This is a genomic window from Microbacterium gawkjiense (genome assembly GCF_031932225.1).
Lineage (GTDB): Bacteria > Actinomycetota > Actinomycetes > Actinomycetales > Microbacteriaceae > Microbacterium > Microbacterium gawkjiense.
On record NZ_JAUZVV010000002.1, the window covers coordinates 786,945 to 1,011,131 of the forward strand.

Sequence of the window (224,187 nt, forward strand, 5' to 3'; positions counted from 1 at the left end):
TCGACCTCGGCACCCCCACCGCCTCTCCCCCGGCCTGGTTCTTCGCGCAGTACCCGGACGCCCGCGCCGTCACGAAGGACGGCGTCCCGCTCGGCTTCGGGGCCCGCGGCATGGTCTCGCACTCCGCTGCCGAGTACCGCGCCGCGATCGCGCGCATCGCCGGCGCCCTCGCCGAACGGTACGGCGACCACCCCGCCGTCGTCCTGTGGCACATCCACAACGAGTACGGCGTGCCTGTGGGCGAGGACTTCTCCCCGCACGCCGTCCGCACCTGGCGGCGGTGGCTGCAGGAGAAGTACGGCACGATCGCCGGGCTCAACGCCGCCTGGGGCACCGCCTTCTGGGGTCAGCACTACGAGGAGTGGGACCACGTCGGCGCCCCCGCCACCGCACCCTCGACGATCAACCCGGCGCAGAAGCTCGACTGGGCCCGCTACACCGACGCGATGCTGCGCGAGTGCTTCCGCATCGAGAAGGACGCGATCCGCCGGCACGCGGCGCAGCCCATCACGACGAACTTCATGGCCAACCAGCACCACGGCGTCGACCTCTGGGCCTGGGCCGACGAGGTCGACATCGTCTCGGACGATCACTACCTGTGGGCCGCCGATGAGGAGGGCGAGATCGGACTCGCGATCGCCGCGGACCTCTCCCGCTCGGTCGGGGGCGGGAAGCCCTGGATCCTCATGGAGCACTCGACGTCGGCCGTCAACTGGCAGCCGCGGAACGTCGCGAAGCGTCCCGGCGAGATGGCCCGCAACTCGCTGAGCCACTTCGGCCGGGGGGCCGACGGCATCCTCTTCTTCCAATGGCGCGCGGGACGTTCGGGCGCCGAGAAGTTCCACTCCGCGATGCTCCCCCACGCCGGCGTCGAGTCCCGCGTCTTCCGCGAGGTCGTCGACCTCGGCGCGAAGCTGGGGCGTCTCGCCGAGGTGCAGGGGTCGCGGGTCGAGGCCGACGTCGCGGTCCTCTGGGACTTCGAGTCGTTCTGGGCGCAGGACCTCGAGTGGCGCCCGTCCGAGGACGTCAGCCACGACGAACGCATCCGTGCCTTCTACGAGCGGCTGTGGCGCGACGACCTCACGGTCGATTTCGCCCTCCCCGGTCACGACCTCTCGCGCTACCGCCTGGTCGTCGTGCCCTCGCAGTACCTGTTGACCGCCGCGGATGCCGCGAACCTCACCGCCTACGTCGCGCAGGGCGGCACGCTCGTCGTCTCGTTCTTCTCGGCCGTCGTCGACGAGAACGACGCCGTCCACCCGGGCGGGTACGGCGCGGTGCTGCAGGACGCCCTCGGCGTCCGCGTCGAGGAGCACCTGCCGCTGCGCCACGGCGATGTCGCCGGCATCCGCTTCGGGGACGAGCACTTCACGGCCGACGTCTGGCAGGAGGACCTCGTCGTCACCACAGCCGAGGTCCGCGCCGTCTACACCGACGGACCCGCCGAGGGACGCCCGGCGGTCACCCGCCACGGGCACGGCGAGGGCGTGGGCTGGTACATCAGCACACGACCGGATGCCGAGGGCCTCCTCGCCATCATGCGCGAGGTCTACGCCGACGCCGGCATCGCGGTCCCCGGCACGCCCGACGGCGTCGAGACGATCCTCCGCCGCGGCGACGCAGCGGACTACCTCGTCGCCATCAACCACGGCACCGACGAGGTGTCGCTCACGACCTCCGGAACCGACCTGCTCACGCAGGCCGAGATCCGGGACACGCTGGTGCTCCCCGGGGGCGACGTCGCCGTCGTCCGTGTGGCGCACACAGCTCCCCGGGGCGATCGATGACCGATCGTCCCGCGACGGGACACCGTCGAACGCACTGAGAGAAAACCCGTCGCGGCCACCCGGCTGCGGCGATCACACACCGGTCGTGACGGCGCGACCTCGCCAGAGGCCCGCCGGATCGACCACATCCGGAAGGAAGATCCATGCGCAAGATGGGTATCGGCCTCGCCGCACTGGCGGCGGGCTCCCTCCTGCTGGCCGGCTGCGCGAGCAGCACCGGCACCGCCCCGGCTCCCGCGGAGTCGGAGGCGCCGATCGACGCGAGCGGTGTCACCCTCACCGTCTGGACCGACGAGAACCGCAAGCCGGCGATCGAGGCGGCGGCGAAGACGTTCGAGGACGAGACCGGCGCGAAGATCGAACTCGTCCAGAAGAACTTCGAGGACATCCGCAACGACTTCACCAACCAGGTCCCCACCGGTGAGGGCCCCGACATCACGATCGGCGCGCACGACTGGCTGGGCAGCCTCGTCCAGGCCGGTGTCGTCTCGACGGTCGACCTCGGCGAGTCCGCGGCGAACTTCGAGAAGGTCGCCACCGACGCGTTCACCTACGACGGCCAGACCTACGCACTGCCGTACTCGCTCGAGACGATCGCGCTCATCCAGAACACCGACCTCGTCGGTGAGGACGCCCCCGCGACCTTCGACGACATGATCGCCGCGGGCACCGAGTCGGGCGCCGAGCGTCCGTTCGTCATCAACACGGCGGGCCAGACCGGTGACGCCTACACGATGTACGGCCTGCAGACCTCGTTCGGTGCGCCCGTGTTCGTCCAGGACGACTCGGGCTCGTACACGAGCGAGGTCGGCATGGGCGGCGAGGCCGGCACGGCGTTCGCGACCTGGCTGGGCGAGCACGGCGAGAAGGGCTCGGGCGAGATCTCGACCACGATCGACTACGACACCAACAACGAGCTCTTCGCCTCCGGCAAGGCCGCGTACACGATCCAGGGTCCCTGGGCCGTCGAGACGCTGACCGCGCAGGGCGCGAAGATCAAGGTCAACCCGATCCCCTCGGCCGGCGGCGAGACCGCATCGCCGTTCGTGGGCGTGCAGGGCTTCTACATCTCCGCCGAGAGCAAGAACGCCCTCGTCGCGCAGGAGTTCCTGACGAAGTACCTCGCCACCTACGACGCGCAGAAGGCCCTCTACGAGGCCGACCCGCGCATCCCGGCGTGGTCCGAGCTCGCCGAGGAGGTCTCCTCCGACCCCGTGATCGCCGGCTTCGTCGCGTCGTCGCAGAACGGCGTCCCCATGCCGAACATCCCGCAGATGGGTTCGGTCTGGGACCTGTGGAACGCCGCCCAGGTGCAGATCATCAAGGGCGCCGACCCCGCGGGGACGTGGACCAAGATGGTCTCCGACCTCGAGGCGACGATCGGCTGACATCCGTCCGGGGGCGGGGCGCATCTCCCCCGCCCCCGGGCACCACTTTCCTCGAGAGGGAGACGACATGACGGCTCTGCAGAGCCCCGCCCCACCGGAAGAGGCGCCCGCGCCCGCCGAGTCGCACGCCCGGCGCTGGTCCGGTCCCGGCTGGGGCTTCCTGGTCAAGCTGGTCCTGATGGGCCTCATCAACGCGGTGGGCCTGCTCGGCATCATCGCCGCGTTCCAGGCGGAGTCCTGGATCGTGTTCGGCGTCGCGGTCGCGCTGCTGCTCGCCGCCGACGTCGTGTACTTCACCAAGCGCGCGCTGCCGCTGAAGTACCTGCTCCCGGGACTGTCGTTCCTGCTCGTGTTCCAGGTCTTCATCTTCCTGTACACCGGCTACATCGCCTTCACGAACTACGGCGCGGGCCACATCGGCTCGCAGGAGCAGGCGGTCGCCGCCTCCCTCGCCCAGGGCGAGCGCCGTGTCGAGGGGGCACCCACCCTCCCCCTCACCGTCGTCGAGCGCGGCGGCGAGCTCGGCTTCGCTGTCGTCGAGGACGGCGAGATCCTGGCGGGCTCCGCCGACGAGCCGCTCAGCGCGGTCGGCCCCGCCCCCGCCTCCGGCGCCGCGACCCAGGTGCCCGGCTGGAACGTCGTCCCGCGCAACCAGATCATCGGCGACCAGGCGACGCAGCAGGCGGTCGTCGACCTCCGCGTCCCCGTGTCCGACGACCCGAACGACGGGTCGATCCGCACACGCGACGGGTCGAGCGGCGCGGTGTACCTGTCGACGATGACGTGGGATGCCGAGGCGCAGACCATCACCGACAGCGCGACCGGCCTCGTCTACCACGCGACCCCCACGGGCAACTTCGTCGCCGACGACGGGACCGCCCTCCCGACCGGGTGGGTCGTGAACGTCGGGTTCGCGAACTTCGTCGAGCTGTTCACCAACCCGGCGATCCTGGAACCCCTCGGCCTCGTGACGGGGTGGACCTTCGCCTGGGCGGTCCTGTCGGTGCTCATCCCGTTCGCGATGGGCCTCGTCTTCGCCCTGATCTTCAACGATCCGCGGGTGCGGGGACGGAAGGTCCTGCGGACGCTGTTCATCCTTCCCTACGCGTTCCCCGCCTTCATGTCCGCGTTGCTGTTCCGCGGCATGTTCAACGCGGAGTTCGGCGTCATCAACGAGTTCTTCTTCGGCGGCCAGAACATCGACTGGCTCGGCGACCCGTGGCTCGCCCGCGCCGCCGTGCTCTTCGTCAACGTGTGGCTGACCTACCCGTACTACTTCCTGGTGTGCACGGGTGCGCTGCAGGCGCTGCCGCAGGACGCGCTCGAAGCCGCCTCGATCGACGGCGCGGGCCGGTTCCGCCAGCTGCGCGCGATCATCCTGCCGCTCGTGCTCGTCTCGACGGCGCCGCTGCTGATCTCGTCCTTCGCGTTCAGTTTCAACAACTTCACGATCATCTACATGTTCAACAACGGCGGGCCGGCGATCCCCGGCGCACCGTACGCGCTCGGTTACACCGACATCCTCATCTCCGCGATCTACGACATCTCCGGAGTCTCCGGCGGCGCGGCCGACTACGGCCTCGCGAGCGCCCTGTCGATCCTCGTGTTCCTCGTCGTGGGCGTCGTGTCGGCCCTCGCGTTCCGTCAGACCAAGAAGCTCGAGGAGTACCAGTGATGTCCGCTCCCTCCACCGCCGTCACCACCGCGGCGATCACGACCGGGTCCGCTCGCTCCGCCCGTCCCGCCGCGCGGCGCCCCGGTCAGCGCAAGCGCTGGGTGCTCGAGGTCGGCTGGAAGTACCTCGTGGCCGCCGGCATCCTCTTCTACGCGATGTTCCCGCTCGTCTACGTCCTGTCGGCGTCGTTCAACCCGAACGGCACCCTCTCGGCGGCCAACGCGCTCTTCTCGGTCGTCGACATCGGCAACTACACGGCGCTCGGCGGCACGAGCTACTGGGCCTGGTACGGCAACACCCTGCTCGTGGGCGGCGCGTCCGCGGCGGGAGCCGTCCTCATGGGCGCGGCGGCGGCGTACGCGTTCTCGCGGTTCCGCTTCGCGGGGCGGCGGGTGAGCCTGACGGCGCTCCTCATCGTGCAGATGTTCCCGCAGGCGCTCGCGTTCGTCGCGATCTTCCTCATGCTGCTGACCCTCGGCGAGGTGTTTCCGGTGCTCGGGCTCAACTCCAAGCTCTCCCTCATCTGCGTCTACCTCGGCGGCGCGCTGGGCGTGAACACGTTCCTCATGTACGGGTTCTTCAACACGATCCCGATGGAGATCGACGAGTCGGCGAAGATCGACGGCGCGACGCACGCGCAGATCTTCTGGCGCCTCATCATGCCGCTGGTGACCCCGATCCTCGCGGTCGTGGGGCTCCTCGCCTTCATCGCGGCGTTCGGCGACTACATCATCGCGAAGATCGTGCTCGTCTCGGAGGACAACTGGACACTCGCCGTCGGCATGTTCCAGTGGGTGTCGAACCAGCTCGCCAGCAACTGGGGACTGTTCGCCGCGGGGGCGATCCTCGCCTCGGTGCCGGTGCTCGCCCTGTTCCTGTCGCTGCAGCGCTACATCGTCGGCGGGCTGACCGCCGGGTCCGTCAAGGGCTGAGCGGCTTCTTCGCCGCGACGGCGGCCCGGTAGAGGTCTCGCGAGGGGAGTCCCGTCTCGCGCGAGACCTCGCCGGCGGCATCCTTCAAGCGGATGCCGGAGGCCACGAGCGCCTGCACCTGGGCGAGTGCGTCGTCCTCGCTGACCGCGCGGACGCTCGCCCCTTCGACGACGACGACGATCTCGCCGCGGACGCCGGCGGCGGCCCACTCCGCCAGCTCGCCGAGCGGGCCTCGCACGACCTCCTCGTGCAGCTTCGTCAGCTCGCGGCAGACGGCGGCGCGACGGTCCGCGCCGAACGCCTCCGCCATCGCGACGAGCGTGTCGGCCAGGCGGGACGGCGCCTCGAAGAAGACCATCGTGCGGGCCTCGGAGGCGAGCGCACCGAAGACCGTCCGCCGCTCCCCCGCCTTGCGCGGGGCGAACCCCTCGAACGTGAACCGGTCGGTCGGCAGCCCTGCGAGGGCGAGCGCCGTGATGACCGCGCTGGGACCGGGGAGCGCCGTCACATCGACGCCCTGCTCGACCGCCGCGGCCACGACCGCGTACCCGGGGTCGCTGACCGTCGGCATGCCGGCGTCGCTGAGCAGCAGGACGTCCTCGTCGGCGGCGAGCGCGACGAGTTCCGCGGCCCGCTGCTTCTCGTTGTGGTCGTGCAGGGCCACCAGGCGGGGGCGGTTGGCGATCCCGAGCGCCTGCAGCAGGCGCTGCGTCGTCCGGGTGTCCTCGGCGGCGACGATCGTCGCCTCCTCGAGGGCGGTGCGCAGCCGCCCCGTCGCGTCGCCCAGGTTGCCGATGGGGGTCGCGGCGAGGATCAGCACCGCCCCAGCATAGGCTGGTCGCCGTGAGCTCGACCGCGGAACCGCTCCTGCCCGCGGTCCCCGCGCGGCAGAGGTTCGGCGTCCGTCTCGACGATGCCCGGCGGCGACTCGCGGCCGACGTGATGCTCCGCCGCCGACTCGCGTGGCTCGCCCCGCTGGCGGTCACCCTGCTCGCCGGCATCCTGCGCTTCTGGAACCTCGCCCACCCGCACGCGATCGTCTTCGACGAGACGTATTACGTGAAGGATGCCTGGAGTCAGTGGAACCTCGGGTACGCGGCCACCTGGCCAGACGGCGCCGACGCCCGGTTCACGGACGGCGAGACGGACATCTTCCTCGACGCACCGAGCTTCGTCGTCCATCCCCCGCTCGGCAAGTTCCTCATCGGGGCGGGGATGGCCCTGTTCGGCCCGACCTCGTCGTTCGGGTGGCGGTGCGCCGTCGCCGTGGCCGGCACCCTCGCCGTCCTCGTCCTCTACCTCATCGCCTGGCAGCTGACCCGGTCGGTGCTGTTCAGCTCGGTCGCCGGCGGCCTGATGGCCGTTGACGGGCTCGCGATCGTGATGAGCCGGGTGGCGATCCTCGACATCCTCCTCACGTTCTTCGTGCTGCTCTCGGTGTGGTTCGTCCTCATCGACCGCCGTCACCACCTCGACCGTCTGGCCGCGGCGATGCGAGAACGGGATGCCGCGGGCCGCGCGGCCTGGTGGGGCCCCGTGCGGTGGGGGCGACCGTGGCTGTTCGCCGCGGGGATCGCCGGCGGCGCGGCGTGCGGCGTCAAGTGGTCGGGCGCGTGGGTGCTGGCGGCGCTCGGACTCTACGTCGTCGTGAGCGACGCGCTCGCGCGGCGACGGCTCGGCATCCACTTCTGGCCGGCGGATGCCATACGCCAGGGAGCCGCGGCATTCGTGGTGCTCGTGCCGGTGGCGGTCCTCGTTTACCTCGCCTCGTGGACCACGTGGCTCACGACCGACGGCGGCTACGAGCGGCACGCCGTCGACGCGAACCCGGCCCGTGGGTTCTGGTCGTGGGTGCCGCTGCCGCTGCAGAACCTCTGGCACTACCACCAGACGATCTACACGGCGACGGCGGAGATCACCTCGTCGCACCCCTACGCGAGTCCGGCGTGGCAGTGGCCCCTGCTGCTGCGGCCGACGTCGATGTACGCGAACAGCACCGCCGACGGCGTCGCCGGGTGCGCGAGTGCACGCGGCTGCATCGAGATCCTCTACTCGATGCCGAACCCGCTGCTGTGGTGGCTCGGGGTGCTCGCCGTGCTGTGGCTCGCCGTGCACGGCGTCCGCACGCGCGACTGGCGCGCGGGGATCGTCCTCGTCGGCATCGCCGCGACCTACGTGCCGTGGCTGTTCTACCCGAGCCGGACGATCTTCCAGTTCTACACGGTGCTGACCCTCCCCTTCCTGATCCTCGCGCTCACCTTTGCGCTGCGGGAGATCGCCGGATCGCCGCAGGCCGACCCCGACCGGCGGGCGGTCGGGCGCCGCACGGTGCTCGTCATCCTCGGCGTCATCGTCGCGGTCTCGGCGTTCTGGTACCCGCTGTGGTCCGCGATGCGCATCCCGTACGAGTTCTACTGGGTGCACAACTGGTTGCCGGGATGGGTCTGAGCACCGCCCGTCAGTAGGCTGGGGGCGTGTTCCGCTACCCCACCCCGACGCTCGCCGCCGAGGCGGGGTACGCCATCGCGGGCGACCGCTTCGCGATCCTGCTCGGTTCCGGTGTCGCCGAGGGCGTCATCGCCCGGCTGTGGAACGCCGCCGCCGCCGACACCGCCGTCCTCGAGGACGTGCTGAGCGTGCTCGTCGCGGGCGGCATCCACGACCTGCCCGACTTCGCCGTCGCGGAGTTCCCCGACGACGGCGCGGATGCGGTGCGCGTCGCCGTGCGCGGTGCGGCGATCGTCGAGACCTCCGACCGCACGCGCGTCTCGGGCGCGGATGCGCGCACGTGGATCGAGACGGCGCTGGCGGGGGCCGTCGGCATCCGTCTGGCGCTCGGATCCGGACGCACCGGCGGTGACCTGCTGCCCCTGGGTCTCGGCGTCACGCGCGCCGACGAGCTGTCGTGGGGACGCCCCTTCCCCGCCGGGCGCGAGCCCGACGCCGACGTGACCCCGGCCGCCGCGGGCGAGGCGCCCCGCGGGACGGCGGCGCCCGTGACGGTCGCGATCCCGACCGTCGACCCCGCCGCGCCCGCCCCCCACGCCGCACCCGCGCGCGGCGAGGAGATCGACGTCCTGCAGACGATCTCGGTCGACCGCAGCCTGTTCGCGCGTCCGTTCGACGACGACGAGGAGCTGGAGCTCCCCGACTTCCTCCGCGAGGACGAGCGGCCGGCCGCCGTCACCGACGCGCCCGACGACCGGACGCTGTTCGGGTCGCGACGCGGATCCGCTGCGACGGCGTACGCGCTGCGACTGCCGGGAGGGCGCAGCGTGCCGCTCGACCGTCCCGTCGTCCTCGGCCGCAGCCCGCGACCCGCACGCCACCCGGGTGCCCGGATCGAACCGGTACCCTCGCCGCGCAAGGAGATCTCGGGGACGCACCTCGAAGCGGTCCTGGACGGCGACACGCTCGTGGTGCGCGACCTGGACTCGACGAACGGCACGATCGTCCGGCCGCCGACGGGCGCTGCGGCGCTCCTGCGCGGCGGGGCGGCGTCGCGGGTGCCCCTCGGAACCGAACTCGACCTGGGTGACGGCGTGACGGCCGTGTTCGACACCGCCGGACCGCTGACGGCGGGATGACGCACGGCGTGTCCAGCAGACTCCCCTCCACCCCGCCCGGACTGTCGGGCTTCACCTACGTGCGGCCGCTCGGCGCGGGCGGCTTCGCGGACGTGTTCCTGTTCGAGCAGAACCTGCCCCGCCGTCCCGTCGCCGTGAAGGTGCTGCTGGAGGACCTCGTCGACGAGAACGTGCTGCGCATGTTCAACGCCGAGGCCGACGTCATGGCCCGCCTGAGCGCGCACCCCTCGATCCTCACGATCCACGAGGCCTCCGTCTCGGCCGACGGCCGTCCCTACCTCGTCATGGAGTACTGCCCCACGTCGCTGACGCACCGGTACCGCCGCGAGGAGATTCCGGTCGCGGAGGTGCTGCAGCTCGGCGTGAAGATCGGGTCGGCCCTCGAGACCGCCCACCGGGCGGGCCTGCTGCACCGCGACATCAAACCCTCCAACATCCTCGTGACGGCGTTCGGGTCCCCCGTGCTCTCCGACTTCGGCATCGCGGCCGCCGTCGAGGGCAGGCCCGACACCGAAGAGGTCTTCGCGATGTCCGTGCCGTGGTCGGCGCCCGAGATCGTCGACGAGCGGATCTCCGGCTCCATCGCCGCCGAGGTGTGGAGTCTCGGGGCGACGGTCTACTCGCTGCTGGCCGGCCGCAGCCCGTTCGAGCGTCCCGGCCGCGGCCAGAACACCCGGGAGCAGTTGAAGGCCCGCATCCGCAAGGCGGTCTACACGCCGGTGGGCCGCGCCGACATGCCGCCCGAGCTCGACGCCGTCCTCGCGCGCGCCCTCAGCCGCGACCCCGCCGCGCGCCACCCCTCGGCGGCGGCCTTCGCGCACGACCTGCAGATGATCCAGCACCGGATGGGGCTCCCGCACACCCCGCTCGAGGTCGCCGTCGACGAGTGGGCGTCCGCGGGCGCCCACGTGGATTTCGCCGACGACCGTCCCCGCGGTCCCGTGCGGCCGACCGTCGCCCACGCGTCCGCGCGTCCCGAGCGCCGACGCGCCGCCTCGCCGCGACGCCCGGACGAGGGCACGGTGCTCGCGGGCGCCGAACCGGCCCCGCGGATGCGCCGCGGAACCGTCGTCGCCCTGGCGATCGGCGGGATCGTGCTGGCCGGCGCCGGCGCCGGGGTGACCTTCCTCCTCCTCGGCGGGGCGGGCTGAATGTCCTCACCCCAGCCCGACCGGCCTCGCGTGCGCCGATCGACGTGGATCGGCGCCGGTGCGGTCGCCGCGATCGTCGCGGTGGTCGGCACGCTCGCCGTCGTGTGGCCCGGCTACGACGCCCAGCAGACGCCGGTCGAGGACCCGACGGTCTGGGCGCTCCAGACCGGCGCCGGCAGCGGCTACGCCCGGGTGAACCTCGACCTCGCCGAGGTCGACACCGTCAAACAGGTCGTCAACGGCACCCAGGTCGCGCAGACCGCCGACCGGTTGTTCGTCTTCAGCGAGGGCGGGTCGGCGTTCTCCGACGTCGATCTCGCCCAGCCCGCCGACCTGACCGGTGAGGACGAGGATGCCTCCTCGCCGACGCCCGCCGGCACGGTCGAGATCGTCTCCGCGGGCGACGCCCTCGTCTACCGCACGGAGGGCGGCGGCGTGTTCGGGGCGACGCTGTCGGGGGGCGGCGCCGCCTCGCCGATCGACCCGTACGCCGAGGTGGAACGAGAGCCCGGCGAGCAGGCGCCGCGCTTCGCGGCATCCGCCGTCGCGGTCGACGCCGACGGTGTCGTCTACGCCTACTCGGCGGCCGAGAGCGTGGTCGTGCGCGCCGAGGCGGCGACCGGTCGCATCCTGGGGCAGGACCCGACCCCGATCTCGCCCGTCGACGCACAGGTGAGCGCCGTCGACGGCCGCTGGGTGCTGTACGACGTCGCGACCGGCGAGGTCGCCGTGCAGGACCGCGACGACCTCGCCGACACGACGCCCGTGAGCGGCGCGGTGCTGCAGCGCGCCGCGACCTCGGGGGACGCCGTCGTCATCGCCGACCCCGGCGGCGTCACGCGGATCCCCCTCGGCGCGGGCGATCCCGAGCGCGTGCTGGACTCCCCCGGCCTCGGCACACCGGCCGTCCCCGTGGCCTCGGACGGCGTCGTGCACGCCGCGTGGCTCGGAGACGGCGCCGCCGGCGGCACGCTGTGGTCGAGCAGCCGTCCGGCCGAGACGACGCCGCTCGACTACGCCGGCGCGGACATCGGCGACGGGGTCGACCCGGTCTTCATCGGCAACGGCTCACGCCTGGCCCTGAACGATCGCGGCTCCGGCTGGGTGTGGCGTCTGCCCGACGGCGCGCTCATCCCGTCGTCGCAGCAGTGGCGGGTCGAGGACACCAGCGAGGCCGCGCCGCAGAACGACGATCCCGTCGAGCGGGTGCTCGACCCGAAACCCCCCGTCGCCGTCGACGACGCGTTCGGGGTGCGCGCCGGCTCGGTCGCCCTGCTCCCCGTTCTGCTGAACGATCACGACCCCAACGAGGACGTCCTCAGCATCGACGTCGGCGGCATCGAGGGGGTCGACGCGGCGTTCGGCTCCGTCGCCGTCACCGGCGCCGAGCAGCAGCTGGCGTTCCGCGTCGCGCCCGACGCGACCGGGACCACGAGCTTCCGCTACCGCGTCACCGACGGCACGTCCGCCGGCGGTCGGCTCTCCGAGTACGCGACTGTCACCCTGCGGGTCGTCGCGGAGGAGGACAACGCGGCGCCGGTCTGGTGCGGGGTGGAAGGATGCCTCGCCACCTGGCCCGCCCCGTCCGTGGCTCCCGGCGGCACGGTGTCGGCCGACCTGCTGCGCGGCTGGGTCGACCCCGACGGCGACCCCGTCTACCTCGCCGGGATCGAGGGCGCCCCCTCGGTCGGGACGGCCACAACCTCGCCCGAGGGCGAGTTCACCTACCAGCATCCCGATCCGAGTGCGACGGAGGCCGCCAGCATCCCCGTGTCGGTCGTCGTCTCGGACGCGCGCGGCGCGACGACGACGCAGGCCGTCACGATCCGCGTGACCCCGGCACCCGAGCTGCGCGCAGAGTCGTTCGCGGCGACGGGTGTCGTGGGCGAGCCGCTCGACATCGACCTCTCCCCCCACGTGAGCGGCGCCTCGGGCGCGCTGACGATCGGTTCGCTCGTCGCCCTCGACACCGCGCGCACGACCGTGACCCCGAACGCGTCGGCGCTGCGGATGACCTTCGACGCCCGCGAGGCGGGGTCCTACGTCGTCCAGTACTCCGTCCGCGACGGCGCGGGCGAAGCCTCCGCCCTGGCTCGCATCACGGTCCGCGACCCCGACGACACCGTCGTGACGACGCCCCCGTTGACGGCGTTCGTCCGCCCGGGCGAGGACACCACGATCGACGTGGCGTCGGCGGCATCCAATCCCGCCGGCGTCGTCCTGCTGCTCGAGGACATCCGCCCCGACAGCGACCCGACCGCCGCGCTCAGCGTCGACCTCGTCGGCCAGAGCCTGCTGCGGGTGAGCGGCACGACCGACGACGGCGGCCCGGGCCGCCTCGGCGTCGTGCGCTACGGGCTCACCGACGGCCGCGACGGCGGCGCTCCGCTGGCCGAGGGCGAGGTCACCGTCATCCTGCTGCCGGCGGGATCCGCCGAACCGCCCATCGCCGTCGACGACACGGTGACGGTGCGCGGCGGCACGCAGATCGACATCCCGGTGCTGGAGAACGACCACGCCCCCGCCGGCGCGCTCATCGCGATCGATCCGTCGTCGATCGTGAACGAGACCGGCGGCGGCCTCGCCTTCGCCTCGGGGCGGATGCTGCGCTACCTGGCGCCCCGCGAGGCGGGCACCTACGCGCTGACGTACACGATCTACCGCCTCGGCTTCCCCGAGGTGGTCGACACCGCCCGGGTCACGGTGACGGTCACCGGCGGCGACGACAACCGCGACCCCGTCCCCCGCACCCTCGAGGGAAGGGTCGTCGCGGGCCAATCGGTCGCGATCGCGTTCGACCGGTACGGGGTCGACCCCGACGGCGACGACGTCTCGCTCGACGCCATCACGACCCAGCCCGCCGAAGGCTCGGCGTCGATCTCGGCCGACGGCCGGTCGATCGTCTACACGAGCCGCGACGGCGCCGCGGGGCAGGTGCGGTTCCAGTACCGGGTGAAGGATGCCCGGGGTCGCACGGGTACCGGCGAGGTGCGCATCGGGGTCATCGCCCAGCAGAGCGACCCGAGCCCCGTCACGTTCAGCGACTACGTCCAGGTGCAGGCCGGAGCCGACAGCACCGTCGTCATCCGCCCGGCCGACAACGACGTGGACCCGTTCGGGAGCACGCTCGACCTGACCGGCGTCACGCCGAACGCGCCCGAGGACAGTCCCGAGTACGCCGCGCTTTCCGAGCGCATCGCGGTCGCCGACGACGGCGCCGTGACCGTCGTGGCCGGGACGGCCCTCGGAACCTTCTCGTACTCGTACGAGGTGTCCAACGCCGACGGCGACACCGCGATCGGGCTGCTCGTGGTGAAGGTCGTCCGCGACCCCGTCCCCGATCATCCCGTGATCTCCGACACCGTCCTCTCGATCGAGGAGCGCGACGGTTTCACCCGTGGCGTCGACGTCCTGAGCGGCCGGGTCGCCTGGAATGCGGGAGACCCGTCGGGACTGTCGCTGCGGCTGTGGGGCGAACAGCGGGACCTCCGCGTGTCGGGCTGGCGGATCTCGGGGCCGCTCCCCGAGCGCACCCGGCTGATCCCCTTCACCGTCGCAGGGACCGCGTACGACGGCACAGAGGTCACGACGTACGGCTTCCTGCGGGTGCCCGGGACGGACGACATCCGGGTGGCCCTGCGCGCGGACGTCGACCCGCTGCGCGTGCGCGAGGGCGAGAGCGTCGATACGGACGTCGCCGACCTCGTGGCGCTGCCGGACGACGCCGTCCTCGTCGTGGACGCCGACGGCACGAAGGCCGGCGGGGCGCGCGCGGACGCCTCCTGCCGCGTCGTGTCGGGTACCGTCGTGCGGTACACGGCCGGGCGCGGCGCACCCTGGCGGGATTCCTGCATCGTGGCGGCCCGCGTGGCCGGCCAGGACCAGCCGACGTATCTCACGCTCCCCGTCGAGGTCGAGGCGGAGATCCCGCAGCCGTCCCTGCGCAGCGCCTCGCTCGCCGTCCGTCCCGGCCAGACCCAGACGTACGACCTCACCCGGATGGTGCGGTGGGCGGGCGTCGCCGACGAGGACGCCCTCGTCTTCGACGTCGCCTACCGCGGGGACCAGTTCGAGGTGGCCGCCGACGGCGCCGTCGTCTCGGTGACGGCCCTCGACGAGGCGCGTCCCGGCCGCGAGGAGCAGGTGCGCGTCTCGCTCCCGAGCCACCCCGACGCGAGCCCCGCGAGCCTCGTGCTCACCGTCGGCCCGTCCCCCTCGGCGCTCCCGCGCGGCGGATCGGCGGTGCAGGCCTGCTCGCAGTCCGACGGGCGCTCCTCGTGCACGATCGAGGTGATCGGCGCCGACGGCGAGGTGAACCCGCTCCCGGGCACGCCCCTGCGCGTGGTCGCGGCGTCGAGCGCCGGCAACTGCGACGGGGTGAGCTTCGCGCCCGCGGGCGACCGCGCGGTGCGGGCGAGCTGGCGATCGGATGCCGAGGGGGCGGCGCGCTGCGCCGGGACCTTCGTCGTCGAGGACGCCCAGGGCCGCCAGTCCAGCGGCGATCGCAACGGGTCGGTCGTGCTCGACCTGCGGGGACTGCCCGCCGACCCCACCCGACTGGAATGGACCGCCTACACGGCGGATTCGGTGACCCTGCGGGTGACCTCGGATGCCGCCTCCTACCCGGCCGTCGAGGGGTACCGGATCACGACGGGCAGCCGCGAAGTCGCCTCGTGCCCGGCCTCGGGCAGGTGCGAGCCCATCGCCGCGCCCGTGGGCGAGCAGCGGGTCTACGAGGTCCGGGCGGTCAACGCCGTGGGCACCTCCCGCGGGACGGTCCGCACCGAGGCGTGGTCGTACCGCCCCCCGGCGCGGCCGACCGGAGCGAGCTTCGACCCCGTGCCGAACGGCCGCGACGGCGGACGCGCGACCGTCACGATCACGGGACTCGACGACACGACCGGGAGCGTGCGACTGCAGGGCGGCGTCGCCGGCAGCGCCACCCAGCCGGTGCGGGACGGCACGGCGGTCTTCACGGGCTACCGCATCGGCTCGAACGAGGCGCAGACCCTGACGGCGACCCCGCTCACGGAGTTCGAACTGCCCCGCGTCGCCGGCGGGTCGAGCGAGGGGCGCTCCCTCGACCTGCGCGCCCACGGCGTCGGAGCCCCGACCGTGACCCTCACCCAGACGACGACCTCCGACTCCATGACCGTCACGGCGCAGGTCACCGCCGAGAGCGACGGCACCGAGCCGCTGTTCGGATTCAGCGACGAGTCGGCCGCGGCCTGCACCCCCGACAGCCGCGAGTCCCGCCGGACCTTCCCCGCAGAGCCCTTCCGCTCCAAGACGGTCTACGCCTGCGTCACGAGCACGTATCAGGGCCGCGACGGCTTCGGGGTGACCACGGGCGAGATCACCGCCCGACCGACGGGAAACGTCAGCGCACCGGGCGAGCTCACCTACACCGTGTCGCCCACCCCGACCGGCGACCAGGGGTCGGGGTTCACGTATGCGGCGAGCGCCCACAGCGATCCGGGCGCGCCGCCGTTCGAGGACGCGCGCCTGCGGTACCTCCGCAACGGGCAGGTGGTCGACGCGTTCGCCCCGCGTCCGAACGAGCCCGGCGACCGGTGGGCCGCGCAGTGGTGCGACACCTTCGTCGGCATCGAGGTCGAATGCTCCGACCCGACCCCCATCGTGCCCGCCCGCGGCAGCGCCGACTGGCCCGTGTTCGTCGCCACGAGCGACCTGCCGTCGTGCCGGTCCGACGAGGACACCCCGGACTGGTTCCCGAGCGGCATCGGCGGAGACGTGGCATCCGTCCGCAAGGATGTCACCGAGGGAGAACTCGGACCGCTGCGGGTCGAGTACACGATCCGGTGGACCGGTGCCCTGCGCGAACTCGACCAGCTGACGGTGGGCGTCGACTGCGAGCAGATCCCGCCGCCCGCCGAACCTCCCCCCACGGACCCGGATCCCACCGACCCCACCGAGACCACGCCGCCGGGCACGGAGGGACCATGACCTCCCCCGCCACGCGACCCGAGAGGACCGAGATGACGATCACCCAGGAGCAGAGCGCCTGGTTCGCCGACACCTTCACGAAGCTTGTCGACAATGTCGAGCAGGTCGTGCTCGGCAAGCGCCACGTCATCGAGCTCGCCTTCACGGCGATGATCTCCGAGGGGCACCTGCTGCTCGAGGACTACCCGGGGACAGGCAAGACGTCGCTCGCCCGCGCGATGGGGCGCTCGGTGCAGGGGACGAGCTCCCGCATCCAGTTCACCCCCGACCTCCTCCCCGGCGACGTCACGGGGATCACCGTCTACGACCAGCGCCGCGGCGAGTTCGAGTTCCACCAGGGACCGATCTTCGCGAACGTCGTGCTGGCGGACGAGATCAACCGCGCGTCGCCCAAGACGCAGTCGGCGCTGCTCGAGGTGATGGAAGAGGGCCACGTCACCGTCGACGGCGTCACGCGCGGCGTCGGCGTCCCCTTCCTCGTCGTCGCCACCCAGAACCCTGTCGAGCAGGCCGGCACCTACCGGCTGCCCGAAGCGCAGCTCGACCGCTTCCTCATGAAGACCTCGCTCGGTTACCCCGACCGCGCCGCGACCATCCGGATCCTCGACGGGTCCGGCGACGGCCCGCGCGAGGTCGGCCCCGTCATCACGCCGCAGGGCGTCGTCAGCATGGCCGACATCGCCCGCGGCGGCTACCTCAACCCCCTCGTCCTGGACTACATCGCGCGCATCGTCGAGGCCACCCGGCTCGCCCGCGAGGTGCGCCTGGGCGTGAGTGTGCGCGGCGCCCTCGCCCTCACGAAGGCGGCCCGCACGTGGGCGCTCGCGCACCGCCGGACCTACGTGACCCCGGACGACGTCAAGGCGCTCGCCGTCCCGGTGCTCGCGCACCGATTGATCCTCGACCCCGAGGCGGAGTTCGACGGCGTCACCGCCGAGGCGGTCGTCGGCCAGGTGCTCCTGGACGTCGTGCCGCCCTCGCAGCAGGAGCGCGCCGACGACCGCGGTCAGCGAGAGAACGTGTGAGTTCGTCCACCGAGTCGCGACTGGCCCGGACGTCGGCGGCGACCGGGTACACCCGCACGGGCTTCGAGGCCGGACGGGGCACCACCGTGCTCGCCGTCCGGAGCCTGCACGGGTGGCGCCGACTGCGCCGCGCGGCCGCCCGCGTGGGGCGCTCCGTCGCTGACACCGTCTCGCCCGCGGGCTGGGTCGTCGTCGCCGTGGCGGTGATCGGACTCGCCGCCGGCCTCGCCTTCGGGCTGCTCGAGTTCGCCGTCGCGGGCGGGGCGGCGGCGCTCCTGCTGCTCCTGTCGGTGCCGTTCCTGTTCGGCGCGCGCGCCTACGAGGTGACCCTGCGCCTCGCCCACGACCGCGTCGTGGCGGGCACACCCGTCGAGGGGCGGCTCGTCGTGGCGAACGTGGGCCGCCGGACGGCCCTGCCCGGTCGCGTCGACCTCCCCGTCGGCGACGGGCTCGTCGACGTCCACGTCCCCCTGCTGCGACCCCGGCACGAGATCGCCGAGACCGTCGTCATCCCGACGCGCCGACGGGGCATCGTGACGGTCGGCCCCGCGCGCACGGTCCGCGGGGACCCCCTCGGCATCCTCACCCGCGAAGCGACGTGGCAGGAGACGCACACGCTCTACGTGCACCCGGTGACGACGGCGCTGCGCAGCTCCGCGACCGGGCTCATCCGCGACCTGGAGGGAAGCCCCTCGCGGACGATCGCCGACGCCGACTTCTCCTTCCACGCGCTCCGCCCCTACGTCCCGGGCGACTCCCCCCGTCAGGTGCACTGGAAGTCGACCGCCAAGACGGGCGCCATGATGGTGCGCCAGTACGAAGAGACCCGCCGCTCCCGCATGATCCTCGTGGTCGGGCGCGGCGGCGACGAGTTCGCCGACGACGACGAGTTCGAGCTCGCGGTCAGCGCCGCGGCATCCATCGGCGTCCGCGGGATCCGCGACGGCCGCGACGTCGCCGTCGTGACCGGTGCCGAGATCCCCGAATTCGCGCGCGGCCGGATGCGGACCTTCCGAACGCTCACGACGATCTCGACCCGGACCCTGCTCGACGACTTCGCCGGGCTCGACCGCGGCGTGAACCCGAGTCCGGTGCGCGAGGTCGCCTCGCTCGCCTCGACGCGCCACGGCGACGCGTCGATCGCCTTCCTCGTCTGCGGATCGCCCCTCACCCCCACGCAACTGCAGAGCGCCGCGCTCGCCTTCGGCCCCGAGGTGGCCGTCGTCGCCCTCGTGTGCGCGCCGACGGCCGAGCCCGGCATCCGGCGGCTCGGCAGCATGACCGTCATCTCCATCGGGCTGCTCGACGACCTGCGTCAGCTGCTCGCGAAGGGCGCGCAGTCGTGACCGCCCCAGTCGAGGTCGTCCCGCCGCGCCGGGCCCGGCGGCGCCGGAACCCGTCGCGTGCAGGCTTCTTCGTCGGCCAGGCGCTCGTCCTCGATCTCGTCCTCGCCGTCGGGGCCGTCGCGACCTGGCCGATCTACCGCAGCACCGCCCTCGTCGTCGCCCTGACCGTCGGCATCGCCGCCGGTCACCTCGTGGCCGCCCTCGGCACCCGCTGGCGCTGGTCCGGCTGGTGGGTCGCCCTCGCCGCCCTCGGCGCGTACATCGCGCTCGGGGTGCCGGTGGCCGCGGCGGTGTCGCTCGCCTCGCCCGACGCCGCCGTGGACGCCCTCGTCGACGTCGCGACCGCCCCCGTCACGGGGTGGAAGGACCTGCTGACCCTCGAACTCCCGCTCGGGTCGTATCAGGCGACACTCGCCCCGGCCCTCTTCCTCTTCCTCGGCTGCACGGTAGCCGCGCTGTCGATCGCGTGGCGCAGTCGTCGGCGGTGGATGCCGGCGGTCGCCCTCGCGCTCCTGCCCACCGTCTTCGGGGTCGCCTTCGGCGCGCGCTCGCTCGCCTCGCCCGTGCGGCTCGGCCCGGTCGCGGTGCAGCCCGAGACCCTGCTCGGTGTCGCCGCGATCCTCACGGCGCTCGTCGCGGTGGTGTGGCGGTCCGGTCACGACCGACGCCGGGCCCTCGCCACGGCGGCCGCCGCCTCCGGGGTGGCGCGCGGCCCGGGCGGCCGCCGGCGCGGGCTCGCGGCGCGCGTCGGGACCGCGACGGGCATGGTCGTCGTGGCCGCGGCGGTCGCCGCACTGTGGGGGCCGTGGGCGCTCGCGGACCAGCCGCGCGAGGTGGCGCGGAGCGTCGTCGACCCGGTGCTCGAGCTCGAACGCGCGCCGAGCCCGCTCGCCGCGTACCGCGCCTCGTTCGGCGACGACCGCTTCGACGAACCCCTCTTCACCGTCTCCCCCGCCGCCGGCGCCGAGCGGGTACGGCTCGCGACGCTCCCCTCCTACGACGGCCGGACGGTGCGCGCGGTCGACCCGCAGGCGGGCCTCGCCGACCCGGCGACGGCGTTCACCCGAGTCCCGTCCCGGCTCGACCCGGCCGGCACCGGCGAGATCGCCGTGACGGTGCGCATCGACGCCGGCACGGGGATCTGGGTGCCGACCGTCGGCGACCTGCGCGCCGTGTCGTTCGACGGTCCCCGCGCGGCGGAGCTCGCGGACGGCTTCTTCCACAACGCCGCCACGGGTGCCGCGATCGAGATCGCAGGGAACGGTTTGCAGACCGGGGACGCCTACCGGCTCGCCGCATCCCCCTCCGAGGCGGCGGGACCCGTGGCATCCCTCACCCCGTCCCGCAGCGGGCCGTCCCTGCCGGCGGAGGTCGTCCCGGCCTCGCTGACGGAGTGGATAGAGAGCCAGGATGCCGGTACGGGCGGCGCGGCCCTCGAGACGCTCGTCGACCGCCTCCGTAGCCGCGGCTACCTGAGCCACGCGCTGCAGCTGCCGGGAGGCTCCGTCCCCGCCTGGATGCGGGAGCTCGGCGGGGCCGGCTTCCAGCCCTCCCGCGCCGGGCATTCGGCCGACCGCATCGGGACGCTGTTCACGCAGCTGCTCGAGCGCGAGGCGCAGGCGCCCGGCGGCACCGACGCCGACCTCGTGGCCGCCGTGGGCGACGACGAGCAATTCGCGGTCGCGGCGATGCTCATCGCCGACCAGCTCGGGTTCGACGCCCGGGTCGTCGTGGGGACGCGACTCGCTTCGGACGAGGACCTGCCCGTGTGCGACGAGGGACGGTGCCGCGGCGGCGATCTCGCCGCGTGGATCGAAGTGGCGGATGCCGCGGGGGGCTGGCTCCCCGTCGACGTGACCCCCCAGCACGAGAGCTTCCCGTCTCCCGATCTCGAGCAGCGGCGCGATCCCGAGAACCCGACCGAGGTGAGCCGAGAGGACGCCGAGCCGGTGCTCCCCGCCGACGCGTCGCCCTCCGACGGCGATCAGAGCGCCCCCGAGGCCGCTCCGCAGGAGCGCGACCTGTCGGCGCTGTGGACCGCGGTGCGCGTGGGCGGCGTCTCGCTGCTCGCGGTGATCGTCCTCTTCGGCCCGCTCGTCACGATCGTCGCCGTCAAGGCGCTGCGGCGGCGTGGCCGCCGGCGCGGCGACGTCGCCGCGCGCTTCACCGGCGGCTGGGACGAGTACGTCGACACGGCGGTCGACCACGGGTACCCCGCCCCCGCCCATCTGACGCGCCAGGAGCTCGCGCGCCTGTTCGCCGGCGACGCGGAGGAGGCGGCGGGCACCCGCCTGGCGACGTGGGCCGACCGGTCGGTCTTCGACGTGATGCCGCCGACGGCGGCCGAGAACGAGGAGTTCTGGCGGATCGTCGCGGCCGAACGCGCGCGCTTCGCGGCGGAGAAGGGCTTCTGGGCGCGGCTGCGCGCGCGCCTGTCGCTGCGCTCGTTGCTCCCGCGCGGACGGGCCGCGCGCCGATAGGGTGTGCGGTGCGGGATCGACGGAATCGATGACGGAGGGCCAGGACGGATGCAGAGCATGACCACGGAGATCCCTCTCGCGACGACGGCTGCCGAGGCGGCCGGAGCCGCCGCCGGTCTCGCCGTCGCGTCGCTGCTGGTGGCGTTCGTCCAGCTCGTCCTCGCCGCCGGTGTCTACGTGTGGACCGCCCTCGCGCTGAGCGCCGTCTTCCGGAAGGTCGACCGACCCGCCGCGCGCGCCTGGATCCCGGTGCTGAACCTCTGGACCCTGTTCGAGGTGGCCGGGATGAAGGGATGGTGGGCGGCGGTCCTCGTCGGCGGGGGCCTGCTCACCACGATCCTCGCCTCGGTCCTCAACGCGGTGTTCGTCGCGTCGGCGCAGAACGCCGCGTTTGGCGGCTCGGGCGGCGACGCCGCCGGGGCGCTCCTCGGCGCGACGGTGGTGCCGCTCGTCCTCGTGCTCCTTTTCGCGGCGGGAGCGATCATCCTCCTCGTCCGCATGATGGGCCCCCTGAACCGCGGGTTCGAGCGGGGCGGCGGGTTCGTCGTGCTGGGCGTCCTCCTGTTCCCCGTCTGGGCCTCGGTCATCGGGTGGGGCTCGGCGCGGTGGCACGGCCTGCCGCGCACCGGACTGCCGCCGACGCCGTTCGCGGGCGACGCGCAGCCGACGACGGCCGCGGCATCCGTCCCGTCGGACACGACCGCGTTCGCGCCGCCCTCGACGACCCCGTTCCCCGCCGCCGCGCCGGTCACGCCGTGGTCGCCGCCGCCGCTCGCGCCGGCCCCCTCCGCGGCTCCCGCCGCCACGCCGGCGGCGCCGCTGCCGCCCGCCCCCGCCCCGGCGGCGACCGAGGTCGAGGAGCACACCGTGCTGGCGGCGCACCGACGCCCGAGCGCCTCGCTGCGGCTCCCGAACGGGCAGACGGTCCCGCTCACCGCCGATCTCGTCGTCCTCGGTCGCAATCCGACACCCCCGGCGAAGGCGCCCGGTGCCCAGCCCGTCCCCGTCGACGACGCGACCCGCACGGTCTCGAAGACGCACGCGCTGCTGCGCCGCGGCGAGGACGGCTGGAGCATCACCGACCTGTCCTCGACCAACGGCGTGATCGTCGGCGACGGCGACGCCGAGATCGCGGTGGGCACGCCGGTCCCCGTCTCGGGGCGGTTCCTCCTCGGCGACGCGGAGCTGTTCCTCGACGTGGGAGCCCGATGACCTCCCCCCGCCCGCTGCACGTCGAGGTCATCAGCGGATCGCTCACCGACACCGGACTGCGGCGTCGGGTGAACGAGGACGCGCACCTCGCGAGCTTCCCCGTGTTCATCGTCGCCGACGGCATGGGCGGTCACGAGGCGGGTGACCGCGCCGCGGCCGCCGTCGTCGACGCCTTCCGGGGGTTCGTCGGCCGCGGCGACGTCGCGCCCGAGGAGGTCGCCGAGGCCGTCCACGCCGCCCACCGCGCCGTCGGCGCGATCGCCCGCGGCACCACCCGCGGCGCCGGGTCCACGCTCACCGGCGTCGTGGCCGTGCAGCAGGGCGGGGAGCCCCGGTGGCTCGTCGTCAACATCGGCGACTCCCGCGTGTACCGCCTGATCTCCGAGCGCCTGGAGCAGGTGACCGTCGACCACTCCATCGCGCAGGAGATGGTGGATGCCGGGCGCCTGACCCGCGACGAGATGTCGACGTTCGAGGGGCGCAACGTGATCACCCGCGCCGTCGGCGGCGAGCGCAGTCCCGCCGACTTCTGGCTGCTGCCGGTGGTCACCGGCGAGCGCATCCTCGTCTGCTCCGACGGCCTCTCGGGCGAGATCACCGACGAGGCGATCCGGGCGGGCCTGCTGAGCGGCGCGTCCCCGGCGCAGACGACGGGGGCGCTCGTCGCGCAGGCGCTCGCCCACGGCGGCCGCGACAACGTGACGGCGATCGTCGTCGACGTGGTGGGGGGCGGCATCCACCCCCGCCTCGAGGACACGACCGGCGGCCTCGTCACGAGCGAACCCGCGACCGGCACGATCGAGGTCGAGACGGTGCCGTCGCGGCGGAGACGCCATGACTGACCCGTTCGAGGACGAGACGCGCCTCGCGCCCCGCACGCGCCGCGAGCTGCGGGCCGAGCGCGACGACGACACCCGGCTCGTCGCACGTCGAGCCGAGACGGGTCCGGTCGCGGCACCGGAGGACGCCGACGAGACGCTCCTCGCCGAGCGGCGCACCGACGAGGGCACCCGGGCGACGGCCCGACGCGTCGGGCCCACGACGACGGCGGGGACGTCCATCGCGCACGGCCGCGCCGACACGCCGCGGACCGCCTCGGCGCCGGGCACGCTCGTGTCGCAGCCGGTCTACGCGCCTCGGCGCGGCGAGCCCGCCGCACGCGTCGTGCGGACCCCGGTCGCGCCCCCGGTGTCCCCGGCGCCCGCACCGGCGCGCCGGTCGCGCAGAGGGCTGCTGCTGCTCGTCGGTCTGGTCGGCACGGCGGTCGTCGCCGGCGCCGTCTGGGGCATCGTCGTGCTCGTTCAAGGGGGAATGTGATGACGGAAGACATCGAGATGACGGCCGAGACGGAGGCCGCCGAGCTCGGGATTGAGTTCTGCGGGGAGTGGTTCCATCCGACGCCGGGTGAGACCTTCTCCATCGGTCGCGACGCGGACCTCGTCATCGACACGAACCCGTACCTGCACCGCCGGCTGCTGGAGATCGAGTCGTCGCAGGGCATGTGGTGGCTGACCAACACGGGAAGGTCGATCTCGGTCGCGCTCGCCACGGCCGACGGCGCCTACCAGGCGATGCTCGGTCCGGGAACGCGCGTGCCGCTCGTGTTCCCCGAGCTCGCCGTCATGTTCACGGCGGGCGCGTACACGTACGAGTTCACGATCCGCAACGGCGCCGCCCGCTTCACGGGGCGCACGTCCCCGCTCGAGGGCGACAGCACCGACGGCGGCACGACGATCGGCGCGGTCCCGCTGACGGCCAGCCAGCGACTGCTGCTCATCGCCCTGTGCGAGCCGATCCTGCGCGGCGGGATGATGGGCTCGAGTCAGATCCCCACCTCGGCGAAGGCCGCCGAGCGCTTGGGCTGGCCGCTCACGACGTTCAACCGCAAGCTCGACAACGTGTGCGACAAGTTCGACCGCGAGGGGGTGCAGGGCCTGCGCGGCGGCGCCGGCAAGCTCGCGACGAACCGGCGCGCGCGCCTCGTCGAACACGCCGTCCTCTCGCGCCTGGTCACGGCGGCCGACCTGCCGCTGCTGGACGCCCCGCAGACCGCCGACCGCTGAGCCGGGTCCGGCAGGCGGCGGGCGACCGCCGGCATCCGCCCGCGCGATAGCATCGAAGGCTGTGTCCGCACCCGCCCCCGTCCTCTCGTATCCCCCGGAGCTGCCCGTCAGCGCCGCGCGGGAGGAGATCACGCGCGCCATCGCGGAGAACCAGGTCGTCATCGTCGCCGGTGCCACCGGATCCGGCAAGACGACCCAGCTGCCGAAGATGTGCCTCGAGCTCGGGCGTACGCGCATCGCCCACACGCAGCCCCGCCGCATCGCGGCGCGCTCGATCGCCGAACGCCTCGCGCACGAGGTGCAGGTGCCGCTCGGCGGCGCGATCGGCTACAAGGTCCGCTTCACGGACGAGGTGACCGACGCCACGCAGGTCACGCTCATGACCGACGGCATCCTGCTCAACGAGATCCACCGCGACCGTCTGCTGCGCCGCTACGACACGATCATCGTCGACGAGGCGCACGAGCGCTCGCTCAATGTCGACTTCCTGCTGGGGTACCTCGCCCGCATCCTGCCCGAGCGTCCCGACCTGAAGGTGATCATCACCTCGGCGACGATCGACCCCGAGAGCTTCGCGGCGCACTTCGCCGCGACCGCACCGGACGGCGAGCGCGTGCCCGCCCCGATCATCGAGGTCTCGGGCCGCACCTACCCCGTCGAGATCCGTTACCGCCCGCACGACGCCGCGTCCGAGGACGACGTCGACGGGCTGCTCGCGGCGCTCCGCGAGCTCGACCGCGAGCCCGACGGCGACGTGCTCGTCTTCCTCCCCGGCGAGGCCGAGATCCGCGACGCGATGGATGCCGTCCGCGGCCTCTACGCGAAGGATGCGCGTCCCACCGAGGTGCTGCCCCTGTTCGGCCGGCTCTCCTCCGCCGAGCAGCACCGCGTGTTCGAGCCGTCCGCGGTCGCCGGGGTGCGGCGGCGGATCATCCTCGCGACGAACGTCGCCGAGACGAGCCTCACGGTCCCCGGCATCCGCTACGTCGTCGACGCCGGCACGGCGCGCATCTCGCGCTACAGCGTGCGGTCGAAGATCCAGCGTCTGCCGATCGAGGCGATCTCGCAGGCGTCGGCGCAGCAGCGCTCGGGGCGCGCCGGCCGCACGTCGGCGGGCATCGCGATCCGCCTCTACGGCGAGGACGACTTCACCGCGCGGCCGGAATTCACCGAGCCCGAGATCCTCCGCACCTCGCTCGCGTCGGTGATCCTGCAGATGCTCTCGCTCGGGTTCGGCGACGTCACGGAGTTCCCGTTCCTCACGAAGCCCGACAGCCGCGGCGTGAAGGCCGCGGTCGAACTGCTCACCGAGCTCCGCGCCGTGACGGGGCGCACGGGCGCGCTACGACTGACGGGCCTCGGCCGGCGGATCGCCCGCTTGCCGATCGACCCCCGGTTCGCGCGGATGCTGCTGGAGGCCGAGAAGCTCGGCGTCTCGCGCGACGTCCTCGCGATCGTCGCGGGCCTGTCCATCCAGGATGTCCGCGAACGCCCCGAGGAGCGCCGGGAGGAGGCCGACCGGCTGCACGCCCGGTTCGTCGACCCGACGAGCGACTTCCTCACCCTGCTGAACCTCTGGAACCATCTCCGCGAGCAGCAGCGCGAGCTGGGTTCGAGCGCATTCCGGCGCCTGTGCCGCAGCGAGCACCTCAACTACGTGCGGGTGCGGGAGTGGTTCGACGTGCACCGCCAGCTGAGCACGCTGTCGCGCTCGGGCGCCGCGAAGGACGCGCCCCGCCGCACCGCCGGCGCCGCCGACCCCGATGCGCTGCACCGCGCGATCCTCTCGGGTCTCCTGTCGCACATCGGCATCCTCGATACGCGCTCGGTCACGACCGATCCCGCCAAGAAGAACGCCCGCAAGCCCCTCCCGCAGTACCGGGGTGCCCGCGGCGCCTCGTTCGCGATCTTCCCCGGCTCGGGCCTGCGCAAGGCCTCCCCCGACGCCGTCATGGCCGCCGAGCTCGTCGAGACCTCCCGCCTGTTCGGCCGCACGGTCGCCGCCATCGACCCCGCCTGGGCTGAGGACCTCGCCGGCGACCTCGCGCACCGCAGTCTCAGCGACCCGCACTGGTCGAAGGATGCCGGTGCCGCCGTCGCGGCCGAGAAGGTGACGCTGTTCGGGGTCGAGATCATCCCCCGCCGCCGCGTGCAGCTCGCCCGCCGCGACCGCGACCTGGCGCGGGAGCTGTTCCTGCGTCACGCGCTCGTCGAGGGCGAGTGGAACAGCCAGCACCTCGACAAGCGGCTCACCGCGTTCGAGCGCCGCAACGGCGAGCTCCGCCGCCAGCTCGAGCGCATCGAGGAGCGGGAGCGCCGCCGCGACATCCTCGTCGGCGACGAGGCCGTGTATGCCTTCTACGACGCGCGCGTGCCGCACGACGTGTTCGACGTCCGCTCGTTCGAGGCGTGGTGGCGCGAGACGCAGCCGCGCACCCCGAAGCTGCTCGACATGACCGAGGGCGACCTCCTCGGCGAGTCCGCCCGCACCGACGAGCGCGACTTCCCGGCGCGCTGGCGTCAGGGCGACCAGGTGCTGTCGGTCGCCTACCGGTTCGAGCCGGGCGCTGCCGATGACGGCGTCAGCATCGTCGTGCCGCTGGCCCTCCTCGCGCAGCTGCGCCCCGACGGTTTCGACTGGCAGGTGCCCGGGATGCGGGACGAGCTCGTCACGGCGCTCATCAAGGCGCTCCCGAAGGCGATCCGGCGCCACGTCGTCCCGGCCGCGGACTGGGCGGCGACCCTCGGCGACGAGCTGCGCGGCTCGGGGCCGGAGGACACCGACGGACTCCCGGCATCCACCCTGCGCGCGGCGCTCGCCGCACGCATCCAGCGCGTCGCGCACCAGCCGGTGACCGAGCGCGACTTCAACCTCGAGCGCGTGCCCGCCCACCTGACCGTCTCGTTCCGCGCCGTCGACCAGCGCGGGCGCACGGTGGGGTCGTCCCGCGATCTGCGCGAGCTGCAGGACCGCCTCGCCGGTCGCGCCCGCGAGTCGGTCGCCCGGTCGCTCAGCCCGAAGAGAGGGCCGCAGCCCTCGGCATCCCCCGCCGCGGCCGTCGCGGCCGCGAGCGCGCCGATCGAACGCACGGGCATCACGACGTGGGACGTCGGCGACCTGCCCGCCGTCGTCGACACGAAGGTCGCCGGCGGTGTCGTCCGCGGCTACCCCGCCCTCGTCGACGCGAAGGACGCCGTGTCGCTGCGGATCGAGGCGACCGCCGAGCGCGCGGCAGACCTGACCCGCGCGGGCGCGCGGCGCCTGCTGCTGCTCGCCGTCCCCTCCCCCACGGCCTATGTCATGGACCACCTGACCGCCCCCGAGAAGCTGGCCCTCGCGGCGTCGCCGTACCCCTCGGCGAAGGCGCTGATCGAGGACGCCCGGGTCGCCGTGGCCGACGCCGTCATGGGCGACGCCGTCATCCGCACCGAGGCCGCGTTCACGGCCGCCCGCGACGCGTTCTCTAGCCGCGTCGTCGACGAGCTGTTCCAGACCGTGTCGCTCGCCGCCCGCATCCTCACCCTGCAGCGCGATGTCGAACGTGCCGTCAAGAACCAGAACTCGATGACGCTGCTCGCCGCCCTCGGCGACGTGAAGGGTCAGCTCGCGGCGCTCCTGCACCCGGGCTTCCTCTCCCGCACCGGCACCGCCCGTCTCGCGCACGTGCCGCGTTACCTGCAGGGGGCGAAGGACCGCGTCGACGCCCTTTCCGACAACCCCGGCCGCGACCGCCAGCGGATGACCGAGTACGAGCGCGCCGCAGCCCTGTTCGCGGATGCCGGGGGCACCCTCCCGCTCCCCGCCGGCGCTCCCGCGCACCTGGTCCACGCGCGGTGGCTCCTCGAGGAGTTCCGCGTGAGCCTGTTCGCGCAGCGCCTCGGCACCGCCGAGCCGGTGTCGCTGCAGCGGGTCTCGAAGGCACTTTCCGAGCGCGGCTGAACTCAGCCGGCCCGCAGCAGGTCGCGGTAGAACTCGATCCCCCGCAGCCACGACCCCACGCGGATGCGCTCGTTGTGCGAGTGCAGGGCCTCCCGCTCGCCGCGCGTCAGGTGGAACGGCGTGAAGCGATACACGTGATCGCTGATCTCGGTGAACCACCGGCTGTCGCTGGCGCCGAGCTGGATGTAGGGCGTCGGGACGACGTCCTCCCCGAGCGCCGACGCGGTGGCGGCGACGAGGCGGTCCCACGCGGGACCCGTCCACGGCGACACCGGCGAGGGCTCCGAGGCCGACGCGACCTCGACCTCGACGCGGCGGTCGGCGATGACACGACGGATGCGGGCGGCCGCCGACGCGGCCGTGTCGCCGGGCAGCAGCCTGACGTTCACGCTCGCCCGGGCGGAGGTGGCGAGGACGTTCGCCCCCGCGGCGCCGGCGAGCTCGGTCACCACCGCCGTCGTCCGCACGAGGGCGTTCAGCTCGGGACCGAGCCGCGGGAAGACCTTCGCGAGCAGCCGTCCCGTCACGCCGATGCTCGCGAAGACGGGCCGCAGCGGGCCGGTCGTGTGCGGGGCGACGGTCTCGAACATCGCGCGCACGGGCGGCACGAGACGCGTCGGAAACGGCCGGCGGTGCAGCCGCAGCACGGCCCGCGCGAGCCGCGCGGTGGCAGGGTCGCGGGGCGGGGTCGAGGCGTGCCCGCCGAGCTCCCGCGCGGTGAGGTGGACGGTCATGACGCCGCGCTCGGCGACGCCGATCACGGCGGTGGGCATGTGCACCCCGGGGATCGCCCCCTCGACGACCGCGCCGCCCTCGTCGAGCACGAGCGAGGGCCGCACGCCGCGCTGCCGCAGGACCTCGACGATGGCCTGGGCGCCGTCGCCGGCGACCTCCTCGTTGTGGCCGAAGGCGAGGTAGACGTCCCGCTGCGGCGTGAACCCCTCGGTGACGAGGGCGTCGACGGCTTCGAGGATCGCGACGAGAGCACCCTTGTCGTCGACCGCGCCGCGCGCGTGGATCTCGGCGTCGTCGCCCGCCCCGACCGTCTCGGCGCCGAACGGGTCGCGGTCCCACTCGTCCGCGACGACCGGCACAACGTCGATGTGCGCCATGAGGACGAGGGGAGCCGCGGCATCCGCTCCGCGCCAGCGGTAGAGCAGCGAGTAGCCGCCGACGACCTCGCGCTCGAGCGCGCCGTGGAGCGCGGGGTAGAGCCGCTCGACGGCGTCCCGGAAGCGGACGAACGGTGCACCGTCGGCATCCGGTTCCCCCGGCGGCATCGACACCGTCGGGATCCGCAGCAGCTCGCGGAACCGGTCGAGGGCGGCGGCGGCGGGACGGGTCACGATCCGACTCTAGATCCGGTGCGCACGCTGCGCCGATAGGCTCGGGCGATGACCTCTCTTCGCTGGGGAATCCTGGCCACCGGCGGCATCGCGCACGCCTTCACCTCGGACCTGAAGACGGCGGGGCGCACCGTCACCGCCGTCGGCTCGCGCCGGCTCGACTCCGCGCAGGCGTTCGCGGAGCAGTACGGGATCCCCCACGCCCACGGATCGTACGAGGATCTCGTCGCCGACCCCGAGGTGGACATCGTTTACATCGCGACCCCGCACAGCCACCACCTCGCGGGCGCCGCGCTCGCCCTCGAGCACGGCAAGCACGTCCTCATCGAGAAGCCCCTCACGCTCGACGCCGACCAGGCCGTCGCGATCCGCGACCTCGCCGCCGATCACGGTCTGCTCGCGATGGAGGCGATGTGGACGCGCTACCTCCCCCACATGGTGCGCCTGCGCGAGATCCTCGCCGACGGCGTCATCGGCGAGGTCCGCCTCGTGAGCGCCGACCACACCCAGAACATCACCGACGACCCGAGCCACCGTCTCAACGACCTCGCGCTCGGCGGGGGCGCGCTGCTCGACCTCGGCATCTACCCGGTCTCGTTCGCCTGGGACGTCCTCGGCGCACCGGCGGAGATCCGCGCCACGGCGCAGCTGGCCGCGACCGGGGCCGACACCGACGTCGCGATCGCGATGGTGCACGCGAACGGCGGCGTGTCCTCGCTCCTCACCTCCTCGCGCGCGGCGGGCGCCAACGCCGCCCAGGTCGTCGGGACGAAGGGGCGCATCGAGATCGACGGCGTTTTCTACGCGCCGACCACGTTCCGCGTGTTCGGGGCGGACGGGGCGCTCGTCGAGGAGTTCCGCACCGAGATCGACGGCCGCGGCATGCAGTTCCAGGCTTTCCACGCCGAGCAGCTCGTCGCGCAGGGGCGCACCGACGGCGACATCCTCCCGATCGACGAGAGCGTCGCGATCATGGGCACGCTCGACGAGATCCGCCGGCAGATCGGCGTCGTCTACCCGCGCGGCTGACGCCGCGGCTCAGGCCGGGTCGCCGAGCTCACGGCGGCGCCGGGCGAGTTCCGCGCGCAGCCGCTCCTCCTCGATCTCGCGCTCGAGGTCGGCGAGCTGCTGCTCGGTCGAGCGGGCCTCGTGCGCGCGCACCGGCGGCGCGGCGGGTTCGCTCGCCCACGGAGCGAACTGCGGCGGACGACTGACCTCGCGCCGCGGGTACTCGCGACCGATCGCGAACCACAGCACCGTCCCGAGGAACGGCAGCAGGATGACAACGAAGAGCCAGACCGTCTTGGGCATGTGCTTCACGAGGCTCTGATCGCGCGTGATGATGTCGACGAGCGCGAAGATCATCCCGGCCAGCACGACGAGCGAGACCAGATAGGGCATGCGCCCGAGTCTATGAGTCAGCGGTGAACGACCGCATCCCCTCCTCCGCGTCGGGAAGAGGGGATGCGGTGGGCCGGTGAGCGGACCGGTTCAGCCGGTGGTCAGGGCACCGATGAGGCCGCTCACGACCATGTAGAGACCCACGGCGCCGCCGCAGATCCACATCGTGATCCGCGCGGTCGTCGGACCGGGTCGGTCGAGGTCGCCCGTGGGCAGATTCTTCGCCATCTCAGTGGCCTGCCCGACGCTTGTTGTAGACGTCGAAGGCGACGGCGAACAGCAGCACGAGACCCTTCACGGCCTGCTGCCAGTCGATGCCGATGCCCATGATCGACATGCCGTTGTTCAGGACACCGATGATGAGACCACCGATGATCGCGCCGCCGATCGTGCCGACACCGCCCTGCACCGCTGCGCCGCCGATGAAGGCCGCCGAGATCGCCTCGAGCTCGAAGCCCTCACCCGCCTTGGGACCGGCGAGGTTGAGGCGCGCGGTGAAGATGAGGCCCGCCAGTGCGGCGAGGACACCCATGTTCACGAAGAGCCAGAAGTCCACCCGACGCGTCTTGATGCCCGACAGTTCCGCCGCGTGGCGGTTGCCGCCGATGGCGTAGATGTGACGGCCGAAGACCGTGCGATTCATCACGATGCCGTAGACGAGCACGAGGACGGCGAGCACGATCAGGGTGACCGGGATGCCCTTGTACGAGGCCAGCGCGAGGGTGAACCAGCCGATGACGACCGCGACGAGCGCGAGCTTGGCGATGAACCAGATGAGCGGGTCGACGTCCTGGTCGTACTTCTGACGGCCGAGGCGCGTACGGACCTGCTGCACCGCGAGGGCGACGATGGCGACCCCACCGATGACGAGGGTGAACAGGTCGGGGTCGGACTCGCCGAACAGCCCCGCGAGGAAGCCGTTGCCGAGCGCGCGGTACTCCGTCGGGAACGAGCCGATGTTCTGGTTACCGAGCACCACGAGCGCGAGTCCGCGGAAGATGAGCATGCCCGCCAGGGTCACGATGAAGGCGGGGATGCCGACGTACGCGACCCAGAAGCCCTGCCAGGCGCCGACGAGGGCACCGATCAGGAGTGACAGGATGATCGCGACGCCCCAGGGCAGTCCCATATCGACCGCCAGCACACCCGACACGGCGCCGATGAAGGCCGCGACGGACCCGACGGACAGGTCGATGTGGCCGGCGATGATGATCATCACCATTCCGATCGCCAGCACGAGGATGTACCCGTTCTGGACGACCAGGTTCGACAGGTTCTGCGGACGCAGCAGGATGCCGTCGGTGAGGATCGCGAACAGGACGACGACCGCGATCAGGGCGATGAAGATGCCGTTGCGGCCGAGGTCGGACAGGACCGTCGCCAGCCAGCGGGTGACGCGGTTGTCGGACGGATGGATGCCGCCGCCGGCGGCGGTCTCCGTGGAAGTGGTGTTGGACATGTGTGTCTCCTGCCCCGTCAGCGGGGCTTCTCCATGGTCATGAGTTTGAGGACGTGTTCGGGGGTGGCCTCGCTGATCGGCATCTCACCGGTGATCCGACCCTCCGACAGCGCGTACACGCGGTCGGAGATGCCGAGGAGTTCGGGGAGCTCCGACGAGATGACGATGACGCCCTTCCCGGCGGCGGCGAGCTTGTTGATGATTGTGTAGATCTCGTACTTCGCTCCGACGTCGATGCCGCGGGTGGGCTCGTCGAGGATGAGCACCTCGGGGTCGGAGTAGATCCACTTCGACAGGACGACCTTCTGCTGGTTGCCGCCCGAGAGCTTCCCGGTCTTGGCGAGCACGGTCGGCGCCTTGATGTTCATGCTCTTGCGGTACTGGTTGGCGACGGCGAACTCCTCGTTGTCGTCGACCAGCCCCGCCTTCTCGAGCTTCTTCAGCGACGCCATCGAGATGTTCCGCTTGATGTCGTCGATGAGGTTCAGTCCGTAGGTCTTGCGGTCCTCGGTGGCGTACGCGAGGCCGTTGGCGATCGCCTCCGACACCGTGCGCGTGCGGATCTCCTGGCCGCGCATGAAGACCTTGCCCGAGATGCGGGTGCCGTAGCTGTGGCCGAACAGGCTCATCGCGAACTCGGTGCGGCCGGCGCCCATGAGGCCGGCGATCCCGACGATCTCGCCCGCGCGGACCGTGATCGACACGTCGTCGACGACGACACGGGTCGGGTCCTGCGGGTGGTGCGCGGTCCAGTTCTCGACACGCAGCAGCTCGTCGCCGATCTGCGGTTCGTGGTCGGGGTAGCGGTGCTCGAGGTCGCGACCCACCATGTCCTTGATGATGCGGTCCTCGGTGACGTCGGACTTCGCGATCGTCTCGATCGTCTTGCCGTCGCGGATGACCGTGACGGCGTCGGCGACCTTCTTGATCTCGTTCAGCTTGTGGCTGATGATGATCGACGTGATCCCCTCCTCGCGGAGGCTGAGGATCAGATCGAGCAGGTGATCGGAGTCCTCGTCGTTCAGGGCGGCGGTCGGCTCGTCGAGGATGAGGAGCTTGACCTCCTTCGAGAGCGCCTTCGCGATCTCGACGAGCTGCTGCTTGCCGACACCGAGCTGGTTGACCTTGGTGGTGGGGTTCTCGCGCAGTCCGACGCGCTTGAGCAGCTCCGCCGCCTCGAAGTTGGTCTTGTTCCAGTCGATGAGGCCGCCCGCGCCCGTGCGCTCGTTGTTGAGGAAGATGTTCTCGGCGATCGAGAGGTAGGGGCTGAGGGCGAGCTCCTGGTGGATGATGACGATGCCGCGCGCTTCGCTGTCGCGCAGGCTCTTGAACTCGACGACGTCGCCGGCGTAGTGGATCTCGCCGTCGTAGGTGCCGTGCGGGTAGACACCCGACAGCACCTTCATGAGCGTCGACTTGCCGGCGCCGTTCTCGCCGCAGATGGCGTGGATCTCGCCGCGCTGGACGGCGAAGTTGACGTTCGACAGCGCCTTCACGCCAGGGAACGTCTTGGTGATGCCGCGCATCTCGAGGATGGTCTCGGTCACGATCTCCGACTTCCGTGAGGGATGGATGGGGGTGCGTCGGCGGCGAGGCGAACCTCGCCGCCGACGCGGATGGTCAGTGGCGGACCCGGGTCAGAGACCCAGCTCCTCCGCCGTCCAGTAGCCCGTGTCGACGAGCGCCGACTGGACGTTGTCCTTGACGACCGGGACCGGGGCCAGCAGGTACGACGGGACGACCTTGACGTCGTTGTCGTACGTGGTGGTGTCGTTGGTCTCGGGCTCTTCGTCGTTCAGCACGGCGACGGCCATGTCCGCAGCGACCTTGGCCAGCTCGCGGGTGTCCTTGAAGATCGTCGCGTACTGCTCGCCGCTCAGGATGGCCTTGACCGAGTCGACCTCGGCGTCCTGACCGGAGATGATCGGCCACTCCTCACCGACGGAGTAGCCGGCGTCGGCGAGAGCCGAGATGATGCCGCGCGAGATGCCGTCGTAGGGCGACAGGACGGCGTCGACCTGCGTGCCGTCGCTGTAGTTGGCCGTGAGGATGTCCTCCATGCGGCTCTGCGCGGTCTCGCCGTCCCAGCGGAGCGTCGCTGCCTGCTCGATGCTCGTCTGGCCCGACTTGACGACGAGCGTGCCGTCCTCGATGTAGGGCTTCAGCACGTCCATCGCGCCGTTGAAGAAGAAGAACGCGTTGTTGTCGTCCAGCGAGCCGGCGAACAGCTCGATGTTGAACGGCCCCTTGGGCGCGTCGTCCAGCTTGTTGCCCTCGAGGTCGGTCAGGCCGAGACCGTTGAGGACGGTCCATGCCTGCTGGTTGCCGACGAGCTCGTTGTCGAACGTCGCGTAGTAGTCGACGTTCTCGGTGCCCTTGATGAGGCGGTCGTAGGCGATGACGGGGATGTCGGCATCCGCGGCGTTCTGCAGGGCCTCGGTCAGCGTCGTGCCGTCGATCGAGGCGACGATCAGCGCCTCGGCGCCCTTGGTGATCATGTTCTCGATCTGCGAGACCTGGGTGGGGATGTCGTCCTCGGCGTACTGCAGGTCGACCTTGTAGCCCTGGTCCTCCAGTGCCTTCTTGACGGCGTCGCCGTCCTGGATCCAGCGCTCGGAGCTCTTGGTCGGCATCGCGACGCCGATCAGGCCGCCGTCGCCGCCGCCCTCGTTGCCGCCGCCGCTAGTGCCACCGCCGTTGCCGCCGGCGCATGCCGTGAGTGCGAGGGCGCCGGCTGCGAGGCCGACGAAGATGATCCTCTTGAGTTTCACTGTGATTCCTTTCCCGTTGACTTCGGTGTCGTGGTGTTCGGTTGGTGCATGACCCCTGCCGGGGTCCTGTGGGTGGTGGCCGCGCCCGGTATCGGGCTACCGGCGGCCGTCGGTGATCGGTTCCCGCAGGTCGCGAGCGCGGCCGGAGAGGTCCGCGATCGTCTCGGGCGAGAGGGGCTCGGTGGGTCCGCCGGCCGCGGCGAGTGCAGCGGTGCGGGCGACGCCTTCGAGCACCTGCGCGACACGGGCCGCCTCGCGGGCGGAGCCGGCCGCGCAGAAGGCGCCGAGACCTGCGACGAGGACGACGGAGGCGCCGTCGCCGCGGAGGGCCTTGACGAGCGCCGCCGGGTCGACGCGCGGCCCGGCGAGGACAGGCACCGCGCCGCCGAACTCGCGAGCGGACTGGGCGGTGACGCAGGGGATCTCCTGCCCGCGTGCCGCCCAGGCGGCCGCGTGGCCGGTCTCGAGGTGGACGAGGGCCATCGTGTCCGGGAGCTCGCGGAGCACCGTCGCGTAGAGCGCGACGTCGGCGGGGCGCGCGCCGCCCTCGCCGGGCGTCCCGGCGACGGGGGTGCCGGTGAGGGTGAGGACCATCATCCGCTCGGGCGCGAGGTCGTCGTCCGCGTCCACGGGTCGGGTGACGAAGAGGTCCGCGTCGGGGACGCGCTCGCACAGCGTGGCCGAGACCAGGCCACGGCGGGACAGGTCGACCAGGAGGGATGCCACTCGCTCGCGGATGCGTGCGACGGCCACCTCGGTCTTCACCCCGCTCACGTAGCGCTCGTCCTTCGACGCCATTGCCGACTCCCTTGTCCTGCGCGGTCCGATCCACTCGGCCGGGTGACGGCCATGTGACCGTTCACATCGGAGACTATGCACCCAAGGCCGCGGCGATGTCAAACACGACGCGCCGAGAGGGTCAGAGTCGGGCGACCGCCGCCGTCGACGACCGGACGACGAGCTCCGGCGTGAGCATGGGAAGCGCTGCGGACCCCGCCTCGTCGAGCAGGATCTCGACGCACCGGCGGCCGAGTTCGGCGAAGTCCTGACGCACCGTCGTGAGCGGCGGCCAGAAGTGGCCCGCCTCTGGGATGTCATCGAACCCGACGATGCTGATGTCGCGCGGACAGTCCAGGCCCTCGTCGCGCACGGCGTGCAGGAGCCCCAGCGCCATCTGGTCGTTGGAGGAGAAGATCGCCGTGAAGTCGCGGTATCGCAGCAGCTCGCGCCCGGCGTAATAGCCGAAGTCGGCGGTCCAGTCCCCCAGGATCGGCGCGGTCGTGGCGATGTCCCATGCGCTGATCTCCTCGAGGAAACCCGTCATGCGAGCCTCCGCCTCCATCCAGTCCTGCGGCCCCGCGAGGTGGTAGATCGAGCGGTGGCCCAGTTCGATCAGGTGGCGTGTGGCCAGTCGGGCGCCCGCGACCTGGTCGACGGCGACGGAGTGACCCGCGTCGGGATCGGTGGACTGCAGGGTCACGAACGGCACATCGACCGCGTGGGCGGCGATGGCCCGGATGACGCGCACCTGGGGCGCGATCACGACGAGGCCCTCGACGGATTGGGCCATGAGGTGCGAGATGCCGTCGGGGATGGACTGCGGGTCGCCGGGGTCGATGTTCGCCGTCGACACCCAGTAGCCCCGCGCCTGCGCGGCCGCTTCGATCGCGGCGATGGAGGCGGCCGGGCCGTACTGCGTCGCCGACGCCGCGAGCACGCCGATGGTCCGCGACCGGCTCGTCACCAGCGCACGGGCCGCGCGGTTCGGGCTGTACGAGAGATCCCGCATCGCCGCCAGAACCCGGTCCCGCGTCTCCGGCCGGATGCTGGGGTGGTCGTTCAGGACGCGGGACACCGTCTGGTGCGAGACCTCCGCGAGGCGCGCGACATCGCGGATACTCGGTCTCCGGCCGGCGGCATCGTCGCTCATCGGGCCCCTTGCTGAATGTTCACGGTCACATCGATTCGACGCCATTATGCACGTCTCGACCCCCAGGGCACCCTACTCCCCTGTCGTGACGGGGCCTCGCGTGTGACAAGGCGGCCTGTCACATCGCACCCGCCGCCGCCTAAGCTGACCGCATGTCCGACCTCTCGCGCCACCTGCCCCTCAGCAACCGGGAGCGCACGGACGAGTCCGCGGTGACGGGCGACTGGAAAGAGGCGCTCGCCGACGTCGTCGTGCTCGCAGAGGGCTTCGCGCCGTCGCAGGACGACGCCGACCGCTTCCTCACCGAGGCCGGTCTGGGATCCTCCGCGGGGAGACCGCTCACCGAGGTGGTGGCGGAGATCCGCGGCGGTCGGCGCCGCCGCATCCGCTCCCTCGTCGACGCGACACGCGCCCTGCTCGTCCTCGCGGGCAACCGCCCGGTCGCGCTCCCACCCACCCTGAGCGGGGCCGTCGCGCTGTATGCCGTCACACGCATGCCCTTCGAGCGCCGCGCCGCCGTCGCCGGGTCGACCCTCTCCGCGGACGACGCCGGGTGGTCGCTCGGGCGCGGCCCGGGGCGGACGGCGACGGCCCGCGACATCCTCGACTTCGTCCTCGGCCTCAGCGACACGGTTCCGGGAACACCTGGCGGCCCCAAGCTGTAAGACTGGGGGGATGCCGGATTCCTCCACTCCTCGCGTCGCGGTCTACCTCGACTTCGACAACATCGTCATGAGTTGGTACGACCGGGTGCACGGTCGCAACAGCTACTCGCGGGACCGGCAGCGGATCGCCGCGGACCCCGACGAGAAGGAGATCGCCGACCGTCTCGCGGCGGCGATGATCGACGTCGGCGCGATCATGGACTACGCCGCCTCGTTCGGCACCCTCGTGCTCACCCGGGCCTACGCGGACTGGTCGTCGCCGGTGAACTCCCTCTACCGGCAGCAGCTCGTCGCCCGCGCGGTCGACCTCGTGCAGTTGTTCCCGGCGGCGGCGTACGCGAAGAACGGTGCCGACATCCGCCTCGCCGTCGACACCGTCGAGGACCTGTTCCGCCTCGAGGACCTCACCCACGTCGTCATCGTCGCCGGCGACAGCGACTACGTCCCGCTCGCGCAACGGTGCAAGCGCCTCGGTCGCTTCGTCGTCGCCGTCGGGGTCGCCGGCTCCACGGCCAAGTCGCTCGCCGCCGCGTGCGACCAGTTCGACGCGTACGACGCGCTCCCGGGTGTGACCCTCGCCCTTCCCGAGCCCGCTCCCGAGGCCGCGCCCAGCGCGGGTCGGCGCCGGCGCAAGACGGTCGACCCCGTCGAGCAGCTCCTCTCCCGCGCGCTGCGGCTCGAGCACGAGCGCACCGACGAGGAGTGGGTCCATCTCTCGGCCGTCAAGAACCTGCTGAAGCGCATGGATCCCTCCTTCAGTGAGAAGGCGCTCGGCCACCGCTCCTTCTCTGACTTCGTCAAGGACCACCCGAAGGTCGCCGAGCTCGACGAGACCACCAACATCGTCCGCGTGCGCCTCATCGACGCCGCCTGACCCGCCCGGGGCCGGTCGCGCGCCCCGCGCGGTAGGGTGTCCCCGTGGCTCGCCGGTCAACACCGCCCGGCTCGCAGTCCTCGCTGCGAGAAGCGAATCGTGCACGTCTGCTCGATTCGCTCAAGCGGCATGGGCGCCTGACGCAGATCGAGCTCGCGGGCGCGACCGGCCTCTCCCCCGCGACGGTGTCGAACATCGTCAAGGAGCTCACCGCGACGGGAGTCCTCCACACGTCCTTCACCTCGCGGAGCGGGCGGCGGGCGACCCTCGTCTCGCTCGCCCGCCAAGTCGGCCTCGTCGCCGGTGCGCACTTCTCGACCCGCAAGCTGCACGTCGCGATCGCGGATGCCACGCGGTCGGTCGTCGCGGAGACCTCGCTGCCGCTGGCACCCGACCACCGGCACGACGCCGAGCTCGATCGGCTGAGCCTGCTCCTGGGCGACATGGTCGAGGGCCTCGGCGGCTCCCTCTCCGACCTCTTGGCCGTGGGCCTGGCGCTCCCGGCACCCGTCGATCCGCGCACCTCCGTCATCTCGACTCCGGGGCTGCTCCCGGGGTGGGACGGCGTCGACATCGCCCGCAGCCTGTCGGCCCGCATCGGCCGGCCCGTGCACGTCGACAGCGAGGCCAATCTCGGCGCGCTCGCCGAGGCACGGGAGGGCGCTGCCCGCGGCGCCTCCTCCTCGGTCTACATCACCGTCGGGCACGCCATCAGCGCGGGACTGCTCGTCGACGGCGACCTCTTCCGCGGGGTGAGCGGCCGCACCGGCCAGATCGGCCACATGACGATCGACGAGAACGGTGGCCGCTGCCGCTGCGGCAACCGGGGCTGCCTCGAGACCGTAGCGGCCGGCCCGGCGCTGCTCGCGGGCTTCAGCGAGACCGACGGCATCCATCGCCTCCGCGACCTCGTGACGGCGGCGGGCGACGGCGTCGCCGCGGCGCAGCGGACGATCGCGGATGCCGGGCGTCACATCGGCATCGCCGCGGCGAGCCTGTGCAACCTCATCGACCCCGAACGCATCGTCGTAGGCGGCGAGCTCGCGCGGGCAGGAGAGATCCTCCTCGCACCGCTGCGCCACTCGCTCGAGCGTTCCATCCTCGGCGGCGGAGTGCCCGAGATCGTGGCCTCCGACTTCGCGGAGTGGGCCGAGACCCGCGGGGCCATCGCGCTCGCGCTCGATCACGTCGCCGTCGACGCCGAACTGGTCGCGTTCCCCGCATGAGACGGCTACTCGCCGCCCTCGTCGTCGTGGGGGCCACGGCCGCCGCACTCTCGGGATGCGCGCTCCCCGACACCGCGTCCGGCCGCACCACGATCGCCCTGCTCCTGCCCGACAAGAAGACCGCCCGCTACGAGACGTTCGACCGACCGGTGTTCGAGGAGCGCATCGCCGAATCGGGCGACGCGCAGGTGCTGTACACGAACGCGGATCAGGATGCCGCGCGGCAGCAGCAGCAGGCGGAGTCCGCGCTGGCGGCGGGTGCCGCCGTCCTCGTCCTCGACCCGGTCGACGGTCGCGCGGCGGCGTCGATCCTCGCGGCGGCGACCGCCGAGGGCGTGCCGGTCGTCTCCTACGACCGGATGATCGTCGGCGGCGGGAAGCCGGCGTACTACGTCTCCTTCGACAACGAGCGCGTCGGCGAGCTGCAGGCCGACGCCCTCGTGGCGGGCCTCGAGGGCGAGGGTCGCACCGACGGCGGCATCCTCATGGTCCACGGCTCACCGACCGACAGCAACGCCGCGCAGTTCCGCGAGGGCGCGCGCCGGGTCATCGCCGACGCGGGGCTCCGGATCCTCGCCGAATACGACACTCCCGACTGGAGTCCCGACAAGGCGCAGGCCTGGGTGGCGGGGCAGATCGCCCAGTACGGCGACGAGATCGTCGCGGTGTACGCCGCCAACGACGGCACCGCGAGCGGCGCGATCGCGGCCCTCCGCGCCGCCGACGTCTCGCCCGTCCCGCTGGTGACCGGTCAGGACGCCGAGCTCACGGCGCTCCAGCGCATCGTCTCGGGCGACCAGTACATGACCGTCTACAAAGCCCTGCGGACCCAGGCGACGATCGCCGCCGACGTCGCGCTGCAGCTCGCGAGCGGTGAGCGCCCGGCGGGCGACACGACCGTCGACGGCATCCCCGCGACCCTCCTCACCCCGGTCGCCGTCACCCTCGACGACATCGCCGAGACCGTCGTCGCCGACGGGTTCTGGACCGTGCAGGACATCTGCACCCCCGCCTATGCCGAGGCCTGCGCTGCGGCGGGGCTGGAATGAGAGCACCCGCGTGAGCGTCTCCTCCCGTCGCACCGGCGACCACGTCCTCACGATGCGCGGCATCGACAAGCGCTTCGGCGCCGTGCGCGCGCTCAACGGGGTCGACTTCCGCGTCCGCGAGGGCGAGGTGGTCGCTCTCGTCGGCGACAACGGCGCCGGCAAGTCGACGCTCGTGAAGGTCCTCGCCGGTGTGCACCCCGCCGATGCGGGCACGATAGAGCTCGACGGCGACGTCGTGCAGCTCTCCACCCCCGCCGACGCGCAGGACCTCGGGATCGCGACGGTGTTCCAGGACCTCGCCCTCTGCGAGAACCTCGACGTCGTCGCGAACCTGTGGCTCGGTCGTGAGCTCCTCGAACGCGGTCGCCTCGACGAGGTCGGCATGGAGGAGCGGACCTGGATGCTGCTGCGCGAGCTCGCCGCGAAGATCCCCTCCGTGCGGGTCCCCGTCTCCACCCTGTCGGGAGGCCAACGGCAGACGGTCGCGATCGCCCGGTCGCTCATCGGCGAGCCGCGCATCGTCATCCTCGACGAACCGACCGCGGCCCTGGGTGTCGCCCAGACCGCGGAGGTGCTGAACCTGATCGAGCGCCTGCGCGACCGCGGTCACGGCGTGGTGCTCATCAGCCACAACCTGACCGACGTGCTCGCCGTCGCCGACCGCATCGTCGTGCTGCGCCTCGGGCGCAACAACGGCGAATTCGACGCCGAGGAGGCCACGAGCGAGGTCCTCATCGCCGCGATCACGGGCGCCCTCGACGTCGCGAGGCCCGCGCCGCTCCCCGACGAGCCCCGCGCTCCCGTGATCCCGCTCTCCGGGGCCCGGCGCCGGACGGACGGCGACCGGTGAACCGCGACGCGGGGGTGGTCGCCCTGACGCTCGCCCGGGTGCGGTCGGGCGACGTGGGGCGGATGCCGGTGGTCCTCGCCCTCGTCGTCATCGCGGTCGTGTTCCAGACGCTGAACCCGGTCTTCCTCACGAGCCGGCATCTCAGCGACCTGCTGATGCAGTGCGCGGCGATCGGCACGATCTCGCTGGGCATCGTCCTCGTGCTCCTCATCGGCGAGATCGACCTGTCGGTGGGTTCGATGTCGGGTGTGGCCGCCGCGATCCTCGCCGTGGGCGCGGTCCAGCTGCAGTGGCCCCTCCCCCTCGCGATCGGTGCGGCGATCGCCGCGGGGTGCGTCGTGGGGGTCTGCTACGGGGTGCTCCGTACGAAGCTCGGCTTGCCGAGCTTCGTCGTCACGCTCGCGGGCCTGCTCGGTCTGCTCGGCGTCCAGCTCTGGGTGCTGGGCGACGCGGGGTCCATCAACCTCCCGTTCGATTCGTGGATCGTGCAGTTCGCCCAGCAGATGTACCTGCCGCACTGGCTGGCGTACCTCCTCGCCGTGGGGACCGCGCTCGCCTACACGGCGACCCTGCTGCGTCGCGCGCGACGCCGCGCCGCGGCGGAGCTCGAGAGCGAGCGGACGCTCACGATCGTCGTGCGCGGAGCGCTGCTGCTGATCGGTCTCGTCGGCGCGTGCTGGTATCTGGGACTCTCGCGCGGCGTCGGCGTCATGTTCGTGGTGTTCGTCGTCTTGGTCGTGGCCGCCCACCTCGCCCTCACCCGCACCCGGTGGGGGCGGTCGGTCTTCGCCGTGGGCGGATCGATCGAGGCCGCCCGACGCGCCGGCATCCGCGTCGACCGCGTCGTCGTCTCGGTGTTCGTGCTGTGCTCGGCCCTCGCCGCGACCGGCGGGGTGCTCGCGGCCGCGCGGCTCGCCGCCGCGAACCAGAGCACCGGAGCGGCCGACACGAACCTCAACGCGATCGCCGCCGCCATCATCGGCGGCGCGTCGCTCTTCGGCGGCCGCGGCTCGGCCTTCGCCGCGCTGCTCGGCGTCGTCGTCATCCAGGCGATCTCGTCGGGGCTCACCCTCGTGAACCTGAGCTCTGCCGTGCAGTTCATGGTCACCGGGGCGGTGCTGGTCTTCGCGGTCGCCCTCGACGCGGTGACACGTCGCTCGCGGCTCGGATCGGGCGCCGGATAGCGCGTCGCACGCGCGCCGCGGGGCGCTGTCGGGCCGCCGCCCATCGGGTCGTCGGCGGTGACGAAAGCGTTATGTTCACATCTTGACTTCATTTCGTGAACGCATCAAGATCATCGTCAAGCGCGATGCCGCGCTCGTTTGATTTCACTGTCGAAAGGCGAACGATGAAGAAGTCCCTGTCCGTCGCAGCAGTCCTGGGGGCCGCTGCACTCCTGCTCGCCGGCTGTTCGTCCGCGAGCACCCCGGCACCCGCGGGCTCGAGCGGCGGCGCCGAACCGGCCGAAGCCGGCCGTGCGTGCGTCATCCTCCCCGACGCGGCGTCCTCGCCCCGCTGGGAGAACTTCGACCGCAAGTACCTGGATGAGGGGCTCAAGGCCGCCGGCTTCGACGTCGACATCCAGAACGCGCAGGGCGACACCTCGAAGTACGCCACGATCGGCGACCAGCAGCTCACCCAGGGCTGCGGTGTCATGATGCTCGTCGACTACAACGGCGCCGCCGTGGGTGTCGCCACGAAGGCGAAGTCCCAGGGCATCCCCGTCATCGCCTACGACCGCCCGTTCCAGGGCGCCGACTACTACGTGTCGTTCGACAACGTCGAGGTCGGCCGACTCGAGGGCCAGACCGTCCTCGACGGCCTGAAGGCGGCCGGCAAGGACCCGAAGACGGCCGTCGTCTACTACATGGGCGGCGACCCCACCGACGGCAACGCGGCCATGTTCAAGAAGGGTGCCGTCGAGGTCATGGAGGCGGCGGGCATCAAGCCGACCGCCGAGCCTCCGGGCGTCTGGGACGGCGCCAAGTCGCAGACCAACTTCGAGCAGGCGCTCACCGCCAACGGCGGCAAGGTCGACGGCGTCTGGGCCGCCAACGACACCAACGCCGACGGCGTCATCAAGGTGCTCCAGGACCGCGACCTCACGGGTGTCGCCGTCTCGGGCCAGGACGCCAACGTCGAGGGCCTGCGCAACATCCTCACCGGATGGCAGACCGCGACGGTGTACAAGCCGGTCAAGGATGAGGCCGAGGCGGCGATCAAGGTCGCGACCGACCTGCTGAAGGGGTCGACGCCGTCGGCCGACCAGAAGCTCGAGGACGGCACGCCCTACATCGCGGTGACCCCGCAGCTCGTCGGGCCCGACAAGGTCAAGGACGTCGTCGCCGCCGGTGACGCCTCGGCCTCGGACGTCTGCTCCGGCGAGATCGCCGGCGTCAGCCTCGCCGACAAGTGCGCCGAGTTCGGCGTCGAGTGATCTGACGAGGGTGGGGATGCCGCGACCCGCGGCATCCCCACCCTCCCTGTCTGCGCGACACCCCGACCTCTCAGGAGAACCCGCATGAGCGAACCCATCATCGAACTCCGGCGCGTGACGAAGTCCTTCGGCCCGGTCAGCGTCCTCAAGGGCGTCGACCTCACGGTCCGACCGGGCATGGTCACCGCCCTCGTCGGCGACAACGGCGCCGGCAAATCCACCCTCATCAAGGGCCTCGCCGGTGTGCAGCCCTACGACACCGGCGAGATCCTCGTCGACGGTCAGGAGCAGTCGCTCCGGACCCCGCGCGAAGCCGGTGCGCTGGGCATCGAGGTCGTCTACCAGGACCTCGCGCTCTGCGACAACCTCGACATCGTCCAGAACATGTTCCTCGGCCGCGAGGAGGTCATCGGCGGGACGTTCGACGAGGGCCGCATGGAGAAGGAGGCCTCCGACACCCTCCGCTCCCTCTCGGTGCGCACCGTCAAGAGCGTGCGGCAGAAGGTGTCGAGCCTGTCCGGCGGTCAGCGGCAGACCGTCGCGATCGCGCGCGCCGTGCTGAAGAAGGCGCGCGTGGTCATCCTCGACGAGCCCACCGCCGCCCTCGGCGTCGCGCAGACCGAACAGGTCCTGAACCTCGTCCGCCGCCTCGCCGACCAGGGTGTCGCGGTGGTCCTCATCAGCCACAACCTGGCCGACGTCTTCGCGGTCGCCGACGACATCGCGGTCCTCTACCTCGGCCAGATGGTCGCGCAGGTCGCCACCACCGAGACCACCCGCGACGACATCGTCGGCTACATCACCGGAACCAAGGTCCCCCCGGGCGTGCAGCTCGTCGGGACCTCCACGATCCCCGTCGGAGGCGACGCATGAGCACCAGCACCCGGACCGCGGCGGCACCCGACCCCGTCGTGAGCGACCTCATCGGCAGCGGTGTCGAGGGCGGCGTCGGCGACCAGGTACGCGCCTGGCTGCAGCGGGTGCGCGGCGGCGAGATGGGCGCGCTCCCCGCCGTCGGTGGCCTCGTCCTCCTCGTCATCCTCTTCAGCATCCTCAGCCGGTTCTTCTTCACCCCGGTGAACTTCGCGAACCTCATGAGCCAGGCGGCATCTCTGGTCGTCCTCGGCATGGCGCTCGTGTTCGTGCTGCTGCTCGGCGAGATCGACCTGTCGGCCGGTGTCACCGGCGGCGTGGGCATCGCGTCCTTCGTCGTCCTCAACGTCAAACTCGACATCCCCTGGCCGATCGCGCTGGGGCTCGGCCTGATCATCGGCCTGGCGACGGGAGCCCTGATCGGATTTCTGGTGGCGAGGATCGGCATCCCGTCCTTCGTCGTCACGCTCGGCCTGTTCCTCGGGTATCAGGGCCTCGCCCTCCTCATCATCGGTGCGGGCGGTCTCTACCCGATCGAGGCTCCCGAGCTGCTGGCCCTGCAGAACGGCCGGCTCCCGGTCTGGGGCGGCTGGGTCATGCTCGGCGTCATGGTGCTCATCTCGGGCGGACTGTCGTTCTGGGACCGGCGCCGCCGGACCCGGGCGGGCGTCCCCAACCGGCCGATCGCGCTCGTGTGGGCCAAGCTCGCGGTGCTCCTGATCCTCGGCGGGGCCGCGGTGTTCGTCCTGAACCTCAACCGGTCGCAGTCGATCATCCCCATCGAGGGGGTGCCGATCATCGTGCCGGTCGTCCTCACGATCCTGTTCATCGGCACGTTCGTGCTCGACCGCACCAAGTTCGGACGGTACGTCTACGCGATCGGCGGCAACGCCGAGGCCGCGCGTCGCGCCGGCATCAAGGTCCGCTGGGTGAAGTGGTGGTGCTTCGTCATCGCCTCGGGCCTGTCGGTCGTCTCGCTGCTGTTCAACCAGACGCGTGTCGGCTCGGTCGACGGCGCGGTCGGACGCGACATCGTCCTCTCGGGTGTCGCGGCGGCCGTCGTCGGCGGTGTGAGCCTGTTCGGTGGCCGCGGACGGCTGATCCACGCGGCGATCGGCGCGCTCGTCATCGCGATCATCATCAACGGGCTCGGCCTTCTGCAGATGGATGCCGGCTTCAACCTGCTGGTCACGGGCGGCGTCCTGATCCTCGCCGCCACCGTCGACGCGCTGTCGCGTCTGCGGACCGGGGGCGTCCGCACCTGACGCCCCCCCTGTACGAGGGAGGCCCCCGTCCGCGCGGACGGGGGCCTCTCTCGTCTCAGCCGCGTGCGGACCCCTCATCCCGCGTCGACCACAGCGCCCAGGCGACGAGGACGGGCTGGAACAGCAGCCGTGCCCAGCGCGCCTTGTCGCTGTCGAGGCGGAACCCGTCGCGCTTCCCCAGGGCCTGACCGATGTTGCCGGGGAAGATCGCGACGAAGAAGGCCGCGAGAATGGCCCCGACGCGGCGCCGTTCCTTCGGGAGCGCGACGAGAGCCGCGCCCAGCATCATCTCGACGGCGCCGGAGGCGACGACGACGCCGTCCTTGTCGATCGGCAGCACCTCGGTGACGAGGTCCGGCACCTGCGCCTGGAACTCCTTCCGAGCCCAGAACAGATGGCTGAGGCCGGCGAACACCATGGCGCCGGCGAGTACCCAGCGTGCGAGAGTCTTCATCGTCCGAGTATCCCCCGGGTGAGGGATGCCGCGGCCCGGCGATACGCTCGACGGGTGATCTCCGCCGCGCCGTTCCCGTTCGCGCGCCTGTCCCGCCTCCCGGATCTCGAGGCTCCGGGGCTCGTCGCCGCCGACGCCGCCGACCGGCTGATCCTCGACGAGTCCGCCGACGCGCGCGCCGCCGCGGCCGCCGGGGAGATCGCGGTCGTCGGCGACGCCTACGGCGCCCTGGCCCTCGGTGCGGCATGGGACGGGGGCACCGGCATCCGCATCCATCAGGACGCCCTCGCGGGCGAACGCGCACTCGCCCGCAACGCCGCGGCGCTGGGCCTCGCCGGGCACGTGTCGTCGCTCCCATTGATCGCGGAGCTCGTCTCGGGGGCGCGGGTCGTGCTGCTGCGCCTGCCGCGGTCCCTCGACGCGTTAGACGACATCGCCGCGCTCATCGCGGCCCACGCCCACCCGGACGTCGTCGTCTGGGCGGGCGGACGCCTGAAGCACATGAGCCTCGCGATGAACGACGTCCTCGCCCGGTCCTTCGGCCGGCTCGACGTGACGCTGGCACGCCAGAAGTCGCGCGTGCTCGTCGCCCGCGGGCCGCACGACGGCCACGATCCCGTGCCGGCGGAAGGCGACGCCGACGGCCTCGCCCTCCGCGCCTTCGGCGGCGCGTTCGCGGGCGCGCGGCTCGACATCGGCACGCGGCTCCTGCTCGCGCACCTGCCGCAGGACCCGGCCGGCGGAAGCGCCTCCGACCCGCTCATCGACTTCGCGTGCGGCACGGGCGCCGTCGCCGCGCACCTCGCCCTCGCACACCCCGGGCGGCACGTCTACGCGTCCGATCAGTCCGCCGCCGCGGTCGCCTCGGCGCGCGCGACGGCCGCGGCGAACGGCGTGGACGACCGCGTCGAGGTGGCGCGCGACGACCTGCTGCAGGCACGGGCGGATGCCTCGGCATCCTTCATCGCGCTGAACCCGCCCTTCCACAGCGGGGCCGCCGTGACCGACCGCCTCGCACCGCGGATGTTCGCCGACGCGGCGCGCGTCCTGCGGCCCGGCGGCGAGCTCTGGTGCGTCTGGAACTCCGGACTGCGCTACCGCAGCGCGCTCGAGCGGATCGTCGGTCCCACGCGGCAGGCGGCGCGCGACGCGAAGTTCACCGTGACGGTCTCGGCGCGGCGCTGACCCCCGGGATCACCGTCCGCCCGGCGGGCCGACGATGAGCAGCACGACGTAGAGCGCGACGACGGCGACGACGATCAGCGCCACGAGGATGCCGGCGTGGCGCAGGAACCACCGCAGCAGCCGGTCGATCGGACGGCGGTCGCGCGGGTCGGTGGTCTCCTCGAGCCGCCAGTGCCCGTCGAGACGCCCCGTCCGGCGCAGCCACATCTCCATCGGCAGGGTGGCGTAGGGGACGATCGCCGATCCCACCGCGAGCAGCGCCACGCCGAGGTGCCACCGGTTGTTGAGGGCGACCAGGATGGCCGTCGCCCCGTAGGAGAGGAAGACGAACCCGTGGATGCCGCCGCCGATCGTGACGGCGACGGCCGGACCGCCGACCGCGCGGATGATGAGGCCGGCGATCAAGAGGGTCCAGGAGAACAACTCGGCGATGGCGAGCACGCGATACAGGGAGGCAGGGGTGCGGAACACGCCTTCAGCCTAGCTGAAGGATCCCGCGCCACCTGTGCGCGCGCTGTGACGGCTCAGCACGGTGACCACTCAGCGGCGTGTCGACCAGAGCGCCCACGCGACCAGGAGCGGCTGCAGGAACAGGCGAGCGAACCTCTTGGCGTCGGAGTCGAGCCCCGGCACGTCGCGTCCGGTGCGCCAATGGTGCACGTTGCCGGGGAAGACCGCGACGAACAGGGCGGCGACCGCGACGCCCACGCGCCGGCGCTCGCGCGGGAGCACGAGGAGCGCAACGCCGAGCAGCACCTCGACGACACCCGACACGACGACGATGGTGTCCTTGTCGGTGCGCAGCAGCCGGGTCGCCCAGTCTGGCACCGCGATGCGGAACCCGCGGCGGAGGACGGTGAGGTGACCGACGCCGGCGGCGACGAGGAGAGCGGCCAGCGCCGAGCGCGCCGCCGTGCGGAGCGGGTCCCGCGGTGCCGCGCGCGTCATTCGACGACGCCGGCGCGGATGCCGTCGAGCGACTCCGCGACCCTCGGATGCGCCTGTGCCAGCGCGCGGTCGAGGGCGGCGAGGCGTTCCTGCGCGTCCTGCAGAACCTTCGCACCGCGGGCCGTCACGCTCAGGTCGCTGGCCGCGCCGGCCTGCGCTGTCGCGTCCGCCACGAGGCCGTCGTCGACGAGGGCGTGCACGGCGGCGTGCGCCGACTGGACGGTGATGCGGGAGCGGCGTGCGAGCTCCGAGAAGGAGATGCCGGGCTCGGCGCCGATGTGCCCGAGCAGACCGAACTTGCGGGTCGAGATGCCGAGGTCGCGCAGCTCCGCGGCGAGCTGTGCCTCCCACGAGGCGGAGACGGCGAGCAACGCGATCACCGGGCTGAAACGCGGAGCGTCCTCGGTCGGGGTATCTGCCACGCGAGCAGTCTATGAGTCAAGAGAGCGGCCGTCCGTGATTGGCGTGGCCGGGAGCGGTCCCGGCTGCCAATACAATCAGCGCTATGATGCGCGCGAACGCCCATCCCACCGCAGCCCTGGCCGCCGCGGCGATGGCGTTCGCCTTGGTGACTCCCGTAGCCCCGGTGGCGCAGGCATCCGCCGCAGCGCCGACCCCGGATCACCACCGAACGCACCTCAGCGTCTCGGCGACCCTGGCCGAGCTGGCCTCCCTCGATCGCGACGGCGTGACGGCGCTGCTGGACCGCACGCCCGGGCTCATCGCGACGCTGCTCACGCAGACCTCCGCTGCCGACGCCGCGATCTGGTGGGCCGAGATGGATGCCGCGCGCCGCGACGACCTCATCCGCACGGTGCCCGTGCTCGTCGGCTCGCTCGACGGCATCGACGCCACCGACCGTGTCCGCGCCAACCGGTACGCGGCGCGGGCGCGCCTGGCGCGGGTCGACGAGCGGTTGCAGCAGGTGAGTCGCCGGGGCGCGGAGGAAGACGCGGCACTGCTCGGCGACCTGTTGCTCGAGCGCCGGTACCTCACGAAGGTCGTCGCCGGGCAGGTGCGCCTCTACCTCTACTCCCCCGAACGCGGCGCGATGATCGAGATGGCGGGCGATCCGTTGACCGCTGCCGGCATCCTTCTCGTCGTCCCGGGGACAAACGCGTCGGTGCGCAGCTTCATGGTGGACGACCCGGTCACCTCGTTCGCCGACTGGCAGGTCGCCAACGCTGACCCGGGCGCCCCCGTCGTGGCCTTCACTGTGCTCGCCGCCCCCATGCCGCAGATCTCCCTGAACCTGGCGTCGGGCCCGCAGAACAACACGATCGCCACGGCCGCGGGTGCGGACTACGCTCGCATCGTGAAGGGAATCGAGGTCGCTCTCCCCGGGCTCCCGACGCTCAGCTACGAGCACAGCGCCGGGTCGCAGGTCGGCAGTTCGGCCGAGACGCACGGTGCCCGTTTCGACGTGCGGTTCCTCGCCGGCGGCGTGGGGGCCACCGACGGCTACCGCCCGGTCAGCGGAACGACCTACTACGCGGCGCAGGCCGCGGAGGACGTCAACCGGTACTACGCGGGCTTCCAGGTGGGCGACATCGGTTACGGCGTCGGCCCCGAGGACATTCCCGGGGTCACCGTGCTGGACCCCGGGTACGCCGAGGAGCCGGCGACGGGCTCGGTCGGCGCGATGCTCATGCAGGGACTCGATCTGCACAACCGACTTTTCAGCGGCGACGGTCACACGAACGGAACCGTCCTCAAGGACGTGCGCCTGCTCCTGGCCTCGCTGGCCCGCGGAAGCAGCGGCTGATGCGCGCCCGGTCCGGCGCAGCGACGATGCTGCTCGTGACCTGCCTCATTGGTCTCACCGCCTGCTCCACGGGAGCGGGGCCGTCGTACGCGGACGTGCGCGCCCAGGCCGAGGACGCGGTCGCCGAGATCGTCGCCGCTCTCCCCGACGGCGCCGAGTTCGTCCCCGACGGCGGGGCGAGCGCGCAGTCGTGCGATTCGGAGGTCAGCCCGGGCGGCCCGTCGACGGGCGAGTTCGCGACGATCCACGGCGCCGTCGCGCTGCCGGAGGGGACGGATGCCGCCGCGACCGTCACGGAGCTCCCCGTCGCCCTCGGCGACGGCTGGGCGCTCGAACCGGCCGGCGTCGACCTCGACATCGCGACCGTGCGGCTCAGTCGGGCCGAGACGAACGTGTCGGTCGACGTCACGGAGTCGACGGTGCAGGGGCGCCCCGGACTCGACCTGCTCGCCGTGTCGGAGTGCGGCAGCGAGGGCTGACGCCGCTCAGGCCGGCGGCGGCGCCGTGGACCTTCGCACCTGAAGGGACGGGACGTCGACCGCAGCGGACGCGGAGGCGCCCGGACCGCCGATCTTCTCGAGCATGGCGGAGACGATCTGACGCCCCCGGGCGGCGAAGTCCACGCGCAGGGTGGTCAGCGGCGGGTCGAAGAAGGCCGCCTCGGGGATGTCGTCCACGCCCGTCACACTGACGTCCGCGGGAACGCGCAGACCCCGTTCCTTGAGCGCGAGCATCGCCCCGAGGGCCATCTGATCGTTCGAGGCGACATAAGCGGATGCCGGGGGCAGCTCGTCGAGTGAGGCGAGCGCGGCATGCGCCGAGGCCGCCGACCAGTCGCCCCGGAGTTCGGCGACCACCTCGAGTCCGTGGGCGGCGGCCGCGTCGGCCACGGCGCGGCTGCGGTTGCGACTGGCCGCCCAGTTCGGCGCACCGGCGATGTGCGCGATGCGACGGTGCCCCAGTTCGGCGAGGTGTGCGATGACGGCCGGGACGCCTGTCGCGCGGACGCCGGAGGCGTCGTCGGCTTCGGAGTGCACGTGCAGGGGGACCGAGAAGTCCGCGCCGGCGAAGACGCGGTTCATCTCGTCGGTGGACGAGAGGGCGAGCACACCGGCGAGCGTCTGCTGGCTGAGCACCCGCAGGGTCTCCTCGATCGCCCGCGGGTTGTGGACGTCGAGGGTGACGAGGTCGAGGACGTAACCGGCCTCGCGCGCCGCGGCCGCGGCTCCCTCGGCGACGCGGGCCGGGCCGACCTGGTCGAGTTCGTGCGTGAGGGCCGCGATGATGTGGGAGCGGCCGAGCTTGAGGCCCCGGGCGCTGAGGTTGGGGCGGTACTCGAGCTCGTCGAGCGCGCGCTCGACACGCTCCCGCGTCCCGGGACGGATGCCCTGGAAACCTGCGAGATAACGACTGACCGTCTGGTGGGACACGCCGGCGGCCTCCGCGACGTCGTAGATCGTCGCGGCCTTGGCGGTGCGCCCGGCCATCGTCCCTCGTTTCCGGATTGTTGCTTGACAACCGATGTTATCGGAAACATCATGGTGCGCATCGGAAATGTTTCCGACAACATCCAGCTGACGACGGAGTCCACGCATGCCCGCGACCCTGCCCCCGCACCTGCTCTTCGGAGCCGCGTACTACGCGGAGTACCACTGGACGGATCGCACCGCTCTCGACCTGGACCTCATGCAGGAGGCGGGCTTCACCGTCATCCGCGTCGGTGAATCCGTCTGGTCGACGTGGGAGCCCCGCGACGGGGAGTTCGACCTCGAGTGGCTGCTGCCGGTGCTCGACGGAGCGCACGAGCGCGGCATCTCCGTGATCCTCGGAACGCCCACCTACGCCGTCCCGCCGTGGCTGCAGGTCGCCCACCCGGAAATCGCCGCCGAAGTGGGCACCGGCCGCCCGCATCCGTGGGGCGCTCGTCAGGAAGTCGACTACTCGCACCCGGCGTTCCGTCACCACGCGGAGCGCATCATCCGCGCCGTCGTCGGGCGCTACGCCGACCACCCCGCGATCATCGGCTACCAGGTCGACAACGAACCCGGCATGCTGCTCCCCCACAACCGGAGCACGTTCCAGCGCTTCGTCCGTCGGCTGGCGGCGACCTACGGTGACGTCGACACGCTCAACCGCGAGTGGGGTCTCACCTACTGGTCGCACCGCATCGCGGACTGGTCGGAGCTCTGGACGCCCGACGGCAACAGCCTGCCGCAGTACGACCTCGCCTGGCGGCGCTACCAGGCCGACCTCACCACCGAGTTCATCGCGTGGCAGGCCGACATCGTGCGCGAGTACGCCACCGCCGACCAGTTCGTGACGACGTGCATCGCCTACCCCCGCCCCGCCCTCGACGACGCGAGCCTCTCCCGCGCACTCGACGTCACGGCGGGCAACCCGTACTACGCGATGCAGGACCACCTCGACGCGTCAGAGGAGCTCACGGCCGTCACCCCCTGGACGACCTCCGGGGTGAGCGGCATGTTCCGTCAAGCAGACCGCACCTTCTCCTCGAAGCAGGAGCGGTTCCTCATCACCGAGACCGACGCGCAGTCGATCGGCGGGTCCGCGTTCAACCTGCCGCCCTACCCCGGCCAGCTGACCCAGGCCGCGTTCGCCTTCGTCGCGCGCGGCGCGGCCATGATCGAGTACTGGCACTGGCACACGCTGCCGTACGGCACCGAGACCTACTGGGGCGGCATCCTCCCCCACAACCTTCAGCCGGGACGCGTCTACCGCGAGCTGTCCGAGGTCGGTGCCGCCTTCGGCGCGATCGGCACGACCCTCGACGGCTTCGAGCCCGACGCGGACGTCGCGCTGCTCTGGTCGACCGACAGCAGGTTCGCCTTCGACTTCTTCCCCCCGCTCATGGACGACGCCGGCGAGCCCGCCGCGGCATCCTATGAGCGGATCTTCGACGCCTACTACCGGGGCGTCTTCGACGCCGGCGCCCAGGCACGCATCCTCCACGTCGAGCAGGCCCGCCACCTCGGCGCCGCCGAACTCGCCGCACGCTTCCCCGTGCTCGTCGCGGCGGGACTGTACGTCGCCGACGACGAGACCCTGGAGTTCCTCCGGGATTACGCGGATGCCGGTGGTCACCTCGTCGTCGGGATCCGCACCGGCTACGGCGACCACGAGGCGCGCGCCCGCATCGAGGTCGCACCGGCCCGTCTCGCGGAGCCGGCCGGCGTCTCCTACGAGGAGTTCTCGAACCTGCAGAAGCCGGTGCCCGCGGTCGGCGTGGGATCGTTCGCGGTCACCGCGGGCGCCACCGCCGAGGCCTGGGCCGACGGGCTGCTGCCCACCGATGCCGAGACGCTCGTGACCTACGACCACCCGCGCTTCCGGGACTTCGCCGCCGTCACGACCCGGCCCCACGGTGCCGGGCGGATCACCGTCGTCGGGACGCTGCCCTCCCCCGCCCTCGCGGCCGACCTGATCCGGTGGACCACCCCCGAACCCGTGTCCGCCGGACTGCTCCGGGGCGCGACCCTGCCCGTCTCGGTCGCGTCGGGATCGCTCCCCGACGGCCGCCGGGCCTGGTTCGTCTTCAACTGGGGCTGGTCGCCGCAGACCGTCGACCTCGCCGTCGCGGCCCGGGACGCCGTCACGGGCGACGAGTTCAGCGTGGGCGACCGCATCCCCCTCGCAGCGTGGGCGACGCGCTGCTTCCTCAGCTCCACCTCCACCGATTGAACACCCACCCACCACGAAGGAAGATCACATGAGAACGGCACGCAAGACAGCAGCGGCGCTGGCAGTCGGCGTCATGTCCATCGGCGGGCTCGCGGCCTGCGCCCCGGCATCCTCCGAAGGACCGTCGCAGGAGACGGTCACGCAGGATCAGATCGACGAGGCGATGGACACCCCCACGAAGCTCACGTTCTGGACGTGGGTCCCCGACATCGAGAAGGAAGTGGCGCTCTTCGAGAAGAGGTACCCGAAGATCGACGTCACCGTCGAGAACGTCGGCCAGGGCCTCCCTCACTACCAGAAGCTGCGCAGCGCCATCGAGGCGGGGCAGGGCGCACCCGACGTCGCCCAGATCGAGTACCAGTACATCCCGTCGTTCGTGCTGGCCGACTCGCTCCTCGATCTCGCGCCCTACGGCGCCGACGACCTCTCGGGCGACTACGTCGAGTGGGCGTGGAACCAGGTCTCGCCCGGCGACGAGGTGTGGGCGATCCCGCAGGACGTCGGCCCCATGGGCAACCTCTACCGCGAGGACATCCTCGCGAAGGCCGGCATCACCGAGGCGCCCACGACGTGGGAGGAGTACGCGACGGCGGCGGAGGCCGTGAAGTCCAAGACGGGCTCCTACATCTCGAACCTCGGCGCGACGCAGGCCGGGCAGCTGATCGGCTTCTTCTGGCAGCGCGGCATCAAGCCGTTCGCCTACGACGGCAAGGAGACCGTGTCGATCGACGTCAACAGCGCCGAGGCGAAGGAGGTCGCTTCGTACTGGACCGACCTCATCCAGCGCGACCTCGTCTCGACCGACGTCGACTTCAACGACCAGTGGTACCAGGGTCTCGCCAGCGGCAAGTACGCCGGATGGCTGACCGCGGCCTGGGGGCCCGTGTTCCTGCAGGGCACCGCCGAGGGCACGTCGGGCCTCTGGCGCGCCGCGCCGCTGCCGCAGTGGGATGCCGGTTCGCAGGTCTCCGGCAACTGGGGCGGCTCCTCGGATGCCGTGCTCGCGAGCTCGGAGAACAAGATTGCGGCGGCCGAACTCGCGAAGTTCATCAACCACGACGAGGAGTCGGCGATGATGCTCGCGACCGAGCAGTTCTTCTTCCCGCCGCAGAACTCGGTGCTCGAGGACCCCGCGTTCCTGGACGCGACGTCGGAGTTCTACGGCGGCCAGCAGGTGAACAAGCTGTTCGCCGACATCTCCCAGACGGTAGACACCGACTTCCAGTGGCTCCCCTTCATGGAGTACGTGTACTCCAGCTACGAGGAGACCCTCGGGACGGTCATCGCCGACAAGGGCGACATCGCCGCCGCGCTGGACACCTGGCAGGACCAGCTCGTGTCCTACGCCGAGGACCAGGGCTTCACCGTCAAGTGAGCCGGATCGGGGCGCCCCGCGGGGGCGCCCCGATCCCATCCGCACCCGATCCGAGGAGGATCCGTGACCACCACCTCGACGCTCAGAGCAGAGCGATCCCCCGCCGCCTCGCGCCGACGCAGCGGCTCGAACCGGCGCCGACAGAACGTCGCCGCCTACCTGTTCATCCTCCCATTCTTCGTCGTGTTCATCGCGATGCTGATCGTCCCCCTCGTGTACTCGGGCTACCTCTCCCTCTTCCAGAGCAAGCTCATCGGCGGGGACGTGTTCGCCGGCCTCGCGAACTACGTCCGCGCTCTGCAGGACTCCGCGTTCCTCGCCAGCATCGGACGGATGGGGCTGTTCCTCGTCGTCCAGGTGCCGATCATGCTCGGCCTCGCCCTCTTCCTCGCGCTCGCCCTCGACAGCGGTCGCATCCGCGGCTCGCGCAGCGTCCGGCTGCTCGTCTTCATGCCGTACGCGGTCCCGGCGGTCGTCGCGACGCTCATGTGGGGTTACCTGTACGGCCCCGACTTCGGCCCCCTCGCGCAGATCGCCCGCGGCCTCGGCTGGGGCACCCCCGAGTTCCTCTCGCCCGGCAGCATCCTCGGTTCGATGATGAACATCGTCACGTGGGAGTTCGTCGGCTACAACATGATCATCATGTACGCGGCGCTGCGCGCCATCCCCGCCGACCTCTTCGAAGCCGCCGAGATCGACGGTGCGGGGCAGTTCCGCGTCGCGTGGAGCATCAAGATCCCCGCCATCCGACCGGCCATCCTGCTGACCGTCATCTTCTCGATCATCGGGACGTTCCAGCTCTTCGCGGAGCCGAGCCTGCTCAACAACATCGCACCGGACGCGATCACGAACTCGTACACGCCGAACTACTACGCGTACAACCTCGCCTTCATCAACCAGGAGCTGAACTACGCGGCCGCGATCGCCTTCCTCCTCGGTCTGTTCATCGCGATCGTCTCGTACGTCGTCCAGCTCGCCAGCCAGCGCAGCGATCGCCGCGACCGGAAGGACGTCCGATGACCGCTCTCGAAACCCGTGCCGTCGTCACCGGCAAGCCCGCCCGCCGTGCGGGGAGGAGCCGCGCCTACGACCGCGGGCGTCAACGGAATGTGCCGCTGACCGTCCTGCTGTGGCTGTGCGCCGCCTACTTCGTGCTCCCGCTGTGGTGGCTGATCGTCTCGGCCACGAAGGACAACTCCGACCTGTTCGCCACCTTCGGGCTCTGGTTCAGCGGGGACTTCCACCTGTGGGACAACCTCACCACCCTGTTCACCGTGCGGGGCGGGATCTTCTTCCGCTGGCTCGTCAACACCGTCCTGTACGCCGTCGTGTCGGCCGCGGGGGCGACGCTGCTGTCGGCGATGGCCGGGTACGCGTTTGCGAAGTACGACTTCCCCGGCAAGAAGGCGCTGTTCAGTGCGACCCTCGGCGCGATCATGATCCCGCTCACGGCCCTCGCGCTGCCGACGTATTTGCTGTTCTCGAACGCCGGTCTGACGGACACGCCCTGGGCGATCATCGTGCCGTCGCTCGTGAGCCCGTTCGGCGTGTACCTCATGCGGGTCTACGCCGCGGACTCCATCCCGACGGAACTCATGGAGGCGGCACGGGTGGACGGCTCGGGCGAGTTCCGGATTTTCTGGCAGGTCGGGCTGCGCCTGCTCGGCCCCGGCCTCGTGACGGTCTTCCTGTTCTCGCTCGTCGCGACCTGGAACAACTACTTCCTGCCGCTCATCATGCTGAACACGTCGGAGCTCTACCCCGTCACGGTCGGCCTCGCGCAGCTGCAATCCGCCGCATCCGCCGGCGGCGGCGCCCAGGCACTGTTCTCCACCGTGATCACCGGGTCACTCGTCTCGATCCTGCCCCTGATCATCGCGTTCCTCTTCCTCCAGCGGTACTGGCAGAGCGGGCTCGCGACCGGCAGCGTGAAGGGCTGACCCCGCCCGGGCTCGGTCCGCTCGCGGATGCAATGGATCCGACACGACACGCCGCGCACACGCCCGCTGTGCCGGCGTGTCGTCGCAGGTCCATCGCATCCGTGAACACCCCGCAGCCGCGAACGGCGGACCCCCGGCATCCGCTCGTTGCAACCGCGCGTCGGCGATCCGGCGGCTGAGCGCAGGCGCCGCTCGTGTACCGCCTCGCGCGTTGGTGCGCAACCCCGGTACGACTTGCTCGACCCGCTCGCACAGTGGCGCTCCCAGGACAGGAGTCCTCGAGCAAGGGAGCAACTATGTCAGTCGGATATGGACCCACGGGTACCGGTGGCGCCGACGCCGGGTCGGGGAAGACCGAGACCGTGAAGGATGAGGCATCCGCCGTCACCGGCACCGCGACCGACGCGGCGAAGGATGTCGCACACACCGCCAAGGATGAGGCGGCGTCCGTGGCGGGCGAGGCGAAGTCGCAACTGAAGGACCTCTACGCGCAGAGCCGCACCGAGTTCTCGGACCAGGCGGCGCAGCAGCAGGAGCGAGTCGCGAGCGGGCTGAAGGCCGCGGGCGAAGAGCTCGGATCGATGGCCCGCCACGCGGAAGGCGGCGGCATCGCCACCGACCTCGTGCAGCAGGTCTCCGACCGCCTCACCGGCGCGGCTGCGTGGTTGGGTGATCGTGACCGCGCCGCCCTCCTCGACGAGGTGAAGCGGTTCGCGCGGCGCCGCCCCCTCGTCTTCATCGCCGGTGCGGCCGTCGTGGGCATCGTCGCCGGGCGACTCGTCCGGGCGATGGCGTCCCACGACGAGAGCGGTCCGTCCACCTCCCGCACCGCGCTTGCGCCCGCCCCGGCAGCGGCGGCGGTCCCGGCATCCGCGCCCGCCACACCCGTCGACGGACGGGACCCGGCCTACATCGACCCGATCGCGGCCGACACGACCGGTGCACTGCCGCCGTCGGACACGCCGCTCTACGACGAGTCGGCCGGTTTCCGCGGCGGCGCAGACGAAAGGGTCACGGATGAGCGACGCGACACCTTCTGAGCGCAAGGCCGCGTCGACCTCGCTCGGCGACCTGCTCGGCGAGGTGACACGCGACCTGTCGACGCTGATGCGGCAGGAGATCGCGCTCGCGAAGGCGGAGCTGAAGCAGTCGGCCACGACCTCCGCCAAGGGCGCCGGGCTTCTCGGCGGTGCCGGGTACGCGGCATCCATGGTCGTCCTCTTCCTGTCCCTCGCCTTGTGGGCCGCCCTCGCGGCTCTCGTCGGCTGGGGCTGGTCGGGCGTGATCGTGGCGGTCCTGTGGGCGATCATCGCGGCGATCCTGTACGCGGTCGGCCGCAAGCAACTGAAAGAGGTGCAGGGCGCGCCGCAGACCGTCGAGACCCTGCAGGAGATCCCAGAGACATTCAAGAGAAACGAGGAGAACCGATGAGCGATTCACCTGACGCGATCCGCGCCGACATCGAGCGCACCCGCGCCGAACTCGGCACCGACGTCGACGCGCTGGCCGACAAGGTCAACCCGTCGAAGATCGTCGACCGCCAGACGAGCAAGATCAAGGGCGCGGTCGGATCCGTCCGCGAACGGATCATGGGCGCCGCCGACGACGCCGGCTCGTCCGCGCACGACCTCGCCGGGTCCGCACACGGCGTCGCCCACGACGTGAAGGCCAAGGCGGAGGGCAATCCGCTCGCCGTCGGTCTGATCGCCTTCGGCGCGGGGCTGCTCGCCGCATCCCTCATCCCCGCCTCGGCGAAGGAGAAGGAGCTCGCCGAGACGGCGAAGGAGCAGGCGCAGCCGCTCGTCGACGAGCTCGGGGAGGTAGCGAAGGATGCCGCGAGCCACCTGAAGGAGCCGGCTCAGGATGCCGCGACCGCCGTCAAGGAGCGTGCCCAGGAGGCCGTGCAGACGGTGAAGGACGAGGGTTCCGACGCCGCCGGGACCGTGACCGACCGCGCCCAGGAGGCGCGGAGCAACATCAGCGAGCACTGAGAGGAGACATCATGAGCGATCCCATCGCGGACAAGCCGAGTCAGGCCGAGGGCGACATCGGCGACGACGACATCACGAAGGACGAGCAGGAGTCCGACGAACAGGACGACTGACTGCACGGGCCACCGCGCAGCGAACGACGAAGGCCCCCGGGATCCGCTCATGCAAGCAGTGCCGGGGGCCTTCGTCAGTGACTCAGAAGTCCCAGTCGTCGTCCTCGGTCGCGACGGCCTTGCCGATGACGTACGACGATCCCGACCCACTGAAGAAGTCGTGGTTCTCGTCGGCGTTCGGCGACAGGGCCGACAGGATCGCCGGGTTCACATTCGTGACCGTGGCGGGGAACATCGCCTCGTAGCCGAGGTTCATGAGCGCCTTGTTGGCGTTGTAGTGCAGGAACTTCTTGACGTCCTCGGTCTGGCCGATGCCGTCGTAGAGGTCCTGCGTGTACTGCACCTCGTTGTCGTAGAGCTCGTAGAGCAGCGAGAACGTGTAGTCCTTGAGCTCGTCGCGCTCGGCCTGGCCGAGGGTCTCGAGTCCGCGCTGGAACTTGTAGCCGATGTAGTAGCCGTGCACGGCCTCGTCGCGGATGATGAGGCGGATGATGTCGGCCGTGTTCGTCAGCTTCGCCTTCGACGACCAGTACAGCGGCAGGTAGAACCCCGAGTAGAAGAGGAACGACTCGAGCAGGGTCGAGGCGACCTTGCGCTTGAGCGGCTCGTCGCCACGGTAGTAGTCCATGACGATGCGGGCCTTCTTTTGAAGGTTCTCGTTCTCGAGGGACCAGCGGAACGCGTCGTCGATCTCGGGCGTCGACGCGAGCGTCGAGAAGATCGACGAGTAGCTCTTCGCGTGCACCGACTCCATGAACGCGATGTTCGTGTAGACGGCCTCCTCGTGCGGGGTGATCGCGTCGGGGATCAGCGAGACGGCGCCGACGGTGCCCTGGATCGTGTCGAGCAGCGTCAGGCCGGTGAACACGCGCATCGTGGTCTGCTGCTCCTCGGGGGTGAGCGTCGCCCACGACTGGATGTCGTTGGACAGCGGCACCTTCTCGGGCAGCCAGAAGTTGTTCACGAGGCGGTTCCACACCTCGAGGTCCTTGTCGTCCTGGATGCGGTTCCAGTTGATCGCCTGGACCGAGCCGAGGAGCTTCAGGGGTTCGGGGGTCATGTCTTCTTCCTCTATCGAATCTCGGCCGGTCAGAGCATGCAGGAGACGCACTCGGTCATGTCGGTGCCCTCGAGCGCCATCTGACGGAGACGGATGTAGTAGATCGTCTTGATGCCCTTGCGCCAGGCGTAGATCTGCGCCTTGTTGATGTCGCGCGTGGTGGCGGTGTCCTTGAAGAACAGCGTCAGCGACAGGCCCTGGTCGACGTGCTGGGTGGCGGCGGCGTAGGTGTCGATGACCTTCTCGTAGCCGATCTCGTACGCGTCCTCGTAGTACTCAAGGTTGTCGTTCGTCATGAACGGCGCCGGGTAGTAGACGCGGCCGATCTTGCCTTCCTTGCGGATCTCGATCTTCGACGCGATCGGGTGGATCGAGCTCGTCGAGTTGTTGATGTACGAGATCGAGCCCGTCGGCGGGACGGCCTGCAGGTTCTGGTTGTAGATGCCGTGCTTCTGGATGGATGCCTTCAGCTCGAGCCAGTCCTGTTGGGTCGGGATGTGGATGCCCTCGAAGAGCTCTTCGACCCGTGCCGTCGCCGGCTTCCACTCCTGCTCGGTGTACTTGTCGAAGAACTCGCCCGAGGCGTACTTCGAGTCCCAGAAGCCGTCGAAGACCTGACCGCGCTCGATGGCGATCTTGTTCGAGGCCTGCAGCGCGTGGAACAGCACCGTGTAGAAGTAGATGTTCGTGAAGTCGACACCCTCCTCCGAGCCGTAGTGGACGTGCTCACGGGCGAGGTAGCCGTGCAGGTTCATCTGGCCGAGGCCGATGGCGTGCGACTTGTCGTTGCCGTCCTCGATGGAGCGGACCGAACGGATGTGGCTCTGGTCGCTGACCGCGCTGAGGGCACGGATGCTGGTTTCCACCGTTCCGGCGAGGTCGCGGCCGTCCATCGCGAGGGCGATGTTCATCGAGCCGAGGTTGCAGGAGATGTCCTTGCCGATCTGGTCGTACGAGAGGTCCTCGTTGAACGTCGTCGGCGTGTTGACCTGCAGGATCTCCGAGCAGAGGTTGGACATGTTGATCCGACCCTTGATCGGGTTGGCCTTGTTCACCGTGTCCTCGAACATGATGTACGGGTAGCCCGACTCGAACTGGATCTCGGCGAGGGTCTGGAAGAACTCGCGCGCCTTGATCTTGGTCTTCTTGATGCGCGCATCGTCGACCATCTCGCGGTACTTCTCGGTGACCGAGATGTCGCCGAAGGGCACGCCGTAGACGCGCTCGACGTCGTACGGCGAGAAGAGGTACATGTCCTCGTCGTTCTTCGCGAGCTCGAACGTGATGTCGGGCACGACGACACCCAGCGACAGCGTCTTGATGCGGATCTTCTCGTCCGCGTTCTCGCGCTTGGTGTCGAGGAACTTCATGATGTCGGGGTGGTGGGCCGAGAGGTACACGGCACCGGCGCCCTGACGCGCACCCAGCTGGTTCGCGTAGCTGAAGCTGTCTTCGAGCAGCTTCATGACGGGGATGATGCCCGACGACTGGTTCTCGATCTGCTTGATCGGGGCGCCCGCCTCGCGGATGTTCGAGAGGAGCAGGGCCACGCCGCCGCCGCGCTTGGACAGCTGCAGCGCGGAGTTGATGCCGCGGGCGATCGACTCCATGTTGTCCTCGATGCGCAGGAGGAAGCAGGAGACGAGTTCGCCGCGCTGCGCCTTGCCGGCGTTGAGGAAGGTGGGGGTGGCGGGCTGGAAGCGGCCCGACAGGATCTCGTCGACGAGCTTCGTGGCGAGGTCCTGGTCACCGGCGGCGAGGGCGAGAGCGGTCATCACGACGCGGTCCTCGAAGCGCTCGAGGTAGCGCTTGCCGTCGAAGGTCTTGAGCGTGTAGCTCGTGTAGTACTTGAACGCGCCGAGGAACGTGTCGAAACGGAACTTCTGCGCGTAGGCGTGGTCGTTGAGCCACTGGATGAACTCGAACGGGTACGCGTCGATGACGGCGCCCTCGTAGTACTCCTTCTCGACCAGGTAGTCGAGCTTCTCCTTCAGCGAGTGGAAGAAGACGGTGTTCTGGTTCACGTGCTGCAGGAAGTACTCCCGCGCCGCGCGCTTGTCGGCGTCGAACTGGATCTTCCCGTCCTCGCCGTAGAGGTTCAGCATCGCGTTCAGGGCGTGGTAGTCCATGCCCTCGAAGCGCGCCTCCGTCTTGAAGGCCATATCGGTCACTGCAGCTTCCACCAGTCTTCCAATCCGCCGCTCACGCGGTCGACGTCCTCGGGCGTGCCGAATACTTCCAGCCGGTACAAGTGCGGCACCTGACACTTGCGGCTGATGATGTCCCCGGCGAGGCAGAACGACTCGCCGAAATTGCTGTTACCTGCGGAGATGACTCCGCGGAGCAGGCTCCGATTGCCCTCGTCGTTGAGGAAGCGGATGACCTGCTTGGGAACCGCGCCCTTCTCTTCTCCTCGGCCCTGGCCGCCCCCGTACGTGGGGGTGACCAGGACGTAAGGCTCCTCGACGCGGAGCACGGGTTCGGAGGAGTGGAGCGGGATGCGGCGTGCCGGCATCCCGAGCTTCTCGATGAAACGTGCGGTGTTGCCCGACACGCTCGAGAAGTAGACGAGCAGCGGCACGTTCGTCATGACGGCCGCGCTCATCGCTCAGACCAGGCGCGAGGCGAGCTCGTCGATCTTGTCGGGACGGAAGCCCGACCAGTGGTCCTCGTCGGTCACGACGACGGGCGCCTGCAGGTAGCCGAGCGACTTGACGTGCTCGAGCGCCGCCGGATCCTCGGAGAGGTCGAGGACCTCGTAGTCGATGCCCTTGGAGTCCAGCGCGCGGTACGTCGCGTTGCACTGCACGCAGGACGGCTTCGTGTACACAGTGATCGCCATTCGTCGAACCTCTCTCGTCCTCCGGAACCCGTCGCGCGGGGTCCATTTCGTATGAAATCTGGGGGTGAATCCATTGGCCGGAAGGCTGGGAGCCCGCCGGGAGCTCAATACTACATATGGGTACGGACACCGGGAAGCACCACAAGGGGTAGTAGTTACATCCGTGTAGTTTTTCCGCCGTCCTCCACAGGTACAACACAAGTTCTCCACCGTTTCATCCCCAATCCGGCAGGTCCGGAAGGGGGTCGAAAAGGCCAGGATTCCGGCCGAAACCCTCCCGGGACCGGACGGTTGTCCACAGGTCGCACGCTAGAGCGGGCCACCGACATCCGATTCCGGGACCGGTCGGCGTGTCGGGCGTGTCGCGGCGTGTCGCGCCGGCCCCGCACCCCCGTCGGACGTCGTCGGCGGTCGGTACGATGAAGGGGTGGCGGGATACTCGGAACTCCTGCGCGTCCCGGGTGTCGCGCGCATCATCGCGGCACAGTTGACGGCGCGGTTCCCGAGCGGGATGACGAGCCTCGCCGTCCTCCTCCACGTCGAGCAGTCGACCGGGTCGTACGGCGCCGCCGGCATCGTCCTCGCCGCACTGTCGATCGGTCAGGCGATCTCCGGCCCGGTGACCAGCCGGTGGATGGGTGTCTGGGGGATGCGGCGCGTCCTCACCCTCACCGCCGTCGTCTGCGCCGCCGCCGTGTTCGCCCTCGCCCTCAATCCGTTCGGGATGCCGGGGTTCATCGTGTTCGGCTTCATCGCCGGCATCGCCAACCCGCCCGTGCAGCCGGCCGTCCGCACGATCTACCCGAAGATCGTCACCTCGCGGCAGTTGACGCCCCTCTTCTCGCTGGATGCGAGCCTGCAGGAGATCATCTGGATCTTCGCGCCCGTCGTCATCACCCTCGTCGCGACCCAGGTCGGCACCGTCCCCGCGCTCCTGCTGATCGTCGTCATCCTCATCGGTGGGTGCGCCTGGTTCATCGCCTCGCCCGAGGTGGGGCGCGTCCGCATCCCCCGCAGCCGCCGCGGCTTCGGTCGCGTCCTCGGCAAGCCCGTCGTGCTGCTGTCGACCGTGACCGGCTTCCTCCTCGTGGGGGCGTGCGCCGCGGTCGAGGCGGGCGTTGTCGCGACCTTCGGGCACGAGGGCATCGAGGCGGGTCTCGTGCTCGCCGTCTTCGCCGTCGGCAGCCTCGCGGGCGGCCTCGGGTTCGGGCACATCCCGATCGGCCGCTGGGCGATGGCCCGCCGCCTCACGATCGTGGCCGTCGGGGTCACCCTCGTCATCATCAGCCTGAACGCCTGGTGGATGGGCGCCTCGCTCTTCGTCGCGGGCCTCGGCATCGCCCCGGCCCTCGCCGTCATGTTCGCCATCACGAGCGCGAGTGTCCGCTTCAGCGAGACCGCCGAGGCCTACGGCTGGATCGGCACTGGCCAGCTCATCGGCGCCGCGGCCGGCTCGGCCGTCGCGGGGTTCCTCATCGACGGCATGGGGGCGGTCGGCGCCTTCTTCGCCGCGTCGGCGTTCGCCGTCGCGGGCGCGCTCGTGGCGGCGGTCTTCGTGCGCGGGTTCCCCGACCTCCGCGGCCGCGACGCGAGCCCGATCCCCGACACCGAGCCGGTCCCCCTCATCACCTGAGCGCGGTCAGCGGATCCGCCCGAGCAGGAACAGCAGGGCCCGACCGTAGGCGTCGGCGGGTTCGGGATGCCGGAAGCGGTGGGGCGCGGCATCCACTTCGATCTCGACCTCGTGTGTGTCGGGCAGGCGCCGCAACGCGCGGAACGTCCCCCGCAGCAGCTCGCGCAGCTGCGCCTCGGAGGGCAGCCACAGGGCGTCCTCGAGCGCGACCGAGTCGAGCGCCCACTCGGTCGTGCCGTTGAAGGCGAGCAGGTCGCCGGTCGGATAGCTGCGCGCCTCGACGGTCATCTCGCTGACGGTGTAGACGTCGGCCTCGAACTCGGGCTCGTCGAGCTGGAACCGGTCGCCGGAGCGGGGACGCCAGGTCAGGCCGCTCGCGCGCAGCTCGCGTGCCAGGTCGGTGGAGATCATGCCCCCATCCTGGCCCGGCACCGGGGCCCGGGGCCCGTCCTAGGCTGAGAGCATGCCGTCACCCGTCACCCTCCCCCGCCTCGGTTGGGGCGACCCGCGCGCGCCGCGGCACGCCCTCCTCGTCCACGGTCTGGGCTCGAACGGCGCGCTCATGTGGCGCTACGCCGTCGCCCTCGCCGACGCCGGCTGGCACGTCGAGGCCGTCGACCTGCGCGGGCACGGCACCGCCCCGCGCGCGCTCGACTACTCGATCGCGGCGTACGCGACCGACCTCGTCCACACCCGTCCCACCGACGACGGGACGTGGGACCTCGTCCTCGGCCACTCCCTCGGCGGCGCCGCCGCGACCGTCGCTGCGGCCGACGCGCCGAGGTGGGCCCGCCACCTCGTGCTCGTCGACCCCGCCATCCACCTCTCCGACGAGGACCGTGAGAGCGTCCGCGCGAGCCAGGAGCAGGCGTTCGCCGACACCTCGATCGCCGCCGTCCGCGCCGCCCACCCCGGGTGGCTCGAGGTGGACGTCGAGCTGAAGGCGATCGCCGCCGCGCAGGCGAGCCGTTCGGCGGTCGAGGCGACGGGCACGCAGAACACCCCGTGGGATGTGCGGGAGGCGGCATCCCGTCTCACCGTGCCGACCCACGTCATCGCCGGCGATCCCGCGGTGTACTCCATCTTCACGGGGGCGCTCGCGGCCGAGGTGCAGCAGAACCCGCTCGTGTCGATGGCCGTCGTGCCGGGCACGGGGCACTCGCCCCACCGCGATGCTCCGGATGCCGCCGCGCGGGCCCTGCTCGACGCGGTCGCCGCCTGGGGGCTGGGCGCATGAGCTTCGACCCGGCTGCCCACCTGCCCGACGATCTGCTCGCGCGCATCCGCTCGCGCGCGGCCGCCGTCGACGCCGAGAACGTGTTCCCCGAGGAGGACCTCGCCGACCTCCGGGCGGCGGGTTACCTCGCGATCCTCGTGCCGACGGAGCTCGGCGGCGCGGGACTGGGCCTGCGTGAGGCATCCGTCCTGCAGCAGCGCCTCGCGGGCGCGGCCCCCGCGACGGCGCTCGCGATCAACATGCACCTCGTCTGGACCGGTGTCGCGAAGGTGATGTCCGACCGGGGCGACGACGCCCTGCGCTTCCTGCAGGAGGGCGCCGCCCGGGGCGAGGTGTTCGCCTTCGGCATCAGCGAAGCCGGCAACGACCTCGTCCTGTTCGGAAGCGACACGGATGCCGCGCCTCAGCCCGACGGCTCGTACGCCTTCACGGGCACCAAGATCTTCACGTCGCTCGCGCCGGTGTGGACGCACCTCGGGCTCCACGGCCTGGACGCGTCCGACCCCGACGACCCGCGGCTCGTGTTCGGCTTCGTCCCGCGCAGCGACGCCGTCGTCACGCGCGACGACTGGGACACGCTCGGGATGCGGGGCACCCAGTCGCGCACGACCGAGCTGCACGGTGCGGTCGCCCCCGCCGACCGCATCGTCCGGAAGCTGCCCGTCGGTCCGAGTCCCGACCCGCTCGTCTTCGGCATCTTCAGCGCGTTCGAGATCCTGCTGGCCTCGGTCTACACCGGCATCGCGCGGCGTGCCCTCGACCTCGCGGTCGAGACCGCGCGCGCCCGGACCTCGAAGAAGACGGGCCGTTCCTACAGCCAAGACCCCGACATCCGGTGGCGGGTCGCCGACATGGCCCTCGCCTACGACGCCCTGCCCGTGCAGGTCGAGACCCTCGCCGCCGACGTCGACGGCCTCGTCGACCACGGCGCGATGTGGTTCCCGAAGCTGTCGGCGATCAAGCACCGCGCGGCGGCGACGGCGAAGCAGGTCGTCGACGAGGCGATGCTCGTCGCGGGCGGCTCGTCGTTCTTCACCCGCAACGAACTGAGCCGGCTCTACCGCGACGTGCTGGCCGGTCTGTTCCACCCGTCCGACCCCGAGTCGGTGCACGGCGCGCTCGCGAACGCGTGGCTGGGTCCACTCGAGCCGTGAGTCGCCCCGGCGCGTAAGGGGCGCCGTGGCAGGATGGCCGAATGGCCCGCATCCCGTACGGCTCGCTGAGCACCGCTGATCAGCAGCGGTACCGCGGGCTCCGCACCATGAAGGCGGTCGCGCTCGGCGGCCTGCTGTTCATGGCGATCGTCTTCGTCATCGCGTTCATCCTCGAGAAGGACCTCTCGGGCTGGGGGTACGTGCGCGCGGCGGCCGAGGGCGGCATGGTCGGCGCGCTCGCGGACTGGTTCGCGGTGACGGCGCTGTTCCGGCATCCGCTCGGCATCCCGATCCCGCACACGGCGATCATCCCGCGCCGGAAGGACGAGATCGGTCGCACGCTCGGCGAGTTCGTCGAGACCAACTTCCTCGAGGCCGGCGTCGTCCGCCAGAAGCTCGAGTCCACGCACATCGCGCGGACCGCGGGCACCTGGCTGCAGGACCCGGCCCACGCGAAGACCGTCGCGGCCGAGGCGTCGACGATGGCCACCGGCATCCTCACCGCCCTCAGCGACGACGAGGTGCAGGACCTCATCAGCGACCTCGCCCACGAGCACCTGCTGTCGCCGTCGTGGGGTCCCTCGCTCGGAACGTGGCTGTCGCGGGTGGTGGACGCCGACGCTCACCGCGGGGCGGTCGACCTGGGCGTCGACAGCATCGCCCGCTGGCTCGACGCGAACCGCGAGGCGTTCGACGGCCTCGTCTCGCGCCGTCTGCCGTCCTGGGTGCCGTCGGTGGCGATGCGGCTCGTGGACGACACCGTCTACCACGAGGCGACGAAGTTCGTCGCGGCCGTGCAGCACGACCCCGAGCACCCGGCGCGCAAGGCGCTCGACCAGTACCTCGAGCGCCTCGCCGACAACCTGCAGCACGACTCCGAGACCATCGGCCGACTCGAGGGCGCGAAGAGCGCCGTCTTCGACAGCCCGCGGGTGCGCGCCCTCGCCGCCGACGCGTGGAACACCGCGAAGGCCGGCCTGCTGCGCTCCCTCGCCGACGAGGACAGCCCGCTCCGCCGTCGCGTGACCGCCGCACTCGGCGACCTCGGCGACCGGCTCGCGACCGACACGGCCCTGCAGGAACGCGTCGACAAGCGCATCGCGGATGCCGCCGTCTTCCTCGTCGATCGCTACCGCCACGACATCGCGTCGATCATCACCGACACCGTGGAGCGCTGGGACGCCGACGAGACGAGCCAGAAGATCGAGCTGCAGGTCGGCCGCGACCTGCAGTACATCCGCCTCAACGGCACGATCGTGGGTGCCCTCGCCGGCCTCGTGATCTTCACCGTCGCCCACCTGCTGCTCCCCTGACCATGGCGCTCTCCGTCGATCCGCTCTGGCCGCGCGCCGGGGACTGGCCGGCTCCGGACGGGCGGGTGGATGCCGCGATCCTCGGCCTGCCCGCCTTCCGCACGTCGCTGTCCCCTACCGGGGCGCACGCGACACCCGCCGCCGTGCGCGAGGCGCTGCGCCGGTTCAGCCCGACCCTGCTCGGCCCTCCCCCCGTCGACCTGAACGAGGCGCTCCGGATCGCGGACGCCGGTGACGTCGCCGACCCCGACGGACCCGAGGGCGAGGCCCGCGTGCGCGAGCGCGTCCGCGGGCTGCGCGCGGCATCCGGTCTCGTGATCGCCGTCGGCGGCGACAACTCCGTCACCTACGCGACCGCACAGGGCGCGGGGGTGTCGGGGCTCATCACCCTCGACGCGCACTTCGACCTGCGCGACGGGGTGTCGAACGGCTCCCCCGTCCGCCGCCTCGTCGAGGACGGTCTCGACCCGCGACGCATCGTGCAGATCGGTATCGCCGACTTCGCCAACTCGGTCGCGTACGCCGAGCGCGCCGCCGACCTCGGCATCACGGTCATCACCCTCGACGAGGTGCGCCGCCGCGGCGCCGAGGACGTCATGATCCAGGCGCTGTCGATCGCGGGCACCGCCGGTGACGTGCACCTCGACATCGACGTGGACGTCTGCGACCGCTCCGTCGCGCCCGGGTGCCCGGCATCCGTCCCCGGCGGACTCGAGGCGTGGGAGCTGCGCGCCCTCGTCCGCGCGGCGGCCGGGGATCGTCGCATCGTGAGCGCGGACATCGTCGAAGTCGACGCGACGGCGGATGCCGCAGACGGCCGCACCGTCCGACTCGCGGCGCTCTGCGTCCTGGAACTGCTCGCCGGAAGGGCCCTCGCATGATCACCCTCATCCTCGTCCGTCACGCCAAGAGCGACTGGGGCACCGGACTCGACGACCACGAACGTCCGCTCAACGACCGGGGCAGGCGGGACGCGCCGGTCATGGCGCGACGGCTCGCCGCGACCGGCGTGCGACCGGCCCGCATCCTGTCGTCGACCGCCGTGCGCGCGCGGACGACGGCGCAGACGTTCGCAGACGCCCTCGGCGTTTCGGTCGAGACCGATGAGGGCCTGTACGGCGCCCCGGGCTCGCGGCTGCTCGCGACCGCCGCCGCGAGCGGCGTCACCGACGTCATGGTCGTCGCGCACGACCCGGGGATGACGGTGCTCGCCGAGCAGCTGTCGGACGGCGGGATCGGCGCGATGCCGACGTGCGCCGTCGCGACCTTCGTCTGGGACACCGACGATTGGGACGTCGCGACCGCCGTCCCGCCGGCGCGCTGGAATCTCGACACCCCGCGGGACGTCAGCGGGGGCTGATCACCTCGCCGCCGCGGTACACGCGGTGGACGAGCGGCACCCCCGGCCGGTAGGCCAGGTGCCGCCGGCTCGGTGCGTCGAGGACGACGAGGTCCGCGCGCGCACCCACGCCGAGGTGGCCGACGTCGCTGCGGCGCAGCGCCCGCGCACCCCCGGCGGTCGCCGCCCACACCGCCTCGCCGACGGTCATCCCCATCTCGCGGACGGCGAGGGCGATCATGAGCGGCATCGAACTCGTGAACGACGAGCCCGGGTTGCAGTCGCTCGCGAGCGCCACTGTGACACCGGCGTCGAGGAGACGTCGCGCGTCGGGGTACGGCTGCCGCGTCGAGAACTCAACGCCCGGGAGGAGCGTCGCGACCGTGTCCGACGCCGCGAGGTCCGCGACGTCGGCATCCGTCAGATGGGTGCAGTGGTCGACGGATGCCGCGCCCAGCCGCACCGCGAGCTGCACCCCCGGCCCCTCGCTCAGCTGGTTGCCGTGCACGCGGACGCCGAGCCCGGACGCCGCACCCGCCCGGAGGATCCGCTCGCTCTCGGCCGCGGTGAAGGCGCCCCGCTCGCAGAACACGTCGACCCAGCGGACGTGCGGTCGGACCGCGGCCAGCATGGCGTCGCACACGAGGTCGACGTACGCCTCGCGGACAGCTCCCTCGGGGACGACATGCGCCCCGAGGTACGTGACCTCGTCGGTGACCTCGGCGGCGAGCCGGGCGAGACGTTCCTCGCCGTCGAGGGTGAGGGCGTACCCGGTCTTGACCTCGAACGTCGTCGTCCCCTGCGCGTGCAGCTCAGCCACGAGCGCGGCCAGACGGGCCCGCAGCTCGTCGTCGGTCGCCGCGCGGGTGGCGGCGACGGTGCGGCGGATGCCGCCCGCGGCATACGGGACGCCCGTCATCCGCGCCTCGAACTCGTCGGCGCGGTCGCCCGCGAACACGAGGTGCGTGTGACTGTCCACGAAACCCGGGATGACCGCCCGACCGCCGAGGTCGACGCGCGTGACCTCGACCTCCGACTGCGAGACTGCAGCGGCAGGCCGAGGCATCGGCGACAGACCGCTGTCTCGGGCTCTGACTGCAGTCTCGGCGTCGGAGGCGGCGCCCACCCACGCGACCCGGCCCTCGTCGACGAGGAGGGCGGCGTCAGCGATGGTCGCGGTCGGGGCCGCGGCATCCGCGTTCGTCGTCAGCTCGGCGATGCCGGTGAAGAGGGTCGCCATCACGCGTCCAGCATGGGGACGGCCAGGCCGCGCTCGCGGGCGACCTCCTTCGCACGGTCGTACCCGGCGTCGACGTGACGCATGACACCCGTGCCGGGGTCGTTCACCAGCACGCGCGCGAGCTTCTCGGCCGCGAGCGGCGTGCCGTCGGCGACGGTGACCTGCCCGGCGTGGATCGAACGCCCGATGCCGACGCCGCCGCCGTGGTGGATCGACACCCACGCCGCCCCCGACGCCGTGTTGAGGAGCGCGTTCAGGAGCGGCCAGTCGGCGATCGCGTCCGAGCCGTCGGCCATCGCCTCGGTCTCGCGGTACGGGCTCGCGACCGACCCCGCGTCGAGGTGGTCTCGGCCGATCACGACCGGCCCCGCCAGCTCACCCGACGCGACCATCTCGTTGAACTTCAGTCCCGCGAGGTGACGTTCCTGGTAGCCGAGCCAGCAGATGCGCGCAGGAAGGCCCTCGAAGTGCACCTTCTCACCGGCCTTCTCGAGCCAGCGGTGCAGCGCGGTGTCCTCGGGGAAGAGCTCCGCGACGGCGCGGTCGGTCTTCGCGATGTCCTCCGGGTCGCCCGACAGCGCCACCCACCGGAACGGTCCCTTGCCCTCGGCGAAGAGCGGACGGATGTAGGCGGGGACGAACCCGGGGAACGCGAACGCGCGGTCGTAGCCGCCGAGCTCGGCTTCGCGGCGGATCGAGTTGCCGTAGTCGAAGACCGCGGCCCCGGCATCCTGGAACCCGACCATCGCCTCCACGTGCCGCGCCATCGACGCCCGCGACCGCTCGGTGAACCCCTCGGGATCGGCGGAGGCCCGCGCCTTCCACTCCTCGAACGCGACGCCTGAGGGCAGGTACGCGAGCGGGTCGTGCGCGCTCGTCTGGTCCGTCACGATGTCGATCGGGATGCCGCGGCGCAGCAGCTCCGGGAACACGTCCGCCGCGTTCCCCACGACGCCGATCGAGCGCGCCTCGCCCGCCGCCTTCGCCGTGAGCGCCCGCTCGACGGCCGCATCGAGATCGGCGGTGTGCTCGTCGAGGTAGCCGTGCTCCACGCGTCGGCGCAGGCGCGACTCGTCGACGTCGACGACGAGGACCGCTCCCCCGTTCATCGTGACGGCGAGCGGCTGCGCGCCGCCCATGCCGCCCGCGCCACCGGTGAGCGTGAGCGTGCCGGCGAGCGAGTCGCGGCCCAGCGAGCGCGCGACGGCGGCGAACGTCTCGTACGTGCCCTGCAGGATGCCCTGCGTGCCGATGTAGATCCACGACCCCGCCGTCATTTGGCCGTACATCGTGAGGCCGAGGTGCTCGAGGCGGCGGAACTCGGGCCATGTCGCCCAGTCGCCGACGAGGTTCGAGTTCGCGATGAGCACCCGCGGCGCCCACTCGTGAGTGCGGAACACGCCGACCGGCTTGCCGGACTGCACGAGCAGCGTCTCGTCGGGCTCGAGCTCGTCGAGGGTACGGACGATCGCGTCGTACGCCTCCCACGTGCGGGCCGCCTTGCCCGTGCCGCCGTAGACGACGAGGTCCTCGGGGTGCTCGGCGACCTCGGGGTCGAGGTTGTTCATCAGCATCCGCTTGGCCGCCTCGGCGCCCCAGCTCTTCGCGGTGCGTTCGGCGCCTCGCGCCGCGCGGACGGTGCGGGTCGTGGTCGTGTCGGTCATGCCTGTTCTCCTTCGAACGGTGCGGCACTCGAGCGGAGATCTGCGCTCGAGCGGACGGATTCGGTGTCGTTCGTCCGCGCGACGGCGGATGTCCGCTCGGCGGCTGGTCCGAACGCGGTGCGGGCAACCTCGCCCGACACCACGAGCTGCGTCGCTGCCTCGAGGTCGGGCGCGACGAAGCGGTCGGGTCCCGGTCCCTCGACGACCGTGCGGACGAGGTCGCGCACGGCGCCGGTGACCGGCGCGGGCTGCAATGGAGCGCGCAGGTCGAGGGCGCGGCATCCCGTCACCACCTCGATCGCGAGGACGCGCGCGAGCCCGTCGATCGCGCGACGCAGCTTGCGGGCGGCGGCCCAGCCCATCGACACGTGGTCCTCCTGCATCGCCGACGACGGGATCGAGTCGACGGATGCCGGCACGGCGAGGCGCTTGAGCTCCGAGACGATGCCCGCCGCGGCGTACTGCGCGATCATGAGGCCGCTGTCGACGCCCACCTCGTCGGCGAGGAACGGCGGCAGGCCGTTGCTGCGCGTGCGGTCGAGCGCCCGGTCGGTGCGGCGTTCGGAGATCGAGGCGACGTCGGCGACGGCGATCGCGAGGAAGTCGAGGACGTACGCGACCGGCGCACCGTGGAAGTTGCCGTTCGACTCGACGCGACCGTCAGGCGTGACGACCGGGTTGTCGACGGCCGACGCCAGCTCGCGCTCCGCGACCGTGCGGGCGTGATCGAGGGTGTCGCGGGCGGCGCCGTGCACCTGCGGCGAGCAGCGCAGCGAGTAGGCGTCCTGCACGCGGGTGCAGACGGCCGGGTCGCGGTGGCTCGCGACGATCGGCGAGTCGGCGAGGGCGTGCCGCAGGTGCGCGGCCGAGACGGCCTGCCCCGACTGCGGGCGCAGCGCCATGAGGTCGGCCGCGAAGACGGCGTCGGTGCCGAGCTGACTCTCGACCGACAGGGCGGCGGCGAGGTCGGCGGTCGCGAGCAGGGTGTCGAGGTCGGCGAGGGCGAGCGCCAGCATCCCGAGCATGCCGTCGGTGCCATTGATGAGGGCGAGACCCTCCTTCTCCTCGAGCACGAGGGGACGGATGCCGGCGGCCGCCATAGCGTCGGCGGCGTCGACCTTCGTGCCGTCCGCCGTGCGGACCGGTCCCTCGCCGAGCGCGGCGAGCGCGATGTGCGAGAGGGGGGCGAGGTCGCCCGAGCAGCCGAGCGAGCCGTACTCGTGCACGATCGGGGTGATGCCGGCGTTGAGCATCGCCGCGTACGTGTCAACGACGACCGGGCGGACGCCGGTGCGACCGGTCGCGAGGGTCTGCAGGCGCAGCAGCTGCAGGGCGCGGACGACCTCACGCTCGACCTCGGGTCCCGTTCCCGCCGCGTGCGAGCGGATGAGGCTCGCCTGCAGCTGGCGGCGCCGGTCGGGGGCGATGAACGTCGTCGCGAGCGCGCCGAAGCCGGTCGAGATGCCGTAGTGCGGCTGCGGGTCGTCGGCGAGGCGCTCGATGAGGGCGCGGGTCTCGGCCGTGCGGGCGAGCGCGGCGTCGGAGACCGCGACGCGCGCGTCGTGCCGGGCGACGGCGACGACCTCAGCAGGTGTGAGCGGGGCGTCGCCGAGGGTGACGGTGGTGAGGACGGGCATGGTCCGATTCCATCGGCTGCGCCGCCTCGGCAGGTGGCGCGCGTGGCATCCTGTGTCTGTGATCCCAGACAAGCCGCGGGCGCCGATCTCAGACAAGCCGCGGGCGCCGATCCCAGACAAGCCGCGGGCGCCGATCCCAGACACACCGCCGAACCCGCACAAGCCGCAGGTCCCCGCCGCGGATCAGACGCTCCGCATCCTGAGCTTCCTGGCGCACCAGCGCGGGCCGGTGGCGGCGCAGACGATCGCGAGCCATCTCGGCATCCCGCGGTCGAGCATCTACCACCTGCTCGCGGCGATGACCGCGCACGGGTTCGTCGTGCACCTCGAGGGCGACCGGCGCTGGGGACTCGGCACCGCCGCGTTCGAGCTCGCCGGCGGGTACGCGCGGCAGGAGCCCCTCGCCCGCCTCGGCCGACCGATCGTCGCGCAGCTCGCCGACCGCGCCGGCGAGAGCGCGCACCTCGCCGTCATGACGGGCCGCGACGTCCTCTACATCGTCGAGGAGCGCGCACCGCGACGGCCCGCGCTCATCACCGATGTGGGCGTCCGCCTCCCCGCGCATCTCACTGCGACGGGGCGCGCGATGCTCGCCGCGCTCCCCCGCGAGCAGGTGCTCGCGCTGTTCCCGGATGCGGCATCCCTCTCGGTCCAACGCACCGGCCGCGGACCGGGTCGGCCCGGCGAGCTGCGGGAACTCCTGCGGCAGGCCCGAGCCGACGGCTACGCGACTGAGGACGGCGAGGTCACCCTGGGCTTCCGCTCCGTCGGTGTCGCGGTCCGCGACCACGCCGACTGGCCCGCCGCCGCCCTCGCCATCACCTGGCCTGACGGTGCCGACATCGATCCCGACCGCCTCGCCGCGCTCGCGACGGACGCGGCGGCCGACCTCTCCCGCCGCATCGGCCGGCGGTGAGGCCGCCCCACGCGGCATTCCAGCGGAGATCTGCGGCACCGAGGGCGCATTCCTCGTCGAACGTCCGCTCGGAAACGGATCTCCGCTCGGATGTCGACCCCTGCAGACCCCGCCCGACCCGCCTCAGCGGACGACGAGGCGCGGCTGGACCAGCACGTGCCCCTCGCCGTCCCCCGCGGCGCGGCGCTCGATGCGGCCACCGCTGCCCATCAGCAGGTCGAGGGTGCCCGCGGCGACCAGTTCGGGCAGCTGCTCGACGCTCGACAGGCCCAGGGCCTCGACCGCGGGGGTGTTGTCGAACCCGATGATGAGCACGTCCGGCCGCTGCGCCGCGACGGCGGCGACGTGCGCGCCGACGGCGAGGGTGTCGCTCGCGCACACGATCGCGTCGACTGCCGTCGTCACCAGCAACTCCGCGACCTGCTCCCGCGCCTCGGCGACCCGCTCCTCCGCCGACAGGCGCAGGTCGGGGCGGGCACCGGCATCCGTCATCGCCTCGCGCCACCCCCGCTCCCGGTCATCACCCGTCGGCGAACCCGCGGGCCAGCCGAGGAACGCGACGCGCGGTCCGACGGTGAGGGCGTGCTCGGTCGCGGCGCGCGTGCCCGAGGCGCCGTCGACGTCGACCCAGAGGTGCGCGCTGTCCTCGGGCGAGGCGACGTCCCACGGGCGGCCGAACGAGACGAACGGCACGCCGCGCTCGGTCAGCCACGCCAGCCGCCGGTCGCCGTACCGCGTGCCGGTGACGACGACGGCTTCGACGTCGCCGGCGTCGACGAGCTCCGACATCCGCCGGATCTCCTCGTCCTGATCGGATGCCGCGTACACGAGCACCCGCAGGCCGCGGTCGCCGGCGCGCTCGGTGAGCGCGTGCACGAAGCGGTCGAGCACGACGCCCGAGATCCCGCCCGCATAGGGGTCGAGGTGGATGCCGATGGTCGCGCTGCGGCGCGTGCGCAGCCGGCGCGCGGAGGCGTGCGGCGAGTAGCCGAGGCGGGTGATGGCGTCCTGCACGCGCTCCCGAGTGGCGGTCCTGACGATCGCCGGGGTGTTCAGGACATTGCTCACGGTCTGCCGCGAGACACCCGCGAGGGCCGCGACGTCCTCGATCGTGATCGACTTCTCACTCACCGGCGCACCCCTTGACATGGACGGACCCACCCTCTTACGTTGGGCATCATTCCACAATTTGATCGTTCAAAGTCGACCGAGATCAGCGCGGTCGGAACGATCGACGGCACCGGGATCGAAGGAGATACGGACATGCGACACAGCAGATGGATGGCCCTCGGCGGCATCGGGATCGCGGCGACACTGGCCCTCGCCGGATGCGGCGGCTCGGGCTTCGACGACGGTCCCGCCGCCTCGGGAGAACCGACCGACGCGGGCGGACTCACCTCGTCCGACGACGCGCTCACGATCATGATCGGCTCGTCCGGCGACGCCGAGACCACGGCGGTCAAGGACGCCGTCGCCGCGTGGTCGGAGGAATCCGGCGTCGACGCCGAGGTGGTCGCGGCCACCGACCTCACGCAGCAGCTCTCGCAGGGCTTCGCCGGCGGCAACCCGCCGGACCTGTTCTACCTCGCGACCGAGCTCCTGGCGGGCTACGCCGACAACGGCTCGGTCATCGCCTACGGGGACATGCTCGAGAACAAGGACGACTTCTACCCGTCGCTCGTGCAGAACTTCACGTACAACGACCAGTTCTACTGCGCTCCGAAGGACTTCTCGACGCTGCAGCTGATCATCAACAAGAACCTGTGGGACCAGGCGGGACTGACGGATGCCGACGTCCCGACCGACTGGGATTCGCTCGCCGCCGCGGCGAAGAAGCTCACCTCGGGCGACACGACGGGCCTCGTCTTCAGCGGCGAGTACCAGCGGGTGGGCGCCTTCATGGCCGAAGCCGGCGGACGGCTCGTCTCAGAGGACGGCACGTCCGCCGTCGCCGACAGCCAGGAGAACATCGACGCCCTCACCTACGTGAAGGAGCACCTGGCCGACGGCACGTTCGCCTACGCCGCCGATGTGGGCGCGGGCTGGGGCGGTGAGGCGTTCGGCAAGCAGCTGGGCGCCATGACGATCGAGGGCAACTGGATCACCGGTGCGCTCGGCGACTACCCCGACGTCGACCCGCTCGTCGTCGAGCTGCCCGCCGGCCCCGCCGGCAAGGGCACCCTGCAGTTCACGAACTGCTGGGGCATGGCCGCCGACAGCCCCAACCAGCAGGCCGCGCTCGACCTCGTCGAGTACCTGACGAGCGCAGACCAGCAGCTCGCCTTCTCGAAGGCGTTCGGCCCGATGCCGTCCGTGCAGTCGGCCGCCGACCAGTGGACGACCGACAACCCGGACCTCGCTGCGTTCCTCGCCGGTGCGGACTACGCCCAGGGCGTGCCGACCAACGACGGCGTCTCGGACGTGTTCACGGACTTCAACGCGCAGCTCGCGACGCTGAAGGACGGGGACCCGGCGACGATCCTGCAGTCGGTCCAGTCCAACCTCGAGGCGATCGTCGGCTGACATGTCGACGCCCGTCGCCACCGAACGGGCACCCGAGAAGCTCCCTCGCCGCGACCACCGCTCCCGCGGTCTGCGTCGCGGCGAGGGAGTCGCCGGGTGGCTCTTCGTCTCCCCCGTCGTCGTGATCCTCGGGGTGTTCCTCTTCCTCCCCGTCCTCATGGCGCTCTGGGTGAGCGTCTCGGACTGGGGCGGCCGGGGCAGCCCCCTCTCCCCCAACGTCAACTTCGTCGGACTCGACAACTACGCCGAGCTGACCTCGGGCCAGGGGCTGCGCAGCCGCGACTTCGGCACGGCGCTGCGGAACAACGCCTGGTACGTCTTCCTCGTCGTGCCGCTGCAGACCGCGCTGTCGCTGTTCCTCGCGGTGCTGGTCAGCCGGCGGATGATGAAGGCGCGCGGCTTCTTCCGCACCGCCTTCTACTTCCCGTCGGTGACGAGCTCGGTCGCCATCACGGTGCTGTGGATCTTCCTCTTCAGCGCCGCCGGTCCCGTCAACGCCCTCATCGCCGCCGTCACCGGCGGCAAGGGGCCGAACTGGTTCAACGACCCCCGCGGCATCGTGCACCTGTTCCTCGGCCTTTTCGGGGTGGACGCCGCGCCCGCCGCGATCTCGCAGCCCGGCTTCCTCGGCCTGTCGGGGTGGGACTGGATCGCCGGGCCCTCGGTCGCAATGAGCGCTTTCATCCTCATGGCCGTCTTCACGACGAGCGGCACGTTCATGCTGCTGTTCATCGCGGCCCTCCAGAACGTGGGCTTCGAGCTGACGGAGGCGGGGATGATGGACGGCGCGAACGCGTGGCAGCGGTTCTGGCGCATCACGCTGCCGCAGCTGCGGCCCACCCTCTTCACCGTCATCACGCTGGGCCTCATCGGCTGCTGGCAGGTGTTCGACCAGATCTACACGGGCACGAAGGGGCAGCCGGGAAAGACGACGATCACCCCCGCCTACCTGTCGTACACGTCGGCCTTCAGCAACCAGGACTGGGGCATCGGCGCGGCGATCGCGTTCATCCTGTTCCTCATCATCATCGCGTTCACGCTCTTCCAGCGCTGGATCCTGAGGGAGCGGCCCGTCTCGAAGCGACGCATCCGTGCGTACACCCCGAAGGGAGCACGGTCGTGACCGACAGCCGGACCCTCGCCCGCACGAAGACGCTCACCGATGCGCCGATCGACGCCACACCGTCCCGACGCCGGCGCCTCACCCCTCGCTCGGTGACCGGTCAGGTGCTGCTGTACGCGGTACTCGCCGGGCTGGCGCTCGTGTACATCTATCCGTTCCTCGTTCAGGTGGCGACCTCGTTCAAGAGCGAGCAGGAGGCGGCATCCAATCCGATCTCGCTGATCCCGCAGACCTTCACGACCGCCGCCTACGAGCGGCTGTTCCTGAACAGCGACTTCCCGCTCTGGTTCGCGAACTCGGCGGTCGTGACGATCCTCGTGACCCTCGGACGCGTGTTCTTCGTGTCGCTCGCCGGGTACGCCCTCGCACGGTTGACGTTCCGGGGCCGCGGCGTCATCTTCGCGCTCGTCGTCGCCGTGATGGCCGTGCCGGCGGTCGTGCTCCTCATCCCCCGCTTCCTCGTCCTGAACCAGCTCGGGATGTACGACTCGTACGCGGGCATGGTGCTGCCCCTCCTCGTCGACGCGGCGGGGGTGTTCATCATGAAGAACTTCTTCGAGTCGATCCCGCCGTCCGTCGAGGAACAGGCGCGCATCGACGGGGCCGGCACGTTCCGGGTGTACTGGTCGGTCGTCCTGCCGATGGCGCGCCCCGCGCTCATCACGATCGTGATCCTCTCGTTCCAGGGATCATGGAATGAGCTGACCCACTTCATCGTGTCGGTGCAGGACCCGGACCTGTTCACCCTCACCCGCGGGGTGGCGAGCCTGTCGTCCGGTCAGCTGAGCCAGGGCACGCAGTACCCGTTGAAGCTCGCGGCCGCGGCGCTCATGACGATCCCCGTCGCCGTCGTCTTCTTCATCTTCCAGAAGCGCATCATGAACACCTCCGAAGGAGCAGTCAAGGGATGACCGCAGGCCTCCAGCCCTTCCTGTCCGACGCCGTCGTGGCCCTCCGCGCCCCCACCCAGGTGTGGTCGCGGGCCGACGGCGAGCTCGGCAGCGGCGCGATCGACGGCGTCTTCCACGGCGACACCCGGTTCGTCCGCGCGACCCGGGTGCGCTACGGGACGGATGCCGCGACGCACGCGCCGGAATGGATCTCACGGTCGGCGGATGCGGCATCCGATCTGCGCTTCGAAGCGCTGCTGCGACGCCTGGACGACCGCACGCCCGACCCGAAGATCCGGCTGACGCGGCGCCGCATCGTCGCGGACGGCCGCGTGACGGAGGAGTTCACGCTCGTCTCGCACCTCGACGAGCGGGTGCCGCTCGTCCTCGAGGTCGCCGTCACCCCCGACGCGACCTCGATGCAGGACGTCAAGTCGGGAGCCGCGCCGGCCGCGGCGGTCGACCGCGCCCTCGCGGGCGACGCCGTCGAGATCGCGGCCGGGGACGCGTCGATGCGGCTGTCGGCTCCCGGAGCGGAGGTCGCGGCATCCGATGACGACATCGTCCTCACCTGGCACCTGGAGTGCCCGCCGCGGGCCCGGATCACCGTCTCGTGGCGCCTCGACATCGACGACCCGTCGCTCGTCGTGCGCGGGACGTCGCGCGCTGCCGGCTGGGCGGTGCCCGAGGCTCCCGGCGCCGATCCCCGCCTGCACCGCTGGCTCCGGCAGGCCCTCGACGACCTCGATGCCCTGCGGCTGACGCTGCCCGGCAGCGCGGACGAGTTCTTCGCCGCCGGCGCGCCCTGGTTCTTCACGCTCTTCGGGCGCGACTCGCTGTGGGCGGCACGGCTGTTCCTGCCCGTGGACCGGGGCATGGCGGCATCCACTCTGCGCGTCCTCGGTCGCCTGCAGGGCAGCACGGCCGACCCAGAGACGGCCGAGGAACCCGGCAAGATCGCGCACGAGCTGCGGGCCGGCACGCTCACGATGCCCGGCGAGGGCATCTCGCTGCCGCCGCTCTACTACGGCACGGTCGACGCGACCCCGCTGTGGGTGACGCTCCTCGCCGAGGCGCACGCCGCCGGGATGCCGGTGGCCGAGGTGCGGGATCTGCTCCCGACGATGCACGACGCGCTCGACTGGATGATCGCCGCAGCCAACGCCGACGGCTTCCTCGACTACGTCGACGAGACCGGCCACGGCCTCTCCAACCAGGGGTGGAAGGACTCCGGCGACTCGATCCAATGGCGAGACGGTTCCCTCGCCGCCGGGCCGATCGCCCTCTCCGAGGTGCAGGGCTACGCCTACGAGGCGGCGGTGAAGGCCGCCGACCTGCTCGACGCGCTGGAGGAGGACGGGGCTGAGCGGCTGCGCGCCTGGGCGGCGGAGCTGCGCACACGCTTCCGCGATCGCTTCTGGGTCGAGACGCCCGAGGGCCGCTACCCGGCGATCGCGCTCGACCGCGACGGTCGGGCGGTCGACACGCTGACCTCGAACGCGGGCCACCTGCTGGGCACCGGCATCCTGAACCCCGACGAGGAGCGCGCGGTCGCCGACCTCCTCGTGGGCGCGTCGATGTCGTCGGGTTTCGGCTTGCGGACCATGTCGACGGATGCCGGTGGCTACTGGCCGCTCAGCTATCACGGCGGGAGTGTGTGGGCGCACGACACGGCCATCGTCGCGCGCGGCATGGCGGAGGCCGGACTGCACCGGCACGCCGCCGTGCTCGTCGACGGAATGCTCGCCGCCGCCGAGGCGTTCGGGTACCGCATGCCGGAGCTGCACGCCGGCGACGCCGCGAGCGACGTCACCGTGCCGGCCCCGTATCCGGCGGCGTGCCGACCGCAGGCGTGGTCGGCGGCAGCGGCCGTCGTGTGTCACGAGATCGTCACGCGCACCGGCTGACAGCTCCCCCGGTTCGGGTGGAGACTGAGGTCCGACTCGACCCCCGGAGGATGCATGGCGCGAAAACTCGCCTCGATCGCGGACCACATCGGCAGGATGGGGCGCACACGCATGGGCGCGCTCCTGCTGCTCCTGGCGACGGCGGCCGCCATCGTGTGGGCGAACGTCTCCTCGGGCACCTACCACGGCTTCTGGGAGACGCACCTGTCTATCGGGCTCGGTGACATACGACTCGACTTCACGCTGCACGCGCTCGTGAACGACGCCCTGATGGCGATCTTCTTCTTCACGGTCGGCCTCGAGGTGCGGCGCGAGTTCGCGATCGGCGAGCTGACCAGCTGGTCGCGCGCCGTCGTGCCCGTCGTCGCCGCCGTCGCCGGCCTCGCCCTGCCCGCGCTGCTGTTCGTCCTCATCGCCGGCCCCACGGGGAACGCGGATGCCTGGGGCGTCGTCATCTCGACCGACACCGCCTTCCTCGTCGGCGCCCTCGCGCTCATCGGGCCGCGGGGGTCGGGGCGCCTGCGCGTGTTCCTGCTCGCCCTGGCCGTCGTCGACGACATCGGGGCGCTCAGCATCATCGCCCTCGTGTACACCGACACCTTCACCCCGATGCCGCTGCTCGTCGCCGCCGTCGGCCTCGTCGGCATCTACTTCGTCCGGTACCTCCGCGGCGGGCGCGGGCCGATCTACGCGACCCTCGCGATCGTCGTGTGGCTCGCCTTCCTCGCCTCGGGTGTGCACCCGACGCTCGCCGGTGTCGCCATCGCGCTGCTCGTCCCCGTCTACCGCCCCGACCGCCGCGACGTCGAGCACGCGCTCGAGCTCGCCCGCACCTTCCGGCAGTCGCCGAGCACCGAGTACGCCCGCGCGGCGGCGAACAGCCTCCGCGAGTCGATCTCGATCAACGAGCGGCTGCAGACCGCGTACGCGCCGTACGTCGCCTACGTGATCCTGCCGCTGTTCGCGCTGGCGAACGCGGGCGTGACACTCAGCCCCGAGATCCTCGCGGCGGCCGCGATGTCGCCGCTCACATGGGGCATCGTCGTCGGCCTCGTCGTTGGCAAGTTCGCCGGCATCTGGGGGTCGACCGCCGTCCTGAAGGCCCTCCGCATCGGCGACTTCGGTCCCGGGCTCTCGCTCGACCGCATCGCGGGCGGCGCGGCCCTCGCCGGCATCGGCTTCACCATCTCGCTGTTCATCATCGACCTCGCGATCGAGGACCCCGACGCGCAGAACGAGGCGCGCGTGGGGGTGCTCGCGGCATCCGTCCTGGCCTTCGCCCTCGGCGCACTCGTCTTCCGCGTCGCGGATGCGCGCCACCCCGAGGAGGAGGTGGGGCAGACCCTCGTCCGCCCGGTTGACCCGCGGCGCGATCACATCTTCGGCCCTCTCGACGCGCCCTACGAGATCGTCGAGTACGGCGACTTCCAATGCGGTTTCTGCCTCAAGGCGTCGGGGTCGATCCAGGAGGTCATGGCCGAGCTCGGCCCAAACCTGCGCTACGTCTGGCGGCACGCGCCGCTCACCGAGCAGCACCCCAACGCCCTCGCGGGCGCCGAGGCGTCGGAGGCGGCGGCGAAGCAGGGCAAGTTCTTCGAGTTCGAGCGGGGCCTGTTCGCCGACCAGGACAACCAGCTGCCCTCCGACATCGTGCGGCTGGCTGCCAAGCTGGGGCTCGACGTCCCGAGGTTCGAACGCGACCTGACGGCGCCGGACGTCGCGAGCCGCGTCCGCGACGACATGTTCGACGCCGAGGCGATGAACATCCGCTCGGTGCCGACCTTCTTCGTGAACGGCCGCCGGCACACCGGCCCGTACGACGCCCAGTCGCTCATCCGCGCCTTGCAGTCGGACGCCGACGAGCCGCTCGCACCGGCGGGTCGGTAGGTTGATCGGCATGACCGAAGAAACCGCTCCCACCGCGATGGACGCCATGATGTCGCCCGACCTGTCGGACGCGCACTGGCGCCGACTGATCGCGGCTGCCGTCCCGCAGGACGTCGAGGTCGGCGACTACGTCTTCCGCACCGGCGAGGCGGGATACGACCTGATCTTCGTCGAGAGCGGCGAGGTCGAGATCGTCCGCGACGCCCTCCGATGGGTCGGCGAAGCGGTGATCACGACGGTCGGTCCCGGTCGGTTCGCCGGCGAGCTCGGCATCCTCAACGGTCAGAGCGCGTTCCTGTCGGCGCGGGTGACGCAGGCGGGTCGCGTGCACCGGCTCTCGCGCGCCGCCCTGCGCGAGATCATGAGCGAGGACGACGAGCTCTGCGACGTGATCCTGCACGCGCTGTGGGCCCGGCGGGAATCTCTGCGCACGGGTCCGGCCGCGATGACCCTGAAGTTCGTCGGGACGACGACCTCGAACGACTTCCTGTCGCTCCGGCGCTTCGCCGAACGCCTCGACCTCGTCCACAAGGCGGTCACCCTGGCGCCCGACGAGCTGCCGACGCTCGACGGTCACGACGTGTCCCCCGAAGACCTGCCGGTCGCCTACGTCCAGGGCGAGCCGATCCCCCGCGCCACCCCCGGCCTCGTCGCCGAGCGCCTCGGACTCAGCTACCAGGCCGAGTCCGACGAGATCGTGGACCTCGTCGTCGTGGGCGGCGGGCCCGCGGGACTGGCCGCCGCGATCTACGGCGCCTCCGAGGGCCTCAGCACGGTCCTCCTCGACGCCGTCGCCCCGGGCGGGCAGGCGGCATCCACGTCGCGCATCGAGAACTTCCTCGGGTTCCCCTTCGGTGTGAGCGGCGGCGACCTCATCGGGCAGGCGGTGCTGCAGGCGCTGAAGTTCGGCGTGCGGGTGTACGCACCGTGCGAGGCGGTCGCCCTCGACCAGGTCGGTGCGGATCTGCTCGATGTGACCCTCGCCGACGGCCGCGTGATCCGCGCGCGGAGCGCGATCGTCACCTCCGGCGCCGCGTACCGGCGACTGGCCCTCGACCGTTGGGAGGACTTCGAGCGCTCGGGCGTCTACTACGCCGCGACACCCCTCGAGCTCCGGCAGGTGCAGGGCAAGCCGGTGGTCGTGGTCGGCGGGGCGAACTCGGCGGGTCAGGCGGCCCTCTATCTCGCCGCGCACGGGTCGCCGGTGCACCTCGTCGTGCGCGGTGGCGACCTGCGCGCGCGCATGTCGAGCTACCTCGCCGACCGGCTGGCCGAGGATCCGCGCGTGCGGGTGCACACGGCATCCCACGTCACCGGACTCGACGGCGACGGGACGCTCGAATCGGTCACGATCGACTCGGCCGGCGCGGTCGATGCCCGCGGCCTGTTCTGCTTCATCGGGGCGGACCCGGCCACCTCGTGGCTGCCGACGCTCGATCGCGACACCGACGGCTTCATCCGCACCGGGACCGACGTCGCCGTGCAGTCCATCGCGCAGTGGCGGGACCTCGGGCGGGAGCCGTTCCCGTTCGAGACGTCGGCACCGCGGGTGTTCGCAGCCGGCGACGTCCGCCGCGGATCCATGAAGCGCGTCGCCGCCGCGGTCGGCGAGGGCTCGAGCGCCGTCGCCTCCGTCCACCGCGCCCTCGCCTACTGATCGGAAGGAACCGGATGAGCTCCGACATCGACACCAACGCCGCCCCGTCGGGGATCGGCTGCCGGGAGTGCGACGAGCACGAGGGCTTCTGGGTGCACCTGCGCCGCTGCGCGTCGTGCGGGCACGTGGGATGCTGCGACACGTCGCCCGGGCAGCACGCGACGGCGCACTTCCGCGAGACCGGGCACCGGCTCGTGCAGAGCTTCGAGCCCGGCGAGGACTGGTACTGGGACTACGTCGACGAGGCGATGTTCGAGGGTCCCGAGTTGGCGCCGCCGACCAGCCACCCCGCCGATCAACCCTCCCCCGGTCCCCGCGGCCGCGTGCCGCTGAACTGGCGCGAGCTCATCCATACGTGAGGGTGACGGCCGGTCCTCAGACGACGGAGACGACCCGGCCGCCGGTGAGGCGCACGAGCTCGTCGAACGTCATCGGGAAGACCGTGTGCGGGGTGCCGCCGGCCGCCCAGATCTGCGGGTAGCGGGCGAGGTCCTCGTCGACGAGGGTCTCGAGCGGCGCGGGGTGCCCGGTGGGCGCGACGCCGCCGATGGCCTGGCCGGTCGCCTCGCGCACCTGGTCGGGCGTCGCCCGGCTGATCCTCCCTCGCCCGAGGCGCGCGGCGAGCGCAGCGGTGTCGACGCGGTGGGCGCCGCTGGTCATGACGAGCAGGGGCGCACCGTCGCACTGGAACACGAGGCTGTTGGCGATCGCGCCGACCTCGACCCCGAGGGCGGCGGCGGCGAGCGCCGCGGTGGAAGCGGCATCGGGCAGGACGACGATCTCCCCCGGGATGCCGGCGGCCCGCAGGGCGTCGTACACGAGGCGGCTGCGCGCGCTGAGGTTGTCGGTCACGGGGTCAGCCTCTCGCCAGGATCTCACCGTGGGGCATGAGCAGCCAGCCGTCCTCGGACGCGGCCCACTCGTGCCATCCCGCCGAGATGCGTTCGAGGTCGGCACGGTCGGCGATGCCCTGCTCGAGCGCGTGGTCGGCGTACGAGGAGTGCAGGGCGCGGTCGGCCCACGATCCGCCCCACCAGGCCCGCTGCTCGTCGGTCTCGAACAGCCAGGTCGACGCGCTCACGGCGACGTCGGCGAACCCGGCCGCGCGCGCCCACGCCTTGAGGCGTCGTCCCGCCGACGGCTCACCGCCGTTGGTGCGCCCCATCCGCAGCAGCAGGTCGAGCCAGTCGTCGAGCGCGGGGATGTGGGGGTGGATGATGATGCCCGCGTAGTCGACCTCGCGCGCGGCGACGAGCCCGTCCGGCCCCGCGACGCGACGGAACTCGCGCAGGGCGTCGACGGGACGTGCGAGGTGTTGCAGGAGCTGGTGCGTGTGCACGATGTCGAAGGATCCGTCTGCGGCGTCGAGGCGGTAGGCGTCGGCGGTCGCGAAAGTGACGTTCGTGACGCCCTCGGCCGCGGCATGGGCCTGCGCCTGGGCGACGACGTCGGCCGAAGCGTCGACGCCGACGACCCGGCCGGGGGCGAGGCGACGCGCCAGGTCGACGGTGATCGTGCCCGGGCCCGCGCCGACGTCGAGGAGCGAGGCGCCGGGCCGCAGGTGCGGCAGCAGGTACCCGACCGAGTTCTCCGCCGTCCGCCAGGTGTGCGCCCGCAGCACGCTCTCGTGGTGGCCGTGGGAGTACCGCTCGGTCTGCATGGTCGACAGCCTAGGCGTCGAGCGATATGCGAGGCAGAATGATGACGGATGCCGCACATCGGCGGCATCCGCACCGCAGCGCCCACAAGGCCCGCCGAGAAGGAATGCAATGACGCACACCCTGCCCCTGCCCGATCTCACCCACGAACGCGTGGAGGTGATCACGGGTCGGCGCAGCGGACTCGTCGTCACCGTCGCCCTGCACTCCTCGGCGCTCGGCCCCGCCCTCGGCGGTGCCCGCCTGTGGCGCTACCCGCACTGGTCCGATGCGATGGGCGACGCGCTGCGGCTGTCGGCCGCGATGACGCTCAAGAACGCGACCGCGGGACTGGATGCCGGGGGCGGCAAGTCGGTCATCGCGCTGCGCGAGGGCGACACGCTCGACGCCGACCGTCGACGCGCGGCTTTCCTCGACCTCGGCGACGCGGTCGAGTCCTTCGGCGGCCTGTACCGGACGGCGGAGGACGTGGGCTCGACGACGGAGGACATGCTCGTCGTCAGCGAGCGCACGGCGCACGTCGTGGGGCTGCCCGACTCGGTCGGCGGTTCGGGCGAGCCCGCCGGCCCCACGAGCCGCGGCGTGTACGCCGCCCTCCGCGCGACGCTGGAGCGCGTCGCGGGGTCCCCCGAGGTGGCCGGCCGCCGCATCACGATCTCGGGCCTCGGCCAGGTCGGCAGCCGGCTCGCCGTGCGTCTGTCGGGAGAGGGCGCGTTCCTCACGGTCACCGACGTGAACCCGGCGAAGATGTCGCTCGCGGCGGAGCTCGGCGCGACGTGGGTCGAGCCCGGCACCGAGCACCTCGTGCCGGCGGACGTGTTCGTCCCGGCCGGCATCGGCGGCGTCCTGGACGACGACGTCATCGACGCGCTCGCGGCGAAGGCCGTCTGCGGACCCGCGAACAACCCGCTCGCCGACCGCTCGGGCGCCGCACGCCTCGCGGACCGCGGCATCCTCTACGCCCCCGACTTCGTCGCGAACGCCGGCGGCGTCATCTACCTCAACGTCGAGGCGCGGACGCCCGGTCACCGCGATGAGATCGCGACCCGCATCGACGGTATCGGCGACACCCTGCGCCGGCTGTTCGACGACGCCGCCGCACGCGGGGTCACCCCGCTCGACGCGGCCGAGGCCTACGCGGCCGAGCGGCTGGCGACCGGCAGGCGCGAGCCCGCGGCGGTCTGATCGCACGCATCGAGAGGCGGATGCCGGTGCTCCCGGCATCCGCCTCTTTACGTGGCGTGCGTGCCCGGCCATACTGAGTGACCACCGGACTTGTACATCTGTACAACTCCGTCCACCACACGGTCACACACGGGAGGTCTCATGCCGGGAGCCATCGTCATCACCGGAGCCAGCTCGGGGATCGGCCCCGGATTCGCGCGCCGGTTCGCCGCGCGCGGGCACGACGTCGTCCTCGTCGCGCGGCGCGCCGACCGCCTCGAGAGCGTCGCCGAGGAACTGCGCGGCCTGCACCGGATCGAGGCGACGGTCCTCCCGGCCGACCTCGCCGACCCGGCGGCACCTGCTGCGATCGCGGCGGCGCTGGACGAGCGCGGCATCCACCCGTCCGGGCTCGTCAACAGCGCCGGGTTCGGCACGGCATCCCCCTTCGCGGAAGAGGATGCGGCGCGGGTCGCCGCCGAGGTGCAGGTCAACGTCGCGGCGCTCACGCTGCTGACCCGCGCCCTCCTCCCCCACCTGATCGCCGCGCGCGGCGTGCTCGTCAACGTGTCGAGCAACGCCGGCCACCAGCCGCTGCCGGGCCTCGCCGTGTACGCGGCGACGAAGGCGTACGTCACCTCGCTCACCGAGGCGATCTGGCAGGAGACGCGCGGCACCGGCCTCCGCGTGCTGGCCCTGTGCCCGGGGCCCACCGAGACGGAGTTCTTCACGGCGGCGGGCTCCGAAACCTTCAAGGTCGGTGCGACGAAATCCGTCGACGACGTGCTCGACGAGGCGTTCGCCGCCCTCGACGCCGCGAACCCGTCGCCCGTCCGCACGGTCGGCGCGGCGAACCGGGTGCAGGGCTGGGCCGCCCGCGTCTCGCCCCGTCGTCTGCGCCTGTGGGTCGCGGCCCGCGCGGTGGGGAGCGCCTGATGCGCCGGATGCCGCCCGAAGAGCGGCGTGACGAACTCATCGCCGCCGCGATCCGGGTCATCGCCCGGCGCGGCCTCGCGGCGGCGACCACCCGCGCGATCACCTCCGAGGCCGGGATGCCGCTCGGTGCGTTCACCTACATCTTCGGCACGCAGGACGAACTCATGACGGCGGTCATCGACACGGTCATCGAGCAGGAGCGCTTCGCGGCCGAGTCCCGGGCGATCGATCCGACGTCGATGGTCGCGGCGCTCCGCTCGGGCCTGGAGGGCTACATCGACCTGCTCGAGCGCGACCCCGACCACGAGATCGCGCTCCTCGAGCTCGCCCTCGTTGCACGCCGCCGCGACCCCGCCGGCCAGATGCGCGCCCAGTGGGAGACCTACTACCGGGCGGCCGAGCAGGTGCTGGTCTACGCGGCCGAGATCACCGGCAGCCGCTGGACCCAGCCCGTCGCCGACCTCGCCCGCCACCTCGTGGTCGTCGTCGACGGCCTCACGACAACGTGGCTCGCCGACGGGGACTCGGATGCCGCGCGTCGCACGGCCTCGTTCGCTGCGACGGCCCTCGTCGCGGCATCCGCCCCACTCGGGGCACCGACCGAAGGGAGCACCCGTGCTGACTGAGATCGACGACCGCGTCCTCGCCGCGGTCAACCTGCACGCCGTCCTCGGCGCGCTGCCCCGGCTGTCGGAGGTCGCGCCCGAGGCGTCGACGCTGCTCGCGGACCTGCCGCAGCCGGTGATGCTGACGGTGCGGGTGGTGGGCGGCGACACGCTCGGGCTCGTCTTCGCCCGCGACGGCGTCCGCCGCGCCGACGGCGAGGACCCGGGTGCGGCGAAGGCGACGCTCGTGTTCCGCTCCCCGGGACACCTGAACACCGTCCTCGACGGGCGCGGGTCGCCGCTCCCCCTCGCCGGCCCCGCGGGCCTGCGCTTCCTCACCCGCGTGTTCACGCCGCTCAGCGACCTGCTCGGCCGGCACCTGCGCCCGTCCGACGCCGACCTCGCCGACTCGGCGTTCACCGACGCGCACCGCACGATGCTGCTCGAGGTGGCGGTCGGGGCGATCGCCGTCGTCGCGAACCGCGACCGCTCGGGCCGGTTCAGCGCCGCGCAGATGAGCGACGGCGACCTCGACATCGCCGTCGGCGACGCCCTGCGGCACCGGCTGCGCGTGCGCGACCACGCGGTCTCCCGGGTTCCCGTGACGGATGCCGCGCCGCGGGCGGTGTTCCGGTTCGCCGACCTGCAGACCGCCGGCGACGTGCTCGCGGGGCGCGAGAGCGCGCTCGCGTGCGTCGGCGACGGTCGCATCGCCATCCGCGGCTACATCCCCCTCGTCGACAACACGAGCCGCATCCTCGACCGCGTCGGCCACTACCTCGGAAAGTGAGCTCCCCCGTGTACACCTTCGACAAGAGCCTCGCCGCCTTCCGTCGCGCCCAGCGGGTGATCCCCGGCGGCATCCCGGGTCACCTCGGTCCCACCGAGGGGCTCCACCTGCCGAACGAGGGCTTCCCGAAGTTCGCCGTCCGCGCCGAGGGCACCCGGTTCTGGGACCTCGACGGCAACGAGTTCATCGACTGGATGTGCGCGTACGGGCCCAACGTCCTCGGCTACAACGACCCCGACGTGACCGCCGCGGCGCAGGAGCAGGCGAAGAAGGAGGACGTCGTCTCGTTGCCGTCCACCGTGATGATCGACTTCGCCGAGCTGCTGGTCGACCAGATCGCCAGCGCCGACTGGGCGATGTTCGCGAAGAACGGCGGCGACACGACGACGCTCGCGATCATGACGGCGCGCGCCGCGACGCTGCGGAAGAAGGTCGTGTTCGTGAAGGGCTTCTATCACGGCGTCGCCCCGTGGACGCAGAAGCTCGACTACCCCGGCGTGCTGGAGGAGGACGTCGCGAACAACCTCTACGTGCCCTGGAACGACATCGAGGCGCTGCGGACGCTGCTCGCCGAGAACCGAGGACAGGTCGCGGCGCTCATCTCGACGCCGTACATGCACGGCAACTTCGTCGACAACCAGCTGCCCGCCGACGGCTACTGGCAGGCGGTGCGCAGGCTCTGCGACGAACACGGCGTCGTGCTGATCATCGACGACGTCCGCGCCGGGTTCCGCCTCGACCTCGCCGGCAGCGACCACTACTTCGGGTTCGAGGCCGACCTGATCTGCTTCTGCAAGGCGCTCGCCAACGGGTACAACGTGTCGGCGCTGCTCGGCAAGGACTCGCTCAAAGAAGCGGTGAGCTCGATCACCTACACGGGCAGCTACTGGATGAGCGCCGTCCCCTTCGCGGCGGGCATCGCGACGCAGCGCAAGCTGCGCGAGCTCGACGCCCCGGCGCTGTTCGACCGGCTCGGGCGACGGCTGACCGACGGTCTCACCGAGGCCGCCGCCGACGCGGGGTTCACCCTCGTCGCCTCCGGCGCACCGGCCCTGTTCTACCTGCGCGTGGCCGACCCGGCGGATTCGCTCATGCTGCACCAGGACTGGATCGCCGAGTGCGTGCGGCGCGGGGCCTACCTCACGTCGCACCACAACCACTTCCTCAACGCCGCGGTCACCGAGGCCGACGTCGACCGCACCGTCGAGATCGCCGCCGACGCCTTCGCGGCGCTGCGCACCCGCCACCCCGCGACGGTGTGAGGTGAGCGCCACGACCGCACCGGCGACCACCGGCGGCGTCCTCGCAGTCGCCGGCGTCTACGGCCTGCAGGGACTCGGGTACGCCGTCATCGTGACGGCGCTGCCCGCGTTCCAGGAGCGCACCGGACTGGACGCGACCGGCATCGCCGTGATCCTGCTGGGCGTGTGCGTCACGGCCGCGCTCGGATCGCTCACCGCCGACGCGATCGCCCGCCGCGCCAGCAGCCGGCACGGGGTCATCGCGGGCCTGTCCCTGCAAGCGGTCGGACTCGTGGCGACGGCGTTCTCGCCGGGGACCGCCGTGCTCGCGGCATCCGTCTTGCTCTACGGACTCGGGCTGGGCCTCATCGACGCGTCGTCGAACATGCAGGGGGTTCTCGTGCAGCGCGGGCGCGGCACTCCCCTGCTGGGGCGGTTCTTCGCGACGCTGACGGCGGGATCCATCGTCGGCGCGCTCGGGATGGCCGGGGTCCTCGCCGCCGGGGCGCCGGCGTTCCTGACGCTCGTGGCCGCCGCGGCCCTGCAGCTCGCGTTCCTCCTCGTGTGCGGAAGGCGGCTCAGCCGCGAGCGCGCGGCACGGAGCGCACAGTGGAGCGGCCCACGCGGCCCCCGCCTCGACGGGCGCGCGACCACCGTCGTCGGCCTCGTGATCCTCGCCGCCTACACCGTCGACTCCGCGGTCAGCTCGTGGAGCTCGGTGCACCTGCTGGCGATCGGCGCCGCCGGCGCGCTCGCCCCCGTCGGTCTCGCCGCCTATCAGGGGGGCGTGCTCGCCGCGCGACTGGCGACGGATGCCGTGGTGCGGCGCCTCGGCCGCGGTCGCCTGCTCGCGATCGGCCTCGTGCTCGGGGTGACGGGCGCGATCGCGGTGGCAGCGGTGCCGACCCCCGCGGTGGCGATCGCGGCGTTCGCGGTGAGCGGCCTGGCCGTCGGGGCGCTCGTCCCGCTCGCCTTCGGTCTCGCGGGAGGCATCGATCCTGCGCGCAGCGACGAGGTCGTCGCCCGCGTGAACCTGTTCAACTACGCGGGCGCGATCCTCGGCGCCGTCGGCGTCGGGGTGCTCACCGACGTGACCGGGTCGGGTCTCGCCTTCCTGCTGCCCGCCCTGCTCCTCGTCGCCGCCGTCCCCGCCTGGCGGCGCGCCCCCGCCTGACCCGCGATCAGGCGCCGAGCGACGCGCGCAGCGACCGCTCGAGCTCGGCGAGCAGCAGCGCACGCTCCGCCTCGGAGGCGGCGAACGCCTCGTGCAGGACGGCGTCCGCCGAGGCGAAGGCGACGCGGGCGACGGCCGCGCCGCGCTCGGCGTCGACGCGGTCGAGCACACCGGCCAGGCGCAGGAGGGTGTGGACGCGGTCCGCCATCGCGCGCTTGTGGCGGCGACGCGCGGCATCCGCTTCGGCCGAGATCGCGACGGTCCCGAGCGAGCGGGCCGACCCCTCATCGAGGTAGACGTCGGCGACGGCGCGCAGGACGCGTCCGACGGGGTCCTCGGTGCGCGGATCGGTGCGCATGCGCTCGATCGCCTCGTCGAGGAGCCGCTCGAGACGCTCGTGGTACCGCGCCACGATGGCGCCGAGGATCGCCTCGCGGTCGGGCAGGTACTGGTAGAGCGCCCCGACGCTGACCCCCGCCTCGGCCGCGACGCGCGGCAGCGTGATGACGTCGACCCCCTCGGTGAGGACGAGGGCCTCGGCCGCGGCGATCGCCTGCGTCACCTTCCGCCGCGAGCGCTGCTGTGTGGGTGTGCGGCGCAGCGCGAGCGTCGCCCAGTCCTGGGCGTCGGCGGCGTCGGCGGCGTCAGCGGTGTCCATGAGAATCAAACTTGACTTTGGTTAGGGGTCGCGGCAACGTTAGCAGCATGACGACGACGTCGCACCATCACGATCTCCGCGCGTCCGTGGCCGCGGCGTCTCGCACCCTGGCGGCGCACGGCCTGCTCATCGGGACGGCCGGCAACGTCAGTGCGCGCCGCCTCGACGTCGTCGCCGTGACGGCGACCGGCGCGGTCCTGGCGGACGCGACCGCCGACGACGTCACCGTGGTCGACCTGGGCGGTGCCGTGGTCGAGGGATCCCTCGCGCCGACCTCCGAGCTCGCCCTGCACCTCGGCGTGCTGCGCGCAGCGCCCCCGGACCGTGTCGCCGCGGTCGTGCACACCCACGCCCCGAACGCGACCGCGTTGTCGCTCGTTCTCGACGAGCTGCCCGTCGTGCATTACCAGCAGCTCACCCTGGGCGGCGCCCTGCGCGTCGCGCCGTTCCACGCGTTCGGCACACCCGAGCTCGCTGCGGCCGTCGGTGCCGCCCTCGACGGCCGCCTGGCCGCGCTGATGGCGAACCACGGCGCCGTCGCGCTCGGCCCCGACCTCGCCGGCGCGATCGAGAACGCCCTGCTCGTCGAATGGCTCGCCGACCTCTACCTGCGCGCCGCCGTCGTCGGCGTGCCGCGCCCGCTCGACGACGCTCAGCAGCAGGCGGTCATCGCCCATGCGACGCGGCTCGGCTACGGCACGACGAAGCGGGTGTCGGCGTGAGCGGCGTCGGCGAACTCGTCGCGCACGGCCGATCGGCCGACGTCCACGCGCTGACCGCCGACAGGGTGCTGAAGGTCTACCGCGACGACTGGCCGATTGAGGCGATCGACCGCGAGGTCGAGGACGCGACCGCCGCGTTCGACCTCGGGCTGACCCCGATCCGCTGCCACGGCAGGACGGATGCCGGTGGCCGCCGCGCCGCCGCGTTCGACCGGATCGAGGGGGTCGCGCTCACGACGGTCGCCGAGAAGAATCCGCTGCGGATGCGGCGGGTCGCCCGGTCGCTCGCGCGGGAGCACGCCCGCATCCACCGCGTCGCGACCGACCGCTTCCCCGACGTCCGCGACGTCGCGGCGGACCTCGTCGGCTCGGCTCCCTTCGGCGCCCTCACCGCGCGCGAGCGGAGCGCCCTGCTCGACCACCTCGCCTCGCTCCCCGGCGGCGACAGCGTGCTGCACCTCGACTTCCACCCGATGAACGTCTTCCGCCACGGCGGCGGCATCGCGACGATCGACTGGCAGTCGACCGCGTGCGGCGACCCCGCGGCCGACGTCGCGATGACGCGGCTGCTGTTCACCGAGGCCGAGCTGTTCCCCGGCGCCTCGCGTGCGCAGCTGCTCGTCTACGGCGCGGCGCGGGGGGCGATGGGGCGGATGTACCTCTCGGAGTACCTGTCCGTCACGGGGATGACGACGGCGCGGCTCGACCGCTGGGCGACGGCGGCGCGGGTGCTGCGCCTCGGGATGCTCGACATCCCCAGCGAACGGGATCGGCTGCTGAGCGGCATCCGCTCGGTGATCGCGCGATGACGACCACGGTCCTGCGCTCGCTTCCGGGGCCCGGCGAGACGGTCGACGTCCTCATCGTCGGGGGCGGGATCACCGGCGCGGCGATCGCGTACGAGGCGGCGAGCCGCGGCCTCTCGGTCGCGCTCGTCGAGAAGGGCGACTTCGGTGCGGCGACTTCCGCCGCGACCGGCAAGCTCATCCACGGGGGTCTGCGCTACCTCAAGAACCTCGAGGTGGGACTCGTCCGCGAATCGCTCGCCGAGCGTCGCACCCTCTCGCGGATCGCGCCGGGACTCGTCTCCCCCATCGCGATGGTGCTCCCCGATCCGGGGCTCCTCGAGCACGTCGGCCTGACGGCGTACGACGTGCTGTCGTTCGACCGCAACCGCGTCGCCGAGAGCCACCGCATCCCCCGTCACCGCAGTCTCAGCCGCGGCGAGCTGCGTCGACGCGGGCTCGGGCACCTCGAGAGCGGCATCCTCTTCCACGACGCGATGATGCTGTCCCCCGAGCGGCTGACGTTCGCCTTCGTCCGTTCCGCCGTCGCGCACGGCGCGCAGGTCGCGAACCACGCGCGCGCCGACGGCCTCATCGCCGCCGCGGGCCGCGTGCGCGGCGCGCGGGTCACCGACCTCGTGACGGGCGCCGAGCACGAGATCCGGGCGCGGATCACGGTGAACGCGAGCGGACCGTGGGCTCACGACGTGCTCGCGGCCGAGGGGCTGCTGCAGGATGCCGCGGGGCCGCGGCCCGCCGTGCGCTCCGAGGGCATCTACCTGCTCACGAAGCCGGTCACCGAGACGATGGTGCTGACGGTCTCCTCGGGCGGCCACTTCAGCTTCGCGCCGTGGCGCGGCCGCACGCTGATCGGCCCCACCGAGACGCCGTACACGGGTGAGGTGTCGCAGTGGCGGCTGACCCGCGAGTCGATCGAGCGGTTCCTGGGCGACATCAACACCGCGGGCCGGCTGCCCGTCGAGCTCTCGTTCTCGGACGTCGTGGCCGCCTACGGCGGTCTGCGCCCGCTCACCGAGACGAGCGGCACCGACACCTACCGCGCGTCCCGCGCCTCGGAACTCGTCGACCACGCGCGGGACGGCGTACCCGGCATCGTCACCGCGACGGGCGGCAAGTATACGACCGCGCGGGCCTTCGCCGAGAAGACCGTGCCGGCGCTGGCGCGCGCGATCGGCCGGAGGGCGGCGCCGAGCCGCACCGCCGACGTCCCGCTGGACGGCGCCGACCTCGTCGACACGGGCACGACCGACCTGATCGACCGGCTGTACGGATCGGATGCCGGTACCCTCCGTGCCATCGCTGCCGAGTCGGCCCTGCTGTCGCAGCCCGCGACCGACGACGGCGAACTGCTCGCGGGGGTCGCGTTTGCGGCGCGCCACGAGGCCGTGGAGCACCTGACCGACATCCTGCTCAACCGCACCGGTATCGGCCGCCGCGGCGACCCGGGCGAGGACGTCCTGACGGCGGCCGCGGACGTCGCCGGTGCAGAGCTCGACTGGACGCCCGACCGGCGCGCCGCCGAGCTGGACGCCGCGCGCACAGCCGTCCGCCTGCCGGACTGAATCTCGCATCGGTATCGGCGGTTCCGAGACCGCCGGGCGCGTCGCGTCGTGCATCGCGCGTGAGTACGCAAGGGTGGCCGTGACCAGCATCCGCATTCGGTCATGACACAGGGGGAACCATGAAGAAGACCGTCGTCGTCGCATCCGGAGCCGGCGCCGTCGCGCTCCTGCTCGCGGCGTGCGCGCCCGGAGCGTCGCCTGCGCCGACGGTGACCGTCGCCGTCACGGAGACGGTCACCGTGTCGCCCACTCCATCTCCCGCGCCCGACCCGTCGGCGGATCCGATCGCAGACGAGGCGTACGCCGCCCCGACGATGAGCAGCAGCGATGCGATCGAGCTGTGCGTCGCCGCACACGAGAGGTCCGAGGTCGACTCGACCCTCACTGGCGAGCAATACGCGTTCCTCACACAGAGCGGAGCCTGGTGGGTGGTTCTGGAAGGCGAGAACGAGAACGGGCCGCTGTACGGTGACTGCACGGTCGGCGCCGATCCCGCGGATGTCGGTTACGGCGAGGCGGTCGTGGACTCCTTCACGCCCAACCTGGTCGACACCGTCGTCAATGAGAAGGGCGGCATGTGAGGTCTCACGACGGACAGGTCCCGTAAGCCCAGAGACAGCGAAAGACCCCCGCAAGCGGGGGTCTTTCCGGTGGTGGACCTGAGGGGATTCGAACCCCTGACCTCTTCATTGCGAACGAAGCGCGCTACCAACTGCGCCACAGGCCCGGAAGCCTCAACATTACCACGACCGAACGGGCCGCTCGAACGCGAGGCGGGGTCTCACTGCCCCGATGCGCGGCGTGCGAGCAGCTCCCGCACGTGCGCCTCGATGCGGTCGTCGTCGGCCGGTCCGGCGAAGGCGACCTCGGCCGCACGGGTGCGACGGGCGGTGTCGATCGACGGCGGCGCGGCCTGCGCGGCACGCTCGCGCATCGCCTCTTCGACGGCCGCCTGACGCAGCGCCTCGCGCGCCTCGGACGCGTCGAGCACGGCCGCGGCGCGGGAGCCCGCCGAGGCGGTGAGCGGTCGCGGAAGGGTGCGCGGCGTCCACTCCGCACGGTCGGAGTCGAGTGCGACGTCCTGCACGGCGCCCGGGGCACGCACGACCTCGGCGGGGAGGACGCGGGATGCCGCGCGTCGCGCGACGGTGTTCATGCGTGCGAGCACGAGCAGGCTCGACGCGGCGACGGCGGCTCCGACCGCGAGCAGGGCCCACCCGGCGCCGATCGCGGCGAGGTAACCCCCGACACCGGCCGCGACGACGGCGAGGACACCGACGATGGTCGCGGTCAGCCGCACGCGACGACGTGCGCGCGCACGCCGGGCCGCCGGCAGCGCTCGGGCGGCAGCGGCCTCCGCGACGGCACGCTCGCGGGCGATGGCGGCATCCGCTCGGGCTTTCTCGCGTGCCGCCTCGGCGTCGGCGACCGCACGACGACGGTCGGCCTTCGCGAGCTCGCGGTCGAGCGCGGCCTGCGCCTTCGCGGCAGCCAGTTCGGCGCGCGCGGCCTCGAGGCCGACGCTCTCCTGCTCGGCCTGCACACGACGCGCGAGGCGCTGCTGTGCGAGCGCGGTGCGCGCGTTGAGCTCGAGGCGCACCTCGCCGGGGGTCTCGCTCGTTTCGGCGAGGACACGGAGAGCCTGGTTCAGACGCACGGCATTCCGTTCGGCAGCCTGGTACTGGTACCGGCTGTGCCACGAGGGCAGGAGGTACAACAGCCACAAGAGGACGGCAACGAGGACGATCACCCCGCCACCCATCACCTGCTCACCCATGCCGCTCACCGTATGTCGCCGGAGCGGTGGGGCCCGGCATCCGCTGGGCGTGTCTGAACTTCTGGTTGAGGGTTAACGGTCCCATGGAGGGATGGATGCCGCATCCTGCGGCGCGCGCCCCGCCAACCACCGGTTGAGGACGCCCTCCCGGACCTCTTCGCGCACGAGCGCGAACGCGTAGTGATCGCGCCACTCGCCGTCGATGTGGATGTAGCGCCGGCGCAGCCCCTCGTAGCGGAAGCCGAGCTTCTGCACGACCCGCAGGCTCTTGGCGTTCTCGGGGCGGATGCAGATCTCCATCCGATGCAGACGCAGGTCCTCGAAGCAGACGTCCGTCGCGAGCGCGACCGAGGTCGGCGTGATGCCCTTGCCGGCGAAGCGCTCACTCACCCAGTACCCGATCGTCGCCGACGACAGCGACCCGCGGGCGATCCCCCACACATTCAGCTGCCCGGCGATCTCGCCGTCGTACTCCATGACGAAGGGCACACCGGTGCCGTCGCGGTACTGCTGCAGCAGCCGGCGCACCCCGCTGCGCATGTCGAGCGAGATCGGACCGTCGGGGCTTGTCGCCTCCCACTGCCGCAGCCACGACCGGTTCTGCACGAGCTCGGTCTGCAACGTCTTCGCGTCACGCGGTCGCACGAGCCGGATCGAGATCGGGCCGTGCGCGCGCACGACCGGCCCGTCCATGCCCATCAGTGACGCGTCGGGTTCACAGACCCGATGCGAAGTCCTTGATCCACGGCCGAAGCTCGGCGCCCAGGTCCTCACGGTCGACCGCGAGCTGCACGATCGCCTTGATGTAGTCGGCGCGGTCGCCCGTGTCGTAGCGGCGACCGCGGAAGACGACGCCGAGGACGCCGTCGGTCGATGCGAGCTCCTCGAGCGCGTCGGTCAGCTGGATCTCGCCGCCCTTGCCGGGCTCGGTGCGCTCGAGCACATCGAAGACGCCGGGCGTCAGGACGTAGCGGCCGATGATGGCGTAGTTGGAGGGGGCATCCTCCTTCTTCGGCTTCTCGACGAGGCCCGTGACCTTGACCACGTCCTCCTCGTCGGTCGCCTCGACGGCGGCGGCACCGTACATGTGGATCTGGTCGGGCGAGACCTCCATGAGCGCGACGACCGTCAGGCCGGTCTTCTTGTTCTGCTCGAGCATCTTCTCGAGCAGCACGTCGCGCGCGTCGATCAGGTCGTCGCCGAGCAGCACCGCGAACGTGCTGTCGCCCACGTGCGAACGGGCACGCAGCACCGCGTGACCGAGACCCTTCGGCTCGCCCTGCCGGACGAAGTGGATGTCGGCCATGTCCGACGAGTCCTGCACCCGCTTGAGCTTCTCGTGGTCGCCCTTCTTCGAGAGGTTGGACTCGAGCTCGGGGACGGAGTCGAAGTGGTTGGAGATGTTGTTCTTGTTGCGCCCCAGAATGATGAGCACATCGTCGATGCCGGCTGAGACGGCCTCCTCGACGACGTACTGGATCGCGGGCTTGTCGACGACCGGCAGCATCTCCTTCGGCATGGCTTTCGTGGCGGGCAGGAATCGCGTCCCCAGACCCGCGGCAGGGATGACGGCTTTGATGCGCTCAGCAGACATGACCCTCACCCTACAGATCCGTCGGGTCCGTGATGTGACACGACGGGGACGGCGGGCGTGTCCCTTTACAATCGGACCATGACCGGCTCCGTGGACAGCGAGAAGCGCGCGCTGCGCGCCGAGCTCCGCGAACGCCGTCAGCAGCGCTCGGCCGGCGCCCTCGAGGAGGCCGCCGGCGGCATCCGGACCCAGCTCGACGCGCTCGTCGCCGACCACGGCGTCCGATCCATGTCCTGCTTCCTCTCGACGCCGACCGAGCCCGGCACGCGCGATTTCATCGCCGCTGCGGTGGCGCGCGGCATCCGGGTCCTCCTGCCGGTGACCCGTGCCGACGGCCTGCTCGACTGGGCGGTCGCCGAGCACGAGGGCGACATCGCCGAGGGCATGTTCGGTCTGCCCGAACCCGTGGGCGAACTGCTCAGCCCCGTCGCCGTGAACGACGTCGACCTGCTCGTGATCCCCGCGGCCGCCGTCGACCACAGCGGGATGCGACTGGGCTGGGGGCGTGGCTACTTCGACAAGACGATCGGCTCGATGGAGAAGTGCCCGCCCGTCTACGCCGTCATCTTCGACTCCGAACTGGTCGACGAGGTCCCGCGCGAACTTCACGACCAGCCCGTCTCGGGGGTCGTCACCCCCACCCGCACCGTCCGCCTTCCCCTTCGCTGAGTCACCCGAGGTCCCATGCCCACCTACGCCTATGCCTGCACCGCGTGCGGCCACCGTTTCGACGCCGTCCAGTCCTTCTCCGACGCCGCGCTCACCGAGTGCTCCGAGTGCGGCGGTCTCGTCCGCAAGCAGTACGGCTCGATCGGCGTGACCTTCAACGGCTCGGGCTTCTATCGCACCGACTCGCGCAGCACCAGCTCCCCCGCATCCTCTGGCGAAAGCTCGGGTTCTTCGACATCATCGAAGAAATCCGAAGCGTCCGCTTCGCCCGCCCCCGCGGGTTCGTAGCCCCGGCTCCGTGCCGGCGGAGGAAGGAGGAGCCGTGATCCAGGGCTTCAAAGACTTCATCATGCGCGGCAACGTCATCGACCTGGCGGTCGCCGTGGTCATCGGCGGTGCGTTCACCGCGTTGGTCACCGCGATCGTGACCAGCATCATCAACCCGCTGATCGCGCTCTTCTACCTGCCCGACCCGAAGACGGGGTCGATCGGTCCCTCGTTCGTCGGAATCCACGGTGAAAAGGTCACCTTCCCGCTCGGTGGTCTTCTCACCGCGATCATCAGCTTCTTCGCCGTCGCGCTCGTCGTGTACCTCGTGTTCGTCGTCCCGATGAACAAGTGGAAGGAGCGTCAGGCCGCCAAGGCCGGCGTCGTCGAGGAGGAGGCGAAGCTCCCCACCGAGGCCGAGCTGCTCGTCCAGATCCGCGACCTGCTCGAGAAGCAGGGCAGCGCGCCCGCACCGGCCACGCGCCGGTCGACCGAACCGCCGTCGCCGTCGATCTGACGCGTCAGTAGTGCGGCGGGACGTCGTTCCGCAGTCGTTCGTCGTTCGGGCCGGATGCCGGGGGTTCCCCCGCGTCCGGCCCGTTCGGCGTCTCGGGGGCCGGGTCCGTGCCCGGCGCAGGGGTCAGCCGCGCACGACGGGACCCCGGCACCCGCTCGACGCGCTGGCGCTCAGTCGACATCGATCGGCTGGGTGGATCCGGGGGCGGACGGCGTCTCGGGCTGCACGCCGATGACCCCGGCGATGCGGAGAGCCACGGCGGCGGGATCGTTGTAGACGTCGAACGCGTGGACGCGCACGTAGTGCCAGCCGAGCCGGCGCAGCAGCTGCGGTCGCCGACGGAGCGTCTCGCGCAGGCTGTCGTGCGTGCTCTCGGGATCGATGTCGGCCACGACGGCCTTGCCCTTGTACTGCGCGACCAGCGGCAGCTGACCGCCGCGGTAGTGCACGTCGACGGAGACTCCGAGGCTCCGCAGGTGCTGGGCGAGGGTCAGGGTGAGCGGATCGGCGAGGTCCTCCAGTCGCGCGTCGCGTCCCCGCGCGGCGATCCGACCGAGGATGGCCATGAGGGTGGCGGCGCCGAAGGTCAGGCGTCCCTCGTCGAAGGCCGAGGGTCGGATCGACGAGACGATCACCATCGACCGGCGGGCGCGGGTCATGCCGACCGTCAGAAGCCGCTCGCCGTCGGCGGTGGACAGGTCGCCGAAGTCGCTGAGGACGCGGCCGTGCTTGGTCAGGCCGAACCCGAGCGAGAAGATGACGCGGTCGCGGCTCTCGGCGACCGATTCCTCGAGGCCGAGGACGGCGAACGGCTCGGCGGTCTCGCGGCCGACGAAGTCGGCGACGTCCGAGCGCCCCGCGAATGCGCTCGCAACCGCCGCGCGGACGCGTTCGGCGTGGCGCGCCGACGCGGTGACGACCATGAGCGATTCGGCGGGGCGGTTGATCGCGTGCTCGACGACGAGCGTGACGACGCGGGCGACCTCGGCATCCGGACTCTCCACGGCCCCCGTGTCGGGGTTCGGCGCGCCCGTGCCACCCTCGACGTAGTCGACGCTGAGGCTGCCGCGACCGAGGTACGACCCCGCCCAGGGAAGCGAGCCGATCGCACCGCCGTAGAACGCGTCGTTGACGAGCTCGGCGAGGTCCTCTCCCCCGGCGCGGTAGCTGCGGGTCAGGGTCTCGACGGGGATCAGTTCGCTCAGTCGCTCGAAGACGCTCGTGTCGTCGAACGGCACCTCGGGCGCCTCCGGGTCGTCGCCGCGTCCCGACCAGAGCCGGAACGGTGTCGGCTTCTGCGTCACCGGGTCGCCGAAGACGACGATCTGCCGGGCGCGGCGCAGCGCGGGCGTCGCCTCGGCGAGGCACAGCGCGGCCGCGTCGGCGATGATGACGACGTCGAACTCGGGGTGATCCGGCACGTGCGGCACCTCGTAGGGCGACGCGAGCCAGACCGGCGCGAGCACGCGCATGAGAGTCGGCGCCGAGGCAACGAGCTCCGACGCCGACGCGGTGCCGCCGCGCAGCGCCGACTTCAGCGAGGCCGCCTCGCGCGGCTCGTCGACGATCGCGATGCGCCACCGCTTGGCGAGTTCCGAGGCCAGCAGGGGCCCGGACGACGAGGCGTGCGCTTCATCGACGAGACGGAAGTCGCGCTCGAGGCGGTCGAGCACCGTGGTGTTCGCGCCGAGCAGGGCGCGATCCGAGCGCAGCATGGCCTCGAGCGCGGAACGCCACCATGCGTACTCGAACTCCGCGGCCACCTCGGACTCGGGGACGTGGCGGGTCGAGAGCTCCATGAGGAGGGGCTCGAGACCGAGCTGCGCGAGTTCGCTGCGCAGCGCTGCACGCTCGACGAGGTTGTCGAAGACGTCGGATGCCGCGGCGAGGCCCGCGAGCGTCCGCAGCAGCTGCGGGATCGGCAGGCTCGCCAGCGGCTCGGTGCGACCGAGCGCGCGGTCGAGGTCGGCGAGGTCGGCGTTCGCCCGCTGCCATGCGGCCGCGACGTCGTCGAGGCCGATCGGGATCTCCGGCGTGACGCCGGCATCGACGAGCTGTTGCCACTGCGTGCGCTGGTTCTGCACCCGCAGGAGCGCTTCGTGCATGTCGGTGACGTGCATGCCGGGCCGCACGTACTCCTTCGACAGTCGGCGCAGACGTCGGCGGTTGGCCGTCGTCATCTGCGCCGAGTCCCGGCGCGACGAGTGGGCGGCGATCAGGTCGGTGAGGGGGCGCTCGAACACGGTGGGGCTGAAGCGGTCGAGCGACGCGCGGATGCCCTGCAGCAACTGCACGTACGAGCCCATCTCGGCGATGGTCGTGAACGGCCGCATCCGCGTCTGGCCGATCAGCTCGTAGCCGCGCTCGAGGAGCGCGGGCACCTCGGCGCGGTGCAATCGGCCGGCGAGCGCATGCGCGGCGCGGGCCTCGTCGGTCGTCGAGAACGCGACGCCGTACCAGGGTGAATCGTCGGGTCCGATGCGGAACTCGCCGAGGCGAGCGGATGCCGCGAGTGCCTCCGCGGCCTCGACGCGGCGCGTCGCGAGGCGCTGCACCGTCGCGAGGTCGAAGCGTGTGGTGGCGCTCGGCTGCGGCTCGTGGTCGGCGATGCGGGTGAGTTCGCGCAGGGCCTCGAGCGGGGAGACACCGACCGAGGCGTGACGCTGGGTCAGCGCGGCACGGTAGTCGCGCAGCACGGTGCGCAGGCGCACGAGGGCGTCGTCCACCTCGGCGACCTTGGGCTGTTCGGCTTTCTCGTTGCGGGCGATCGCGCGGATGAGGTCGCGGTGCAGCCGGGTCGGCGACACCGCGAGGCCGGGCAGGCCGATGCCGGCCAACCGGTGGCGGACGCCGTCGAGGGTCGACCGGCGGGCGCTCACGACGAGCACCCGCTTTCCCGAGCGGACGAGCTCGCCGACGGCGTTGATGACCGTCTGCGTGCCGCCCGTTCCGGGAAGGGTGTGGACGGCCAGCGACTGCCCCTCGGTGATACGGGCGAGCACCGCCTCCTGCTCCGCATCCGCGTCGAGGATCAGGCGGTCCGAGGCGGGCGTGCGGTCGTCGGGGCCGACGGCGTCGGGCTGCGGGCGCACGAACGAGAGGCGCTCGCGATCGGCGGGGTGACCCGCGAGCGCGTTGAGCACGGGGTGGTCGAGGTCGACGGCATCCCGCTCCATGTCGGAGGCGACGTCGGCGAAGGTCGAGACCACGAGCCGCGGCTGCACCGTGAAGGTGGGGACGTGCGCCGTCAGGGCGCGCAGCCGGTCGATGACGGGCTGCGGCTGGAACACGCCGCCGTCGTAGGCGAGGGCGGCGAGCGCGTCGCCGTCGAGGTCGACGCCGAAGTGGATGCGGGCCGCGGTGACCAGTTCTCGGTTGACATGGAAGGGGCCGTGCAACCGCAGGTCGAAGTCGGTGTGGTGACGGCGGATCGTCAGCGGACGCAGCAGGACGGGCGCGGTGCAGCTGACCCCGCCGATGCGCCACGACGCCATGCCGATGGCCAGGTGCACGGTGTCGAGGCCCCGCGCCGTGCGCAGTTCGACGTCCTTCGACGTGATGCGCTCGGCGGCCAGACGCGCGGTGCGGAGGGCCACCTCGTCGCGGAACATGTTCGACAGCAGGGTGGGACGACCCGTGATGAACTGCGGCAGGCTGCCCGGGTGGGCCTTGGTGATGTCGATGCCGGCGTCGCCGTCGTCGCGATAATGGAGGAGCGTCGAGGCGCCGCCCAGTTGTGCGGCCTCCTCGCGCAGTCGCTTGCGCTCGGGGACGGCCGCGTGCATGACGAGAACCTCGGGGTCGGACAGCGTCACGTCCGCCGGGGTCACCGCGGGCATCTGCTCGGCACTCTCGCCGCGCACAGCACCGCTCTCTGCTCGCCACACACGGAAAACACTAGGCGCGTCGAGCCGGGAAAGCGGGATCGACGGCCGAGTTTCGCGGATCGACTCTCACTCGGGCGCTGATTCCTCCACATCCGGGTCGGGATGCCGCTTCTCCCCCGCCCGCCCCTCCCCCGTTCTCGGCGTCTCGGCCCCGCAGCCATGATGAGGACATGACGATCGCAACCTACTCGGTGCACCCGACACCGATCGGCGAGGCCCTCCTGGTGACGACCGAGGAGGGTCTTGTCGCGCTGTCGGTGCTGGACGGCCCGGCCTACGCCGAGGTCTCCCGGCTCAGCCTGCTGCTGCACAGCGTGCCGGTGCCCGACGACGGTCCGGCGCGGGAGGCAGCCGGCGAGCTCGACGAGTACTTCGCCGGCGCACGGCGGGCCTTCTCGGTGCCGCTCGACTGGCGACTCACGGCGGGCTTCACGCGGCAGGCACTCGAGGCCATCGCCGGGATCCCGTACGGCGAGACGGCGTCGTACGCCGAGATCGCCATCGCCGCGGGGTCCCCGCGGGCGCATCGCGCGGTGGGGACCGCGTGCGCCCGCACCCCCTGGTCGATCGTGCTGCCCGCTCACCGTGTGATCCGCAGCGACGGCTCCCTCGGCGAGTACGGCGGCCGGCCCGAGAACAAGCGGTTCCTCCTCGACCTCGAGGAGCGGGTCGCGGGCGCGGCGGGCCGCGCATGACGGAGGCGGGCAGGGACGTGTAGGCCGTCCCTGCCCGCCTCGTCGCGGCATCCGCTCTTAGTGGTCGACCGCCTTCTCGGCGCCGTACCCGGTCAGCGAGCGGACCTCCATCTCGGCGGCCTTCGTGGCGTCCTCGGCCTTGCGGGAGGTCACCGACCCCAGCCAGCCGAGGAGGAAGCCCACCGGGATCGAGACGATGCCCGGGTTGTTGAGCGGCCAGATCGCCGTGCCGACGTTCTTGAACACACTCGTCTCGGTGCCCCAGAACACGGGCGACAGGACGATGAGCACGATCGCGGTCGCGAGTCCCCCGTACATGCTCCACACGGCGCCGCGCGTCGTGAACTTGCGCCAGAACAGCGAGTACAGGATCGTCGGCAGGTTGGCCGAGGCAGCCACCGCGAAGGCGAGCGCGACGAGGAACGCCACGTTCTGCCCCTGCACGCCGATCCCGCCGAGGATCGCCAGCACGCCGATCACGATCACCGTGCGACGGGCCACCTTCACCTCGCCGTCCGGCGGGACGTTCCCCTTCTTCACGACGTTCGCGTAGATGTCGTGCGCGAAGGACGCGGCCGCGGTGATCGTGAGTCCTGCGACGACGGCGAGGATCGTGGCGAATGCGACAGCCGAGATGAAGCCGAGCAGGACCGGCCCGCCGAGCGCCGCCGCGAGCAGCGGTGCCGCCGAGTTGACGCCACCGGGTGCCGCTTTGATCGTCTCGGATCCGACGATGGCGCCGGCGCCGTAGCCGAGGACCAGCGTCAGCAGGTAGAAGAGTCCGATCAGCCAGATCGCCCAGACCACCGAACGACGCGCCTCCTTGGCCGTCGGGACGGTGTAGAAGCGCATCAGGACGTGAGGCAGACCCGCAGTGCCGAGCACGAGCGCGATCGCGAGGGAGATGAAGTCCCACGGATTGGCCCCGTACTGCAGGCCGGGACCGAGGATCGCGTCCTGCGGATCGGTCGTCGACTTCTGCACGGCCGCCTCGAGGAGCGTGTCGAGGCTGAACCCGTTGATCGCGAGGACCCAGATCGTCATGACGATGGCGCCGCCGATGAGCAAAAACGCCTTGACGATCTGCACCCACGTCGTGCCCTTCATGCCACCGATGAGGACGTAGACGATCATCAGCACACCGACGACGGCGACGACGATCGACTGCCCGATCTGCTCGGTGATCCCCAGCAGCAGCGAGACGAGACCACCCGCACCGGCCATCTGGGCGAGCAGGTAGAAGAAGCACACCGCGAGCGTCGTGATCGCCGCGGCGAGCCGCACCGGGCGCTGCTTCAGACGGAACGACAGGACGTCGGCCATCGTGAACTTGCCCGTGTTGCGCATGAGCTCGGCGACCAGCAGCAGCGCGACGAGCCACGCGACGAGGAAGCCGATCGAGTAGAGGAACCCGTCGTAGCCGTTGATCGCGATCGCGCCGACGATGCCGAGGAAGGATGCCGCCGACAGGTAGTCGCCTGCGATGGCGAACCCGTTCTGCGGACCCGTGAAGGAGCGGCCGGCAGCGTAGTAGTCGGCGGCCGTCTTGTTGTTGCGACTGGCGCGGATGACGATGAACAGCGTCACCGCGACGAACGCACCGAAGATCGAGATGTTGAGGACGGGGTTGTTCGTCGCAGCGCCGGCGGGGGCCGCGGCGAGGAGCACGGGGGTCATCGGGCCTCCTGCCGTTCGAGGCCTGCCCGGATCTCCGAGGAGATCGGGTCCAGCTTGCGGTTCGCGAAGGCGACGTAGCCCATCGTGATGGCGAATGTGGTGACGAACTGTCCGAGGCCCAGGAGCAGGCCGATCGTGATGTGACCGAACACCTCCTGCGCCATGAAGTCCGGAGCAAAGGACGAGAGCATGACGTAGACGAAGTACCAGATGAGGAAGAGCACGGCCAGCGGGAAGACGACGCTGCGGTGCTTCTTCTTCAGCTCGACGAACCGCGGCGATCGTTCGACCGCGACGTAGTCGATGGCACTCCCTTCCACGCCTCCGTGGGGTGACTGGGACGACATGTGGCCTCCTTGCCTCATGGGGTGAGCGACGGTGCTCGCACGGGGCCGTTCCTGAGAATCGGCCGCGTGGTAGGTTCGACCGTACGAAGGCGGCAGAGGTGCCGTCACCCCCGGAAGTAGGTACGCGTGGGATCGTCGGTCGAGAGCGACGCGGACACGCGGCTCGTCTCCCGAGCCGTGTCGGATCTGGCTCGTCAGACGCGTTTTCCCGTCGTCTTCGGCGGTCTCGAACGCGGCGGCGCCGTGCACGTCACGGCGATCTCGGGCACCCGCACCCGCAGCATCGAGGGACTCGTCGTCGAAGCCGGTCGCGGTCTCGGCGGCGCCGCGATGATCGAGAAGCGACCGCGCCTCGCCTTGGACTACCGCACCGCGCGCACGATCACGCACGACTACGACCGCGCCATCCTCGGCGAGGGCATCTCGACCCTGCTGGCCGTTCCCGTCGTCGTCACCGGCCGCCCGCGCGGCATCGTCTACTGCGGGTCGTGGACCCCCGGCCCCGTGGGGGACCTCGTCAGCCGGCCCGCCTTCCGCGCCGCCGACATGCTCGCGACCGAGCTGCGCGTCCGCGAGGAAGTCGACCGTCGTGTCGCCGCACTGACGCCCGCCGAACCCGCCCTGCCCGCCTCCGCGCAGGAGGACCTGCGCGAGAGCTACGCCGAGCTGCGGAGCATCGCGGCATCCGTCACCGACCCCGACCTGCGGGAGCGGATCGCGGCGGTCGAGAAGCGCCTTGCGGGGATGTCGCGACCGGCGGCGGCCGAGGCATCGCTCGACGTCGCCCTCTCGCCGCGCGAGCTCGATGTGCTCGCCTGCTGCGCGCTCGGCGCCACCAATGCCGAGATCGCCGCGTCGCTGTCGCTGCGCGAGGGGACGGTCAAGTCGTACCTGCAGGCGGCGATGGCGAAACTGGATGCCTCGACCCGCCATGCCGCCGTCGCCAAGGCGCGCCGGGCCGGACTTCTGCCGTAGCGAGTACGCGCGCCACTAGGGTGAGCGCATGGCTCGCAAAATCGTGCATCAGCTCGTCGACGACCTGGACGGCACCGTCCTCGAGGTCGGCGACGGAGAGACCGTGCTCTTCTCCCTCGACGGCACCGCCTACGAGATCGACCTCACCCACGACAACGCGAACGCGCTGCGCGAGGTCCTGGCGCCGTACATCGACGCCGCGCGTCGTGTCTCGTCGCGCGGGACGACCTCACGCGCGGCCACCTCGTCGAACGGCGGCGGCCGCAAGCAGAAGCGAGCCGGGCAGCGCGACTACGCACCGATCCGCGAGTGGGCCGCGAAGAACGGCTACCAGCTCTCGGAGCGCGGTCGCGTACCGGCTCAGGTGCTCGACGCGTACGACGCCGCGCACTGACGGTCGCCGCGCCGCGGCATCCCCGCCCGATCAGCCGAGGACGAGGCTGACGGCGATGACGAGCATGATGACGGCGATGCCGCCGTCGAGGATGCGCCACGCGCGTGCCGTGCGCAGGAGCGGCGCGAGGTAGCGCGCGCCGTAGCCGAACACCACGAACCAGAGGGTGCTGCCGGCGACGCCGCCGGCGAGGAAGAACCAGCGCGCGTCACCGTGCGTCGCCGCCACCGACCCGAGCACGACGGTCGTCTCGACGATCGCGTGGGGGTTCAACCAGGTGACGGCGAGGATGGTCAGGAGCGTCGCGGTCCTCGTCGCCGCGCGCGGCCGGACGAGGACGGTGCCGGAGGCCGCGGCATCCGTCGTCCCCTCCGGCTCGGCGGCCTCGAGGCTGCCGCCGCCGCGCCAGGCGCGCCGCGCGCTCACGACGGCGAACCCGACGATAAACGCCGCACCCGCCCACCGCGCGATCGTCTCGAGCCACGGGTGGGCGGTGACGAGGGTCGCGACGCCGGCGACACCGAGGGTCTGCAGGATCGCGTCGCTGACGACGCAGACGAGCACGACGATCCCCACGTGTTCGCGCCGCAGACCCTGGCGCAGCACGATCGCGTTCTGCGCGCCGATCGAGACGATGAGACCGAGGCAGAGTCCGAGGCCCGAGAGGAGGGCGGCGAGTTCGGGAGTCACAGGTCCCACGGTAGGCAGCTCGTCTTCTGCAGTACAGCGAAGGATTCTGCATCATCTGAAGCATCGCTTCACTACGCTGGTGGCGTGGACATCCCGTTCGAGCACCTGCGCACGCTGGCCGCCGCCGTCGACGCCGGCACGCTGGATCGCGCGGCCGCACGGCTCGGGATCACCCCGAGCGCGGTCAGCCAGCGCATCCGTGTCATCGAGCAGCGCGTCGGCCGGGTGGTGCTGCGGCGCACCAAGCCGGTGACCGCGACGGAGGCGGGCGAGCCGCTCGTGCGTCTCGCGCGTCAGCTCGACCTGCTCGAGCACGACGCCCGCGCCGCCCTGGGCGACGAGGCGGGCTCGGCAGTGGTGCCGCTCGCCGTCAACGCCGACTCGCTCATCACCTGGTTCCTACCGGCGCTCACCGCCGTCACCGCCGCGCACCCGGTCACGTTCGAGCTGCACCGCGAGGACCAGGAACGCACGGCGCAGCTGCTCGCGGCGGGCACGGTCATGGCGGCCGTCACCTCGCAGCGCGACGCGGTGGCCGGATGCGTCTCCTCACCCCTGGGGCGGATGCGGTACACCGCCATCGCGACGCGGGGCTTCGCAGATCGGTGGTTCCCGCAGGGGCTCGGGCGGGCCGCGCTCGAAGCCGCACCGCGCGTCGACTTCGACCGTCACGACACGCTGCAGAGCGCGTTCGCACGCCGACACGGCGCCCGGCGGGACGCCCCCCGCCACATCATCAGCGCGTCGGCCGAGTTCGCGCAGGCGATCACGATCGGCCTGGGGTGGGGGATGCTGCTGCCCGGCCAATTCGAGGCCGGCGTCGCCGACGGCTCGCTCGTCATTCTGGCCGACGACACGGTCGAGGTCCCCCTGTTCTGGCAGCGCTGGAACCTCTCGTCGCCGCTCCTTGAGACGGTCACGACGGCCGTCCGCGAGGCCGCGGAACGCTCGCCCGCCGTCGGGTAGCGCGCGCCCCGGGCCGCGTCAATCCCCTCCGCCGCGCGGGTGCGCGGGGCGATGGTGGTCACCTGGGACAGGTGTCGACGGGGTGAGCGGAACGAGGTGCAGAACATGTTCGTGGATTCGGAGACGCTGCGCGCACTGCCGACGCGTCGACCGGCGGATGCCGCACACCGAGCGTCGCGCATCCAGTGGGACCTGATCGCGGAGGACCGCTACGAGGTCCGGATCGCCGGCGAGGTCGCCGGCTACATCGACGTCGTCGGCGCCGTATACGTGGTCCTCACGGGGCCGCGGTACGACCGGGCTGAGGAGGTCGCGCAGACCCTCGTCTGGTCGACCGCCACGACCGCACTCGACCAGCACCGCGCGCGCGGCTGATCAGTCGGCCGCACGGTCGGCCGCGGACCGTGCCTTCGTCGCGGCGGTACGGGCTCGGCGGCGCTGCTCGGCGAGGTCCTCGACCTCGGCGCGTGCCCGCTCGGCCTCGTCCTCGAGGCGGGCGCGCTCACGGTCGAGTTCCGCCAGGCGGTCCTCGAGCGACGACGCCTTCTCCTGCGCCGCCTGCCAGCGGTCCTCGATGCGATCGAGGTCGCGCTCGAGACTCTCGGCGTGACGTCGCGCCTCGGCCGCTGCTCGCGCGGCCTCGCGGGCCGCGCGACGCTCGGCGAGGTCGTCGGTCGCCTCGGGCCGGGCTGAGGCGACGTCGAAGGGTCCCGAGACCGCGTCGGAGAGGTCGGGCGCGTCCATTCCGGTCGCCTCGATGGGGCGTAGCAACCGGGCGCTGGCGACGGCAGCCGCGGCATCCGGATCCCGCAGCGCGGCGTCGAGGGTCTGCTCGACTGCGGTGCGGACGGCGGCGCCGACGTCCGCACCGCGCTCGCCCGCACGCCGCACGGCGCGATCGACGAGGTCACGGAGGATGCTGCGACGGCGCCGGGTGAGATCGGCGAGAGCGCGAGCATCGCCGGCATCCACTGCTTCGCGGAACTCGTCGGCGAGCTCGGCGGCCGGGGTGAGCGCGTCTGCGTCATCGGACGCGAGCAGGTTGACGACCCAGGCGGCGAGGACCGGCTTGCGGAGCTTCTTGATCGCCGCCGCGAGATCCTTGTCGGATGCCTCCGCCGCGGCCTCGGCGCGCAGCGCGACGAAATCACCGGCGGGAGCCACGCTCAGCCGCGCGGCGACCTCGATCAGCCGCGTGGCGTCCGTCTCACCGGTCATTTCCCCATCCTCCCCCATGTCGCCGGCGCGGATTCGGCAGGATTCCGACGCCGCACGGCACCAGCGCGACAGCGGCGACCTCATCGCCCGTCCTATCTTCGGAGGATGCTGGAGATGCGCCCGAACTGCGAGTCCTGTGCGCGCGATCTGCCTCCGGACGGTGAAGCGTACGTCTGCTCGTACGAGTGCACATGGTGCGCCGCGTGCCGCAATGGCTTCCCTGGACCCGCCTGTCCGAACTGCGGCGGCGACCTGCAGCGGCGGCCGACACGGGTGGTCCGGCCCGCCGACGGGTGATTGACTACCGGCCATGCCGTTCGCTGTGGTCTCTTTACATTCACCCCAGCCGCGACATCGTGACGCGGTGATCGACTCGATGCGCCGCTACAGCCGGGTCGCCCGCGAGCAGCCCGGGCTCGAGTGGACGGGTGTGGTCGACGACGAGGGCGGTCGCCTCGTCGGGATCGCACTGTGGGAGTCCGCGGAGGCAGCGGCTGCGGCGCGTCCCGCCCTCATGGCCGAGGTGGGCGACGATCCGTTCACGACGTGGGACGAGCGTCCCATCGAAGGTTTCCGCGGGCCCGTCCGCTGATCGACCCGGTCAGCCCGTCCAGAAGACGACCACGGCGACGAGTGCCACGCACACGGCGAAGGGCACGGCAGCCGCTCGCCGACGCCGGGCGGCGCCCACGACAGCCCACACGGCACTCGCCAAGCCGACGACGACGAAGACGGCCGTTCGAGCCCACCCCGTCTGGGTGACGATGACGCCGTCGCCGGCGGCGGGCTCCCAATCGCACCGTCGTCCGACCGGCCAGACTGTCTCCACAGCGGAGATGAGCGCCGACTCCGACACTGAGACGCCCGCGGGGGCGTCATCCAGCCAGCAGCGCGTCTCGACGTTCTCGCGCGTGTCCAGCCAGAGGCCGGCGATCAGCGCAACACCGGCGAGGATGGCGAGCGCGAGCAGAACTCCCGTCGCGGCGCGCACCTGGTCGCCGGTCTAGAGGCCGTCCGCGACGGCGGCGGCCGCGCGCATCCAGGCGTCCTTCGTGCGCGACTGCAGGGCGTCGTACCGGATGCGGCCGGCCTTGAGCGCGTCGTCGAACGGGATGATCTCGACCGCGCGGACGTGACCCTCGAAGCCGGCGGCGATGCGCTGCGCGGCGCCGATGCCGGCACGCTCGGACTGCCCGACGACGACCACGGCGCCGTCGGCGAGGCGGCGCGAGTGCTCGTCGCGCTTGCGCAGCGCGTCGAGGAGGAGGGCGGCGGATTCGGCCGACTCGGGGGCGGCGAGGGTCGGGACGACGAGCTGATGCGCCGAATCGATCATGCGCAGCCAGCGGTCGGCCGACTCATCGTTGCCCGAGTCGAAGATGACCATGCGGTAGTACCGCGCCGCGACCTGTGCGAGCAGGTCGAAGTCGGCGGTCGTGATGCGCTGATCGGCCGCGAGCAGTTCGGGGTTCGAGCGCAGCACGTCGTAGCGGTCGACGGACTGGTGATGAACGAATCGTGCGATGTCGGAGACGGATGCGGTCGCCTCGAGCAGCCGCGATGCTTCGGGGAGCAGGTCGCGGATCGTCGTGTCGTAGTCGCCCTGCTCGGTGCGCCACCCCAGGGTGCCGCGGGTGTCGTTGTTGTCCCACGCGAGGACGTTGCCGCCGCCGTGGCGCGCGAACACCGCCGACAGCACCGCGGTCGTCATGGTCTTGCCGACGCCGCCCTTGCCGTTGGCGACGGCGATGGCGCGGCATCCGGCCCACTGACGCGAGACCGCCTTCTCGCGCTCCGCACGCGCGAGTTCCGCCTTCGACGGCTTGATCGGGATGCCGATCCGCACGAAGAACGAGCGCCAGCCCGAAACGGTGGCGGGGTGAACCTCGGGAGGCTCGATGAAAGAGGGACGGGACCCGTTGGAGGCGGATGCCTCGAACGCGGTCTCGGGCGCGGGTGCGCCGTCGGTGGGGGCCGGCGCCTCGGGCGTGGCGGTCGCTGTGCTGTGCGGTTCGGCTGCGGGCTCCGGTTCGTCCGCGGGCTCCGGCTCGGCTGCGGGCTCCTGCTCGGACGCGGGCGCGGCGTCCGCGTCGAACGACGCGCGCGCGACGTCGACGGGGTCGGTCCCCGTCGCCGGAACGGCTGCGGGGATCTCGGTCACGCGGGCGGGTGCCCATTCGGCCGGCGCCGTGGCGTCGTCCTCGTCGAGGTCGTCGTCGTCCCCGCTGTCGAAGACGGGGGGCCGCTCGGCGGACTCCGGGAGAGGGTTCGACGACGGCGGGAAGAACGCCGGCACCTCGGCGACGAGCGCGGGCTCCGCGCCATCCACCTCGGGCTCAGCCTCCGCGGCGGGAGCGTCGTCCTCGTCAGCCTCGGCCTCGTGCACCGGCTCGGGGTCCGTGGTCCACCACGCCTGCTGGCGCAGCTCCGCACGGGTGACGGTGCGGTCATCCACCTCGACGTCGATCTCGCCCGAAGGTCCCACGATCAGGCGATGCTCACCGCGGTCGCCGCTCGTGCGCAGTTCGATCGCCGTGCCGGCGGCCGCGGCATCCGCTCTCACCCGGTCGACGATGAGGCGGCGCACGCCGTCGGCGTCAGGAGCGTCGAGGGTCTGTTCGGCGCCGTCGACCGTCGTGAACCGTGCCGACCCACCGGTGACGTGCGCGGAGGCGTGTGTCGGTTCACTGCCAGTGCTCATGGATTCCTCTCGGTGCGCGACGGACGCGCTCCCACGCTATCGCGCGCGACGCCGAAATCCCCGGTGGACGGGCAGAGTCGCCGCGTCAGGCCGCCCGGCCACCCGAGGCCGCGGCGGCTTTCCGGACCAGCACCGCGTTCCGCGTACGGATCAGCCGCTGCATGTACGGGCGCAGCAGGAGCGGTTCGACGATCACCCCGAGCAGCGGCGAGCGCAGGGTGACGGTGTCGGTCATGACCGTGACGACCCCGTCCCGCTCGAACCGGTGCTCGTGACGGAAGACCCGGAACGGTCCGCGCACCTGCTCGTCGACGAACCGACGCGGGCGCTCGAGCGCGGTGATCTGCGAGGTCATCGTCCACATCACGCCGAAGTGGCGGGCGCGCCAGGTGACGCTCTCCCCCAGCCTGATCGTCCCGCTCGTCACCCCGGCGACGGCGCGCTCGCGCGACCGCCGCATGGAGTCGAGGTGCGCGTCGATCGACAGCGAGAGGTCGAACAGCACCTCCGGCGCGCACGCGACACGGGTCACCTCCGTGAACGTGGTCCCACTCGGCCCGGTCACGGCAGCAACCGGGAGACGAGTGCGTCGACCGCGTCGTCGATGTCGAGGCCGTCATCGAGCGGCTGGGTCAGCCGGTCGAAGACCAACCCGTCGACGGCGAAGTGGAACAGTGCGATCTCGACGGCGCCGCCCGGAAGTCCGGCTGTGCGGTTGAAGGCGACGTCGTCCTCGAAGGACCGACGCCGCCACTCGGCGAGCGCGCCCGCCACGTCGGGACGACGCGCGGCCTCCAGCCGCAACTCGAAAAGGGCGAGGGTGACGTGCGGGTCGGCCATCAGACGACGGACGATGTCGCGGACGTAGTCCCCGAACACCTCGCGGCCCGGCTGACGATGGCGCAGGAGCGCGGAGACGGCCGGGTCTGGGGTGAGCCGTTCGCCTATCCGCTGCACGAGAGCGGCGATGAGGTCCGCTCTCGTGGCGAAGTAGTTCGACGCGGTTCCGCGAGGTGTGCCGGCGGCGGCGTCCACGGCGCGATGCGTGAGGCCTCGGGCGCCCTCGGTGGCGAGGACGCGGATCCCCGCATCCGCAAGGGCGGCGCGTCGTTCCTGGTTGCGGACCATGAGGTGACTCTAGCGATTCCACGACAGATGTCGTACGTTGACCACGACAGAAGTAGTGATTGGAGATGCCATGCGCGAGCTGGTCTATTACGTCGCCGTCAGCCTCGACGGTGCCATCGCGGGACCGGACGGTGAAACGGACGCGTTCCTGGCGGCAGGCGACCACATGACCGTCCTGTTGACCGAGTTCCCGGAGACGCTCCCGGCCCACGTCGCCGACGCCCTCGGCATCCGGGTCACCGCGGGCCGCTTCGACACCGTGATGATGGGCCGCGACACCCTGAGGCCGGCACTCGAGATCGGAGTGACGAGTCCCTACCCTCACCTGCGACAGATCGTGGCGACGCGCGCGGACGGCGGCGGGTTCGACCCCGACATCGCCGTCACCCGTGAGCCGCTCCGCACCGTGCGGGAGCTGAAGCGCGAGCCAGGTGGAGACATCTGGCTCTGCGGCGGTGGCGAGCTCGCCGGTTCGCTGCTCCCCGAGATCGATCGGCTGATCCTCAAGCGCAATCCGGTGGTCCTCGGCTCCGGCATCCCCCTGTTCGGGGAATCCGCGTTCGAGCCACGAACGTTCGATCTCGTGGGGACGCGAGCGTTCGATTCCGGAGTGATCATCGAGGAGTACGTCGCCCGACGCTGAGAGTCCTAGACGACGTATCGCGTGCTCGGCCGCCCGGCGGTCGCGTAGTCCATCGTGCGGCGGGCGGCGCCCTCGTCGGCGAGGTGCTCGAGGTAGCGCCTGCAGCTCACCCGCGAGAGGCCGAGCTCCGCGGCGAGGTCGGCGGCAGTCCCGCCGCCGAGGCGGCGCAGCGCGTCGTGCACGAGCTCGAGCGTCTCGCGTGTGAGCCCCTTCGGCAGCGAGCGCCGGGCAGAGGGCCGCATGACGGCATCGATCCGGGTCTGGTCGAGGGTGCCGCCGGATGCCGCGGCTCCCCGCTCGGCGATGACGTCGTCGATCCGCTGGTGCAGGTCGTGGGCGGTGAACGGCTTCACGATGTAGTGCCGCACGCCCATGAGCCGCGCGTCGCGGACGGTCTCGACGTCGCGGGCCGCGGTGACGGCGACGACTTCGGGCTGGCGGACGGCGGCATCCGCTCTTACCGCGCGGAGTGCCTCGATACCCGAGAAGCCGGGCAAGTGCACGTCGAGCAGCACGAGGTCGGGTTCGAGGGAGCGGATGGCGTCGACGGCATCGGGACCGGATGCCGACGTGCCGACGAGTTCGCACTGCGGATGGGCGTCGACGAAGCGGCCGTGCAGCTGGGCGACGGCAGGGGCGTCGTCGACGACCAGGACGCGGAGGCTCACGAGACCCTCGCGGGGACGGGGAGGACGACGGCGAAGCGCGCCCCGCCGAGGGCGGACCGGCTGAGGACGACGTCGCCCGAGTGGCGGCGGGCGATGCGGCGGACGAGGGCGAGGCCGACGCCGCGGGTGCGGGCGCTCGGATCCTTCGTGCTGACGCCCTCGTCGAAGACCCGGTCGGCGAGCGCGGGATCGACGCCGGGACCGCTGTCCTCGACGACGACGCTGACCCCCTCGGCGCCGGCGTGCACGGCGAGCGCGAGCGTGTCGCCGGCGCGGCACGCGTCGAACGCGTTGTCGACGAGGTTGCCGACCACCGTGACGAGGTCCCCGGTCACAGCAGCGGGGACCATGCCCTCGGCGTCGATGGAGAAGGTGATGCCGAGTTCGCGCGAGCGCGCGAGCTTCGCCGAGAGGAGAGCCGCGAGCTCGGGCCCCAGCTGCTCGCTGGCGGCGCCGATGTCGAGCGAGCCGCCTGGCTGCATCCGCGCGATGAAGTCGCGCGCGTCGTCCCAGGCACCGAGTTCGAGGAGCCCCGACACGACGTGCATCGAGTTCGCGAACTCGTGCGCCTGCGCGCGCAGTCCGTCGGTGAGCGACTGCTGGCCATCCATCTCGCGGACCGCCTGGTGGAGTTCGGTGTGGTCGCGCAGCAGCAGGGTGCCGCCGACCGGCTTGCCGTCGTCGTCGTACAGACCCGTCGCTCGGGCGATGAGCGGACGCTCCCCGGCGAGGACGAGGCGCCCCTCGCGCTCCCCGTTGACGAGGACCTCGTGGATCGGTCCCTCGAGCACGTCCGAGGCTCGCTCGCCGATGAGCGGTCCCGCCCCGAGCAGGCGCACGGCGGCGTCGTTCGCGCTCGCGACGACCCCGTCGCGGTCGACGCGGACCACCCCCTCCGACAGACGGTGCAGCATCGTCTCGCGTTCGGCGACGAGCTCGGCGATCTGCTCCGGCTCGAGGCCCAGGATGCGACGACGGATGAGGGTCGCGACCCCGGCTGCACCGAACACGCCGACGACGGCCGAGCCGCCGAGCGCGAGGAGCAGCCACGGCAGCCGCGACTGCACGTCGGCGGCGAGCTCCGACTCGAGCACGCCGACCGAGACGGATCCGATGACCTCGCCCGAGACGGCGCCGCCGGCGTACAGCGGCACCTTCACGCGGTACGACTCGCCGAGGGTCCCGGTCTCGGTACCCGACCACACCTGGCCCGACAGCGGTGCCGACGGGTCGGTCGACACAGCCTCGCCGATGCGGTCCTCGTTCGGATGCGAGTAACGGATGCCGGCGGCATCCGTTACGACGACGTAGGTGAGATCGGATGCCTCGCGGATGACCTCGGCGAGCGGCTGGATCGTGGCGCTCGGGTCGGGGTCGTCGAACGCCTCGGCGATGGAGGGGAGCCTGCTGATCGAGAGGGCCACCCCCACCATCCGCTCCCGGTAGGACTCTCGGATGGAGCGCTCCTGCAGGGAGATCGCGACGACCCCGGCGATCACGATGACGACGCAGACGATGAAGGCTTGCAGCAGCAGCAGCTGCCATCTCAGCGACATCGCTCGGGGCACGCGCTCATTCTCCCCTGCGGCGCCCGGACATGCCCACCGCGAGCGGGACCAATACTTTCCGAACTCGCTCTTAGTTGCGCAAGCGCGACAGCCCTCGGCGCGGTGCCTAGCGTCTGTGCGAACGGACGTCGGGGCGAGGATGCCTCGACGGAACTCGAAGAGGAGTCCCCCCATGCGCAAGTCCCTCGCGATCATCGCCCTCGCGGGCGTCGCCGCCCTCACCCTGTCCGGCTGCAACCCCCGCGGCGCTGCCGTCGGCGGCGGCGGCGCGGAGTCCGAGGAGGCGGCTGCCCAGGTCGGCGACGTCAGCATCATCGTCCCCGCCGACCCCGGCGGCGGCTGGGACCAGACCGGCCGCGCCGTCTCGGCGGTGCTCACCGACGAGGACCTCGTCGGCACGGCCGCGGTCACCAACATCGGCGGCGCCGGCGGCACCGTCGGCCTCGCGAGCCTCGCGAACGAGAAGGACCCGTACACCCTCATGGTGACCGGCCTCGTGATGGTCGGCGCGGTCGAGACGAACGCCGCCGAGAACCGCATCGAGGACGCCACTCCGATCGCGCGCCTCACCGAGGAGCCCCTCGTCGTCGTCGTTCCGGCCGACAGCGAGTACCAGACCCTGCAGGACCTCGTCGATGCGGTCGTCGCGGACGGCCAGTCGGTCACGATCACCGGCGGCTCCGCCGGTGGCGCCGACCACATCCTCGCGGGCCTCCTGCTCGAGGAGGCCGGCCTCGACGGCGCCGGCATCACCGAGAAGCTCAATTACATCCCGAACGCCGGTGGCGGCGAGGCGGTCTCGCTGCTGCTCGGCAACAACGCGGCGGCGGGCATCTCGGGTGTCGGCGAGTTCGCCGAGTACGTCGAGTCCGGCGACCTGCGCGCCCTCGCCGTCTCGAGCGACGAGCCGGCCCAGCTGCTGCCCGACACCCCGACGATGATCGACGAGGGCTTCGACATCACGTACACGAACTGGCGCGGCCTGCTGGCCCCCGGCGGCATCAGCGACGCGGATGCCGAGGGCCTTGTGAACCTCGTCACCGAGATGCACGAGTCGGCCGCCTGGCAGGAGGCGCTCGAGACCAACGGCTGGACAGACGCCTTCCTCACCGGCGACGAGTTCTCGACCTTCGTCGACGAGAACGTCACCGATGTGACGAGCACCCTGAAGAACATCGGTCTCGTGTCATGAGCGAGAGCACTCTGGACCGGGGTGCGCAGGAGACTGCGCGCCCCGGCTGGGGGGCGGACCGCATCGGCAACCTGATCTTCGCCGGCGTGATCGTCGCCCTGGGGGTGTTCGCCCTGGTCGGCGCGTTCTCGATCCGCGTTCCTGCCGGCGGGGTGATCGGCCCGCAGGTGTTCCCGTTCCTCGTCTCGGCGATCCTCCTCGCCTCGGGTGCCTTCCTGGTCGTCGCCGCCGTGCGCGGCAAGGTCGCCGCCCCCGAGGACGGCGAGGACATCGACCCGAACGCGGCGACCGACTGGTGGACGATCCTCAAGCTCGTGGGACTCGTCGTCGGCGTCATCGTCCTGCTCGAGATCCTCGGCTGGTGGATGGTCGCCGCGCTCCTGTTCGGCGGAGCGGCCTGGACCCTCGGCGCCAAGCGCCCGTGGGTCGCCTTCCTCGCCGGGCTCGTGCTCGGCGTCGGCACCCAACTGCTGTTCGGCGAGGGCCTCGGCCTGTCGCTTCCCCGCGGCATGGCCTTCGACTGGTGGTACGGCCCCGGTCCCCTGTTCGGCTGATCGGAAGAGATCATGGAAGCACTGAACTCCCTCATGGAGGGCTTCGCGACGGCGCTGCAGCCCGAGTACCTCCTCTTCGCCTTCATCGGCGTGATCGTCGGCACCGCTGTCGGCGTCCTCCCCGGCATCGGTCCCGCGATGACCGTGGCGCTGCTGCTGCCGCTGACCTACTCGCTCTCCCCCACCGCGGCGATCATCACGTTCGCGGGCATCTACTACGGCGGCATGTACGGCGGCTCGACCACCAGCATCCTGCTCAACACCCCGGGCGAATCGGCGTCGGTCATCACCGCCATCGAAGGCAACAAGATGGCCAAGCTCGGCCGAGGCGCCGCGGCGCTCGCGACCGCGGCGATCGGCTCGTTCGTCGCCGGGACGATCGCGACCGCGCTGCTGACGCTGTTCGCCCCGATCATCGCGCGCTTCGCGGTGAACCTCGCGCCGGCGGACTTCGTCGCGCTCATCGTCGTCGCCTTCATCACCGTCGGCGCGCTGCTCGGCTCGTCGCCAGCGCGCGGTCTCGCCTCGCTCGGCATCGGCCTGCTCATCGGGCTCATCGGCACCGAGGTGACCACGGGCCAGGCGCGCTACACCCTCGGTGTCCTGGCGCTGTCGGACGGCATCAGCGTCGTGCTCGTCGCGGTCGGCCTGTTCGCGATCGGCGAGGCGTTCTACGTCGCCGCCCGCCTGCGGCACGGACCGATCCCGGTGATCCCCGTCACCCGCGGCTGGCGCAACTGGATGACCCGCGAGGACTGGAAGCGCTCGTGGAAGCCGTGGCTGCGCGGCACGTTCATCGGCTTCCCCGTCGGGACGATCCCCGCCGGCGGCGCGGACGTCGCGACCTTCCTCTCGTACGCGAGCGAGAAGAGCCTGTCGAAGAACAAGAGCCAGTTCGGTCGCGGTGCGATCGAGGGCGTCGCCGGTCCGGAGGCCGCGAACAACGCGGCTGCGGCCGGTGTGCTCGTGCCGCTGCTGACGCTCGGACTGCCGACGACGGCGACCGCGGCGATCATCATCACGGCGTTCCAGTCGTACGGCATCCAGCCCGGTCCGCAGCTGTTCCAGAACCAGGGCGACCTGGTGTGGGCGCTCATCGCGAGCCTCTACATCGGCAACGTGCTGCTCATCATCCTGAACCTGCCGCTGGCGGGCATCTGGGTGAAGCTGCTGCAAATCCCGCGGCCCTACCTCTACGCGGGCATCATCACGTTCGCCGTCCTCGGGGCGTACGCCGTCAGCTTCTCGACCCTCGACATCGCGATCCTGCTGGTCGTCGGGGCGCTCGGGTACTTCATGCGCCGGTTCGGTTTCCCGATCGCGCCGCTCATCGTCGGACTCATCCTGGGCCCCATGGGCGAGCAGCAGCTGCGCAAGGCGCTGCAGCTGAGCCAGGGCGACCTCGCCGACCTCGTGCTGCACCCGTTCGCCGCCGTCGCGTACTCGGTGCTGGCGGTCATGCTCGTCGCGGGTCTGTGGCTCAAGCGTCGGCAGAGCCGGTACGAACGCGCGCTCGAGGCGTCGCTCGCCGCCGAAGAGGGACACCCGCAGGCGGCCGTGGACCGGATGTGGGATGCCGGTGACCGCCCGACCGACGTGCGCACCGACACGATCCGGGCAGAGCTCGCCGCGGCCGCCGCGAAGCGCGAGGCGCGCGAGCGTCAGGGCCGCCGGGGCACCGGCGACTCAGGCGGCGGCGCCGGCTGAGTCGCCGCATCCGCCGACGCTCGTCCGATCCCTGTGGTCGGGCGGGCGTCGCCGCGTCGGTGCCACTACGGTGAGACCGTGCGAACCATGCTCGGCCTCACGTGGCGCCTCCTCGTGCGTCACTGGCCGGCGCTGCTCGCGTGGTACCTGGCCGGGACGCTCGGCCGGTACGTCGGCCTCGAGGTCGCCGGGTACGTCGGCGGGTACACCGCGCTCGGCGGCATCCTGCTGCTGCCGTTGGCGATCCTCGCGAAGCTCATCAGCCTCGTCGCGATGTTCCTCGTGCTCCGCGACGGGATGGTGCGGCTCGGTGCGATCGCACCGCCGCCGACGGAGCCGCGCGCCCGACGGGTGGCGTTCCGCGACGCGATGCTCTCCTCGACTCTGCCGTTCATGGCGATCTACGGCGCGATCGGCCTCTTGAAAGCGGACTTCGCCGTCTACGTCGACACGGCAGCCCAGGTGAGACTCGGCCGCGGTCTGACCGGAGTGATCTCCGGCGTGGAAGTCGACACCTCGGGCACCGTCGCCTCCCTCACCTGGGAACCGTGGACCGTCGCCGTCGTGATCGCCGCCTTCGTCGGCCGGTGGGCGTGGGGGCGATGGAACACACGTCTGCCCCGCTGGACCGGGCTCGCCGCGACCTATCTGGAAGGCTTGTGGGTCTTCCTCACCGTGCTGCTGCTCGGGGACCTCGTCACCGAGGTCACGTCGTGGGTGCAGTCACGCCGCGCGATCGAGTGGGTCGATGGCCTCCGCGAGGCAGCCGGGTCGTTCTTCGCCCCGCTCGGGTGGGCCTGGGACACCGTCGCTCTCGTCGTCGGCGAAGTAGTGGGGTTGATCGCGCTTCCCCTCGCATGGTTGACCGTCGCCGGCGTCGTCTACGGCCAGGCGGTGGCGCCCCAGGGCGTGCAGTGGCGCGGGGATCTCGTGCAGCGTGCACGCGCTCGGTACGGCACGCTCCCGCAACGCCTGCGTCGACGTCTCGGCGACATCGGCTCCGGAGTCGGATCCCGATTCCAACCCATCTGGCGCACACTCGTACTCATGTGGCGCGGCGGGCCGGTCCTCGTCGGTGCCTACGTTCTTGCGTACGTCGTCGTCCAATTGCTCGACCCGCTCCTGACTTTCGGTCTGACGCGGGTGATCGGACCGCACGGCGTCGACGACTTCTGGCGCGCCGCCGGCGGGCTCCTCCTCGGTATCCCGGCGCTCGTCATCGAACCGATCCGGGTGTCGCTCATCGCGGGCGCATACGACGCGACGGTTGGTGCCCTCATCGGAGCGCCGGTCGTCGACTCAGGGCACGACGACGAGTCGAAGGTAGCGCGGCAGCTCGTCGATGAGCGTGAACTCGACGCCGAGCTCGCCGGAGACTTCGTCGGGAACGATGAAGGGCACGTCGATCGTGAAAGGCCCGTCCGGGAATGAGTCCCACTTGGGATCCGACGGGCAGAAGGTGTACAGGCTCGAATCCCAGCGGAGAAGCTGGTGGTCGGCTTCCCAGAGCCGCCCCTGACCGCTGAGCTCCCTGAGGACGGGAATCGAGCACGCGGTTGCAGCTCCGTGCCGATCGACGGGCACACTGACGGAGATGACCTTCGAGTCGGGAGCGAGATCGATGGCGGGGGACGAGACCTCCGCCGCCGTCGCCGGACCGAAGGTGATGCCGTCGAAATCGATCGTGCTCCCGGCTGCGGCGGTGACGGCGAACGTCGGTCGCCCCTGGACGCGCTTCCAGAACTCCCATCCGCCTGCGACTCCGACCGTCAGCGGTATCAGGATGACGACCGCGAGCAACGCACGTCGATTCCTTCGCCACCACGCACTCACAGTCCGCCTCCGACGGTCGGTCGAAGTTCGCGCGATCCCTGCCGAGGCACGTCGTCGAGGTCGACCGTCATCTCGGTCACGGAGTCGAGACGGACATCGCCGCCCTTCGGCGCGAATCGCAGAGTCGCGTGCTTCGCGTCGGCATCCTGAGGCAACTCGAACGCGAGGCTGCCGCTCGTCGTGATCCCCGCGCCGAGCGACTCGTCGAGAAGCGACTCGGGTCGCTCACTGGCCCGGTACGTGCGGCCGTCGATGATGAGGTTCGCGGTGGCGAGCAGGGCGAGCTCTTCGCTCGTTCTCGCCGAAACGTCGAGATCCACGACCAGCCATTCTCCCTCCGCGGTCCATCCGCGCGAGTCAGAGACGGCGCTCGCCACTGCGATGTCCACGACGGTCAGCACCAGCTGCGAGCCGACGGCCCGTTCTCCGACTCGCGCCTCCGTCACGAAAGAGGCTTCGGTGAGTTCCGTACCGGGGGTCACCTTCGCGACACCCCACGCGATGACCAGCAGGGTGATGCCGATCGTCCACACCGCCCAGCGCCTCACTGTCCCTCCTCCTCGGGCTGGGCGTCGGCGCCGGATCCGACGTCGGTCACCGGCACCGACACCCGCGCACTCACCACCGGGTCGATCCACACCTCGCCTGAGAAGACGATCTGGCCCTCTTGGAGGGTGAAGTCTCGGAGTTCGAGCTCGAGCTCATCGCCCGCAGCCAGTTCATCTGCGCCGATGATCCAGGTCACGACGAGCTCGGCCGGCAGGCCCGGCTGCAGCCACGGCTCCTTCGTCCCGTCATCGAACCGGGCCGCCGCTACGGGTACGGGGTCCGCGAGCGAGGGCGCGCGGAGCATCCCGGTCAGGGACGCGTCGTTCTCCGCCGGCACCGCGCGATCCCACGTGTTCTCGGCGGTCACGACGACGGCGAGGACCCGCTCTCCGTTCTCGGCGTTCGCCGATGCCCCGGCTTCGGGGAACGAGTCGATGAGCACCGCCCGCTCCACCGTTAACGCGAGCATGTCGTTGCGGTGCTCGTCGCCGGGCTGGAGGTTCGCGATGGGGGGCGCGGCGACGGCTTCGAGCCCGCCGAACGCGGCCGCCGCGCCGAGGAACACGGCGGTGACGATGCCGGGGAGCCACGCGGTGGGGACCCGGTCGGTGACATCGCGCAGCCACCGGGCATTCCGCGGGGAACGGATGCCCCGGGGCTCGTCTCCGGAGGCTGTCACGGCGTCATCCTAGCGACGCGCGCACCGGCATCCGTTCCTCTCATGCCGACAGCGCGAACTCCTCGGCCGGGGGCGGGGTCCCACGGGTGCGCGGCAACGACAGCCCGATCGTCGTCCCCCGGCCCTGCTCGCTCTCGATCGTGATCTCGCCGCCGTGCGCGTCGACGATCGACTTCACGATGGACAGTCCGACGCCGATCCCCTGTACGGCGTTCTCCCTCGCCGTGCTCGCCCGGTAGAACCGGTCGAAGACCCGCTGCTTGTCCTCGGCGCTTATCCCGACGCCGGTGTCGGAGATCGAGATGATCGCCCGTTCGCCGTCGCCGGCGACGCGCACCGTCACCGAGCGGCCGCGCGGCGTGAACTTGACGGCGTTCGTGAGGACGTTCTCGACCGCCTGCTCGATGCGGCGCGCGTCGAGTTCGGCGACGACGCCCTCGCCGTCGACCGAGAGCGTCACCCCCGCCTGGGTCCCGAAGGGCGTCACGACCGCGACGGTCTCTTCCACGAGCGCGACGACGTCGACGGGCGCGGGTGCCAGCACCATCCGCTTGTTGCCCGCGGTGAGCAGCCGCGCGACGCGCTCCAGCAGCACGTCGTCGTTGCGTGCGATCGCGTTCAGCGCCTGCGCGACGCCGAGCCTCTCGGCACGCACCAGAGCGACCGACACGATGTCGACGAGCGGCACGAGGATCCCCCACCGCGTCAGCAACCAGCCGCGTCGGGAGGGGCGGAAGCAGAGGGATGAAGGGGCCGGGGTTCGTCCACAACCCGGGATCGTGTCAGAGTACGGGGGTGGAGATTTCCGTGCTCGTGGTTGACGACGACGACGACATCGCCATGCTCCTCGTCTCCAGCCTCGACCGCGCCGGGATCGTGGCCGGCCGGGCCGGCAACGGCCGGGAGGCGGTCGAACGGGTCGTCGCCGACCATCCGCGCGTCGTGCTGATGGACTGGATGATGCCCGGCACCGACGGCATTCAGGCAGCGCGTGAGATCCGGGCCGCCGGCATCCCGCAGCCCCACATCGTCATGCTCACCGCGCGTGTCCACAGTTCGGACCGCGAGGAGGCGCTCCGCGCCGGGGTCGACGAGGTCGTCGCCAAACCCTTCCGTCCGCGCGAGATCGTCGCGCACGTGAAGGAACTGCTCGCCGCGGTGGCCTGACGGCGCTACGCCGTCAGCGGACATCCCCCCGCAGGGGGACGCGCATGTCGGCGGGTAGTGGCACTCTGAGACTCATGCTCGGAACCCTCCTGGTGCGCTACCTGCGCACCTACCGCTGGCTGGTGGTCGGGGTGCTGGTCTTCCAGTTCGCCTCCGCCATGGCCGCGCTCTACCTCCCCCGCCTCAACGCCGACATCATCGACAACGGCGTCACCCGCGGCGACATCGGCTACATCTGGTCGCACGGTGTCCTCATGCTGACGATCGCCCTCGGGCAGATCGTCGCCTCGATCATCGCCACGTTCTTCGCCGCCCGCGCCGCCATGGCCGTCGGGCGCGACATCCGCCGCGACGTCTTCCAGCGCGTCAGCGGGTTCTCCGAGCGCGAGGTCACGCAGTTCGGCGCCGGTTCGCTCATCACCCGCAACACCAACGACGTCCAGCAGGTGCAGATGCTGGCGATGATGGGCGCGACGATGCTCGTCACCGCGCCGCTGCTGGCCATCGGCGGCATCATCATGGCGCTGCAGCAGGACGTCGGACTCAGCTGGCTGATCGGCGTGTCGGTGCCGACGCTGCTGGTCGTCGGCATCCTCATCATCAGTCGGATGGTGCCGCTGTTCCGCAGCTACCAGAAGAAGCTCGACGCGGTGAACCGCATCATGCGCGAGCAGCTCACCGGCGTCCGCGTCGTCCGCGCGTTCGTGCGCGAGCGTATCGAGGAGGAGCGCTTCCGGGGCGCGAACACCGACATCATGGTCGTCGGCCGCAAGGTCGGGTCGCTGTTCGTCCTGATGTTCCCGCTCGCGATGCTCATCCTGAACGTCACCGTCGTCGGGGTCATCTGGTTCGGCGGCATCGAGGTGAACGAGGGGTCGGTGCAGATCGGCACACTGTTCGCCTTCATGCAGTACATCGGTCAGATTCTGATGGGTGTGCTGATGGCGACGTTCATCACGATCATGATCCCGCGCGCCGCGGTGTCGGCCGACCGCATCGGCGAGGTCCTCGCGGTCGAGGGCGGACTGGTGAAGCCCACCCAGCCCGTGTCGGCCTTCCCGACGCCCGGCACCGTCGAGTTCGACGACGTCACCTTCACCTACCCCGGAGCCGACGAGCCCGTGCTCTCGGGGGTGAGCTTCTCGGCCGCGCGCGGCGAGACGGTCGCGATCGTCGGATCCACCGGCGCCGGCAAGACGACGCTCGTGTCGCTCATCCCGCGGCTGTTCGACGTGACGAGCGGATCCGTCCGGGTCGCGGGCGTCGACGTGCGCGAGGCGGACCTCGACCGGCTGTGGCAGGGCATCGGCCTCGTCCCGCAGAAGGCGTTCCTGTTCACCGGCACCGTCGCCTCGAACCTGCGGTTCGGCCGCGAGGACGCCACCGACGACGAACTGTGGCACGCCCTCGAGATCGCGCAGGGTCGCGACTTCGTCGAGGAGATGGACGACCGCCTGGGCGCCCGCATCGCGCAGGGCGGCACGAACGTGTCCGGCGGGCAGCGGCAGCGCCTGTCGATCGCCCGCGCCATCGTGCACCAGCCCGACATCCTCGTCTTCGACGACTCGTTCTCGGCGCTCGACCTGTCGACCGACGCGAAACTGCGCCAGGCCCTCTGGCGAGAACTGCCGCAGGTGACCAAGATCGTCGTCGCGCAACGCGTCTCGACGATCACGGATGCCGACCGCATCGTCGTGCTCGACGGCGGCCGGATGGTGGGGGTCGGCACGCACGACGAGCTGCTGGCCACGAACGACACCTACCGCGAGATCGTCGAATCGCAGCTGGGGGTGGACGCATGAGCGCGCCCGAGAAGGAGATGACCGAGGAGGAGCGCCTCGAGGCGGAGCTCGCCGAACAGGCCCGCCTGAACAGCGGCGACTGGGACTCCGTCGCCCCCGGCAAGGCGTCGCAGTTCGGCCCGAGCTTCTTCCGCATGATCGGGCTGCTCTCGCCCTACAAGTGGTGGTTCGGTCTCGTCACACTCGCCGGCGCCGTCGGCGTCGTGCTCGCCGTGATCGCGCCGAAGGTGCTGGGCGAGGCGACCAACATCGTCTTCGAGGGGTTTCTCTCGAACTTCCTCGGGCAGAATCCGGCGCTGGCGGGGCTCTCGCAGGACGAGGCCGTCGCGGCGCTGCGCTCGCAGGGTCAGGACGATTTCGCGAACATCGTGGGCGCGATGCAGAACTACGCCCCCGGTGCCGGGGTCGACTTCGACGCACTGAAGGTCGTCATCACCTGGGTGCTCGTGATCTACGTCGTCTCCGCGGTCCTCACCTGGATGCAGGGCTATGTCATCAACGTGATCATGGTCCGCACGATGTGGCGCCTGCGCGAGCAGGTCGAGGCCAAGCTCAACCGCCTGCCGCTGTCGCACTTCGACCGCGTGCAGCGCGGTGAGCTGATCTCGCGCGTCACCAACGACATCGACAACATCACCCAGACGATGCAGCAGTCGCTCTCGGGCGCGCTGACCGCGATCCTCACGGTCGTGGGTGTGCTCGTCATGATGTTCTCGATCTCGTGGCAGCTCGCCATCGTCGCGCTCGTCGCCCTGCCGCTCATGGCGATCATCTTCGGCATCATCGGCCCGAAGTCGCAGAAGGCGTTCGGGGTGCAGTGGCGCAAGGTCGGTCGCCTCAACGCCCGCGTCGAGGAGTCGTTCTCGGGGCACTCGCTCGTGCGGGTCTTCGGTCGTGAGGCCGACGCGCAGGCGAAGTTCCAGGAGGAGAACGAGGAGCTCTTCCAGGCGGCGTTCAAGGCGCAGTTCCTGTCGGGCATGATCATGCCCGGCATGACGTTCATCGGCAGCCTGACCTACGTCGGGATCGCCGTACTCGGCGGCCTGCAGGTCGCGAGCGGACAGCTGCGCCTCGGCGACGTACAGGCGTTCATCCAGTACTCGCAGCAGTTCACCCAGCCGCTGTCCGAGCTCGGCGGCATGGCGGCGGTCGTGCAGTCGGGCACCGCCTCGGCCGAGCGGGTGTTCGAGCTGCTCGACGCCGAGGAGCAGGAACCGGATGCCGCCGACGCCCCCGCCCGGGGCGACGGGCGCGGTGTCATCGAGTTCGAGAACGTCAAGTTCTCGTACACGCCCGAGCACCCGCTGATCACCGATCTGTCGTTCCGGGTCGAGCCCGGGCAGACGGTCGCGATCGTGGGCCCGACGGGTGCGGGCAAGACGACGCTCGTCAACCTGCTGATGCGGTTCTACGAGCTCGACGGCGGACGCATCCTGCTCGACGGCCAGGACATCGCCGAGCTCTCCCGTGACGACGTGCGCTCACGCACCGGCATGGTGCTGCAGGACCCGTGGCTGTTCGCCGGGTCGATCCGCGAGAACATCCGGTACGGCCGCGAGTCGGCGACGGACGACGAGATCGTGGATGCCGCCGTCGCGACGCGCGTCGACCGGTTCGTGCGCTCGCTCCCCGACGGCTACGACACGATGCTCGACGAGGACGCCTCCAACGTCTCCGCCGGCGAGAAGCAGCTGATCACGATCGCCCGGGCGTTCGTGGCGCAGCCGGCCGTGCTGATCCTCGACGAGGCGACCTCGTCGGTCGACACACGGACCGAGCTGCTGCTGCAGCACGCAATGGCGGCGCTGCGCGAAGGACGCACGTCGTTCGTCATCGCGCACCGGCTCTCGACGATCCGCGACGCCGACCTCATCCTGGTGATGGAGCACGGCGACATCGTCGAGAAGGGCACGCACGACCAGCTCATCGCGGCGCAGGGCGCGTACTACCGGCTGTACCGCTCGCAGTTCGAGCAGGCGCACGACGACCTCGTCGACGCGCCGGTCGCAGAGGACGCCGCTCCGGCGGAAGGGAAGGCCGCGACGGAATAACGCGCTGTGTGCGTCGTTCCCCCTCAGCATGAGCCTGTACGAATCCGCTGTCTTCGGTGATCTGGATCTGTCCAACCGCGTCGTCATGGCGCCGCTGACCCGCACGCGTGCGGGCGACGACGGCGTGCCTACCGACGACATGGTCGAGTACTACCGCCAGCGCGCGGGCATGGGACTCATCGTGACGGAGGGCACATGGCCGGTGCGCGAGGGGATGTCGTACCTCGGCCAGCCCGGCATCGAGACGCCCGAGCAGGTCGAAGGCTGGCGTCGCGTCGCCGAGGCCGTGCACGCCGAGGGCGGCACGATCGTGATGCAGCTCATGCACGGCGGCCGTGTGTCGCATCCCGAGATCTCGGGCGTCGACCGTGTCGTCGGCCCGAGCGCGATCGCCTCGCCCGGCGAGGGACGCACCCGGGACGGCAAGGTCGCGCTGCCGGTCCCCCAGGAGTTGAGCACGGCGGAGGTCGCCGAGGTCGTCGAGCAGTTCGTCCAGGCGGCGCGCAACGCGATCGCCGCGGGGCTCGACGGCGTCGAGGTCCACGGCGCGAACAGCTACCTCGTGCATCAGTTCCTCTCCCCCGAGTCGAACGTCCGCGACGACGCCTACGGCGGGTCCCCGGAGAACCGCGCACGTTTCGCCGTCGAGGTGACCCGCGCGGTCGCCGACGCGGTCGGTGCGGGGCGCACCGGCATCCGTCTCTCGCCGCAGCACCAGATCCCCGGGGTCCTCGAGACCGACGACGCCGACGCGCTCGCGACGTACACCGCGCTCGCGCAGGGCCTGGCTCCGCTCGGGCTCGCGTTCGTCGACCTGCTGCACGCCGACCCGAAGAGCACGATCGTCCAGCGGATCCGGCACGAGGCGGCCGCACCGTCGATCGTGAACTCCGGCTTCGGCACGGTCACGACGCGCGAGGAGGCCGAGGAGCTCGTGCTCGAGGGCTGGGCCGACGCCGTGGCGGTGGGCCGACCTGCGATCGCGAACCCCGACCTCGCCCTCCGGTGGGAGCAGCGGGCCGAGCTCAACGAGCCGCGGCCCGAGTTCTTCTACACGGGTGGGGCCGTCGGCTACACCGACTACCCCTCGCTCGCCGAGGTGCGCGCGGAGCGCTGACACGCCTGCGGCCGGGTCAGTCGCCCGCGACGAAGTCGTATTCCTGGAAGTCGCGCACCTCGTGCTGCCAGCGGCTCTCGACGAATGCGACATGGTCGGGGTGCTCGTTGTACGCGGCGTAGGCGGCTTGGTCGTCGAAGAGCATCGTGAACTGCCAGCGCAGGTCGCTCTTGTCGCTGACCTGACGGTTGATGCGGAACTGCTGCACGCCGGGGATCGCCGACAGCGACCGTTGGGCGTCCGTCAGGAACGTCTTCTCCTCCGAGGAGCCCTCGGCGTGGTGCAGCGCGAACACGACGGTGTGCTGAATGGTCATGGTGACCAAGGCTAACCCCGCCCGGTCACTCGGCGGCGATCTGTCGGCGCACCTCGTCGATCGTCGCGAGGACCGAGACGACCTCGTCGTGAGGGTGCAGCGGCGACTCGACGAGCCCTTCACCGACGAACGAGGCGAAGGCCGTGGCCTGGTAGCCGAGGCCGTCGTGGACGGTGGGGAGCGCGTCGTCGTGCCACACCTCCTCGTCGGCACCGTGCAGCTGCAGCCGCAGACCGGTGGGGCCGTAGAACGGCGCGAGGACGTCGAGCCGCCCCCGTGAGCCGAACACCGTCGCTTCGACGGGGGTGACCGCGCCGAAGGTGGTCGTGAGCGCGGCCTGCGCCCCGGCATCCGTTTTCAGGGCGATCGTCGCGCTGTCGTCGACACCGGTGGGAGCGAGGGTGCCGACCGAGCGGATCGTGCTCGGCGGCCCGATGATGGACGACGCGAACGCGACGATGTAGACGCCGAGGTCGAGCATGGCGCCGCCGCCGAGGGCGGGATCGAACATGCGGCTGGTGGGGTCGAACGGGACAAGCGAGCCGAAGTCGGCGCGGACGAGGTCGATCTCGCCGAGGGTGCCGGCGGCGAGCACCTGCCGGATGACGTCGGCCTGCGGCAGGTAGCGCGTCCACATCGCCTCGGCGACGAGGACCCCGGCGGCGCGCCCCGCGGCCAGGATCTCGGTCGCGTCGGCGGCCGTGAGGGCGATCGGCTTCTCGATGAGGACGTGCTTCCCGGCCGCGATGGCCGCCAGCGCCTGCTCCCGGTGGAGCGGATGCGGGGTGGCGACGTAGACGACGTCGACCTCGGGGTCGCCGACCAGGTCCGCGACCGACCGATGCACGCGGCCGATGCCGTGGGCGTCGGCGAACGCGCGGGTCTTGTCGGCATCCCGCGCGGTGACGGCGACCGCGCGCTGCCCCGTGTGGGCGTGGAGGGCGTGCACGAACCGGTCGGCGATGCCGGTGCCGACGACACCCCACCGCAGGGCGGGGACGGCGGCGGGGTCGATCAGGCGGGGTGCGGGGAGAAGTGGCATCCCGCCATCCTGTCGGAACCCAGCGTCAGGCGTCGAGCAGTCCGTCGCGGACGACGACGACCTTACCCACGGTGCGGCCCGCCTCGACGTAGGCGAGCGCGGCCTGGGCCTGCGAGAGCGGGAAGGTGCGCTCGAGGTGCGGGGTGAGACGACCGGATGCCGCGAGCTCGACCAGCTGCGCCGTCGTCTCGGTGCGGGTGACGGCGGTGATCGGGCGGAACCGCCCGCGGGTGACGGCGGAGCGGAGGATGCGTCCGAAGGGTCCGAAGAAGGGATGCCCGTCGCCGCCGACCAGGGCAGCGGTGCCGCCGGGGGCGAGCAGGTCCCGGAGGACCGTGAGGGGCGGCTCGCCGGCGATGTCGACGACGGCGTCGAACCTGCCGCGGGGCAGGTCGCTGAGTTCGAGCGCGCGGTAGTCGAACGTCCGAGCGGCTCCGAGCCGCTCGAGCACGGGTCGCGCGCGCTCCCCGCACGTCGCCCACACCTCGGCGCCGCGGTCGGCGGCGAGCTGCACGAGGAAGGTGCCGACGCCGCCGCCCGCTCCCGCGATGAGGACGCGCGCGCCCGAGCCGACGCGGCAGGCGTCGAGGGTCTGCACGGCGGTGTTGCCGGCGATGGGCAGGGTCGCAGCGATCGCGGGCGCGACCGTCTCGGGCAGGCGGGTGAGTCGCTTCGCGGAGACGACGACGCGGTCGGCGAGGGTCTCGCGCCCCGACCCCACGACGGCGCCGCCGACCGCGAACTCGGTGACGCCGTCGCCGACGGCGAGCACGGTGCCGGCGACGTCCATGCCGCGGCCGCGGATGCGCGGTCCGCGGAGGCCGAGCGCGACGCGGACGAGTCCCGGCTCACCGCGCATGAGGTGGATGTCGCCGGAGTTCAGGGCGACGGCATCCGTCTGCAACAGGACCTCGCCGGCGCGCGGTGCGGGGACCGGGACGGTCTCGGGGCGGACGGCGTCGGCGGAACCGTAGCGGCGCTGGCGCCAGACGGTCATCGTGTCGGTCATGGGTCAGTCCTCCGGGTACTGGAAGGCCGCGTCGAAGGGGACGTCGAGGACGCGGACGATCTGGAAGGCCATCTCGAGCGAGGGCGAGTACTTGCCCTGTTCGATGGCGATGAGGGTCTGGCGGGTGACGCCGACGGCGCCGGCGAGGTCGGCCTGGGTGAGCCCGCGGTCGGTGCGCAGCTCGCGGATGGCGTTCGTGACGCGCGTGGGCTTGACCATCAGACGAGCCCGCGGCGGTAGGCGACGACGCGGGCGATGCCGCCGACGACGGACGAGAGAGCGAAGCCCGCATAGAGGGTGTTCGCGATCCAGAACGGGGCGGCGTCGATCGCGCAAAGGCCGATGCCGACGACGCCGCCGATGACGAGGAACGCGACACCGACGCGGTCGCCCATCTGCGTGATCGCACGGTCGCGTTCGTCGGCGGCGTTCTCGCCGCGGAGGGAACCGCCCTCAGCGACGACACCCCAGATGATCGTGACGACGATCGAGACGACGATGCCGCCGATGATCGTCCAGAGCATGGGTCCAAGCCAGTCGACCTCCGGGAGGGGGGTGGATGCCGCCCGCCCCGCGACGACTGCGGCGTACACCGCGATGGCGATGAGCGAGACGACGAGCCCGACCCACGCGGCGCGTTCTTCACGAGCCATGCTGCACCTCCGATGTCAGAAATGTTTGACATCAAGAGGATGACACGACGATCCGCTACGTGTCAAGAATTCTTTACTCGAGGAGCCCCATCGCGTCGAGTGCCTGCTGCAGGGCCGGCGCGATGTGCTCGGCGTAGGCGACGGTGAGGTGGGTCTGGTCGTACTTCGTCGGGATCGTTCCGGCGAAGGGCGGACAGACGTCGTCGGCGCACGTGAACGGCAGCGACGAGAGAGCGTGACCCCCGTCGGAGCTCGCGGACGACTCGGAGATCGCCTCCATCGTGCGCCAGGTGCCGTCGACGGCGCTGTCGCACGCCCGCGGCGACGAGGTCGGTGTGAAGCAGGCGGCGAGGCTGACGCCCTGCGGCGGCGGGGCGAGGAAGAGCATCCGATCGCCCATGTCGTAGGTCGCGGCCTCGCGGCGCTGCGCGGCGATCAGCGCGTCGGCCGACAGGTCCTGACCGGCGACCGTGTGACCGAGGGTGAAGGCGTTCGACATGACGACGAGGTCCGGGCGGTCGGCGAGGATCATCGCCCGCACGGCTGCCTTCCGCTCCTGGCAACTCGCCATCACGCGGGGGTCGTCGTTCTCGACGAGGACGTCGGTGAAGCGGCATCCGTACATGCCCATCGCGGTGACCCGGATGCCGCCGGCACTGTCGTCGGCTATCCGCCGGAACGCGGGCGCGTAGGCCATCGCGGTCGAGTCCCCGACGAGCCAGATGTGCAGGGGCGCGTCACCGCTCCCCCACGAGCACCCCGCCGGATCGGGCGTCGCACCCGGCTCGAAGCAGGCGTGCGCGGGGTTCGCGCCGGACGACGCCGCCATGACCTCGTCGAGCGACGGGGTGAGCGTCGGCCACGCGTCGGCGGTGACGGCGGCGGCGAGTTCGGCCCGCAGGTCTGCGCCGGGGTCGCCCGCGACGGCGGGAGCGGATGCCGCGGGTGCGGCCTCGGGCATGGTGACACGCGGCCCGTGGCCCGACGCGGTGACCCACAGAGCGCCGGCGAGCGCCACGATGACGAGTCCCGCGGTCGCGAGGAAGACCTGCGCGCCGAAGCGGTCGCGCCAGGCGCTCATCCGCGCGGGCTCCGCGGCGATGATGGTTTCGGCCGGTGCCGGCGCGGTCGCGGCGACAACCGGCGCCTGCACCGCCGGCGGCGCGCTCGGGCGGGTCTGTCCGGGGTAGTACCGCGTCCCCGGCGTCCATCCGGCCGGGCGGGTGGTCGCGGCGAGCACCGGCGAGGGCGCGGCCGGCGCCGAGATCGGCTCGGGTGCGGATGCGGCGGGCGCGGCGACCCGCGGCATCCCACCGAGGAACGGTGCGTACCGCAGCGGCTGCTCGACGATGAGGTACGACGCGACGCCCAGGACGAGCGAGGCGCCGAGGACGATCCAGAGGCGGAGTGCGGAGGCCGGGAGCAGCACCTCCGCGAAGACGACGACCGGGAAGTGCCACAGGTAAAGCGAGTACGAGGTGTCGCCGAGGAAGACCGCGACCGGGTTCGACAGCGGGACGAGGTGGCCATGGCGGGCGTCGCCGCCGACGCCTCCCGCGAGCACCAGCGCGGTCGCCGCGACGGGCGCGGCCGCCCACGGCGCGGGGAATCCGCCGGCGGCGGGGTCGATCAGCACGAGCGAGGCGACGATCGCGGCGAGGCCGGTCCACTGCAGCGCGCCGCCGAGGCCGCGCGGCAGGCGGCGCAGGAGCGGTGCCAGCACGGCGACGAGCGCTCCGACACCCAGCTCCCACGCGCGGGTGAGGGTGGAGAAGTAGGCGACGGTCGCCTGGGTGTCGGTCTGCACGAGGGCCCACGCGAAGGATGCCGCGACGACGGCAAACGCGACCGCGCCGGCGACGAGGCGGATCCGACGCCGACCGACGATGCCGAGCAGGAGGAGCAGCAGCACCGGCCAGACGAGGTAGAACTGCTCCTCGACGGAGAGCGACCAGAAATGCTGCAGCGGCGAGACGGCGCCGGTGTCGGCGAAGTAGTCGGTGCCCTGCGCGGCGAAGTTCCAGTTCGAGGTGAGGGCGGCGGCCCAGGCCGCATCCCACAGGGTCTGCTCGCCGCGGGTGCGGTTGAAGAGGAACCAGCCGGCGATCGCGACGGCGATCAGGACGACGAGGGCGGCCGGCAGCAGCCGTCGCGCACGTCGCGCGTAGAACCCGGCGAGCCGTATGCTGCCGCTCCCCCGCGCCTCGCGCAGCAGCATCCCGGTGATGAGGAAGCCGGAGATGACGAAGAACACGTCGACGCCGAGCACGCCGCCGGCGGGCCACCCGGCCGCGTGTGCACCGATGACCGCGAGGACGGCGAGGGCGCGCAGGCCCTGGATGTCGCGGCGCGGTGCAGCGGAAGTCGGGGTGTCGGTGTCCATGTGGAGCCGACGGAGAGTCTATGGGATCGGTCCCACGTCGGCAGGCCGGGACCGCATCAACGGGCGGTCCCGTGGCCGACTCGCCTACTTCGCTTTGACGGTGAAGGAGATCGTCGGGCCGAGCGTCCGCTTGAAGGTGCTGCCCTTCGACGGCGTGAAACGCACTGAGAGCGAGTGCGATCCCACTTTCAGCTTCTTCGACAAGGTCAGAGACCCTTTGCCCTTGGTGATCTTCGCAGTTCCGACCTTCGTCGATCCGCTGTAGACCGTCGCCGTCCCCGAAACGCGCGAGCTCACGGAGACAGTCAGCTTGGCGGGGGCCTTGCCGTACACCTGCGATGACTTCGAGACACTGGCCTTCACATCGGGCGCGTTGCCCACTTTGAGCGTGAGCGGTTCGGTCACACCACCCGTCACGTATCCGTCGCCGACGACCTTCAACCGCAGTGTCGCGCTGGTGTACAGAGACTGGGCAGTGATCGTGGAAGTCATGACGTCCGGGTAGGTGGCGTACTTGTCTCCGACCCATTCCCACCTCTTCGACACGCGTTCCTGCAGCTCGACGGGGTTGTCCACACCGGGCCACCCGACGCGGATCTTGAGGGGCTTCATGTCGGCGCCCTTCTTGACGTACCACGTGCCGGTGGGCCATCCGGAGAAGGACGTCTTGCCTTTGCGCACCTTCAGGGTGACCGTCGGGCTGTAAGCCTTCGTGTAGGTCACGTAGTCGTACTCAGGTCCGTAGTAGTCGCTCTCCGAGTCTGTCCGGAAACGGATCTTGTACGTGCCCGCCGGGAACGCGGTGTAGTCGTTGGCGATCTCATTGAGATCGACGGCCTCGCTCGTCGTCAGGCACTCATCGCTGGTGGCGGGGTCATAGAGGAAGAGCGAGCTCTTCTCCCGCCACTTGCCTTCGTCCCACAGCTCGACGTAGACGTCGCGGCCGCATCCGGGGACCTTGACGGTCACCGGCGCCTCCGCGTACGGGTTCACCGTGATGGAGGTATGAGAGACCGTGACACGGCCCTCGATGACGTCGCCATCGGCGGCGATCGCGGCGCTCGGCGCGACGATCGCCGCCCCCACCAGCCCGAGTGACGTGATGATCGCGACGAGCGCGCGGCGCAGACGTGTCATTGCTCCCCCTGAGACCGAACGCCCACGGCGAGCGTTCGGGTGAACGAGACCCCAGATCCCATCCCGAGCCGATCCGACGCTGGGACGACTCTCTCCGGAATCTAGTGGTTCGGTTCGGCCCTCCGCCACTCTCGGCTCGAGGCGGCTGCTGCTGACCGTCACGGTCCCACACCCTCGAACGCGCCCAACCTGTGAGGTGCACATCTGAGGGGCGTAACGTCCGAAGATGAGCACACACACGAAATCGGGACGCGGCACCGCCGACGTCCTCGGCCTCAGGTCGGTCCTCGTCGGGTCCCTTCCCGCCGGACTGATGACGCAGGCCGCACCCGAGCGGTACACCGTCGAGGCGGTGTTCGACCGGCGCCCGGAGAAGGCCGAACTCGACGAGATCGTGGGCGACGACACCGCGCGGCTGTTGGCGGGCGCCGGTTACGGATCGGTCACGTTGACGGTGGCCGACCGTCGCCTCGAGATCCACGGCACGACGCTCGAACAGCTCCACGACGGCCTCGCGGTCTTCCTCGCCGATCGACTCGCGGACATCAGCACCGATCTGCGCGCGCGACAAGCCGAGGTCGAGACCCAGACGATGGACCTCGCCGCGCGGGAGAATGACCGCGCCGCTGCTGTGGCCACGCTGGCCGCCACGGTCTCGTTCGAACGGTCAGCCCGCCTCGACGACGACCTCGTCGCCGACACGCACGACTCCGCCGCCGTCCGCGGGTAGCAGCAGGACCCCTAGGGTCGCTTCACTCTGGCCGAACTCGGTCGTCAAGATCCGCAGCAGACGGGCATCCCGCCGTCCGTCGTCGGGGTTCGCGGTGATCGCGGCGCACCGTCCAATGGGACGCTGCACCTCGAACCGCACCCCGCCGATGCGGACGTGACCGGACCAGTCGAGCTCGGCCCAGGGCGCGATCCCCGAGACGACGATGTTCGAGCGGAAGCGGCGACTGTCGACGGGCGCGGGCGTCGCCGCATCCACGTCTGCGACGGTCTCCGCGCCGTGCAGTGACACGTAGCCGCGGGCGCGATCCTGGAACCGCGCGGTGCGACCGTCTCCCACGAGGTGCAGGGGCAGCACGCCCGGGCGCTGCAGCAGCCGCGCGTCCGCGGACCGTTCGACGAACGCGGTGACGGCCGCCGAGAGTTCGTGCCGTCCCGCCTCATCGAGGCCCGCCTCCGCCAGGACCCGCCCGTCCTCACTCAGTCGCAGCAGACCGGTCTGCGCGTCGAAGACCGCCCGCACGCGCGCGATCGAGGGGAAGTCCATGAGCGACAGCCCTTTGCTCTTCGGCCACGACTCGAGGCCACCGGCATCCTCGGGCTCGGTCGCATCCGCGAAGCGGAAGGCGAGCACACGGTCACCGGCGATGCGACCGTCGTCCTGCACGCGGAGTTCGGTGCGGGGCTCGGGCGTGAACCCTTTGACGGGATAGCGGTAGAGCTCGGAGACGACGGCCACGCCTCTACCCTGCCCCACCTAGGCGGATGCCGCCCGCTCAGGCCTTCTTCTTCGCGGCGCTGCGCCGGATCAATCCGAAGAGGATGGTGCCGACGAAGAGCACGATTCCGATGAGGCCCAACCAGAAGAGGCCCTCGAACACGAATCCGACGATCGACAGCACCACCCAGATGACGAGCAAGATGATGAGTACTGTCCACATAGGCCCCACCGTACGCGCGATGCTGCCCAGAAGATACGGGTCACGTCTGGCGGTAGTGGCGGACCCGCTCGTCGCGTTCGAGGAGGAACTCGTCGTCCTCGGGATAGAAGACGGCGCGTTCGATGTCCTCCCCCGCGAAAGCCACGATGACGGCGAAATTCTCCCACCGCGACAGGGTGGTGATCTCGGTCCGGCCGTCGCCCAAGTCCCGGGTCAACAGCCACGCACCGAGGTTCCCGGGTGTCGCGCGATACGCGTCCATGCCGGTGCGTTCGACGTACTGGACGTAACGGCCTTCGTCCTCAGTGCGGAGGACGCCCGTCCACATACGGACGACGGGCTGCCCACTGGAATGCGTCACCCGCCCACCCTTGCAGAGGTGGGCGGGTGACGCGAGGGGGTCAGCTGCCGAGCGCGGAGAGTTCCGCGAACTCCTCGTCGGTCAGCTCGATGACGGCACCCTGCAGGTTGTCCTCGAGGTGCGCGACGCTCGACGTGCCCGGGATCGGCAACATGACCGGCGAACGCTTCAGCAGCCAGGCGAGTGCGATCTGCGCCGGCGTCGCGTTCTTGCGCTCGGCGATGTCGGTGAGCGGCGAGTCGGCGCCGGTGAGACCGCCGGTCGCGAGCGGGAACCACGGGATGAAGCCGATGCCCTGCTCCCCCGACCAGTCGAGGAGCGCCTCGGCGTCGCGGTGCTGCAGGTTGTAGAGGTTCTGGACCGTGACGATCTCGGCGATCTTCTGTGCTGCCTTCACCTCGTCGACGGAGACTTCGGACAGGCCGATGTAGCGGATCTTGCCCTCGTCCTGCAGCGCCTTCAGCTCGCCGACCTGGTCCTCGAGCGGGACCTTCGGGTCGATGCGGTGCAGCTGGAACAGGTCGATGCGCTCGAGGCCGAGACGCCGCAGGCTCATCTCGGCACCCTGGCGCAGGAACTCGGGGTGCCCGAGCGGCGGCCACACGTTGGGGCCGGTGCGGGTGAGGCCGGACTTCGTCGCGATGACGACGTCGTCGGCGTAGGGGTGCAGTGCTTCCTTGAGGAGTTCTTCGGCGACGTACGGGCCGTAGGACTCGGCGGTGTCGAAGAAGTTGACGCCGAGCTCGACGCTGCGGCGGAGGACGCGGATGGCCTCGTCGTGATCCTTGGGCGGACCCCAGACGCCGGGTCCGGTGAGCTGCATCGTGCCGTAGCCGAGGCGGTTGACCTCGAGGTCTCCGCCGATGCGGAACGTGCCGGACGACTGTGCAGGCTTCGTGTTGTTCGTCATGCGGGGTTCCAGCGCATCGGGGCGCCGGAACATTCCCGCGTCAGCTCTTCGCGCCGGTGAACGCGAGCGCGCCGCCGAGCCCGATCATCATCACGCCGCCCGCGCCCGAGAGCGCCGACAGGCGCCGCGGCGACCGCCCGAACCACGTCCGAGCCGTGCCGGCGGCGAGCGCCCACATGCTGTCGCAGACGATCGCGAGCACCTGGAAGATCAGGCCGAGCATCAGCAGCTGCAGCCAGATCGGCCCGGCGTCGCGCGCGACGAACTGGGGCAGCACGGCGACGAAGAACGCGATGGTCTTCGGGTTCGTCATCCCCACGAAAAAGCCCTGGCGCAGCAGGGTGAGGACGGATGCCGGTGCCCGCCCGCCCTGCTCGATGCGGCTGCGCCGGTGCCGGATGGCCTGGACCCCGAGGTACACGAGGTACACGGCGCCGACGATCTTGATCGCGGTGAAGGCGACGACAGACGAGGCGACGATCGCGCCGACGCCGAAGGCGACGAGGATGAGGGCGGGGATGTTGCCGAGGGAGTTCCCGAGCACGCTCAGCACCCCGGCGCGGCGCCCGAGGGCGATCGAGCGACCGACGACGAAGAGCACCCCCGGGCCGGGGATGACGATGAGAACGATCGACGCCAGGACGAAGGCGACGAGGTGCTCGATCGGGATCATGAGCACACGGTATCGGACCCGGCGTCCGACTGAACTAACACACCCGTGCTAATTTGATCGGACTCGTTCAGATGAAGGGACTTCCCGTGATCCTGGTGGCGATCATCGCCTGCGAAATCGGCTTCTGGCTCGCGATCATCGCGGGTCTCGTCGCCCGCTACGTCTTCCGTCGGGCACGCCTGGGAGCGGCTCTCCTGCTCGCGGCTCCCGTCATCGATCTGATCCTGCTCATGCTCGTCGGCGTCGACCTCCTGAGCGGCGGCACAGCGTCGTGGCATCACGGCCTGGCCGCGCTTTACATCGGCATCTCCGTCGCCTACGGCCACCGGATGGTCGCATGGGCCGACGCGAAGTTCGCCGAGTGGTTCCGCGGCGCGGGACCACGCCCCGCGCGGTACGGGTGGGACTACGCACGCTCCTGCTGGAAGGACGTCCCCCGCACGCTGCTCGCCGCCGCCATCGCGGCGGCCGTCCTGGGCGGGCTGATCCTGCTCGTCGGCACTCCCGAACGCACGTCGGAGCTGCTGCGATTCTTCCCGATCCTCGGCGTGATCGTCGCCGTGGATACCCTGTGGGCGCTCAGCTACACCGTGTGGCCGAAGAGAGCGCCGGCCGTGGCGGCATGATGAGAGCATGCCGCGACTGATCGACCACGATGAGCGTGATCGCGCCATCGGGGATGCCGCGATGCGCGTCCTGGCCCGCGACGGGCTCGCCGCGCTCTCGGTGCGGAAGGTCGCGGAGGAGGCAGGACTGGCGACGGCATCCCTCCGTCGCGCGTTCCCGACCCAGCTCGCACTGCGCCGGTACTGCGTCGACCGGATCCACGACGCCGTCGCCGCGCGTGTGACGGGGTTGACTGGTGAGGGGATGCCGCTGGCGACCGCCCTTCTGCTCGAACTGCTGCCTCTCGATGCCACGCGGCGGGTCGAGCTGATCGCGCAGCTGCAGCTGGGGAGTCTCGCGTTGACGGACGCGACGTTGACCGAAAGTGTGCGCGACCTGCACGACGGCGTCGGACTGATCTGCGGTGTCGCGCTGGGTCAGCTCGATCTGCGCGACGATGTCGACCTGGCGCTCGAGACGCTGCGCCTGCAGGCGCTCCTCGACGGGCTCGCGCTGCACCTGCTGTGGGCGGACCCGAAGAAACCCGAGGCGCACGTCCGTCGTCTGCTGGAACATCACCTGACGAGCCTGACGGCCCGGCATCCGCTCTGATCTGCGAGCATCGAGGTATGCACTCCATCACGACGGCGCAGCTGGCCGAGGCCTCCCCCGCGAACATCATCGACGTGCGCGAACCCGACGAGTTCGCCGCCGGTCACGTGCCCGGTGCGCGCAACATCCCCCTCGCCACGGTGCCCGACCACGTGGACGAACTTCGCGAGCTCGACGACCTGCACCTCATCTGCCAGGCGGGCGGGCGCAGCGCGCGGGCGGCTGCCTTCCTCGAGCATCACGGTCTCGAGACGACGAACGTCGAGGGCGGCACGGGCTCCTGGATCGCGGAGGGTCGCCCGGTCGAGCGCTGACGCTGCTTCAGGCCCGATGCATGAGGCGCTCGGGCGTCGGGTAGAGCTCGAAGCCGAACTGTTCGTAGAGACCGTGCGCGTCGGCTGTGGCCAGCAGGATGCGCTTCAGCTTCAACGGTTCGAGAGTCGCGACGACGGCGCCCGCGAGAGCCTTTCCGACGCCCCGGCCACGCGCGTCGGGCGACACGTAGACGTCGCAGAGCCAGGCGAAGGTCGTGTGGTCGGTCACCACGCGGGCGTACCCGACGAGTGTGCCGTCCTCGTCGAGGGCGCCGAAGTTGAGCGAGTGCTGCGCAGCGCGTTCGACGAGGTCGCGGCTGCGTCCGAGCGCCCAGTACGCGTCCTCGGACAGCCAGCGATGAACGACGTCAAGGTCGATCTCGGCGAGGTCGGTCGTGACCCTCATGCGGTTCCCCCGTCGCTCGGCCAGGGGACGGATGCCGCCGGCCACCGCGACGTGCGCAGTTCGGCGAGCGCGTCGCGCTGGCTCTGCACGGCCTGCAGCGAGTCGGTGCGGAACGCGGTCGCGATGACGACCTCGCGCCAGTACTCGTCCCAGCTGCGGTAGGCGGCGAACGCCTTCTCGGCGAGGGGCTCGAGCAGTGCCCAGGTCTCGTCGGCGGTGAGGTAGCCGGCCACGTAGGCGTAGCGGATGCCGCCGATGCCGCGTTCGATGTCGGCGGCGAGCAACAGCCGGGCGGGCTGCTCCTCGGTGCCGCGGAGCAGGTCCTGGATGTCGAAGACGGGCAGGTCGGTGAGCGCGGCGACGCGCGACATCATGTGCTCGGCGCCTTCGCTGTGGGCGATCTCGACGAAGCGCTGCGAGTTGTAGCCGAGGGTGAGGGTGTCGGCGACGAGGAGCTCGGCGTCGGCTTTCGTGACGATCTTGAACTGCTCGTCGAGGGCGCTGCGGAGCTGCTTGAGGGAGGCCACGGGCAGCGCGAACCAGGGTGCACCCTCCTCGCCGTCGCGGTGCTTCGCGCGGAGCTCCTGCGGCAGCTCGGCGAAGGTCGGGGTGAAGGCGAGCGACGAGTTCCAGCCCCTCGTGGCGAAGTCGCTGGCGGCGTCGAGCGCGAGGATCTGCTGCTGACGTGCGGTGAGGGGCTGTCGACCGGATGCCGCGATGTAGGCGAGTTGTGCACGGCGGGGGGCACCGGCATCCCTCCCCGCGAGGATGATCGAGGCGACCAGCAGTCCGAGGCACATGCCGACGAAGAACGCGAAGAAGTTGAGGCCGATGTCGGTGACGTCCCAGATGAACGACAGCACGAAGGCGGCGATGCCGAACGGGGCGGAGATCAGCGTCACCGGGAGGGCGCGACGGCGCATCTCCGCCGGGTCGGCCTTGCGCTTCGCCTCGAGGGCCCGGGTGTACCGGCGACGGGAGCGGACGGGGTACTCGACGTCACCCGGGTGATTCTGGAGCGCGTTCACGGCTTCGGCCACCGAACCATCCTGGCATCGGTGGGGTGTGCTCCGCGCTCAGGCCGGCACGACGAGCGTGTTGAGGGAGTCCGCGGGCAGGGTGACCTCGAGCGCACGCTCCCCGATCAGGAACGACATCGGCATCTCCTCGGTGAGGTCGTTCTGCACGACGATGACGAGGCTGCCGTCGGGGTTGCGGAACACGAGCTGGTTCTCGTGGCCGGTGTAGCTGAGGGTCGGGATGCGGCGCGCCCCGGGCATGACGAAGTGCGACACGTGCCGCAGCATGTAGTGCTCGTGGGTGAACTCGTACGAGCGCGTTTCGGGATCGACGACGACGAGCGAGTTCTGCGCCCACCCCCACCGGCTCACCCCGCCGCGCAGCAGCGACATGTTCCAGTACATGTAGGCCGTCGCGCCGTGCAGGAGGAAGTGCTTCATGAGGAACCAGGCGTGCCGCGCGAGGCGCCAGTCGTTACGGCCGTCGCCGCACTCCTGCTCGGTCTGGTAGATCGTCAGCTCGGGATGGTGGCGGTGCAGGTAGGGCACGGCGCCCTTGCCCGCCCACTGCGCACCGATGCCGGTGATGCAGCGGGCGGCATCCTCGTCCGACAGCACCCGCTCGACCAGTCCGTCATCGGCGCGCTCGAGCGTGCCGAGGAAGACGTCGACGCTGCGGCGCGCCATCTCGGGACCGAGGTGGCGGATGAACGCGGCGAGGCCCTCGGGGGTCCACGTGCAGCTCGGGAAGATCTGGGCCGAGTTGAACTCGTTCTGCGGCATCACCATCGTGACCGGGATGCCGAGGTCGGCATACGCGTCGACGAAGCGTCCGAAGTAGGCGGCGTATGAGGCCAGGGTGTCGTCGTCGAGACGCATCATGTCGGTGCCTTCGGCGCCGAGCTGGTCGTCGCGGATGCCGTTGTCGACGCCGGCGGCGATCGGGCTGCCTTTGGCGCCGGCATAGTGGCCGTTGGTCTTCATCCAGGTGGGCGGGCTCCACGGCGACGCCCAGAGGGTGAGGTCCGGCTGGTGACGTTGCGCCGCCCGGATGAAGGGCACGAGAGTCGTGTGGTCGTGCTCGATCGAGAAGTGGTCGAGGGCGAGGTCGCCGGGGGTCTCGTCGTAGCTGTACCAGTCGGTGGAGAAGTCGTTGGCGCCGATCGGCATGCGGCAGCGGGTGAGGCCGAGCCCGACGCCGGGGGCGAAGAGTTCGCGCAGGACGGCATCCCGGCCCTCCTCGGTGAGGTGGGCGAGGGAGGTCCAGCCGAGCTCGTTGAACGAGGCACCGAAGCCCTCGATCGTCTGCTGCGGATCGTCGGTCTGCAGGAAGACGGACGGCATGCCGCGGACGTCGCCGAGTGCGGGGGCAGCGAGGTCGCGCCAGGGCTCGTGTTGCGTGGTGCTGATCCAGCGGATGGATGCCGACGGCGCCATGTGCTCTCCCGTGAGTCGTGTGCGATCACGGTACCGCAAAATCCCATGACCGTTGGAGTTTGGTGGGTAGGCTGTTGGCATGGCGTCTGTGACGAAGCGTGGCCCGTACGCGAAGACCGCTGCGCGGCAGCGGGAGATCCTCGATGCGGCCGGCGAGGTGTTCGCGACGCACGGCTACCGTGCCGGGTCGCTGAAGGAGATCGCGGATCGGGTCGGGATCGATTCGTCGACGATCCTGCACCACTTCGCGAACAAGAGCGTGCTGCTGCAGAAGGTGCTCGAGGATCGCGACACGCGCAGCCTCGGCGACGCCGCTCCCGATGCCGCGGCGGGTGCCGCCGACATCCCGGCCGCGTTCCTGCGGCTGGCGCGCGCGAACGAGCGGATCCCCGGGATCGTGGTGCTCTACACGCTGCTGGCCGCCGAGTCGGCAACGCCGGAGCACCCGAGCAACGAGTACTTCTTCCTGCGCTACGCGCGGGTGCGGGCGGAGTTCACGGCGGCCTTCCGCGAGATGGCGGATGCCGGGCTGCTGCGCCCGGGCGTGGAGCCCGAGTTCGCGGCGCTGTCGACGCTGGCATTGTGGGATGGTCTGCAGGTGCAGTGGATGCACGACTCCGACGCGATCGACATCGTCGGGACGCTGCGCGGGCAGCTCGAGCTGCTGACGACGGTCGAGCTCGACGAAGAGGAGACAGGATGACGCAGCCGCAGGCGAAGCCGAAGAACGGGCTCGCGATCACGACGCTGGTCGTCGGTATCGTCGCGTTCCTCACGGGGCTCGTCCCCTGGGTCGGGCTGCTGCTCGGCCTGTCGGCGTTCGCGCTGGGGGTGTTCGCGCTCACGCGCGGTCAGTCGAAGCCGCTCGCGCTGACGGGCGGGTCGCTCGGTGCCGTAGCCGCTGTCACCGGACTGATCACGACGATCGCGCTCATGGCCTGGCTCATCGGCGCGCCCGGCAGCGCCTGACTCTTCACCGCCGGCGCTCCGCACCAGTACGGTGACGACATGAGCGACACGGCAGCAGGGTGGTACGACGACGGTTCGGGCACGATGCGGTGGTGGGACGGCACGGCCTGGACCGAGCAGACCCAGCCCGCCCCTCCCCCGCAGGGTGGTCTCGGCGGCTTCATCGCGCAGGCGCAGGCAGACGCTGTCGCCGGTGCGCAGCCGCGGCAAGCCCCGGCCGGGATGAGTTACGTCGTGCTGCAGGTCGTGCTGAAGGAGAAGATGTGGGGCGCGGGGTCGAACAACCTCGTCGAGCTCGAGGCGGCGATCAACAGGCAGGCGGCCCTCGGCTATCGCCTGCACACGATCACGACGGCGTCGTCGGGCAGCACGGGCTTCGGCGGCGGTGACCGCATCCAGGCGACGATGGTGTTCGAGAAGCTCGTCTGACCGGCCGGCTACCGGCCCAGGCGCCGCAGCCGCAGTCGCGCCATATCCTGCGCGCGGGGCCCCGACCCGAGCGCGCGCTCGGTGACGCGGAGGATGAGGCGGGTCGCTGTCTTCACCGGTAGCCACGAGCGGCGGAGGCCCAGCATCCGCCGGATGCGCGGCGGAAAAGTCGCGACCGCGGCGGCGAACAGGACGCGGTAGGCGACGCCCATCATCCCGGTGAACGGCGGCTTCTTGAGGAAGCGGACGACGTCGTCGACGCGCTCGTCGCGGCGCAATTCGCCGCGGTCGAGGTAGCCATCGATCTCGGCGCGGAGTGCGGCGTCGGTGAGAGGCGGGTCGGTGACGCGCATGAGTCGGCCGGCGGTGGCCCAGTCGGCGACGTAGGCGTCGGGTCCGCCGGGGATGGGTCCACCGTAGGCCTGGTGGCTGCGCAGGAACGCGTCGGTGAAGGCGAGGTGCACCCAGCGCACGAGGTCGGTCTGCTCGGCGGTGTAGGTGCGGGCGGAGCCGTCGCCGGCGACGTACTCGCCCTGCACGCGGCGGTGGAATCTGCCGACGCGGGCCGTCTCGGCATCCGCTTGCTCCGTCGACCCGTAGGTGAGGGTGATGACCCACCGGACGGTGCCGGTGAGACGGCCGATCGGGTCGTCCCGGTAGCGCGACCAGTCGTGGACGCCGGCGAGCGCGCCCGGGTGCAGGGCCTGCAGGAGTAGGGCGCGGATGCCGGCGACGAGGGTGCCCATGCCGGCGTGAACCGTCCAGGCGGGGCCGTTCTCGGCGAAGTGTCCGGCGTCGTCGCCCTGGGCCAGGGCGCGGACGTACGGCGCCATTCCGGTCGGGTCGCCGGCGAGGGCGGTGAGCACGCGGCCGCGGATGCGGGTCAGGTAGGGCGGTGCGGACGTCACCCTTCCAGCGTGCCATCGCGGTGGCGCGACCGGGCCGGATCAGGCTGCCTGGTAGCCGCACAATGGGGAGGACTCCCCATCGCGAGCGGTTGACGCGTGTCCCTACGCTGACATCGCCCGACAACGACGATGGATGCCGTGCGGCGTGACCTCTGGGGGATGGAACGCCCCGCGCGACACCATCGACGGATGCCGCACGGCGTGACCATTTGGGGATGGCTCACGCCGTGCGGAGCCGGTCGACGTCGACGCATTGCTCCGTGCGCGCGGTCGGGGCGGCCCTGATCAGAACGGGGCCGGGTCGTGGGTGTGCGGTTTCCGCCTGGCAGGAGCGAACGCGACGGCCGGGGTGGGTGCGTCTTCGCGATAAATCCTGCCGAGGGGTGAGGTCCATTCGAGGACGCCACCCCCGAGTTGTCGCACCTTCCAGGCGGTGAACTGCTTCATCGAATGGTGTCGCTGACACAGGTGGGCGAGGTTCGCCCGTTCGGTGCGGCCGCCGAGGGCATGGTCGTGCGTGTGGTCGATTTCGGAGCGGATGGCGGGTACGCGGCATCCGGGGAATCGGCAGTGTTGGTCGCGGGCGCGCAGGTGGCGGCGCAGCGGAGGGGGCACCCGGTAGGTGTCGACGGCGAGCACCGTGTGGGTGACGGGGTCGGTGACGAGGCGTTCCCACGAGGGGGTGTCGCCGGCGAGGCGCCGGGCGGTAGCCGCGTCGATGGGGGTGCGTCCGACGAGGTCGCACGGCACCTCGGTACCGGACAGCGCGAGCGCGGGAATGACGACCTGCACGTGGGCGCGGATGGCTCCGAGCGGGCCGGCGGTCGCGTCGCGGGTGTCATCGAGGGCCGGCGTTCCGGCGAGCAGCAGGTCGGCGAAGACGTCGGCTCGGACCTGGTCGATGGTTCGACCGTCGGTGTCGACGACGTCGCTGGAGCGTTCGGTGCGTGTGTCGATGATCGCGCGGGCCTGGCGGGTGAGCCGGTCGTGGATGCCTTCGGCGATCACAGTCGGCACGGTGGCGACGACGTCGCTCATGCCGTCGCGGCCGGGGACGAGGCGCACGGCGCGGTGGGCAGCGGCATCCTGGTGTCGCTCGGTGAAGGTGCGCGGGTGCATCCGCAACGCGAGCATCTCGATCTCGGCGCGGACGCGGTTGGGGGTGTCGCGTCGGCAACGCTGGATCGCGACGGCCTCGAACGGCAGACGGATGTCGGCGGGAAGTTCGGCACCGGCGTCGACGATGATGTCGACGTGCGCGCGGGTGATGGAGCCGGCGCGCCACGCCGCGAGCGAGGCGGCGTAGTCCTCGACGATCGTGCGGGCGCGGGTGATGCGGCGCTGCACGGCACGGTCGGTGAGGTGCATGAGCCCACCGAGCTCGGCGGCGATCGCTCGCAGAGCCATGTCGTGCGCCTGCACGCGGGCGGGCGAGTCGCCGGCTTGCTGCTCGGCGAGCTGCCCCGCGCGAGCGAGCACCTGCAGCTGCACGATCTGCGCCCGGGTGAGCAGCTTCTCGGCCATGACCGCCTCGTGCGCGATGTCGGCGAGGGGCGCGAGGCGTTCCCGTGTACCGATCGTGCCGTGCCAGCTGGTCATACCTCCATTGTGGCGAGGGCCTCCGACATCGGTTTCGGATGCCGGAGGCCCCCACCATCGCGCCCTCGTACATTCAATGGCTGAGGGCGGTTCAGCTCAGCCCGAATGTCCCTGTCGCATCGTTGCGCACGGCGACGCGCGGCCCGTTGCTAGCTTGAGGATGTGAAGAACGATCGGCCCTCCGACCTGTCCCATGCACCGGTCGCCATGGCGTATGTCCAGTGGCTCGCCGCAAACGACATTGAGGACTCAAACGCGAACGCGTGGCGATTCATGGCTGAGACCCGAGTATCGCGGCGACCCAAGCGCCGCCGGGCCGCTTGGGTGTGGGCTTCCGTCGCGGTGATCGCCACCGTAGCCGTCTTCACGTTTGTGTACGGAGTAGCAACTGCGAATCACTGGTCCAAGGTCGTCGAGCCGGAGGTGACGAAGAACATCAGCGTCCCGGACGGTACGTGGTCCGTGTCGATGGATGTCTCGAAACCGGTCTGTTACGACGGGCAATACGCCTCAGCATGCGCCATCTCGCTGACGGGCGAGTGGATTCTTGCGTGCGACGAACGCGTTTTGGATTCCTATAGCCAGGATTTGTGCGACTCGTACTTCGACACAGTGCAAACCTTCAAAGAGGATGTCGCTCAAGCCCCTCTAGCGATGCTGGACAGCTCCTCCGACGGCGTTGGACGACTGAGCGCGGAGGCGAACAAGCGGTACGAAACCGTCGTGGTCAAGGAGGCGGTTCGCGAGGATGCGGTCTGTTACTACAGCTTCCTCGGCGACTGCCCCCTTTCTGACGATTGAATCTCACGTTCACGCTGGCTCGATTGCTCGACTGACCACCACCCCTTACCCATACACCCGCCGCAACACCACCCGCTGCCCCAGCGTCCACGTCACCGTCGTCAGCAGGTACACGCCCGCCGCGAGCGGCACGAACACCGCGACGACCGCGGTGGCGAACTGCAGTGCTCCCAGCACACCGACCGGCATCCCGTCCACCGGTTCGACCCGGAACGCCCGGCGCGTGATCTCCCCCACCGCCGCGATCGCGAGGACGAGGCATCCGATGACCAGCCACGTCGCGAGGTCGGCGGTTCCTGTCGAGACGGCGTGCAGCAGGCTCGTGCCGAGCGGAACGCCGAGCAGCGTCTGCGACAGCAGTTCGTTGGCGTGGCCGGCGATGCTCGCGTGGATGAACACGGAGTACAGCAGTCCGACGATCGGCGCCTGGATGAGGATCGGCAGGCAGCTCGCGAACGGCGACACGTTCTCGGAGCGGTAGAGCTGCATCGTCTCGCGTTGCAGGCGTTCCCGGTCGCCGCGGTGCCGGGTCTGGATCTCGCGCAGGCGTGGCGCGAGCCGCATCCGTGCCTGGTCGGCTTTGGCTTGCGCGATGCCGGCGGGGATCAGCGCCGCCCGCACCACGACGGTCACGAGCATGATGGCGAGCGCGCCGGCGAACGCTCCCGTCGAGGGGGTGAGCAGCGTGGTCAGGGCGAGCAGGCCGCGCGAGGTGAGGTCGAGCAGGGTGGAGATGACAGGCAGGGTGGTGATGTCCACGAGGGTTCCGTTCGTCGGAGCGATCAGGGTCGGCTGATCGGCCGCGAACGGATGCCGGGGCACGAGGTGCCCGGACGGTTCGACGCTACGCGGCCGCAGTCACCTGACCGGGCCCGCGACGGCGGACGTGTCCTGCCGCGTCGGGGTCGCTCTGCGTGAGCGGTGCTGTGAGTTCGATGCGACGGGTGGGATGCGGCGCCGCTCCGCGCGTGCCCGCGTGCACGGCGGTCGCGAGGAGCGCCAGCGTGAGGACGGCGAGCGCGAGCAGCGCGACGGTGAGCGCGGATCCGGTCAGCGACGGATCGACGGCGACGAGGAGCCCGAGGACCTCGAGGACGACGCGCAACAGATCGTGGACCATGCTCGCCTCCCGTCGCGTCGTCTGGCCCTCAGGCTAACGGAGCCTCACCCGAGCTGCACCATCTCGGCGCTGCGCTCCCACAGCTCCTGCGCGAGGCGCGGGTCGGTTGCCAGTCGGTGGGTCTTCGTGACGCGGTCGTTCTCGTAGTAGGCGCCGGGCAGCCAGTCCTCGCGCGGGGTGCCGTCGGCGAGGAACACGAGGCGCTTGCCGCCCTCGTCGGTCGTCGTCAGCACGCGGCGCGCGAGGGGACTGTGGTACATCCACCGCAGCGCACCGCCCGTGTTGCCCGCGAAGTTCGTCGCGACGACGCCGGGGTGGAACGCGACAGCCGAAACGCCGTCGCTCCCCCACCGGCGCTGCAGCTCGCGGGTGAAGAGGATGTTCGCGAGCTTCGCGTTGCCGTACGCCCGCCACCCCGAGTAGTGGCGCGCAGCGTTGAGGTCGGTCACGTCGAAGCGCGAGAACAGTCGCGCCGCCGCGCTCGCGGTCTGGATGACGGATGCCTCGCTCTCGACGAGCCGCTCGCGCAGCAGGTTCGTGAGCAGGAACGGCCCGAGGTGATTCACCTGGAACGTCTGCTCGAACCCGTCGCCGGTCAGCTGTCGCTTGCCGAAAACCCCGCCCGCGTTGTTCGCGAGCACATCGATGCGCGAGTACGCCTCGAGCAGCTCCCCCGCCAGCCGGCGCACCTGCGCCAGGTCGGAGAAGTCGGCGAGGTGGTACGGCGTGCCGAGCTCAGCCGCGACGGCCCGCGTCTTCTTCGGCGAACGCCCGACGAGGACGACACGGTGACCCCGAGCGACGAGCTGACGGGATGCCGCGGCCCCGATCCCGTCGCTGGCTCCGGTGATGATGATGGTGCGCATGGGGTGAGTGTCACACGTGTGGTGGGTGTCGGCGAAGCCATTGACGGAGAGGTGGGCGCGGTGGAGGCCTGCTGAGGTCGATGGCAGTTCTCACCCCTGAACAACGCGTGGATGAGCACGAACACGCGATGGCGATCGCGCCCGCGAACGCGCCCGTCCACGGGGTGAGGAGCGAGGTCAGGGCGAGGAGACCGCGGGAGGTGAGGTCGAGCAGGGTGGAGACGACAGGCAGGGTGGTGATGTCCACGAGGGTTCCGTTCGTAGGAGCGATCAGGGTCGGCTGATCGGCCGCGAACGGATGCCGGGGCACCCGGTGCCCGGACGGTTCGACGCTACGCGGCCGCAGTCACCTGACCGGGCCCGCGACGGCGGACGTGTCCCGGCGCGTCGGGGTCGCTCTGCGCGAGCGGTGCCGTGAGTTCGATGCGACGGGTGGGATGCGGGGTGGCGCCGCGGCTGACTGCGTGGAGCGCGGTCGCGAGAGGCGTGAGCGTGAGGATTGCAACAGCCAGCAGCGCGACGGTAAGCGCAGAGCCGCTCATCGAAGGATCAACGGCGATGAGGAGTCCGAGGACGACGCGCAAGATGTCTTGGACCATGCCCACCTCCCCTGCCCGTCGCGTCGTGTGACTGTGAGGCTAGCCGATGCCGCGTTTCACCAAACTTGGCCATCTCAGCACTCCGGTTCCCCGGACGCGGCGGTGGAACCGGCCGACGCGGGCAGTCTCGGCATCGGCCTCGGTCGTCGACGCATAGGTGAGCGTGATGACCGAGCGGACGGTGCCGGTGAGGCGGCGGATCGGGTCCTCCCGGTAGCACGCCCAATCGTGCACGGCCGCGAGGGCGCCCGAGTGCAGGGCTCGAAGGAGAAGGGCGCCGTGATGCCGGCGTGCACGCCCCACGCGGCGCCGTCCTCGGCGAAATGTCCGGCGTCGACGCCGCCGCGCGACTAGGGAAGGTGCTCGAACGTGGTCCGCCAGGCAGCCCCAAACCGCTGCCGACTATCTACCTCGTCGACAAGCGTTCGGAAGTTCTGCCAGAACTGAATGCGGACCTCTCGCGATTCGAGGCCATGCAGCCTGGCGATACGTCGCTCGACCTCCGCTACTCCCCCGGGCTGTCTCGCACCAGCATTTCGGCGGTCACCGTACGGGTGATCCGTCTCAGGTAGTAACCGCTCGAGCGGGATGACTTCGAGAACCTGGAGCGACGACATCATGGCCGGGGGTAACGAGAAGTAGCAGCCAAGCCGCACCGCCTCCTCGGTGAGCTCCGCTGAGCCGGTCCACCAGTGCAGAAGCAGACCTTCGACTGGCGTGCGGTGTAGTTCGCGCAGCACCTGGAACTGAGCACGCGAACTGTGCACGCTCACGACACGTGGTTGTCGTTGGAGTTCCTCGAGCACTGCTCGGAGAACCCGCGCCTGGTCAGCGAGCGGCACCCGACCCCCACCATCGAGCCCAACCTCGCCAACAAAAGCAGCTGACTCCACCGCCGCGCTGAAGGCGCTGGCGTCAAATGCCTTGATGCTCCGCACGAGCCCCGGGTGCACACCGACGCCCCAGCTCACCCGCAAGTCGCGGCGCGACGATACCGCCGCAAACTCGTCGATGGACCGGGTCATTCCCAAGATGAACGCCCCAAGTCCCCGCACCGCTGCCGGATCGATATCTGCCGCGAGGTGCGCATGCGTGTCGAGAGGGGGTGGGGTCCTCATAGCACTAAGTGTCCGAGCTCCTCGCGACCGCGTTGGACCAGCTTCGCGACTTCGGAGAGCGGGATATCCGCTGGTATCTGCAAGCGGGCAAGATCAGACTCTCCGAACGGCGAGGCGAGAAAGTCACGCATCGCCGGCACGACCGTTTTGTCTTCAAGCCAGTTGCGCTGCCTGTCGTTCGCAGGCTCGAGGTAGTGGGTGCCGTCGTTCAGCCCGCTCGCCGCGAATGATGCTTTCCGCAACACACACCCGAAGCAGACACCGCAGGCCACGTCGGGCGCGATGCCGTACGACCGAGCACCCGTGTGGGAGCAAGAAGAGGTTGACGACAGGAATGTACTTGCCCCCGATCTGCCGATCGCGTCACCGACAAGCGAGAACATCTGCCCCTTCGTCGCGGCGGCGTAGGGATTGACGACGTCATGGTGCGCACCGACCGCTTCGAGGACTCGCTTGAGATCTGCGATGAACTTCGGATGAGTGGTCTTAGTCGACAGGCTTCCGCGGCGACTCTTCGAGAGCGGCGGGTTGATTGATGCATAGCCGTTTTCCGGAAGCCACAACGATAGGCCTTCGACTGACGCAACAGCCAGCCCGAGCGCGATGAAGAGAAGCGAGCGCGACCGCGTCGAGTTCTCCCGACCGTACGCCACGCCGCTCGGGGAGTGCCGCCCGCGCGCGATGCGCACTTTGATGTGGTCTGCGGTGGAGCCCTTCGCAATCCGCTCGATCTCATCGGCGACCCGTGTTTGAAGCGGACGAAGATTTGTTGATGCCCAACTCGAAATCAGCACTTGCTTCTCAGCTCGCCCGCTCAGCTCCAGGGCCGAGAGGAGCGCTCCAGTTGCCGAGTCCGCACCGCCGCTCAAAAGGACCGCCCGCGTCGCCCCGGCAGCAGCACTTCCGAGCTGCTCAGGTGCCCCGACTTCTCGCCGAAACTTGAGCGACCAGGCATCGCCGGTCAGGAAGGCCAGCAGTCGCTCGAGGTCGCTCTTGACTCCGTCCCATGGGCTGACCGCAAGCACGTCGATTGTGAGCGCGATATCTCGTTGATTCCAGCGCGAGAGACTGCCCGAGCGACTAGCTGAGCGGTCGGCGGCGAGCACTGCGGCGGCGATACGAACGAAGTCGACGTTGCGGCTCTTCACCAGTCCGTACTCAGCAAGCCGCGGTCCGACATTGGCATGGAAGTACGGCATGCTGTGTTTGCTGTGCCAGAAGAAGGTGGTGTCCGCGTCGGTCGGCAGCGGGTCACTGGGCGGGAGGACCGAAAGACGGAACTCGAACACGATTACGAGTCACCCCCGCGGTGAGCGCGTCGAAGCCACCGCAGCCCGCGCTGAATCGCCTTATCGATGTCCTTCTGACTCGCACCGGACTGAGCCAGGTTTGATCCGGCCGCGAGTTGCTGACTTGTCTCGTACACACCGCTGATGAACTCTTCGCGTGAGACGGCGTCGGTGGAGTGAAACTCGCCGGCCTCTGACAGGAAGATCTCGGCCACAATCAGCCCAATGGCATGCTCTGCAGTCGCGACGGCGTCCGGCAAGGTTCGGTTTTCGGTACCATCGAACATCCAGTCCAAAAGGTGGGCAGCGATATCACGCTGTTCTTCAGCTGGGATGTCACTCCCCATGTCGGCGTCGCAGACAACATTGAGAATCGCGCGCACCAATTCGGAGCGAGACGGGAGTTCGGATAAGCGATCGAAATCGAGACCCGCCTTAGCAAGCGCCTCGCGATCGCCCTCTCGAAATGCCCTCGCGAGCCCTGCTGCGCGACTTGCGGTCGAGGCGTAGGCGCGCGCGTCGCGTCGCGGCGAGCTCTGCTTCTTGGATCCGCCGCCTTGACGGCCCCCGCCACCGCCCGACGCGGCACCCCCGCCGCCTCCGCCAGAACCGCCGCTTGAACGTGGGAACACTGGGATATTGAGCGCCTGCGCGACCACACTCTGCGGAACCGGCGTCTTCGATCCGCCAGTCTGCGACTGCGACCATGAACTGACGCCGTCGCGAAGCGCGCTCGACACCTTGCTCGTCGAACCCTTGTAGGACGAGCTAGTCCCCACGGCTAGATGCCTTCCTTGACAGCGCCAAATGCCCCAACGAGTTCTGCCTTACCACTGGCGCTGACCATGGCTTCGAACTGGTTGAGAATCTCCGATGCGTCAGTGGGCTGCAGTGTCGTTAGCGCCGAGACCTTCAGCTCGGAGGGCTTGATTCGCTTGAGCGCGTTCACCACCGAGTCGACGGCGCCAGCCTGCACTCGCGATATGCGCAACATAGCGATGATCCCCTGCGCCTGCCGCGCTGGCTCGTCCACAACGACGCCACCGATGTAGGACACGAGACGCGTTGCGTTCGACTGTTCGAGTTGCCGAAGCATGTCGTCGCTCACGCGGCGCGCCTCACCAGGCGAGCGAGAAAGGAGCTGCGTGGCCATGTCTCGGATCGACTCGGGAAGTGCATCAGACTCGAGGAACACGCTCTTGAAGCTTGCTGCGAAAACGAGGTACGGCGCGATGTCCTTCTTGGCGAGAGCAGGTGAGAGGCGGGCCCATCGAACCAATCCTTCGCTAAATTGAGGGTTCGCTTCGGTCGGTACGGGCTGTGTAAGTTTTGTGACCTTGGCACCCGAAGTCATTTTGCCCTCCACGGGCGACTCGCCCAGAATCTCTCCGTCCAGCTGGTCATCGGCTGCGGGCTTGGAGGTGTCGCCTGCGGTGTCGTCAGTCCCGTCCGTGGCCTGCGGTGTACCGGCAAACGCCTCGAGGGCCTTAAGGTTTGTCCGCAGCGTGCGCTGCCGAAGCCAGTCTGTCAGGGTCTGAAAGTCGTCGGGAAAATACTGCTCAAGCACCATGAGCTTGGCGATCATGGCCTCGTCCAGTGAGATGCCGCGCTTGGAAGCGATCGAAAGTCGCACGGACAGGTCATTGAGGAACCGCTTGATTCGTCGGGGATTGCCGCGGGTCTTCTCGTGGACGATGGGGCGGATACGCGCGGCGTTATTGCGCTGCTCGACGAAGTCGTCGCGCTGCAGCGACTTGACGGATTCCAGGGTGGCGGCTGCTCGGCGGGCCTTCGCCACCTCCGTGACAATGCCGTTATATTCAACGTCGTCGGGCACGAACGAGCGAATCTGAAGCAACACGAGGTACGCCTCCGTGTCGAAGTCGCTGAGCGCAGGAACGGGTACGGAGGTCTGCACGATCTTGTGGAGATACAGACGAGCCGGGGATTCCTCGCCGATTTCACCGTCATCCGAAAAACGAGTCGCGATGGCTTCCGCGACACGTTCTTCGTCGGCGGCGATAACGAACGACATCTTCGGCACCGACAGGAAGAGGCGAATCGTCTCGAGCGTCTCAACCACGGTCTCTGGGAGGCACCTATCGAGGTCATCGACCAGCACGACGACGTTCTTGATTGAGGCGAGACCTTCGGATTCCAGGAGCTTCTCAAACTCGGCTCGGAACTGCACCATGTCGGTGATCGGCTCGGGTTGTTCCTCGCCCTCGACTTCACTCTTCGGCTTCACGAGATCGAGCACGCTCTGGACCGATGGGAGGGTGACCGTGATAGCCGACGTGGCTGCAAGCTTCATCGCCTTTGTCCAGTCGACGCGCTTGACGAGCCGCTTGAGAAGCGACTTTGACTTTTCGCCGAGCCCGTCCTCTGGAAGTGCCGCCTCAATCGCCGCGAGGATTTCGCCGATGAGCGATTCCTTTATCCCGAGCTGCGGGTCATAGCGCCAGGGGTCGGTTTCGATGACAATACGGGTCGACTCCGAGCCGTCTGCTGGACGCAGTTGGCGTCCAATCAAGCGGAGGACGGATGTCTTCCCACTTCCCCAGCTACCGGAAAGACCGAGGGCGATGGGGTCGAGGCGAGGATCAAGCACTGCGTCCACGACGGTCGATGCGACAGCATCGAAAGAAAGCAGGTCAACTTCCGTTGGCTCATCTAGGAGAAGCGGATAGCGCTTCGAATTGGTACTGCTTCCCTTTGTGCCAGTCACGCTCAATCCCCCAGTGAAGCCCAACCGAGTTTCCTCATCGAACTCGAACAAACATTCGAGCATTTGCAGGTACGCCGCCAAGCGCCTCACTGCCGCCGACAATGCCGGTGGGCGCTCTGTGATCGACAGTAGCGGCGATCATCCGACGGTGGTCATCGGATAGAGGCAACACGCATCGTGACTGAAGACTGTCGGGGAGGTGCGTTAACGTGATCTTGTGCCCCGCCTCTCGTGGAATGAGATCACCGTCCGTGCGGCACGCTTCGCCGCGGAGTGGGACGGCGAGGTGCGCGAACGCGGAGAGTCGCAGAGCTTCTGGACACAGTTTCTCGAAGTGTTTGGCATCGACCGACGCCGCGCAGGAGGCTACTTCGAGTATGCGGTCCGCCTCTCCGGCAGAGGGCATGGCTTTATCGACATGTTCCTACCCGGCAAGTTGCTCGTCGAGCACAAGAGTGCCGGCCGCGATCTAGCGAGGGCGCAGGGTCAGGCGCTCGGGTACCTCGACGGCATTCCAGATCACGATCTCCCGGTAGCAATCGTGGCTTGCGACTTCCAGAACTTCCAGTTCCTCGATCTCGACACCCGTGAGGTGAGGTCGTTCCCGCTGTCGGAGCTGCAGCACCACGTCCGACTGTTCGGGTTCCTCATCGAGGAACAGATGCGCATGATCGAAGAGGCCTCGCCGGTCAACCGCGACGCCGCTGAACGGATGGCTCGACTCCATCAGGCGTTGTATCACTCTGGCTACGTCGGCCATCGACTCGAGCTGTTCCTCGTTCGACTCGTGTTTTGCCACTTCGCCGACGACGCTCAGATCTTCGACCAAGGCACCTTCGAGGCCTATCTACGAAATCGAACCAGTCCCGATGGCTCAGATGTAGGGCCTCGCATTGCGAAGTTATTTGAGGTTCTCAACACTCCCCCCGAACAACGTTCAATGACCCTCGACGAGGACCTCTCGGCATTCCCCTACATCAACGGCGGACTCTTCGCTGAGACAATCCCCATGCCCGACTTCAACGGGACCATGCGACACCAGTTGCTGCTTACGACGCGGCCCGACTGGTCCAAGGTTTCTCCCGCCATCTTTGGCTCGATGTTCCAGGGAGTGATGGACGCGGAAGCGCGACATGACATCGGTGCCCATTACACAAGCGAGGAGAAAATTCTCCATGTCATCAAGCCTCTGTTTCTCGACTCGCTCTACGCTGAGTTCGAGGCGATCCCCTACAACCGCAATCGTCTGTCAAATCTCCACAAATTCCACGACAAACTCGGTCGTCTCGGGTTCCTCGATCCGGCCTGCGGGTGCGGCAACTTTTTGATCATCGCGTACCGGGAACTGAGGCGGCTCGAGCACCGAGTGCTAGGCGAGATCCAAGGCGACAGGGTTACGCTCACTGACGTCGCCGATCTCCTCAAGGTGCGTGTCGAGCAGTTCGGTGGCATCGAGGTTCTGGAGTTTCCGGCGCTCGTCGCTCAGACCGCACTTTGGCTCACGGACCACCAAATGAACCTCGAGGCCTCCGAACGCTTCGGGATGCCGTACGCGCGAATCCCGCTGACGGACGGTGCGAACATTGTGTGTGCTGACGCGCTCAAGGTCGACTGGGACAAGGTCCGCCCCGCTGCCGAGACCGACTACATTCTCGGCAACCCCCCGTTTCTGGGTAGCCGCACGATGGACAAAGAGCAGAAGGCGGAGCTGCGGAAGGTTGCTTCCGGGCTTCGTGAGGCCGGATTCCTGGACTTTGTTGTGGCGTGGTACCTGCTCGCCGATCGATACACAGCCCTCAACCCTGACATCCGCGTTGCATTCGTTTCGACGAACTCCATCAGTCAAGGCGAGCAGCCGGGCATCTTCTGGCCAGGGCTCCTGGCGAACGGCCAGCACATTAACTTTGCTCACCGCACCTTCATCTGGACTAACGACGCTCGTGGCGTCGCGCACGTTCACTGCGTTGTCGTTGGGTTCTCGCGCCAAGCCGATAAAGTCAAGCAGCTCTACTCCTACGAGAACGGCCGCGGTGAGCCGATCCTCGAGCTCGTCCCGTCAATTAGTCCGTATCTCATTGCTGGCGATGAGTACGTGGTCCGGACCCGGCAAGCGCAGATCAGTGGTGCTCCCCAGATGTCATTCGGGAACATGGCGGCCGACGGCGGCCACCTTCTCATGACGCGAGACGAGCGCGACGCCCTACTTGCGCGAGAGCCGACGGCTGGTGACTGGATCCTTCCGTTCCTAGGTGCCCGCGAGTTCATTCAGGGTCAAGAGCGGTACTGCCTGTGGCTAGAAGGCATTACCGCCGGACAGCTTCGCTCGATGCCAGCCATCTACGAGCGGGTCGCAGCCGTGCGTGAAGTGCGCGCAAAGTCAGCCCGACCTCAGCTCGCGGACATCCCACATCTCTTCGCGCAAGTTACGGTGCGGCCGATCAAGCCGTTTCTCCTAGTTCCGCGCGCCTCCTCCGAACGACGCTCGTACGTCCCGATGGGCTTCTTCGACGGCGGCGTGATCGTCTCGGATGCTTGCCTTGCAGTGGAGGGAGCTTCGCTCTACGACTTTGGAATCTTGACGTCTCGGATGCACATGGACTGGCTACGTACGGTAGGCGGCCGCCTGAAGAGTGATGTGCGGTATTCGAAAGACATCGTCTACAACAACTTTGTGTTCCCCTCCGTGTCGGACGACCAGCGCGCACGAGTGGAGCTTCTCGCTCAAGCAGTGCTCGATGCGCGCGCATCGCACGTGACGGACACGCTCGCTGACCTATATGACCCCACAGTCACGCCGGCGAACCTGGCAGCCGCGCACCGCGCGATCGACACATATGTCGATCGCCTCTACCGGGCGGAACCGTTCGAAGACGGCGCTGCTCGCGTTGCACACCTGCTGGAGCTACACCGGTCGATGGGCAGGTAATGCAAACTCGCAACGACGCCGAGTATCGATGCGAGCGAGGTTGACCTCATGACTTACACGGTCGATGTGCACGCCCAGGACGCGAGCGTTGGGCGAGTGGAAGGGGTGCTTGCCGCGCTTACTGCCGCGTGTGTCGATGCTGCGAGCTTCAGCCACGTCGACGTCGCTGTGGCCTATGCAAGCCCCCAGGGAGTCCTCTTGCTGCAGGATCGTCTCCAGCTGAACGAGTTTTGGATCGCAGCGGAAAAGCGCTTCCTCGTGAGTATCGACTTTGGTTTCACCAATCCGAAAGCACTCACCCTCATAGCGGGCATCCCAAACGCCGAGGTCAGAGTGCCAAGTGGCCGCGCCACGCTTGCGTCCCAGACCTTTTCTCCGCCAACCCCGTTTCACGCGAAGGCTTACTTGTTCAGAGAAGCAGGATGGGCGGGGCAGAGTTCGCTCGTGATCGGCTCCGCCAATCTCACAGCGAGCGCTCTTGCGACCGGATCCGAGGTCGCCCTTCGCACTTCCTGGACCGGAGCACTGAACGAGGCGGATCTGGAGATGCTCTCCAGGGCCCGGCCGTTTCTGAATTGGTTCGATGATGCATGGGCAGCTGCCGATCCCCTCGCCGACATCCTCGATGAGTACGAAAGCCGGTTCAGCCACTACCCGGGCCCACCAGCTCCGCCAGAGGAAAGCGCACCCGACGTGAGTCGGTACTTGATACCGCCACATTCGCAAGAGGTAAGTGGTGCACTTTCGGTACAACTTGCGAACGCTCGAGCTCTGTGGGTTCGTACCGACGAGCTCTACCACAACTCGGGCCCCCACCGTCCTGGCAACCAGTTGGACACGCCCCGTGGCACACGGGTGTTCTTTGGTTTCGATGCTGAGCGGGTGCCAGTCAATTCCAGATTCGGCGAGATCGAGATAACGGTACCGGGGCACAGCCCAGTCTTACGCTCCGTCAGATTCGGCAACAATGCAATGGACAAGATCAACCTTCCGGTTCCGGGGACGGACGGACCCGATTCGTACGATCACTCTTTCCTCGTGTTCAAGCGACTCAGCAGCGACGCCGGAGGCCCACGTCGCTTCTCGCTCATCGCCACAGACAAGAACGGACTCGCCGCGATCATCGACAGTGCGCCGCACGCGGTCGAACTTCGAATGGGCTCCGGGCGCGAGTACGGACTGATCTTCTAGGCCAAGAATTGAAGCGGATGACGGAGTGTGAGCAGTTGAACAAAAACGTCAATGCTCATAGTTCATTGCGCAACGAAGCATGGTGGCTCGATCGAACCTGAGACTACCGTTGAGGCATCGAGCTGATGCAAGGGAGAGGAAGTCCATGACACTGAGTAACGAAGGCGAACTGGCACGGGCACTCGACGTTCCAGACCTTCGCAACCTCAGCGATGAGAAGAAGCTGGAAATCGCCGCGATGATGGACGACATCGCCGAGCCGCTGCGCTCACAGCTCTACGATCTCATCCCTGGACTTCGTGATGCTGCGCTCGAGGCGGTGACCGCGTTCGAGCGGATCTACGGCCTCGAACTCGACGCGAACGACAAGAATCAGAAGCGTCTACACGATTCGCTCGAAAGCACGCGTAGTGCGATCCGTGACCGCCTCCAACGCGAAGAATTGTCTGCCGAACAGGAAGCGACGCTGCTCGCAGCACTCGCGCGTGTCGACGAGCTGGCAGCGAGGAAGGACACAGAAAACAAGGCTTTCATTGCGGATCAAGCGCGCGAAACGCGGCGTGGAGTCGCACTCGTGCAGATCGGCGTCCCGATCGCGACCGCGATCGTCGTGCTCGGCGCGCAGGCGCTATTGAAGAGCGGCAATCTCCGCCTGCCGAGATAGATGCTCCATCGCGGCGAGAGGCCCGCGGACGCCTAAACAACCCTCACCTGACTCTGAGGTCGCTGGACTGGCGGGTACGTACCTACCTTCTCGGCAGCGAATAGTGGCGCGGATCGATAAGTCGCTCCGAGCCCTAGACACCTAGAACGCCGGAAATAGGACGAAAGGACAAACGACGCTCCACTCGCCATCGAAGATGTCCTGGGCGAGCTCGGAGCGATGCGGCTCAAATCGAACGCAGTGGCGAGCGATGCAATCGCGGGTCTTTCGGCGAGTCAGTGCACGGTGCCGGTGAAGCTTAGATCTGCCGCTGTGGCTTGAGGGTTGATCGAACGCACAAAACCCGGTCGACCGGTTAGGCGACGAAGGATCGCTTTACGATCGCTCGCCGATCTGCCAGGACGCGTGTCCACACCGTTCGGAGCACAACGCGATGACGCGCTCACCGCTCAATCAGGGAGATGAAGCGAACATTCGGTGCCCCTGGAGGGACTCGAACCCCCAACCGTTTCCTTAGGACGGAACTGCTCTTCCATTGAGCTACAGAGGCTGGCCCGTCGAGTCTACCGATCCCCCGACGTCGGGTAGGTTCGCGACATGACCGTCCGGCGCGCACTCCCCCTGCTCGCCGCGACCGCATTGTTGCTCGCGGGATGCGCCGGCCAGCCGCCACACGACCCGCCCGCAGGGCCTCAGCTGCCGCCCGTCGGTTTCCAGCTCGACTACCAGCTGGGCGGCGCTTACGACCCGCCCAACGACGTCGACGTCGTCGTACGCGACCGGGCCGCGGCATCCGTCGATCACCTCTACTCCGTCTGTTACGTCAACGGCTTCCAGACACAGCCGGGTGAGCTCGATGTCTGGCCCGATGAGCTCCTGCTCCGCGATGACGAGGGCGAGCCGGTCATCGACCCGGACTGGCCGGACGAGGTCATCCTCGACACCCGCAAGGCGGACGAGATCGCGAAGATCGTCGGGCCGTGGGTCCGCGACTGCGCGTCCGACGGGTTCGACGCCGTCGAGTTCGACAACCTCGACACCTACACCCGCACCGACGGCGCCCTCACCCGGGACGACGCGCTCGACCTCGCGACCCTGCTCGTCGACACGGCCCACGACGTCGGACTCGCAGCCGGTCAGAAAAACGCGGCCGAGGATGCCTCCCTCCTCCGCTCGCGCGCCGGCTTCGACTTCGCCGTCGTCGAGGAGTGCGCGGCCTACGAGGAGTGCTCCGCTTACACCGAGGTCTACGGCGACCACGTCCTCGCGATCGAGTACACCGACAACCTCCCCCGGCCGTGGGACGAGGTCTGCGCCGACCCGGAGACACCGGCATCCGTCGTTCTGCGGGACCGGGATCTCGTCACGCCCGATGATCCGGCGTACGTGTTCGAGACCTGCGGCTGAACGTCGCGGCTATTCGTCGGCGAACTCTGACCGACCGATGTAAAGCGTCGTGAGCTTCAGCGCCTTGGCAACCGCGTCGAGGAAGTCCTCGTTCGTGAGGAACCATTCCTTTCCTACCTCGCTGCGGTTGAGGCCACGACGCCGCGGATTGCCGTGTCCCGCGGTGTCGAGAAGCTGATGGAACATTCGCTCCGTGTGAACGAGCTCCGGCGTCTCGACGGAATAGACGCGAAGGAGCGCGAGCGGCTCCGGCATGTGGGCTCTGGCCCCACTCGAGTGCTGCTTGATGCGGGCGCTGACATCCTCGGCGCGCCCGACCTTGATGAGTGTGTTGCCCCGCGCTTCATCGACGGGGCTCTCGAGATACCAGCCATAGGAGAACGCATAGATCCCGGGAACCCCACGAAGCCGCTCCAAGGTCGAGAGAGCGTCGCGTTCCTGCTGCTCGTTGTCCTCGACCTCCTGAACGGTCGGCTCAGCGTCCAACTCGGCTGCCTCGACCGCAGATCGATGCGCCAAGAGAAGCTGCATGGCGTCGCGAGACAAGACGTCACGCCCGGCTTTGACCAGAGAGTTCAGCGAACTGAGCGTCGCCTTCCGAAGCGTGGACCCGCCCGGCACCTTGCCGTGCAGAGCAGCGTTGGCGTACGTCCGGTAGGAGTAGACAAAGCCCACGGTTGCGACATTGAGCTGCTGAGCGATCGCGTCGGGCGCGAAGCCCTGCTCGTCCAGCCGGAACACCTCGCCGAGCCGTCCGTCGTTGTTTCGTATGAGGTTCGCGATCTCTTCCGTCGGGCTCAACGGCGGCACCGCTTCGGCAGCGTCATAGGGCATGTCTGTCACAAGGCGAGGTTACGTCGTACTTCCCCCGCACTCACCTCATCGGGCGATGCACCCCACCACCCCGTCTGCCAGACTGCCCCCATGCGCCGCGCCTCGACGATCCTCGCTCTCGCCACCACGGCGCTCCTCACGGTGGGATCGCTCACGGCGTGCTCGGCCATGGAGATTGTCGCGACGAGTGAGGAGCCTGCCGCGACCCCCGCAGCACCCGAGTCCGCTGACGCCGCCGGCCCCCACGCCCCTGACGGGGAGGGCCTCCCCTCCGACCCGGTCTCGCCCGCGGAGTACGCCGACACCTACATGCAGGCGAACCCGAACCACATGCTGCATCGTGACCTCGACGGCATCCTCGAGTACTACCGCGCCGCGGCGACGGCGTTCCCCTTCCCGCTCCCCGCCGGGTACTCCTTCCCCGTCGACCCGGGCTACTACGACCGCCCCGAAGACGGGCCTAACTGGGCCGAGGTCGTCACCGCCAACCGCATCTGGAGCTACTTCGAGTACGCCAACGTCGACGCCGCCCGCGCCGCCTTCGATCGGGGCGATGAGGATGCCGCCATCGGCTACCTCGACGTCATCCGCGACGCCTACCTGTCGAACGCGTTCCCGAACAACTACGAAGGCACGTCGCCCGAGGACTGGTATGACGGCGTCTACAGCGGCATGCGCGAGGGCGACTTCACCCTGCAGGAGAACTTCATCTTCAACCCGTTCCCGTGGAAGCCCGGTCAGTCCTGACGCGTCACCCCGTCGGAGGTTGCTCGCCCTCGCTCTTGCCCCACCCGGTCTCGCGTCGCAGCTGCACGAACCCGGCCACGATCAGACCGAGCGCTACGGGGATGAACAGCAGCTTCACCCACCACTCCGCGAAGTTGAAGAACAGCACCGGCGCCACTCCGGCGAACGTCGCTCCGATGAAGTACCAGAAGGCGACAGGTACCTCAGCCTTCTCTTCCGTCATGGTTCACTCCTTCCGCGGTTCGAGGCTAGGCCTGGCCGCATACGGCGGACCTCCCCCGCGCGACGGATTCAGTCGGCTACGTTGCGCTCCTGCTGCATCATCTGCTCGAGCTCGGCGATCCGCTCGCGACGGTCGTCCGCCGACGCCGGGTGCAGGTCCCGCAGGAAAGCGTTGAAGATGGCGTCCGCCGCCGACTCGTCGACCTCCAGGCGCGCAGCCATCGCGGCAACAGCTTCGTCGTCGGTCATCGTCCCCTCGAGTGCGGCGACGATGTCCGGGAGGCGGGATGCGGCATCCGACACCGCGCGTTGCTGGTTCAGTTCCTGCGTCATCTCCCGCAGCGACCAGCCCGAATCCTCCCACCTCTCGCTCGGACGAACCGCCTCGATGGATTCGACGGTGACGGTGATCGGCAGCGGCTCACCCATCACCCGAAGCGGCACCAGCCACGCGCGCAGGGTCGCTTCGCCCGGCTGCAACTGCGCCCACGATTCCCGGTCGATCACGACCGGCACGCGCGCGTACTCACCGGGATCGAGCGCCACCGCCGGCGTCCCGGAGGTCGCCATCCACATCATCATCGTTCGCGACTCTTCCGGCCCCGCCACCGCACCGACGACGTGGAACGTGTCGCCGTCAGGTTCCCACCGCCGCTCGCCCTCATTGATGATGTCGATCGCGAAGCCGTCGGGCCCGGCATCCGGCCGCTGACCTGCCGGCCACCGCAGCGCCAAGCCCCGCCGCCGCTCGGCGTAGCTTCCGCGAAGCCGCGCGGGGCTTTCCTCGGCCCAGACGCTCTCGCCCTCGTGGACGGTACCCACCCACCACGTCTGACGGTCGGCGTCCGCCGGAGCGCCGATGACGGCGCCCGACTCCTGTTGCCGGAGGATCCGCCACCCCTGCGCCACCGGCACCGGAATCGGGTCGGCACCGCACCTGCGCACGAGGTCGACGAACGGTTCGCCCTCACCCTCGAGCGCAGCGGGATCGACAGCGTGATGGTGGAGTCGCGGCAGCTCATCCTCAGGATCCATGCCGTCATGCTCCCACGCGCGCAATCCCTCCCTCACGCCGGCAGGCGCCGCCGCCGCACCACGAAGCCGACCCCGACCGCAGCCATCACTAGCAGCGCGATGCCGGCCCACATCCAGCTCTCGTACGAGAGACCCACCGGCGGCGCGGCATCCCGCACATTCTGCGCGAACCGGGCCGACACGATCTCGGCCGCACGGTCGATCGGCGTCGCCACGCGGATGTCGTCGAACCGCGCAGAACCCACCGGCGTCACGACCCCGGCATCCAGCGTGTACCAGGCGGCGATCGTCGGATCCTCGATGACCGTCACGCCCCCAGCGACCTCGGTGAGTGCCGCGGCGGTAGCGGCATCCCCGTCGACTCCGGCGAACGTCGCGTCGGAGTCCGGCGTCTCACGCCACACCCGGTAGACACCGACGGCCTCACCCGACGCGGACAGGACCGGCGCCACCCACTCGTCCATCGCCGACACCGGGTCGCCCGCCTCCCCCGCGATCAGCGACGCGCTCCACGCGTGCACCCGATGCACGGTGCCGAAGGATGCCGCATCCGGCACGTGTTCGAGCTCACTGGCCTCGTCCGCCCCGAGCTCGACGGCGTTCTCGACCGAGAACGCGGCGATCACGTCGGCAGGAGTGTCACCGTCGGCAGCGGATGCCGCGGGTGCCCCGGCGGCCAGCAGACCCAGCATCGCCACGACTGTCGCGGCGATCCGCCACCGCCTCGTCCCGCTGCTGGCCATGCGTGCCCCTTCGCCCGAGCGATCCCCTCCGCTGAACGTAGCGCGCGGGGATCGGGCGCGGGATCACGGTTCGGCGGCGAACCGTTGAGCGCGAATTGCCGCGTTCCGGTGGGCCGGGTTAGCGTGCAGTGTGCGCACGGGGGTGAAAGTCGCAGCTTTGGCGACTGCAGGTTCAATTGCTGTCCTCTCGGTGACGGCGTTCACGGTGTCGCTTATCAGCGGGGCGGCAGACTCTGTCATCGTTGTTTCGCCACCGGCCCCGACGTCGGATCCGAGGACACCAGCCCCTTCTGAGGTGTCCGCGGAACATGCTGCCTACACCGATGCCGTTGCGTCGTTCGATCGACCGATGCCTGACGGTTACAGCTTTCCGGAGGGTCTCGAGGGTGCCGAGACGGCGGAGAAGTGGTGGTGGTGCGCCAATCTGCATGGCGCGTGGCACGCCTATTACCGCGAAGACGACGAGCCGCGGGCGATCGAGTACCTCTCGCGAATCAAGGACGTCGACCCTGGTTCCTTCGGCAAGTACGACGACTGGGTCCTCGAAGACGGCACGATCTCCATCGTCAGCCGGAATGTCTCCTTCATCGATGGCGGCGTCGACGGGTACTACCTCGAGGAGAACTCCAAAGGCTGTTATCGCTGGGCCCGCGATATTGGCGGCGAGATGTGGCCGACCGAGCTCTCCGGCTGAGGAACATCGCCTCAGACCACGAATCGAAGACCAAACCTAAAGGGTGTAGGTTCACTCCTCGTGCCCCGTGCGAACCTCTCCACCGACGCTCTGACCCGGGCGGCGCTCGACCTCATCGACGCCGACGGACCCGACGCGCTCTCGATGTCGGCGCTCGCGCGACGCGTCGGCGTGCAGGCCGCCAGCCTCTACGCGCACGTCCGCGACCTCGCCGCGCTCCGCAGCGCCGTCCAGGCCGCCGTCTTCACCGAGCTCGCCGACACCATCGGCGAGTCCCCCACCCTCCGCGACCTCGCGGACGCGCAGCGCACCTACGCCTTCGCCCACCCCGCGCGCTGGGCGATGATCTCGCAGCCGGTCGAACGCAACGAGATCACCGAGCCGGCGGCATCCCGCATCTCGGCGCTCGTCGTGGGATCGCTCGACGACTACGCCCTGCCCGAGAGCGAGACCGTCCACGCGGTGCGCTTCGCGAGCGCCACGATCGCCGGCTACCTCGCCCTCGAATCCGCCTCGTCGTTCGCCCACCGCGACGAGACCACCGACACCTCGTGGAACCGCGCCCTCGACGCCCTCGACCGCGCGCTCCGCACCTGGACCACCGAGGACCCCTCATGATCGACATCACCCTCGACACGACCACCGTCCGCGGACTCGCCGAGCTCGAACCCACGAGCCGCGGCCTGCGCCTGCACCGCCTGCCCGCGTGGGTCCGCACGCAGTACCCCGAGCCGCAACTGCTCGGCGTCGAGGCGCAGCCCGCCGGCGCACGCATCGCGATCCGCACCGCGGCATCCCGCCTCGACCTCGACCTCCACTCGACCCGCACCACCTTGCGCGGACTCTCGCGCCCGCGCGGACGCGTCGACGTCCGCATCGACGGCGCCCTGCACGCCAGCGTCGAGCTCGACGGCGGCGACATCGTCGACACCGACCCGGCCACCGGCATCCGTCAGCTCGTCGACGGACCCGTCCAGCGCATCACCGTCGACGGACTCGACCCGCGCGACAAGCTCGTCGAGCTCTGGCTGCCGCACAACGAGACGATCGAGCTGCTCGCGCTGCGCGCCGACGCCCCCGCCTCGCCCGACACGACCGCCCGCCCGCGCTGGGTGCACCACGGCAGCTCGATCAGCCAGGGCTCCAACGCGACCCAGCCAAGCGCCACCTGGGTCTCGCTCGCCGCGCGCCGTGCCGAACTCGACCTCCGCAACCTCGGCGTCGGCGGCAGCGCGCAGGTCGACCCGTTCATGGCCCGCGTCATCCGCGACGCTCCCGCCGACGTCATCAGCGTCGCGCTCGGCATCAATGTCGTCAACGCCGACGCGATGCGGCTGCGCGCGTTCGTCCCGACGATCCACGGCTTCCTCGACACGATCCGCGACGGCCACCCCGTTACGCCCCTGCACCTCATCACGCCGATCTGGTGCGGCATCCACGAAGACACCCCCGGCCCCGGCATCATCGAGCCCGAATCGTTCGCCACCGGCACGCTGCTCTTCGGCGCGGCCGGCACCCCCGGCGACACCGCCGGCGGACGCCTCACGCTCCGCGTCATCCGCGACGCCCTCGCCGACGTCCACGCCCGCCGCGACGACCCGAACCTGCACCTCGTCGACGGCCTCGCCCTCTACGGCGAAGCGGATGCCGCCACCCACCCGCTCCCCGATCGACTGCACCCGAGCCCCGAGGCGCACCGTCTCATCGGCGAGCGCTTCGCGGACCGCGTTCTTCGAACCGTTTGAGGATCGCGTCTGCGGCCGATATCGTGCGGGGATGAGCGCCGCGCGGGGGACGAGACATCGGCGACCGGCATCCGGTCGAGCGGGCGTCGCTCTCCTCGCGATCCTGACCAGCGTGCTCGCGGGCTGCACCGTCGACACGTCGGAACCGGCGGCTGAGCCCTCTGCCGCGCCGGCTGCGTCCGAGGCGGTCACCGAAATGTCGAATGAGACGCGCGCCGAGCAGCAAAAGGTCCGCGAGACGTGCGCCGCATCGCCGGAGCGAGCCGATACCGGCCATCGAACCGGTGCTGACGGCGCGGTGTACGAGCGCGACGACGACGGACTGGCCACGATCTACGTGCTCGCTGCGAACGACACCCTGCAGGAGGTCGCCAACCGCTTCTGCCTCGACCTCGAGAAGCTTTACGAGACCTACGACCCGAACGCCACCACCCTGATCGCAGGCGAGCACATCGCGCTGCAGAAGGAGTCGCTCGCCGACGCCCGCCGCGCATCGGGCTACCTTTTCCCGGCGTGCCCGACCGACGAGACCGGCTATCCGATCGTCGCGTCCATCGGCTGGGAACCCCTCGGCGGGACCTCGTCGAAAGCCCGCGCGAACATCACGGGCGCGCCGACCGACACCGGCGTCGCCTACGGGGCCAAGGGCACGAGCCGCTCCGACGCCGCCGGCGACCTCATCGACTACACCGTCGCGGCCAACGACAACTGGCGCAGCATCCGCGACCGGTTCTGCTTCGACCTCTACTACCTGTCCTCGCTGACGGGCGAGTGGGGGGCCGAGCCCCCGGTCATCCACCCGGGCGACGTCATCCCGCTGCAGCCGCAGTACCTCGAGATCGAGACGGGCGCCCCGCCGGCCGACTGACCCTCAGCCCTTATAGGCGGCGAGCTGCAGCAGGTTGCCCACCGTGTCGCTGAACACGGCAGTCACGACCGGTCCGTGGTCGATCGGCGCCTGCGTGAACTCGACGCCGAGCCCCTGCAGCCGCTCGTACTCGGCCGGCACGTCGTCGACACCGAGGACGAAGAACGGGATGCCGTCCTCGAGCAGCGCGTCGGTGAACGGCGACACCGCCGGGTGACCCTTCGGCTCGAGTGACAGCTGCGTGCCGTTGCGCGAGGCCGGGTCGACGACGGTCAGCCAGCGGAACTCCCCCATCGGGACATCGGCGGCGACGGTGAACCCGAGCTTTTCGGTGTAGAACTCGAGCGCGCGCTGCTGGTCGTCGACGAACACGCTGACGGTCTGGATCTTCATGATTCTCCTGACGGAAGGGGCCAGCGTTCCGCGATCTGCGCGAGCGGCCGGGTGTCGATGGTGTGGAACTTGAACTTGCCGCGACGCTCACTGTGCACGAGCCCCGCTTCTTCGAGAACGGCGAGGTGCTGCGACACCGCCTGCCGAGTCGGGGTCACATCGCGCTCCGCCAGACGCACGCACAGCTCGAACAGCGTCTGCTCGTCACGCTCGGCGAGGTCGTCGAGGATCATCCGACGCGTCTCGTCGGCGAGTGCCTTGTAGACGTCGCCCATGCCGCGAGTATAGGCAAGTATCTACTTGCCTATCAAGACCCCACCGGATAGTCGACGTACGCGAACCGAGACCCGTCCGGGGTCCAGCTGTTCACGTTGATCGTCCCCTGTCCGCCGAACACCGTCGCGACGGTCTCGGGATGCCGCCAGTGACCGTTCCGAACGAGGCGCAGCTCGACCTCGAGATCGGCCGGATGCCCCTGGGTCCCCGGCGGGAAGCTGATGTAGACCGCGTCCCGGCCCGTCGGCGACGGGTGCGGGAACCAGTTCACGCAGTCGTCGAACGTCAGCTGCTCGAGCTGCGACCGGTCGCGGTGCATCCGCGCGATCTGGGCGTGCCCGGGCGTCTCGGAGAACTGTTCGGTGTTCAGGTAGATCCACGATCCGTCGGGCGCCCACTCGCTGCCGTCGGCGACCTCGCCCGTCGTGAGCGCCTCATCCTCCGACCCGTCGATCCGCGCGGTCCGCAGATCGGCCGACAGCACCCGCCCGTCGTCGATCGACAGCGCCGTGTACGCGATCCACGCGGCATCCGGGCTCACCCCGTGCAGGAAGTGCATGAACGGGTCGTCCGGATCCGTGATCCGCACGCCCTCTCCCCCAGCGCGCGGCGCACGGTAGATCTGGCCGTCGTTGGCCGACAGCAGGATGTCGGCCGTTCCCGGCACCAGCACATGGTCGTTGTTGATCGGTGGAATGCCGGTGAGCGGCACTTCGCTGAGGTCGCCACGGTCCGCATCCGCTTCGAGCGACCACAGCTTTCCCGCGCCGTTCAGCAGCAGACCCTCCGGCGACCAGTTCGGCGCCTCGAGCAGGATCTCGTCGGTCTCGAACACGATGCGATCCGTGCCCGTGACGACGTCGTACACGTGCACGCGGCAGCGCTGCCCGTCGAGGGCGAAGTCGCGCGGCGGAAAAACGGTGATGGCCATGCCTCACCGTATCCGGCGGTCAGTGGTCCTCGTCGAACCCCTCGTTCTCGGTGCGCATCTGCTCTATATGCGCTTTCGTGAGCTGATCCTTAGGCGTCTGCTGCACAACCGACCACTCCGGGTCGTCGGCGGAGCCCCCGAGGACGCACTCCTGGTAGTACTGCCCGAACTCGTTCTCGGCGAGGATCGTCACGTACCACTGCGGGTCGATCGTCCGCTCGTACGCGGTCGGATCCCCAACCTGCGTGTCGCCGGCGCCCAGACCGTTCCGCTGCTCGGCGGCGCACAACTGGCCCGCTTGCGCGGCGTTCATGCCCGCGGCATCCGGGTCGGTGCCGGTCGGCGGCTCGACGGGACGCGTCGCCGGCGGACCGTTCGGCGTCGGGGTCGCGCTCGGCGTCGGCGACGCGGAGGGCGTGGCCGACGCCGACGGCGCAGACGCGGTCGGTGCCGGAGACGACACGGATGCCGTGGGTGTCGGCACGGGCTCGGGGGCGCACCCCGCGAGCAGCAGCACCGCGACGGCGGCGAGCGCACCGGTACACGCGCCGGTCACCGGCATCCTCATCCGCGCCATCGTTGCCTCCCCGAGAGATCGAGGCTCCAGTGTCTCACCGGAGGTCGTCGGGGGTCTGATTCTCCTCGCGCGCGTTGAACCAGCCGAGCCACCCCGTCTCGGTCTGGACGACCTCGTACGGCTCGCACGCGAACACCGTCGTCGGCAGCGGCTCGCCGAGCTCGCCGTAGCGGTCGTCGAACGGCAGCGCCAGGCGCTCCTTCTTCTCACACCCCTCCGGAGCGCTGCCGCCCTCGACGGCGATGACGGAGTTGGTCTCGTTGTTCGTTGCGGTGTTCTTGATCTTCGTGGCATCCGCCGGGATCCACTCCGGCATGGCGACACCGACCCAGCCCTTCTCGGCGGCGGCGCGGTCGTCGAACTCCTCGGAGTGCACTTTCTCGAGCACGTCCATCGGGTTGCAAGCGGCGAGGGTCAGGGCGAGCAGCGGCGCGACGAGGCCGGCGGCAGCGGCGAGACGGAGACGGCGGGACGACGAGGACGTGATGCGGTGGGACATGACTCCAGCCAAGCCGGTGGCCCGCCGCGGGGAATCGGCCCGCGTGATGATCCGCGTACGCCGGGCGGATGATCCCGCGCGTCAACCGGTGGCCGAAGCGTTTCCAGCCTGTGACGAAGATGTGTCTTCTCTATGAGATAGGTTTGATGACTCAAAAGGTACGCGGGCGGATGGGGGTCCAGCCCGGATCTGGTCCGCCGTGCTTCTCCATCGCACCACCCTGGGGGTTCTTCATGACCACTACTCCGCCGCCCTACGAGGGCGCTCCCGCTCCGGCTACTCAGCTGACTCAGCAGGCACCGGCCAAGAAAGGCCGCAACACGGTTGGCATCGTTGCGCTCGTCATCGCGGCAATCGGCTTCATCTTCGCTTGCATCCCGGGCGCTCTCATCGTCGGATGGGTCCTGCTGCCCGTCGGATTCATTCTCGGCATCGTCGGACTCTTCATGTCCGGAAAGCCCAAGTGGCAGGCGATCACCGCGGTGATCGTCTCGATCGTCGGCACGATCGTGGGTGTGATCGTCTTCATGACCGTGGTCGCTACCGCTTTCAACGACTCGTTCGGAGGCTCCGAGTCGTCCGTCGGCGACTCGACGGTCGTCGAGGAGACCGACGAGGAGCAGCCTGCGGACACCGAGGAAGCAGCTGGCGATGAGGTCGGAACCCGCGCCAACCCCGCACCACTCGGTGCTCCGATCGAGGGCGAGGACTGGACGGTCGTCGTCAATTCCGTCGATCTCGACGCCAACGAGGAGGTCGCCGCGGAGAACGAGTTCAACGAGCCCGCCGACGAGGGCACCGTCTACATCTCGGTCAACGTGACGATCACTTACACCGGCAATGACCCCGACGGGCAGTCTCCCGCCTTCGTCGGGATCGACTACGTGACCGCAGATGGAGTCACCGTCGATGCATTCGAGAAGCTCGTGGTCGGTCCGGACGAGCTCGATTCCTTGAGCCCGCTCTACGAGGGAGCCTCGGCAACCGGCAACCGCACCATCCAGGTCCCCGCGCCTGCAGACGGCGTCCTCGCCGTCAGCCCGGGCATGATCGCAGACAAGATCTTCGTCGCGATCAAGTGACATCGCAGAAGTGATCGGGGGCCGGGCGGTTGTCCCGGCCCCCGATCACTTTCATCTGAACTCAGTTCTCCGCGGTTCAGATGACGCCCGCAGTTCGCTCCCGCGAACCTCCGTAAACCGTGTGAGTGCACGGGCAAGGTGTGTCAACGGTTGCAGGACGATCCGATTCTCGGAATCGTGGCCGGCTCACGCCCGCAATCCACGGAAGGGAGCATCATGCTCACTCTCACCGAGAACGCCAGCAGTGCCGTCAAGAGCCTCGCCTCGCAGATCCCCACCGAGACCGGTGGACTCCGTATCGCCGAGGCCGCCGACCCGCAGAACGGGTACGCCCTCTCCCTCGCCCCGGCCCCCGCCGAGGGCGACACCGTCGTCGAGAGCGACGGCGCCCGCGTGTTCGTCGACCCGGCCGCCGCGGTCGCGCTCGACGACCGCATCCTCGACGCCCGCGTGCAAGAGGACGGCGCCGTCGGCTTCGCCCTCGCGCAGGCCGTCTGAGTCAGAACTTCCCGAGAGCCCCGGACCGATCGGTTCGGGGCTCTCGTGCGTCAGGGCGGGGGTCAGAACGAGGCGCCGATGCGCTTGCGGAGTCTCCGCAGATCCACGGATGCCGGGATCGTCCATTCCCCGGCGCCGCCGTCGAACTCGACGCGCACCACCTGCGCGCGCTGGTCGATGTCGTCGAGATACGAGATCCGGAGCGCCTGCGATGAGACCGCGACGCCCGTCAGCTCGAGCTCACCGAGCGTGATGGTGCGGTGATCGACGATCGCTTCCGCCGAGATCTCCTCGCCGCGCGCCATCCCGTCCGCCGCGCCGTCGATCAACCGGAAGCGGCCGTGGATGAAGCGCGGTCCCCGGAGAGCCTCGCGCACTCCCACGACCGCCTCGCCGAGGAACTCGAGCACATCAGCTAACATCCGCCGATCCTCGCACCGATCGGCGTCAGCTCGTCACGCCATGCGGTCGACGCGCGCTTTCGCCTTCGCCGGGCGGGCGATCGCCTGCACACTCGCGACGATGCAGGCGCCGCTCGTCGCGAGGAGCACGACGGCTCCGATCAGCATCAGGACACCGAGCACGATCACGGGCATCGGGTTGGTGATGAACAGCACCCCGAGGATCGCGAAGCCCGCCGCGACGACGAGGAACACGAGGCTGATGAAGATCGCGATGAACGCGCCCGAGCCCATCTGCTTCCGCTGCATCGCTGCGTTCCGTTGTGCCTGGTTCGACATGGTGGCCTCCGACCCTCGATCGTCTCCTCACGGTACGGGCGCGGGTTGAGGCTATCCCAGGGGTTGCAATCTCGGCGGGAACACTCTTGAGATGATGGACGCGTGCGCCCCTCCCGTCTCTCCCGCGTCGCTCGCGGCGGAGTCGCGGCATCCGTCGCCACGTGGGCCGCACTGCTCTCGCACGTCGCCGCCGGCGGCGCGATGCCGGGCTGGCTCGGTGTCGCGGTGCCGCTCGTGCTCTCGTTCGCTTTCTGCACCGCCCTCGCGGGGCGCCACCTGTCGGTCGTCCGGCTCGCCGTCGCCGTGACCGCGAGTCAGCTGCTCTTCCACACGCTGTTCGTCGTCGGCGCCGTCAGCCCGTCGGGCGCGGCGCACGCGCATCACCTGCCCGTGATGATGGATGCCGCGGCCCCCGCCGCGATGCACGCCGACCCGCTCATGTGGGCCATGCACGGCGTCGCCGCGCTGCTCACCGTCGCGGTGCTGCACCGCGGCGAGCGCGCGGCCCGGCGCCTGCTCGCCGTCGCGGCGGACCTCGCCCGCTGGGCGCGGCGCCGCATCCTCGCCGCGGTCCTCGTTCTCGGCGCGAGCGGCCGGCCCGCGCTCGCTGCGGCACCCGCCGTCGTGCCGGTGCTGCGCTCGGTCACCCTCCGCGTCGCCGACGGTCGCGGACCGCCGCGCGCGCTCACGATCTGACACGCGCCGCCGTCCCGCTCTCGATGAGGGATGCCGCGGCGCGCCGCGCCGTCCGCCGGCGCGCTTCCCGCCGCCTCGGCATCCCTCTTCTTCTCGAAAGCGATCATGACCGCCACCCTGCCCACCCCTCCCACCTCTCCCCCGCGACCCGCGCGACGTCCCGGCTGGTTCGGTGCACTGCTCGTGCGCCTGCACTTCTACGCCGGCATCCTCGTCGGACCGTTCATCCTCGTCGCCGCGCTCAGCGGCGCGCTCTACGCGATCGCGCCGACGATCGAGCAGGCTGTCTACGCCCGACAGCTGCACGCACCCGCCACCGACACGCAGCTGACCCTCGGCGAGCAGGTCGAGATCGCCGAGGCGCACGTGGGCGACGCTGCGACGTTGTCGGCCGTCCGCCCCGCTCCCGAGCCGGGCGACACGACCCGCGTGATGTTCGCGCAGGACGGTCTCGGCGCGAGCGAGTCCCGCGCCGTGTACATCGATCCCGGTACCGGCGAGATCCGCGGGGACGAGACCGTCTACGGCACGAGCGGATCGCTGCCGCTGCGCACCGCGATCAGCACGTTCCACCGCAACCTGGGACTCGGCGAATCCGGGCGCCTGTACAGCGAGCTCGCGGCGTCGTGGCTCGGCATCGTCGTCGTGGCCGGGGTGGTCCTGTGGGTCATCCGCATCCGGGCGGCGCGGACGAAGCGGGACTTCGTGCGGCCCTCGCGAAAGCTCACCGGGTACCGCCGGGCGTTCAGCTGGCACACGTCGGTGGGCATCTGGGTCGCGCTCGGCGCGGTGTTCCTGTCGGCGACGGGCATCACCTGGTCGACCTACGGCGGGCAGAACGTCACCGACCTGCGCGCCGCACTCGACTGGGGCACCCCCGCGGTCGACGTGAGCCTCGGCGGAGCCTCCGGCGCGGGAGACGAGCACTCCGGGCACGGCGCGGCATCCGCTGCTCTCTCCGTCGACCCGCGGACCTTCGACGACGTGCTCGCGGCGGCGCAGCGCGTCAACATCGACACCGGGCTCGTGCAGATCACGCCGCCGACCGCGCCCGACCAGGCGTGGAAGGTGCAGGAGATCGACCGCGGCTTCCCCGGGCACCTCGACGCCGTCGCGATCGACGGCGCCACGCTGCAGCCGGTCGACCGGGTCGGCTTCGCCGACTTCTCCCTGCCGGCCAAGCTCGCCTCGTGGGGCGTGTCGATTCACATGGGCACGATGTTCGGCCTCGCCAACCAGATCGTCATGCTGCTGCTGGCCGTCGGCATCGCCGGCATGGTCGCGCTCGGCTACGTCATGTGGGTGAAGCGCCGCCCGACCAAGACCGCACGGGTCGGGATGCCGCCCCACCGCGGTGTGCTCGACGGCGCCCCCTGGTGGGGCGTCACCGCCGTCGTCGTCGGCGGGGTGCTGATCGGTCTCGCGCTGCCGCTCGTCGGCTGGACGCTCGCCGCGTTCGTCGTGCTCGACGTCGCAGTCGACGCAATGCAACGGCGGCGCGCGGCCGCCGCGTGAGGCGCGGGGTGCGGCGCCGGTCACCGGAAGTCCCGCGACCGGTGCTGCACCCCGACCCGCAGATCCTCGAACGCGTCGGCGACGAGGTTCGTCACCCCCTCGGGTGAACGCTCGAGCATGCCGCGCGCGATGAGGGCGGGACTGTCGCGCAGGATGCGGCGGTACCTGTTCCACACCCCGACCGAGCAGATCACGTTCATCACGCCGTGCTCGTCCTCGAGGTTGAGGAAGGTGATGCCGGATGCCGTCGCCGGCCGCTGCCGGTGCGTCACCAGCCCCGCGACCTCGATGCGCCGCCCGACCTCGTGCTCGCGCATGCCGCGTGAGGTGATCACGCCGCGCGCGTCGAGCTGCGACCGGTAGTGCGTCAGCGGGTGGTCGTCGGCCGACACCCCCGTCGCCCACAGGTCCGCGGCGAGCACGTCGTAGCTCGACTGGTCGGGGAACAGCGGCGGCTGCACCGAGACGAGCGAGCCCTCAAGGAACTCCTGCCGGTCCTGCGCGGCATCCCCCGCCAACCAGATGCCCTCACGGCGCGTGATCCCGAGACTTTCGAACGCGCCCGCCGTCGCGAGCGCCTCGAGCTGCGCCGCCGTCGCGCCGGTGCGACGCACAAGGTCGCGCAGGTCCCGGTACGGACCGGATGCCTCGCGTTCCGCCACGATCTTCGTCGCCAACGGCACGCCGATGCCCGTGATCGAGGCGAGCCCCAGCCGCACCGCGAAGTTGCCGTCCCGCCGATGCGCCGCCGAGTCGTCCGGCAGCGACCGGTCGAACTCCGGCACCGGCGGCTGGATGCGGTCGGTGCACGAGTCCCGGCCCGTCGGCGGGCGGCGGTGCTCGGCATCCCGCCCTTCGGCATCCCGGCCCTCGGAATCCCGCCCTTCGGCATCCCGGCCTTCCAGCGGAGATCTGCGCTCCCGAGGAGGAATCCCGCTCGAAACGTCCTCGCGACGGCCGACGTCCTCGCGACGGCAGATCTCCGCGGCACGGCCGATCTCCGCGTGACGGCCGACCTCCGCGGCAAGACCGGCCTCCGCGGCACGGCCGATCCCCGCGCGACGGCCGACCTCCGCTCCAGCCCCGCCCCCGTCCACCGGCTCGAGCCCCGCGTCCACCCCCGACGCGTGCAGGTCCGGGCGGCGCACCTCTACCTCGTGCCGGCGGGCGTCGGCGGTGAGGGTCGCGGGCGAGTAGAAGCCCATCGGCTGCGCGCGCAGCAACGCGGCGAGGAACGCCGCCGGATAGTGCAGCTTCAGCCACGACGACGCGTACACGAGCAGCCCGAACGACAGCGAATGGCTCTCGGCGAACCCGAAGTTCGCGAACGCCTGGATCTTCACGTAGATGTCGTCCGCGGCCTTGCCGGTCAGACCGTTGCGCGCCATCCCCTCGTAGAGCTTCTTCTTCAGCGAGTCGATCCGCTCGATCCCGCGCTTCGACCCCATCGCGCGGCGGAGCAGGTCGGCGTCCTCGCCCGACAGATCACCGACGGCCATGCCCATCTGCATGAGCTGCTCCTGGAACACCGGGATGCCGAGCGTCCGCTCGAGCACCGGCTTCAGCTTCGGATGCGCGTAGGTGATGGGTTCCTCGCCGAGCTTGCGCCGCACGAACGGGTGCACCGCGCCGCCCTGGATCGGCCCCGGACGGATGAGCGCGATCTCGACCACGAGGTCGTAGAACTTCCGCGGCTGCAGGCGGGGCAACAGCCCCATCTGCGCGCGGGACTCGACCTGGAACACGCCGATCGAATCGGCGCGGCACAGCATGTCGTAGACCGCCGCTTCCTCCTTCGGCATCGTGTCCAACGACCACGTCTCCCCCGTCGCCGCCTGGATCATGTCGAAGCAGTACTGCAGCGCGGCGAGCATCCCGAGCCCCAGCAGGTCGAACTTCACGAGCCCCATCCACGCGGCGTCGTCCTTGTCCCACTGGATGACGGTGCGGTTCTCCATGCGCGCGTGCTCGATCGGCACGACCTCGCCGACCGGACGGTCCGTCAGCACCATCCCGCCCGAGTGGATGCCGAGATGCCGCGGCGCCTTCAACAGCTCACCCGCATACTCGATCACCCGCTCCGGGATGTCATGATCGGGTGGGGTGTCGAGCACCGCTCCCCAGCGCTCGACCTGCTTCGACCAGGCATCCTGCTGCCCCGGCGAGTGCCCGAGCGCTTTCGCCATGTCGCGGACCGCGTTCTTCGGCCGGTACTGGATGACGTTCGCGACCTGCGCCGCCCGCTCGCGGCCGTAGGTCTCGTAGACCCACTGGATGATCTCCTCGCGCCGGTCCGAGTCGAAGTCGACGTCGATGTCGGGCTCCTCGTCGCGCAGCGCCGACAGGAACCGCTCGAACGGCAGGTCGTAGAAGATCGAGTCGATCGCCGTGATGTCGAGCAGGTAGCAGACGGCACTGTTCGCGGCGGACCCCCGTCCTTGACACAGGATGCCGCGACGCCGCGCCTCCTGCACGATGCCGTGCACGATGAGGAAGTACCCCGGGAAGTCCTTCTGCTCGATGACGCCGAGTTCCTTCTCGATGCGCGCGCGGTTCGCGTCGGTGGCATCCGGGTACTTGCGGGGAACCGCCTCCCACACAAGGTGCCGCAGCCACGTCATCGGCGTGTGCCCCTCGGGCACCTTCATCTTCGGCAGGGCGGGCTTCGCGCGGCGCAACGGGAACGCGAGCTCGTCGGCGAGCTCGACCGTCCGCTCGACCGCTCCCGGATAGCGCCGGAACCGCCGCGCCATCTCGGCCCCCGACCGCAGGTGCGCACTCGCGTGCGACGGCAGCCACCCGTCGAGCTCGTCGAGCCCGCGGTTCGCCCGCACCGCCGCGACCGCCGCCGCGAGGTGCACTTTCTCGGGCACGGCGTAGTGCACGTTGTTCGTCGCGACGACCGGCAGCCCGCGCTCGGCGGCGAGGGCGGCGAGCACGTCGTTGTCGCGCGAGTCCGTCGGCGCCCCCTGGTCGATGAGCTCGACGTCGACCCGCTCGGGCCCGAACAGGTCGACGAGTCGGTCGAGCTCGTACGCCGCGGCGGCCGGGCCGTCGGCGGCGAGCGCCTGCCGGACGGCGCCCTTGCGGCATCCGGTCAACACCTGCCAGTGCCCGCCGGCCCGGTCGGCGAGGTCATGCAGGTCGTACACCGGGCGTCCCTTCTCACCTCCCGACAGCTGCGCGTGCGTGATGGCGGCGGCGAGCCGGTGGTACCCCTCTTCGCCCCGAGCGAGCACCAGCAGGTGCGTGCCGTGCGGATCGGGCTCGCCGTTCTGCGGACCGGGCAGCCCCAGCGACAGCTCGGCACCGAACACGGTCTGCAGCTGCAGGTGCTCGGCCGCTTCGGCGAACCGGACGATGCCGTAGAACCCGTCGTGGTCGGTGATCGCGAGGGCGTGCAGCCCGAGCCGCTCCGCCTCCTCGACGAGGTCCTCGGGCGAGGATGCCCCGTCGAGGAACGAGAACGACGAGTGCGCGTGCAGCTCGGCGTAGGGCACGGCATTCCGCGGCCGCTCGATCTCGGGCGCGCGGTACTTGCCGCGCTTGTGCGACCACGCCGGACTGTCGCCGCCGTCGGTGCCCGCCGGCGCCCCCTCGGGCCGGCGCCGATCGCTGAGGATCCGCTCCATCTCCGACCACGACACCGAGGGGTTGTTGCCCCAGCCCATCAGTCGTACCTGCCCTCAGCGTGCCAGACACCCTCTTCGCACACGAGCAGCCAGGCCGTCTGCGCCTCGTCGACGACCTGGAACCGGTGCGCGCGACGAGCGCGGGCGGCATCCCACCCCCGCTCCATGACGGGCCACGGTCCCGCCCACGACGAGATGCGACGAGGATGCCGGGGCCTGCGCGCCCCCGACGCATCCGGCGCTCCCGGGAGGATCAGTGCGACCGGTTCGGCCGTCAGCTCGCCGCGGCCGTCAACGGCGACCATGTCGTCGTCGCGGTCGATGACGGCGACCGGCACCGGCTCGGGGAACACCGTCGCCGGCAGCGGGTCGGGCAGGCTCCCCGGCCACGGCCGCGCCCGCTCGGCGATCACGGCACGGTCCCCCCACGGCACGAGCACCTGCCGCTCGGTGAGCCAGCGCCCGCCGCCGACCTGCGGGGTGACGACGCCGGTGTGCCCGAGCATCGCCTGCACGCGCGAGAGTGCCGAGTGCACGCGCTCCTCGGGACCCGAGCCGAACAACCCCTTCACGTGATGGGATGCCGAATCCACCTTCTCGGGCGCGATCCGCACCTTCGCGACGGCGCTCTTGAGCCCCCGCTCGGCGAGCTGCCAGCGCACCCGGTCGACGACGGCCGCCGCGTCGAACGCGCCGGGATGCAGCCACACCCGCTCGCTGTGGTCACCGCGATCGCCCGTCAGCGCGACCCGGAGCTCCGTGCAGACGAGGTCGACGGCGCCGAGCCCCGAGATGAACTGTTCCGCGGCGAGCCGGATGCCGAACGCGACCTGGTCGGCGATCTCGAGCGGCGGCTCGAAGCTCACCTCGCGCTCGAGCTCGGGCGGCGGTGTGCGCGGCTGCACCGGCTGCGAGTCGAGCCCCGACGCGAGCGCGTGCAGCCGCGCCCCACGGGGACCGAGCCGTTCGACGAGCCGTTGCGGCGGCAGCGCGGCGAGTTGACCGAGGGTGTGGATGCCGAGACGCGCGAACAGGCTCGCGATGCCCTCGTCCTCGAGCGCCGACACCGGCAGCGGCGAGAGGAACGCGGCCGCCGCCCCCGGCGGCACGATCCGCAGCGGAGTGTCGGCGCCGGTCGCCCGCGCCGCCTGCTCCGCCGTGAACGGACCGTCGCCCACGCCAGCACGCACGTCGAGCACGCCGAGCTCGGCAAGCGCGCCGGTGAGGGCCGTCGCCGCGCCCGCCTCGCCGCCGTAGAAGCGGGCCGGACCCTTCACCCGCAGCGCGCACAGCCCCGGTTCGCGCAGCTGCACCCCCGGCGCGATCTCCTCGAGCCGGGCGATGAGCGGCGCGAACGTACGGTGGTCGCGCGCGTCGTCGGCGTCGACCACCTGCAGCTGCGGGCACCGCGCCTGCGCGTCGCGGCGCCGCATCCCCCGCCGCACCCCGTCGCCGCGCGCGGCGGGCGACGTCGCCGCGACCATCCCCTTGGCGAAGACGGCGATCGGCTGCGCGGCGTCGGCGAGCCCCTCGCGGGCGAGCGCGACGACCGGCCAGTCCGGCACCCACACGACGAGGCTGCGGACCGGCTCGGTGCCGGTGTCGACGAGCGCGGGATCCATCAGCTCACCGCCCGCATCGGCAGATCGACCACGGGGGCGACGGGCTGCGCGCGCACCGCGATCGCGCCGTCGGGGGCGGGCAGCAGCATCCGCGACGACCGCGGCACCGGAAAGCGCCGGCTCGTCACCGTGACGGTCAGTTCGCGCCCCTCGAGCACGCCGTACCCGTCGCCGAGCCCCGACCACCGGGCATCCGTCACATCGATCATCGCCTCGGTCTGCGGCCACGGCCCCTGCACGAGCAGCACGACGCCCCGCTCGCGCATGCGGGCCGCGAGACGCGAGATCTCGGCATCCTTCGCGCGGGACGGTGGTCGCACCGCGACGACCGGGAGCACATCCGCGATCGTCGCCGTCACCGCGAGCCAGCGCGGCCCCGGCTCCGGGATCAGCACGAGGTGCGAGAGGTCGACCCCCGCCTTCTCGGCCGCTTCGGCGCCGAACCCCGGCATCCCGACGACTCCGCACCAGCTGCCGGTCTGCGACGGCTGCGCGAGCAGGCCGAACAGCAGCGACATCGAGCCGCCGATCGCATACGACGACCCGGGGCGCAGTCCCCCGCCCGGCAGCAGCTCGGCCAGGGCAGGATGGGTGGGAAGGGGCGGTGCATCGAGCTTGCGCCCCTGGATCGCGGCCATCTGCGCACGCAGCCGCTGCACCTCTTGGGCAGTGGCGGTGTTGCGCACGATGGATCTCACCTCGACATGGTAGAAGCTTTGTTCGAGTGACTCAAGCGGTCGAGTTCGAAGATACGCACGGCCTCCGACATCGCTCCCACCCCGGCCTCACACCTCGCGGACGCTGACCTCCGGCCGCAGGTCCATCCGTCGCAGCAGTTGCGCGTTGAGCGCGACGACGACCGTGGACAGCGACATGAGGATCGCGCCGACCGACATCGGCAGCACGAACCCGACCGGTGCCAGTACGCCCGCCGCGAGCGGCACCGACAGCAGGTTGTACCCGGCCGCCCACCACAGGTTCTGCTGCATCTTGCGGTACGACCGGCGCGACAGCGCGATCACCGAGACGACACTGCGCGGATCGGATCCCGCCAGCACGACACCCGCCGAGGCGATCGCGACGTCGGTGCCCGCTCCGATCGCGATCCCGACATCCGCGCGGGCCAGCGCCGGTGCGTCGTTGACCCCGTCCCCGACCATCGCGACCGTGCGCCCCTCCGCCTCCAGGGCGGCGACCGCATCGGACTTGTCCTCGGGGCGCACCTGCGCGAACACCCGGTCGATCCCGAGCTCGTCCCCGACCGACCGCGCGACCGCCTCGGCGTCGCCCGTGATCATGACCACCTGCACGCCCATCCGATGCAGCGTGTCGACGGCCTCCCGCGACTCGGGCCGCACCTCGTCCGCGAGCTTCAGTCCGCCCACGACCGCGCCGTCCCGGACGACGTGCAGGATGATCGCCCCGTCCGCGCGCCACGCCTCGGCGGCATCCACCTCGCTCGCCCCGATCTCCTCGAGCAGGCGCGGGCCGCCGACCCGCACCGACGCACCCTCGACGGATGCCGTGACCCCCACCGCGGGCGACGACGAGAACCCCGTCGCCCTCGGCACGCTCAGCCCGCGCTCCGCCGCGGCGCGGACGATCGCGCGAGCCAGCGGGTGCTCGCTGTCCGCCTCGGCCGCCGCGGCCAGCGCGAGCACGTCGTCCTCGTTCACCCGAGCGGATGCCGCGACCTCCGCGACGACCGGCTCGCCCTTCGTGAGGGTGCCGGTCTTGTCGAACAGCACCGTGTCGACGGTCCGCATCGCCTCGAGGGCGAGACGGTCGGTCACGAGCACCCCGCCGCGGGCCGCGCGCTCGGTCGCGATGGACACGACGAGCGGGATCGCGAGGCCGAGCGCGTGCGGGCAGGCGATGACGAGGACGGTGATCGTCCGCACGACGGTCTCGTCCGGCATCCCGATCAGGGTCCAGACGAGCGCCGTCACGACGGCGGCACCGAGCGCGAACCAGAACAGCAGCGCCGCCGCGCGGTCGGCGATGCGCTGCGCCCGCGACGACGAGTTCTGCGCGTCACTGACGAGGCGACGGATGCCGGCCAGCGCCGTGTCGTCCCCGGTCGCCGTGATCTCGACGCGCAGTCCGGAGTCGGTCGCGACAGTGCCGGCGGTGACGGAGTCGCCCGCGCCGCGCGCGACGGGACGGGACTCGCCCGTGATCATCGACTCGTCCATCTCGGCGCGCCCGTCGACCACACGACCGTCGGCGGGAACGCTGCCGCCGGGCCGCACGACGACCACGTCGCCGACCCGCAGCTCGCCGGGCGCGACGGTCACGACCGCATCGCCCTCGACGCGCTCCGCCTCGTCGGGCAGGAGCGCGGCCAGCGAGTCGAGCGCTGAGCTCGTCTGCGCGATCGATCGCATCTCGATCCAGTGCCCGAGCAGCATGATGACGATGAGGAGCGCGAGCTCCCACCAGAACTCGAGTTCGTGGTGCAGGATGCCGAGGCTCGCCCCCCACGAGGCGAGGAACGCCACGGTGATCGCGAGGGCGATGAGGAGCATCATGCCGGGCGAACGGCGTCGCAGCTCGGCGACCGCGCCGGTCAGGAACGGCCGGCCGCCCCACACGAACATCACGGTTCCGAGAACGGGGGCGACCCACCGCATCCACCCCGGCACCTCGTACCCGAGGATCATCGCGAACATCGGGGATGTCACGACCACCGGGACCGCGATCAGGAGGTTGATCCAGAACAGCCGCCGGAACTGCCCGACGTGGTCACCGTGCCCGCCGTGCATGTCATGGCCCTGATGCCCGGAGTGGACATCGTGGCCCGCGCGCATGTCGTGCTCCGCGTGCATGTCGCTCCTCTCGCTTATACCCCCTAGGGGTATACACGGCCCAACGCGAGCCGTCCACGAGTATTCCGACCGAACCGCCTACGCGGCGAGCGCCAGGTACGGCTCCCACGCCGGATCGGTGCGCTCGGTCCCCCGCACGCGCCAGCCGGCGCCGCGCGGGGCCGACGGCGTCCAGCGCAGCTCCCAGTGCATCTCCTGGGGCGTCCGGTCGCCCTTCACGTTGTTGCACCGCAGGCACGCGGCGACGAGGTTCTCCCACGAGTCCGCTCCTCCGCGCGACCGCGGCAGCACGTGGTCGATCGTCGTCGCGCTCTTGCCGCAGTACGCGCACCGGTTGCCGTCGCGTCGCAGCACCCCGCGGCGCGTGACGGGCACACGACGCCCGGCGGGGATCCGCACGTAGCGGGTCAGCACGATGACGGCGGGGCGGTCGTACACGTCGCGGGTGCCCCAGACGGGGTCCTCCTCGACGCGCTCGATGATGGTGGCCTTCTCCGTCATGACGAGCACGAGTGCTCGTTTGAAGGAGACGACGGCCAGGGGTTCGTAACCTGCGTTCAGCACCAGAGTGCGCATGTGGGTGTCCTCTCGAACTGCCGTGACGGCTTCAGCGGCCTTCCGTTGCGTCGACGCGGCACGGGTCGAGAGGGGTGCGGGCACGAAAAAAGGCGCTGTCATGATGACAGCGCCTTCATCGCACGACCGACGTCGTGGCAATCGTGCACACGATGCCGCAGCACATGCCGACCTAGCGCATTCCGGTTGCGAATGCGGGGTTGGATGTCCATGCGGCTCCCCTCGGCTCGAACGAGCGTCGGGGTCAGGGTAATACACCCAGGGATACCCGAGGGCGAACTGCAGACGAACGGATGCCGTGTGTCGTCAGCCCGCGTTGGCCTGCAGCCAGGACTCAGCGTTGGCGTATCCGCCGTTCACGCGGATCTCGAGGTGCAGGTGGGTGCCGTTGGCGCGGCCGGTGTCGCCGACCTGACCGATCAGCTGCCCGGCCGAGACCTTCTCGCCGACCGAGACGCGACGCGTGCCCCAGTCCATGTGCGCGTAGAGCGAGGTGACGCTCGTGCCGCCGATGTTGTGGGCGATCTTCACGTACACACCCCACCCCGGTCCGGACTCGGACGAGGCGACCACGGTGCCGTCGGCGACCGAGTAGATCGGCTCGCCGCGACCGACCATGTAGTCGGTTCCCTTGTGACCGGCGTACGGACGGCCGAAGTTGTTGAAGTGCGCGAGCGGGCGACGGACGGTGCCCGATCCCGGCGCGACGAGCGGCACGGAGGACGAGAAGCTCGACGACCGCGAGCTGGAGCTCGACGCGCTGGATGCCGCGGCGAGGCGCGCGGCAAGAGCAGCCTTGGCCGCCTCTTCCGCTGCCTTCTTCGCCTTGGCGGCCGCGATCTCCTCGGGCGTCGTGGCGGAGTAGCCGCCGCGCTCGAGCGTCTCGGGGCTGCCCTCCGAGGCGACGACGAGCGACTGCGCGTCATCGGCGGAGATCTGCTGCAGCGTACGCGCCTCGGCGACGTCGCCGCGGTCGGCCGCCGCGAAAGCGGGGATGGCCACCGTTGCGACCATCCCGGCGACGGCGGCGACGGTGACGAAGCTGCGGACGGGGTGCGGGCGGGTGGCGGTCGAACGGGTCGCGGGCGCTTTCGCGGCGACGCGGCGGCTCAGACGACCTTTACGGGGGGCCGTCGACGCCTCAGAAATCTCGTTCGACGGGTGGAACTCTTCAGCCAAGCTGTCCTCCGGCGCCTCCGCATCCCTGCTGGCAGGATGCTGGCTCGTCGGCACTCAGTGTCGGGCACAGATGTACGGGGCACTTCGCGAATGACGAGCCGGAGAGGCAACTCGCGGAGCGGTCCGTGGCGGGCTTCTCGCCGATGGACTCTCCGAGGCTACCCGAAGGTAACGAATATGTCACGCTCCCGCCCCCGAACCGAGGGCCGGTGACGACGGCTCAGATCTCGCGGACGTCCACGAGGAAGATGTGGGAGGCGACCTCGACGGGCAGCTCGAGGGCCTCGTCGACACCGTCCATCTCGACGAGGACGTACCCCTCGTTGAAGCGGAAGGCGCCCGTGCGTCCGGGGACGACACCCGCGTCGCGCAGCTGCGCGAGCAGTTCGGGATCGACCTGGATCGGCTCCGCCAAACGCCGCACGCTGCCGGTGATCGGGCCACCGGCATCCGTCAGTCGGCGGACCAGACCCACGACACCGCTGTCGAATGCGTTCGCCGGGACGTCGCCCAGCTGGTCGAGTCCCGGGATCGGGTTGCCGTACGGGGACTCGGTCGGGTGATCGAGCAGCTCGATCAGCCGACGCTCGACGAGCTCGCTCATGACGTGCTCCCAGCGGCACGCCTCTTCGTGGACGTAGGCCCAGTCGAGACCGATGACGTCCGAGAGCAGCCGCTCGGCGAGGCGGTGCTTGCGCATGACGTCGACGGCCTTCTGGCGGCCCGGCTCGGTGAGCTCGAGCTTGCGGTCCTCCGACACGACGACGAGACCATCGCGTTCCATGCGCCCGATCGTCTGCGACACCGTCGGACCCGAGTGCCCGAGGCGCTCCGAGATGCGTGCGCGGAGCGGCGTGATGCCCTCCTCCTCGAGTTCGAGGATGGTGCGCAGATACATCTCAGTGGTGTCGATGAGGTCGGTCATCAGTGGCCTTTTCGCGCGGGAGACAGTGCGTTTCCAGCCTATCCGGCATCCGGTCACCGGGCGTCACGCGACCGAGGCCGCCGATGCCCGCGCCCTAGACTTCTCGGCATGGCGACTGTGACCCTGCCCCCCGAGTTCCTGCCCGTCGACGGACGCTTCGGCTGCGGCCCGTCCAAGGTCCGAGCCGAGCAGCTCGAGGCGCTCGTCACGCAGGGTGCGTCGCTGTTCGGGACGTCGCACCGCCAGGCCCCCGTGAAGGACCTCGTCGGTCGCACCCGCTCCGGTCTCGCCGAGCTCCTCCGCCTGCCCGACGGCTACGAGATCATCCTCGGCAACGGCGGCTCGACGGCGTTCTGGGATGCCGCCGCCTTCGGCCTCATCGAGAAGCGCGCCCAGAACCTCGTCTTCGGCGAGTTCGGCGGCAAGTTCGCCGCGGCCGCGGCCGCCCCGTGGCTCGAGGCCCCCGACGTCCGCAAGGCGGAGCCCGGCACGAGCATCGCCCCCGAGGCGGTCGAAGGCGTGGATGTCTACGCCTGGCCGCACAACGAGACGTCGACGGGTGTCGCGACCGCGATCACCCGCGTGCACGGCGACGACGGCGCCCTGACGGTCGTCGACGCGACGAGCGCCGCCGGCGGCATCGACTTCGACGTCACCGAGACCGACGTCTACTACTTCGCGCCGCAGAAGAACCTCGGCTCCGACGGCGGCCTCTGGTACGCCGCGGTGTCGCCGGCCGCCATCGAGCGGATCGAGCGGGTCGCGGCATCCGGTCGCTACATCCCGGAGTTCCTGAGCCTCAAGAACGCGCTCGACAACTCGCGTCTGCAGCAGACCCTCAACACCCCCGCGATCGCGACCCTGCAGCTCCTGGAGACGCAGCTGCAGTGGATCAACGGGAACGGCGGTCTCGCGTGGGCGGGCGCCCGCACGGCGGAGTCGTCGGGTGCGCTGTACCAGTGGGCGGATGCCGCCTCGTTCGCGACCCCGTTCGTCCAGAACCCCGCGGACCGCTCCCCCGTCGTCGTCACGATCGACTTCGACGAGTCGGTGGATGCCGCCGCGATCGCGAAGAGCCTGCGCGCCAATGGCATCGTCGACACCGAGCCCTACCGCAAGCTCGGCCGCAATCAGCTGCGCGTCGCGACCTTCGTCTCTATCGAGCCGTCCGATGTGCGGACGCTCATCCAGGCGATCGACTACACGGTCGAGCACCTCGCCGACTGACCCGGTTGTACGACGGCGGCCCCGAGGAGCGATTCCCCGGGGCCGCCGTCGTCTGACAGTGGATGCCGCGCGTCAGTACTCGCGCAGCGACTCCCGCGACTCGTCGTCCTCGTCGTCCGACTCGTCATCGTCTTCGTCCGACTCGTCATCGTCTTCGTCCGACTCGTCATCGTCTTCGTCATCCGGCTCAGCGTCGTCGTCAGCCGTCTGCTCGGCGTCGGCGGCGGTGTCGTCGAGCTCGTCGATGTCGACGCCGTCGACGTCTCCGGCGTGCAGGATCGGCGACCCGTCGCTGTCGAAGTCGGCCGCATCGAGGTCGTCGGCGTCCTCCGCGTCGTCCTCGTCCTCATCGGAGGCGTTGTCGTCCTCGTCGTCCTCGGACTCGTCGTCCTCACCCGCCGCGGCCTGCGCCGCCTGGTACTCCGCCAGACGCTCGGCCCACGGCAGCCACTCGGGGGCGAGCAGCGCGCCGTCGCCGGGAAGCAGCTCGACTTCGAGCACGGTCGGCTCGGCGCCCTCGACGACCGCCACGCTGACGGTCCAGAACCACCCGGGATAGCCGTCCATCCGGTTGGCGAACCGCAGCGAGACGACCCCGCCGTCCTCGACGACGTAGCCGGCGGCCTCGCCGATCGTCGACTCCGGAGTCACCTCGCGCAGCGCTGCGCGCGCGAGGTCGTGCGCGTGGAACAACCGTTCGTCGACGACGATCGGCTCGTCCGGAGCGGACTCCGGCTCTTCGACCGCCGCAGGCTCCGCCGCTTCGGGCTGCTCGGTCTCGGCGGGCTGCTCCGCCTCCGCGGGCAGCTCCGCCTCTGAAGGCTGCTCAGGCATCGAGGTCATCGGCAACCTTGCGCAGGATCGCCGCGACCTTCTTGCCGTGCGACGTGCTCGGGTAGCGGCCGTGACGCAGGTCGCCGCCGATGCCGTCCAGGAGCTTCACGAGGTCCTCGACGATCACGGCCATGTCGTCGGCCTTCGGACGATTGCGCTTGCTGAGGCTCACGGGTGCGTCGAGCACACGGACCGCGAGTGCCTGCAGGCCGCGGCGGCCGTCGGCGACGCCGAACTCCAGGCGCGTGCCGGGCTTCATCGTGGTGGTCCCGGCGGGGAGCGCCGTCGCGTGCAGGAAGACGTCCTGACCGTCGTCGTCGGTGATGAAGCCGAATCCCTTCGCCTCGTCGTAGAACCTGACCTTGCCGGTGGGCATGTGTCGAAACCTCGCTGCTCGAGCCCGCGTGCGGGCATGGAAAAGTGGGACCGTCTCAGCCCCACCACCAGACTACGGCACCCCGGCGAGCCGCTACTCTGATCGGATGAGCACTCCGCCCTCGGCCGGCGATCTCCCCGTCCGTCGCATCGACCGCGTCCTGGCGTTCATGTCCCTCGGGCTGCTGGTGCTCTCGGTCGTCTGCTTCTTCTCGATCATCATCGCCTCCGGCCCGGGCGGCCTCGAGCAGGCCGACTTCGCGACCGGGTTCTGGCCTGTCGTGACGCTGATCGTCTATATCGCGCCGCCGATCGCCTTCGCGCTGCTGTTGACCCTGCTGATCATGACCTTCGTGCGACGGGGACGGGCCAACAAGGGTCGTTGACGTGACCGCATCCGACGCTCGTGCTCTCGCGACCCGCCTCGCGACACTCGATCCGGACGCCCTCGCCGCCCTCTTTGGCGCCCGCCACATTTCCCCCCGCACCTCCTGGACCGACTTCTTCGACGCCGCTGACGCCCTGCTCGATCCCGCGCAGCTGACCCGTGCACTGGCGGAGGTGTCCGACGTCGACGCCGCCGCCCTGCGCGCGGCCGTGCGAAACGGCGTGGCCGTCTCCCCCGCCGTCCGGGACGGCCTGGTGGGCCGCGCGCTCGTCGACGACGCCGGACGCCCCTATGAGGCGGTCGCGACGGCGCTCGGCTCGGCGACCCCCGTCACCGCCCCGACGGTCTTCGACGGCGGAGCGGAATCGGATGCCGCGAGTGCCGAGCGCGCCTTCGACGCCGTGGCCTCGCTCGCCGACATCCTGCACGCCGCCTCGCGCAGCCCGCTCGGACGCATCGGTTCGGGGGCGCTCAGCGCCGGCGACCGCCGCCGCCTCGTCGAAATCGGAGCCGCGCACACGTCGGAGGACGCCGACACCCTCGTCGCGATCGCGGCGCACGCGGGACTGCTGTCGGGCTCGGAGCGGACCTGGACGGTCTCCGACGCGGGGACGCGGTGGCTCGGCGCGCGCACGCTCGAGCGCTGGCTCGACGTCGCCCAGCGCCTGCGCGACCGACTCCCCCGCGCGCTCCGCACCGCCGACGGCGGATGGCGTCCCGCCGCCGAGTGGCCCGGTGCCCATCCGTTCGACCCGGCGTGGCCCGATCGCGTCGGCCGCCTCGCCGCCATGCTCACGCAGTGGGCCATGACCGCCCCCGACGGCACGCCCCCCACGTGGGCGGCGGGACTCGCCGCCGGAGCGGATGCCGACGCCGGCACCCTGCGATCCCTCCTCCCCCACGAGGTCGACAAGGTCTACCTCCAGAACGACCTGACGGCGATCGCCCCCGGTCCGCTCGAGCCCCGACTCGACCAGCGCCTGCGGACGACGGCGCGGCGCGAATCGCGTGCGCAGGCGGCGACGTACCGGTTCACGGCCGAGACGATCGGCGCCGCCTTCGCCGCCGGCGAGACCGCGGCATCCCTCACCGCCTTCCTCACCGACCTGTCGCTCACGGGCGTGCCGCAGCCGCTCGCCTACGAGATCGAGCGCGCCGCCGCGCGGTACGGCCGGCTGCGCGTCGGACCGGACTGGCAGGGGTACACGCGGGTCTCGGGCGATCCGGACCTCCTTGAAGCGATCAACGTCGACCAGGCGCTGCGTCCGCTCGGACTCGTGCTCGACGGCGACGACCTCGTCACACGCACGAGCCCCGAGACGACCTACTGGATGCTCGCCGACGCCCGCTATCCCGTGCTCGCCGTGGACGCCGACGGCGCGCCGCGCGCGCTCGGCCGGCACGAGGCGGTCGAGGACGCCGCACCCGAACCCCCGGCGTCCGAGCGGTACCGCACCCTCATCGAGACGCTCCGGGCGAGTCTGTCGGACGACGCGGATGCCGCCTGGCTCGAACGCGAGCTCGACCAGGCCGTCCGCACCCGCGCGACGATCGAGATCACGGTGCGCATGCCGGACGGCTCCTCGCGCGACGTGACGCTCGAGGCGGCGGGACTCGGCGGCGGACGCCTGCGCGGCCGCGACCGCGCCGCCGACGTCGAGCGCACCCTGCCGTTGTCGAGCATCGTGAGCGTGCGCCCGGCCTGACCAGTCCCGAAACGTCGCACATGGTCGTTCCGGCGCCGAGGCGGCGACCATCTGCGACGCCTCGACGCACTGTGGCCGGTCGGGCCGGGGCGACCGGCGGGGCCGGTAGACTCGTTCGTTATGGCTGACGGCCCCCTCATCGTCCAGAGCGACCGCACCGTGCTGCTCGAAGTGGCGCATCCCGACGCGGAGAACGCGCGGCACGAACTCGCGATCTTCGCCGAGCTCGAACGCGCCCCCGAGCACATCCACACCTACCGCGTGACGCGGCTGGGCCTGTGGAACGCCCGCGCCGCGGGCCACGACGCCGAGGACATGCTGGCGACCCTCGAGCGGTGGGCGAAGTTCCCCGTGCCGCCGTCGGTCTCCATCGACATCCGCGAGACCGTCGGCCGCTACGGGCGCCTGGTCATCGAGCGCGACGACGAGGGCACCCTCATCCTGCGCTCGACCGACAAGGCGGTGCTCGCCGAGATCGCGCGCAACCGCCGCATCCAACCGCTCCTCATCGCCCACCCGACGCCCGACACCTACGTCATCGACGCGTGGGCCCGCGGTCAGATCAAGCAGGAACTGCTGAAGATCGGCTGGCCGGCCGAGGACCACGCCGGCTTCACCCCGGGCACCCCGCACGAGATCGAGCTGCACGAGGACGGCTGGACCCTGCGCCCCTACCAGCGCAAAGCCGTCGACATCTTCAGCGAGGGCGGATCGGGAGTCGTCGTGCTCCCCTGCGGCGCGGGCAAGACGCTCGTCGGCGCCGCGGCGATGGCCGACACGAAGACGACGACCCTCATCCTCGTGACGAACACCGTCAGCGCCCGGCAGTGGCGCGACGAGCTGCTCAAGCGCACCTCGCTCACCCCCGAGGAGATCGGCGAGTACTCCGGCCAGTCCAAAGAGGTCAAGCCCGTCACGATCGCGACGTACCAGATCCTGACGGCGAAGCGGAAGGGCGAGTACGCCCACCTCGCGCTCCTCGACGCGCTCGACTGGGGTCTCATCGTGTACGACGAGGTGCACCTGCTGCCCGCTCCCGTGTTCAAGCTGACCGCCGACCTGCAGGCACGGCGGCGACTCGGCCTCACCGCGACACTGGTGCGCGAGGACGGCCGCGAGGGCGACGTGTTCAGCCTCATCGGGCCCAAGCGGTTCGACGCCCCGTGGAAGGAGATCGAGGCGCAGGGCTTCATCTCGCCCGCGGTCTGCTACGAGGTGCGCATCGACCTGCCGGCATCCGATCGCCTCGAGTACGCGGCCTCCGCCGACGACGAGCGGTACCGCCTCGCGGCGACCGCGCACGCCAAGATCGACGTCGTCCGCGACCTCGTCGCCAAGCACCAGGGCGAGCAGATCCTCGTCATCGGGCAGTACCTCGACCAGATCGACGTGCTGTCCGAGGAACTCGGCGCACCCAAGATCACCGGCTCGACGCCCGTCGACGAGCGCGAAGAGCTGTTCGACGCGTTCCGGCACGCCCGCATCCCGGTGCTCGTCGTCTCGAAGGTCGCGAACTTCTCGATCGACCTGCCGGACGCCTCCGTCGCGATCCAGGTGTCGGGTTCGTTCGGGTCGCGTCAGGAGGAGGCGCAGCGCCTCGGGCGCCTCCTGCGTCCGAAGTCGAACGGGCACAAGGCGAGCTTCTACACGCTCATCGCCCGCGACACCGTCGACCAGGACTTCGCGCAGAACCGCCAGCGGTTCCTCGCCGAGCAGGGCTACAGCTACACGATCCTCGACGCCGACGACCTCCGCGCCGCCTGAGCGACGCGGAGGTTCGGCGTCAGTCCGATGACGAGGACGATCCGGATGCCCCGCCGTCGCCCGACGGGCCGCTGGTGTCCGACGACGAGCCCCCGTCCGAGGCGGTCGGCGTCGGGTCCGGGCTCGGCGCGGAGTCGGGGGCGGGCGCATACTCGCCCCATCGCGGCGCCTGGTGCGGCTCGAGCGGCGGACCGGAGTACGGCTCGGCCGGCGGCGTCGGCTGCGGCTCGGGGACGAGAGGCGGCTGACCGTCGACGGGAGACTGCCCATACACAGGCGGCTGCCCATACACAGGCGGCTGACCGTACACCGGCGGCTGCCCGTACACCGGCGGCTGCCCGTACACCGGCGGCTGGCCGTACACAGGCGGCTGGCCATACACCGGCTGCTGCCCATACATCGGCGGCTGGCCGTACACAGGCTGCTGTCCGTAGATCGGCTGCCCGTAGACCGGCGGAGCGTAGACGGGCTCGGGTGCGGGTGTCAGACGCAGCGTGCGGCGACCGTCGCCGCGGCGCCACAGCCACTCCACGGCCCCGACGTAGATGCCGATCATCACGAGTGACGACACCAGGCCGAGCACGGTCGTGTCGGTCGCGTTCGCGTCGCTGAGGCCGAAGACCGAGAACCCGAACGCGACGATGTTGTTGATCACGTGCAGCGCGATGGCCGCCTCGAGTCCCCCGGTCCGCCAGGTCAGCCAGCCCGCCGCGATGGCGAACGCGGCCACGCTCGTCTGCCCCAGCACGTCGTACACGTGCCCGAGGACGAACAGCGGCACGGGCAGGAGGATCGCCCAGGCAGGATGCCGCAGCCAGCGCCCCACCGTCTGCATGAGGTAGCCGCGGAAGACGTATTCCTCGGCGGTCGCCTGGAACGGGACGAGCAGCAGCACGACCAGGAGCGACGCGACGAACGACGGGTTGTCCTGCGGCGCGACCAGGTCACCGCTCGAGCCCTCCTCGACGGGGATCAGGAAGGTCAGCGCCGACACCACGATGTAGACCACGACGGCGGCACCGGTGCACACCAGCATCCATCGCCACCGCAGTCGACCCGCGACCGACGAGATGTGGCCGATCCGCTTGCCCGCGACGATCCACGAGGCGAAGAGGTACGACGGCCAGAGGATGGCGAGCGAGAAGAGGATGACCGCGAGCCCCACCGGATCGGTGACGTCCATGACGGTGAGCCGCCTCAGCATCACCTCGGCACCGGCGCCGGGGTCCGCCGCGAACACGAGGATCCCGAAGACCAGCCCGATCAGGAGCGAGCCGACGAGGAAGAAGACGACACCGAGGATGCCGGTGACGAGCGGCACCCACCAGCCGCGGCGCTGGCGCGCGAAGACGAGCCGGTGGAATGCGAGACCGGAACCGGTCGCGTCGGCGGGAAGGGGCTGGGGAGGTCGGGGCTGCGGAACAGTCACCGTTCCATCCTGTCCCACGCCGGGCGGGGATCGTACCCTGAGGCGACCCGACGCCGGAATGTCCAGCAAACCGATGGATTCCGGTGCCAGTATGGGCTCATGACCGCTGCGCGAATCCTCGTCGTCGACGACGAGCCGAACATCCGGGACCTGCTGGTCACGAGTCTTCGGTTCGCCGGATACCAGGTCCGCGCCGTCGCGAACGGCGCCCAGACCATCTCGGCCGTCCTCGAGGAAGAACCCGACCTCATCATCCTCGACGTCATGCTGCCCGACATGAACGGGTTCAGCGTCACCAAGCGCCTCCGCGGCGCGGGTTACACCGCCCCCATCCTCTTCCTCACCGCGAAGGATGCGACGGAGGACAAGATCGAGGGCCTCAACTCGGGCGGCGACGACTACGTCACCAAGCCCTTCAGCCTCGACGAGATCGTCGCCCGCATCCAGGCGATCCTGCGCCGCACGATGCAGGCCGACGAGGACTCGATCATCAAGGCCGGCGAGATCACGATGGACCAGGACACGCACGACGTCCAGGTCGGCGACGTCTCGATCGACCTGTCCCCCACCGAGTTCAAGCTGCTGCGCTACCTGATGCTCAACCCGAACCGGGTGCTGAGCAAGGCGCAGATCCTCGACCATGTGTGGGAGTACGACTTCAACGGCGACGCCGGCATCGTCGAGAGCTACATCTCCTACCTGCGCCGCAAGATCGACCCGCACTCCTCCGAGCCGCTCATCCAGACCAAACGCGGCTTCGGATACATGCTGAAGGCCGACCGCACCGCCTGAACGGAGGCGCCCCCTGGGCCCGACCGAGAAGCAGGACCGCGTCACCCGATGGTGGCGCGGCCTCAGCCTGCGCGCGAAGGTCACCGGCGTCACCGTCAGCGTCCTCGCGTTCGGGATGATCGGCGCCGGCGTCGGCACGATGATCTTCCTGCGCAACGCGCAGCTGAACGCGGTCGACCAGTCGCTCACCCAGACGGTCACGACCGACATCGCGAGCAACCTCATGAACGTCGACCTCGACGACGGCGAGGCGACCTTCACCCCGATCGCGGCGGCGCCGACCGACTTCGCCGTCGCCGTCTACAGCGGCAAGGGCGACGGGCGCCTCCTCGCCGTCGCGGGCGGTGACTCCTCGCTCTCCCCGCCGGAGTTCCCCTCGACGTTCTCCCTCGATCAGACCGTCCTCAACGGGACGGCGCCCTTCGACCTCGCCTCGGCCGACGGCACCGTCCGCTACCGCGCCAGCGTCGACACCCTGCCGATCCCCGGCTCCCGGGACTACTACACGCAGCTGGTGGCGCTGCCCCTGAACGACGTCAACCGCACCGTCGCCAACTACATCGGCATCTACACGGCGCTCGCCCTCTTCACGATCCTCTGCAGTGCGGTCCTCACCCGCGGTCTCGTCACCCTCGCCTTCCGCGGTCTCGGGCAGGTCGAGTCGACCGCCATGACGATCGCGAAGGGCGACTTCAGTCAGCGCATGAGCGACATCGCTCCGGGCACCGAGGTCGGGCGCCTGAAGACCGCGATCAACGTCATGCTCGACCGCATCGACGAGGCCCTCGGCGAGCGGGACTCCACGGTCGAGCGGATGCGGCGCTTCATCGGCGATGCGAGCCACGAACTGCGGACCCCGCTCGTGACCGTCCGCGGGTACGCCGAGCTTTACCGGATGGGGGCGATCCAGGACCCGGAGCAGACGGCGCAGGCCATGGAACGCATCGAGAAGGAGGCGATCCGGATGGGGGCCCTCGTCGAGGACCTCCTCGCCCTCGCGCGCCTCGACGAGCAGCGCGACATCGCCGTCGTCCCGGTCGACCTCCGGCCCATCGCCCGCGACGCCGCCCTCGACGCCCGCGCGGCGGCGCCCGATCGCGAGGTCACCTTCACCGGGCAGGCGCCGAGCTCCGCGATCCCCCTCGCCATGCTCACCGAGCCCGACCCGGCATCACCCAAGCGCCGCGGCGGACCGATCGCCGGCGCCGGACGACTGCTGCGCCGACGGGGCCGAGCGGATGCCCCGCCCCCCGCACTGGAGACGTCGCCGATCGTCGTGCCCGTCGTCCCCACCACCCCGGCGCCGATCGTGCTCGGCGACGAGAACCGCATCCGGCAGGTCGTGGCGAACCTCCTCGGCAACGCGCGCCGCTACACCCCCGAAGGCTCGCCGATCGAGCTCTCCGTCGGCGCAGACCTCGAGACCGCGCGCGGCTGGATCGCGGTCGCCGATCACGGTGAGGGCATCCCGGAGCAGATCCGCGCCAAGATCTTCCAGCGCTTCTGGCGCGCGGACTCCTCTCGCACCCGCGAGACCGGCGGGTCGGGGCTCGGACTGTCGATCGTCGCGTCGATCGTGGCGACCCTGCAGGGCACGATCGAGGTGACCGACACCCCCGGCGGCGGCGCGACGTTCACGGTGTGGCTGCCGCTCGCGGTCGACCGGGCGACGGCCGGCGCCGCACTCGATCTCGCGACCCAGCCGCTGCCGCGCGCCCCGCGAGAGGATGTCTGACGCCTCCTCCCCAGGCACGCGCCTTCCGCTGGCGTCCCCAGGGCCGCGGCCTGCTCGCGGATCGCTCCTGCCCGGCTCCTAGCGTGGCGGCATCCGATCGAAAGGAACCGCGATGTCCACCTTCACCGTCGACAGTGACGCCGTCCTCGCCGCCACCAGCACGATCCGTGCCACGGGCGACCGTGTCCAGTCCGAGACCACCGCGATGCTCGGGCACCTGACCCAGCTGCAGGGGTCGTGGACCGGGAGCGCGTCGGTCGCCTTCCAGTCCGTCGTCGAGCGCTGGCGCGCAGCGCAACGCGAACTGGATGCCGCCCTCGCCGACATCAGCACGGCGCTCGGCGCGGTCGGTCAGCAGTACGCGCAGACCGAGATGGCCGCGGCCGGCATGTTCCGCTGACCGTCGGCGGACGACGAAGGGCCCCTCCCGGAGGAGGGGCCCTTCGTGCTGACGAGACGTCTCCCGCCCGTCAGGACGCGTCTTCGTCTTCCTCCGCGTTGAAGTGGGACGCGGTGTCGCTGTGCCCGGCGGCGACGCCGTCCGGATCGGCGGGGATGGTGCCGTCCTTGCCGAGACCTCCGGGTTTCTCGGTCCCGTCGCTGTCTGAACCGTTTTGCTCTGAAGACGCGTCGTCGGCCTGGACGGCGGAGTCATCGTGGTCTGTCATGGGAACCTCCTCGAATCGACGTGACGGCCCGTGCGACGCTGCGCGGTGACGACCGACGCTTCTGCGTGCTCGCTGCCTGGACCCCAGACTCGTCCGCTTCGACCGAGACGGATGCTCCCTTGACTTCTGCACGAGACTCTGCGGAAGCAGGTGCCGATGCCGCACGACGAAGGGCCCCTCCCGGAGGAGGGGCCCTTCGTGAGCCGTTCAGCGGTGGATCAGAAGTCCATGCCACCGGTCGGGTCGCCTGCCGGCGCCGCGACCTTCTCGGGCTTGTCGGCGACGACGACCTCCGTGGTCAGGAACAGACCGGCGATCGACGCGGCGTTCTGCAGCGCGGAGCGCGTGACCTTGGCCGGGTCAATGATTCCCGCGGCGAACATGTCGACGTACTCGCCCGTGGCGGCGTTGAGGCCCTGACCCGCGGGGAGTTCGGCGACCTTGTTCGACACGACACCGGGCTCGAGACCGGCGTTCAGCGCGATCTGCTTCAGGGGAGCCTGGATGGCCACCTTGACGATGTTCGCGCCGGTCGCCTCGTCGCCCTCGAGCTCGAGGCTCGCGAACGCCTTCTCGCCGGCCTGGATCAGCGCGACGCCACCACCGGGGACGATGCCCTCCTCGACGGCCGCCTTCGCGTTGCGAACGGCGTCCTCGATGCGGTGCTTGCGCTCCTTGAGCTCGACCTCGGTGGCCGCACCCGCCTTGATGACGGCGACGCCGCCGGCGAGCTTGGCGAGGCGCTCCTGCAGCTTCTCGCGGTCGTAGTCGCTGTCGGTGTTCTCGATCTCGCGACGGATCTGGGTCACGCGACCCTCGATCTGCGACGCGTCACCGGCACCCTCGACGATCGTGGTCTCGTCCTTGGTGATGATGACCTTGCGCGCACGGCCGAGCAGGTCGAGGGTGGCGTTCTCGAGCTTGAGACCGACCTCCTCGGTGATGACCTGGCCACCCGTGAGGATCGCGATGTCCTGCAGCTGAGCCTTGCGACGGTCGCCGAAGCCGGGGGCCTTGACGGCAGCCGACTTGAAGATGCCGCGGATCTTGTTGAGCACGAGGGTCGCGAGAGCCTCACCCTCGACGTCCTCGGCGATGATCAGGAGCTCCTTGCCGTCCTGGATCACCTTGTCGACGACGGGCAGAAGGTCCTTGATGTTCGAGATCTTCTGGTTCGCGATCAGGATGTAGGGGTCCTCGAAGACCGCTTCCTGACGCTCGGCGTCGGTGACGAAGTAGGGGTTGATGTAGCCCTTGTCGAAGCGCATACCCTCGGTGAGCTCGAGCTCGGTGCCGAAGGTGTTGGACTCCTCGACGGTGACGACACCTTCCTTGCCCACCTTGTCGATGGCCTCGGCGATCAGGGCGCCGATCTCGGGGTCGGCAGCCGAGATGGATGCCGTCGCCGCGATCTGGTCCTTGGTCTCGATCTCCTTCGCGCCGGCGAGCAGCTCGTCGGAGAGAGCCTTGACGGCCTTCTCGATGCCCTTCTTGAGGGAGATCGGGTCGGCACCGGCCGCGACGTTGCGCAGACCCTCGCGCACGAGCGCCTGAGCGAGGACCGTGGCGGTCGTCGTACCGTCACCGGCGACGTCGTCGGTCTTCTTCGCGACCTCCTTGACGAGCTCCGCGCCGATCTTCTCGTACGGGTCGTCGAGCTCGATCTCCTTGGCGATCGACACGCCGTCGTTCGTGATCGTGGGAGCGCCCCACTTCTTCTCGAGCACGACGTTGCGGCCACGGGGGCCGAGGGTCACCTTGACGGCGTCGGCCAGGGTGTTGAGGCCGCGCTCGAGGCCGCGGCGGGCCTCCTCGTCGAAAGCGATGATCTTTGCCATAAGTGTGTCGTCCCTCCCGGACGTGAGGTTCAGTACCGTGCCCCCAGGGACTGGGAGCGGGATAGTTCTGGCACTCAGGATGAGTGAGTGCTAAATCATTCTGGCACTCGACCCTAGGGAGTGCAAGCCGCGCGACACCGGCTCGCGCTACCGTGGCACACGCCGCGGCGAGCACCGCGGCAACGGCCCCGTCACCGCACGGAGGAATGGATGATCACGGTCGCAGAGGTCCCCGGATGAGCCGCCCCGCCATCCGCGCAGTGTTGCGCGAGGCGACTCTCGCCGCCTTCGATGACGCCGTCGCCACGCTCGACGGCGAGCACCTGTAGGGCCGTCGTCCTGACGACCGACGACGGCGGCATGAGCCCCGGTCTCTGCCTCACCACGCTCGAGCATCTCCATGCCCGACGATCCGATGCCGCCGAGAACGGCGATCTCTCGGAGCCCGGCTACGACGCTTACCTCCGTGGGGACACCGCCGAGTGGCGGGATGAACTGGTCGGGTGGGACCAGGTCGAAGCCGTCGCGCGGGCCATCGACGAGGCCGACGACGACGCGGACGACTGGTTCGAGGAACACACCGACGTGCTCATCGCGGCGCTCGCAGCCCTCCGGGAGGAGCGCGCGGACGCGCTGCACGGTGTCACCCTCTTCGTGTCGGTCACCGACAGCGATGCGTCCGAGTCCATCGAGAACCGCTCCGCCGCGGAACTCAACCCGCCCGAGCTGAGCGGGCCGTTCCTCGCCCGCTACGCGGGCTGACCGACCGGCGTCAGGCGACGACGCGGACGGATTCGGCCTGCGGGCCCTTCTGCCCGGTTCCGACGGTGAACTCGACGGCCTGACCTTCTTCGAGCACGCGGAACCCCGACATCTCGATGTTCGAGTAGTGGACGAAGACATCCTGTCCGTCGCCGAGCGTGATGAAGCCGAAGCCCTTCTCGGCGTTGAACCACTTGACGGTTCCCTGGGTCATGCGCATCTCCTGAAGCTGTGGGACACCCGAAATGCTAGCCACGGCCCCCTGCCGGATCCGGCGGTTCCCGGCTTTGTTGACACTTCCGAACCCAAGTGTTTACGGCGGCGAAACACGCGACGGCCGAGCCGCCGCGGACGGGCTCACTCCGAGCCGAAATCAAGCCCGACGATCACCACGAGCTGGGATCGCGGGTCACCGCCGGCGCTCGCCGTCTCGGGCGGCGCGACGACCTGATAGGTGTCGTCGAGAGAGACCTCGGCGCCGCCGATCGCGTCGGCCAGACCGCGGGCCGCAGCCTCGTCGGCGGTCGTGCCGTAATAGACGGTCGTGGTCGGGAAGTCGTCGGAGCTGGCGTTGCTCTCCTGGACGTCCGCCTCCGCCCACCCGGCGGCGATCACGTCCTGGCGGACGGCGTCACCCAGCGCGGCGTCGGGGGTCGCGTTCAGCACGAGCACCTCGTACGACGTGTCCACCTGCGGAGCGACCACCTGCGACGACGAACCGGGCGCCGAGCGGGCACTGAAGTCCAGACGACCGGTCGCGAACAGGGTGCTGAGCACCCCCGCCGCGACGATGGCGACGGTGGCCACCACAGACCACAGCACGATGACGCCGACGCGCAGCCGCGGCGTCTCGGCGCGGTGCGCCCCGATCCGAGCCGGACGGGCCGGGAGGTCGTCGAAGCGATCCTTCACTGCGGAGCGCGCCGCGGTCTCGGACGGGTCGGCGGCGGTGGGCTGCTCTGGCTCGGGCGGGGAGGTCGGAGACGGCACCCGAGAATGCTACCGGGCGGATGCCGGGAGCACCCTGGAGCGGGTGCGCCGCTCCCGCTCCTGCGCAGTCTGCAGCCGCCGCAGACGGTGCACGAGGACCGGATCGTAGGCGACGGCATCCGCTGATTCGAGGATCCGCCCCAGCAGCTGGTAGTAGCGCGCAGGGGTCAGCGAGAGCTCGGCGCGCAGCGCCTCCTCCTTCGCCCCGGAGTGCCCGTGCCAGCGGGCCTCGAAATCGAGGACGGCGCGGTCGCGATCGGAGAGGGGCACTCCCCCACGGTACGACCGAGATCCTCCGACACCCCGGAACATCGGGGCGGTTCGTCCGGTTGAATATGTCGAGGGAAGGAAGAACACATGAGCTATCGCGTGGAGAAGACCGACGAGCAGTGGCGGGAGGAGCTGACTCCCGAGCAGTACGCCGTCCTGCGGCAGGCCGGGACGGAGCGCGCGTGGACGGGCGAACTCCTCGATGAGGACCGCGCCGGCCTGTACACCTGTGCCGCGTGCGGCGCAGAGCTGTTCCAGAGCGGTACCAAGTTCGACTCGCACTGCGGGTGGCCGAGCTTCTACGAGTCGGTCCGCCCGGAGGCCGTCGAGCTCATCGAGGACCGCAGCCACGGCATGGTGCGCACCGAGGTGCGCTGCGCGAACTGCGGCTCGCACCTGGGGCACGTGTTCCCCGACGGTTTCGGCACCCCCACGGGCGACCGTTACTGCATGAACTCGCTGTCGCTGTCGTTCACCCCGAAGAACGACTGACCTCCGGGGCACCGCCCCGCTTGCAGGCCGCGCCGACACCGTCAACCCCGGTGTCGGCGCGGCGTCGTGCGTCTACCGTGGCTTCGGACGCGGTGAGGGACGCCGCGGTCGGAGGATGCACATGCCCGAGACCACCGACCACGCAGACGACCTGCTGGGCGGCCGTTACCGTCTCGGTGAGACGCTCGGCCGCGGCGGCATGGCTGACGTCCACCGCGGCGAGGACGTCGTCCTCGGCCGAGAGGTCGCGATCAAGGTTGTGCGCTCGGGGGCCGACGGAGTCGCCGCCGACAGCCGTGCGCACGGCGAGGTCAGCGTGCTGGCGGCGCTCAACCACCCGTCGCTGGTGACGCTCTACGACGCGCAACTCGACGTGGACCCGCCTTACCTCGTGATGGAGCTCGTCGAGGGACCCACCCTCACGACACGCATCGCCCGGTCTCCGTTGACCCCGTCCGCGGCGGCGACGATGGCCGCCGAGCTCGGCGAAGCCCTCCACGTCGCACACGGCGCCGGCGTGGTGCACCGCGACGTCAAGCCATCCAACGTCCTGCTCGCACCGTCTCACCTCCCCGATCACGAGTTCCGCGCGAAGCTCGCCGATTTCGGCATCGCGTATCTCGTCGACACCGCACGGGTGACGAACCCCGGCGAGGTGATCGGCACCGCCGCCTACCTTGCTCCCGAGCAGGTACAGGGCGTCGATCCGGCACCGCCCGCCGACGTCTACGCCCTCGGCCTGGTCCTGATCGAATCCCTGACAGGGAAGCGGGCCTTCCCCGACGCGGCCGGCGTCGCCACCGCCCTCGCCCGACTCGAGGCCCCACCGGAGATCCCTGCGGAGCTCGACGCGGAATGGCGGGACCTGCTGCGCGACATGACGCGCATCGACCCGGCCGAGCGGCCTCCGGCCCTCGACGTCGCGATGCGCGCACGCGCGCTCGCCGCGACCACGTCCGACGCCCGCACCGAAGCGCTTCCCGCTGCCGGCGCGGTGGCCGCCGGCAGTGCCGGCGCAGCGATGGCGGCGGGCTCTGTCGACCATGCTCCGGATGCGGCGACCGAGGCTCTCCCGCCCGCCGGGGCCGCCGCGACCGACGCTCCCCCTCCATCCACGCCCGCGACGGCCCCCACCAGTGTGCTGGCGGCCGCCTCCAGCGCTTCGCCTGCAGCCGAGGCGACGCGCACCATCGACGCGGCGCCCGCCTCGGCAGCCCCTGCCGAGGGCCAGCCGGCCGAACGCCGGCCCCGGCGGCGTTCACGGCGCCGGGCGACGGTCTGGATCACCGCGGCCGCCGCGGCGGCGCTCGTCGCCGGGACCGGCGGCATCCTGGCCCTCACCGCCGGCGGCGACGAGGTAGCTCCCCCCGACCCCGCTCCCGTCACCGACCCGACCCCGGACGTCACTCCGACCGCCCCGCTCACCGAGGACGAGGCCCCCGACGAGGTCGACACCGTGAGCGACACGGACACAACGGACGAGCAGAGAACGACGCCGACGCCCGAGGTGACCACGGAGGCGCCCGACGAGGAGGCGACACCGGACGAGGACGCCACGGAGCCGGCGGAGGAGACGGCCCCGACCGACGGCGCCACCGACGACGAGGGCACCGTCGAGGGCGGCGGCACGGCCCCCGTCGAGCCGAGCCCCGCACCCACTGATGACGCCGTCACCGAGCCCGACCCGGCCGACAGCCCCGCTCCCGCCGAACCGTCGCCCGCCCCGACCGGCTGACCGCGTCAGCGCCGGACGGGCCAGAACGCGGCGACGAACACCGACGCCAGTCCGATGACGACGGTGACGGCTTCGATGACGACCCCCGGTCCGGCCGGCGCCGGCCAGAGCACATCGAGAGCCAGTGACGCGAGGAGCTGCCCCGACACCGCGGCCAACCCGAACAGGAGCACCCCCGTGCGGGCCACGAGCGCGGCCGACAGCATGACGTACGCCACGCCGAGCGCGCCGCCGAGGTAGAGCCACGGCTCCGACGGCAGCGCCGCCGGTGGTCCGTCGACGATCGTCACGACGACCGCCAGCATCGCCAGGATCGCCGTCCCCAGCGTGAAGTTCACGAGCGTCGCCGTCACCGGGGTCCCGACGCGCACCCGCAGCCGGCCGTTGGTCGCCTGCTGCCAGGCGAGTCCCACTCCGACGACGACGGGGAGCACGACCATCCAGACGGGCACGCCCGCCAGCCCGTCCCCCGAGATCAGCACCACGCCCACGGCGGCCAGGGCGAGCGCGCCGCCGACCAGTCGCGGCACCGTGACGGCGACGACCCCGCCGGGCCCGTACCCCACCCGGTCGAGGATCAGCCCGCCCACCGTCTGCCCTGCGACGATGCCGACCGTGAACAGCGACACCCCCACGATCCCGACGGCGACGGCCTGCGTTCCGACCGTCAACGCTCCCGCGGCGCCGCCCACCAGCATCCACCACGGAATGCTGCGCTCGCGGATGCCGCGGCTCAGCAGGACCGCTCCGCGACGCCCACCCGGGGTCAGCACCGAGACGAGCGCGATCAGCAGCAGACCGCTGCCGAACGAGATGACGGCGGCCACCATGGCGTGCTCGAGACGCACACCGAGCTGACCGTTGATGCGCGCCTGGACGGCGGTGAGGACGCCGACCGACACCGCACCCACCAGGGCGGGCGCCAGCGAGGTCCGCGCGGACGGACTCGTCACGCGAGCCGGCTCAACCGAACAGCGCGGCGGCTTCTTCGTAGCGGTGCGCCGGCACGGTGTGGAGCGATCCGAGCGCCTCCGCGAAGGGCACCCGGACGATCTCGGTGCCCTGCATGGCGACCATCTGGCCCCATGCGCCGTCGACGACGGCGTCCGCGGCGTGCAGGCCCAGACGTGTCGCGAGGACACGGTCGAAGCCCGACGGCGAACCGCCGCGCTGGATGTGGCCGAGGACGGTCGCGCGGGTCTCGATGCCCGTGATCCGCTCGATCTCGGGGGCGAGGATCTCGCTGATGCCGCCGAGGCGGGGACGGTTGAAGGCGTCGAGCCCCTTGTCGCTGTACGCCTCGTCCATGCCGGTGAGGGTGAAGCCCTCCGAGACGACCACGAGCGGCGCACGACCGCGGTCGTGCGCCTTCTGGACCTGCTCGGCGATCTCGTCGATCGACATGGGGTGCTCGGGGATGCAGATGACGTGCGCGCCGGCCGCGATCCCGGAATGCAGGGCTATCCAGCCCACGTGACGACCCATCACCTCGGCGACCATGCAGCGCTGGTGCGAGTCACCGGTCGTCCGCAGGCGGTCCATCGCCTCGGTAGCGATATTCACCGCCGTGTCGAAACCGAACGAGTAGTCGGTGGCGTGGAGGTCGTTGTCGATGGTCTTCGGCACACCCAGGACGTTGATGCCGTCCTTGTGCAGCCGGTCGGCCGCCGCCAGCGTGCCCTCGCCGCCGATCGCGACGATGCCGTCGAGACGGTGGCCGTACATCGTCTTCGAGATGTTCTCCGCGCCGCCGCGCGGGCCCTCGTAGGGGTTCGTCCGGCTCGTGCCGAGGATCGTGCCGCCGACCTTCGACAGACCCTTCACCTCGTGGCGCGTCAGCGGGAAGAAGTCACCGTCGACCACGCCGCGCCACCCGTCGCGGATGCCCACGAACTCGATGTCGTACGTGGTCGTGCCCTTCAGCACGATGCCCCGGATGACGGCGTTCAGTCCTGGACAGTCGCCGCCGCTCGTGAGGATACCGATCTTCATGAGGGGTCCTTAGGTGATCTCGGGTTGGTGCTGGGGGCGACGCTGCCTCGATGACACTATCGCCGCGACGGCGTCGCCTGCCAGCCGAGCGGGCTCAGGCGGCGCCGAGCGCCTGCCGGAGCAGGTGCATGAGCGCCGACAGCTGCACGGAGTCGCTCGAGGTCGGGTCGACCGCGTCGCCGTCGAGGGCGCGCTGAGCCAGACCCTGCTTGCTGTCGATGAGCTCGGCGATCTTCGTGTCGATCGTGTGCGCCGCGATGATGCGCCACGCCGTGACCGGCTCGCCCTGACCGATGCGGTGCACGCGGTCGATCGCCTGCGTCTGCTCGGCGGCCGTCCAGCTGAGCTCGGCGAGCACGACGTTCGAGGCGGCCTGCAGGTTGAGGCCGACACCGGCGGCCGTGAGCGAGCACACCGCGATGGCGACGTCGGGGTCGCCGTTGAACGCGTCGATCGCCTGCTGGCGGACGGGCGTCGTCTGGTCGCCGCGGATCGAGACGGTGCGGAGCCCCGCCGACGCGAAGTGCGCCTCGGCGGCATCCATCACGTCGATGTGCTTGGCGAAGAAGACCACCTTGCCGACCGAGCGCTGCAGCTGCGCGGCGTAGTCGGCGGCGAGCTGCGCCTTCGCCTGACCGATGCGGCGGACCATCGTGAAGACGTTCTCGGAGCCGCTGCCGGCAGCCTTGGCCTCTTCGAGCTCGCCGTGCGCGACGAGACGCACGATGTCCTCGTCGGCCTCGCCGCGGACGACGCGGTCGCCGCGGGCTTCGATGATCCGGCGGTACTTCGCCGCCAGACGCTCCCCGAGCTCCCGCTCGGCGGCGCGGATGGAGCGGCCGTACTCGTCGTCGAGCTCGACGGGGAGGTCGGCGACGAGCTTGTCGGGGAGGTCGGCGGCGACGTCCTTCTTTTTGCGCCGCACGATGCCCATCGAGATGACGGCGGAGCGGGCCTCGGGGTAGAACGCCTTGTCCGCGGGCGTGAGGCCGGTCTCGTCGAGGCGCGCCATCAGCTCGGGGCCGGGCTTCTCGCCGTTGGTCCAGCCGAGGAAGCGCCAGATCGCGTCGAAGTCCTCGACGTCGTTGATGAGCGGGGTACCCGTCAGGGCGAGCAGCAGCGGATCGCGCACCTGCTCGCGGATACGCGAGGCGAGCGCGAGCACGTTGCGCGAGCGCTGCGAGGTGAGGTTCTTGATGAAGTGGGCCTCGTCGACGACCATGCCCTTCAGCCCGATCGAGCTGAGCCAGGACAGGTGGCGATCGAGGATCTCGTAGTTGACGATGAAGACGTCCGCGAAGGCATCCATCGTCTCGCCGTCGCCCTGGATCACCGTCGCGCGACGTTGCGGGGTCCACCGCTCCACCTCGCGCGCCCAGTTCATCTTCACGACGTTGGGGACGACGACCAGCAGCGGGTAGGCGTCGGCGACGGATGCCGCGAGCACCGACTGCGCCGTCTTGCCGAGACCCGGCTCGTCGGCCAGCAGGAAGCTGCGGTGCCCCGTGCGGACGGCCTCGAGGAACCGCGACTGGTGCGGCATGACGTCGAGCCCCTTGGGCGAGATGCGGTCGAACTCGGGGACGGGCGGCAGGTCCATGGACGCGGCCCCTCCCCCGGCACCGGTCTCGAACGCCTTGTACAGCGGGCCCATGAGCTCCCACCCGTCGAGCCGGCGCCGCGGCGTCGACACGGGGGCGCGGAGGGCGACGTCGGGGGCGAGGAAGGGGTGGGCCTCCTTGCGCGCCTCGACCTGCGGCGGCACGACCTGGCGGTCGGCGATCGCGTCGGGGACGACGGGCGCCTGAACGGGCTTCGCGTCGGTGATGATGAGCTCGTCCTCGGGCAGCTCCGCCCCGGACTCGAGGAGCCAGTCACGACGCATGCGGCGCGCGACCGGCGACGTCGCCTGATCGACCTCGAGCAGCTGGATGAGGGAGGTGTCGCGGGCGGCGGTCTTGGCGAGGATCGTCGCGACGCCGTCGAGGCGCTTGAGCAGCTCGGCGCGCGCACCGTCGGCGATGTCGGACGCCGCCTTCACGCGAGCGCGCTCCTCGCGCACGAGGAAGGCGATCACCTGGAACTTGACGCGGTTGGTCGGCCCGAGCTTGCCCCGCTGGGCCTTGGCCTCGACCTCGCGCACCTTCCGGGCGAGGATCGGGATGAGGGGTGCCTCGTCGTCTCGGCGCGACGATGATCCCCGACGACGCCGAGCGGCGGTCTTGGGGGCGGTGGCTGCCGTGGTCGGCATGCTCCTCCTGAGCGTGACACCGGCGGTTGCCGGCGAGCGTCGTGCGAGACGACGGTCTTCGAGGCCGCGACGTCGGTCGCAGCGCGGATGTGGTCCCCGGGTCGTCACGGCTGCGGGTACTCGCTTCTGCGAGCTGCGGCGACGGGACGGGCCCTTCCCCGTCATTCTAGCGCGTCGCGGTCCCGGGCTCCCACCGCGACTCAGCGGTGCGGCGCGCGGTGCCGCGTACGCTGGTGTCATGCCCACCGAACGCGAACTCGCCGCCACCATCGACCACGCGATCCTCAAGCCGGAGCTCACCCGCGCCGACGTGGACGCCGAGCTCGACATCGCCGCGGAATGGGGTGTGTTCAGCGTCTGCGTGCGCCCGAGCGACATCCCCCACGCCGTGGCCCGTCTCGACGGCACCGGCGTCGCAGTCGGCACGGTCATCGGGTTCCCGCACGGCACCACCTCGACCGCCGCGAAGGTGGCCGAGACGCGGCAGGCGATCGCCGACGGCGCGAGCGAGGTCGACATGGTCGTCAACATCGGCGCCCTGCGCTCGGGCTTCGACGACGTCGTGGTCGAAGACATCCGCGCGGTCGTCGCGGCGGCGGAAGGCCGCGTCACGAAGGTCATCCTCGAGACGGCCCTGCTCGACGACGAGCACATCGAGCGCGGCAGCCGCCTCACCGTGGCCGGCGGCGCCCACTTCGTGAAGACCTCGACCGGATTCGCCGGCGGCGGGGCCACGATCCCCCACGTCCAGCTCATGCGGCGCACCGTGGGTGCAGGCGTCGAGGTGAAGGCCTCCGGCGGGGTGCGCAGCTACGCCGACGCGATCGCGATGCTCGAGGCCGGCGCGACGCGCCTCGGCACGAGCGGCAGCGCCGTCATCCTCGGCGAGGCTCGTCGCATCGATGCGGGCGACCAGGCCACCGGGGCCGTCGACTCCTCGTCGTACTGACCCTCGAGGTCACGCCGCTCAGGTGCCGGGCTGCAGCGCGGCCCGGACCTCGGCGACGTCGGCATCCATCCGCTCGATGAGGGCCTCGATGCCCTCGAAGCGCACCATGCCCCGGATGCGGGCGGTGAACTGCACCTGCACCGTGTGGCCGTACAGATCCAGACCCGTCTCGTCGAGGACGTACGCCTCGACCTGACGCTGCGGCACGTCGTCGAACGTGGGGTTCGTGCCCACCGAGATCGCCGCCGGGTACCGTGTCGCGGCGCGGACGCGCCCGGCATCCGTCCCCTCGTCGATCAGCCAACCGGCGTACACGCCGTCGGCGGGGATGAAACCCTCGGCATCCGTCGACAGGTTGGCGGTCGGGTAGCCGAGCTCGCGACCGCGCTTGAGCCCGTGCACCACCTCGGCGCGGACGGCGTGCGGGCGCCCCAGCAGGCGGGCGGCGTCCTCGACCTGGCCGGCGGCGAGCATCTCGCGCACCCAGGTCGACGAGACCCGGCGTCCGCCGCCCTGGACGTCGCCCACGACGTCGACCGTGAACCCGTGGGTCTCGCCGAACGTCGTGAGGAAGGCGGGATCGCCCGCTCCGCCGCGTCCGAAGCGGAAGTCGACCCCCACCATGACGCACACCGCGTGCAGGGCGTCGACGAGGATGCGCTGCGCGAACTCCTCGGGCGCGAGCGCGGCGAGTTCCTCGTCGAAGCGCAGCACGAGCACCGCGTCGACACCGGCCTCGGCGAGCAGGGCGATCTTCTGATCCACGCTCACGAGGGGTTCGGGGCAGCGGTCCGGTCGCAGCAGGGCGAGCGGGTTGCGGTCGAAAGTGACCGCGACCACGCGTGCGCCGTCGTCCATCGCGGCCACGCGCGCGCGGTCGATGACGGCGCGGTGCCCCGAGTGCACGCCGTCGAACTTGCCGATCGCGACGACACTCGGGCCGAAGCCGGCGGGCACCTCGGCGGGATCGCGGAAGACGATCACGCGGCGCCCTCCGCGGCGGACCGGGCGTGCCGGTGGGTGATGAGCCACCAGAGCCCCAGGAAGGGCAGCACGAGCGGGACGAGGACGTATCCGATGCCGTACCCCGACCACACCGTGGGGTGGTCGAAGAGCTCGGGATGCGTCAGCGAGAGCGTCCCGACGACGAGCACACCCACGAGTTCGAAGACGATCGCCGCCCACGCGACGCGGTACCACCGCTCGGACGCGCTGAACACGAGCGCGAGGGTGGCGAGGATGTAGACGAGCGCGGCGAGGGCCGACAGCGAGTACGCGAGCGGTGCGTCGTCGAACTCGCGGACGATCTGCACGAACGAACGACCCGTCGCGCCGAGGGCCATGATCGCGTAGACGACCACGAGCACACGGCCGACACCCGTCATTCGACGCGGGGAGGCGGCCGACGGAGCGGTCGAAGTCGGCGCGGTCTCAGGCATGGCCCCTCAATCCTACGACCGCCGCGGCGACGGGTCGGCCCGGGTCAGGCGACCTGCACCGTCCAGATGACGTTCATCCGCCAGATCATGATCGCGATCGCGAACGCGGCCACGCCCATGACGACCGTGCTCCAGCGACCGCGTTCGATGAGCGCCCAGGCGACCGCGGCCGGCGGGATGAGGACCGCCGAGACCAGGTAAACCCAGAACTCCAGCAGGTCCCCCGTCGGCGGGTTGCCGGCGAGCGGCGCGATGATCGCGATCACGACCTGCACGATGAGCAGCAGCAGGACGAGCGCCTGCGTACCCACGGAGAGATCGCTCGGGCGACGGCCGGCGAGACCCAGCACGGTGCACAGCAGACCCGCCGCGCACGCGACGGCGATCTGGACGACGGTGAACCACGCGATCACGGCTGCTCCTCGGGCATGTTCATGAGGCTCTTCACGTCGTCGCCGCGACGGCCGACGACCCCGACGAGCGCACCGTCGGGCGCGATCGCGGCGGGTGTGTCGGTCGGCAGGCGGTCCGCCGCCCCGACCAGACGCTTGCCGTGACGGAGGTCGCGCGCCTCGTCGGCGGTGACCTCGAAGGTGCCGAGAAGGGATGCCGCGACACCCGCGGCATCCTGCAGCGGGATGTCTTCGGTCAGCTCGGTGACGGCGTCGGCGACGTCGAACGGACCGATCCGCGTGCGCCGGAGCGCTGTGAGGTGCCCGCCCACGCCGAGGTCCGCGCCGAGGTCGCGGGCGAGGGCCCGGATGTACGTGCCGCTCGAGCAGTCGACGACCACGTCGACGTCGACGACGTCGACGCCCCGACGGATGCCGCGCACCTCGAACCGGCTGATCACGACGTCCCTCGCCTTCAGCTCGACCTGCTCTCCGGCGCGCGCGAGGTCGTACGCGCGGCGCCCGCCCACCTTGATCGCCGAGACGGTGCTCGGCACCTGCGAGATCGGTCCGGACAGGGCGCGGATGCCGCGGTGGATCGCGTCGTCGGTCACACCACCGGCATCCGCTCTGGCGGTCTCGACACCGTCGGCGTCGTCGGAGTCCGTCGTGACACCCAGGCGGATGGTGGCCTCGTAGGTCTTGTCGAGTCCGACGACGTAGGTGAGCAGCCGCGTGGCGTGACCGACGCCCAGGACGAGCAGCCCGGTCGCCATCGGGTCGAGGGTGCCGGCGTGGCCGATCTTGCGGGTGTTCAGGGCGCGGCGCGCCCGCGCCACGATGTCGTGGCTCGTCACGCCGCCCGGCTTGTCGACGAGGAGCATCCCGCCGCTCCCCTGGCTCTGCTGCATGGCTTCCAGCCTAGGCTGGAGCGGTGCCCGACCTCGCCTCGCCGCTCATCGCGTGGTACCGCGAGAACGCCCGCGACCTGCCCTGGCGGCGCGACGGCTTCGGCGCGTGGGGCACGCTCGTCAGCGAGTTCATGCTGCAGCAGACGCCCGTGTCGCGGGTCGTCCCGCGGCTCGAGGAGTGGCTCGCGCGCTGGCCCACCCCCGCCGACCTCGCGGCCGCTCCCCCGGCCGACGCGGTGCGGCTGTGGGCGAACCTCGGCTACCCCCGCCGGGCGTTGTGGCTGCACCGCGCGGCGACGCAGATCCGGGACCGGCACGACGGGGTCGTCCCCCGCGACGTGGACGCCCTGCTCGCCCTCACCGGGATCGGCGACTACACGGCCCGCGCGGTGGCAGTGTTCGCGTACGGGGACCGGCATCCGGTCGTCGACACCAATACCCGTCGCGTCCTGGCGCGCGCCGTCGACGGCCGGTCGCAGCCCGGACCGCCCGCGAAGTCGGACCTCGCGGCGATGGCGGCGATCCTGCCCGCGGACGACGAGGACGCCGCGGTCGTGAACGCCGCCGCGATGGAGCTGGGCGCGATCGTCTGCACGGCGCGTGCGCCGCGGTGCGAGGCGTGCCCGCTCGCGGCCGTCTGCGCCTGGCGGGCGGCGGGATACCCCGACACCGGCGACGACCGGCGCAAGCAGGCGCGCTACGAGGGCAGCGACCGCCAGGCCCGCGGAGCGATCCTGAAGGCGCTGCGGGACGCCGAAGGCCACCCCGTCCCTGCGGACGAGGTGGCCTCGGAGTGGCCCGATGCCGCTCAGCGCGACCGGGCCGTCGACTCGTTGATCGCCGACGGGCTGGTGGAGGTCACGGACGGTGCCCTGCACCTGCCCCGCTGACCGGACCGCTCAGTCCTCGTCGTCGCTCTCGCGCGGCTTGACGTACGGGTCCGCCTCGCCGGCGTAGGTGCCGCCGGCGGCGGTGGCCGCCACGGCCGCGTCGCGCTCACGCGCCTCGCGCAGCAGGTCCTCGATGTGGCCGGCGTTCTCGGGCAGCCCGTCGAGGATGAACTCCAGCGACGGCGTGAGGCGCGTGCCGAGCTGTCGCCCGACCTCGCTGCGCAGCATCCCCGTCGCGGCCTTCAGCGCCGCAGCCGTGCCCTCGCGGGCCTCGTCGTCGCCGTAGACCGTGTAGAAGACCGACGCGTGCTGCAGGTCGCCCGTGACGCGCACGTCGGTGATCGTGACGAATCCGAGCCGCGGGTCGCGCAGCCCCTTCTCGAGGCGCTCCGCGATGAGCACGCGGATGCGGTCCGCCAACCGTGCCTGCCGTTCCCCGGCCATAGTCCTTCTCCTTCTCTACCCGGCCCGCGATACGGCGGGCCGGAAACTGCGGAGGACTCGGATGTCCGTCCGAGGCAATCGGGGTAGGGGCCCCGCTCTTGCCGAGGACGGACATCCGAGTCCGTAGCAACCTGAGGATCAGCCGCGCGGCTTCTCCACCATTTCGGTCGTCTCGATCTCGTCGCCGACCTGGATGTCGTTGTACTTGCCGAGGCCGATACCGGCTTCGAAGTCCGTACGCACCTCGGTGACGTCGTCCTTGAAGCGGCGCAGCGACTCGATGGCCAGGCCGTCGGCGATCACGACGCCGTCGCGGATGACCCGCGCCTTGGCGTTGCGCGTGATCGTGCCCGAGCGGACGATGACACCGGCGATGTTGCCGAACTTCGAGGAGCGGAACACCTCGCGGATCTCGGCGACACCCGACTGCACTTCTTCGAACTCCGGCTTGAGCATGCCCTTGAGGGACTGCTCGACGTCGTCGATCGCGTTGTAGATGACCGAGTAGAACCGGACGTCCACACCTTCACGGGCGGCGCGCTCGCGGGCCTTCGTGTCGGGACGGACGTTGAAGCCGATGACGATCGCGTTGTCGATCGTCGCCAGGTTGATGTCCGACTCGGTGATCGCACCGACACCGCGGTGGATGATGCGCAGCTGGACGCTGTCGTCGACCTCGATCTTGAGCAGCGACTCCTCGAGCGCCTCGACGGCACCGGAGACGTCACCCTTGATGATGAGGTTGAGCGACTCGACCTTGCCCTCTTCGAGAGCGCGGGTGAAGTCCTCGAGCGAGATGCGCTTGCGGGCCTTCGCCAGCTGAGCGTTGCGCTCGACCGCTTCACGCTTCTCGGCGATCTGGCGGGCCATGCGGTCCTCTTCGGTCACGATGAAGACGTCACCGGCGCGGGGCACGGAGTTCAGACCCTGCACCTGGACCGGACGCGACGGGTAGGCCTCGTCGACCGCATCGCCGTTCTCGTCGATCATGGCGCGGACGCGGCCGTACGCGGTGCCCGCGACGATCGCGTCGCCGACACGGAGCGTTCCGGACTGGATCAGCACCGTGGCGACCGAACCGCGACCCTTGTCGAGCTTCGCTTCGATCGCGACACCGCGCGCCGCCTTGTTCGGGTTGGCCGTGAGGTCCAGGCCCGCGTCGGCGGTGAGGAGGACGGCATCCAGCAGTTCCTGGATGTTCGTGCCCTGACGAGCCGACACGTCGACGAACATGACGTCGCCGCCGTACTCCTCGGCCACGAGACCGTACTCGGTGAGCTGCTGACGGACCTTCGCCGGGTTGGCGTCGGGCTTGTCGACCTTGTTGACCGCGACCACGATCGGCACGTTCGCCGCCTGGGCGTGGTTCAGCGCCTCGACCGTCTGCGGCATGATGCCGTCGTCGGCCGCGACCACGAGGATCGCGAGGTCGGTCACCTGCGCACCGCGGGCACGCATGGCGGTGAACGCCTCGTGACCGGGGGTGTCGATGAAGGTGATCGCGCGCTCGATGCCCTCGTGCTCGGTCCAGACCTGGTACGCACCGATGTGCTGGGTGATGCCGCCGGCCTCGCCTGCGACCACGTTGGTCTGGCGGATGGCGTCGAGCAGTCGGGTCTTACCGTGGTCGACGTGGCCCATGACGGTGACCACGGGAGGACGGATCTCGAGGTCGTCCTCGTTCTCCGCCTCCAGCTCGGCCTCGAGGTCGAGACCGAAGCCCTCGAGGAGCTCTTTGTCCTCGTCCTCGGGCGAGACCATCTGGATCTTGTAGCCGAGCTCCTCGCCGAGGATCTCGAACGTCGCCTCGTCCAGCGACTCGGTGGCCGTGGCCATCTCGCCGAGGTTGAAGAGGATCGTCACCAGGGTGCCGGGCTGGACGGTGTAGCCGCGCAGTGCCTCGAGCTTGTCGGCGAAGTCCGCGATGGACGCGCCGCGGCGGAGGCGGATGACCTCGCCGTTGCCCTTCTGGACGTTGACGCCGCCGACGACGGGCGCCGACCGCATCTCGAATTCCTGCCGCTTCGCCCGACGCGACTTGCGCTGCTTCGACTTGCCGCCGCCCTTACCGAAGGCACCGGCGGTGCCGCCGCCGGGTCCACGACCACGACCGCCGCCGCCACCGGGACGACCGGCGAAACCACCGGCCGGGGCGCCCGGACGCGGAGCGCCGAAGCCGCCGCCGCCGGGGCGACCGGGACCACCCGGACGCTGCTGGAACGGTGCACCCGGACGACCGCCGCCACCGGGACGACCGGCGCCGCCGGGACGCGGGGCACCCGGACGCGGGGAACCGGGACGCGGCGCCTGCGGGCGCGGGATGTTGCCGGGCGTCGGACGCTGGCCCATGCCCTGCGCCGAGGCGAAGGGGTTGTTGCCGGGGCGGGGGCCGGCGGGACGCTGACCCATACCCTGCGAGCTGGCGAAGGGGTTGTTGCCGGGGCGCGGAGCGCCGCCGGGACGCGGGGCCTGCGACGCGGGCTTCGCGGGTGCGGGGGCGCCCGGCTTGGGCGCACCGCCCTCGGGGGCCGACGGTGCGGGCTTCTCAGCGGCCGGCTGAGCGGGGGCCGCAGGCGCGGCGGGCTCGGGGGCCGGGGCGGGCTTGGGTGCCGACGGGCGGGGACCGGGGGTCGCACCGGATGTCGGGGCCTTCGCCGCGGGCTTCGCGGGCGCGGCGGCGGGTGCCTTCACGCCTTCCGCCTCGAGGGCGGCGCGGAGCTTGCGAGCCACGGGGGGCTCGATGGTGGATGAGGGGCTCTTGACGAATTCGCCGAGCTCCTTCAGCTTCGCGAGGGCGACCTTACTGTCGACGCCGAGCTCGGAAGCGATCTCGTGCACGCGTGGTTTTGCCACAATTCTCCTGTCTGGGGCCCGCCCCGGACAGGGCGGACCGTCATTCGCGGACGGGTCTCATTTCGAGCCGTTCACTTTGTGTCCATAGCCGTTCAGCCGTTTCGCTGGAGGGATTCTCTGGTGGTCCGCGCATCCAGTCCCGCTGTGTCCAGCGGAGTGGATGCCCGTAGTGCGCGTCCGAATGCGCGCCGCTTGAGAGCGGTCGTCACGCAGGTGTCCGTGTCATGCACCCACGCGCCCCGACCCGGCAGGACGGCCTTCTCGTCGATGACGAGGGCACCGTCCCGGGCCACGATGCGGAGCAACGAGGACCGGGGGGCACGCGCGCGGCATCCCACGCACGTTCGAACAGGTTCCATCCTACCGCGTCAGGACTCGTCGAGAATGCTGTCGGGCTGGATGTCGATCTTCGCGCCGGTCAATTTCGCGGCGAGCCGGGCGTTCTGGCCTTCCTTCCCGATCGCGAGCGACAGCTGGTAGTCGGGGACGAGGGCACGCACGGCCTTCGTGGCCTGGTCGAGCACGAAGCTCGAGGTGACCTTCGCCGGCGAGAGGGCGTTCGCGACGAACTTCGGCAGGGTCTCGTCGTAGTCGACGATGTCGATCTTCTCGCCGCCGAGCTCCTCGGTGACCGCGCGCACGCGGCGGCCGAGTTCGCCGATGCAGGCGCCCTTGGCGTTGACGGCGGGGTCGTTCGCCTTGACGGCGATCTTGGTGCGGTGGCCGGCCTCGCGGGCGAGCGAGACGATCTCGACGACACCCGACGCGATCTCGGGCACCTCGAGGGCGAAGAGCTTGCGGACGAGACCGGGGTGCGTCCGCGAGACGGTGATCTGCGGCCCCTTGAGGCCCTTCGAGACCGAGGTCACGTAGACGCGCAGGCGGGAGCCGTGGGCGTAGTCCTCGCCGGGGACCTGCTCCTCGGGAGGGAGGATCGCCTCGATCGTGCCGAGGTCGACGTGCACCATGCGCGGGTTCGGGCCCTGCTGGACCACGCCCGCGACGATGTCGCCCTCCTTGCCCTTGAACTCGCCGAGCACCGCGTCGTCGGCGATGTCGCGCAGACGCTGGCTGATGACCTGCTTGGCGGCGAAGGCGGCGATCCGGCCGAAGTCGTCCGGCGTGGACTCCTCCTCGCCGATGACGGCGCCCTCCTCGTCGCGCAGCGGGATGTACACGGCGACGTGACCGGTCTTGCGGTCGAGCCGGGCGCGCGCGCCCTCGGGGAGTTCACCGTCGGGGGACGTGTGCTTCGCGTAAGCGGTCAGGATGGCCTGCTCGATGATCCGGACCAGTTCGTCGAACGGGATCTCCCGCTCGCGCTCGACAGTCCTCAGCAGCCCCAGGTCGATGTCCACAGGTGCCTCCCTTTTCAGTTGCTCAACACGGCGCCGCGATCACGCCCGGCATCCCGGTGCGTCGCGGCATCCCGTCAACGTTACCCGATCGGATCGCGGGCGACCTGAGAAGATCGACGGATGACCGATGCCGTGGAGGATGTCGCACAGACCGTGCGCCGCTCCCCCGTCGCGCGCATCCTGGCCCGCGGCGGGTACGCCGCCAACGGCGTCGTGCACCTCGTCTTCGGCGTCGTCGTCATCGTCATCTCGTTCGGCGGCCGAGGTGAATCGGACCAGGCCGGGGTCTTCAAGGCCCTGTTGGACGCGCCGCTCGGGCTCGTGCTCGTCTGGATCCTCGGCCTCCTCCTGACCGCGCTCGGACTGTTCCAGGCCCTGCGCGCCTGCCTCGTGAAGGGGAAGGATGCCGCGGCGTGGGGCAGGCGCGGCTCGGCGGCCGGGCAGTCTGTCGTCTACCTCGCCCTCGGCGCCATCGCCGTCACCATCGCCCTGGGGGCGCGCCCCGACGGCGACCGCACGGCACAGCAGATCACGCGCGGTCTCCTGGACACCCCCGGCGGGGTCTTCGTCGTCGCTGCGGCCGGCGTCGGCCTCGTGATCGGAGCGCTCGTCTTCGCGTCGATCGGTGTCCGCCGATCCTTCGACAAGCAGGTCCGCATCCCGGACGGCGCGCTGGGCGTCGCTGTGACCGTGTCGGGGATCCTCGGCTACATCGGCAAGGGGGTGTCGGTGCTCATCGTCGGCATCCTCCTCATCGTCGCGGCGGTGAAGCAGGACTCCGCGGCCGCCGGCGGCTTCGACGCCGCCATCGAGGCCCTCCTCTCGCAGATGATCGGTCCCGTCCTCGTCTTCCTCGTGGGGCTCGGCCTCGTCGTCTACGCGGTCTTCAGCTTCCTCCGCGCCCGTTACGCGAAGCTCTGATCAGCCGACGGCGTGGGGCTCGGTCGGCGGCGTCGCCGGGGGCGCCGAGGGGAGCGCGTTGATCGCGCGGATGAGGTGGTGCAGCTCGCCGATACGGTGCCGGTCGAAGTCCAGGAGCAGGCGGGGCATCTCCAGCCGATCGTCGTCCTGACGCTCGCGGCGTAGGGGTGCGGTGCGCTGGATGCGGCCCCCGGTGAGCAGGTGCGAGAAACGGTCGCTGAGGTCTGCGACCTCGGCATCCGTCGGCTCCGCGCACAACCGCAGCACGAGGCGGGAACCGATCCACCGCAGCGAGTCGTAGTTGCGCCAGAACCCGGTGATCTCGGCCTCCGCCGCCGCGACCGAATCGGTCACGAGGACACGGTCGAGGTCGTCGGGCGAGATCACCCCCGACGGGATGAGATGGTCGGACGCGAACCGCTCGAGGCCCTGCCAGAACGTCCCCCCAGGGGCGTCGAGCAGCACGATCGGCGTCGGCTCGGCCTTGCCGGTCTGCTGCAGGGTGAGCAGTTCGAACAGCTCGTCGAGGGTGCCGAAACCTCCCGGGACGCAGACGAACCCGCGCGACTCCTTGACGAGCATGAGCTTGCGCGTGAAGAAGTACTTCATCGCGACGACGCGGTCCGCCTCGGCGATCACGGCGTTCGGCTTCTCCTCGAACGGCAGCCGGATCGACACGCCGAGCGAGTGCTCGGGACCCGCGCCCTCCGCCGCGGCCTGCATGATGCCGGGACCGGCGCCGGTCACGACCATCCAGCCGCGCTGCGCGAGCGCGCCGGCGATCTCGGCGGCCGCGCGATACAGGGGGTCATTCGCCCGGGTGCGCGCCGAGCCGAAGATCGTCACCTTCGGCGTCCCGCGGTAGGGCGCGAACAACCCGAACGCGGAGCGCATCTCCGACAGCGCCGCCGACGCGATCTTCAGGTCGAGCCGGTCGGTGTCGTCGACCCCCATCCCGAGTCCCGTCACGAGGATGCGGGCCACGAGATCGGCGTCGTCGGTCACCCCGGCGTCGGTCAGGAGGGCACGGACGGCGTCGGTGACGTCACCGTCGAGGGAAGAGGTGGGACTCGGCGACATCTCCCCAGGCTGTCACGATCCGGCATCCGTCGGGTGAACGGATGAGAACGGATGCCGCAGCTCAGGCGGTGAGCGCCGCGATCGCGTCGGCGGCGGCCAGGGTCGACCGCTCGCCCGAGCGGCGATCCCACAGCTCGACCTGGCCGTCGGCGGCGCCGCGTCCGACGATGAGGATCCACGGCACGCCGACCAGCTCGGCGTCGCCGAACTTCACGCCCGGCGAGACCTTCGGCCGGTCGTCGAGCAGCACGTCGCGGCCCGCGGCCTCGAGGTCGGCGGCGAGCTTCTCGGCGAGCTCGAACGCCACCGCGTCGCGACCGGTCGCGACGACGTGCACGTCGAACGGCGCGATCGACTCGGGCCAGATGAGGCCGCGGTCGTCGTTGTTGAGCTCCGCGAGGATCGCGAGGATGCGGGTCACCCCGATGCCGTACGAGCCCATCGTCACCGTCACGAGCTTGCCGTTCTCGTCGAGGACCTTGAGCCCCAGCGTCTCGGCGAAGAAGCGTCCCAGCTGGAAGACGTGCCCGATCTCCATGCCGCGCGCGAGCTCGACCGGCCCCGAACCGTCGGGGGCGGGGTCGCCGGCCCGGACGTCCGAGATGTCGATGACGCCGTCGGGCGTGAAGTCGCGGCCCGCGACGACGGAGTGGGCGTGCTTCTCGTGCTCGTTCGCGCCGGTGACCCACGCGGTGCCCTCGACGACGCGGGGGTCGACGAGGTAGCGGATGCCGGTGGTCGACTCCTCGCCGAGGACCGGACCGCTCGGCGACCAGGGTCCGATGTACCCCTTCACGAGGCCGGGGTGCTTCGCGAAGTCGGCCTCGGTCGCCGCTTCGACGGCGGCGGGTGCGAACGCGACCTCCGCCCGCTTGTCGTCCACGTCGCGGTCGCCGGGCAGGCCGACGATCACGAGTTCGCGCGTGCCGTCGAGGTGCGTGAGGGCGAGGACGACGTTCTTCAGCGTGTGGGCCGCCGTCCAGGTGTCGGCGCCGTCCGTCGCGGGACCGGCGATGCCGGGCGCCGGGGCGTCGAGGTGGGCGTTGACGTGCGCGACGAGCGTGTCGATCGTCGGGGTGTTCGGCGAGTCGAAGACGACCGGGGCGCCGTCGGGCAGCGGCAGGGCGTCGGGCACGACCGTCGT

General features: G+C 70.7%; 222 protein-coding genes and 2 tRNA genes (2 of these 224 running past the window's edge). 113 read left to right on the top strand and 111 right to left on the bottom strand.

Features of this window, described 5'->3' with window-relative positions:
- The 4 genes from Q9S71_RS11995 to Q9S71_RS12010 form a co-directional block, all read left to right on the top strand.
- Positions 1-1,787, top strand: the 3' portion of a protein-coding gene (locus Q9S71_RS11995) for a beta-galactosidase (RefSeq protein WP_311862545.1). It extends 235 nt beyond the left edge of the window; the window shows 1,787 of its 2,022 coding nt (coding positions 236-2,022); the start codon falls outside the window, past its left edge; it ends in the stop codon at positions 1,785-1,787.
- 143 nt (positions 1,788-1,930) lie between these two features.
- A complete protein-coding gene (locus tag Q9S71_RS12000; protein ID WP_064001706.1) occupies positions 1,931-3,175 on the top strand; it encodes a sugar ABC transporter substrate-binding protein in 1,245 nt (414 codons plus the stop codon).
- 67 nt (positions 3,176-3,242) lie between these two features.
- The gene (locus Q9S71_RS12005; protein WP_311862547.1) at positions 3,243-4,850 is read left to right on the top strand and encodes an ABC transporter permease subunit; all 1,608 of its coding nucleotides are present in this window, start codon (positions 3,243-3,245) and stop codon (positions 4,848-4,850) included.
- Entirely contained in the window at positions 4,850-5,782 is a 933-nt protein-coding gene (locus tag Q9S71_RS12010; protein WP_311862549.1) for a sugar ABC transporter permease, read from the top strand. Before Q9S71_RS12005 ends, Q9S71_RS12010 begins: the two co-directional genes overlap by 1 nt.
- Here the strand turns inward: Q9S71_RS12010 and rsmI are convergent.
- A complete protein-coding gene (rsmI, locus tag Q9S71_RS12015; RefSeq protein WP_311862551.1) occupies positions 5,772-6,602 on the bottom strand; it encodes a 16S rRNA (cytidine(1402)-2'-O)-methyltransferase in 831 nt (276 codons plus the stop codon). The genes Q9S71_RS12010 and rsmI overlap by 11 nt on opposite strands.
- A 23-nt stretch (positions 6,603-6,625) precedes the next feature.
- On the opposite strand from rsmI, the gene Q9S71_RS12020 reads away from it, so the two are divergent.
- The 12 genes from Q9S71_RS12020 to hrpA all read left to right on the top strand — a co-directional run bounded on the left by Q9S71_RS12020 (position 6,626) and on the right by hrpA (position 28,553).
- The gene (locus Q9S71_RS12020; RefSeq protein WP_311862552.1) at positions 6,626-8,230 is read left to right on the top strand and encodes a dolichyl-phosphate-mannose--protein mannosyltransferase; all 1,605 of its coding nucleotides are present in this window, start codon (positions 6,626-6,628) and stop codon (positions 8,228-8,230) included.
- Between the two features lie 26 nt (positions 8,231-8,256).
- Positions 8,257-9,369, top strand: coding sequence for an FHA domain-containing protein (locus tag Q9S71_RS12025; RefSeq protein WP_311862553.1), 1,113 nt, complete (start codon positions 8,257-8,259; stop codon positions 9,367-9,369).
- The gene (locus Q9S71_RS12030; protein WP_311862554.1) at positions 9,366-10,520 is read left to right on the top strand and encodes a serine/threonine-protein kinase; all 1,155 of its coding nucleotides are present in this window, start codon (positions 9,366-9,368) and stop codon (positions 10,518-10,520) included. Before Q9S71_RS12025 ends, Q9S71_RS12030 begins: the two co-directional genes overlap by 4 nt.
- On the top strand, positions 10,521-16,487 hold the full coding sequence (locus Q9S71_RS12035; RefSeq protein WP_311862556.1) for an Ig-like domain-containing protein: 5,967 nt from the start codon (positions 10,521-10,523) through the stop codon (positions 16,485-16,487).
- Positions 16,488-16,519: 32 nt separating this feature from the next.
- On the top strand, positions 16,520-17,512 hold the full coding sequence (locus tag Q9S71_RS12040; protein ID WP_064001698.1) for an AAA family ATPase: 993 nt from the start codon (positions 16,520-16,522) through the stop codon (positions 17,510-17,512).
- Positions 17,509-18,858 carry a DUF58 domain-containing protein gene (locus tag Q9S71_RS12045; RefSeq protein ID WP_311862557.1) on the top strand — a complete coding sequence of 450 codons (1,350 nt, stop codon included), beginning with the start codon at positions 17,509-17,511 and terminating at the stop codon, positions 18,856-18,858. The genes Q9S71_RS12040 and Q9S71_RS12045 overlap by 4 nt, the downstream gene beginning before the upstream one ends.
- Positions 18,855-21,338: a transglutaminase-like domain-containing protein gene (locus tag Q9S71_RS12050; protein ID WP_311862558.1), complete on the top strand. Its 2,484-nt coding sequence runs from the start codon at positions 18,855-18,857 to the stop codon at positions 21,336-21,338. The genes Q9S71_RS12045 and Q9S71_RS12050 overlap by 4 nt, the downstream gene beginning before the upstream one ends.
- Before the next feature lie 57 nt (positions 21,339-21,395).
- Positions 21,396-22,550: an FHA domain-containing protein gene (locus Q9S71_RS12055; RefSeq protein WP_311862559.1), complete on the top strand. Its 1,155-nt coding sequence runs from the start codon at positions 21,396-21,398 to the stop codon at positions 22,548-22,550.
- Positions 22,547-23,392, top strand: coding sequence for a PP2C family protein-serine/threonine phosphatase (locus Q9S71_RS12060; protein ID WP_311862560.1), 846 nt, complete (start codon positions 22,547-22,549; stop codon positions 23,390-23,392). Before Q9S71_RS12055 ends, Q9S71_RS12060 begins: the two co-directional genes overlap by 4 nt.
- On the top strand, positions 23,385-23,867 hold the full coding sequence (locus tag Q9S71_RS12065; protein WP_311862561.1) for a hypothetical protein: 483 nt from the start codon (positions 23,385-23,387) through the stop codon (positions 23,865-23,867). Before Q9S71_RS12060 ends, Q9S71_RS12065 begins: the two co-directional genes overlap by 8 nt.
- Positions 23,868-23,884: 17 nt before the next feature.
- Positions 23,885-24,613, top strand: a complete 729-nt coding sequence (locus Q9S71_RS12070; protein WP_311863282.1) for an FHA domain-containing protein — start codon at positions 23,885-23,887, stop codon at positions 24,611-24,613.
- Positions 24,614-24,674: 61 nt separating this feature from the next.
- The gene (hrpA, locus tag Q9S71_RS12075) at positions 24,675-28,553 is read left to right on the top strand and encodes an ATP-dependent RNA helicase HrpA (RefSeq protein WP_311862563.1); all 3,879 of its coding nucleotides are present in this window, start codon (positions 24,675-24,677) and stop codon (positions 28,551-28,553) included.
- A gap of 2 nt (positions 28,554-28,555) precedes the next feature.
- Here the strand turns inward: hrpA and Q9S71_RS12080 are convergent, their stop codons facing one another.
- Entirely contained in the window at positions 28,556-29,899 is a 1,344-nt protein-coding gene (locus Q9S71_RS12080; RefSeq protein WP_311862565.1) for a M20/M25/M40 family metallo-hydrolase, read from the bottom strand.
- A 48-nt stretch (positions 29,900-29,947) separates the two neighbouring features.
- Between Q9S71_RS12080 and Q9S71_RS12085 the strand changes: the two genes are divergently transcribed.
- Positions 29,948-30,928, top strand: coding sequence for a Gfo/Idh/MocA family protein (locus Q9S71_RS12085; protein ID WP_311862567.1), 981 nt, complete (start codon positions 29,948-29,950; stop codon positions 30,926-30,928).
- A gap of 9 nt (positions 30,929-30,937) precedes the next feature.
- Here the strand turns inward: Q9S71_RS12085 and Q9S71_RS12090 are convergent, their stop codons facing one another.
- The 7 genes from Q9S71_RS12090 to Q9S71_RS12120 all read right to left on the bottom strand — a co-directional run bounded on the left by Q9S71_RS12090 (position 30,938) and on the right by Q9S71_RS12120 (position 37,460).
- Positions 30,938-31,300: a PLD nuclease N-terminal domain-containing protein gene (locus Q9S71_RS12090; RefSeq protein ID WP_311862568.1), complete on the bottom strand. Its 363-nt coding sequence runs from the start codon at positions 31,298-31,300 to the stop codon at positions 30,938-30,940.
- 90 nt (positions 31,301-31,390) lie between these two features.
- Positions 31,391-31,528, bottom strand: coding sequence for a hypothetical protein (locus Q9S71_RS12095; protein WP_311862569.1), 138 nt, complete (start codon positions 31,526-31,528; stop codon positions 31,391-31,393).
- 1 nt (position 31,529) lies between these two features.
- On the bottom strand, positions 31,530-32,759 hold the full coding sequence (gene mmsB / locus Q9S71_RS12100) for a multiple monosaccharide ABC transporter permease (protein ID WP_253035882.1): 1,230 nt from the start codon (positions 32,757-32,759) through the stop codon (positions 31,530-31,532).
- 17 nt (positions 32,760-32,776) lie between these two features.
- Positions 32,777-34,306 (bottom strand): multiple monosaccharide ABC transporter ATP-binding protein, encoded by a 1,530-nt coding sequence (mmsA, locus tag Q9S71_RS12105; RefSeq protein ID WP_217530495.1) that lies wholly within the window; start codon positions 34,304-34,306, stop codon positions 32,777-32,779.
- 90 nt (positions 34,307-34,396) lie between these two features.
- A complete protein-coding gene (gene chvE, locus Q9S71_RS12110; protein WP_064001686.1) occupies positions 34,397-35,530 on the bottom strand; it encodes a multiple monosaccharide ABC transporter substrate-binding protein in 1,134 nt (377 codons plus the stop codon).
- Between the two features lie 96 nt (positions 35,531-35,626).
- The gene (locus tag Q9S71_RS12115; protein WP_311862570.1) at positions 35,627-36,328 is read right to left on the bottom strand and encodes a class II aldolase/adducin family protein; all 702 of its coding nucleotides are present in this window, start codon (positions 36,326-36,328) and stop codon (positions 35,627-35,629) included.
- 121 nt (positions 36,329-36,449) lie between these two features.
- Positions 36,450-37,460, bottom strand: coding sequence for a LacI family DNA-binding transcriptional regulator (locus tag Q9S71_RS12120; RefSeq protein ID WP_311862571.1), 1,011 nt, complete (start codon positions 37,458-37,460; stop codon positions 36,450-36,452).
- Positions 37,461-37,612: 152 nt separating this feature from the next.
- Between Q9S71_RS12120 and Q9S71_RS12125 the strand changes: the two genes are divergently transcribed.
- From Q9S71_RS12125 to Q9S71_RS12165, 9 genes are all read left to right on the top strand, one after another.
- Positions 37,613-38,125, top strand: coding sequence for a hypothetical protein (locus tag Q9S71_RS12125; protein WP_311862572.1), 513 nt, complete (start codon positions 37,613-37,615; stop codon positions 38,123-38,125).
- A gap of 10 nt (positions 38,126-38,135) precedes the next feature.
- A complete protein-coding gene (locus Q9S71_RS12130; protein WP_311862573.1) occupies positions 38,136-38,999 on the top strand; it encodes an NYN domain-containing protein in 864 nt (287 codons plus the stop codon).
- Between the two features lie 44 nt (positions 39,000-39,043).
- A complete protein-coding gene (locus Q9S71_RS12135; RefSeq protein WP_311862574.1) occupies positions 39,044-40,225 on the top strand; it encodes an ROK family transcriptional regulator in 1,182 nt (393 codons plus the stop codon).
- Positions 40,222-41,274 (top strand): substrate-binding domain-containing protein, encoded by a 1,053-nt coding sequence (locus tag Q9S71_RS12140; protein ID WP_311862575.1) that lies wholly within the window; start codon positions 40,222-40,224, stop codon positions 41,272-41,274. Before Q9S71_RS12135 ends, Q9S71_RS12140 begins: the two co-directional genes overlap by 4 nt.
- Before the next feature lie 10 nt (positions 41,275-41,284).
- A complete protein-coding gene (locus Q9S71_RS12145; RefSeq protein ID WP_064001680.1) occupies positions 41,285-42,124 on the top strand; it encodes an ATP-binding cassette domain-containing protein in 840 nt (279 codons plus the stop codon).
- Positions 42,121-43,308, top strand: coding sequence for an ABC transporter permease subunit (locus Q9S71_RS12150; protein ID WP_311862576.1), 1,188 nt, complete (start codon positions 42,121-42,123; stop codon positions 43,306-43,308). The genes Q9S71_RS12145 and Q9S71_RS12150 overlap by 4 nt, the downstream gene beginning before the upstream one ends.
- Positions 43,309-43,472: 164 nt before the next feature.
- Positions 43,473-44,561 (top strand): sugar ABC transporter substrate-binding protein, encoded by a 1,089-nt coding sequence (locus Q9S71_RS12155; RefSeq protein WP_064001678.1) that lies wholly within the window; start codon positions 43,473-43,475, stop codon positions 44,559-44,561.
- Positions 44,562-44,645: 84 nt separating this feature from the next.
- Entirely contained in the window at positions 44,646-45,434 is a 789-nt protein-coding gene (locus tag Q9S71_RS12160) for an ATP-binding cassette domain-containing protein (RefSeq protein ID WP_217530515.1), read from the top strand.
- A complete protein-coding gene (locus Q9S71_RS12165; RefSeq protein ID WP_311862577.1) occupies positions 45,431-46,699 on the top strand; it encodes a sugar ABC transporter permease in 1,269 nt (422 codons plus the stop codon). Before Q9S71_RS12160 ends, Q9S71_RS12165 begins: the two co-directional genes overlap by 4 nt.
- A 55-nt stretch (positions 46,700-46,754) precedes the next feature.
- On the opposite strand, the gene Q9S71_RS12170 is transcribed toward Q9S71_RS12165, so the two are convergent.
- Positions 46,755-47,153 carry a DoxX family protein gene (locus Q9S71_RS12170; RefSeq protein ID WP_217530519.1) on the bottom strand — a complete coding sequence of 133 codons (399 nt, stop codon included), beginning with the start codon at positions 47,151-47,153 and terminating at the stop codon, positions 46,755-46,757.
- A 54-nt stretch (positions 47,154-47,207) separates the two neighbouring features.
- Between Q9S71_RS12170 and Q9S71_RS12175 the strand changes: the two genes are divergently transcribed.
- Entirely contained in the window at positions 47,208-48,338 is a 1,131-nt protein-coding gene (locus Q9S71_RS12175) for a class I SAM-dependent methyltransferase (RefSeq protein WP_311862578.1), read from the top strand.
- 9 nt (positions 48,339-48,347) lie between these two features.
- On the opposite strand, the gene Q9S71_RS12180 is transcribed toward Q9S71_RS12175, so the two are convergent.
- The 3 genes from Q9S71_RS12180 to Q9S71_RS12190 form a co-directional block, all read right to left on the bottom strand.
- Positions 48,348-48,809 (bottom strand): DUF3817 domain-containing protein, encoded by a 462-nt coding sequence (locus tag Q9S71_RS12180; RefSeq protein ID WP_311862579.1) that lies wholly within the window; start codon positions 48,807-48,809, stop codon positions 48,348-48,350.
- Positions 48,810-48,878: 69 nt separating this feature from the next.
- Positions 48,879-49,286 (bottom strand): DoxX family protein, encoded by a 408-nt coding sequence (locus Q9S71_RS12185; protein WP_311862580.1) that lies wholly within the window; start codon positions 49,284-49,286, stop codon positions 48,879-48,881.
- Positions 49,283-49,708 (bottom strand): MarR family winged helix-turn-helix transcriptional regulator, encoded by a 426-nt coding sequence (locus Q9S71_RS12190; RefSeq protein ID WP_311862581.1) that lies wholly within the window; start codon positions 49,706-49,708, stop codon positions 49,283-49,285. Before Q9S71_RS12190 ends, Q9S71_RS12185 begins: the two co-directional genes overlap by 4 nt.
- Before the next feature lie 83 nt (positions 49,709-49,791).
- Between Q9S71_RS12190 and Q9S71_RS12195 the strand changes: the two genes are divergently transcribed.
- Entirely contained in the window at positions 49,792-51,051 is a 1,260-nt protein-coding gene (locus Q9S71_RS12195; protein WP_311862582.1) for a hypothetical protein, read from the top strand.
- Positions 51,051-51,530, top strand: coding sequence for a hypothetical protein (locus Q9S71_RS12200; protein WP_311862583.1), 480 nt, complete (start codon positions 51,051-51,053; stop codon positions 51,528-51,530). The genes Q9S71_RS12195 and Q9S71_RS12200 overlap by 1 nt, the downstream gene beginning before the upstream one ends.
- 6 nt (positions 51,531-51,536) lie before the next feature.
- Here Q9S71_RS12200 and Q9S71_RS12205 read toward each other — a convergent pair whose 3' ends face one another.
- Positions 51,537-52,538 (bottom strand): LacI family DNA-binding transcriptional regulator, encoded by a 1,002-nt coding sequence (locus Q9S71_RS12205; protein ID WP_311862584.1) that lies wholly within the window; start codon positions 52,536-52,538, stop codon positions 51,537-51,539.
- A 106-nt stretch (positions 52,539-52,644) separates the two neighbouring features.
- Between Q9S71_RS12205 and Q9S71_RS12210 the strand changes: the two genes are divergently transcribed.
- The 7 genes from Q9S71_RS12210 to Q9S71_RS12240 all read left to right on the top strand — a co-directional run bounded on the left by Q9S71_RS12210 (position 52,645) and on the right by Q9S71_RS12240 (position 60,056).
- Positions 52,645-54,750, top strand: coding sequence for a beta-galactosidase (locus Q9S71_RS12210; RefSeq protein ID WP_311862586.1), 2,106 nt, complete (start codon positions 52,645-52,647; stop codon positions 54,748-54,750).
- A 28-nt stretch (positions 54,751-54,778) separates the two neighbouring features.
- Positions 54,779-56,125 carry an ABC transporter substrate-binding protein gene (locus tag Q9S71_RS12215; RefSeq protein WP_311862587.1) on the top strand — a complete coding sequence of 449 codons (1,347 nt, stop codon included), beginning with the start codon at positions 54,779-54,781 and terminating at the stop codon, positions 56,123-56,125.
- 63 nt (positions 56,126-56,188) lie between these two features.
- Positions 56,189-57,145, top strand: a complete 957-nt coding sequence (locus Q9S71_RS12220; protein WP_311862589.1) for a carbohydrate ABC transporter permease — start codon at positions 56,189-56,191, stop codon at positions 57,143-57,145.
- A complete protein-coding gene (locus Q9S71_RS12225) occupies positions 57,142-58,065 on the top strand; it encodes a carbohydrate ABC transporter permease (RefSeq protein WP_311862591.1) in 924 nt (307 codons plus the stop codon). Before Q9S71_RS12220 ends, Q9S71_RS12225 begins: the two co-directional genes overlap by 4 nt.
- Positions 58,066-58,361: 296 nt before the next feature.
- Positions 58,362-59,105 (top strand): hypothetical protein, encoded by a 744-nt coding sequence (locus Q9S71_RS12230; RefSeq protein ID WP_311862592.1) that lies wholly within the window; start codon positions 58,362-58,364, stop codon positions 59,103-59,105.
- Entirely contained in the window at positions 59,083-59,496 is a 414-nt protein-coding gene (locus tag Q9S71_RS12235; protein ID WP_311862593.1) for a phage holin family protein, read from the top strand. Before Q9S71_RS12230 ends, Q9S71_RS12235 begins: the two co-directional genes overlap by 23 nt.
- Positions 59,493-60,056 (top strand): DUF3618 domain-containing protein, encoded by a 564-nt coding sequence (locus Q9S71_RS12240; RefSeq protein ID WP_311862594.1) that lies wholly within the window; start codon positions 59,493-59,495, stop codon positions 60,054-60,056. The genes Q9S71_RS12235 and Q9S71_RS12240 overlap by 4 nt, the downstream gene beginning before the upstream one ends.
- Positions 60,057-60,251: 195 nt before the next feature.
- On the opposite strand, the gene nrdF is transcribed toward Q9S71_RS12240, so the two are convergent.
- Genes nrdF through nrdH form a run of 4 tightly spaced genes read right to left on the bottom strand, consistent with a single transcriptional unit; the run spans position 60,252 to position 64,071 of the window.
- Positions 60,252-61,229 (bottom strand): class 1b ribonucleoside-diphosphate reductase subunit beta, encoded by a 978-nt coding sequence (gene nrdF, locus Q9S71_RS12245; RefSeq protein WP_311862596.1) that lies wholly within the window; start codon positions 61,227-61,229, stop codon positions 60,252-60,254.
- Between the two features lie 29 nt (positions 61,230-61,258).
- Positions 61,259-63,391, bottom strand: coding sequence for a class 1b ribonucleoside-diphosphate reductase subunit alpha (nrdE, locus tag Q9S71_RS12250; protein ID WP_217532303.1), 2,133 nt, complete (start codon positions 63,389-63,391; stop codon positions 61,259-61,261).
- Between the two features lie 5 nt (positions 63,392-63,396).
- Positions 63,397-63,834, bottom strand: a complete 438-nt coding sequence (nrdI, locus tag Q9S71_RS12255) for a class Ib ribonucleoside-diphosphate reductase assembly flavoprotein NrdI (protein WP_217532302.1) — start codon at positions 63,832-63,834, stop codon at positions 63,397-63,399.
- 3 nt (positions 63,835-63,837) lie between these two features.
- Positions 63,838-64,071, bottom strand: coding sequence for a glutaredoxin-like protein NrdH (nrdH, locus tag Q9S71_RS12260; protein WP_018188439.1), 234 nt, complete (start codon positions 64,069-64,071; stop codon positions 63,838-63,840).
- Positions 64,072-64,498: 427 nt separating this feature from the next.
- Between nrdH and Q9S71_RS12265 the strand changes: the two genes are divergently transcribed.
- The gene (locus Q9S71_RS12265) at positions 64,499-65,704 is read left to right on the top strand and encodes an MFS transporter (protein ID WP_253034061.1); all 1,206 of its coding nucleotides are present in this window, start codon (positions 64,499-64,501) and stop codon (positions 65,702-65,704) included.
- 6 nt (positions 65,705-65,710) lie between these two features.
- Here the strand turns inward: Q9S71_RS12265 and Q9S71_RS12270 are convergent, their stop codons facing one another.
- Positions 65,711-66,115, bottom strand: a complete 405-nt coding sequence (locus Q9S71_RS12270; protein WP_311284074.1) for a pilus assembly protein CpaE — start codon at positions 66,113-66,115, stop codon at positions 65,711-65,713.
- 52 nt (positions 66,116-66,167) lie between these two features.
- Between Q9S71_RS12270 and Q9S71_RS12275 the strand changes: the two genes are divergently transcribed.
- From Q9S71_RS12275 to Q9S71_RS12295, 5 genes are read left to right on the top strand one after another with little or no spacing between them, the layout of a single operon-like run.
- Entirely contained in the window at positions 66,168-66,941 is a 774-nt protein-coding gene (locus Q9S71_RS12275) for an alpha/beta fold hydrolase (RefSeq protein WP_311862598.1), read from the top strand.
- Positions 66,938-68,095: an acyl-CoA dehydrogenase family protein gene (locus Q9S71_RS12280; RefSeq protein WP_311862600.1), complete on the top strand. Its 1,158-nt coding sequence runs from the start codon at positions 66,938-66,940 to the stop codon at positions 68,093-68,095. The genes Q9S71_RS12275 and Q9S71_RS12280 overlap by 4 nt, the downstream gene beginning before the upstream one ends.
- Before the next feature lie 41 nt (positions 68,096-68,136).
- Complete coding sequence (locus Q9S71_RS12285; RefSeq protein WP_311862602.1) at positions 68,137-69,408, top strand: DUF445 domain-containing protein; 1,272 nt, start codon at positions 68,137-68,139, stop codon at positions 69,406-69,408.
- Between the two features lie 2 nt (positions 69,409-69,410).
- Positions 69,411-70,289, top strand: coding sequence for an agmatinase family protein (locus Q9S71_RS12290; protein WP_311862604.1), 879 nt, complete (start codon positions 69,411-69,413; stop codon positions 70,287-70,289).
- Positions 70,286-70,768, top strand: coding sequence for a SixA phosphatase family protein (locus tag Q9S71_RS12295; RefSeq protein ID WP_311862605.1), 483 nt, complete (start codon positions 70,286-70,288; stop codon positions 70,766-70,768). Before Q9S71_RS12290 ends, Q9S71_RS12295 begins: the two co-directional genes overlap by 4 nt.
- Here the strand turns inward: Q9S71_RS12295 and hutI are convergent.
- From hutI to hutH, 3 genes are read right to left on the bottom strand one after another with little or no spacing between them, the layout of a single operon-like run.
- Positions 70,755-71,987 (bottom strand): imidazolonepropionase, encoded by a 1,233-nt coding sequence (gene hutI, locus Q9S71_RS12300; RefSeq protein ID WP_311863285.1) that lies wholly within the window; start codon positions 71,985-71,987, stop codon positions 70,755-70,757. The two genes, Q9S71_RS12295 and hutI, sit on opposite strands and share 14 nt — an antisense overlap.
- Positions 71,987-73,651, bottom strand: coding sequence for a urocanate hydratase (hutU, locus tag Q9S71_RS12305; RefSeq protein ID WP_311862607.1), 1,665 nt, complete (start codon positions 73,649-73,651; stop codon positions 71,987-71,989). Before hutU ends, hutI begins: the two co-directional genes overlap by 1 nt.
- The gene (gene hutH, locus Q9S71_RS12310; protein ID WP_311862609.1) at positions 73,648-75,288 is read right to left on the bottom strand and encodes a histidine ammonia-lyase; all 1,641 of its coding nucleotides are present in this window, start codon (positions 75,286-75,288) and stop codon (positions 73,648-73,650) included. The genes hutU and hutH overlap by 4 nt, the downstream gene beginning before the upstream one ends.
- 58 nt (positions 75,289-75,346) lie before the next feature.
- On the opposite strand from hutH, the gene Q9S71_RS12315 reads away from it, so the two are divergent.
- A complete protein-coding gene (locus Q9S71_RS12315; protein WP_422880354.1) occupies positions 75,347-76,204 on the top strand; it encodes an IclR family transcriptional regulator in 858 nt (285 codons plus the stop codon).
- A gap of 123 nt (positions 76,205-76,327) precedes the next feature.
- Here Q9S71_RS12315 and Q9S71_RS12320 read toward each other — a convergent pair whose 3' ends face one another.
- Positions 76,328-77,335, bottom strand: coding sequence for a LacI family DNA-binding transcriptional regulator (locus Q9S71_RS12320; RefSeq protein WP_311862610.1), 1,008 nt, complete (start codon positions 77,333-77,335; stop codon positions 76,328-76,330).
- Positions 77,336-77,467: 132 nt separating this feature from the next.
- Between Q9S71_RS12320 and Q9S71_RS12325 the strand changes: the two genes are divergently transcribed.
- The 7 genes from Q9S71_RS12325 to Q9S71_RS12355 are packed head-to-tail and all read left to right on the top strand — an operon-like array spanning position 77,468 to position 86,550.
- Positions 77,468-78,727 carry a sugar ABC transporter substrate-binding protein gene (locus Q9S71_RS12325; RefSeq protein WP_064001651.1) on the top strand — a complete coding sequence of 420 codons (1,260 nt, stop codon included), beginning with the start codon at positions 77,468-77,470 and terminating at the stop codon, positions 78,725-78,727.
- A 1-nt stretch (position 78,728) separates the two neighbouring features.
- Positions 78,729-79,850, top strand: coding sequence for a carbohydrate ABC transporter permease (locus Q9S71_RS12330; RefSeq protein WP_311862611.1), 1,122 nt, complete (start codon positions 78,729-78,731; stop codon positions 79,848-79,850).
- Positions 79,847-80,761, top strand: coding sequence for a carbohydrate ABC transporter permease (locus tag Q9S71_RS12335; RefSeq protein WP_311862612.1), 915 nt, complete (start codon positions 79,847-79,849; stop codon positions 80,759-80,761). Before Q9S71_RS12330 ends, Q9S71_RS12335 begins: the two co-directional genes overlap by 4 nt.
- The gene (locus tag Q9S71_RS12340) at positions 80,758-82,647 is read left to right on the top strand and encodes a glycogen debranching N-terminal domain-containing protein (protein WP_311862614.1); all 1,890 of its coding nucleotides are present in this window, start codon (positions 80,758-80,760) and stop codon (positions 82,645-82,647) included. The genes Q9S71_RS12335 and Q9S71_RS12340 overlap by 4 nt, the downstream gene beginning before the upstream one ends.
- 54 nt (positions 82,648-82,701) lie before the next feature.
- Positions 82,702-84,534 carry a Na+/H+ antiporter NhaA gene (gene nhaA, locus Q9S71_RS12345; RefSeq protein ID WP_311862616.1) on the top strand — a complete coding sequence of 611 codons (1,833 nt, stop codon included), beginning with the start codon at positions 82,702-82,704 and terminating at the stop codon, positions 84,532-84,534.
- A gap of 10 nt (positions 84,535-84,544) precedes the next feature.
- Positions 84,545-86,191: an FAD-dependent oxidoreductase gene (locus Q9S71_RS12350; RefSeq protein ID WP_311862618.1), complete on the top strand. Its 1,647-nt coding sequence runs from the start codon at positions 84,545-84,547 to the stop codon at positions 86,189-86,191.
- A gap of 14 nt (positions 86,192-86,205) precedes the next feature.
- A complete protein-coding gene (locus tag Q9S71_RS12355; RefSeq protein ID WP_311862620.1) occupies positions 86,206-86,550 on the top strand; it encodes a UBP-type zinc finger domain-containing protein in 345 nt (114 codons plus the stop codon).
- A gap of 16 nt (positions 86,551-86,566) precedes the next feature.
- Here Q9S71_RS12355 and Q9S71_RS12360 read toward each other — a convergent pair whose 3' ends face one another.
- Positions 86,567-87,043 (bottom strand): YbaK/EbsC family protein, encoded by a 477-nt coding sequence (locus Q9S71_RS12360; RefSeq protein ID WP_311862621.1) that lies wholly within the window; start codon positions 87,041-87,043, stop codon positions 86,567-86,569.
- A gap of 4 nt (positions 87,044-87,047) precedes the next feature.
- A complete protein-coding gene (locus tag Q9S71_RS12365; protein ID WP_311862622.1) occupies positions 87,048-87,851 on the bottom strand; it encodes a methyltransferase domain-containing protein in 804 nt (267 codons plus the stop codon).
- 109 nt (positions 87,852-87,960) lie between these two features.
- Here Q9S71_RS12365 and Q9S71_RS12370 point away from each other — a divergent pair, with 109 nt between their 5' ends.
- The 6 genes from Q9S71_RS12370 to Q9S71_RS12395 all read left to right on the top strand — a co-directional run bounded on the left by Q9S71_RS12370 (position 87,961) and on the right by Q9S71_RS12395 (position 93,759).
- Positions 87,961-89,034 (top strand): Glu/Leu/Phe/Val dehydrogenase family protein, encoded by a 1,074-nt coding sequence (locus tag Q9S71_RS12370; RefSeq protein WP_311862623.1) that lies wholly within the window; start codon positions 87,961-87,963, stop codon positions 89,032-89,034.
- Between the two features lie 141 nt (positions 89,035-89,175).
- The gene (locus Q9S71_RS12375; RefSeq protein ID WP_311862624.1) at positions 89,176-89,949 is read left to right on the top strand and encodes an SDR family NAD(P)-dependent oxidoreductase; all 774 of its coding nucleotides are present in this window, start codon (positions 89,176-89,178) and stop codon (positions 89,947-89,949) included.
- The gene (locus tag Q9S71_RS12380) at positions 89,949-90,575 is read left to right on the top strand and encodes a TetR/AcrR family transcriptional regulator (protein ID WP_311862626.1); all 627 of its coding nucleotides are present in this window, start codon (positions 89,949-89,951) and stop codon (positions 90,573-90,575) included. The genes Q9S71_RS12375 and Q9S71_RS12380 overlap by 1 nt, the downstream gene beginning before the upstream one ends.
- Positions 90,565-91,344 (top strand): hypothetical protein, encoded by a 780-nt coding sequence (locus Q9S71_RS12385; protein WP_311862627.1) that lies wholly within the window; start codon positions 90,565-90,567, stop codon positions 91,342-91,344. Before Q9S71_RS12380 ends, Q9S71_RS12385 begins: the two co-directional genes overlap by 11 nt.
- Entirely contained in the window at positions 91,341-92,606 is a 1,266-nt protein-coding gene (locus tag Q9S71_RS12390; protein WP_311862628.1) for an aminotransferase class III-fold pyridoxal phosphate-dependent enzyme, read from the top strand. Before Q9S71_RS12385 ends, Q9S71_RS12390 begins: the two co-directional genes overlap by 4 nt.
- A 1-nt stretch (position 92,607) precedes the next feature.
- The gene (locus Q9S71_RS12395) at positions 92,608-93,759 is read left to right on the top strand and encodes an MFS transporter (protein ID WP_311862629.1); all 1,152 of its coding nucleotides are present in this window, start codon (positions 92,608-92,610) and stop codon (positions 93,757-93,759) included.
- A gap of 7 nt (positions 93,760-93,766) precedes the next feature.
- Here Q9S71_RS12395 and Q9S71_RS12400 read toward each other — a convergent pair whose 3' ends face one another.
- On the bottom strand, positions 93,767-94,417 hold the full coding sequence (locus Q9S71_RS12400; RefSeq protein WP_311862631.1) for a TetR/AcrR family transcriptional regulator: 651 nt from the start codon (positions 94,415-94,417) through the stop codon (positions 93,767-93,769).
- 47 nt (positions 94,418-94,464) lie between these two features.
- Here Q9S71_RS12400 and Q9S71_RS12405 point away from each other — a divergent pair, with 47 nt between their 5' ends.
- From Q9S71_RS12405 to Q9S71_RS12420, 4 genes are all read left to right on the top strand, one after another.
- The gene (locus Q9S71_RS12405; RefSeq protein WP_311862633.1) at positions 94,465-95,139 is read left to right on the top strand and encodes a class II aldolase/adducin family protein; all 675 of its coding nucleotides are present in this window, start codon (positions 94,465-94,467) and stop codon (positions 95,137-95,139) included.
- Positions 95,136-95,948, top strand: a complete 813-nt coding sequence (locus Q9S71_RS12410) for an aminoglycoside phosphotransferase family protein (protein ID WP_311862634.1) — start codon at positions 95,136-95,138, stop codon at positions 95,946-95,948. The genes Q9S71_RS12405 and Q9S71_RS12410 overlap by 4 nt, the downstream gene beginning before the upstream one ends.
- Positions 95,945-97,507 (top strand): glycerol-3-phosphate dehydrogenase/oxidase, encoded by a 1,563-nt coding sequence (locus Q9S71_RS12415; RefSeq protein ID WP_311862635.1) that lies wholly within the window; start codon positions 95,945-95,947, stop codon positions 97,505-97,507. The genes Q9S71_RS12410 and Q9S71_RS12415 overlap by 4 nt, the downstream gene beginning before the upstream one ends.
- Before the next feature lie 119 nt (positions 97,508-97,626).
- Entirely contained in the window at positions 97,627-98,088 is a 462-nt protein-coding gene (locus tag Q9S71_RS12420; RefSeq protein ID WP_311862636.1) for a hypothetical protein, read from the top strand.
- A 70-nt stretch (positions 98,089-98,158) separates the two neighbouring features.
- Here the strand turns inward: Q9S71_RS12420 and Q9S71_RS12425 are convergent.
- The 4 genes from Q9S71_RS12425 to galU all read right to left on the bottom strand — a co-directional run bounded on the left by Q9S71_RS12425 (position 98,159) and on the right by galU (position 100,878).
- Positions 98,159-98,234 (bottom strand) — tRNA-Ala (locus tag Q9S71_RS12425).
- Positions 98,235-98,288: 54 nt separating this feature from the next.
- Positions 98,289-99,284 carry a large exoprotein gene (locus Q9S71_RS12430; protein WP_311862637.1) on the bottom strand — a complete coding sequence of 332 codons (996 nt, stop codon included), beginning with the start codon at positions 99,282-99,284 and terminating at the stop codon, positions 98,289-98,291.
- Positions 99,285-99,356: 72 nt separating this feature from the next.
- Positions 99,357-99,977: a GNAT family N-acetyltransferase gene (locus Q9S71_RS12435; RefSeq protein ID WP_311862638.1), complete on the bottom strand. Its 621-nt coding sequence runs from the start codon at positions 99,975-99,977 to the stop codon at positions 99,357-99,359.
- Between the two features lie 22 nt (positions 99,978-99,999).
- Positions 100,000-100,878, bottom strand: a complete 879-nt coding sequence (gene galU / locus Q9S71_RS12440) for a UTP--glucose-1-phosphate uridylyltransferase GalU (RefSeq protein ID WP_311862639.1) — start codon at positions 100,876-100,878, stop codon at positions 100,000-100,002.
- Positions 100,879-100,956: 78 nt separating this feature from the next.
- Between galU and Q9S71_RS12445 the strand changes: the two genes are divergently transcribed.
- Genes Q9S71_RS12445 through mscL form a run of 3 tightly spaced genes read left to right on the top strand, consistent with a single transcriptional unit; the run spans position 100,957 to position 102,331 of the window.
- Complete coding sequence (locus Q9S71_RS12445) at positions 100,957-101,547, top strand: 5-formyltetrahydrofolate cyclo-ligase (RefSeq protein ID WP_311862640.1); 591 nt, start codon at positions 100,957-100,959, stop codon at positions 101,545-101,547.
- A gap of 15 nt (positions 101,548-101,562) precedes the next feature.
- Positions 101,563-101,835, top strand: a complete 273-nt coding sequence (locus tag Q9S71_RS12450; RefSeq protein ID WP_311862641.1) for an FmdB family zinc ribbon protein — start codon at positions 101,563-101,565, stop codon at positions 101,833-101,835.
- A 34-nt stretch (positions 101,836-101,869) separates the two neighbouring features.
- Entirely contained in the window at positions 101,870-102,331 is a 462-nt protein-coding gene (mscL, locus tag Q9S71_RS12455) for a large conductance mechanosensitive channel protein MscL (protein ID WP_311862642.1), read from the top strand.
- A gap of 4 nt (positions 102,332-102,335) precedes the next feature.
- Here mscL and Q9S71_RS12460 read toward each other — a convergent pair whose 3' ends face one another.
- Positions 102,336-102,512, bottom strand: coding sequence for a hypothetical protein (locus Q9S71_RS12460; RefSeq protein ID WP_217532260.1), 177 nt, complete (start codon positions 102,510-102,512; stop codon positions 102,336-102,338).
- Positions 102,502-106,194: a DEAD/DEAH box helicase gene (locus tag Q9S71_RS12465; RefSeq protein ID WP_311862644.1), complete on the bottom strand. Its 3,693-nt coding sequence runs from the start codon at positions 106,192-106,194 to the stop codon at positions 102,502-102,504. Before Q9S71_RS12465 ends, Q9S71_RS12460 begins: the two co-directional genes overlap by 11 nt.
- 194 nt (positions 106,195-106,388) lie before the next feature.
- On the opposite strand from Q9S71_RS12465, the gene Q9S71_RS12470 reads away from it, so the two are divergent.
- Positions 106,389-106,913, top strand: coding sequence for a methylated-DNA--[protein]-cysteine S-methyltransferase (locus Q9S71_RS12470; RefSeq protein WP_311862646.1), 525 nt, complete (start codon positions 106,389-106,391; stop codon positions 106,911-106,913).
- A 57-nt stretch (positions 106,914-106,970) separates the two neighbouring features.
- Here the strand turns inward: Q9S71_RS12470 and Q9S71_RS12475 are convergent, their stop codons facing one another.
- Positions 106,971-108,590, bottom strand: coding sequence for a solute symporter family protein (locus Q9S71_RS12475; RefSeq protein WP_311862648.1), 1,620 nt, complete (start codon positions 108,588-108,590; stop codon positions 106,971-106,973).
- Complete coding sequence (locus Q9S71_RS12480; protein WP_311862650.1) at positions 108,587-108,937, bottom strand: DUF485 domain-containing protein; 351 nt, start codon at positions 108,935-108,937, stop codon at positions 108,587-108,589. The genes Q9S71_RS12475 and Q9S71_RS12480 overlap by 4 nt, the downstream gene beginning before the upstream one ends.
- A 126-nt stretch (positions 108,938-109,063) precedes the next feature.
- On the opposite strand from Q9S71_RS12480, the gene Q9S71_RS12485 reads away from it, so the two are divergent.
- Together Q9S71_RS12485 and Q9S71_RS12490 are read left to right on the top strand one after the other, a co-directional pair.
- Positions 109,064-109,912, top strand: coding sequence for a response regulator transcription factor (locus Q9S71_RS12485; RefSeq protein ID WP_311284092.1), 849 nt, complete (start codon positions 109,064-109,066; stop codon positions 109,910-109,912).
- A gap of 28 nt (positions 109,913-109,940) precedes the next feature.
- Positions 109,941-110,306 carry a histone-like nucleoid-structuring protein Lsr2 gene (locus Q9S71_RS12490; protein WP_311862652.1) on the top strand — a complete coding sequence of 122 codons (366 nt, stop codon included), beginning with the start codon at positions 109,941-109,943 and terminating at the stop codon, positions 110,304-110,306.
- A 30-nt stretch (positions 110,307-110,336) separates the two neighbouring features.
- On the opposite strand, the gene Q9S71_RS12495 is transcribed toward Q9S71_RS12490, so the two are convergent.
- Positions 110,337-110,996 carry a LysE/ArgO family amino acid transporter gene (locus Q9S71_RS12495; RefSeq protein ID WP_422880355.1) on the bottom strand — a complete coding sequence of 220 codons (660 nt, stop codon included), beginning with the start codon at positions 110,994-110,996 and terminating at the stop codon, positions 110,337-110,339.
- Between the two features lie 84 nt (positions 110,997-111,080).
- Between Q9S71_RS12495 and Q9S71_RS12500 the strand changes: the two genes are divergently transcribed.
- Together Q9S71_RS12500 and Q9S71_RS12505 are read left to right on the top strand one after the other, a co-directional pair.
- Positions 111,081-111,962: a LysR family transcriptional regulator ArgP gene (locus Q9S71_RS12500; RefSeq protein ID WP_311862655.1), complete on the top strand. Its 882-nt coding sequence runs from the start codon at positions 111,081-111,083 to the stop codon at positions 111,960-111,962.
- Positions 111,963-112,067: 105 nt separating this feature from the next.
- A complete protein-coding gene (locus tag Q9S71_RS12505; RefSeq protein WP_311862656.1) occupies positions 112,068-112,337 on the top strand; it encodes a hypothetical protein in 270 nt (89 codons plus the stop codon).
- Here Q9S71_RS12505 and Q9S71_RS12510 read toward each other — a convergent pair whose 3' ends face one another.
- On the bottom strand, positions 112,338-113,180 hold the full coding sequence (locus Q9S71_RS12510; RefSeq protein WP_311862657.1) for a hypothetical protein: 843 nt from the start codon (positions 113,178-113,180) through the stop codon (positions 112,338-112,340). It lies immediately after the preceding gene.
- A gap of 114 nt (positions 113,181-113,294) precedes the next feature.
- Here Q9S71_RS12510 and Q9S71_RS12515 point away from each other — a divergent pair, with 114 nt between their 5' ends.
- The gene (locus Q9S71_RS12515) at positions 113,295-113,477 is read left to right on the top strand and encodes a DUF1272 domain-containing protein (protein ID WP_311863291.1); all 183 of its coding nucleotides are present in this window, start codon (positions 113,295-113,297) and stop codon (positions 113,475-113,477) included.
- A gap of 67 nt (positions 113,478-113,544) precedes the next feature.
- Positions 113,545-113,772, top strand: a complete 228-nt coding sequence (locus tag Q9S71_RS12520; protein WP_311862659.1) for a hypothetical protein — start codon at positions 113,545-113,547, stop codon at positions 113,770-113,772.
- A gap of 9 nt (positions 113,773-113,781) precedes the next feature.
- On the opposite strand, the gene Q9S71_RS12525 is transcribed toward Q9S71_RS12520, so the two are convergent.
- From Q9S71_RS12525 to Q9S71_RS12540, 4 genes are all read right to left on the bottom strand, one after another.
- Positions 113,782-114,171 (bottom strand): hypothetical protein, encoded by a 390-nt coding sequence (locus Q9S71_RS12525; RefSeq protein WP_311862660.1) that lies wholly within the window; start codon positions 114,169-114,171, stop codon positions 113,782-113,784.
- A 12-nt stretch (positions 114,172-114,183) separates the two neighbouring features.
- Positions 114,184-115,881 (bottom strand): AAA family ATPase, encoded by a 1,698-nt coding sequence (locus tag Q9S71_RS12530; RefSeq protein ID WP_311862661.1) that lies wholly within the window; start codon positions 115,879-115,881, stop codon positions 114,184-114,186.
- A gap of 85 nt (positions 115,882-115,966) precedes the next feature.
- On the bottom strand, positions 115,967-116,446 hold the full coding sequence (locus tag Q9S71_RS12535) for an SRPBCC family protein (protein ID WP_311862662.1): 480 nt from the start codon (positions 116,444-116,446) through the stop codon (positions 115,967-115,969).
- Positions 116,443-117,009 (bottom strand): TetR/AcrR family transcriptional regulator, encoded by a 567-nt coding sequence (locus Q9S71_RS12540; protein ID WP_311862663.1) that lies wholly within the window; start codon positions 117,007-117,009, stop codon positions 116,443-116,445. The genes Q9S71_RS12535 and Q9S71_RS12540 overlap by 4 nt, the downstream gene beginning before the upstream one ends.
- Before the next feature lie 70 nt (positions 117,010-117,079).
- On the opposite strand from Q9S71_RS12540, the gene Q9S71_RS12545 reads away from it, so the two are divergent.
- Entirely contained in the window at positions 117,080-117,652 is a 573-nt protein-coding gene (locus Q9S71_RS12545) for a dihydrofolate reductase family protein (protein WP_311862664.1), read from the top strand.
- Between the two features lie 5 nt (positions 117,653-117,657).
- Here Q9S71_RS12545 and Q9S71_RS12550 read toward each other — a convergent pair whose 3' ends face one another.
- Positions 117,658-118,320 (bottom strand): response regulator, encoded by a 663-nt coding sequence (locus Q9S71_RS12550; RefSeq protein WP_311862665.1) that lies wholly within the window; start codon positions 118,318-118,320, stop codon positions 117,658-117,660.
- Complete coding sequence (locus Q9S71_RS12555) at positions 118,317-119,888, bottom strand: ATP-binding protein (protein WP_217532223.1); 1,572 nt, start codon at positions 119,886-119,888, stop codon at positions 118,317-118,319. The genes Q9S71_RS12550 and Q9S71_RS12555 overlap by 4 nt, the downstream gene beginning before the upstream one ends.
- Before the next feature lie 172 nt (positions 119,889-120,060).
- Between Q9S71_RS12555 and Q9S71_RS12560 the strand changes: the two genes are divergently transcribed.
- The 4 genes from Q9S71_RS12560 to Q9S71_RS12575 all read left to right on the top strand — a co-directional run bounded on the left by Q9S71_RS12560 (position 120,061) and on the right by Q9S71_RS12575 (position 124,772).
- Entirely contained in the window at positions 120,061-121,080 is a 1,020-nt protein-coding gene (locus Q9S71_RS12560) for a Bug family tripartite tricarboxylate transporter substrate binding protein (protein ID WP_311862666.1), read from the top strand.
- Entirely contained in the window at positions 121,077-121,634 is a 558-nt protein-coding gene (locus tag Q9S71_RS12565) for a tripartite tricarboxylate transporter TctB family protein (RefSeq protein WP_253034097.1), read from the top strand. Before Q9S71_RS12560 ends, Q9S71_RS12565 begins: the two co-directional genes overlap by 4 nt.
- A 12-nt stretch (positions 121,635-121,646) precedes the next feature.
- A complete protein-coding gene (locus Q9S71_RS12570; RefSeq protein ID WP_311862669.1) occupies positions 121,647-123,341 on the top strand; it encodes a tripartite tricarboxylate transporter permease in 1,695 nt (564 codons plus the stop codon).
- A gap of 87 nt (positions 123,342-123,428) precedes the next feature.
- Positions 123,429-124,772 carry a hypothetical protein gene (locus Q9S71_RS12575; protein ID WP_311863293.1) on the top strand — a complete coding sequence of 448 codons (1,344 nt, stop codon included), beginning with the start codon at positions 123,429-123,431 and terminating at the stop codon, positions 124,770-124,772.
- A gap of 398 nt (positions 124,773-125,170) precedes the next feature.
- Here Q9S71_RS12575 and Q9S71_RS12580 read toward each other — a convergent pair whose 3' ends face one another.
- Genes Q9S71_RS12580 through Q9S71_RS12590 form a run of 3 tightly spaced genes read right to left on the bottom strand, consistent with a single transcriptional unit; the run spans position 125,171 to position 127,114 of the window.
- Positions 125,171-125,722, bottom strand: coding sequence for a DUF4352 domain-containing protein (locus tag Q9S71_RS12580; protein ID WP_311862671.1), 552 nt, complete (start codon positions 125,720-125,722; stop codon positions 125,171-125,173).
- The gene (locus Q9S71_RS12585; RefSeq protein ID WP_311862673.1) at positions 125,719-126,402 is read right to left on the bottom strand and encodes a hypothetical protein; all 684 of its coding nucleotides are present in this window, start codon (positions 126,400-126,402) and stop codon (positions 125,719-125,721) included. The genes Q9S71_RS12580 and Q9S71_RS12585 overlap by 4 nt, the downstream gene beginning before the upstream one ends.
- Positions 126,403-126,442: 40 nt before the next feature.
- Positions 126,443-127,114 (bottom strand): sensor histidine kinase, encoded by a 672-nt coding sequence (locus tag Q9S71_RS12590; RefSeq protein WP_311862675.1) that lies wholly within the window; start codon positions 127,112-127,114, stop codon positions 126,443-126,445.
- A gap of 83 nt (positions 127,115-127,197) precedes the next feature.
- Here Q9S71_RS12590 and Q9S71_RS12595 point away from each other — a divergent pair, with 83 nt between their 5' ends.
- The 4 genes from Q9S71_RS12595 (at position 127,198) to Q9S71_RS12610 (ending at position 132,539) form a co-directional block, all read left to right on the top strand.
- Positions 127,198-127,569 carry a response regulator transcription factor gene (locus Q9S71_RS12595; RefSeq protein WP_311862677.1) on the top strand — a complete coding sequence of 124 codons (372 nt, stop codon included), beginning with the start codon at positions 127,198-127,200 and terminating at the stop codon, positions 127,567-127,569.
- Between the two features lie 74 nt (positions 127,570-127,643).
- On the top strand, positions 127,644-129,371 hold the full coding sequence (locus tag Q9S71_RS12600) for an ABC transporter ATP-binding protein (protein WP_311862679.1): 1,728 nt from the start codon (positions 127,644-127,646) through the stop codon (positions 129,369-129,371).
- On the top strand, positions 129,368-131,422 hold the full coding sequence (locus Q9S71_RS12605; RefSeq protein ID WP_311862681.1) for an ABC transporter ATP-binding protein: 2,055 nt from the start codon (positions 129,368-129,370) through the stop codon (positions 131,420-131,422). The genes Q9S71_RS12600 and Q9S71_RS12605 overlap by 4 nt, the downstream gene beginning before the upstream one ends.
- A 28-nt stretch (positions 131,423-131,450) precedes the next feature.
- Positions 131,451-132,539, top strand: a complete 1,089-nt coding sequence (locus tag Q9S71_RS12610) for an alkene reductase (RefSeq protein ID WP_311862682.1) — start codon at positions 131,451-131,453, stop codon at positions 132,537-132,539.
- 16 nt (positions 132,540-132,555) lie between these two features.
- Here Q9S71_RS12610 and Q9S71_RS12615 read toward each other — a convergent pair whose 3' ends face one another.
- From Q9S71_RS12615 to Q9S71_RS12645, 7 genes are all read right to left on the bottom strand, one after another.
- Complete coding sequence (locus Q9S71_RS12615) at positions 132,556-132,855, bottom strand: Dabb family protein (protein WP_311862683.1); 300 nt, start codon at positions 132,853-132,855, stop codon at positions 132,556-132,558.
- A 25-nt stretch (positions 132,856-132,880) separates the two neighbouring features.
- Positions 132,881-133,897 (bottom strand): Gfo/Idh/MocA family protein, encoded by a 1,017-nt coding sequence (locus Q9S71_RS12620; RefSeq protein WP_311862684.1) that lies wholly within the window; start codon positions 133,895-133,897, stop codon positions 132,881-132,883.
- A 25-nt stretch (positions 133,898-133,922) separates the two neighbouring features.
- A complete protein-coding gene (locus Q9S71_RS12625) occupies positions 133,923-134,906 on the bottom strand; it encodes an NAD(P)-dependent alcohol dehydrogenase (protein WP_311862685.1) in 984 nt (327 codons plus the stop codon).
- A gap of 3 nt (positions 134,907-134,909) precedes the next feature.
- On the bottom strand, positions 134,910-135,125 hold the full coding sequence (locus Q9S71_RS12630; RefSeq protein WP_184216259.1) for a helix-turn-helix transcriptional regulator: 216 nt from the start codon (positions 135,123-135,125) through the stop codon (positions 134,910-134,912).
- Positions 135,125-135,559 carry a hypothetical protein gene (locus Q9S71_RS12635; RefSeq protein WP_311862686.1) on the bottom strand — a complete coding sequence of 145 codons (435 nt, stop codon included), beginning with the start codon at positions 135,557-135,559 and terminating at the stop codon, positions 135,125-135,127. Before Q9S71_RS12635 ends, Q9S71_RS12630 begins: the two co-directional genes overlap by 1 nt.
- A 73-nt stretch (positions 135,560-135,632) precedes the next feature.
- A complete protein-coding gene (locus tag Q9S71_RS12640; protein WP_311862687.1) occupies positions 135,633-137,942 on the bottom strand; it encodes an acyltransferase family protein in 2,310 nt (769 codons plus the stop codon).
- Between the two features lie 84 nt (positions 137,943-138,026).
- On the bottom strand, positions 138,027-139,079 hold the full coding sequence (locus tag Q9S71_RS12645) for a hypothetical protein (protein ID WP_311862688.1): 1,053 nt from the start codon (positions 139,077-139,079) through the stop codon (positions 138,027-138,029).
- Between the two features lie 226 nt (positions 139,080-139,305).
- On the opposite strand from Q9S71_RS12645, the gene Q9S71_RS12650 reads away from it, so the two are divergent.
- A complete protein-coding gene (locus Q9S71_RS12650) occupies positions 139,306-139,809 on the top strand; it encodes a hypothetical protein (protein ID WP_311862689.1) in 504 nt (167 codons plus the stop codon).
- Here Q9S71_RS12650 and Q9S71_RS12655 read toward each other — a convergent pair.
- The 5 genes from Q9S71_RS12655 to Q9S71_RS12675 are packed head-to-tail and all read right to left on the bottom strand — an operon-like array spanning position 139,747 to position 142,693.
- The gene (locus Q9S71_RS12655; RefSeq protein WP_311862690.1) at positions 139,747-140,547 is read right to left on the bottom strand and encodes an MOSC domain-containing protein; all 801 of its coding nucleotides are present in this window, start codon (positions 140,545-140,547) and stop codon (positions 139,747-139,749) included. The two genes, Q9S71_RS12650 and Q9S71_RS12655, sit on opposite strands and share 63 nt — an antisense overlap.
- 37 nt (positions 140,548-140,584) lie before the next feature.
- Positions 140,585-140,749, bottom strand: a complete 165-nt coding sequence (locus Q9S71_RS12660) for a hypothetical protein (protein WP_217532526.1) — start codon at positions 140,747-140,749, stop codon at positions 140,585-140,587.
- Positions 140,750-140,789: 40 nt separating this feature from the next.
- Entirely contained in the window at positions 140,790-141,110 is a 321-nt protein-coding gene (locus Q9S71_RS12665) for a hypothetical protein (RefSeq protein WP_311862691.1), read from the bottom strand.
- 40 nt (positions 141,111-141,150) lie between these two features.
- Entirely contained in the window at positions 141,151-142,020 is an 870-nt protein-coding gene (locus Q9S71_RS12670) for an aldo/keto reductase (protein ID WP_311862692.1), read from the bottom strand.
- 40 nt (positions 142,021-142,060) lie between these two features.
- Entirely contained in the window at positions 142,061-142,693 is a 633-nt protein-coding gene (locus tag Q9S71_RS12675) for a LysE family translocator (RefSeq protein WP_311862693.1), read from the bottom strand.
- Between the two features lie 86 nt (positions 142,694-142,779).
- On the opposite strand from Q9S71_RS12675, the gene Q9S71_RS12680 reads away from it, so the two are divergent.
- Genes Q9S71_RS12680 through Q9S71_RS12690 form a run of 3 tightly spaced genes read left to right on the top strand, consistent with a single transcriptional unit; the run spans position 142,780 to position 144,225 of the window.
- Positions 142,780-143,319, top strand: coding sequence for a hypothetical protein (locus Q9S71_RS12680; protein WP_311863295.1), 540 nt, complete (start codon positions 142,780-142,782; stop codon positions 143,317-143,319).
- Positions 143,320-143,326: 7 nt separating this feature from the next.
- Positions 143,327-143,911 carry a TetR/AcrR family transcriptional regulator gene (locus Q9S71_RS12685; RefSeq protein WP_311862694.1) on the top strand — a complete coding sequence of 195 codons (585 nt, stop codon included), beginning with the start codon at positions 143,327-143,329 and terminating at the stop codon, positions 143,909-143,911.
- Between the two features lie 17 nt (positions 143,912-143,928).
- Positions 143,929-144,225, top strand: coding sequence for a rhodanese-like domain-containing protein (locus Q9S71_RS12690; protein WP_064001585.1), 297 nt, complete (start codon positions 143,929-143,931; stop codon positions 144,223-144,225).
- A 7-nt stretch (positions 144,226-144,232) separates the two neighbouring features.
- Here Q9S71_RS12690 and Q9S71_RS12695 read toward each other — a convergent pair whose 3' ends face one another.
- The 3 genes from Q9S71_RS12695 to Q9S71_RS12705 are packed head-to-tail and all read right to left on the bottom strand — an operon-like array spanning position 144,233 to position 147,087.
- The gene (locus Q9S71_RS12695; RefSeq protein WP_311862695.1) at positions 144,233-144,631 is read right to left on the bottom strand and encodes a GNAT family N-acetyltransferase; all 399 of its coding nucleotides are present in this window, start codon (positions 144,629-144,631) and stop codon (positions 144,233-144,235) included.
- A complete protein-coding gene (locus Q9S71_RS12700) occupies positions 144,628-145,671 on the bottom strand; it encodes a DUF1266 domain-containing protein (RefSeq protein WP_311862697.1) in 1,044 nt (347 codons plus the stop codon). The genes Q9S71_RS12695 and Q9S71_RS12700 overlap by 4 nt, the downstream gene beginning before the upstream one ends.
- Positions 145,672-145,707: 36 nt before the next feature.
- The gene (locus Q9S71_RS12705) at positions 145,708-147,087 is read right to left on the bottom strand and encodes a glycoside hydrolase family 30 protein (protein WP_311862698.1); all 1,380 of its coding nucleotides are present in this window, start codon (positions 147,085-147,087) and stop codon (positions 145,708-145,710) included.
- 79 nt (positions 147,088-147,166) lie between these two features.
- Here Q9S71_RS12705 and Q9S71_RS12710 point away from each other — a divergent pair, with 79 nt between their 5' ends.
- The 3 genes from Q9S71_RS12710 to Q9S71_RS12720 are packed head-to-tail and all read left to right on the top strand — an operon-like array spanning position 147,167 to position 148,485.
- Positions 147,167-147,790: a TetR/AcrR family transcriptional regulator gene (locus Q9S71_RS12710; RefSeq protein ID WP_311862699.1), complete on the top strand. Its 624-nt coding sequence runs from the start codon at positions 147,167-147,169 to the stop codon at positions 147,788-147,790.
- Positions 147,787-148,056 (top strand): hypothetical protein, encoded by a 270-nt coding sequence (locus Q9S71_RS12715; protein WP_311862700.1) that lies wholly within the window; start codon positions 147,787-147,789, stop codon positions 148,054-148,056. Before Q9S71_RS12710 ends, Q9S71_RS12715 begins: the two co-directional genes overlap by 4 nt.
- 39 nt (positions 148,057-148,095) lie before the next feature.
- Positions 148,096-148,485 (top strand): DUF2510 domain-containing protein, encoded by a 390-nt coding sequence (locus tag Q9S71_RS12720; RefSeq protein WP_311862701.1) that lies wholly within the window; start codon positions 148,096-148,098, stop codon positions 148,483-148,485.
- Positions 148,486-148,493: 8 nt separating this feature from the next.
- On the opposite strand, the gene Q9S71_RS12725 is transcribed toward Q9S71_RS12720, so the two are convergent.
- Both Q9S71_RS12725 and Q9S71_RS12730 read right to left on the bottom strand, forming a co-directional pair.
- Positions 148,494-149,318 carry an oxygenase MpaB family protein gene (locus Q9S71_RS12725; RefSeq protein ID WP_422880367.1) on the bottom strand — a complete coding sequence of 275 codons (825 nt, stop codon included), beginning with the start codon at positions 149,316-149,318 and terminating at the stop codon, positions 148,494-148,496.
- Positions 149,319-149,678: 360 nt separating this feature from the next.
- Positions 149,679-150,992: an HNH endonuclease gene (locus Q9S71_RS12730; RefSeq protein WP_311862703.1), complete on the bottom strand. Its 1,314-nt coding sequence runs from the start codon at positions 150,990-150,992 to the stop codon at positions 149,679-149,681.
- Positions 150,993-151,154: 162 nt separating this feature from the next.
- Between Q9S71_RS12730 and Q9S71_RS12735 the strand changes: the two genes are divergently transcribed.
- The gene (locus Q9S71_RS12735; RefSeq protein WP_311862704.1) at positions 151,155-151,793 is read left to right on the top strand and encodes a hypothetical protein; all 639 of its coding nucleotides are present in this window, start codon (positions 151,155-151,157) and stop codon (positions 151,791-151,793) included.
- Positions 151,794-151,838: 45 nt separating this feature from the next.
- Here Q9S71_RS12735 and Q9S71_RS12740 read toward each other — a convergent pair whose 3' ends face one another.
- The 9 genes from Q9S71_RS12740 to Q9S71_RS12780 all read right to left on the bottom strand — a co-directional run bounded on the left by Q9S71_RS12740 (position 151,839) and on the right by Q9S71_RS12780 (position 159,594).
- Positions 151,839-152,552, bottom strand: coding sequence for a YidC/Oxa1 family membrane protein insertase (locus tag Q9S71_RS12740; RefSeq protein WP_311862705.1), 714 nt, complete (start codon positions 152,550-152,552; stop codon positions 151,839-151,841).
- 85 nt (positions 152,553-152,637) lie between these two features.
- Positions 152,638-152,913 (bottom strand): DUF6412 domain-containing protein, encoded by a 276-nt coding sequence (locus Q9S71_RS12745; protein ID WP_311862706.1) that lies wholly within the window; start codon positions 152,911-152,913, stop codon positions 152,638-152,640.
- Between the two features lie 44 nt (positions 152,914-152,957).
- Positions 152,958-153,779 carry an SDR family NAD(P)-dependent oxidoreductase gene (locus Q9S71_RS12750; protein ID WP_311862708.1) on the bottom strand — a complete coding sequence of 274 codons (822 nt, stop codon included), beginning with the start codon at positions 153,777-153,779 and terminating at the stop codon, positions 152,958-152,960.
- 332 nt (positions 153,780-154,111) lie between these two features.
- Complete coding sequence (locus Q9S71_RS12755) at positions 154,112-154,378, bottom strand: DUF6412 domain-containing protein (RefSeq protein ID WP_311862709.1); 267 nt, start codon at positions 154,376-154,378, stop codon at positions 154,112-154,114.
- 39 nt (positions 154,379-154,417) lie between these two features.
- Entirely contained in the window at positions 154,418-154,681 is a 264-nt protein-coding gene (locus Q9S71_RS12760) for an oxygenase MpaB family protein (RefSeq protein WP_311862710.1), read from the bottom strand.
- Positions 154,682-154,728: 47 nt separating this feature from the next.
- Complete coding sequence (locus Q9S71_RS12765; protein ID WP_311862712.1) at positions 154,729-155,496, bottom strand: TatD family hydrolase; 768 nt, start codon at positions 155,494-155,496, stop codon at positions 154,729-154,731.
- Entirely contained in the window at positions 155,493-156,785 is a 1,293-nt protein-coding gene (locus Q9S71_RS12770) for a hypothetical protein (RefSeq protein WP_311862713.1), read from the bottom strand. The genes Q9S71_RS12765 and Q9S71_RS12770 overlap by 4 nt, the downstream gene beginning before the upstream one ends.
- 2 nt (positions 156,786-156,787) lie before the next feature.
- The gene (locus tag Q9S71_RS12775; RefSeq protein ID WP_311862715.1) at positions 156,788-157,525 is read right to left on the bottom strand and encodes a hypothetical protein; all 738 of its coding nucleotides are present in this window, start codon (positions 157,523-157,525) and stop codon (positions 156,788-156,790) included.
- A 41-nt stretch (positions 157,526-157,566) separates the two neighbouring features.
- Positions 157,567-159,594 (bottom strand): KAP family P-loop NTPase fold protein, encoded by a 2,028-nt coding sequence (locus Q9S71_RS12780; protein ID WP_311862716.1) that lies wholly within the window; start codon positions 159,592-159,594, stop codon positions 157,567-157,569.
- 136 nt (positions 159,595-159,730) lie between these two features.
- Here Q9S71_RS12780 and Q9S71_RS12785 point away from each other — a divergent pair, with 136 nt between their 5' ends.
- The 3 genes from Q9S71_RS12785 (at position 159,731) to Q9S71_RS12795 (ending at position 164,294) form a co-directional block, all read left to right on the top strand.
- Positions 159,731-162,439: a DNA methyltransferase gene (locus tag Q9S71_RS12785; RefSeq protein ID WP_311862718.1), complete on the top strand. Its 2,709-nt coding sequence runs from the start codon at positions 159,731-159,733 to the stop codon at positions 162,437-162,439.
- Positions 162,440-162,487: 48 nt separating this feature from the next.
- Positions 162,488-163,630, top strand: coding sequence for a hypothetical protein (locus tag Q9S71_RS12790; protein WP_311862719.1), 1,143 nt, complete (start codon positions 162,488-162,490; stop codon positions 163,628-163,630).
- Between the two features lie 145 nt (positions 163,631-163,775).
- Entirely contained in the window at positions 163,776-164,294 is a 519-nt protein-coding gene (locus Q9S71_RS12795) for a hypothetical protein (protein WP_311862720.1), read from the top strand.
- 478 nt (positions 164,295-164,772) lie between these two features.
- Here the strand turns inward: Q9S71_RS12795 and Q9S71_RS12800 are convergent.
- A tRNA-Arg gene (locus tag Q9S71_RS12800) sits at positions 164,773-164,844 on the bottom strand.
- A 47-nt stretch (positions 164,845-164,891) separates the two neighbouring features.
- On the opposite strand from Q9S71_RS12800, the gene Q9S71_RS12805 reads away from it, so the two are divergent.
- Positions 164,892-165,701: an endo alpha-1,4 polygalactosaminidase gene (locus tag Q9S71_RS12805; RefSeq protein WP_311862721.1), complete on the top strand. Its 810-nt coding sequence runs from the start codon at positions 164,892-164,894 to the stop codon at positions 165,699-165,701.
- A gap of 9 nt (positions 165,702-165,710) precedes the next feature.
- Here Q9S71_RS12805 and Q9S71_RS12810 read toward each other — a convergent pair whose 3' ends face one another.
- Positions 165,711-166,535: a GIY-YIG nuclease family protein gene (locus Q9S71_RS12810; protein WP_311863297.1), complete on the bottom strand. Its 825-nt coding sequence runs from the start codon at positions 166,533-166,535 to the stop codon at positions 165,711-165,713.
- Positions 166,536-166,625: 90 nt separating this feature from the next.
- Here Q9S71_RS12810 and Q9S71_RS12815 point away from each other — a divergent pair, with 90 nt between their 5' ends.
- Positions 166,626-167,282, top strand: coding sequence for a hypothetical protein (locus Q9S71_RS12815; protein ID WP_311862722.1), 657 nt, complete (start codon positions 166,626-166,628; stop codon positions 167,280-167,282).
- Between the two features lie 4 nt (positions 167,283-167,286).
- On the opposite strand, the gene Q9S71_RS12820 is transcribed toward Q9S71_RS12815, so the two are convergent.
- From Q9S71_RS12820 to Q9S71_RS12830, 3 genes are all read right to left on the bottom strand, one after another.
- Positions 167,287-167,505 (bottom strand): hypothetical protein, encoded by a 219-nt coding sequence (locus Q9S71_RS12820; protein ID WP_311862723.1) that lies wholly within the window; start codon positions 167,503-167,505, stop codon positions 167,287-167,289.
- A 68-nt stretch (positions 167,506-167,573) separates the two neighbouring features.
- A complete protein-coding gene (locus Q9S71_RS12825; protein WP_311862724.1) occupies positions 167,574-168,539 on the bottom strand; it encodes a hypothetical protein in 966 nt (321 codons plus the stop codon).
- A 32-nt stretch (positions 168,540-168,571) separates the two neighbouring features.
- Entirely contained in the window at positions 168,572-169,282 is a 711-nt protein-coding gene (locus Q9S71_RS12830; RefSeq protein ID WP_311862726.1) for a hypothetical protein, read from the bottom strand.
- Positions 169,283-169,631: 349 nt separating this feature from the next.
- On the opposite strand from Q9S71_RS12830, the gene Q9S71_RS12835 reads away from it, so the two are divergent.
- The 4 genes from Q9S71_RS12835 to Q9S71_RS12850 are packed head-to-tail and all read left to right on the top strand — an operon-like array spanning position 169,632 to position 172,589.
- Positions 169,632-169,976, top strand: coding sequence for a hypothetical protein (locus Q9S71_RS12835; RefSeq protein WP_311862727.1), 345 nt, complete (start codon positions 169,632-169,634; stop codon positions 169,974-169,976).
- 60 nt (positions 169,977-170,036) lie between these two features.
- Complete coding sequence (locus tag Q9S71_RS12840; RefSeq protein ID WP_311862728.1) at positions 170,037-170,594, top strand: TetR/AcrR family transcriptional regulator; 558 nt, start codon at positions 170,037-170,039, stop codon at positions 170,592-170,594.
- The gene (locus Q9S71_RS12845; RefSeq protein WP_311862730.1) at positions 170,591-171,721 is read left to right on the top strand and encodes a GDSL-type esterase/lipase family protein; all 1,131 of its coding nucleotides are present in this window, start codon (positions 170,591-170,593) and stop codon (positions 171,719-171,721) included. Before Q9S71_RS12840 ends, Q9S71_RS12845 begins: the two co-directional genes overlap by 4 nt.
- A 31-nt stretch (positions 171,722-171,752) precedes the next feature.
- On the top strand, positions 171,753-172,589 hold the full coding sequence (locus Q9S71_RS12850) for a hypothetical protein (RefSeq protein WP_311862731.1): 837 nt from the start codon (positions 171,753-171,755) through the stop codon (positions 172,587-172,589).
- Positions 172,590-172,592: 3 nt separating this feature from the next.
- Here the strand turns inward: Q9S71_RS12850 and Q9S71_RS12855 are convergent, their stop codons facing one another.
- Genes Q9S71_RS12855 through Q9S71_RS12875 form a run of 5 tightly spaced genes read right to left on the bottom strand, consistent with a single transcriptional unit; the run spans position 172,593 to position 175,265 of the window.
- Positions 172,593-172,982 (bottom strand): VOC family protein, encoded by a 390-nt coding sequence (locus tag Q9S71_RS12855; RefSeq protein ID WP_311862732.1) that lies wholly within the window; start codon positions 172,980-172,982, stop codon positions 172,593-172,595.
- Positions 172,979-173,257 (bottom strand): ArsR/SmtB family transcription factor, encoded by a 279-nt coding sequence (locus Q9S71_RS12860; protein ID WP_311862733.1) that lies wholly within the window; start codon positions 173,255-173,257, stop codon positions 172,979-172,981. Before Q9S71_RS12860 ends, Q9S71_RS12855 begins: the two co-directional genes overlap by 4 nt.
- A 32-nt stretch (positions 173,258-173,289) precedes the next feature.
- On the bottom strand, positions 173,290-174,189 hold the full coding sequence (locus Q9S71_RS12865) for a TolB family protein (RefSeq protein WP_311862734.1): 900 nt from the start codon (positions 174,187-174,189) through the stop codon (positions 173,290-173,292).
- Between the two features lie 19 nt (positions 174,190-174,208).
- Positions 174,209-174,745, bottom strand: coding sequence for a hypothetical protein (locus Q9S71_RS12870; RefSeq protein WP_311862735.1), 537 nt, complete (start codon positions 174,743-174,745; stop codon positions 174,209-174,211).
- Between the two features lie 55 nt (positions 174,746-174,800).
- Entirely contained in the window at positions 174,801-175,265 is a 465-nt protein-coding gene (locus Q9S71_RS12875) for a hypothetical protein (protein WP_311862736.1), read from the bottom strand.
- 233 nt (positions 175,266-175,498) lie between these two features.
- Here Q9S71_RS12875 and Q9S71_RS12880 point away from each other — a divergent pair, with 233 nt between their 5' ends.
- Together Q9S71_RS12880 and Q9S71_RS12885 are read left to right on the top strand one after the other, a co-directional pair.
- Complete coding sequence (locus Q9S71_RS12880) at positions 175,499-176,347, top strand: DUF308 domain-containing protein (protein ID WP_311862737.1); 849 nt, start codon at positions 175,499-175,501, stop codon at positions 176,345-176,347.
- Positions 176,348-176,563: 216 nt separating this feature from the next.
- Positions 176,564-176,845 (top strand): HesB/IscA family protein, encoded by a 282-nt coding sequence (locus Q9S71_RS12885; protein WP_311862738.1) that lies wholly within the window; start codon positions 176,564-176,566, stop codon positions 176,843-176,845.
- A gap of 62 nt (positions 176,846-176,907) precedes the next feature.
- Here the strand turns inward: Q9S71_RS12885 and Q9S71_RS12890 are convergent, their stop codons facing one another.
- Positions 176,908-177,267 (bottom strand): hypothetical protein, encoded by a 360-nt coding sequence (locus Q9S71_RS12890; RefSeq protein ID WP_311862739.1) that lies wholly within the window; start codon positions 177,265-177,267, stop codon positions 176,908-176,910.
- A gap of 33 nt (positions 177,268-177,300) precedes the next feature.
- A complete protein-coding gene (locus tag Q9S71_RS12895) occupies positions 177,301-177,585 on the bottom strand; it encodes a hypothetical protein (RefSeq protein WP_064001545.1) in 285 nt (94 codons plus the stop codon).
- Between the two features lie 102 nt (positions 177,586-177,687).
- Here Q9S71_RS12895 and Q9S71_RS12900 point away from each other — a divergent pair, with 102 nt between their 5' ends.
- Together Q9S71_RS12900 and Q9S71_RS12905 are read left to right on the top strand one after the other, a co-directional pair.
- Positions 177,688-178,281 carry a hypothetical protein gene (locus Q9S71_RS12900; RefSeq protein WP_311862740.1) on the top strand — a complete coding sequence of 198 codons (594 nt, stop codon included), beginning with the start codon at positions 177,688-177,690 and terminating at the stop codon, positions 178,279-178,281.
- A gap of 30 nt (positions 178,282-178,311) precedes the next feature.
- Positions 178,312-179,796 (top strand): PepSY-associated TM helix domain-containing protein, encoded by a 1,485-nt coding sequence (locus Q9S71_RS12905; protein ID WP_422880356.1) that lies wholly within the window; start codon positions 178,312-178,314, stop codon positions 179,794-179,796.
- A 20-nt stretch (positions 179,797-179,816) separates the two neighbouring features.
- Here Q9S71_RS12905 and Q9S71_RS12910 read toward each other — a convergent pair whose 3' ends face one another.
- The 7 genes from Q9S71_RS12910 to Q9S71_RS12940 form a co-directional block, all read right to left on the bottom strand.
- Entirely contained in the window at positions 179,817-183,467 is a 3,651-nt protein-coding gene (locus Q9S71_RS12910) for an error-prone DNA polymerase (RefSeq protein ID WP_311862741.1), read from the bottom strand.
- Positions 183,467-185,050, bottom strand: coding sequence for a DNA polymerase Y family protein (locus tag Q9S71_RS12915; protein WP_311862742.1), 1,584 nt, complete (start codon positions 185,048-185,050; stop codon positions 183,467-183,469). Before Q9S71_RS12915 ends, Q9S71_RS12910 begins: the two co-directional genes overlap by 1 nt.
- Positions 185,050-185,736, bottom strand: a complete 687-nt coding sequence (locus Q9S71_RS12920) for a hypothetical protein (RefSeq protein WP_217532403.1) — start codon at positions 185,734-185,736, stop codon at positions 185,050-185,052. Before Q9S71_RS12920 ends, Q9S71_RS12915 begins: the two co-directional genes overlap by 1 nt.
- 99 nt (positions 185,737-185,835) lie before the next feature.
- Positions 185,836-187,878: a heavy metal translocating P-type ATPase gene (locus Q9S71_RS12925; RefSeq protein ID WP_311862743.1), complete on the bottom strand. Its 2,043-nt coding sequence runs from the start codon at positions 187,876-187,878 to the stop codon at positions 185,836-185,838.
- A gap of 78 nt (positions 187,879-187,956) precedes the next feature.
- Entirely contained in the window at positions 187,957-188,454 is a 498-nt protein-coding gene (locus Q9S71_RS12930) for an HNH endonuclease (RefSeq protein WP_064001540.1), read from the bottom strand.
- Between the two features lie 306 nt (positions 188,455-188,760).
- Entirely contained in the window at positions 188,761-189,633 is an 873-nt protein-coding gene (locus tag Q9S71_RS12935) for a M23 family metallopeptidase (protein WP_311862744.1), read from the bottom strand.
- 220 nt (positions 189,634-189,853) lie between these two features.
- Complete coding sequence (locus Q9S71_RS12940; RefSeq protein WP_311862745.1) at positions 189,854-190,558, bottom strand: iron-dependent transcriptional repressor DtxR; 705 nt, start codon at positions 190,556-190,558, stop codon at positions 189,854-189,856.
- 108 nt (positions 190,559-190,666) lie between these two features.
- On the opposite strand from Q9S71_RS12940, the gene serC reads away from it, so the two are divergent.
- Positions 190,667-191,785, top strand: coding sequence for a phosphoserine transaminase (gene serC / locus Q9S71_RS12945; protein WP_311862746.1), 1,119 nt, complete (start codon positions 190,667-190,669; stop codon positions 191,783-191,785).
- A gap of 72 nt (positions 191,786-191,857) precedes the next feature.
- Here the strand turns inward: serC and Q9S71_RS12950 are convergent, their stop codons facing one another.
- Positions 191,858-192,628, bottom strand: a complete 771-nt coding sequence (locus Q9S71_RS12950; RefSeq protein ID WP_311862747.1) for a DUF3027 domain-containing protein — start codon at positions 192,626-192,628, stop codon at positions 191,858-191,860.
- Positions 192,612-192,995: a cold-shock protein gene (locus tag Q9S71_RS12955; protein ID WP_064001536.1), complete on the bottom strand. Its 384-nt coding sequence runs from the start codon at positions 192,993-192,995 to the stop codon at positions 192,612-192,614. The genes Q9S71_RS12950 and Q9S71_RS12955 overlap by 17 nt, the downstream gene beginning before the upstream one ends.
- Before the next feature lie 106 nt (positions 192,996-193,101).
- Here Q9S71_RS12955 and Q9S71_RS12960 point away from each other — a divergent pair, with 106 nt between their 5' ends.
- The 3 genes from Q9S71_RS12960 to Q9S71_RS12970 all read left to right on the top strand — a co-directional run bounded on the left by Q9S71_RS12960 (position 193,102) and on the right by Q9S71_RS12970 (position 196,852).
- Positions 193,102-193,380, top strand: coding sequence for a multidrug ABC transporter ATPase (locus Q9S71_RS12960; protein WP_217531216.1), 279 nt, complete (start codon positions 193,102-193,104; stop codon positions 193,378-193,380).
- A 1-nt stretch (position 193,381) separates the two neighbouring features.
- The gene (locus Q9S71_RS12965; protein ID WP_311862749.1) at positions 193,382-195,088 is read left to right on the top strand and encodes a helicase-associated domain-containing protein; all 1,707 of its coding nucleotides are present in this window, start codon (positions 193,382-193,384) and stop codon (positions 195,086-195,088) included.
- Positions 195,089-195,208: 120 nt separating this feature from the next.
- The gene (locus Q9S71_RS12970; RefSeq protein ID WP_217531214.1) at positions 195,209-196,852 is read left to right on the top strand and encodes a DNA repair helicase XPB; all 1,644 of its coding nucleotides are present in this window, start codon (positions 195,209-195,211) and stop codon (positions 196,850-196,852) included.
- A 19-nt stretch (positions 196,853-196,871) separates the two neighbouring features.
- Here Q9S71_RS12970 and Q9S71_RS12975 read toward each other — a convergent pair whose 3' ends face one another.
- Positions 196,872-198,281 carry a CPBP family intramembrane glutamic endopeptidase gene (locus Q9S71_RS12975; RefSeq protein WP_311862751.1) on the bottom strand — a complete coding sequence of 470 codons (1,410 nt, stop codon included), beginning with the start codon at positions 198,279-198,281 and terminating at the stop codon, positions 196,872-196,874.
- A gap of 99 nt (positions 198,282-198,380) precedes the next feature.
- Here Q9S71_RS12975 and Q9S71_RS12980 point away from each other — a divergent pair, with 99 nt between their 5' ends.
- The 3 genes from Q9S71_RS12980 (at position 198,381) to Q9S71_RS12990 (ending at position 201,208) form a co-directional block, all read left to right on the top strand.
- Positions 198,381-199,073, top strand: a complete 693-nt coding sequence (locus Q9S71_RS12980) for a response regulator transcription factor (protein WP_036311868.1) — start codon at positions 198,381-198,383, stop codon at positions 199,071-199,073.
- A gap of 115 nt (positions 199,074-199,188) precedes the next feature.
- Positions 199,189-200,808, top strand: coding sequence for a sensor histidine kinase (locus Q9S71_RS12985; protein ID WP_311862755.1), 1,620 nt, complete (start codon positions 199,189-199,191; stop codon positions 200,806-200,808).
- A 112-nt stretch (positions 200,809-200,920) separates the two neighbouring features.
- Positions 200,921-201,208, top strand: coding sequence for a WXG100 family type VII secretion target (locus Q9S71_RS12990; protein WP_064001530.1), 288 nt, complete (start codon positions 200,921-200,923; stop codon positions 201,206-201,208).
- A 70-nt stretch (positions 201,209-201,278) separates the two neighbouring features.
- Here Q9S71_RS12990 and Q9S71_RS12995 read toward each other — a convergent pair whose 3' ends face one another.
- Positions 201,279-201,476, bottom strand: a complete 198-nt coding sequence (locus tag Q9S71_RS12995) for a hypothetical protein (RefSeq protein ID WP_311862757.1) — start codon at positions 201,474-201,476, stop codon at positions 201,279-201,281.
- A gap of 218 nt (positions 201,477-201,694) precedes the next feature.
- Positions 201,695-203,314 (bottom strand): chaperonin GroEL, encoded by a 1,620-nt coding sequence (groL, locus tag Q9S71_RS13000; protein WP_217531211.1) that lies wholly within the window; start codon positions 203,312-203,314, stop codon positions 201,695-201,697.
- A 360-nt stretch (positions 203,315-203,674) separates the two neighbouring features.
- Here groL and Q9S71_RS13005 point away from each other — a divergent pair, with 360 nt between their 5' ends.
- Positions 203,675-204,076 carry a DUF4303 domain-containing protein gene (locus Q9S71_RS13005; RefSeq protein WP_311862760.1) on the top strand — a complete coding sequence of 134 codons (402 nt, stop codon included), beginning with the start codon at positions 203,675-203,677 and terminating at the stop codon, positions 204,074-204,076.
- Positions 204,077-204,086: 10 nt separating this feature from the next.
- Here the strand turns inward: Q9S71_RS13005 and Q9S71_RS13010 are convergent, their stop codons facing one another.
- The 3 genes from Q9S71_RS13010 to Q9S71_RS13020 form a co-directional block, all read right to left on the bottom strand.
- Complete coding sequence (locus Q9S71_RS13010; protein ID WP_064001526.1) at positions 204,087-204,290, bottom strand: cold-shock protein; 204 nt, start codon at positions 204,288-204,290, stop codon at positions 204,087-204,089.
- Between the two features lie 143 nt (positions 204,291-204,433).
- Positions 204,434-205,066 carry a LytR C-terminal domain-containing protein gene (locus Q9S71_RS13015; RefSeq protein ID WP_311862761.1) on the bottom strand — a complete coding sequence of 211 codons (633 nt, stop codon included), beginning with the start codon at positions 205,064-205,066 and terminating at the stop codon, positions 204,434-204,436.
- A gap of 9 nt (positions 205,067-205,075) precedes the next feature.
- On the bottom strand, positions 205,076-205,336 hold the full coding sequence (locus Q9S71_RS13020) for a DUF3263 domain-containing protein (RefSeq protein ID WP_064001524.1): 261 nt from the start codon (positions 205,334-205,336) through the stop codon (positions 205,076-205,078).
- Positions 205,337-205,423: 87 nt separating this feature from the next.
- Here Q9S71_RS13020 and msrB point away from each other — a divergent pair, with 87 nt between their 5' ends.
- Both msrB and Q9S71_RS13030 read left to right on the top strand, forming a co-directional pair.
- A complete protein-coding gene (gene msrB, locus Q9S71_RS13025; protein ID WP_064001523.1) occupies positions 205,424-205,828 on the top strand; it encodes a peptide-methionine (R)-S-oxide reductase MsrB in 405 nt (134 codons plus the stop codon).
- 121 nt (positions 205,829-205,949) lie between these two features.
- The gene (locus tag Q9S71_RS13030; protein WP_311862762.1) at positions 205,950-207,563 is read left to right on the top strand and encodes a serine/threonine-protein kinase; all 1,614 of its coding nucleotides are present in this window, start codon (positions 205,950-205,952) and stop codon (positions 207,561-207,563) included.
- Positions 207,564-207,568: 5 nt separating this feature from the next.
- On the opposite strand, the gene Q9S71_RS13035 is transcribed toward Q9S71_RS13030, so the two are convergent.
- From Q9S71_RS13035 to Q9S71_RS13045, 3 genes are all read right to left on the bottom strand, one after another.
- Positions 207,569-208,516, bottom strand: a complete 948-nt coding sequence (locus Q9S71_RS13035) for a DMT family transporter (RefSeq protein ID WP_311862763.1) — start codon at positions 208,514-208,516, stop codon at positions 207,569-207,571.
- Positions 208,517-208,526: 10 nt separating this feature from the next.
- Entirely contained in the window at positions 208,527-209,555 is a 1,029-nt protein-coding gene (locus Q9S71_RS13040; protein ID WP_064001520.1) for an ATP-dependent 6-phosphofructokinase, read from the bottom strand.
- A gap of 94 nt (positions 209,556-209,649) precedes the next feature.
- Complete coding sequence (locus tag Q9S71_RS13045) at positions 209,650-211,806, bottom strand: DEAD/DEAH box helicase (protein WP_311862764.1); 2,157 nt, start codon at positions 211,804-211,806, stop codon at positions 209,650-209,652.
- 238 nt (positions 211,807-212,044) lie between these two features.
- Here Q9S71_RS13045 and deoC point away from each other — a divergent pair, with 238 nt between their 5' ends.
- Complete coding sequence (gene deoC / locus Q9S71_RS13050; protein WP_311862765.1) at positions 212,045-212,755, top strand: deoxyribose-phosphate aldolase; 711 nt, start codon at positions 212,045-212,047, stop codon at positions 212,753-212,755.
- Positions 212,756-212,773: 18 nt separating this feature from the next.
- Here the strand turns inward: deoC and Q9S71_RS13055 are convergent, their stop codons facing one another.
- From Q9S71_RS13055 to truB, 4 genes are read right to left on the bottom strand one after another with little or no spacing between them, the layout of a single operon-like run.
- Positions 212,774-213,739, bottom strand: a complete 966-nt coding sequence (locus Q9S71_RS13055) for a bifunctional riboflavin kinase/FAD synthetase (protein WP_311862766.1) — start codon at positions 213,737-213,739, stop codon at positions 212,774-212,776.
- On the bottom strand, positions 213,736-214,194 hold the full coding sequence (locus Q9S71_RS13060) for a hypothetical protein (RefSeq protein WP_064001516.1): 459 nt from the start codon (positions 214,192-214,194) through the stop codon (positions 213,736-213,738). Before Q9S71_RS13060 ends, Q9S71_RS13055 begins: the two co-directional genes overlap by 4 nt.
- Positions 214,195-214,238: 44 nt before the next feature.
- Positions 214,239-214,607, bottom strand: coding sequence for a hypothetical protein (locus Q9S71_RS13065; protein WP_064001515.1), 369 nt, complete (start codon positions 214,605-214,607; stop codon positions 214,239-214,241).
- Positions 214,604-215,497: a tRNA pseudouridine(55) synthase TruB gene (truB, locus tag Q9S71_RS13070; RefSeq protein WP_311862768.1), complete on the bottom strand. Its 894-nt coding sequence runs from the start codon at positions 215,495-215,497 to the stop codon at positions 214,604-214,606. Before truB ends, Q9S71_RS13065 begins: the two co-directional genes overlap by 4 nt.
- Before the next feature lie 23 nt (positions 215,498-215,520).
- On the opposite strand from truB, the gene Q9S71_RS13075 reads away from it, so the two are divergent.
- Positions 215,521-216,387, top strand: coding sequence for an HhH-GPD family protein (locus tag Q9S71_RS13075; RefSeq protein WP_311862770.1), 867 nt, complete (start codon positions 215,521-215,523; stop codon positions 216,385-216,387).
- Between the two features lie 9 nt (positions 216,388-216,396).
- Here Q9S71_RS13075 and rbfA read toward each other — a convergent pair whose 3' ends face one another.
- From rbfA to nusA, 4 genes are all read right to left on the bottom strand, one after another.
- Positions 216,397-216,831, bottom strand: a complete 435-nt coding sequence (gene rbfA / locus Q9S71_RS13080) for a 30S ribosome-binding factor RbfA (RefSeq protein WP_253036074.1) — start codon at positions 216,829-216,831, stop codon at positions 216,397-216,399.
- A gap of 138 nt (positions 216,832-216,969) precedes the next feature.
- Positions 216,970-219,684 (bottom strand): translation initiation factor IF-2, encoded by a 2,715-nt coding sequence (gene infB / locus Q9S71_RS13085; protein WP_311862772.1) that lies wholly within the window; start codon positions 219,682-219,684, stop codon positions 216,970-216,972.
- Positions 219,685-219,776: 92 nt separating this feature from the next.
- A complete protein-coding gene (locus tag Q9S71_RS13090; RefSeq protein ID WP_217531200.1) occupies positions 219,777-220,043 on the bottom strand; it encodes a YlxR family protein in 267 nt (88 codons plus the stop codon).
- Positions 220,044-220,052: 9 nt separating this feature from the next.
- Positions 220,053-221,042 carry a transcription termination factor NusA gene (gene nusA / locus Q9S71_RS13095; protein WP_064001510.1) on the bottom strand — a complete coding sequence of 330 codons (990 nt, stop codon included), beginning with the start codon at positions 221,040-221,042 and terminating at the stop codon, positions 220,053-220,055.
- A gap of 120 nt (positions 221,043-221,162) precedes the next feature.
- Between nusA and Q9S71_RS13100 the strand changes: the two genes are divergently transcribed.
- Positions 221,163-221,963, top strand: coding sequence for a DUF1206 domain-containing protein (locus Q9S71_RS13100; protein WP_311862774.1), 801 nt, complete (start codon positions 221,163-221,165; stop codon positions 221,961-221,963).
- On the opposite strand, the gene Q9S71_RS13105 is transcribed toward Q9S71_RS13100, so the two are convergent.
- Positions 221,964-223,043 carry an LOG family protein gene (locus tag Q9S71_RS13105; protein ID WP_064001508.1) on the bottom strand — a complete coding sequence of 360 codons (1,080 nt, stop codon included), beginning with the start codon at positions 223,041-223,043 and terminating at the stop codon, positions 221,964-221,966.
- A 61-nt stretch (positions 223,044-223,104) separates the two neighbouring features.
- Positions 223,105-224,187, bottom strand: the 3' portion of a protein-coding gene (locus Q9S71_RS13110; protein ID WP_311862777.1) for a proline--tRNA ligase. 711 nt of this gene lie beyond the right edge of the window; only the last 1,083 of its 1,794 coding nucleotides appear in the window; its start codon lies beyond the right edge, outside the window — the gene reads right to left on this strand; its stop codon occupies positions 223,105-223,107.

What these genes read in the sequence shown, in the direction of transcription:
- mmsB (WP_253035882.1), bottom strand. Translation starts at nt 32,759, where the DNA reads ATGTCCAACACCACTTCCACGGAGACCGCCGCCGGCGGCGGCATCCAT.
- Q9S71_RS12960 (WP_217531216.1), top strand. Translation starts at nt 193,102, where the DNA reads ATGAGCACTCCGCCCTCGGCCGGCGATCTCCCCGTCCGTCGCATCGAC.
- Q9S71_RS12460 (WP_217532260.1), bottom strand. Translation starts at nt 102,512, where the DNA reads ATGTCGACTGAGCGCCAGCGCGTCGAGCGGGTGCCGGGGTCCCGTCGT.
- Q9S71_RS12510 (WP_311862657.1), bottom strand. Translation starts at nt 113,180, where the DNA reads ATGACCGGTGAGACGGACGCCACGCGGCTGATCGAGGTCGCCGCGCGG.
- Q9S71_RS12070 (WP_311863282.1), top strand. Translation starts at nt 23,885, where the DNA reads ATGACGGCCGAGACGGAGGCCGCCGAGCTCGGGATTGAGTTCTGCGGG.
- Q9S71_RS12355 (WP_311862620.1), top strand. Translation starts at nt 86,206, where the DNA reads ATGAGCTCCGACATCGACACCAACGCCGCCCCGTCGGGGATCGGCTGC.
- Q9S71_RS12215 (WP_311862587.1), top strand. Translation starts at nt 54,779, where the DNA reads ATGAGAACGGCACGCAAGACAGCAGCGGCGCTGGCAGTCGGCGTCATG.
- serC (WP_311862746.1), top strand. Translation starts at nt 190,667, where the DNA reads ATGGCGACTGTGACCCTGCCCCCCGAGTTCCTGCCCGTCGACGGACGC.
- Q9S71_RS12990 (WP_064001530.1), top strand. Translation starts at nt 200,921, where the DNA reads ATGTCCACCTTCACCGTCGACAGTGACGCCGTCCTCGCCGCCACCAGC.
- Q9S71_RS12435 (WP_311862638.1), bottom strand. Translation starts at nt 99,977, where the DNA reads ATGGACGGGCCGGTCGTGCGCGCGCACGGCCCGATCTCGATCCGGCTC.
- Q9S71_RS12230 (WP_311862592.1), top strand. Translation starts at nt 58,362, where the DNA reads ATGTCAGTCGGATATGGACCCACGGGTACCGGTGGCGCCGACGCCGGG.
- Q9S71_RS12905 (WP_422880356.1), top strand. Translation starts at nt 178,312, where the DNA reads ATGCCGCGGCGCGCCGCGCCGTCCGCCGGCGCGCTTCCCGCCGCCTCG.
- Q9S71_RS12195 (WP_311862582.1), top strand. Translation starts at nt 49,792, where the DNA reads ATGATGCGCGCGAACGCCCATCCCACCGCAGCCCTGGCCGCCGCGGCG.
- Q9S71_RS12340 (WP_311862614.1), top strand. Translation starts at nt 80,758, where the DNA reads ATGACCGCAGGCCTCCAGCCCTTCCTGTCCGACGCCGTCGTGGCCCTC.
- Q9S71_RS12825 (WP_311862724.1), bottom strand. Translation starts at nt 168,539, where the DNA reads ATGGATCCTGAGGATGAGCTGCCGCGACTCCACCATCACGCTGTCGAT.
- Q9S71_RS12720 (WP_311862701.1), top strand. Translation starts at nt 148,096, where the DNA reads ATGAGCGACACGGCAGCAGGGTGGTACGACGACGGTTCGGGCACGATG.
- Q9S71_RS12240 (WP_311862594.1), top strand. Translation starts at nt 59,493, where the DNA reads ATGAGCGATTCACCTGACGCGATCCGCGCCGACATCGAGCGCACCCGC.
- Q9S71_RS12415 (WP_311862635.1), top strand. Translation starts at nt 95,945, where the DNA reads ATGACGACCACGGTCCTGCGCTCGCTTCCGGGGCCCGGCGAGACGGTC.
- Q9S71_RS12575 (WP_311863293.1), top strand. Translation starts at nt 123,429, where the DNA reads ATGCTCGGCCTCACGTGGCGCCTCCTCGTGCGTCACTGGCCGGCGCTG.
- Q9S71_RS12855 (WP_311862732.1), bottom strand. Translation starts at nt 172,982, where the DNA reads ATGAAGATCCAGACCGTCAGCGTGTTCGTCGACGACCAGCAGCGCGCG.
- Q9S71_RS12035 (WP_311862556.1), top strand. Translation starts at nt 10,521, where the DNA reads ATGTCCTCACCCCAGCCCGACCGGCCTCGCGTGCGCCGATCGACGTGG.
- Q9S71_RS13105 (WP_064001508.1), bottom strand. Translation starts at nt 223,043, where the DNA reads ATGTCGCCGAGTCCCACCTCTTCCCTCGACGGTGACGTCACCGACGCC.
- Q9S71_RS12130 (WP_311862573.1), top strand. Translation starts at nt 38,136, where the DNA reads ATGCCGGATTCCTCCACTCCTCGCGTCGCGGTCTACCTCGACTTCGAC.
- Q9S71_RS12955 (WP_064001536.1), bottom strand. Translation starts at nt 192,995, where the DNA reads ATGCCCACCGGCAAGGTCAGGTTCTACGACGAGGCGAAGGGATTCGGC.
- Q9S71_RS12565 (WP_253034097.1), top strand. Translation starts at nt 121,077, where the DNA reads ATGAGCGAGAGCACTCTGGACCGGGGTGCGCAGGAGACTGCGCGCCCC.
- Q9S71_RS12515 (WP_311863291.1), top strand. Translation starts at nt 113,295, where the DNA reads ATGCGCCCGAACTGCGAGTCCTGTGCGCGCGATCTGCCTCCGGACGGT.
- Q9S71_RS12685 (WP_311862694.1), top strand. Translation starts at nt 143,327, where the DNA reads ATGCCGCGACTGATCGACCACGATGAGCGTGATCGCGCCATCGGGGAT.
- Q9S71_RS12865 (WP_311862734.1), bottom strand. Translation starts at nt 174,189, where the DNA reads ATGGCCATCACCGTTTTTCCGCCGCGCGACTTCGCCCTCGACGGGCAG.
- Q9S71_RS12405 (WP_311862633.1), top strand. Translation starts at nt 94,465, where the DNA reads ATGACGACGACGTCGCACCATCACGATCTCCGCGCGTCCGTGGCCGCG.
- Q9S71_RS12155 (WP_064001678.1), top strand. Translation starts at nt 43,473, where the DNA reads ATGAAGAAGTCCCTGTCCGTCGCAGCAGTCCTGGGGGCCGCTGCACTC.
- rbfA (WP_253036074.1), bottom strand. Translation starts at nt 216,831, where the DNA reads ATGGCCGGGGAACGGCAGGCACGGTTGGCGGACCGCATCCGCGTGCTC.
- Q9S71_RS12910 (WP_311862741.1), bottom strand. Translation starts at nt 183,467, where the DNA reads ATGGGCTGGGGCAACAACCCCTCGGTGTCGTGGTCGGAGATGGAGCGG.
- Q9S71_RS12450 (WP_311862641.1), top strand. Translation starts at nt 101,563, where the DNA reads ATGCCCACCTACGCCTATGCCTGCACCGCGTGCGGCCACCGTTTCGAC.
- Q9S71_RS13045 (WP_311862764.1), bottom strand. Translation starts at nt 211,806, where the DNA reads ATGCCGACCACGGCAGCCACCGCCCCCAAGACCGCCGCTCGGCGTCGT.
- Q9S71_RS12725 (WP_422880367.1), bottom strand. Translation starts at nt 149,318, where the DNA reads ATGGCGCCGTACGTCCGCGCCCTGGCCCAGGGCGACGACGCCGGACAC.
- Q9S71_RS12160 (WP_217530515.1), top strand. Translation starts at nt 44,646, where the DNA reads ATGAGCGAACCCATCATCGAACTCCGGCGCGTGACGAAGTCCTTCGGC.
- Q9S71_RS12475 (WP_311862648.1), bottom strand. Translation starts at nt 108,590, where the DNA reads ATGACCCCCGTGCTCCTCGCCGCGGCCCCCGCCGGCGCTGCGACGAAC.
- Q9S71_RS12060 (WP_311862560.1), top strand. Translation starts at nt 22,547, where the DNA reads ATGACCTCCCCCCGCCCGCTGCACGTCGAGGTCATCAGCGGATCGCTC.
- groL (WP_217531211.1), bottom strand. Translation starts at nt 203,314, where the DNA reads ATGGCAAAGATCATCGCTTTCGACGAGGAGGCCCGCCGCGGCCTCGAG.
- Q9S71_RS12860 (WP_311862733.1), bottom strand. Translation starts at nt 173,257, where the DNA reads ATGGGCGACGTCTACAAGGCACTCGCCGACGAGACGCGTCGGATGATC.
- Q9S71_RS12560 (WP_311862666.1), top strand. Translation starts at nt 120,061, where the DNA reads ATGCGCAAGTCCCTCGCGATCATCGCCCTCGCGGGCGTCGCCGCCCTC.
- Q9S71_RS12925 (WP_311862743.1), bottom strand. Translation starts at nt 187,878, where the DNA reads ATGCACGCGGAGCACGACATGCGCGCGGGCCACGATGTCCACTCCGGG.
- nrdI (WP_217532302.1), bottom strand. Translation starts at nt 63,834, where the DNA reads ATGAGCGCGGCCGTCATGACGAACGTGCCGCTGCTCGTCTACTTCTCG.
- Q9S71_RS12210 (WP_311862586.1), top strand. Translation starts at nt 52,645, where the DNA reads ATGCCCGCGACCCTGCCCCCGCACCTGCTCTTCGGAGCCGCGTACTAC.
- Q9S71_RS12670 (WP_311862692.1), bottom strand. Translation starts at nt 142,020, where the DNA reads ATGACGAACAACACGAAGCCTGCACAGTCGTCCGGCACGTTCCGCATC.
- Q9S71_RS12950 (WP_311862747.1), bottom strand. Translation starts at nt 192,628, where the DNA reads ATGACCTCGATGCCTGAGCAGCCTTCAGAGGCGGAGCTGCCCGCGGAG.
- Q9S71_RS13100 (WP_311862774.1), top strand. Translation starts at nt 221,163, where the DNA reads ATGACCGATGCCGTGGAGGATGTCGCACAGACCGTGCGCCGCTCCCCC.
- Q9S71_RS12750 (WP_311862708.1), bottom strand. Translation starts at nt 153,779, where the DNA reads ATGCGCACCATCATCATCACCGGAGCCAGCGACGGGATCGGGGCCGCG.
- Q9S71_RS12820 (WP_311862723.1), bottom strand. Translation starts at nt 167,505, where the DNA reads ATGACGGAAGAGAAGGCTGAGGTACCTGTCGCCTTCTGGTACTTCATC.
- Q9S71_RS12125 (WP_311862572.1), top strand. Translation starts at nt 37,613, where the DNA reads ATGTCCGACCTCTCGCGCCACCTGCCCCTCAGCAACCGGGAGCGCACG.
- Q9S71_RS12235 (WP_311862593.1), top strand. Translation starts at nt 59,083, where the DNA reads ATGAGCGACGCGACACCTTCTGAGCGCAAGGCCGCGTCGACCTCGCTC.
- Q9S71_RS12970 (WP_217531214.1), top strand. Translation starts at nt 195,209, where the DNA reads ATGGCTGACGGCCCCCTCATCGTCCAGAGCGACCGCACCGTGCTGCTC.
- Q9S71_RS12065 (WP_311862561.1), top strand. Translation starts at nt 23,385, where the DNA reads ATGACTGACCCGTTCGAGGACGAGACGCGCCTCGCGCCCCGCACGCGC.
- Q9S71_RS12605 (WP_311862681.1), top strand. Translation starts at nt 129,368, where the DNA reads ATGAGCGCGCCCGAGAAGGAGATGACCGAGGAGGAGCGCCTCGAGGCG.
- Q9S71_RS12755 (WP_311862709.1), bottom strand. Translation starts at nt 154,378, where the DNA reads ATGGTCCAAGACATCTTGCGCGTCGTCCTCGGACTCCTCATCGCCGTT.
- Q9S71_RS12940 (WP_311862745.1), bottom strand. Translation starts at nt 190,558, where the DNA reads ATGACCGACCTCATCGACACCACTGAGATGTATCTGCGCACCATCCTC.
- Q9S71_RS12930 (WP_064001540.1), bottom strand. Translation starts at nt 188,454, where the DNA reads ATGCGCACTCTGGTGCTGAACGCAGGTTACGAACCCCTGGCCGTCGTC.
- Q9S71_RS12530 (WP_311862661.1), bottom strand. Translation starts at nt 115,881, where the DNA reads ATGAGCACTGGCAGTGAACCGACACACGCCTCCGCGCACGTCACCGGT.
- Q9S71_RS12200 (WP_311862583.1), top strand. Translation starts at nt 51,051, where the DNA reads ATGCGCGCCCGGTCCGGCGCAGCGACGATGCTGCTCGTGACCTGCCTC.
- Q9S71_RS12120 (WP_311862571.1), bottom strand. Translation starts at nt 37,460, where the DNA reads ATGAGCGACGATGCCGCCGGCCGGAGACCGAGTATCCGCGATGTCGCG.
- Q9S71_RS12835 (WP_311862727.1), top strand. Translation starts at nt 169,632, where the DNA reads ATGCCTGACGGTTACAGCTTTCCGGAGGGTCTCGAGGGTGCCGAGACG.
- Q9S71_RS12885 (WP_311862738.1), top strand. Translation starts at nt 176,564, where the DNA reads ATGCTCACTCTCACCGAGAACGCCAGCAGTGCCGTCAAGAGCCTCGCC.
- Q9S71_RS12690 (WP_064001585.1), top strand. Translation starts at nt 143,929, where the DNA reads ATGCACTCCATCACGACGGCGCAGCTGGCCGAGGCCTCCCCCGCGAAC.
- Q9S71_RS12635 (WP_311862686.1), bottom strand. Translation starts at nt 135,559, where the DNA reads ATGGCTCGTGAAGAACGCGCCGCGTGGGTCGGGCTCGTCGTCTCGCTC.
- Q9S71_RS12280 (WP_311862600.1), top strand. Translation starts at nt 66,938, where the DNA reads ATGAGCTTCGACCCGGCTGCCCACCTGCCCGACGATCTGCTCGCGCGC.
- Q9S71_RS13060 (WP_064001516.1), bottom strand. Translation starts at nt 214,194, where the DNA reads ATGCCTGAGACCGCGCCGACTTCGACCGCTCCGTCGGCCGCCTCCCCG.
- hutI (WP_311863285.1), bottom strand. Translation starts at nt 71,987, where the DNA reads ATGGCGACCCTCTTCACCGGCATCGCCGAGCTGACGACGAACGCGGAT.
- Q9S71_RS12095 (WP_311862569.1), bottom strand. Translation starts at nt 31,528, where the DNA reads ATGGCGAAGAATCTGCCCACGGGCGACCTCGACCGACCCGGTCCGACG.
- Q9S71_RS12420 (WP_311862636.1), top strand. Translation starts at nt 97,627, where the DNA reads ATGAAGAAGACCGTCGTCGTCGCATCCGGAGCCGGCGCCGTCGCGCTC.
- Q9S71_RS12090 (WP_311862568.1), bottom strand. Translation starts at nt 31,300, where the DNA reads ATGCCCTATCTGGTCTCGCTCGTCGTGCTGGCCGGGATGATCTTCGCG.
- Q9S71_RS12430 (WP_311862637.1), bottom strand. Translation starts at nt 99,284, where the DNA reads ATGGGTGAGCAGGTGATGGGTGGCGGGGTGATCGTCCTCGTTGCCGTC.
- Q9S71_RS12710 (WP_311862699.1), top strand. Translation starts at nt 147,167, where the DNA reads ATGGCGTCTGTGACGAAGCGTGGCCCGTACGCGAAGACCGCTGCGCGG.
- Q9S71_RS12985 (WP_311862755.1), top strand. Translation starts at nt 199,189, where the DNA reads ATGATCGGCGCCGGCGTCGGCACGATGATCTTCCTGCGCAACGCGCAG.
- Q9S71_RS12185 (WP_311862580.1), bottom strand. Translation starts at nt 49,286, where the DNA reads ATGACGCGCGCGGCACCGCGGGACCCGCTCCGCACGGCGGCGCGCTCG.
- Q9S71_RS12000 (WP_064001706.1), top strand. Translation starts at nt 1,931, where the DNA reads ATGCGCAAGATGGGTATCGGCCTCGCCGCACTGGCGGCGGGCTCCCTC.
- Q9S71_RS12790 (WP_311862719.1), top strand. Translation starts at nt 162,488, where the DNA reads ATGACTTACACGGTCGATGTGCACGCCCAGGACGCGAGCGTTGGGCGA.
- Q9S71_RS12850 (WP_311862731.1), top strand. Translation starts at nt 171,753, where the DNA reads ATGAGCGCCGCGCGGGGGACGAGACATCGGCGACCGGCATCCGGTCGA.
- Q9S71_RS12570 (WP_311862669.1), top strand. Translation starts at nt 121,647, where the DNA reads ATGGAAGCACTGAACTCCCTCATGGAGGGCTTCGCGACGGCGCTGCAG.
- Q9S71_RS12540 (WP_311862663.1), bottom strand. Translation starts at nt 117,009, where the DNA reads ATGGTCCGCAACCAGGAACGACGCGCCGCCCTTGCGGATGCGGGGATC.
- Q9S71_RS12625 (WP_311862685.1), bottom strand. Translation starts at nt 134,906, where the DNA reads ATGACCGACACGATGACCGTCTGGCGCCAGCGCCGCTACGGTTCCGCC.
- Q9S71_RS12730 (WP_311862703.1), bottom strand. Translation starts at nt 150,992, where the DNA reads ATGACCAGCTGGCACGGCACGATCGGTACACGGGAACGCCTCGCGCCC.
- deoC (WP_311862765.1), top strand. Translation starts at nt 212,045, where the DNA reads ATGCCCACCGAACGCGAACTCGCCGCCACCATCGACCACGCGATCCTC.
- Q9S71_RS12505 (WP_311862656.1), top strand. Translation starts at nt 112,068, where the DNA reads ATGTTCGTGGATTCGGAGACGCTGCGCGCACTGCCGACGCGTCGACCG.
- Q9S71_RS12890 (WP_311862739.1), bottom strand. Translation starts at nt 177,267, where the DNA reads ATGTTAGCTGATGTGCTCGAGTTCCTCGGCGAGGCGGTCGTGGGAGTG.
- Q9S71_RS13030 (WP_311862762.1), top strand. Translation starts at nt 205,950, where the DNA reads ATGCCCGAGACCACCGACCACGCAGACGACCTGCTGGGCGGCCGTTAC.
- Q9S71_RS12370 (WP_311862623.1), top strand. Translation starts at nt 87,961, where the DNA reads ATGACGCACACCCTGCCCCTGCCCGATCTCACCCACGAACGCGTGGAG.
- Q9S71_RS12995 (WP_311862757.1), bottom strand. Translation starts at nt 201,476, where the DNA reads ATGACAGACCACGATGACTCCGCCGTCCAGGCCGACGACGCGTCTTCA.
- Q9S71_RS12675 (WP_311862693.1), bottom strand. Translation starts at nt 142,693, where the DNA reads ATGATCCCGATCGAGCACCTCGTCGCCTTCGTCCTGGCGTCGATCGTT.
- Q9S71_RS12480 (WP_311862650.1), bottom strand. Translation starts at nt 108,937, where the DNA reads ATGTCGTCCCAGTCACCCCACGGAGGCGTGGAAGGGAGTGCCATCGAC.
- Q9S71_RS12830 (WP_311862726.1), bottom strand. Translation starts at nt 169,282, where the DNA reads ATGGCCAGCAGCGGGACGAGGCGGTGGCGGATCGCCGCGACAGTCGTG.
- msrB (WP_064001523.1), top strand. Translation starts at nt 205,424, where the DNA reads ATGAGCTATCGCGTGGAGAAGACCGACGAGCAGTGGCGGGAGGAGCTG.
- Q9S71_RS12205 (WP_311862584.1), bottom strand. Translation starts at nt 52,538, where the DNA reads ATGGCCGGGCGCACCGCCAAGGCCGCGACGATCTACGACGTCGCGGAG.
- Q9S71_RS12115 (WP_311862570.1), bottom strand. Translation starts at nt 36,328, where the DNA reads ATGGCGTCGAAGGACGAGCGCTACGTGAGCGGGGTGAAGACCGAGGTG.
- Q9S71_RS12005 (WP_311862547.1), top strand. Translation starts at nt 3,243, where the DNA reads ATGACGGCTCTGCAGAGCCCCGCCCCACCGGAAGAGGCGCCCGCGCCC.
- Q9S71_RS12600 (WP_311862679.1), top strand. Translation starts at nt 127,644, where the DNA reads ATGCTCGGAACCCTCCTGGTGCGCTACCTGCGCACCTACCGCTGGCTG.
- Q9S71_RS12895 (WP_064001545.1), bottom strand. Translation starts at nt 177,585, where the DNA reads ATGTCGAACCAGGCACAACGGAACGCAGCGATGCAGCGGAAGCAGATG.
- Q9S71_RS12470 (WP_311862646.1), top strand. Translation starts at nt 106,389, where the DNA reads ATGACGATCGCAACCTACTCGGTGCACCCGACACCGATCGGCGAGGCC.
- Q9S71_RS12645 (WP_311862688.1), bottom strand. Translation starts at nt 139,079, where the DNA reads ATGACACGTCTGCGCCGCGCGCTCGTCGCGATCATCACGTCACTCGGG.
- Q9S71_RS12055 (WP_311862559.1), top strand. Translation starts at nt 21,396, where the DNA reads ATGACCACGGAGATCCCTCTCGCGACGACGGCTGCCGAGGCGGCCGGA.
- Q9S71_RS12660 (WP_217532526.1), bottom strand. Translation starts at nt 140,749, where the DNA reads ATGTGGACAGTACTCATCATCTTGCTCGTCATCTGGGTGGTGCTGTCG.
- Q9S71_RS12620 (WP_311862684.1), bottom strand. Translation starts at nt 133,897, where the DNA reads ATGCCACTTCTCCCCGCACCCCGCCTGATCGACCCCGCCGCCGTCCCC.
- Q9S71_RS12330 (WP_311862611.1), top strand. Translation starts at nt 78,729, where the DNA reads ATGTCGACGCCCGTCGCCACCGAACGGGCACCCGAGAAGCTCCCTCGC.
- Q9S71_RS12640 (WP_311862687.1), bottom strand. Translation starts at nt 137,942, where the DNA reads ATGGACACCGACACCCCGACTTCCGCTGCACCGCGCCGCGACATCCAG.
- nhaA (WP_311862616.1), top strand. Translation starts at nt 82,702, where the DNA reads ATGGCGCGAAAACTCGCCTCGATCGCGGACCACATCGGCAGGATGGGG.
- Q9S71_RS12285 (WP_311862602.1), top strand. Translation starts at nt 68,137, where the DNA reads ATGGCCCGCATCCCGTACGGCTCGCTGAGCACCGCTGATCAGCAGCGG.
- Q9S71_RS12630 (WP_184216259.1), bottom strand. Translation starts at nt 135,125, where the DNA reads ATGGTCAAGCCCACGCGCGTCACGAACGCCATCCGCGAGCTGCGCACC.
- Q9S71_RS12140 (WP_311862575.1), top strand. Translation starts at nt 40,222, where the DNA reads ATGAGACGGCTACTCGCCGCCCTCGTCGTCGTGGGGGCCACGGCCGCC.
- Q9S71_RS12010 (WP_311862549.1), top strand. Translation starts at nt 4,850, where the DNA reads ATGTCCGCTCCCTCCACCGCCGTCACCACCGCGGCGATCACGACCGGG.
- Q9S71_RS12445 (WP_311862640.1), top strand. Translation starts at nt 100,957, where the DNA reads ATGACCGGCTCCGTGGACAGCGAGAAGCGCGCGCTGCGCGCCGAGCTC.
- Q9S71_RS12490 (WP_311862652.1), top strand. Translation starts at nt 109,941, where the DNA reads ATGGCTCGCAAAATCGTGCATCAGCTCGTCGACGACCTGGACGGCACC.
- Q9S71_RS12915 (WP_311862742.1), bottom strand. Translation starts at nt 185,050, where the DNA reads ATGGATCCCGCGCTCGTCGACACCGGCACCGAGCCGGTCCGCAGCCTC.
- Q9S71_RS12765 (WP_311862712.1), bottom strand. Translation starts at nt 155,496, where the DNA reads ATGAGGACCCCACCCCCTCTCGACACGCATGCGCACCTCGCGGCAGAT.
- Q9S71_RS12610 (WP_311862682.1), top strand. Translation starts at nt 131,451, where the DNA reads ATGAGCCTGTACGAATCCGCTGTCTTCGGTGATCTGGATCTGTCCAAC.
- Q9S71_RS12275 (WP_311862598.1), top strand. Translation starts at nt 66,168, where the DNA reads ATGCCGTCACCCGTCACCCTCCCCCGCCTCGGTTGGGGCGACCCGCGC.
- Q9S71_RS12350 (WP_311862618.1), top strand. Translation starts at nt 84,545, where the DNA reads ATGACCGAAGAAACCGCTCCCACCGCGATGGACGCCATGATGTCGCCC.
- nrdF (WP_311862596.1), bottom strand. Translation starts at nt 61,229, where the DNA reads ATGACCCCCGAACCCCTGAAGCTCCTCGGCTCGGTCCAGGCGATCAAC.
- Q9S71_RS12295 (WP_311862605.1), top strand. Translation starts at nt 70,286, where the DNA reads ATGATCACCCTCATCCTCGTCCGTCACGCCAAGAGCGACTGGGGCACC.
- Q9S71_RS12325 (WP_064001651.1), top strand. Translation starts at nt 77,468, where the DNA reads ATGCGACACAGCAGATGGATGGCCCTCGGCGGCATCGGGATCGCGGCG.
- Q9S71_RS12270 (WP_311284074.1), bottom strand. Translation starts at nt 66,115, where the DNA reads ATGATCTCCACCGACCTGGCACGCGAGCTGCGCGCGAGCGGCCTGACC.
- Q9S71_RS12795 (WP_311862720.1), top strand. Translation starts at nt 163,776, where the DNA reads ATGACACTGAGTAACGAAGGCGAACTGGCACGGGCACTCGACGTTCCA.
- Q9S71_RS12030 (WP_311862554.1), top strand. Translation starts at nt 9,366, where the DNA reads ATGACGCACGGCGTGTCCAGCAGACTCCCCTCCACCCCGCCCGGACTG.
- hutH (WP_311862609.1), bottom strand. Translation starts at nt 75,288, where the DNA reads ATGCCCGTCCTCACCACCGTCACCCTCGGCGACGCCCCGCTCACACCT.
- Q9S71_RS12400 (WP_311862631.1), bottom strand. Translation starts at nt 94,417, where the DNA reads ATGGACACCGCTGACGCCGCCGACGCCGCCGACGCCCAGGACTGGGCG.
- Q9S71_RS12225 (WP_311862591.1), top strand. Translation starts at nt 57,142, where the DNA reads ATGACCGCTCTCGAAACCCGTGCCGTCGTCACCGGCAAGCCCGCCCGC.
- Q9S71_RS12815 (WP_311862722.1), top strand. Translation starts at nt 166,626, where the DNA reads ATGCGCCGCGCCTCGACGATCCTCGCTCTCGCCACCACGGCGCTCCTC.
- truB (WP_311862768.1), bottom strand. Translation starts at nt 215,497, where the DNA reads ATGCAGCAGAGCCAGGGGAGCGGCGGGATGCTCCTCGTCGACAAGCCG.
- Q9S71_RS12290 (WP_311862604.1), top strand. Translation starts at nt 69,411, where the DNA reads ATGGCGCTCTCCGTCGATCCGCTCTGGCCGCGCGCCGGGGACTGGCCG.
- Q9S71_RS12545 (WP_311862664.1), top strand. Translation starts at nt 117,080, where the DNA reads ATGCGCGAGCTGGTCTATTACGTCGCCGTCAGCCTCGACGGTGCCATC.
- nrdH (WP_018188439.1), bottom strand. Translation starts at nt 64,071, where the DNA reads ATGGCGATCACTGTGTACACGAAGCCGTCCTGCGTGCAGTGCAACGCG.
- Q9S71_RS12365 (WP_311862622.1), bottom strand. Translation starts at nt 87,851, where the DNA reads ATGCAGACCGAGCGGTACTCCCACGGCCACCACGAGAGCGTGCTGCGG.
- Q9S71_RS12845 (WP_311862730.1), top strand. Translation starts at nt 170,591, where the DNA reads ATGATCGACATCACCCTCGACACGACCACCGTCCGCGGACTCGCCGAG.
- hutU (WP_311862607.1), bottom strand. Translation starts at nt 73,651, where the DNA reads ATGACCGACACGACCACGACCCGCACCGTCCGCGCGGCGCGAGGCGCC.
- Q9S71_RS12705 (WP_311862698.1), bottom strand. Translation starts at nt 147,087, where the DNA reads ATGGCGCCGTCGGCATCCATCCGCTGGATCAGCACCACGCAACACGAG.
- Q9S71_RS12165 (WP_311862577.1), top strand. Translation starts at nt 45,431, where the DNA reads ATGAGCACCAGCACCCGGACCGCGGCGGCACCCGACCCCGTCGTGAGC.
- Q9S71_RS12380 (WP_311862626.1), top strand. Translation starts at nt 89,949, where the DNA reads ATGCGCCGGATGCCGCCCGAAGAGCGGCGTGACGAACTCATCGCCGCC.
- Q9S71_RS12375 (WP_311862624.1), top strand. Translation starts at nt 89,176, where the DNA reads ATGCCGGGAGCCATCGTCATCACCGGAGCCAGCTCGGGGATCGGCCCC.
- Q9S71_RS12615 (WP_311862683.1), bottom strand. Translation starts at nt 132,855, where the DNA reads ATGACCATTCAGCACACCGTCGTGTTCGCGCTGCACCACGCCGAGGGC.
- Q9S71_RS12880 (WP_311862737.1), top strand. Translation starts at nt 175,499, where the DNA reads ATGACCACTACTCCGCCGCCCTACGAGGGCGCTCCCGCTCCGGCTACT.
- Q9S71_RS13040 (WP_064001520.1), bottom strand. Translation starts at nt 209,555, where the DNA reads ATGAAGATCGGTATCCTCACGAGCGGCGGCGACTGTCCAGGACTGAAC.
- Q9S71_RS12980 (WP_036311868.1), top strand. Translation starts at nt 198,381, where the DNA reads ATGACCGCTGCGCGAATCCTCGTCGTCGACGACGAGCCGAACATCCGG.
- Q9S71_RS12805 (WP_311862721.1), top strand. Translation starts at nt 164,892, where the DNA reads ATGACCGTCCGGCGCGCACTCCCCCTGCTCGCCGCGACCGCATTGTTG.
- nrdE (WP_217532303.1), bottom strand. Translation starts at nt 63,391, where the DNA reads ATGGCCTTCAAGACGGAGGCGCGCTTCGAGGGCATGGACTACCACGCC.
- Q9S71_RS13090 (WP_217531200.1), bottom strand. Translation starts at nt 220,043, where the DNA reads ATGGAACCTGTTCGAACGTGCGTGGGATGCCGCGCGCGTGCCCCCCGG.
- Q9S71_RS12170 (WP_217530519.1), bottom strand. Translation starts at nt 47,153, where the DNA reads ATGAAGACTCTCGCACGCTGGGTACTCGCCGGCGCCATGGTGTTCGCC.
- Q9S71_RS13005 (WP_311862760.1), top strand. Translation starts at nt 203,675, where the DNA reads ATGAGCCCCGGTCTCTGCCTCACCACGCTCGAGCATCTCCATGCCCGA.
- Q9S71_RS12085 (WP_311862567.1), top strand. Translation starts at nt 29,948, where the DNA reads ATGACCTCTCTTCGCTGGGGAATCCTGGCCACCGGCGGCATCGCGCAC.
- Q9S71_RS12695 (WP_311862695.1), bottom strand. Translation starts at nt 144,631, where the DNA reads ATGAGGGTCACGACCGACCTCGCCGAGATCGACCTTGACGTCGTTCAT.
- Q9S71_RS12745 (WP_311862706.1), bottom strand. Translation starts at nt 152,913, where the DNA reads ATGGTCCACGATCTGTTGCGCGTCGTCCTCGAGGTCCTCGGGCTCCTC.
- galU (WP_311862639.1), bottom strand. Translation starts at nt 100,878, where the DNA reads ATGTCTGCTGAGCGCATCAAAGCCGTCATCCCTGCCGCGGGTCTGGGG.
- Q9S71_RS12810 (WP_311863297.1), bottom strand. Translation starts at nt 166,535, where the DNA reads ATGCCCTATGACGCTGCCGAAGCGGTGCCGCCGTTGAGCCCGACGGAA.
- Q9S71_RS12040 (WP_064001698.1), top strand. Translation starts at nt 16,520, where the DNA reads ATGACGATCACCCAGGAGCAGAGCGCCTGGTTCGCCGACACCTTCACG.
- Q9S71_RS12650 (WP_311862689.1), top strand. Translation starts at nt 139,306, where the DNA reads ATGAGCACACACACGAAATCGGGACGCGGCACCGCCGACGTCCTCGGC.
- Q9S71_RS13010 (WP_064001526.1), bottom strand. Translation starts at nt 204,290, where the DNA reads ATGACCCAGGGAACCGTCAAGTGGTTCAACGCCGAGAAGGGCTTCGGC.
- Q9S71_RS12715 (WP_311862700.1), top strand. Translation starts at nt 147,787, where the DNA reads ATGACGCAGCCGCAGGCGAAGCCGAAGAACGGGCTCGCGATCACGACG.
- Q9S71_RS12875 (WP_311862736.1), bottom strand. Translation starts at nt 175,265, where the DNA reads ATGTCCCACCGCATCACGTCCTCGTCGTCCCGCCGTCTCCGTCTCGCC.